Annotated in this window: 199 protein-coding genes, 4 pseudogenes and 1 riboswitch (2 of these 204 cut by a window edge); of the genes and pseudogenes, 100 read left to right on the top strand and 103 right to left on the bottom strand. The window is 71.7% G+C overall.

All coding sequences use genetic code 11. The features are described 5' to 3' along the window. From IOD14_RS12875 to pssA, 4 genes are all read left to right on the top strand, one after another. Nucleotides 1-176: the 3' portion of a MaoC family dehydratase gene (locus IOD14_RS12875; RefSeq protein ID WP_007385824.1), read on the top strand. It extends 331 nt beyond the left edge of the window; only the last 176 of its 507 coding nucleotides appear in the window; its start codon lies off the left edge, out of view; the stop codon is at nt 174-176. A 5-nt stretch (nt 177-181) separates the two neighbouring features. Then, nucleotides 182-1,387, top strand: a complete 1,206-nt coding sequence (locus IOD14_RS12870) for an acyl-CoA dehydrogenase family protein (RefSeq protein WP_123994432.1) — start codon at nt 182-184, stop codon at nt 1,385-1,387. 170 nt (nt 1,388-1,557) lie between these two features. Further along, complete coding sequence (locus tag IOD14_RS12865) at nt 1,558-2,214, top strand: phosphatidylserine decarboxylase (protein WP_037706416.1); 657 nt, start codon at nt 1,558-1,560, stop codon at nt 2,212-2,214. Between the two features lie 22 nt (nt 2,215-2,236). Continuing rightward, nucleotides 2,237-3,055 (top strand): CDP-diacylglycerol--serine O-phosphatidyltransferase, encoded by an 819-nt coding sequence (gene pssA / locus IOD14_RS12860; RefSeq protein ID WP_123994921.1) that lies wholly within the window; start codon nt 2,237-2,239, stop codon nt 3,053-3,055. Between the two features lie 94 nt (nt 3,056-3,149). On the opposite strand, the gene IOD14_RS12855 is transcribed toward pssA, so the two are convergent. The 5 genes from IOD14_RS12855 to IOD14_RS12835 are packed head-to-tail and all read right to left on the bottom strand — an operon-like array spanning nt 3,150 to nt 7,941. After that, the gene (locus IOD14_RS12855; protein WP_123994433.1) at nt 3,150-4,421 is read right to left on the bottom strand and encodes an ABC transporter substrate-binding protein; all 1,272 of its coding nucleotides are present in this window, start codon (nt 4,419-4,421) and stop codon (nt 3,150-3,152) included. After that, the gene (locus IOD14_RS12850) at nt 4,418-5,500 is read right to left on the bottom strand and encodes a branched-chain amino acid ABC transporter permease (RefSeq protein WP_123994434.1); all 1,083 of its coding nucleotides are present in this window, start codon (nt 5,498-5,500) and stop codon (nt 4,418-4,420) included. The genes IOD14_RS12855 and IOD14_RS12850 overlap by 4 nt, the downstream gene beginning before the upstream one ends. Continuing rightward, nucleotides 5,493-6,383: a branched-chain amino acid ABC transporter permease gene (locus IOD14_RS12845; protein WP_123994435.1), complete on the bottom strand. Its 891-nt coding sequence runs from the start codon at nt 6,381-6,383 to the stop codon at nt 5,493-5,495. The genes IOD14_RS12850 and IOD14_RS12845 overlap by 8 nt, the downstream gene beginning before the upstream one ends. Then, complete coding sequence (locus IOD14_RS12840) at nt 6,380-7,150, bottom strand: ABC transporter ATP-binding protein (protein WP_249125906.1); 771 nt, start codon at nt 7,148-7,150, stop codon at nt 6,380-6,382. Before IOD14_RS12840 ends, IOD14_RS12845 begins: the two co-directional genes overlap by 4 nt. Next, on the bottom strand, nt 7,147-7,941 hold the full coding sequence (locus IOD14_RS12835; RefSeq protein ID WP_123994437.1) for an ABC transporter ATP-binding protein: 795 nt from the start codon (nt 7,939-7,941) through the stop codon (nt 7,147-7,149). The genes IOD14_RS12840 and IOD14_RS12835 overlap by 4 nt, the downstream gene beginning before the upstream one ends. 181 nt (nt 7,942-8,122) lie before the next feature. Between IOD14_RS12835 and IOD14_RS12830 the strand changes: the two genes are divergently transcribed. After that, the gene (locus tag IOD14_RS12830; protein ID WP_123994438.1) at nt 8,123-9,319 is read left to right on the top strand and encodes a helix-turn-helix domain-containing protein; all 1,197 of its coding nucleotides are present in this window, start codon (nt 8,123-8,125) and stop codon (nt 9,317-9,319) included. Nucleotides 9,320-9,517: 198 nt separating this feature from the next. Here IOD14_RS12830 and IOD14_RS12825 read toward each other — a convergent pair whose 3' ends face one another. Continuing rightward, entirely contained in the window at nt 9,518-10,636 is a 1,119-nt protein-coding gene (locus IOD14_RS12825; RefSeq protein WP_123994922.1) for a glycerate kinase, read from the bottom strand. Between the two features lie 168 nt (nt 10,637-10,804). Between IOD14_RS12825 and IOD14_RS12820 the strand changes: the two are divergent. The 11 genes and pseudogenes from IOD14_RS12820 to IOD14_RS12770 form a co-directional block, all read left to right on the top strand. Then, nucleotides 10,805-11,098, top strand: a pseudogene (locus tag IOD14_RS12820) (ADP-ribosylglycohydrolase family protein); the annotation flags it as partial. A 787-nt stretch (nt 11,099-11,885) separates the two neighbouring features. After that, on the top strand, nt 11,886-13,085 hold the full coding sequence (locus tag IOD14_RS12815) for an ATP-binding protein (protein WP_174269405.1): 1,200 nt from the start codon (nt 11,886-11,888) through the stop codon (nt 13,083-13,085). Continuing rightward, nucleotides 13,082-13,921, top strand: coding sequence for a roadblock/LC7 domain-containing protein (locus tag IOD14_RS12810; RefSeq protein WP_249125905.1), 840 nt, complete (start codon nt 13,082-13,084; stop codon nt 13,919-13,921). Before IOD14_RS12815 ends, IOD14_RS12810 begins: the two co-directional genes overlap by 4 nt. Next, nucleotides 13,914-14,297, top strand: a complete 384-nt coding sequence (locus tag IOD14_RS12805; RefSeq protein ID WP_123994439.1) for a DUF742 domain-containing protein — start codon at nt 13,914-13,916, stop codon at nt 14,295-14,297. Before IOD14_RS12810 ends, IOD14_RS12805 begins: the two co-directional genes overlap by 8 nt. A 1-nt stretch (nt 14,298) precedes the next feature. Next, complete coding sequence (locus IOD14_RS12800) at nt 14,299-14,859, top strand: ATP/GTP-binding protein (RefSeq protein ID WP_123994440.1); 561 nt, start codon at nt 14,299-14,301, stop codon at nt 14,857-14,859. 10 nt (nt 14,860-14,869) lie between these two features. Next, nucleotides 14,870-16,225 carry a cytochrome P450 gene (locus tag IOD14_RS12795; RefSeq protein ID WP_212670290.1) on the top strand — a complete coding sequence of 452 codons (1,356 nt, stop codon included), beginning with the start codon at nt 14,870-14,872 and terminating at the stop codon, nt 16,223-16,225. A 92-nt stretch (nt 16,226-16,317) separates the two neighbouring features. Further along, entirely contained in the window at nt 16,318-17,571 is a 1,254-nt protein-coding gene (locus IOD14_RS12790) for a cytochrome P450 (protein ID WP_212670289.1), read from the top strand. After that, nucleotides 17,568-18,335 carry an enoyl-CoA hydratase/isomerase family protein gene (locus tag IOD14_RS12785; protein ID WP_212670288.1) on the top strand — a complete coding sequence of 256 codons (768 nt, stop codon included), beginning with the start codon at nt 17,568-17,570 and terminating at the stop codon, nt 18,333-18,335. Before IOD14_RS12790 ends, IOD14_RS12785 begins: the two co-directional genes overlap by 4 nt. 311 nt (nt 18,336-18,646) lie before the next feature. Next, a pseudogene (locus IOD14_RS12780) lies at nt 18,647-18,909 on the top strand (ADP-ribosylglycohydrolase family protein); the annotation flags it as partial. A gap of 325 nt (nt 18,910-19,234) precedes the next feature. Next, on the top strand, nt 19,235-19,729 hold the full coding sequence (locus tag IOD14_RS12775) for an NUDIX hydrolase (RefSeq protein WP_123994444.1): 495 nt from the start codon (nt 19,235-19,237) through the stop codon (nt 19,727-19,729). 91 nt (nt 19,730-19,820) lie between these two features. Further along, nucleotides 19,821-20,558 carry a Sir2 family NAD-dependent protein deacetylase gene (locus IOD14_RS12770; protein ID WP_212670287.1) on the top strand — a complete coding sequence of 246 codons (738 nt, stop codon included), beginning with the start codon at nt 19,821-19,823 and terminating at the stop codon, nt 20,556-20,558. A 60-nt stretch (nt 20,559-20,618) separates the two neighbouring features. Here IOD14_RS12770 and IOD14_RS12765 read toward each other — a convergent pair whose 3' ends face one another. The 5 genes from IOD14_RS12765 to IOD14_RS12745 form a co-directional block, all read right to left on the bottom strand. Continuing rightward, the gene (locus tag IOD14_RS12765; protein WP_123994446.1) at nt 20,619-21,002 is read right to left on the bottom strand and encodes a hypothetical protein; all 384 of its coding nucleotides are present in this window, start codon (nt 21,000-21,002) and stop codon (nt 20,619-20,621) included. A gap of 35 nt (nt 21,003-21,037) precedes the next feature. After that, entirely contained in the window at nt 21,038-21,826 is a 789-nt protein-coding gene (locus IOD14_RS12760; protein ID WP_123994447.1) for an FHA domain-containing protein, read from the bottom strand. A gap of 142 nt (nt 21,827-21,968) precedes the next feature. After that, nucleotides 21,969-22,451, bottom strand: a complete 483-nt coding sequence (locus tag IOD14_RS12755; RefSeq protein ID WP_123994448.1) for a methylated-DNA--[protein]-cysteine S-methyltransferase — start codon at nt 22,449-22,451, stop codon at nt 21,969-21,971. A gap of 9 nt (nt 22,452-22,460) precedes the next feature. Then, nucleotides 22,461-23,948: an AlkA N-terminal domain-containing protein gene (locus tag IOD14_RS12750; protein WP_212673261.1), complete on the bottom strand. Its 1,488-nt coding sequence runs from the start codon at nt 23,946-23,948 to the stop codon at nt 22,461-22,463. A 61-nt stretch (nt 23,949-24,009) separates the two neighbouring features. After that, nucleotides 24,010-26,031: a heavy metal translocating P-type ATPase gene (locus IOD14_RS12745; RefSeq protein ID WP_212670286.1), complete on the bottom strand. Its 2,022-nt coding sequence runs from the start codon at nt 26,029-26,031 to the stop codon at nt 24,010-24,012. A 35-nt stretch (nt 26,032-26,066) separates the two neighbouring features. Between IOD14_RS12745 and IOD14_RS12740 the strand changes: the two genes are divergently transcribed. Beyond that, on the top strand, nt 26,067-26,429 hold the full coding sequence (locus IOD14_RS12740; RefSeq protein WP_123994450.1) for a metalloregulator ArsR/SmtB family transcription factor: 363 nt from the start codon (nt 26,067-26,069) through the stop codon (nt 26,427-26,429). Between the two features lie 16 nt (nt 26,430-26,445). Further along, nucleotides 26,446-27,579, top strand: coding sequence for an MFS transporter (locus IOD14_RS12735; RefSeq protein ID WP_123994926.1), 1,134 nt, complete (start codon nt 26,446-26,448; stop codon nt 27,577-27,579). A 42-nt stretch (nt 27,580-27,621) separates the two neighbouring features. On the opposite strand, the gene IOD14_RS12730 is transcribed toward IOD14_RS12735, so the two are convergent. The 6 genes from IOD14_RS12730 to IOD14_RS12705 all read right to left on the bottom strand — a co-directional run bounded on the left by IOD14_RS12730 (nt 27,622) and on the right by IOD14_RS12705 (nt 37,626). Beyond that, on the bottom strand, nt 27,622-31,482 hold the full coding sequence (locus IOD14_RS12730; protein ID WP_212670285.1) for a glycoside hydrolase family 2 TIM barrel-domain containing protein: 3,861 nt from the start codon (nt 31,480-31,482) through the stop codon (nt 27,622-27,624). A 256-nt stretch (nt 31,483-31,738) separates the two neighbouring features. Beyond that, the gene (locus IOD14_RS12725; protein WP_123994452.1) at nt 31,739-32,299 is read right to left on the bottom strand and encodes a hypothetical protein; all 561 of its coding nucleotides are present in this window, start codon (nt 32,297-32,299) and stop codon (nt 31,739-31,741) included. 188 nt (nt 32,300-32,487) lie between these two features. Further along, complete coding sequence (locus IOD14_RS12720; RefSeq protein WP_123994453.1) at nt 32,488-32,997, bottom strand: O-acetyl-ADP-ribose deacetylase; 510 nt, start codon at nt 32,995-32,997, stop codon at nt 32,488-32,490. Between the two features lie 252 nt (nt 32,998-33,249). Then, on the bottom strand, nt 33,250-34,662 hold the full coding sequence (locus IOD14_RS12715) for an NAD(P)/FAD-dependent oxidoreductase (protein ID WP_123994454.1): 1,413 nt from the start codon (nt 34,660-34,662) through the stop codon (nt 33,250-33,252). Nucleotides 34,663-34,820: 158 nt separating this feature from the next. Next, the gene (locus IOD14_RS12710; protein WP_212670284.1) at nt 34,821-35,666 is read right to left on the bottom strand and encodes an inositol monophosphatase family protein; all 846 of its coding nucleotides are present in this window, start codon (nt 35,664-35,666) and stop codon (nt 34,821-34,823) included. 130 nt (nt 35,667-35,796) lie between these two features. Next, nucleotides 35,797-37,626: a gamma-glutamyltransferase gene (locus IOD14_RS12705; protein WP_123994456.1), complete on the bottom strand. Its 1,830-nt coding sequence runs from the start codon at nt 37,624-37,626 to the stop codon at nt 35,797-35,799. Nucleotides 37,627-37,900: 274 nt separating this feature from the next. Between IOD14_RS12705 and IOD14_RS12700 the strand changes: the two genes are divergently transcribed. Continuing rightward, a complete protein-coding gene (locus tag IOD14_RS12700; protein ID WP_212670283.1) occupies nt 37,901-38,896 on the top strand; it encodes a phospholipase D-like domain-containing protein in 996 nt (331 codons plus the stop codon). 147 nt (nt 38,897-39,043) lie between these two features. Here the strand turns inward: IOD14_RS12700 and IOD14_RS12695 are convergent, their stop codons facing one another. Genes IOD14_RS12695 through IOD14_RS12685 form a run of 3 tightly spaced genes read right to left on the bottom strand, consistent with a single transcriptional unit; the run spans nt 39,044 to nt 41,733 of the window. Continuing rightward, nucleotides 39,044-39,865 (bottom strand): class I SAM-dependent methyltransferase, encoded by an 822-nt coding sequence (locus IOD14_RS12695; RefSeq protein ID WP_212670282.1) that lies wholly within the window; start codon nt 39,863-39,865, stop codon nt 39,044-39,046. Nucleotides 39,866-39,908: 43 nt separating this feature from the next. Next, the gene (locus IOD14_RS12690; protein WP_123994459.1) at nt 39,909-40,571 is read right to left on the bottom strand and encodes a response regulator transcription factor; all 663 of its coding nucleotides are present in this window, start codon (nt 40,569-40,571) and stop codon (nt 39,909-39,911) included. Between the two features lie 43 nt (nt 40,572-40,614). Next, a complete protein-coding gene (locus IOD14_RS12685) occupies nt 40,615-41,733 on the bottom strand; it encodes a sensor histidine kinase (protein WP_212670281.1) in 1,119 nt (372 codons plus the stop codon). A gap of 167 nt (nt 41,734-41,900) precedes the next feature. On the opposite strand from IOD14_RS12685, the gene IOD14_RS12680 reads away from it, so the two are divergent. Both IOD14_RS12680 and IOD14_RS12675 read left to right on the top strand, forming a co-directional pair. Then, on the top strand, nt 41,901-42,905 hold the full coding sequence (locus IOD14_RS12680) for a carboxymuconolactone decarboxylase family protein (RefSeq protein ID WP_123994461.1): 1,005 nt from the start codon (nt 41,901-41,903) through the stop codon (nt 42,903-42,905). Between the two features lie 151 nt (nt 42,906-43,056). Beyond that, entirely contained in the window at nt 43,057-43,722 is a 666-nt protein-coding gene (locus IOD14_RS12675) for a hypothetical protein (protein ID WP_123994462.1), read from the top strand. Nucleotides 43,723-43,756: 34 nt separating this feature from the next. Here IOD14_RS12675 and IOD14_RS12670 read toward each other — a convergent pair whose 3' ends face one another. From IOD14_RS12670 to IOD14_RS12630, 9 genes are all read right to left on the bottom strand, one after another. Next, nucleotides 43,757-45,307 (bottom strand): NCS1 family nucleobase:cation symporter-1, encoded by a 1,551-nt coding sequence (locus IOD14_RS12670; protein WP_212670280.1) that lies wholly within the window; start codon nt 45,305-45,307, stop codon nt 43,757-43,759. 162 nt (nt 45,308-45,469) lie between these two features. Beyond that, nucleotides 45,470-46,489 carry a TIGR03842 family LLM class F420-dependent oxidoreductase gene (locus IOD14_RS12665; protein ID WP_123994464.1) on the bottom strand — a complete coding sequence of 340 codons (1,020 nt, stop codon included), beginning with the start codon at nt 46,487-46,489 and terminating at the stop codon, nt 45,470-45,472. Nucleotides 46,490-46,500: 11 nt separating this feature from the next. Beyond that, nucleotides 46,501-47,895 carry a dihydropyrimidinase gene (hydA, locus tag IOD14_RS12660; protein ID WP_123994465.1) on the bottom strand — a complete coding sequence of 465 codons (1,395 nt, stop codon included), beginning with the start codon at nt 47,893-47,895 and terminating at the stop codon, nt 46,501-46,503. A 31-nt stretch (nt 47,896-47,926) separates the two neighbouring features. Beyond that, nucleotides 47,927-48,769, bottom strand: coding sequence for a nitrilase-related carbon-nitrogen hydrolase (locus IOD14_RS12655; RefSeq protein WP_123994466.1), 843 nt, complete (start codon nt 48,767-48,769; stop codon nt 47,927-47,929). A gap of 155 nt (nt 48,770-48,924) precedes the next feature. Beyond that, nucleotides 48,925-50,481, bottom strand: a complete 1,557-nt coding sequence (locus IOD14_RS12650; protein ID WP_123994467.1) for a PucR family transcriptional regulator — start codon at nt 50,479-50,481, stop codon at nt 48,925-48,927. 23 nt (nt 50,482-50,504) lie between these two features. Next, nucleotides 50,505-51,794: an aspartate aminotransferase family protein gene (locus IOD14_RS12645; protein WP_212670279.1), complete on the bottom strand. Its 1,290-nt coding sequence runs from the start codon at nt 51,792-51,794 to the stop codon at nt 50,505-50,507. Further along, on the bottom strand, nt 51,791-52,633 hold the full coding sequence (locus IOD14_RS12640) for a nitrilase-related carbon-nitrogen hydrolase (protein WP_212670278.1): 843 nt from the start codon (nt 52,631-52,633) through the stop codon (nt 51,791-51,793). Before IOD14_RS12640 ends, IOD14_RS12645 begins: the two co-directional genes overlap by 4 nt. A gap of 180 nt (nt 52,634-52,813) precedes the next feature. Continuing rightward, complete coding sequence (locus IOD14_RS12635) at nt 52,814-54,712, bottom strand: hypothetical protein (protein ID WP_212670277.1); 1,899 nt, start codon at nt 54,710-54,712, stop codon at nt 52,814-52,816. A gap of 134 nt (nt 54,713-54,846) precedes the next feature. After that, the gene (locus tag IOD14_RS12630) at nt 54,847-55,098 is read right to left on the bottom strand and encodes a helix-turn-helix transcriptional regulator (protein WP_123994471.1); all 252 of its coding nucleotides are present in this window, start codon (nt 55,096-55,098) and stop codon (nt 54,847-54,849) included. 32 nt (nt 55,099-55,130) lie between these two features. Between IOD14_RS12630 and map the strand changes: the two genes are divergently transcribed. Further along, nucleotides 55,131-55,916 (top strand): type I methionyl aminopeptidase, encoded by a 786-nt coding sequence (gene map / locus IOD14_RS12625; RefSeq protein WP_212670276.1) that lies wholly within the window; start codon nt 55,131-55,133, stop codon nt 55,914-55,916. A 155-nt stretch (nt 55,917-56,071) separates the two neighbouring features. After that, on the top strand, nt 56,072-58,633 hold the full coding sequence (locus IOD14_RS12620) for an ATP-dependent Clp protease ATP-binding subunit (RefSeq protein WP_212670275.1): 2,562 nt from the start codon (nt 56,072-56,074) through the stop codon (nt 58,631-58,633). A 6-nt stretch (nt 58,634-58,639) separates the two neighbouring features. Here IOD14_RS12620 and ggt read toward each other — a convergent pair whose 3' ends face one another. Continuing rightward, a complete protein-coding gene (ggt, locus tag IOD14_RS12615; protein WP_212670274.1) occupies nt 58,640-60,436 on the bottom strand; it encodes a gamma-glutamyltransferase in 1,797 nt (598 codons plus the stop codon). A gap of 144 nt (nt 60,437-60,580) precedes the next feature. Between ggt and IOD14_RS12610 the strand changes: the two genes are divergently transcribed. Together IOD14_RS12610 and IOD14_RS12605 are read left to right on the top strand one after the other, a co-directional pair. Then, nucleotides 60,581-61,342 (top strand): hypothetical protein, encoded by a 762-nt coding sequence (locus IOD14_RS12610; protein ID WP_174269407.1) that lies wholly within the window; start codon nt 60,581-60,583, stop codon nt 61,340-61,342. Nucleotides 61,343-61,458: 116 nt separating this feature from the next. Beyond that, entirely contained in the window at nt 61,459-63,024 is a 1,566-nt protein-coding gene (locus tag IOD14_RS12605; RefSeq protein ID WP_212670273.1) for a CocE/NonD family hydrolase, read from the top strand. Between the two features lie 169 nt (nt 63,025-63,193). On the opposite strand, the gene IOD14_RS12600 is transcribed toward IOD14_RS12605, so the two are convergent. Both IOD14_RS12600 and IOD14_RS12595 read right to left on the bottom strand, forming a co-directional pair. Next, nucleotides 63,194-63,940: an amino acid ABC transporter ATP-binding protein gene (locus IOD14_RS12600; RefSeq protein WP_123994476.1), complete on the bottom strand. Its 747-nt coding sequence runs from the start codon at nt 63,938-63,940 to the stop codon at nt 63,194-63,196. 126 nt (nt 63,941-64,066) lie between these two features. Then, a complete protein-coding gene (locus tag IOD14_RS12595) occupies nt 64,067-64,474 on the bottom strand; it encodes a DUF6278 family protein (RefSeq protein WP_123994477.1) in 408 nt (135 codons plus the stop codon). A gap of 152 nt (nt 64,475-64,626) precedes the next feature. Here IOD14_RS12595 and IOD14_RS12590 point away from each other — a divergent pair, with 152 nt between their 5' ends. Further along, complete coding sequence (locus IOD14_RS12590; protein WP_212670272.1) at nt 64,627-66,393, top strand: SGNH/GDSL hydrolase family protein; 1,767 nt, start codon at nt 64,627-64,629, stop codon at nt 66,391-66,393. Between the two features lie 13 nt (nt 66,394-66,406). On the opposite strand, the gene IOD14_RS12585 is transcribed toward IOD14_RS12590, so the two are convergent. From IOD14_RS12585 to IOD14_RS12550, 8 genes are all read right to left on the bottom strand, one after another. Further along, on the bottom strand, nt 66,407-67,186 hold the full coding sequence (locus IOD14_RS12585) for an exodeoxyribonuclease III (RefSeq protein ID WP_123994479.1): 780 nt from the start codon (nt 67,184-67,186) through the stop codon (nt 66,407-66,409). Between the two features lie 30 nt (nt 67,187-67,216). Beyond that, nucleotides 67,217-67,852 carry an MBL fold metallo-hydrolase gene (locus IOD14_RS12580; RefSeq protein WP_123994480.1) on the bottom strand — a complete coding sequence of 212 codons (636 nt, stop codon included), beginning with the start codon at nt 67,850-67,852 and terminating at the stop codon, nt 67,217-67,219. 32 nt (nt 67,853-67,884) lie between these two features. After that, on the bottom strand, nt 67,885-69,174 hold the full coding sequence (locus IOD14_RS12575; RefSeq protein WP_212673259.1) for an alpha/beta fold hydrolase: 1,290 nt from the start codon (nt 69,172-69,174) through the stop codon (nt 67,885-67,887). 248 nt (nt 69,175-69,422) lie between these two features. After that, the gene (locus IOD14_RS12570; protein ID WP_249125904.1) at nt 69,423-72,074 is read right to left on the bottom strand and encodes an SWIM zinc finger family protein; all 2,652 of its coding nucleotides are present in this window, start codon (nt 72,072-72,074) and stop codon (nt 69,423-69,425) included. After that, entirely contained in the window at nt 72,071-74,992 is a 2,922-nt protein-coding gene (locus IOD14_RS12565) for a DEAD/DEAH box helicase (RefSeq protein ID WP_212670271.1), read from the bottom strand. The genes IOD14_RS12570 and IOD14_RS12565 overlap by 4 nt, the downstream gene beginning before the upstream one ends. A 111-nt stretch (nt 74,993-75,103) precedes the next feature. Further along, nucleotides 75,104-75,688 (bottom strand): sugar kinase, encoded by a 585-nt coding sequence (locus tag IOD14_RS12560; RefSeq protein WP_123994617.1) that lies wholly within the window; start codon nt 75,686-75,688, stop codon nt 75,104-75,106. Beyond that, entirely contained in the window at nt 75,685-76,833 is a 1,149-nt protein-coding gene (locus IOD14_RS12555) for an ROK family glucokinase (RefSeq protein ID WP_037712265.1), read from the bottom strand. The genes IOD14_RS12560 and IOD14_RS12555 overlap by 4 nt, the downstream gene beginning before the upstream one ends. A 141-nt stretch (nt 76,834-76,974) precedes the next feature. Further along, nucleotides 76,975-77,712: a GntR family transcriptional regulator gene (locus IOD14_RS12550; protein ID WP_174269444.1), complete on the bottom strand. Its 738-nt coding sequence runs from the start codon at nt 77,710-77,712 to the stop codon at nt 76,975-76,977. Nucleotides 77,713-77,842: 130 nt separating this feature from the next. Between IOD14_RS12550 and IOD14_RS12545 the strand changes: the two genes are divergently transcribed. Next, complete coding sequence (locus tag IOD14_RS12545; protein ID WP_123994618.1) at nt 77,843-78,865, top strand: Gfo/Idh/MocA family oxidoreductase; 1,023 nt, start codon at nt 77,843-77,845, stop codon at nt 78,863-78,865. 305 nt (nt 78,866-79,170) lie between these two features. Here the strand turns inward: IOD14_RS12545 and IOD14_RS12540 are convergent, their stop codons facing one another. The 3 genes from IOD14_RS12540 to IOD14_RS12530 form a co-directional block, all read right to left on the bottom strand. After that, nucleotides 79,171-80,358 carry a cytochrome P450 gene (locus tag IOD14_RS12540; protein WP_212670270.1) on the bottom strand — a complete coding sequence of 396 codons (1,188 nt, stop codon included), beginning with the start codon at nt 80,356-80,358 and terminating at the stop codon, nt 79,171-79,173. A 39-nt stretch (nt 80,359-80,397) separates the two neighbouring features. Beyond that, the gene (locus IOD14_RS12535; RefSeq protein WP_123994620.1) at nt 80,398-81,087 is read right to left on the bottom strand and encodes a response regulator transcription factor; all 690 of its coding nucleotides are present in this window, start codon (nt 81,085-81,087) and stop codon (nt 80,398-80,400) included. Nucleotides 81,088-81,289: 202 nt separating this feature from the next. Continuing rightward, nucleotides 81,290-82,549, bottom strand: a complete 1,260-nt coding sequence (locus IOD14_RS12530) for a histidine kinase (RefSeq protein ID WP_212670269.1) — start codon at nt 82,547-82,549, stop codon at nt 81,290-81,292. 169 nt (nt 82,550-82,718) lie between these two features. On the opposite strand from IOD14_RS12530, the gene IOD14_RS12525 reads away from it, so the two are divergent. After that, nucleotides 82,719-82,919: a hypothetical protein gene (locus IOD14_RS12525; protein ID WP_123994622.1), complete on the top strand. Its 201-nt coding sequence runs from the start codon at nt 82,719-82,721 to the stop codon at nt 82,917-82,919. 10 nt (nt 82,920-82,929) lie between these two features. Here IOD14_RS12525 and IOD14_RS12520 read toward each other — a convergent pair whose 3' ends face one another. Then, nucleotides 82,930-83,319, bottom strand: coding sequence for a ribonuclease domain-containing protein (locus IOD14_RS12520; RefSeq protein ID WP_212670268.1), 390 nt, complete (start codon nt 83,317-83,319; stop codon nt 82,930-82,932). A 155-nt stretch (nt 83,320-83,474) separates the two neighbouring features. Between IOD14_RS12520 and IOD14_RS12515 the strand changes: the two genes are divergently transcribed. Then, entirely contained in the window at nt 83,475-84,221 is a 747-nt protein-coding gene (locus IOD14_RS12515; protein ID WP_212670267.1) for an SDR family oxidoreductase, read from the top strand. Between the two features lie 84 nt (nt 84,222-84,305). Here the strand turns inward: IOD14_RS12515 and alc are convergent, their stop codons facing one another. Continuing rightward, complete coding sequence (gene alc / locus IOD14_RS12510; RefSeq protein ID WP_123994625.1) at nt 84,306-85,421, bottom strand: allantoicase; 1,116 nt, start codon at nt 85,419-85,421, stop codon at nt 84,306-84,308. Between the two features lie 37 nt (nt 85,422-85,458). Continuing rightward, nucleotides 85,459-86,796 carry an allantoinase AllB gene (gene allB, locus IOD14_RS12505; protein WP_123994626.1) on the bottom strand — a complete coding sequence of 446 codons (1,338 nt, stop codon included), beginning with the start codon at nt 86,794-86,796 and terminating at the stop codon, nt 85,459-85,461. A 263-nt stretch (nt 86,797-87,059) separates the two neighbouring features. Here allB and IOD14_RS12500 point away from each other — a divergent pair, with 263 nt between their 5' ends. Beyond that, nucleotides 87,060-87,854, top strand: a complete 795-nt coding sequence (locus tag IOD14_RS12500; RefSeq protein WP_123994627.1) for an IclR family transcriptional regulator — start codon at nt 87,060-87,062, stop codon at nt 87,852-87,854. Further along, nucleotides 87,851-88,534 carry a DUF6304 family protein gene (locus IOD14_RS12495; protein WP_212670266.1) on the top strand — a complete coding sequence of 228 codons (684 nt, stop codon included), beginning with the start codon at nt 87,851-87,853 and terminating at the stop codon, nt 88,532-88,534. The genes IOD14_RS12500 and IOD14_RS12495 overlap by 4 nt, the downstream gene beginning before the upstream one ends. On the opposite strand, the gene IOD14_RS12490 is transcribed toward IOD14_RS12495, so the two are convergent. Next, on the bottom strand, nt 88,531-88,815 hold the full coding sequence (locus IOD14_RS12490) for a DUF5955 family protein (RefSeq protein WP_174269410.1): 285 nt from the start codon (nt 88,813-88,815) through the stop codon (nt 88,531-88,533). The genes IOD14_RS12495 and IOD14_RS12490 overlap by 4 nt on opposite strands. A 205-nt stretch (nt 88,816-89,020) precedes the next feature. Between IOD14_RS12490 and IOD14_RS12485 the strand changes: the two genes are divergently transcribed. Together IOD14_RS12485 and aceB are read left to right on the top strand one after the other, a co-directional pair. Continuing rightward, on the top strand, nt 89,021-89,620 hold the full coding sequence (locus IOD14_RS12485) for a nucleotidyltransferase family protein (protein ID WP_212670265.1): 600 nt from the start codon (nt 89,021-89,023) through the stop codon (nt 89,618-89,620). Between the two features lie 184 nt (nt 89,621-89,804). Then, entirely contained in the window at nt 89,805-91,439 is a 1,635-nt protein-coding gene (aceB, locus tag IOD14_RS12480) for a malate synthase A (protein ID WP_212670264.1), read from the top strand. A 12-nt stretch (nt 91,440-91,451) separates the two neighbouring features. On the opposite strand, the gene IOD14_RS12475 is transcribed toward aceB, so the two are convergent. After that, the gene (locus IOD14_RS12475) at nt 91,452-91,727 is read right to left on the bottom strand and encodes a SelT/SelW/SelH family protein (protein ID WP_123994632.1); all 276 of its coding nucleotides are present in this window, start codon (nt 91,725-91,727) and stop codon (nt 91,452-91,454) included. Continuing rightward, on the bottom strand, nt 91,724-92,629 hold the full coding sequence (locus IOD14_RS12470; RefSeq protein WP_212670263.1) for a HipA family kinase: 906 nt from the start codon (nt 92,627-92,629) through the stop codon (nt 91,724-91,726). Before IOD14_RS12470 ends, IOD14_RS12475 begins: the two co-directional genes overlap by 4 nt. 147 nt (nt 92,630-92,776) lie before the next feature. Here IOD14_RS12470 and IOD14_RS12465 point away from each other — a divergent pair, with 147 nt between their 5' ends. Next, a complete protein-coding gene (locus IOD14_RS12465) occupies nt 92,777-93,544 on the top strand; it encodes a serine/threonine protein kinase (protein ID WP_123994634.1) in 768 nt (255 codons plus the stop codon). Further along, the gene (locus IOD14_RS12460) at nt 93,535-94,947 is read left to right on the top strand and encodes a serine/threonine-protein kinase (protein WP_212670262.1); all 1,413 of its coding nucleotides are present in this window, start codon (nt 93,535-93,537) and stop codon (nt 94,945-94,947) included. Before IOD14_RS12465 ends, IOD14_RS12460 begins: the two co-directional genes overlap by 10 nt. Nucleotides 94,948-94,996: 49 nt before the next feature. Here IOD14_RS12460 and IOD14_RS12455 read toward each other — a convergent pair whose 3' ends face one another. Together IOD14_RS12455 and IOD14_RS12450 are read right to left on the bottom strand one after the other, a co-directional pair. Further along, nucleotides 94,997-95,884 carry a M23 family metallopeptidase gene (locus IOD14_RS12455; protein WP_249125903.1) on the bottom strand — a complete coding sequence of 296 codons (888 nt, stop codon included), beginning with the start codon at nt 95,882-95,884 and terminating at the stop codon, nt 94,997-94,999. Nucleotides 95,885-95,995: 111 nt separating this feature from the next. Next, on the bottom strand, nt 95,996-97,282 hold the full coding sequence (locus tag IOD14_RS12450) for an SH3 domain-containing protein (protein ID WP_212670261.1): 1,287 nt from the start codon (nt 97,280-97,282) through the stop codon (nt 95,996-95,998). A 163-nt stretch (nt 97,283-97,445) separates the two neighbouring features. Between IOD14_RS12450 and IOD14_RS44245 the strand changes: the two genes are divergently transcribed. Continuing rightward, nucleotides 97,446-98,228, top strand: coding sequence for a M23 family metallopeptidase (locus IOD14_RS44245; RefSeq protein WP_249125902.1), 783 nt, complete (start codon nt 97,446-97,448; stop codon nt 98,226-98,228). Between the two features lie 83 nt (nt 98,229-98,311). Continuing rightward, nucleotides 98,312-98,758: an RICIN domain-containing protein gene (locus IOD14_RS12440; RefSeq protein ID WP_123994638.1), complete on the top strand. Its 447-nt coding sequence runs from the start codon at nt 98,312-98,314 to the stop codon at nt 98,756-98,758. Between the two features lie 100 nt (nt 98,759-98,858). Here IOD14_RS12440 and IOD14_RS12435 read toward each other — a convergent pair whose 3' ends face one another. Next, nucleotides 98,859-100,358, bottom strand: a complete 1,500-nt coding sequence (locus IOD14_RS12435; RefSeq protein ID WP_212670260.1) for an IucA/IucC family protein — start codon at nt 100,356-100,358, stop codon at nt 98,859-98,861. Nucleotides 100,359-100,449: 91 nt separating this feature from the next. On the opposite strand from IOD14_RS12435, the gene IOD14_RS12430 reads away from it, so the two are divergent. From IOD14_RS12430 to IOD14_RS12420, 3 genes are read left to right on the top strand one after another with little or no spacing between them, the layout of a single operon-like run. Next, nucleotides 100,450-101,934: an IucA/IucC family siderophore biosynthesis protein gene (locus IOD14_RS12430; protein WP_212670259.1), complete on the top strand. Its 1,485-nt coding sequence runs from the start codon at nt 100,450-100,452 to the stop codon at nt 101,932-101,934. A 57-nt stretch (nt 101,935-101,991) separates the two neighbouring features. After that, nucleotides 101,992-103,257 carry a VWA domain-containing protein gene (locus IOD14_RS12425; protein ID WP_212670258.1) on the top strand — a complete coding sequence of 422 codons (1,266 nt, stop codon included), beginning with the start codon at nt 101,992-101,994 and terminating at the stop codon, nt 103,255-103,257. Further along, the gene (locus IOD14_RS12420; protein ID WP_212670257.1) at nt 103,257-104,072 is read left to right on the top strand and encodes a hypothetical protein; all 816 of its coding nucleotides are present in this window, start codon (nt 103,257-103,259) and stop codon (nt 104,070-104,072) included. Before IOD14_RS12425 ends, IOD14_RS12420 begins: the two co-directional genes overlap by 1 nt. 40 nt (nt 104,073-104,112) lie before the next feature. Here IOD14_RS12420 and IOD14_RS12415 read toward each other — a convergent pair whose 3' ends face one another. Continuing rightward, the gene (locus IOD14_RS12415) at nt 104,113-104,739 is read right to left on the bottom strand and encodes a winged helix-turn-helix transcriptional regulator (protein ID WP_123994643.1); all 627 of its coding nucleotides are present in this window, start codon (nt 104,737-104,739) and stop codon (nt 104,113-104,115) included. Nucleotides 104,740-104,826: 87 nt separating this feature from the next. Between IOD14_RS12415 and IOD14_RS12410 the strand changes: the two genes are divergently transcribed. From IOD14_RS12410 to IOD14_RS12385, 6 genes are all read left to right on the top strand, one after another. Next, nucleotides 104,827-106,035: a pyridoxal phosphate-dependent aminotransferase gene (locus IOD14_RS12410; protein ID WP_123994644.1), complete on the top strand. Its 1,209-nt coding sequence runs from the start codon at nt 104,827-104,829 to the stop codon at nt 106,033-106,035. An 88-nt stretch (nt 106,036-106,123) separates the two neighbouring features. Then, a complete protein-coding gene (locus IOD14_RS12405) occupies nt 106,124-108,451 on the top strand; it encodes a hypothetical protein (RefSeq protein ID WP_249125901.1) in 2,328 nt (775 codons plus the stop codon). 9 nt (nt 108,452-108,460) lie between these two features. Continuing rightward, entirely contained in the window at nt 108,461-108,856 is a 396-nt protein-coding gene (locus IOD14_RS12400; protein WP_123994645.1) for a hypothetical protein, read from the top strand. A gap of 689 nt (nt 108,857-109,545) precedes the next feature. After that, on the top strand, nt 109,546-110,145 hold the full coding sequence (locus tag IOD14_RS12395) for a histidine phosphatase family protein (protein ID WP_123994646.1): 600 nt from the start codon (nt 109,546-109,548) through the stop codon (nt 110,143-110,145). A 69-nt stretch (nt 110,146-110,214) separates the two neighbouring features. After that, nucleotides 110,215-110,835 (top strand): hypothetical protein, encoded by a 621-nt coding sequence (locus tag IOD14_RS12390; RefSeq protein ID WP_123994647.1) that lies wholly within the window; start codon nt 110,215-110,217, stop codon nt 110,833-110,835. A 54-nt stretch (nt 110,836-110,889) separates the two neighbouring features. Continuing rightward, nucleotides 110,890-111,312, top strand: a complete 423-nt coding sequence (locus IOD14_RS12385; protein ID WP_212670256.1) for an acyl-CoA thioesterase — start codon at nt 110,890-110,892, stop codon at nt 111,310-111,312. Between the two features lies 1 nt (nt 111,313). Here IOD14_RS12385 and IOD14_RS12380 read toward each other — a convergent pair whose 3' ends face one another. Continuing rightward, the gene (locus IOD14_RS12380) at nt 111,314-111,709 is read right to left on the bottom strand and encodes a helix-turn-helix domain-containing protein (protein ID WP_123994649.1); all 396 of its coding nucleotides are present in this window, start codon (nt 111,707-111,709) and stop codon (nt 111,314-111,316) included. Between the two features lie 109 nt (nt 111,710-111,818). Here IOD14_RS12380 and IOD14_RS12375 point away from each other — a divergent pair, with 109 nt between their 5' ends. After that, nucleotides 111,819-113,255, top strand: a complete 1,437-nt coding sequence (locus tag IOD14_RS12375) for an MFS transporter (RefSeq protein ID WP_212670255.1) — start codon at nt 111,819-111,821, stop codon at nt 113,253-113,255. A gap of 197 nt (nt 113,256-113,452) precedes the next feature. Here the strand turns inward: IOD14_RS12375 and IOD14_RS12370 are convergent, their stop codons facing one another. Beyond that, on the bottom strand, nt 113,453-114,334 hold the full coding sequence (locus IOD14_RS12370) for an NAD(P)H-binding protein (RefSeq protein WP_212673256.1): 882 nt from the start codon (nt 114,332-114,334) through the stop codon (nt 113,453-113,455). Nucleotides 114,335-114,421: 87 nt separating this feature from the next. Here IOD14_RS12370 and IOD14_RS12365 point away from each other — a divergent pair, with 87 nt between their 5' ends. Together IOD14_RS12365 and IOD14_RS12360 are read left to right on the top strand one after the other, a co-directional pair. Next, nucleotides 114,422-115,219 carry a helix-turn-helix domain-containing protein gene (locus IOD14_RS12365; protein ID WP_212670254.1) on the top strand — a complete coding sequence of 266 codons (798 nt, stop codon included), beginning with the start codon at nt 114,422-114,424 and terminating at the stop codon, nt 115,217-115,219. A gap of 157 nt (nt 115,220-115,376) precedes the next feature. Beyond that, on the top strand, nt 115,377-116,126 hold the full coding sequence (locus IOD14_RS12360; protein WP_249126264.1) for a chitosanase: 750 nt from the start codon (nt 115,377-115,379) through the stop codon (nt 116,124-116,126). Here IOD14_RS12360 and IOD14_RS12355 read toward each other — a convergent pair. The 7 genes from IOD14_RS12355 to IOD14_RS12325 all read right to left on the bottom strand — a co-directional run bounded on the left by IOD14_RS12355 (nt 116,111) and on the right by IOD14_RS12325 (nt 121,696). Continuing rightward, entirely contained in the window at nt 116,111-117,475 is a 1,365-nt protein-coding gene (locus IOD14_RS12355; RefSeq protein ID WP_123994653.1) for a nucleobase:cation symporter-2 family protein, read from the bottom strand. The genes IOD14_RS12360 and IOD14_RS12355 overlap by 16 nt on opposite strands. A 217-nt stretch (nt 117,476-117,692) precedes the next feature. Further along, on the bottom strand, nt 117,693-119,072 hold the full coding sequence (locus IOD14_RS12350) for an 8-oxoguanine deaminase (RefSeq protein WP_212670252.1): 1,380 nt from the start codon (nt 119,070-119,072) through the stop codon (nt 117,693-117,695). Between the two features lie 115 nt (nt 119,073-119,187). Next, nucleotides 119,188-120,081, bottom strand: coding sequence for a factor-independent urate hydroxylase (pucL, locus tag IOD14_RS12345; protein WP_123994655.1), 894 nt, complete (start codon nt 120,079-120,081; stop codon nt 119,188-119,190). A gap of 2 nt (nt 120,082-120,083) precedes the next feature. Then, on the bottom strand, nt 120,084-120,479 hold the full coding sequence (gene uraH / locus IOD14_RS12340; RefSeq protein WP_123994656.1) for a hydroxyisourate hydrolase: 396 nt from the start codon (nt 120,477-120,479) through the stop codon (nt 120,084-120,086). 15 nt (nt 120,480-120,494) lie between these two features. Beyond that, complete coding sequence (gene uraD, locus IOD14_RS12335) at nt 120,495-121,004, bottom strand: 2-oxo-4-hydroxy-4-carboxy-5-ureidoimidazoline decarboxylase (RefSeq protein ID WP_212670251.1); 510 nt, start codon at nt 121,002-121,004, stop codon at nt 120,495-120,497. An 84-nt stretch (nt 121,005-121,088) separates the two neighbouring features. Continuing rightward, on the bottom strand, nt 121,089-121,397 hold the full coding sequence (locus IOD14_RS12330) for a helix-turn-helix domain-containing protein (RefSeq protein ID WP_123994958.1): 309 nt from the start codon (nt 121,395-121,397) through the stop codon (nt 121,089-121,091). Nucleotides 121,398-121,444: 47 nt separating this feature from the next. Further along, a complete protein-coding gene (locus tag IOD14_RS12325; protein ID WP_123994658.1) occupies nt 121,445-121,696 on the bottom strand; it encodes a hypothetical protein in 252 nt (83 codons plus the stop codon). A 135-nt stretch (nt 121,697-121,831) separates the two neighbouring features. Here IOD14_RS12325 and IOD14_RS12320 point away from each other — a divergent pair, with 135 nt between their 5' ends. From IOD14_RS12320 to IOD14_RS12310, 3 genes are all read left to right on the top strand, one after another. Next, entirely contained in the window at nt 121,832-122,671 is an 840-nt protein-coding gene (locus IOD14_RS12320) for a TIM barrel protein (protein WP_123994659.1), read from the top strand. A 28-nt stretch (nt 122,672-122,699) separates the two neighbouring features. Then, entirely contained in the window at nt 122,700-123,590 is an 891-nt protein-coding gene (locus tag IOD14_RS12315) for a 2-hydroxy-3-oxopropionate reductase (protein ID WP_123994660.1), read from the top strand. Between the two features lie 421 nt (nt 123,591-124,011). Continuing rightward, nucleotides 124,012-124,251, top strand: coding sequence for a hypothetical protein (locus IOD14_RS12310; protein ID WP_123994661.1), 240 nt, complete (start codon nt 124,012-124,014; stop codon nt 124,249-124,251). Between the two features lie 228 nt (nt 124,252-124,479). Here the strand turns inward: IOD14_RS12310 and gcl are convergent, their stop codons facing one another. Continuing rightward, nucleotides 124,480-126,264 carry a glyoxylate carboligase gene (gene gcl, locus IOD14_RS12305; RefSeq protein WP_212670250.1) on the bottom strand — a complete coding sequence of 595 codons (1,785 nt, stop codon included), beginning with the start codon at nt 126,262-126,264 and terminating at the stop codon, nt 124,480-124,482. A 156-nt stretch (nt 126,265-126,420) separates the two neighbouring features. Between gcl and IOD14_RS12300 the strand changes: the two genes are divergently transcribed. Further along, nucleotides 126,421-127,107, top strand: a complete 687-nt coding sequence (locus IOD14_RS12300) for a hypothetical protein (RefSeq protein WP_123994663.1) — start codon at nt 126,421-126,423, stop codon at nt 127,105-127,107. 43 nt (nt 127,108-127,150) lie between these two features. After that, the gene (locus tag IOD14_RS12295) at nt 127,151-127,672 is read left to right on the top strand and encodes a GNAT family N-acetyltransferase (protein WP_212670249.1); all 522 of its coding nucleotides are present in this window, start codon (nt 127,151-127,153) and stop codon (nt 127,670-127,672) included. Here IOD14_RS12295 and IOD14_RS12290 read toward each other — a convergent pair. Both IOD14_RS12290 and IOD14_RS12285 read right to left on the bottom strand, forming a co-directional pair. Further along, nucleotides 127,669-129,279, bottom strand: a complete 1,611-nt coding sequence (locus IOD14_RS12290) for an AMP-binding protein (protein ID WP_212670248.1) — start codon at nt 129,277-129,279, stop codon at nt 127,669-127,671. The two genes, IOD14_RS12295 and IOD14_RS12290, sit on opposite strands and share 4 nt — an antisense overlap. Continuing rightward, nucleotides 129,276-130,943 (bottom strand): AMP-binding protein, encoded by a 1,668-nt coding sequence (locus IOD14_RS12285; RefSeq protein WP_123994666.1) that lies wholly within the window; start codon nt 130,941-130,943, stop codon nt 129,276-129,278. Before IOD14_RS12285 ends, IOD14_RS12290 begins: the two co-directional genes overlap by 4 nt. A 115-nt stretch (nt 130,944-131,058) precedes the next feature. Between IOD14_RS12285 and IOD14_RS12280 the strand changes: the two genes are divergently transcribed. The 3 genes from IOD14_RS12280 to IOD14_RS12270 all read left to right on the top strand — a co-directional run bounded on the left by IOD14_RS12280 (nt 131,059) and on the right by IOD14_RS12270 (nt 135,876). Beyond that, entirely contained in the window at nt 131,059-131,889 is an 831-nt protein-coding gene (locus IOD14_RS12280; protein ID WP_174269411.1) for a helix-turn-helix transcriptional regulator, read from the top strand. 163 nt (nt 131,890-132,052) lie between these two features. After that, nucleotides 132,053-134,869, top strand: coding sequence for a LuxR family transcriptional regulator (locus tag IOD14_RS12275; RefSeq protein ID WP_123994667.1), 2,817 nt, complete (start codon nt 132,053-132,055; stop codon nt 134,867-134,869). A gap of 215 nt (nt 134,870-135,084) precedes the next feature. Continuing rightward, nucleotides 135,085-135,876 carry a serine protease gene (locus IOD14_RS12270; protein ID WP_123994668.1) on the top strand — a complete coding sequence of 264 codons (792 nt, stop codon included), beginning with the start codon at nt 135,085-135,087 and terminating at the stop codon, nt 135,874-135,876. 142 nt (nt 135,877-136,018) lie between these two features. Here the strand turns inward: IOD14_RS12270 and IOD14_RS12265 are convergent, their stop codons facing one another. Continuing rightward, on the bottom strand, nt 136,019-137,134 hold the full coding sequence (locus IOD14_RS12265) for a winged helix DNA-binding domain-containing protein (RefSeq protein WP_212670247.1): 1,116 nt from the start codon (nt 137,132-137,134) through the stop codon (nt 136,019-136,021). A gap of 152 nt (nt 137,135-137,286) precedes the next feature. Here IOD14_RS12265 and IOD14_RS12260 point away from each other — a divergent pair, with 152 nt between their 5' ends. Then, a complete protein-coding gene (locus IOD14_RS12260) occupies nt 137,287-138,459 on the top strand; it encodes a magnesium and cobalt transport protein CorA (protein WP_212670246.1) in 1,173 nt (390 codons plus the stop codon). 157 nt (nt 138,460-138,616) lie between these two features. On the opposite strand, the gene IOD14_RS12255 is transcribed toward IOD14_RS12260, so the two are convergent. From IOD14_RS12255 to IOD14_RS12245, 3 genes are read right to left on the bottom strand one after another with little or no spacing between them, the layout of a single operon-like run. After that, nucleotides 138,617-139,609 (bottom strand): metallophosphoesterase, encoded by a 993-nt coding sequence (locus tag IOD14_RS12255; RefSeq protein WP_123994671.1) that lies wholly within the window; start codon nt 139,607-139,609, stop codon nt 138,617-138,619. 49 nt (nt 139,610-139,658) lie between these two features. After that, on the bottom strand, nt 139,659-142,103 hold the full coding sequence (locus IOD14_RS12250; RefSeq protein WP_212670245.1) for an FtsX-like permease family protein: 2,445 nt from the start codon (nt 142,101-142,103) through the stop codon (nt 139,659-139,661). A 20-nt stretch (nt 142,104-142,123) separates the two neighbouring features. Next, on the bottom strand, nt 142,124-142,864 hold the full coding sequence (locus tag IOD14_RS12245; protein ID WP_249126263.1) for an ABC transporter ATP-binding protein: 741 nt from the start codon (nt 142,862-142,864) through the stop codon (nt 142,124-142,126). 271 nt (nt 142,865-143,135) lie between these two features. Between IOD14_RS12245 and IOD14_RS12240 the strand changes: the two are divergent. The 4 genes and pseudogenes from IOD14_RS12240 to meaB form a co-directional block, all read left to right on the top strand. Next, nucleotides 143,136-143,246: pseudogene (locus tag IOD14_RS12240) on the top strand (DNA-binding response regulator); the annotation flags it as partial. Nucleotides 143,247-143,378: 132 nt separating this feature from the next. Next, nucleotides 143,379-145,190, top strand: coding sequence for a methylmalonyl-CoA mutase family protein (locus IOD14_RS12235; protein ID WP_212670243.1), 1,812 nt, complete (start codon nt 143,379-143,381; stop codon nt 145,188-145,190). Then, complete coding sequence (gene scpA / locus IOD14_RS12230; protein WP_212670242.1) at nt 145,187-147,379, top strand: methylmalonyl-CoA mutase; 2,193 nt, start codon at nt 145,187-145,189, stop codon at nt 147,377-147,379. Before IOD14_RS12235 ends, scpA begins: the two co-directional genes overlap by 4 nt. Next, entirely contained in the window at nt 147,376-148,365 is a 990-nt protein-coding gene (gene meaB, locus IOD14_RS12225) for a methylmalonyl Co-A mutase-associated GTPase MeaB (RefSeq protein ID WP_212670241.1), read from the top strand. Before scpA ends, meaB begins: the two co-directional genes overlap by 4 nt. Here meaB and IOD14_RS12220 read toward each other — a convergent pair. The 4 genes from IOD14_RS12220 to IOD14_RS12205 all read right to left on the bottom strand — a co-directional run bounded on the left by IOD14_RS12220 (nt 148,344) and on the right by IOD14_RS12205 (nt 152,276). After that, the gene (locus tag IOD14_RS12220; RefSeq protein WP_212670240.1) at nt 148,344-149,321 is read right to left on the bottom strand and encodes an ABC transporter substrate-binding protein; all 978 of its coding nucleotides are present in this window, start codon (nt 149,319-149,321) and stop codon (nt 148,344-148,346) included. The two genes, meaB and IOD14_RS12220, sit on opposite strands and share 22 nt — an antisense overlap. A gap of 12 nt (nt 149,322-149,333) precedes the next feature. Then, nucleotides 149,334-150,080, bottom strand: coding sequence for an ABC transporter ATP-binding protein (locus IOD14_RS12215; RefSeq protein ID WP_123994677.1), 747 nt, complete (start codon nt 150,078-150,080; stop codon nt 149,334-149,336). Between the two features lie 2 nt (nt 150,081-150,082). Beyond that, nucleotides 150,083-151,138: an iron ABC transporter permease gene (locus tag IOD14_RS12210; RefSeq protein WP_249125900.1), complete on the bottom strand. Its 1,056-nt coding sequence runs from the start codon at nt 151,136-151,138 to the stop codon at nt 150,083-150,085. Nucleotides 151,139-151,267: 129 nt separating this feature from the next. Then, a riboswitch (cobalamin riboswitch) is annotated at nt 151,268-151,345 on the bottom strand. A 181-nt stretch (nt 151,346-151,526) separates the two neighbouring features. Further along, the gene (locus tag IOD14_RS12205; RefSeq protein ID WP_212670239.1) at nt 151,527-152,276 is read right to left on the bottom strand and encodes an ANTAR domain-containing protein; all 750 of its coding nucleotides are present in this window, start codon (nt 152,274-152,276) and stop codon (nt 151,527-151,529) included. A 133-nt stretch (nt 152,277-152,409) separates the two neighbouring features. Between IOD14_RS12205 and IOD14_RS12200 the strand changes: the two genes are divergently transcribed. Further along, nucleotides 152,410-152,754 (top strand): MarR family transcriptional regulator, encoded by a 345-nt coding sequence (locus tag IOD14_RS12200; protein ID WP_212670238.1) that lies wholly within the window; start codon nt 152,410-152,412, stop codon nt 152,752-152,754. 237 nt (nt 152,755-152,991) lie between these two features. Then, complete coding sequence (locus IOD14_RS12195; RefSeq protein WP_123994681.1) at nt 152,992-154,638, top strand: allantoin permease; 1,647 nt, start codon at nt 152,992-152,994, stop codon at nt 154,636-154,638. A gap of 43 nt (nt 154,639-154,681) precedes the next feature. Here IOD14_RS12195 and rox read toward each other — a convergent pair whose 3' ends face one another. From rox to IOD14_RS12170, 5 genes are all read right to left on the bottom strand, one after another. After that, a complete protein-coding gene (gene rox, locus IOD14_RS12190) occupies nt 154,682-156,106 on the bottom strand; it encodes a rifampin monooxygenase (protein ID WP_212670237.1) in 1,425 nt (474 codons plus the stop codon). Nucleotides 156,107-156,240: 134 nt separating this feature from the next. Then, nucleotides 156,241-157,254, bottom strand: a complete 1,014-nt coding sequence (locus tag IOD14_RS12185) for a hemolysin family protein (protein ID WP_123994683.1) — start codon at nt 157,252-157,254, stop codon at nt 156,241-156,243. Next, nucleotides 157,251-158,573, bottom strand: a complete 1,323-nt coding sequence (locus IOD14_RS12180; RefSeq protein WP_212670236.1) for a hemolysin family protein — start codon at nt 158,571-158,573, stop codon at nt 157,251-157,253. Before IOD14_RS12180 ends, IOD14_RS12185 begins: the two co-directional genes overlap by 4 nt. A gap of 144 nt (nt 158,574-158,717) precedes the next feature. Continuing rightward, nucleotides 158,718-159,740: a hemolysin family protein gene (locus IOD14_RS12175; RefSeq protein WP_123994685.1), complete on the bottom strand. Its 1,023-nt coding sequence runs from the start codon at nt 159,738-159,740 to the stop codon at nt 158,718-158,720. Beyond that, a complete protein-coding gene (locus IOD14_RS12170) occupies nt 159,737-161,053 on the bottom strand; it encodes a hemolysin family protein (RefSeq protein ID WP_123994686.1) in 1,317 nt (438 codons plus the stop codon). Before IOD14_RS12170 ends, IOD14_RS12175 begins: the two co-directional genes overlap by 4 nt. A gap of 218 nt (nt 161,054-161,271) precedes the next feature. Between IOD14_RS12170 and IOD14_RS12165 the strand changes: the two genes are divergently transcribed. From IOD14_RS12165 to IOD14_RS12150, 4 genes are all read left to right on the top strand, one after another. After that, on the top strand, nt 161,272-161,514 hold the full coding sequence (locus IOD14_RS12165) for a twin-arginine translocase TatA/TatE family subunit (protein ID WP_123994687.1): 243 nt from the start codon (nt 161,272-161,274) through the stop codon (nt 161,512-161,514). 73 nt (nt 161,515-161,587) lie between these two features. After that, nucleotides 161,588-162,211: a hypothetical protein gene (locus tag IOD14_RS12160; protein WP_212670235.1), complete on the top strand. Its 624-nt coding sequence runs from the start codon at nt 161,588-161,590 to the stop codon at nt 162,209-162,211. A gap of 70 nt (nt 162,212-162,281) precedes the next feature. Further along, nucleotides 162,282-162,989 (top strand): DUF1775 domain-containing protein, encoded by a 708-nt coding sequence (locus tag IOD14_RS12155; protein ID WP_212670234.1) that lies wholly within the window; start codon nt 162,282-162,284, stop codon nt 162,987-162,989. A gap of 93 nt (nt 162,990-163,082) precedes the next feature. Then, the gene (locus IOD14_RS12150; protein WP_123994690.1) at nt 163,083-163,730 is read left to right on the top strand and encodes a hypothetical protein; all 648 of its coding nucleotides are present in this window, start codon (nt 163,083-163,085) and stop codon (nt 163,728-163,730) included. Here IOD14_RS12150 and IOD14_RS12145 read toward each other — a convergent pair. After that, nucleotides 163,702-164,556, bottom strand: a complete 855-nt coding sequence (locus IOD14_RS12145) for an isocitrate lyase/phosphoenolpyruvate mutase family protein (protein ID WP_212670233.1) — start codon at nt 164,554-164,556, stop codon at nt 163,702-163,704. The two genes, IOD14_RS12150 and IOD14_RS12145, sit on opposite strands and share 29 nt — an antisense overlap. A gap of 217 nt (nt 164,557-164,773) precedes the next feature. Here IOD14_RS12145 and IOD14_RS12140 point away from each other — a divergent pair, with 217 nt between their 5' ends. The 3 genes from IOD14_RS12140 (at nt 164,774) to IOD14_RS12130 (ending at nt 166,304) form a co-directional block, all read left to right on the top strand. Next, a complete protein-coding gene (locus IOD14_RS12140; protein WP_212670232.1) occupies nt 164,774-165,157 on the top strand; it encodes a DUF6153 family protein in 384 nt (127 codons plus the stop codon). A gap of 54 nt (nt 165,158-165,211) precedes the next feature. Further along, nucleotides 165,212-165,829, top strand: a complete 618-nt coding sequence (locus tag IOD14_RS12135) for a DUF305 domain-containing protein (RefSeq protein ID WP_212670231.1) — start codon at nt 165,212-165,214, stop codon at nt 165,827-165,829. 166 nt (nt 165,830-165,995) lie between these two features. Then, on the top strand, nt 165,996-166,304 hold the full coding sequence (locus IOD14_RS12130; protein ID WP_123994694.1) for a DUF3040 domain-containing protein: 309 nt from the start codon (nt 165,996-165,998) through the stop codon (nt 166,302-166,304). A gap of 3 nt (nt 166,305-166,307) precedes the next feature. Here IOD14_RS12130 and IOD14_RS12125 read toward each other — a convergent pair whose 3' ends face one another. After that, nucleotides 166,308-166,880 carry an HAD-IIIA family hydrolase gene (locus tag IOD14_RS12125; RefSeq protein ID WP_212670230.1) on the bottom strand — a complete coding sequence of 191 codons (573 nt, stop codon included), beginning with the start codon at nt 166,878-166,880 and terminating at the stop codon, nt 166,308-166,310. A 213-nt stretch (nt 166,881-167,093) separates the two neighbouring features. Between IOD14_RS12125 and IOD14_RS12120 the strand changes: the two genes are divergently transcribed. Together IOD14_RS12120 and IOD14_RS12115 are read left to right on the top strand one after the other, a co-directional pair. After that, the gene (locus IOD14_RS12120) at nt 167,094-167,534 is read left to right on the top strand and encodes an SRPBCC family protein (protein WP_212670229.1); all 441 of its coding nucleotides are present in this window, start codon (nt 167,094-167,096) and stop codon (nt 167,532-167,534) included. Between the two features lie 22 nt (nt 167,535-167,556). Beyond that, nucleotides 167,557-168,870 carry a lanthionine synthetase LanC family protein gene (locus IOD14_RS12115; protein ID WP_212670228.1) on the top strand — a complete coding sequence of 438 codons (1,314 nt, stop codon included), beginning with the start codon at nt 167,557-167,559 and terminating at the stop codon, nt 168,868-168,870. Here the strand turns inward: IOD14_RS12115 and IOD14_RS12110 are convergent. The 5 genes from IOD14_RS12110 to IOD14_RS12090 all read right to left on the bottom strand — a co-directional run bounded on the left by IOD14_RS12110 (nt 168,822) and on the right by IOD14_RS12090 (nt 175,448). Continuing rightward, a complete protein-coding gene (locus IOD14_RS12110; protein ID WP_212670227.1) occupies nt 168,822-169,976 on the bottom strand; it encodes an XdhC/CoxI family protein in 1,155 nt (384 codons plus the stop codon). The two genes, IOD14_RS12115 and IOD14_RS12110, sit on opposite strands and share 49 nt — an antisense overlap. A gap of 47 nt (nt 169,977-170,023) precedes the next feature. Then, entirely contained in the window at nt 170,024-171,481 is a 1,458-nt protein-coding gene (locus IOD14_RS12105; protein ID WP_123994699.1) for an NCS2 family permease, read from the bottom strand. A 144-nt stretch (nt 171,482-171,625) separates the two neighbouring features. Then, nucleotides 171,626-174,010: a molybdopterin cofactor-binding domain-containing protein gene (locus IOD14_RS12100; RefSeq protein ID WP_123994700.1), complete on the bottom strand. Its 2,385-nt coding sequence runs from the start codon at nt 174,008-174,010 to the stop codon at nt 171,626-171,628. 2 nt (nt 174,011-174,012) lie between these two features. Then, nucleotides 174,013-174,549 carry a (2Fe-2S)-binding protein gene (locus tag IOD14_RS12095; RefSeq protein WP_123994701.1) on the bottom strand — a complete coding sequence of 179 codons (537 nt, stop codon included), beginning with the start codon at nt 174,547-174,549 and terminating at the stop codon, nt 174,013-174,015. Beyond that, complete coding sequence (locus tag IOD14_RS12090) at nt 174,549-175,448, bottom strand: FAD binding domain-containing protein (RefSeq protein WP_123994702.1); 900 nt, start codon at nt 175,446-175,448, stop codon at nt 174,549-174,551. Before IOD14_RS12090 ends, IOD14_RS12095 begins: the two co-directional genes overlap by 1 nt. Before the next feature lie 343 nt (nt 175,449-175,791). Here IOD14_RS12090 and IOD14_RS12085 point away from each other — a divergent pair, with 343 nt between their 5' ends. After that, nucleotides 175,792-177,465: a PucR family transcriptional regulator ligand-binding domain-containing protein gene (locus tag IOD14_RS12085; RefSeq protein ID WP_123994703.1), complete on the top strand. Its 1,674-nt coding sequence runs from the start codon at nt 175,792-175,794 to the stop codon at nt 177,463-177,465. A gap of 127 nt (nt 177,466-177,592) precedes the next feature. Continuing rightward, nucleotides 177,593-178,366 (top strand): hypothetical protein, encoded by a 774-nt coding sequence (locus IOD14_RS12080; RefSeq protein ID WP_123994704.1) that lies wholly within the window; start codon nt 177,593-177,595, stop codon nt 178,364-178,366. A gap of 467 nt (nt 178,367-178,833) precedes the next feature. Here IOD14_RS12080 and IOD14_RS12075 read toward each other — a convergent pair whose 3' ends face one another. Continuing rightward, the gene (locus IOD14_RS12075; protein WP_123994705.1) at nt 178,834-179,646 is read right to left on the bottom strand and encodes a GntR family transcriptional regulator; all 813 of its coding nucleotides are present in this window, start codon (nt 179,644-179,646) and stop codon (nt 178,834-178,836) included. Nucleotides 179,647-179,801: 155 nt separating this feature from the next. On the opposite strand from IOD14_RS12075, the gene IOD14_RS12070 reads away from it, so the two are divergent. Both IOD14_RS12070 and IOD14_RS12065 read left to right on the top strand, forming a co-directional pair. Beyond that, a complete protein-coding gene (locus IOD14_RS12070; RefSeq protein WP_212670226.1) occupies nt 179,802-180,686 on the top strand; it encodes a (2Fe-2S)-binding protein in 885 nt (294 codons plus the stop codon). A gap of 314 nt (nt 180,687-181,000) precedes the next feature. Continuing rightward, entirely contained in the window at nt 181,001-182,038 is a 1,038-nt protein-coding gene (locus IOD14_RS12065) for a DUF2637 domain-containing protein (RefSeq protein ID WP_123994707.1), read from the top strand. Nucleotides 182,039-182,122: 84 nt separating this feature from the next. On the opposite strand, the gene IOD14_RS12060 is transcribed toward IOD14_RS12065, so the two are convergent. From IOD14_RS12060 to IOD14_RS12050, 3 genes are all read right to left on the bottom strand, one after another. After that, complete coding sequence (locus IOD14_RS12060; RefSeq protein WP_123994708.1) at nt 182,123-182,545, bottom strand: ATP-binding protein; 423 nt, start codon at nt 182,543-182,545, stop codon at nt 182,123-182,125. An 805-nt stretch (nt 182,546-183,350) separates the two neighbouring features. After that, nucleotides 183,351-183,815, bottom strand: coding sequence for a hypothetical protein (locus IOD14_RS12055; RefSeq protein WP_212670225.1), 465 nt, complete (start codon nt 183,813-183,815; stop codon nt 183,351-183,353). 93 nt (nt 183,816-183,908) lie between these two features. Continuing rightward, nucleotides 183,909-184,526 (bottom strand): hypothetical protein, encoded by a 618-nt coding sequence (locus tag IOD14_RS12050; RefSeq protein ID WP_123994710.1) that lies wholly within the window; start codon nt 184,524-184,526, stop codon nt 183,909-183,911. A gap of 207 nt (nt 184,527-184,733) precedes the next feature. Here IOD14_RS12050 and IOD14_RS12045 point away from each other — a divergent pair, with 207 nt between their 5' ends. Then, nucleotides 184,734-186,185 carry a helix-turn-helix domain-containing protein gene (locus tag IOD14_RS12045; RefSeq protein ID WP_212670224.1) on the top strand — a complete coding sequence of 484 codons (1,452 nt, stop codon included), beginning with the start codon at nt 184,734-184,736 and terminating at the stop codon, nt 186,183-186,185. On the opposite strand, the gene IOD14_RS12040 is transcribed toward IOD14_RS12045, so the two are convergent. Genes IOD14_RS12040 through IOD14_RS44240 form a run of 3 tightly spaced genes read right to left on the bottom strand, consistent with a single transcriptional unit; the run spans nt 186,182 to nt 190,507 of the window. Beyond that, nucleotides 186,182-186,550 (bottom strand): VOC family protein, encoded by a 369-nt coding sequence (locus tag IOD14_RS12040; protein ID WP_123994712.1) that lies wholly within the window; start codon nt 186,548-186,550, stop codon nt 186,182-186,184. The genes IOD14_RS12045 and IOD14_RS12040 overlap by 4 nt on opposite strands. Nucleotides 186,551-186,577: 27 nt before the next feature. Then, nucleotides 186,578-188,320 (bottom strand): pyruvate dehydrogenase, encoded by a 1,743-nt coding sequence (locus tag IOD14_RS12035; RefSeq protein ID WP_212670223.1) that lies wholly within the window; start codon nt 188,318-188,320, stop codon nt 186,578-186,580. Between the two features lie 54 nt (nt 188,321-188,374). After that, entirely contained in the window at nt 188,375-190,507 is a 2,133-nt protein-coding gene (locus tag IOD14_RS44240; RefSeq protein WP_249125899.1) for a protein phosphatase 2C domain-containing protein, read from the bottom strand. Nucleotides 190,508-190,747: 240 nt separating this feature from the next. Between IOD14_RS44240 and IOD14_RS12025 the strand changes: the two genes are divergently transcribed. Continuing rightward, nucleotides 190,748-191,230, top strand: a complete 483-nt coding sequence (locus IOD14_RS12025) for a DUF456 domain-containing protein (RefSeq protein ID WP_123992404.1) — start codon at nt 190,748-190,750, stop codon at nt 191,228-191,230. Nucleotides 191,231-191,318: 88 nt separating this feature from the next. Continuing rightward, nucleotides 191,319-191,690 carry a PPOX class F420-dependent oxidoreductase gene (locus IOD14_RS12020; RefSeq protein WP_123992403.1) on the top strand — a complete coding sequence of 124 codons (372 nt, stop codon included), beginning with the start codon at nt 191,319-191,321 and terminating at the stop codon, nt 191,688-191,690. Here the strand turns inward: IOD14_RS12020 and IOD14_RS12015 are convergent. From IOD14_RS12015 to rsgA, 3 genes are all read right to left on the bottom strand, one after another. Beyond that, nucleotides 191,687-192,169, bottom strand: coding sequence for a methylated-DNA--[protein]-cysteine S-methyltransferase (locus tag IOD14_RS12015; RefSeq protein ID WP_212670221.1), 483 nt, complete (start codon nt 192,167-192,169; stop codon nt 191,687-191,689). The two genes, IOD14_RS12020 and IOD14_RS12015, sit on opposite strands and share 4 nt — an antisense overlap. Then, a complete protein-coding gene (locus IOD14_RS12010; RefSeq protein WP_212673254.1) occupies nt 192,166-193,551 on the bottom strand; it encodes a DNA-3-methyladenine glycosylase 2 family protein in 1,386 nt (461 codons plus the stop codon). Before IOD14_RS12010 ends, IOD14_RS12015 begins: the two co-directional genes overlap by 4 nt. Before the next feature lie 220 nt (nt 193,552-193,771). Next, entirely contained in the window at nt 193,772-194,884 is a 1,113-nt protein-coding gene (gene rsgA, locus IOD14_RS12005; protein ID WP_212670220.1) for a ribosome small subunit-dependent GTPase A, read from the bottom strand. 337 nt (nt 194,885-195,221) lie between these two features. Here rsgA and IOD14_RS12000 point away from each other — a divergent pair, with 337 nt between their 5' ends. From IOD14_RS12000 to IOD14_RS11970, 7 genes are all read left to right on the top strand, one after another. Beyond that, complete coding sequence (locus IOD14_RS12000; protein WP_123992400.1) at nt 195,222-196,043, top strand: hypothetical protein; 822 nt, start codon at nt 195,222-195,224, stop codon at nt 196,041-196,043. Between the two features lie 90 nt (nt 196,044-196,133). Continuing rightward, nucleotides 196,134-197,348 carry an FAD-binding oxidoreductase gene (locus IOD14_RS11995; RefSeq protein WP_212670219.1) on the top strand — a complete coding sequence of 405 codons (1,215 nt, stop codon included), beginning with the start codon at nt 196,134-196,136 and terminating at the stop codon, nt 197,346-197,348. Beyond that, the gene (locus IOD14_RS11990) at nt 197,345-197,644 is read left to right on the top strand and encodes a (2Fe-2S)-binding protein (protein WP_123992398.1); all 300 of its coding nucleotides are present in this window, start codon (nt 197,345-197,347) and stop codon (nt 197,642-197,644) included. Before IOD14_RS11995 ends, IOD14_RS11990 begins: the two co-directional genes overlap by 4 nt. Next, nucleotides 197,637-199,085 carry an NAD(P)/FAD-dependent oxidoreductase gene (locus IOD14_RS11985; protein WP_212670218.1) on the top strand — a complete coding sequence of 483 codons (1,449 nt, stop codon included), beginning with the start codon at nt 197,637-197,639 and terminating at the stop codon, nt 199,083-199,085. Before IOD14_RS11990 ends, IOD14_RS11985 begins: the two co-directional genes overlap by 8 nt. Nucleotides 199,086-199,115: 30 nt before the next feature. Further along, nucleotides 199,116-200,012: a dihydrodipicolinate synthase family protein gene (locus IOD14_RS11980; protein ID WP_123992396.1), complete on the top strand. Its 897-nt coding sequence runs from the start codon at nt 199,116-199,118 to the stop codon at nt 200,010-200,012. A 34-nt stretch (nt 200,013-200,046) separates the two neighbouring features. Then, nucleotides 200,047-201,048 carry a proline racemase family protein gene (locus IOD14_RS11975; protein ID WP_123992395.1) on the top strand — a complete coding sequence of 334 codons (1,002 nt, stop codon included), beginning with the start codon at nt 200,047-200,049 and terminating at the stop codon, nt 201,046-201,048. A gap of 81 nt (nt 201,049-201,129) precedes the next feature. Next, nucleotides 201,130-201,822, top strand: coding sequence for a GntR family transcriptional regulator (locus IOD14_RS11970; protein WP_212670217.1), 693 nt, complete (start codon nt 201,130-201,132; stop codon nt 201,820-201,822). A gap of 28 nt (nt 201,823-201,850) precedes the next feature. On the opposite strand, the gene IOD14_RS11965 is transcribed toward IOD14_RS11970, so the two are convergent. Next, the gene (locus IOD14_RS11965) at nt 201,851-203,329 is read right to left on the bottom strand and encodes a cellulose-binding domain-containing protein (RefSeq protein ID WP_123992393.1); all 1,479 of its coding nucleotides are present in this window, start codon (nt 203,327-203,329) and stop codon (nt 201,851-201,853) included. 300 nt (nt 203,330-203,629) lie between these two features. Between IOD14_RS11965 and IOD14_RS11960 the strand changes: the two genes are divergently transcribed. Continuing rightward, complete coding sequence (locus tag IOD14_RS11960) at nt 203,630-204,157, top strand: hypothetical protein (RefSeq protein ID WP_212670216.1); 528 nt, start codon at nt 203,630-203,632, stop codon at nt 204,155-204,157. 380 nt (nt 204,158-204,537) lie between these two features. Here IOD14_RS11960 and IOD14_RS11955 read toward each other — a convergent pair whose 3' ends face one another. From IOD14_RS11955 to IOD14_RS11945, 3 genes are all read right to left on the bottom strand, one after another. Continuing rightward, the gene (locus tag IOD14_RS11955) at nt 204,538-205,860 is read right to left on the bottom strand and encodes a radical SAM protein (RefSeq protein ID WP_123992391.1); all 1,323 of its coding nucleotides are present in this window, start codon (nt 205,858-205,860) and stop codon (nt 204,538-204,540) included. Nucleotides 205,861-205,922: 62 nt separating this feature from the next. Further along, entirely contained in the window at nt 205,923-206,585 is a 663-nt protein-coding gene (locus IOD14_RS11950) for a pyridoxamine 5'-phosphate oxidase family protein (protein ID WP_212673253.1), read from the bottom strand. A 96-nt stretch (nt 206,586-206,681) separates the two neighbouring features. Beyond that, on the bottom strand, nt 206,682-207,689 hold the full coding sequence (locus IOD14_RS11945) for a hydroxyacid dehydrogenase (protein ID WP_123992390.1): 1,008 nt from the start codon (nt 207,687-207,689) through the stop codon (nt 206,682-206,684). 108 nt (nt 207,690-207,797) lie between these two features. On the opposite strand from IOD14_RS11945, the gene IOD14_RS11940 reads away from it, so the two are divergent. The 10 genes from IOD14_RS11940 to IOD14_RS11895 all read left to right on the top strand — a co-directional run bounded on the left by IOD14_RS11940 (nt 207,798) and on the right by IOD14_RS11895 (nt 221,304). After that, the gene (locus IOD14_RS11940) at nt 207,798-209,051 is read left to right on the top strand and encodes an FAD-binding protein (protein WP_212670215.1); all 1,254 of its coding nucleotides are present in this window, start codon (nt 207,798-207,800) and stop codon (nt 209,049-209,051) included. A gap of 116 nt (nt 209,052-209,167) precedes the next feature. Continuing rightward, nucleotides 209,168-210,415 carry an ROK family transcriptional regulator gene (locus IOD14_RS11935; protein ID WP_123992388.1) on the top strand — a complete coding sequence of 416 codons (1,248 nt, stop codon included), beginning with the start codon at nt 209,168-209,170 and terminating at the stop codon, nt 210,413-210,415. 38 nt (nt 210,416-210,453) lie between these two features. Next, on the top strand, nt 210,454-212,298 hold the full coding sequence (locus IOD14_RS11930) for a glycoside hydrolase (protein WP_123992387.1): 1,845 nt from the start codon (nt 210,454-210,456) through the stop codon (nt 212,296-212,298). Between the two features lie 232 nt (nt 212,299-212,530). Beyond that, a complete protein-coding gene (locus IOD14_RS11925) occupies nt 212,531-213,796 on the top strand; it encodes a sugar ABC transporter substrate-binding protein (protein WP_123992386.1) in 1,266 nt (421 codons plus the stop codon). Nucleotides 213,797-213,816: 20 nt separating this feature from the next. Continuing rightward, nucleotides 213,817-214,785 (top strand): sugar ABC transporter permease, encoded by a 969-nt coding sequence (locus IOD14_RS11920; RefSeq protein WP_123992385.1) that lies wholly within the window; start codon nt 213,817-213,819, stop codon nt 214,783-214,785. Then, the gene (locus IOD14_RS11915) at nt 214,782-215,648 is read left to right on the top strand and encodes a carbohydrate ABC transporter permease (protein ID WP_123992384.1); all 867 of its coding nucleotides are present in this window, start codon (nt 214,782-214,784) and stop codon (nt 215,646-215,648) included. Before IOD14_RS11920 ends, IOD14_RS11915 begins: the two co-directional genes overlap by 4 nt. A 27-nt stretch (nt 215,649-215,675) precedes the next feature. Beyond that, the gene (locus IOD14_RS11910; protein WP_123992383.1) at nt 215,676-218,549 is read left to right on the top strand and encodes a glycoside hydrolase family 2 TIM barrel-domain containing protein; all 2,874 of its coding nucleotides are present in this window, start codon (nt 215,676-215,678) and stop codon (nt 218,547-218,549) included. Between the two features lie 139 nt (nt 218,550-218,688). Further along, a complete protein-coding gene (locus tag IOD14_RS11905) occupies nt 218,689-219,693 on the top strand; it encodes an ATP-binding cassette domain-containing protein (RefSeq protein WP_212670214.1) in 1,005 nt (334 codons plus the stop codon). A gap of 1 nt (nt 219,694) precedes the next feature. After that, complete coding sequence (locus IOD14_RS11900) at nt 219,695-220,498, top strand: ABC-2 family transporter protein (RefSeq protein WP_212670213.1); 804 nt, start codon at nt 219,695-219,697, stop codon at nt 220,496-220,498. Nucleotides 220,499-220,503: 5 nt separating this feature from the next. Continuing rightward, a complete protein-coding gene (locus tag IOD14_RS11895) occupies nt 220,504-221,304 on the top strand; it encodes an ABC-2 family transporter protein (RefSeq protein WP_212670212.1) in 801 nt (266 codons plus the stop codon). Nucleotides 221,305-221,361: 57 nt separating this feature from the next. Here IOD14_RS11895 and IOD14_RS11890 read toward each other — a convergent pair whose 3' ends face one another. Next, nucleotides 221,362-222,612 carry an MFS transporter gene (locus IOD14_RS11890; protein ID WP_212670211.1) on the bottom strand — a complete coding sequence of 417 codons (1,251 nt, stop codon included), beginning with the start codon at nt 222,610-222,612 and terminating at the stop codon, nt 221,362-221,364. A 163-nt stretch (nt 222,613-222,775) separates the two neighbouring features. Here IOD14_RS11890 and IOD14_RS11885 point away from each other — a divergent pair, with 163 nt between their 5' ends. Together IOD14_RS11885 and IOD14_RS11880 are read left to right on the top strand one after the other, a co-directional pair. Then, on the top strand, nt 222,776-223,363 hold the full coding sequence (locus IOD14_RS11885) for a TetR/AcrR family transcriptional regulator (RefSeq protein WP_212670210.1): 588 nt from the start codon (nt 222,776-222,778) through the stop codon (nt 223,361-223,363). Next, complete coding sequence (locus IOD14_RS11880; RefSeq protein ID WP_123992377.1) at nt 223,356-224,147, top strand: alpha/beta hydrolase; 792 nt, start codon at nt 223,356-223,358, stop codon at nt 224,145-224,147. Before IOD14_RS11885 ends, IOD14_RS11880 begins: the two co-directional genes overlap by 8 nt. On the opposite strand, the pseudogene IOD14_RS11875 reads toward IOD14_RS11880, so the two are convergent. The 3 genes and pseudogenes from IOD14_RS11875 to IOD14_RS11865 form a co-directional block, all read right to left on the bottom strand. Further along, nucleotides 224,142-224,333 (bottom strand): annotated as a pseudogene (locus IOD14_RS11875) (hypothetical protein); the annotation flags it as partial. The gene IOD14_RS11880 and the pseudogene IOD14_RS11875 overlap by 6 nt on opposite strands. 83 nt (nt 224,334-224,416) lie before the next feature. Next, nucleotides 224,417-226,108, bottom strand: a complete 1,692-nt coding sequence (locus tag IOD14_RS11870) for a DUF2264 domain-containing protein (RefSeq protein ID WP_212670209.1) — start codon at nt 226,106-226,108, stop codon at nt 224,417-224,419. 78 nt (nt 226,109-226,186) lie between these two features. Next, nucleotides 226,187-226,599 carry the end of a rhamnogalacturonan acetylesterase gene (locus IOD14_RS11865; RefSeq protein ID WP_123992375.1) on the bottom strand. Its footprint extends 628 nt past the window's final position, so 413 of the gene's 1,041 nt are visible here — the last part of the coding sequence; its start codon lies beyond the right edge, outside the window — the gene reads right to left on this strand; its stop codon occupies nt 226,187-226,189.

Genomic DNA, 226,599 nt, shown 5'->3' with positions numbered 1-226,599 from the left:
AGTGGCCCTCCAAGTCGAAGAACGACCGCGGGATCGTGTACGTCGAGACCAAGGGCTACAAGCAGGACGGCACGCTGGTCTGCGTGTTCCGCCGCAAGGTCATGGTGCCCACCGAGACCTACATCAAGGAGCGCGGCGGCGAGCAGCCCGGCCGCCCGGAACTTCAGGAGGGCTGACCCCCATGGCACGCCTCGCCCAGACCGCCGGTCTGACCGACATCCAGCAGGAGATCCTGTCCACCGTCCGGGACTTCGTGGACAAGGAGATCATCCCGGTCGCGACCGAGCTGGAGCACCGCGACGAGTACCCGCAGCAGATCGTCGACGGGCTCAAGGAGTTGGGCCTGTTCGGCCTGATGATCCCCGAGGAGTACGGCGGTCTGGGCGAGTCCCTCCTGACGTACGCCCTGTGCGTGGAGGAGATCGCCCGCGGCTGGATGTCGGTGTCCGGCATCATCAACACCCACTTCATCGTGGCGTACATGCTCAAGCAGCACGGCACGCAGGAGCAGAAGGACCACTTCCTGCCGCGCATGGCGGCCGGCGACGTCCGGGGCGCCTTCTCGATGTCGGAGCCGGGCCTGGGTTCGGACGTGTCCGCCATCACGTCGAAGGCGGTCAAGGACGGCGACGAGTACGTCCTGAACGGCCAGAAGATGTGGCTCACGAACGGCGGAACGTCAACTCTGGTGGCCGTTCTCGTCCGAAGTGACGAAGGACACCCCGAGGGCACGGCGCCCCACAAGTCGATGACGACCTTCCTGATCGAGAAGGAGCCCGGTTTCGGAGAGGTCCGTCCGGGCCTCACGATCCCCGGGAAGATCGACAAGATGGGTTACAAGGGTGTCGACACCACCGAGCTCATCATGGATGGCCTGCGACTTCCGGCCGATCGTGTGCTCGGCGGGGCCACCGGCCGAGGTTTTTACCAAATGATGGACGGCGTGGAAGTGGGCCGCGTCAATGTGGCGGCGCGTGGCTGCGGTGTCGCTCAGCGTGCCTTCGAGCTGGGCGTCTCGTATGCCCAGCAGCGTCACACTTTCGGCAAGCCGATCGCCCAGCACCAGGCGATTCAGTTCAAGCTGGCCGAGATGGCTACCAAGGTCGAGGCCGCGCATGCGATGATGGTCAACGCGGCACGCAAAAAGGACTCCGGTGAGCGAAACGACCTTGAAGCAGGGATGGCGAAGTACCTCGCCTCCGAATACTGCAAAGAGGTCGTGGAAGACGCCTTCCGGATCCACGGCGGCTACGGCTTCTCCAAGGAGTACGAGATCGAGCGCCTCTACCGTGAGGCTCCGATGCTGCTGATCGGTGAAGGTACCGCCGAGATCCAGAAAATGATCATCGGTCGCAGGCTGCTCGAAGAGTATCGGTTCCAGGGCTAGATGTCCGGATACGGGGTGTTTTCTTGGAGAAGAAGATCACACCCCGTCAACACGGTTCAGCCGCCGACTCGGCTTCCTGGCTTGCCCAGTTGTGGCCCGCGACCGGTACGATCCCGGAAAGCCGCCGTCCCCCGTCTAGTGCGCGGCATCATCCGCTACGAAGGTCATCCATGCCCCACAGCCAAACCTCTGCACCTCGCGACAGCCTGGCAGGCGTACGCCTCGCGCGCGGAGCATCGCCGTGGCTCCTCCCGACCGTCGCCACCGCAGCACTGAGCCTGGTACGCGCGCGCAAGTCCGGCGCCGCCAAGGCCGTCGCCGTGCCCGCCACCGCGCTGGCGGCGGGCATGCTGTGGTTCTTCCGCGACCCCGAGCGCGAGATCGCCCCGGGCCGGGTCATCTCGCCCGCCGACGGTGTGGTGCAGAGCATCATGCCGTGGAAGGACGGCCGCACCCGCGTCGCGATCTTCATGAGCCCGCTCAACGTCCACGTCAACCGCGCGCCGCTCTCCGGCACGGTGACGTCGGTCGAGCACATCCCCGGCGGGTTCGTTCCGGCGTTCAACAAGGAGAGCGAGAACAACGAGCGCGTCGTCTGGCACTTCGACACCGAACTCGGTGACATCGAGATGATCCAGATCGCCGGCGCGGTGGCCCGTCGCATCGTGCCGTACATCCCGCAGGGGACGAAGGTCGAGCAGGGTGACCGCATCGGCCTGATCCGCTTCGGCTCGCGCGTCGACATCTACCTGCCCGAGGGCGTGGAGGTCGCGGTCGAGGTCGGCCAGAAGACGGTGGCTGGGGTGACTCGCATTGACCGTGATTGATCCCGAGACCCAGGCGGGCTGGGTGCCCGAGGCCGACGAGGTCGACGACGAGGAGGAGATGCCTCTTTCTCTCCGCCTCTCAATAGCGGACACCCTCACCCTCGGCAACGCCACGTGCGGCTTCATGGCGGTGTACTTCACCACCACCGGCATCCTGATCCCGCACCTCACCGACAGCCAGGAGTCCGGCATGGCGCGCAACAGCGCGGCCACGGCGGTCATCCTGATGCTGTGCGCGGCGGTCTTCGACCTGTTCGACGGCCTGGTGGCGCGCAAGCTGCGCTCCTCGCCGATGGGCGCGGAGCTGGACAACCTCTCCGACCTGATCAGCTTCGGCCTCGCGCCGGCGTACTTCGTCCTCGTCTACGGCATGGTGGCGGACGACGCGTCGCAGAAGGTCGCCGCGGTCGGAGCGGTGGTGGTGCTCCTCGCGGTGGTGCTGAGACTCGCGCGGTTCTCCTGTGTGACGGTGAAGGACGGCACCTTCCAGGGCATGCCGTCGCCGTTCGGTGCGCTCACCGTCGTCTCGATCGTGCTCCTCGAGCTCCCCTTCGTGGCGACGCTGCTGGCGATCGTGGGCACGGCCTGGCTGATGGTGAGCCGGGTCGAGTACCCGAAGCCGCGGGGCCGCCTCGCGGTCGCGATGCTCTCCTGGATCGTCCTCGGCATGGGTCTCCTCGCGGCCTGGGCGTTCGGCGCCCCCAGCGGCCAGCTCCTCCTCCAGACGGGCTGCGCGCTCCAGCTGGTGATGGGCGCGGTGATCCCGCTGTTCGCCACGGCCCGCCGCGTGAACAACTTCCGCGACAACAGGCGCGAGGCGAGGGCGGCCCAGCTGCCGTAAGGCTCCGCCGTATCGCCCCGAGGGGCCCGAACCGGTACCGGTTCGGGCCCCTCGTCGTCGGGCGGCGGGCCCCAGAAGGGGTCCGCCTGTCGGCTCACGCCCCCGGTGTGTACCCCTGGGCCGCCTCCGAGGCCCCCGCCTCCTTCACGACCTTCATGCCACCCGTGACGTTCTTGTCCGGCTGAAGGATCACGCTCTGCCTGGAGGACGGCGACTTGGGGTCGGTGAAGTCCTGGGTGACGCCGAAGCCGATGTCGTAGGAGCCGATCGACAGCAGGGCCTTGTCCACGCCCTCGCGGGTGAGGTCCTTGTTCGTGCAGGCCTTCTTCAGGGCCTCGCCGAAGGCCGACGCGGCGGTCCAGCCGGCCACGATGCCGTTGTCCAGGGCGTCGTCCGGGTAGGCGGCCCGGTAGTCGGCGACAAGCTTCTTCGCCTCGGGGGTGTCCGCGCCGATGGGGAGCGAGGGCGAGGCCACGTAGTAGTTCTTCATCAGGGCGGGCCCTGCCTGCGTGGCGAGCAGCTGCGGAGCGAAGGCCGAGTTGTTGCCGATGACCGGTACGGCGAAGCCGCTCGCCGCCGCCACCCCGACCAGCGAGGCCGCCTGCCGCGGGCCCGCGCTGATCACGATCGCCTTGACGCCGGCCTGCTTGAGGGCGGTGACCTGGGCGGTCATGTCGTTGTCGGTGGGCTTGATCTTCTGCTCGACGACGGTCAGCCCGGCCTCCTTCGCGATGTGCTTCGAACCGACCAGCGCGCTCTCGCCGTAGTCGCCCTCGAAGTAGACGTGACCGATCCTGTCGCCCTTCTTCACCCCCTTCTCCTTCATCAGGAAGTCGACCGCGTTGATCGTCTCGATGTCGTAGGTGGATCCGATGACCCGGATGTACGGACTGCCGAGCAGCGCCGACGACCAGGCCTGCGGGAGCACCAGCCCCTTGTCCTGGCCGTCGATGCGCTGCTTGACCGCGGCGACGAACGGTGAGCCGATGAACTGCGCGAACCCGAGCACCTTCGGCTCCAGCTCGGTGTAGCCGGAGACGGCTTTCTGCGGGTCGTAGCCGTGGTCCCGCACCGAGAGGGCCACCTTGTAGCCGCAGACGCCTCCGGCGGCATTGAGCTGCTTCACGTACAGCTGCTGGGCCTGGGTGACGCTCTTGCCGAGGGTCGCGTAGACGCCGGTCATGTCGGTGAGCGCGCCCAGTGTGATCGTCTTCCCGGAGATGCCCTCCCCGGTCCGCACCCCGCCCGCGCCCGACTTGCCGCCGTCCCCGTCGTCGGAGTCCTTGGCCTTGGAGCTGCACCCGGCCAGCACCAGCAGCGCGGCGAGCGCTCCCGCGGCGGCCCTGGCGGCGTATGTCCTCATCATCGTTCCTCCCCTGAATGGGTTGTGACTCGACGCCGTACGACCGTCCCGACCAGGCCGCCGGGCAGGAACAGCACCACCAGCACGACGGCGGCGCCGTAGAGGTACCGGGATGCCTCGCCCGGTGCGATACCGCCCGTGCCGGGGGCGGAGACCAGCGGCAGCGCGTCGCTGTAGCGGGTCAGCAGTTGCGGCAGCAGCGACACGAACACGGCCCCGGCCACCGCCCCGGAGACCGAGCCGAGCCCTCCGATGACGATCATCGCGAGGTACTCGAGCGAGAGCGTGATGCCGAAGTAGTCGGGCACGGTCCGCTGGAAGACCAGGGCGAGGAGTACGCCCGCGAGCCCCGCGTACATCGAGGACAGCACGAAGACGGCGGCACGGTGGCGGGCGACCGGCACACCGAGCACTCCGGCGGCGATGCGGTGGTCGCGGATGGCGTTCATCGCCCGGCCCGGACGGCCGCGCAGGACGCCCCGCGCGAAGAGGGCGCCGGCCGCCAGCAGGACCAGAGCGGCGTACCAGAGCTTCTCGGCCGACCCGAAGGGCACGGCGGCGACGAGGAGTTCGCGGTCGTCGAAGGTGAGGCCGAACAGGCTCAGCGGCGGTACGTCACGGCCGTTGGCGCCGCCGGTCAGGTCATGGGCGTTGAACATGACGTGCTGGCCGATGAAGACGAGCGCGAGGGTGGCGATGCCAAGGTAGGCGCCCCCGAGCCGGCCGGAGATGGGGCTGAACAGCCCGCCCGCGAGGCCCGCGACCAGCACCGCGAGCACGGCCGCGAGCCAGGTCGGCAGCCCCAGGCCGGTGAGTCCGTCGCCGCCGTCCGCGGCGAACACGCAGTAGCCGTAGGCGCCGACGGCGAGGAAGAAGGCGTGCCCCATGGAGAGCTGTCCGGTCGCCCCGGTCAGGAGGTTGATGCCGATGGCGCCGATCGCGGCGGCCATCGCGAACAGGCCTGTCTGGAGCCAGAACCGGTCCAGGTAGAAGGGCAGCGCCAGGAGGACGGCAGCCCCGGCGCCCCAGACCCAGGTCCGTGTCCTGACGAGCCGCAACGGCTTCACGAGGGCCTCAGACACGGGCGAGCTCCTTCGTGCCGAACAGCCCCGCGGGCCGTAGGAGCAGGATCGCGACCATCACGAGATAGGGCGCGAGGTCGCCCAGCCCCCGCCCCAGGAAGGTCAGATCGCTCTGGTAGCCGGTGGCGAGGGACTCCGTGACCCCGACCAGGAGCCCGCCCACCAGCGCGCCCGTCGTGGAGTCGAGGCCGCCGAGGATGGCGGCCGGGAACGCCTTGAGCGCGGCCAGCGAGGTCGCCCGTTCCAGGCCGGGCGTCGGGAACACGGTGAGGAACAGGGCCGCCACGGCGGCGAGTCCGCCCGCCACCGCCCAGGCGCCCAGCGACACCCGGCCCAGCCGCACCCCCATCAGCGCGGCCGTCTCCGAGCTCTCCGCCGCCGCCCGCATCGCCACTCCCCACGAGGTGTACCGGAACGCCAGCAGGAACGCGGTGATGAGCAGCGCGGCGGCCACGAACGCGGCGATCCGGGTGTGGGCCAGCGAGATCGGCCCGAGCCTGAGCACGGCGTCGCCCCAGGGGTCGCCGAGCGCGAGGACGTCCGTGCCGATACGGCGGGTCAGCTCGGTGGTCAGCAGGATGTCCACGCCGATGGTGACGATGGCCAGGACGCTGTGGTCGCTGCCCCGGTACCGCCGCATCACCAGGAACTCCACGGCGGCCCCCACCAGCGCTGCGCCCGCGATCCCGGCGAGCAGCGCGGGCCAGAACCCGATGTCGTCGTGGAGGACCGCGGTGACGTACCCGCCCGCCAGCAGCAGGGACGCGTGGGCGAAGTTGACCACCTCGGTGGCCCGGAAGATCACCACGAAACCGAGGGCGATGAGCGCGTACACCGACCCCAGCGAGATGCCGTTCAGCAGGATCTCGGCGAAGGTGCTCATGACGCGGTCCCCAGGTATGCCTGTACGACGGCCGGATCGTTCTGTACGTCGACGGGGGCGCCGTCGGCGATCCGGCGCCCGAAGTCCAGTACGGTCACCGCGTCCGCGAGCCGCATGACCACCCCCATGTCGTGTTCCACCAGGACGATCGAGATGCCGAGGGAGTCGCGCACCCCCGCGATCACGGCTGCCGTCCGGCGCCGTTCGTCGGCGGTCATGCCCGCGACCGGCTCGTCGAGGAGCAGCAGCCGGGGTTCCATGCAGAGCGCCCGGGCGAGTTCGGCCAGCTTCTGCTGCCCGTACGGCAGTGAGCCGGCGGGGCGGCCCAGGCAGTCGGCGATGCCGACGAACTCGGCGATCTCGCGGACGCGTTCACGGTGCAGCCGTTCCTCGCGAGCCGCGGACGGCAGCCGGAGTCCCGCGGCGAGGAAGCCGGTGCGGGTGAGCCGGTGCCGGCCGAGGAGCAGGCAGTCCTCGACCGACGCGCGGGGCGGCAGCGCGAGGTTCTGGAAGATGCGGGCGACACCGAGGGCGGCGATGCGGTGCGCGGGCATGCCGGTCAGCTCGTGCGCACCGAAGCGGACGCTGCCGGACGTGGCCCGGTAGACGCCGGACAGGACGTTGAAGCAGGTCGACTTTCCGGCGCCGTTGGGGCCGATGAGGGCGTGGACGGTGCCGGGGCGGACGGTGAAGCCGACGTCGTCGAGGGCGGTGAGTCCGGCGAAGCGGACGGTGAGGTGACGCACTTCCAATGCCTGGCCGCTCACCCCTGCCACCTCGTCAGGGTCCGTCCGGTCGCCTGTTCGGCGTCGGCCGCCGCGTCCTCGTCGACCACGCCCAGGTAGCGGCGGCGCACCTCGTCGGACGCGGACAGTTCGGCGGCGGGGCCCGACAGGGTGACCTCGCCGACTTCGAGGACGTACGCGCGCGTGGCGAGACTCAGGGCGAGTGCCGCGTTCTGCTCGACGAGGAGGACGGAGGTGCCCTGGGTGTTGATCTCGCGGACGGTGTCGGCGATCCGCCGGGCCATGAGCGGGGCGAGACCGAGGGAGGGTTCGTCGAGGAGGAGGACGCGGGGGGCGGCCATCAGGGCGCGGGCGACGGCGAGCATCTGCTGTTCGCCGCCGGAGAGGAGTCCGGCGCGCTGGCCCGCGCGTTCGGCGAGGACGGGGAACAGTTCGTGGACGCGGTCCAGGGCCGTGGACCGTCCCGCGCGGGTGCCGCCGAGGGCTCCCGCGCGGAGGTTGTCGGCGACCGTCATGCGGGCGAACACCCGTCTTCCCTCCGGTACCTGGGAGATGCCGGCGGCGACCACGCGGTCGGGTGCCAGGCCGTCGAGGCGGCGGCCGTCCAGGGTCACCGTGCCCTCGGTGACCGCGCCGCCGTGGAAGGCGAGGGTGCGGCTGATCGCGCGGAGCAGGGTGGACTTGCCCGCTCCGTTGCCGCCGAGCACCGTCACCACGGCGCCCTCGGGCACCTCCAGGGACACCCGGCGCAGGGCGCGCACGGGACCGTACCCGACCGACAGGTCCTGGACGACCAGTCCGGCTCCGGTCATGGACTCCCCCCTTGTCCGCACTCGGTGTGGCGCTCACCCCAGCACCGGCGCGGGCGGGCGTCCACGGCCTGCGGCGGAATCGCTGCGGGTGCCCAGCGGGCCGGTGCCGCCGTTGTGCGCGTGCACAACACCGCGTGTCAGGGGCCTGTGCGCGGCCGGGTCCCGATGGCATCCTCCGGGAATGGGAGGGCGAAGGCCGCGGACCGGTCATGACTGGAAGCTGCTCGCGGAGTCCTGCACGACTCTGCTGGAACGGGTGCCCGAGCTCGTCGACGAGCACCTCAGGCAACTCACCGACCACTCCCCCGTCTACGGCCAGGTGCTGCCGTACGACCAGCAGTGGCGGGAGGCGGAGGAGGCGATGCGGATCGGCATCGAGACGATCTCCGCGCCCCGGGACTCGCCGCGCCGCGATCTGGAGTACGCCGAGGACGCGGGCCGGCGCCGGGCCCACCAGGGGCTGCCGCTGGACCTCCTGGTGCACGCCTACCGGAACGCCGGTTACCTGGTGTGGGATGCGCTCGTGGAGGGGACGGCCGGGCGGGAGCCGGAGCGGCTCGCGGCGCTGATGCGGTCGACGACGATGGTGTGGTCGGCGGTGGACGCGCAGGCGCAGGCGGCGTCGGAGGCGTACCGGGCCACCGAGGCGGAGCTCAGACGGCGTACGGACGAACAGCTCCAGGCGCTCCTCGACGCCCTGCTGGAGGGGCAGTCGACGCCCGGGCTCGCGGCCCGCGCGGCGGCGGGGCTCGATCTGCCGGAGCACGGGCCGTACGCGGTGGTGGTGCTGCGGGCCGAGCGGCGGGAGGCGGCGGAGCGGCCGGTGCGGGGTGCCGGGTTCCGGTTCATCTGGCGGATGCGGGCGGACGGCGAGGTGGCGGTCGTGGCGCTCGCGCCGGGGCAGGGCCTGGACGGCGTGGCGCGCGCGTTGGAGGGGCGCTGCTCAGGGCCGGGCGGGATCAGCCCGGTGGTGCCGGGGCTCGCCGAGCTGGGCCGGGCCCGGCGGCTCGCGGAACTGGCGCTGCGCACCTGTCCGCCGGACGCCACCGCGGTCGTACGCCTTGATCAGCGGATGCCGACCGCGCTGGTGGTGAGCCAGCCGGAGCTGGCCGACCGGCTGGTGAAGGACGTGTTCGGCGCGCTCCTGGAGCTGGAGCCCGCCGACCGGGCCGTACTGCTCGAGACCCTCGACGTGTGGCTGGTGTGCGAGGGGTCGGCGGGGCGGGCCGCCGGGCGGCTGTACTGCCATCGCAACACCGTCTTCAACCGGCTGCGGCGGCTGGAGCAGCTCACGTCCCGGTCGTTGGCCCGTCCCCGGGACCTGATCGAGATGACGCTGGCGCTGGACGCGTACCGGCTGTCGGGCGGGCGCCGCTGAGCTCGGACGAGGAGATCCCGGCCCGGCCGGGTGGCGTCGGCCGAGGACGCACCGGCGGCCCCGGCCGACCTCGGACGCGGACACACCGGCCACCCTGACTCACCGCGGATGAGGACGCCCGGGCCGACCGCGGACGCACCCGACCGACCCGGCCGGACTCGGACGCGGAAAGCCGGTCGGCGGCTGACCAGGCCGGACTCAGACCAGGAAGTCCCGGCCGATCCGCTCCGCCGCGTCCTCCAGGATCGGGCCAGCCTCGGCGATGCACTTCTGGATGTCGGGCTCGACGTCGGTCAGCGGGTAGGCGCGGCGGATGCCCGCCCTGCCGATGGCCTCCGGCGGCAGCGCGAGGCGGCCGCACACCGCGACGACCTCCTTGCCCGCCGCGCGTGCGGCCGCGGCCACGCCCGCCGGGGCCTTGCCGTGCAGGGTCTGCTCGTCGAGGGAGCCCTCGCCGGTGATCACCAGGTCGGCCCACTGCAGCGCGGGGGCGAAGCCGAGGACGTCGAGCATGACCTCGATGCCGGGGCGGAAGCGGGCGCCGAGCAGGAGGGCGCCGTAGCCGATGCCGCCGGCCGCGCCCGCACCCGGTGCGGCGGCGTGCTCGGCGGCCTTCGCGCCGACGGCCTCCTCCAGCACCTTCGCGTAGTGGGCGAGGGCGGTGTCCAGGGCCTCGACGTCGTCCGGGGAGGCGCCCTTCTGCGGGCCGTAGACCGCGGGGGCGCCCTTGGGGCCGGTCAGCGGGTTGTCGACATCGCTGGCCAGGATGAACTCGACGGAGGCGAACCGCGGGTCCAGGTCCGACAGGTCGGCCGAGGCCAGGTCGGCGAGGCCGCCACCACCGGGGGCCACGGGCTCGCCGTCGGCGTCCAGGAAGCGGGCGCCGAGCGCGGAGAGCATGCCCGCGCCGCCGTCCGTGGTGGCGCTGCCGCCGACCCCGAACACGATCGTGCGGGCACCTGCGTCCAGCGCGGCGCGCAGCAGCTCTCCGGAGCCGTACGTGGATGCGGTGAGCGGCGCGAAGACACCCGCGGGAAGCCGCTGCAGGCCGCTGGCCTCGGCCATCTCCACGACGGCCGTGTCCCCGCGTACCGCGAAGGCGGCCGTGACGTCCTGCCCGAGGGGCCCGGCGACCGCCACCTCCCGGCGCTCGAACCCGGCCGCGACGGCCGCGGCGACGGTGCCGTCACCGCCGTCGGCGACGGGCAGTGCCTCCACCTCCACGCCCGGCACGACCCGGCGCAGCCCGGCCTCCACCCGCTCGGCGACCTGCACGGCCGTGAGCGAGCCCTTGAACTTGTCCGCGGCGATGAGCACGCGCTGTGTCACGTCTTCCCCTTGCTCTCCGGGCCTCGCGCACGTCAAGGCCAGTCGCGCCGTTGCGACCTTAACCGCAGACGTCCCCCGCCGTCATGCACCGCCCAGAGGCTGAGAAGGCCCCGAGAACCCTCTGTGCGCCTCCCCGCAATGGGGTAAATCGGAGCTATGACCCCTGTGGGCACTGAGCCAGAGCTCGCCGACCGCATCCTCGGGGGCCGGCTGGGCCGGATCGCGGGCAACATGCTCGGCCAACCGGTCGAACAGGGCGACCTGTGGACGCGGGACCGGATCGACCGCTGTCTCCGGCAGGCCGCCGCCCTGCCCCTGACCGACCGCCTTCCCGAGCCCGTCGCCGAGAGTGACGGCTTCGAGCTGCGGCCCGAGTGGCGCGAGTGCGTGCGCGGCCGGATCCACGGCAGCTGCCGGGACGACGACGTCGGCTACGCCATGCTCGGCCTCAGCGAGGCGGCACGGCGCGGCGCACTGCCCCCAGTCCGTCACCCAGCCCGGCTCGTCGATGTCTGCCGGCGCCGACCGGTCGGGGCGGGAGGCGATTCCGCTCGCCATCGCGCGGCGCCTTGAAGTACACCTCGTCCTCCGACTCCACGGCGTTCAGACTGATGCACAGGGCGGCCGGCGCCGCTCGATGTCGAGCGCCGCACCTTGAGTACCTGCCGGATCGTCACTGTGTCGTCCACCCCGTCATGGTCCGATCGCTCAGACAGACAGCGTTCCGGGTCGACGGCCTGTCGTGGCCGCCCCATGACGGTGAGGGCCCCGTACAACGGTTCTGCACTCCGGCGCCAAGTCCCCTCGCGCTTTGTGCTGACACGGCCGCGGCGACGCCATGAGCACGCCCGTGAACAGCGGACTGACCGCTTGTCAGCAGGAAACGGCGCGGACGCATGCGGCAATGCCCGCATGGGCCCCAGGACCCCCAGGTGACGGCCCGACAGCTCTTCTCCTGTGCTGAGCGACGCCGATGGTTCGTTCGCGCAGGGAGCCTGCCAACAGCGTTGTGTGACAGTCGTGTTGATGTCGTCGGCTGTCTCCTGAGGCGCCTGCTGAGGGCAATGGTTGCGGTGATAGCATGCCCGCGTCCGCGACCTTGATCCACTCAGGTCGGGTGCCATATGGGGGTTGGCTTCCTTGCCGTGACAGCAGCCGTTCAGTTCTTGGTGGATGCGCTGTGGATCATCGCGCGATAGATCGACCGATGTCTGCAACCGTGCCGGGAAAGGCTCCCATGAATCAAGAGGCGCTCATATGGTGCCTGGCCTCGGTGGCGGCGATAGCCGTTGCTGCGGTCGTGGTGCTCACTCTCCGTAGCAGAGCCCTGGGGGCGAAGTTGCGGCGGGCGGAGGCTGACGTGCAGCAGGCGAAGGCCGCTGCTCAGCGTCAGGTGGAGGCCGCGAACAACGAGTTGGTGCAGTTCCAGGAAGAGCGAGCTGCCGTCATCCAAGAAGCCGAGCAGGCGGCAGAGGACAGGACCAAGGGCGTTCTGAAGGGAGCGGCCCGTTTCTTGCAGACTCTTACGGCGGAGTCCACGACGCTCCTGGACAGGATTCAGCGCGATTACGGAGGCCACCCTGTCCTGAAGGACCTGCTCGAGGTGCATCACGCGAATGCGCAGATGGCACGCAGGGCCGAGGGCATCGCCGTGCTGTGCGGAGGACCGCTCGGTCGCCGCAAGAGGGCCGCGAGCATCTACGACGTGGTGCGCAGCGCACAGGGCCAGATCAGGAATTTTCAGCGAGTCGAGCTGTTGCAGGACAGCAATGTCGCGCTGAAGGCCACGGCGGTGGCGCCGGTCGCATTGACGGTGGCGGAACTGCTGGACAACGCCGCGTCGTTCTCACAGCAGGATGCGCCGATCGAGGTCACGTTCAAGCGAGTGCAGAACTACATGTGCATCGTGATCGATGACGCCGGCGTCAGCATGAGCGACGAGGACCGGCAGGCGGCGATGGAACTGCTGTCCGGCGAGACGGCCCCTCGGCTGTCTCAGATGGGAACCCAGCCCAAATTCGGTTTCTCCGTGATCGGCCTGCTCGCCCGTCAGTACGGTTTCAGCGTCGACGTCACCGGAGTTTCCCGGTACGGCGGTGTCAGGGCCGTGGTTCGCCTGCCCGAGGAGTTGTGGACCATGGAGGAGACGCCACCGCCTGCCCAGGACGCGCCTGTCAGCATCCGACGCAACGAGAGCCAGACAAGCCAGCCGCACGCTGTAGAGGCTGTCGGACGTACAGCGCACGGCCTGCCGAAGCGCGGCCAGCGCCAGACCCCCATCGCAAGTGTCACCGACGCCGGCCTCCGCAGTGCACCGTCGCCGGTGCGCGAGGTCTCCGCCAGCCGTTCCGGGCGGAGCCTGGGGGGCTTCCAGCGCGGCACCCTCGCGGGCCGGGAGACCGAGGCTTCGTCACCTGAAGGGTCTGAAGACCGATGACCGACGACCTGTCGTGGATGGTCAAGGACATCGTGGACAACATCCCCGGCGCACGGCATGCCGTTGTGCTGTCCGCGGACGGCATATCCAAGGGCGCCACGGACGGCCTGACCAGCGGCGGCATCAAGGACATCTCGGCCGCCATGGCCAGCATGCAGTCGCTCAGCAGGGCGACGGCCCGGTTCGCAGGGCCGGTGAAGGAGTGGCGGTGGAATCAGACCCTCGTCGAGTTCGAGGACGGATGGATCCTGGTGACGGAGGCGGGAAGGGGTGCCTACCTGGCCGCTGCCGCCGCCCCCGATGTTGATTTGCAGGCACTCTCGTACCGCATGCAACGGCTCGTCGCCCGGCTGGGTGACCACCTCACATCCGCTCCCCGCGTGAACGGCGCCGCTGTGGCCGTGGATGCCCAGCTGGTCCAGGACGAGACGGCGGGTGGTCTGGGTTCCGTGCTTCCTGAGCTGGACAAGGCAGTTGCCGAGGTCCGGGGAGCGCGCCACGCCGTCTTGCTCGGCATCGATGGCCTGCTCAGGGGCACGACGTCAAGCATCGGCAAGGACATGGCGGACATCATCTCCGCAGCGATGTCGGGCATGGTGGCCTACAGCCGGGCCACGGCGCCGTTCGCCGGCGGGCGCCACGACACTTGGCGCCAAACGCTCGTGGAGTTCGAGCACGGCTGGGTCTTTCTGATCTCGGCCGGTCCCGGGGCCTACCTGGCGGCCTCGGCTGAACACGACTGCGACATCGAAGAGTTCCTCTCGCGTCTGGAAGACGTGGTGCCCGCGCTGAGCGCGGCCTCAGCACCGCAGACAGGGACGGTGGGCCATGCATGACGATCAAGAACCACCGCTGGAACTGACGTCCGAATTAGTACCTCTTTTCGTGATCGCCAAGGGCCGGGACCTGCCCGCGGACCACGAGTACTCGCGCACCGCGCTCGTTACTGCCCAGGAAGGCATGTCCGCAGCGGCACGCACCCTCACCCCGGAAGCCCGCGAGGTCATGGACCTGGTCTCCGACGGTCTCCTGTCTGTGGCGGAAGTAGCCGGGCGCACACAACTGCCGCTGGGCATCGTGCGGATACTGATCGCACATTTGGCAGAGGTCGGGCTGGTCTTCGTGCGGCCTCCCACGCCGCGGGCCGTGGCTCATGACCGCGCACTGCTCCAAGCCGTCGTCGACGGCTTGCAGAAGAGTTTCGGAGCGTGACATGTACCTGGAACCAACCGTCACCACGGCCGTAAAGGTCCTCGTCGTGGGCCCCTTCGGGGTCGGCAAGACCACGTACATCGGCAGCCTCTCCGAGATCGTCCCGCTCCGGACCGAAGAGGAAATCACCGAGGCCAGCGAGGGTTACGACGACCTCTCGAACATGCCGGACAAGACCACCACGACCGTGGCCATGGACTTCGGCCGGCGCACCCTCAACGAGAAACTGGTCCTCTATCTCTTCGGAACGCCGGGCCAAGAGCGTTTCAAGGAGATGTGGGAGGAACTGTCGAGAGGCGCTCTGGGCGCCCTGGTGCTCGTCGATCCCGACCGGCTCGACGAGGCGTTCCCGGTGCTGGACCTGGTCGAAAAATTCGACCTCGCCATGACCATCGGCGTCAACACCAAGGACGGGACGCCGAAGTACGATCTCGACGAGATACGCGAGGCCCTGCTTCTCCCTGCGGAGATCCCCGTCGTGAACGTCGATGCGCGCAGTCAGCAGTCGTCGGCCGAGGCCCTCATCACCCTCGTGCAACACCTCATGTCCACCCTCGCCTAGGAGCCCCGGCATGCAACCCCACCACGACACCAGCCCGGAGATACCACCCGGCTGCCCCGCACACGGCAACGTCCCTTTGTACGGACCGCAGTTCGCCTCCGACATCGAGGGCACCTACGAGTACCTGCGCTCGCTCGGCCCGATCGCCCCTGTGGACATTGCGCCCGGGGTCGAGGTCGAGTTGGTCACCAGCTACGACACGGCACTGAAGATCTTGCAGGACTCCACGACGTTCGTCCGGGACTCCCGACGCTGGAACGCCCTCAACGAGGGGCGTGTCCCCCAGGACAGCCCGGCCCTGCCCATGATGGGTTACCGGCCCAACGCGCTCTTCGCCGACGGCTCACGCCACGCTCGGCTGCGCCAGCCCGTCACTGAGAGTCTGGCCACGATCAATGAGCTCCAGCTGGTCCGGCAGGTGCAGCAGTCCGCCGGGTATCTGATCAGCCGCTTCGGCGCCCGCGGGCAGGCAGATTTGATGGCGGACTACGCAGGACCGCTGCCGCTGCTCGTCTTCAGCGACCAGTTCGGATGCCCGCCGGAGATCGGCGACCGCGTCATTGTAGGGATCAGCGGCATTTTCGAAGGCACGCCCGGTGCGGACGAGATACTCGTCGCGGCGCTCATGGAGCTGATCGCTCTCAAGCGCCAGAGCCCCGGAGCGGACCTGACAACGCGTCTGATGGTGCACCCCGCCCAGCTCACCGACGAGGAAGTACTCCACCAGCTCGTCACCCTGCTCTCCGGCGGCACCGCGCCGCTGGCGGCCGCCATCGGCACCGCCACCGCTCTGTACCTCAGCGAGGACTGGCCCCAAGGGCGGTCGGTCGAGGACGCAGTCGCCCAGACACTGTGGTCGTACCCGCCGATCGCCAACTATGCGGGCCACTACCCGACCCATGACGTCGAAGTCGACGGCAAGACGCTTCGCGCCGGCGATCCGGTTCTCATCTCCTTCGCGGCGGCCAACACCGACCCCAGGTTGGACGTGCACCGCGAGCAGCTCAGCTCCAAGGCGCATCTGGCATTCGGAGCCGGGCCGCATGCCTGCCCGGCCAAGGATCCAGCCGTCATGATCGTCGTCGCTGCCGTCGAGGCTCTGCTCAACCGGCTGCCCGATGTCGAGACCCGGATCGCCTTCAAGTCGCTCGCCTGGAGCGAATCACCGTGGAGCCGTTCACTGGTGACGGTTCCCATCCGGTTCACTCCGCCCTCGGCGCCGTCAGCCGCTTCAACTGCTCCCAAGGCCGCGGAGACCGTTCGACCGTCGGTGGCCCCCGTCGCGCCCGCCGCCTCCCGGCCGGCTCACGCTGCACCTGCCAAGGGCCTGTTCAGCCGCTTCCTGGCATGGACGCGGGGCGAGTGACGTAAGTAACCCTATAAGAACACTGTGTTATTGGATGCTTCAATCACCCGGCGGGTACGTATGGCGGCTGTGCTCAGAAAGGGGCCGTCATCGTGGGAAGCGTCACGACGCCGTCGTTCGACCGCCGGACCGCAGTTTCCCTCATCTCCCGTCTACGGACGGCACGAGGCCAGGACAATCCCTTCCCGATCTACAAGGAGCTCCGCTCCCAGGGCGCGATCATTCCCGCGCCCTGGGGCGGATACCTCGTGACCAGCTACGACCTGTGCGACCACATACTGCGCAACAGGGCATGGCTGGAGCCGGACAAACCCTGGCGGGAGCGTCAGGGACCCCGCACCCGCTGGAGCGCCCCTTCGGCGCGTGAGATCGGCAGCACGCTGCCGGCCCTCAACCCACCGGACCACACCCGGGCCCGCCGGGCGGCCGGCGTCGCCTTCGACCGCGGGACATTCGAGCGGCTGGGCCGGACCGTCACCCAGGCCACCGACCATCTCCTCGACGCCCTTGCCGACCGGCTGCGTGACGGAGAAGCAGACTTCGCCGCCCTGGTGAGCGAAGAACTGCCGATCGCCACCATCGGCAACTGGCTCGAGCTGCCGGCCGCCGACTGGCCCCGACTGCGGGAACTGACCCACGAACAGGTCTTTACGCAGGAACTGCTCCCCTCCGCAAGTCAGCTGGCCCGCTCCGACGTCGCCATGGAAGAACTGCGCGCATACTTCCGGGACTTGGTGCGCGACCGGCGCCCCCGCCTGGGCGAGGATCCCGTGTCACGGTGGATCACCACATGGGACTCACTCGAACCCGACCAGGACAAGGCCGACCAAGAGGTCTACTACCTGGCTCTGTTCGTCCTGCTGGCAGCTTTGGAGACCACCTCCACCCTGCTGTCGACGATGACGCTCCAGCTGGTCGAGAACCCGGGCCACTGGGACCTGGTCGCCGCAGATCCCGACGAACTCGTGCCCGCCTTCGTCGAGGAGGCGCTGCGCTATGACCCTCCTACGCACGTCATCAGCCGCGTCTCCGCCACCGACTGCCTCCTGGAGGGCGTCCGGATCCGCAAGGACGACATGGTCCACCTCATGGTGGGCGCCGCCCACCGGGACCCGGCCAAGCACCCCCGTCCTGGACGTTTCGACCCCCACCGCAGACCTGCCCATCTCGCCTTCAGCGGAGGCATCCACTACTGCCTCGGCGCCCCGCTGGCCCGGCTGGAGGCCCAGACCCTGCTCCGTCAACTGATCAGTCGCCTGCCCCGCCTCACTCTCGTGCGCCCACCGGCGAGAGCACCCAGAGTGGCGTTCAGGCGATTGCTGAACCTGGATGTCGCCCTCGCATGAACGAAGCACCCGCTCCCCCCGCCACGGCCTCCCGTGAGTCCATACGAGTCGAGCAGGAGGGAGCCGTGCTCCACGTACGGCTCAATCCCTCCCAGCACCACGACACACTGAGCATGGCCGTCGTGGAGGCCCTCACCGATCTCCTCGACGATCTGCCCCCCGACGTCCGGGTGCTGGTCCTGTCGTCTCTCGGCGAGGACTTCTGCACAGGAGCCGATCGCGGCGAATACGCGGCCGCCCTCGCCACAGACCCGACGGGCGCCACCCTGCGGCGCATCGCCGACAAGGCCCACCGCCTGTGCCAGGCCCTGGAGACGACCCACGCCATCACCATCGGACGGCTCCACGGCGGCGTCCTCGGCGCCGGCCTCGCACTCGCCGCCTACTGCGACCTGCGGGCAGGCGCAAACACCTGTCGGTTCCGCATGCCGGAGGTCGGAGTGGGCCTACCGCCCGCCTGGGGCGGAGCCATGGGACGTTTGATCTCCGAAGCCGGCGTCGCCAGGATCCGCGAACTCATGCTCACCTCCGACCAGTTCGACGCGCCCACGGCCCACCGCCTCGGGCTCCTCCACCAGACAGCCCCCCTCGACCAGCTGGACGCCGTCATCGAGAGATGGACGAAGCCACTGCTGCGACGCTCACACGAAGCCCTCGTCCTGACCAAACGCATGCTGGCCGGCTACGCCCGCGCCGACCGTACGGCCGACGTCGCCCTCCTCGACTCCCACCTCCTGACGTCCCACTTCGCCCGGCTGGGGTAGGAACCGTCCAACGCGTGGGTGCCCCTTCCCCCGGTAGGGACACCCCCGATGCCCTCGCAGACGATGGGCAGCAGGCACGCGAGAAACACTGTCTGCTCGCCCATCTCATGCTGGGTACCCCGGCCTTCGTTCCGTCCTTACGATGCGCGCGGTCCACCAACGGCCACGGAGAGCCCGAACATGTTCCACACCGACGCGCTCGAACGGCTGGTGCCGTTCACTGGTGACGGTCTCTTCCGCGTGGGCTGCACTCAAAGAGCAGGCTGCTGTACGACGGAAAACTGCACACGCTGACGACGGTCGGGGAGGAGACCGCCGGGCTGCCGTACGGCGACGGCGACTTCACCCGCACCATCACGCTCACCGTCCGGGGCGGTCTGGACACCGACTCCAACGCGCGACCGCGGGTTCGGTGGCCGGCGTGCTCACCGGGGCGGACGCGGTCCCGGACCAGGGGAAGGAACCGCTGGAGGACCGGGTGCGCAGCGCGGTGTTCGGCTGCGACGGGGTGCACATCAGCGAACTGACGAAGCGGACACTGCGGTTGGCCGGGGGGGCGGAGGCGGAGGCCTGAGGCGGCCGGACCGGACCGGGGCTCTGGGAAGCCGGGGCGTGGCGGTGCGGAAGCCGGGCCGCGGCGCGCGGAAGCCCGGTGAGGGCAGTGCGGAAGCCCGGCCGCGGCGCGCGGAGACCCGGTGAGGGCAGTGCGGAAACCAGGCCGCGGCGCGCGGAAGCCCGGTGAGGGCGGTGCAGAAGCCCGGCCGCGGCGCGCGGAAGCCCGGTGAGGGCGGTGCGGAAGCGGGGCCAGGGCGTGCGGAAGGCGTGAGGGCGCCCCCTGAGCCCCGTGACCACCTGCTGAGCCGGCTCAGGCGGCCGCGGATGCTGGTTACCCTTCGAGGATGACCACCACCCCTGACTTCGCCACATACATCGCCGGTCTGCCCCGGATCCTCGCCGGGGCCGCCGCTCTCTTCCGGGACGCCTCGGGCAAAGTACTGCTCGTCGAGCCCAACTACCGTGAGGGCTGGGCACTTCCGGGCGGCACGATCGAGTCCGACGAGGGCGAGACCCCGCGCCAGGGAGCGCGTCGCGAGACGCTGGAGGAGATCGGGCTCGACCGCGACCTCGGCCGGCTGCTCGCCGTGGACTGGGTGTACCGGCCGAGCTGGCCACCGCTGGTGGCGTACCTCTACGACGGCGGTGTCCTGACCGAGGACGACCTCAAGTCGATCCGCCTCCAGGAGGAGGAGCTGCTGTCGTGGCGCCTCGTGCCCCGCGAGGAGCTGGCCGAGTACCTGCCGGACGGGCTCGCCCGCCGGGTCCTGGTCGCGCTGGACGTGCTGGCGGCCGGGTCGGGGACGGTGGAGCTGGAGAACGGGCGCCCGGTGGGCTGATCCGCACACCGCCGGTGTTCACGGCTGCTCGCGCCCGGGCGGTGGGATATCCACTCGCCTCGCCGGGATCACCCGCCCTACCCTCGGCACCATGACCAAGCCCCTCGTCGCGCTCCTCAGCGGCGCCGGTGTCTCCACCGACTCCGGGATCCCCGACTACCGTGGTCCGAACGGGCTGTGGCGCAAGGACCCCGAGGCCGAGAAGCTCGTGACGTACGACTACTACATGGGCGATCCGGAGATCCGCCGCCGCTCGTGGCAGATGCGGCGCGCGAACCGCGCCCTGCACGCGGAGCCGAACACCGCGCACCGGGCCGTGGCCGAGCTGGAGAAGTCCGGCGTGCCGGTGCGGGTGATCACGCAGAACGTGGACGGCCTGCACCAGCTCGCCGGGATGCCCGCCCGCAAGGTCCTCGAACTGCACGGCACGGCACGGCAGGTGGTCTGCACGAAGTGCCACGCCCGCGGCCCGATGGAGGACGCGCTCGCCCGGCTCGACGCCGGCGAGGCGGACCCGCCCTGCCTGACCTGCGGGGGCATCCTGAAGTCGGCGACCGTGATGTTCGGTGAGCGCCTGGACCCGGTCGTCCTGGGCGAGGCCGTCGCCATCACCAAGGCGTGCCAGGTGTTCATCGCCGTCGGCACCAGCCTCCAGGTCCAGCCCGCCGCGGGCCTCGCGGGCGTCGCCGCCGACCACGGCGCCCGGCTCGTCATCGTCAACGCCGAGCCGACACCGTACGACGACCTCGCCGACGAGGTGATCCGGGAACCGATCGGGACGGCGCTGCCCGAACTCATGCACAGGATCGGGTCGTTCGGGGAGTCGTGATCGATGCCGCCGAACCGGCGGCGAGCGTGCGGTCGGATCCTGCGGCCCACGCCGAGGGAACTACCCGATGGCCCGGAGGACGGAGTCACCGATCGGCCCCAGCCAGGCCGCCAGGGAGGACAGGGCTCCCGCGAGGGTCCCGCCGGCGGTGACGGCCGCACCCGCGGCGGTCACCAGCCTGGTGATCCGCACCAGACGCTCGGCCATGGTGGTGCGATCCGGGGACGGGGAAGCGAGTTCGGCGTCGAGGGACGCGACTTCGGTGTTCACCTGGCGTGCGACATCGGGCGGGAGGTCCAGGCGGTCGAGTTCCGTACGCAGCAGACCGAGCATGGCCCGCGGGTCCGTGGCCGTCGCGAATTGTCCGTGCTGACCACCGTGGATGGTCTGGTCACCGGCGACGTTGTTGATGTTGCCCTGTTGGCTGCCGATATTGAAGCTCACCGTATGTCCCCTCGCATGAGTCACTGGTGGCTGAGTCACTGGCGGCGCACGGCCGCGTCGAACGAGCGTTGCCGGGATGCGGCGATGACGTGCATCACCAGCCCGGCCGTCATCAGGACCGTGCCGACGCCGGCGGCCGCCCACCCGAGGAGGAACACCGGAAAGCCACCGATCTCCGTGCCGAACATTTCTCCCGGGTCGGGCCATTCATTGGGATCCTCGGATACCGGATCCCCGATACGGCCCATGAATCGCAGAATCCCATAGGCGAAGACAGCGAATCCGGCGAGGAAGAGCACGAAACCGAACAGAATGACTCTTCGGGCTCTGGTGCGAGCTGCCGCGATCTGCCGGAGAAAGCTCTCCTGCCTTTGATCGACATACTGATGCCCACCCACGTTGTTGATGTTGGCTCCGTACTGCTGACCCACATCGAATCGCGGGGCACCGCCCACCGCCGGCATCACGACGGTGCCCGGTGCGGCCTCATGCTCTCGCGTGGCATCGCCGGGCCATTCGTAGCGGATGCTCACGCTGCCCAAGGTGAGCACATCACCGTCGTGCAGCGCCTGCGGGGCGGCGAGGGGACGATCGTTGACCGAAGTGCCGTTGGCGGAACCGAGGTCTTCCAGGACCACGTTCGCTCCCGAACGGCTCAGGACGGCGTGCCTGCCGCTCACATAGGGATCGTCTATCCGAATGTCACAGCCGGGATCCCGACCGAGGACCGACCTCGCGGCGGACAGGCGGAGAGGAGATCCGTACAGATGCGATGGATGGATGAAAGTGAGCTGGGGACCGGAGCGGTCTGGATGACTCGCCATGATCCCACCCCCGTGGGGAGTGGACGGAGGAATCAATTTATCCGTGGCGGTTCATTCACAAACCGCGCATAACATGCCATTCATCCCCATAATACACCGCGAAGCAGGGAGTGCCGAGGCGTACTCCCTGCTCTGGGCGCCTTCAGAACAGGGCCGCCCCCCGCTCGAAGTCCAGCAGCCGCTGCTTGCGTTCCAGTCCGCCGCCGTAGCCCGTGAGGCTGCCGTCCGCACCGACCACGCGGTGGCAGGGGACGATGATGCCGATCGGGTTCTTGCCGTTGGCGAGGCCGACCGCGCGGGAGGCGCCGGGGTTGCCGAGGGCGTCGGCGAGTTGGCCGTAGGTGCGGGTCTCGCCGTGCGGGATGCGGCGCAGCTGTTCCCAGACCGTGCGCTGGAACGGGGTTCCGTGCAGGCGCAGTTCCAGCGTGAACTCCTGCAACTCGCCCTCGAAGTACGCCTTGAGCTGGTCCTCTGCCTCCTTGGACCATCCGTCGTCGGGTTCCCCGAAGGTCTCCTGCGGCGGACGGTGGCGCTGGTCTGTCATGTAGAGGCCGCACAGGACGCCGTCGTCGGCGACGAGGGTCAGGGGGCCGTAGGGACTGTCGATCACGGTGTGCTGTTTCACGGAACGTCCTCAGACGGGAAGGAAGTTGATCGGGTGACTGTCGGTCGCCCACAGGTACTGGACCGCGTACGCCCGCCAGGGCCGCCAGGCCGCCGCACGGGCCGTCAGCGCGGCCGGGGTCGAGGGCAGGCCCAACTCCTGGGCGGCACGGCGGATTCCGAGGTCGGTCGGGAGGAAGGCGTCCGGGTCGCCCAGGGCGCGCATGGCGATGACGTCGACCGTCCAGGGGCCGAAGCCGGGGAGTCCGAGGAGCCGGGCCCGGGTCTCCGCCCAGTCGGTCCCCACACCCAACTGGAGTGTTTCGTCTGCCAGTTGGCCGACCAGGGAGGTGAAGGTCGCACGGCGGGTGCGGGGCATCGCGAGCGAGGCGGGGTCCACCGCGGCCAGGGCCCCGGGGGACGGGAAGAGGTGCGTCAGGCCGCCCTCGGGGTCGTCGACCGGTTCGCCGTGGGCCGCGACCAGGCGCGCCGCGTGGGTGCGGGCCGCCGCCGTGGAGACCTGCTGGCCCAGCACCGCCCGTACGGCGAACTCCGCCTCGTCGACCGTGCGCGGGACGCGTCGGCCGGGCGCCTTGTCCACCAGGGGGGCCAGGAGCGGGTCCGTGCGCAGCTGGTCGTCGATCGCGACCGGATCGGCGTCCAGGTCGAGCATCCGGCGGCAGCGGCTGATGGCCACGGTCAGGTCCCGCAGATCGCTGAGCATCAGCCGGCAGGCGATGTGGTCGGGCTGCGGTGCGAGAGCCACGACGCCGTGTCCGTACGGCAGCCGCAGCGTGCGCCGGTACGCGCCGTCCCGCCACTCCTCCACGCCCGGCACGGCGGTGGCCGCGAGGTGGCCGAAGAGGTTGTCGGGGTTGAGGGGGGCGCGGAACGGCAGGCGCAGGGAGAGGAAGCCGGGGGTGTCCGGCGTGCCCGGTGTGTCCCGTGCGGACTTCTTCGCGGCGCGCGTGCGCAGATCGCTCGGCGAGAGCGCGAAGACCTCGCGCACGGTGTCGTTGAAGGTACGGATCGCGGAGAAACCGGCCGCGAAGGCGATGTCCGCCATCGGCAGTGCGGTCGTCTCGATCAGGATCCTCGCCGTCTGGGCGCGCTGGGCCCGGGCGAGGGCGAGGGGGCCCGCGCCGAGTTCGGCGAGCAGCTGGCGTTCGATCTGCCGGGTGCTGTAGCCGAGCCGGGTGGCGAGGCCGGGCACGCCCTCGCGGTCGACGACTCCGTCGGCGATCAGCCGCATCGCGCGGGCCACGAGGTCGGCTCGCTGGTTCCACTCGGGCGAGCCGGGGCTGGTGTCGGGCCGGCACCGCTTGCAGGCGCGGAAGCCCGCCTGCTGGCAGGCAGCCGCGCTCGGGTAGAAGGTCATGTTCGCGGGCTTGGGCGGTACGGCGGGACAGCTCGGACGGCAGTAGATGCGGGTCGTCAGGACGGCCGTGAAGAACCAGCCGTCGAACCGCGCGTCCTTCGACTGCACGGCGCGCACACAGCGCTCGGTCTCGGTGTACATCCCCGTCTGCATGCGTCCAGCATCGGCCACCCGCCGGGCCCGGGCTGGCGAGAATCCGACATCAACCTCGTGTGCCCTGGACCTGGAGCTCGCCCGGTCGCCACGCGGACTCGCGCAGCAGCCGCAGTCCGTTGAGGCCGACGAGGACCGTGGATCCCTCGTGCCCGGCGACACCGAGCGGCAGCGGGAGGTGGCCGAGGAGGTCCCACAGGACGAGTCCGGTGATGAAGGCGCCCGCGATCACCAGGTTCTGCAGGACCAGTCGGCGGGCGGTCCGGGACAGCCGTACGACCGCCGGAACCGTCGCGAGCTCGTCCCGTACGACGACGGCGTCCGCCGTCTCCAGCGCGAGGTCGGAGCCCGCACGGCCCATCGCGATGCCGGAGTGGGCGGCGGCGAGCGCGGGCGCGTCGTTGACCCCGTCCCCGACGAACAGCACCCTGCGCCCGGCGTCCTGCAGCTCCCGCACGGCGTCCACCTTGCCCTCGGGCAGCAGGTCCGCCCGGACGTCCACCAGGCCGGTGGCCTCCGCGACCCGGGCGGCGGCCCGCGCGTTGTCGCCGGTGAGCAGGACGGGTGCGGTGCCGGTCAGCGCGGCGAGCGCGCCGGTGGCGGCACTGGCCCCGGGGCGGAGCCGGTCGGTGAGGGCGAGGGTGCCCGCGGGGATGCCGTCGAGGGTGACGAGGACGACGGTGGCGCCCGAGGTGTCCTGCCGGCGGGCGTAGGCCTCTCCTGTACGACCGCCCGGATCCGCCCGGTCCGGCCCGGGCCCCGAGTCCTGCGCCCGGGTGACGCCGACGATCCGTCCCTCGATCCGTGCGACCACCCCGCGTCCCGGCGTCGCCACGAAGTCCGTCGCGGGCGCGATCCGGAGTCCCCTCGCCCGCGCCGACGTCACGATCGCCCGCGCCAGCGGATGCTCGCTGGGGTACTCGGCGGCGGCCGCCAGGGCGAGCAGCTCGTCCTCGTCGAGCTCCGCCCCCGGAAACGGTCGTACCGCCGTCACCTCGGGCCTCCCCTCCGTCAGGGTGCCCGTCTTGTCGAGGGCCACGGCGTCCACCTCGCCGAGCCGCTCCATCGCGACCGCCGACTTCACCAGGACTCCGTGCCGCCCGGCGTTGGCGATGGCGGACAGCAGGGGCGGCATGGTCGCGAGGACGACCGCGCACGGCGAGGCGACGATCATGAAGGTCATCGCACGCAGCAACGCGTCGGTGAGGCCGGCGCCGAACACCAGCGGCACACCGAACACGGCGAGCGTGGCGACCACGATCCCCACCGCGTACCGCTGCTCGATCCTCTCGATGAAGAGCTGCGTGGGCGCCTTGGTCCGGGATGCCTCCTCGACCAGGGTCACGATGCGGGCGATCACGGAGTCGGCGGGGTCGCGCACGACGCGGACACGCAGCGCGCCGGTGCCGTTGAGCGTGCCGGCGAAGACCTCGTCGCCGGGACCCTTGGCGACCGGGAGGGGTTCGCCGGTGATGGTCGCCTGGTCGGCCTCGCTCGCGCCGTCCAGGACCCGCCCGTCGGCGCCGATGCGCTCGCCGGGCCGGATCAACAGGACGTCACCCACGGCGAGTTCACCCGCCGGGACCGTCTCCTCGCCGCTCTCGGTCACCCGGGTCGCCAGCGCGGGCGCGAGGTCGAGCAGGCCGCGTACCGAGTCGGCGGTGCGGGCGGTGGCCAGGGCCTCCAGGGCGCCGGACGTGGCGAAGATGACGATCAGCAGGGCGCCGTCCAGGACCTGGCCGATCGCGGCCGCGCCGAGCGCCGCGACGATCATCAGCAGGTCGACGTCGAGGGTCCTCCCGCGCAGCGCCCGGAGCCCTTCGAGGGCCGGTTCCCAGCCGCCGGTGGCATAGGCGAGCGCGTACAGCGGGCCGTACGCCCACCACGGCAGGCCGCCGAGGTCCAGTGCGAGACCGAACAGGAACGCGGCGGTCGACGCCAGCGCCCAGCGGGCCTCGGGGAGGGCGAGCACCCGGGTGCGGCGCGGTGCCGGGCGAGGGGGCGAGGGGACACGGGCCGGGGTGAGAGTCGTGGACACCCGAGCACCATACAGGAACACATGAAGACTCATTCATCTGTTCATGTGCGACGGGTAAGATACCGCCCATGGGTCATGGAGCCGTCACCACCGCGCAGGAAACCGCCGAGCGCGTACGCCTGGACGCGGCCAACGTGGCCAAGGTCGCCACCACCCTCCAGGCCCTCTCCACCCCCTCCCGCCTGCTGATCCTCGCCCGGCTGCGCGAAGGACCGCTGCCGGCCACCGAGTTGGCCGCGGAGGTGGGCATGGAGCAGTCGGCGTGCTCGCACCAGCTGCGCCTGCTGCGCAACCTGGGCCTGGTCGTGGGCGAGCGCCGGGGCCGGTCGGTGGTGTACGCCCTGCACGACCACCATGTCGCCGAGCTGCTCGACCAGGCCGTGTACCACGTGGAACACCTGCGGCTCGGGCTCAGTGACACCACCGAGTGAGCCGCCCCGGCGGGTGATGTGGCCGCTGTACGCGGCCGGTTTCACCACCGCCTTCGGCGCCCACGGCATCGCCGCGAACCTCGGCGCGGACTCGGAGGACGCGGTCACCTCACTGCTCGTGCTGGGCGGTCTGCTCGCCCTCTACGACGGTGCCGAGGTCCTGCTCAAGCCGCTGTTCGGCACGATCGCCGACCGGATCGGGGCACGCCCCGTGCTCCTGGGCGGACTGGTGGCCTTCGCCGTCGCGTCCGCGCTCTACGCCCTCGCCGACAGCCCGGGGTGGCTGTGGGCGGCACGGCTCGGGCAGGGGTCGGCGGCCGCCGCCTTCTCCCCCGCCGCGTCCGCGCTGGTGGCCCGGCTGAATCCGGCCGCCAAGCACGGGCGGGCCTTCGGGAGTTACGGCTTCCACAAGTCCGTCGGCTACACCCTGGGCCCGCTGCTCGGCGGCGTCCTGGTGTGGGCGGGCGGGCTGCGGCTGCTGTTCACGGTGCTGGCGGTGCTGGGCGCGGCCGTGGCGGTGTGGGCGCTGATCGCCGTACCCGTCGTACCGCCCCTGCCCCGGGCCCGGCAGACCGTCCTGGACCTGGCGCGGCAACTGACCGACCCGGTGTTCCTGATCCCGACGTCCGCGCTCGCCGGGGCGACGGCCGCGCTCTCGGTGGGGGTGGGTTTCCTGCCCGTCTCGGGCGCGGCGGCGGGGCTCGGCACGGTGGCGACGGGTGCCGCGGTGTCGGTGCTCGCGGGCTGCGCGGCGGTCGTGCAGCCGCGCGCCGGGCGGGCGTTGGATGCGGGGCAGCTCACGGTACGAGGTGGGCTGAGCGCCGGGTCGCTGGTGGCGGCGGCCGGTCTGGGCTGCGCGATGCTGCCGGGTCTCGCGGGCGTGCTGCTGGGGGCCGCGCTGATCGGGGTCGGGACGGGACTGATCACACCCCTGGGTTTCGCCGCGCTCGCGGCCTCGACTCCACCGGAACGGCTGGGCCGGACGATGGGGGCGGCCGAGCTGGGACGCGAACTGGGGGACGCCGGTGGCCCGTTGCTGGTCGCCGGGGTGGCCGCGGCCGCGACCCTGACGTACGGGTACGGGGTGCTGGCGCTCCTCCTGGCGTGCGGCCCGGTGGTTGCTGTGGGCCTGTCTCGCCGACCTGGGTGAGGCGTTCCCGGGTGTCCGGGGCCGCCTCACCCACGCGGTGCGCTAGGCGGAGGCCGTGGGCCGCCGCGAGGTCGCCGTCGCCCTGGCCACGTCCGTCAGCGGGCGCAGCCGATACGTGTACGCGTAGTCCCGGTTCGCGAACAGCTTGTACTCGTCGTGGGTGTGGGCGCCCCAGCTGTTGTCGCCGCCGACTCCCATCTGGCGGTGGTTCACTCTGAGGACGACCGCGTCGCGCGGGGTGAGCTGGTAGTCGTGGCGCACTCCGTTGGACAGGTCCTCCGGGGTGAAGTGCGAGGCGTTGACCTCCAGGAGCGGCTCACCGCTGACGAGCAGTCCCACGCCGTCCCGGCCGGTCAGCGCGGCCCAGCGGACGTCGGTCTTGTTGCCGTTCTCCTGCGGCCGGATGTAGGGGGTCCACTGCTCGGCGACGGTCCCGGACCAAAGGCCCACGTCCGTACCGTCGTTGCGGTCCCAGTGGTTCTCCTCGGGGCCGCGGCCGTAGTAGTGCAGCCGGTCCAGGCGGCGCGGCAGGAACAGGATCGTGCCGACCTCCGGGATGTACGGCAGTGAACTCGCCCCGGGGTGCAGGGTGTTGTCGACCTTGATCTCGCCGTTGCCGAAGACCGTGTAGGTCGTGGTGTACGTCGACTCGGTGGTCGTCGGCAGGGTGCCGCTCACCTTGATCTCGACGGCCCGGTCCGCCAGTGCCCGCACACTGACGTCGGTGACCTTGCGGAGGGCGCCCGCGTCGCGCCAGGTCTGGTTGCGGGTGTGCTGTCCGTTGCCGTGGTCGTTGTCGGTGGGCGCCCGCCAGAAGTTGGGCACGGGACCGGCGGTGAGCAGACGGGTGCCGTGGGCCCTGTACGACGTGATGGTCCCGGTGCCCTTGTCGACGGTGACGGAGAAGTCCTTGCCGGTGACGGCGACTTGGCCGGAGGCGTCCTTGTACGTGAGCGCCGGGACCTTGGCGAGCGGCACCGGCGTCACCGCCGGGCTGTTCGCGTTCACGGCGAGCTGCTGAGCGGCCACCTCGAAGCCGGCGCGGGCCCAGGGCGTGGACTCCTTGGTGGTGAAGGAGAGCCGGAGGAAGTACTCCGTGCCGGGCGCGGGGGTGCTCGGGAGCTTGTACGGGACGGTGATGTCCTTGCTCGACAGCGGGGCCACGTTCAGCTGGTCCCGTGTCAGCTTCCCGCGCTGCACCACCTTGCCGTCAGCGCTGAGGGTCCAACTGCCGTCGAACTCGCGCAGGTTGGTGAAGAGGTGCTCATTCGTCAGGGTCACCGCCGGCCCGCCCGACGCCCAGGCCGCCTGGACCGCCTGGTAGATCCGCTTGACCTCCGCGGCCTTGCCGGTGTGGCCCCGGTCGGCGGTGACGATGCCGTCCGCGACGAAGGCCCCGTCGTTGGGGTTGTCGCCCCAGTCGCCGCCGAACGCGAAGAAGGTCTTCTGGGCGGGCCGCTTCTCGGTGAGCCCCACCGTCGCCGCGTCGAACCAGAGCCGCACGCCCTCGTCACCGGGCCCCCGGCCGTCGGAGGCCAGTTCGGCGGCGCTCAGGGCACGGGCGTAGACGCGTGCCTTCCTGATCGTGCCGCTGAACTCCCGTGTGGGGTTGTCGACATCGACGGCCAGCGCGAGCGGCGCGGTGTTGCTGCTGGGCTTCTGGGTGGTGGTGCGGGTGGCCCTGACCTGGCCGTCCACATGGAGGGTCAGCGTGCCGGCGGCGGCGTCGAAGACTCCGGCGACGTGGTGTTCGCGGCCCGTCCAGTCGTCCGGCAGCGCCCAGGTGGCGGTGATCCACTGGCCGCCGCCGTAGATGAAGAACTCCAGTGTCTTCCCGGACTGTTTGAGGGCGTAGTGGGTGTCTCCCTTGGCCACGACGGGCTGGTGACTGCCCGTCACCTTCGGGGTGAACCACGCCTCCAGGGTCAGCGAGCCGGTGAGGTCGAGGCGGGGGTCGCGGGCGAAGACCGTGCCACCGGAGACGCCCTTGTCGCGGTCGAACCTGGCGCTCGCGGGCAGCACTTCGCCCGTCAGGGCGCCGGGCCCGCTCTCGGTCAGCAACTGGCGTACGGGGACGGGCTCGCTGAGGGACTGGTCGACGAAGTCCCAGATCCAGCCGCCCTGGAGGACGGGGTAGCGGCGGACGATGTCCCAGTACTTCTTGAAGTTGCCGTTGGAGTTGCCCATCGCGTGGCAGTACTCGATCATCACGTACGGCCGGGTGTCGGCGGTGTTCCTGGCATGCTGCTCGACCCGTGCGGGGCTGTCGTACATCTCCGAGCGGATGTCGCTGATGGTCGGCCGGTCGTCGCCCTCGTACTGGACGACGCGGGTGGTGTCGTACGACTTGATCCAGTCGCGCATGTTCACGAAGGTGCTGCCGCCGCCCGCCTCGTTGCCCAGCGACCAGATCACCACCGAGGCGTGGTTCTTGTCGCGGTGGACCATGTTCTGCGCGCGGGCCACGCAGGCCGCGCTCCAGTCGGGATGGTTGCCGGGGTACTCGCCGCGGATCCCGTGGGTCTCCAGGTTGGTCTCGTCGACCAGGTACAGCCCGTACTCGTCGGCGAGTTCGAGCCAGAGCGGGTTGTTGGGGTAGTGCGAGGTGCGGACCGAGTTGATGTTCAGCTGCTTGATGATCGTGATGTCCTTCACGAGGTCCGCGCGGGTGAGCGCGGTGCCGCGGTCCGGGTGCATCTCGTGGCGGTTGGTGCCGCGGAAGGAGACGGGCTTGCCGTTGATGCGCATCAGCCCGTCCTTGAGCGCGAATTCACGCAGTCCGACGCGGTGCGAGAGCGTCTCGATCACCTTGCCTGCGGGATCGCGCAGCCGCAGGACGGCGGTGTACAGATTCGGGTGCTCGGCCGACCACAGCCTGGGCGCGGGCACGGCTTTGGCGGCCTGTACGGTCGTCTCGTCGCCGGCGTCGAGCGCGACGGCCTGCTGGAGCGGGCGCGACCAGACGGCGTGCCCGCCCGAGTCGTAGAGCTGGGTCTCGACCGTGTAGCTGCCCGCGTTGCCGCCGCCGTAGTCGCGCACGCTCGCGGTGACGGAGAGCCGGGCGGAGGTGTAGTCGTCGCCGAGCGGGGTGTCCAGCTTGAAGTCGCGCAGGTGCACGGCCGGGGTGGAGTACAGGTAGACCGAGCGGAAGATGCCGCTCAGCCGGATCATGTCCTGGTCCTCCAGCCAGTCCCCGTCGGAGTAGCGGTAGACCTCGACGGCTATCTGGTTGGTGCCCGGCTTGAGGTGCGGGGTGATGTCGTACTCGGCGGGGGTGTACGAGTCCTCGTGGTAGCCGACGAGTTCACCGTTGATCCACACGTAGTGGGCCGACTTGACGCCCTCGAAGTGCAGGAAGGTCCGCCGGCCCGACCAGTTCCCCGGGACGGTGAAGGTGCGCCGGTACTGCCCGACGGGGTTGTAGCGGGTCGGGGCGGCGGGCGGCTGCGCCTCCTCGCCGAGGCCGTTGGGGCCCCACCACGGGTAGGTGATGTTGACGTAGATCGGGAAGTCGTAGCCATGCACCTGCCAAACGGACGGCACGGGAATCGTGTCCCAGTCCTTGTCGTCCACGTCGGTGCGGTAGAAGTCGGTGTCGCGCTCGTCGGGGCGGTCGGCGTAGGCGAACTTCCACTTGCCGTCGAGGCTCAGGCGGTACGGGGAGCGGGTGCGGTCGGCGGCGAGCGCCTGGCCGGTGTCGGCGTACGGCATGAGGGTGGTGTGCGGGGGCTCGGTGCCCACCCGGAAGAGGTCGATGGCGCCGTTCCACTCCGGGGCGCCCTCCGCCGCGTGGCCGCGGCCGGCCAGGGGGCCGGAGGAGAGGGCGAGGGCGCCGAGGACGGCCGCCCCCGACTCCAGCAGACGCCTGCGGCTGATGGGGGCAGGCAGGTACGGGTGGGACATCGAGGGAACCTTCCTCGGGACGACAGTGCGGTGTACGTACTGAGGGAGCGTCAATTCCTGTGCGCTATTGGGGACTTTGAGGCACAGGATGCGACTCAACCTAGATCCCGAAGACTTCCGAGGCAATGACCCTGTCGGAACTTGTGGGGTCATGGGGACATGACGACATGCGGCACCCCCGCGTGTGTTCACGCGGGGGTGCCGTGGTGGTGCGGGCCGTGGTGGTGCGGGGCCGTGGTCCCGTCGTGCCGGTGTGTCAGCCGGTGGCCGGCAAGGAGGGCAGTCCGCCGCCGAGGAGTCCCGTGACGGCTCCGAGCACGGTGCCCAGCAGACCGGTGACCGCGCCCAGCACACCGCCGACATCCAGTGAGGTCAGCGACGAGAGCAGGTCGTCGACCGTGGACTGGAGCGAGGCCAGCAGGTCGGAGACCGGGTCGGCCGCCGCCGCGGACCTCTCCGTGCCGGTCAGCTGCCGCAGTTGCTCCCGGACCTCGGTGTTCGCCGCCTCCACGGCCTTGGCGTGGGCGGCCGCCTCGCTCGCGTCGAGGTGGGTGCCGTCCAGGGCGGTGATGCCGGCGACGGCGTCCAGGAGGGGCTGCAGGACGCTGCCGTGCTCGGCCCGGTCCACCGCGTCGAGGCGGTCCGTCAAGGCGTCCGCGTCTTCGGTGCCGTGCCAGGTGACCGGCTGCGTCACCGCGTGGTCCGGCGCGCCGCGGCCCGCGTCGACGGCGGCGGCCGCGGTGCCGACCGGGCCGAGGATCAGCGCGGCACAGACCAGGGACGGCAGGAGGAGGCCGCGGGGGACGAGGGGGCGCATGCGGGGGTCCTTTCGAAGTGCTTCGTTGGGCCCACCGTGAGAACCCCGCGGGTGCCCCGCAACCGGTCGCGAGCCCCGCAGCCGGCCGCTCACCGCGCCACCACGCCCCTGAACAGGCACTTTCCCCGCACGCTCCCCGGATTGCGGCTCTCGGAGGCGTTCGGCCGTCAGGGTAAGGGCTCCGGCCGTCAGGCGATCTGCTCCGCGAACGCCCGGTACGCCGTCTCGTCGAACAGCACGAACCGGACCTCCTCGACCGCGGTCCTCGTCTCCCGTACGGTCCGCACCGCGATCCGGGCGGCGTCGTCGATCGGCCAGCCGTAGATGCCGGCGGACACCGCCGGGAAGGCGACGGTGCGGGCGCCCAGTTCGTCGGCGACGCGCAGGGACTCGCGGTAGCAGGAGGTCAGCAGCTCCGAGCGGTCCTCATCGCGGCTGTAACGGGGGCCGACGGTGTGGATCACCCAGCGCGCGTCGAGTTCGCCCGCGGTGGTGGCGACCGCCTTTCCGGTGGGCAGCCCCTTGCCGTAGTGACCGGCTCGCAGCTTGCGGCAGTCCGCCAGGATCGTGGGGCCGCCGCGGCGGTGGATGGCACCGTCGACTCCTCCCCCACCGAGGAGTGAGGAGTTCGCGGCGTTGACGATCGCGTCGGCGCTCTCTCGCGTGATATCGCCCTGGACGAGCCTGATGGTGGTCATGACGCCACTCTTCCAGCCCGCCCCACCGGGGGCAGCCCGATCATCGTGCCGGGGCGGGGCCGGCCGGGGCGGCGACCGGCTGCGGAGTCACGTCCTCGGCCACGCACCCGGCGGACGAGGCCGAGGACCGCCGCGGCCCGTCCCGCGTCCACGGCGCCGAAGAAGCCCGACGCACGGCCCGAACAACGGCACACGACCTGAACCTCGGCGCACTGCCTGAACCCGGCGCACGTGTCACCGGCTCGCGGAGCCTCAGGCCTCCTGCCGCAGCCGCCGCCATACGGCCTTCGCCGCGTTGTGCCCCGACATGCCGTGCACGCCCGGCCCCGGCGGGGTCGCCGACGAGCAGATGAAGACGGCCGGATGCGGGGTGCTGTAGGGGTACAGGGAGAGTTTGGGACGCAGCATGATCTGGAGTCCGGTGACCGCGCCGGAGGCGATGTCGCCGCCGACGTAGTTGGCGTTGCGGGCGGCCATCTCGGGCGGTCCCGCGGTGGCACGGGCGAGGACGCGGTCGCGGAACCCCGGGGCGAAGCGCTCCAGTTGACGCTCGATGGCATCGGTGAGGTCGCCGGTCCAGCCGCTGGGGACATGGCCGTAGACCCAGAAGACATGCTTTCCGGCGGGGGCCCGGCCGGGGTCGACGACACTCGGCTGCACGGTGATCATGAACGGCTTGTCGGGCGCGCGGCCCTCCCGGGACGCGGAGCGCAGGGCCGCGCCGATCTCCGCGGTGTCGGCGCCGATCTGCACGGTGCCCGCGGCGCGCGCCTCCTTGGCGGTCCACGGCACGGGCCCGTCGAGGGCGTAGTCGACCTTGAAGACGCCCGGGCCGTAGCGGTAGCCCTGGTAGTAGGTGCCGAAACCGGCGATGCGGGCGAGGGCGGTGGGCGAGGTGTCGAAGACGTACGCGCGAGCGGGCGGCAGGTCGTCGAGCCGCTTGACCTCGTAGTCCGTGTGGACGGTGCCGCCGAGGTCCTTGAGGTACGCGGCGAGCGCGTCGGAGATCGACTGGGAGCCGCCGCGCGCCACGGGCCAGCCGCGCGCGTGTGCCGCGAGGGCGAAGACCAGTCCGATGGCGCCGGTGGCGAAGCCGTCGAGCGGGGCCATGACATGCGCGACGAGCCCGGCGAACAGGGTCTTCGCGCGTTCGTCGCGGAAACGGCGCATCAGCCAGGTCGACGGGGGCAGCCCGAGGAGACCGAAGCGGGCCAGCGTGACCGGGTCGCGGGGCAGCGCGGTCGCGGGCAGCGACATGAAGTCGCGGGCCAGGGTGTCCCACTTGGGCAGGAACGGCGCGACGAGCCTTCGGTACGTCCCGGCGTCGCGCGGCCCGAACGAGGCGGCCGTCTCGGCGACCGACCTCGACAGCACGGCGGCGGTGCCGTCGGTGAAGGGGTGCGCCATGGGCAGCTCGGCGTGCAGCCACTCCAGGCCGTACCGCTCCAGGGGCAGGGCACGGAACGCCGGGGAGTTGATGCCGAGGGGGTGCGCCGCGGAGCACGGGTCGTGCAGGAAACCGGGGAGGGTCAGCTCCTCGGTGCGAGCGCCCCCGCCCACGGTGTCGCGCGCCTCGAAGACGGCCACGGAGAAGCCGCGGCGCGCCAGCTCCACGGCGGCCGTCAGTCCGTTCGGCCCCGCACCCACCACGACCGCATCGAGCATCGACGGCACCTTCGGACCCCTTCGTCAGCCGATGGCCAGAGGATCAGGATATGCCGGGGGACCGACGGTCCCGGGGCGCGGGGGTGGGTCGGGGAGGCGGGGTGGGCCGGGACGCGGGGTGAACCGGAGCCCGGCCCCACTCCGAACCCGCCCTCGTGTCAGGCCTCGCCCGCGAGCAGCCCCCGCACCCTGCGGGCCGTCGCCGTGTCGCGGGCCGCCGTGAAGGGGAGGGTGTTGCCGCCGGTGATGCGGAACGGTTCGCCGGTGACGGTCAGATGGGTGCCGCCCGCCTCCTCGACCAGCAGCAGGCCCGCCGCATGGTCCCAGGCCGCCTCCCAGGAGAACGCGACGGCGTCCGACTCGCCCCGGGCGACGGCGAGGTACTCCAGGCCGGCCGAGCCGCACGGGCGCGGTGCGACACCGTCCGTCCACAGTCCCAGCAGGCTGCGCTTCTGGTCCTCGGTCGTGTAGTCCGGGTGGGAGGTGGCGACTTGGAGGTCGCGGCCCGGCTCGGGCGTGCCCGCGTGCAGCCGCTGTCCGTCGAGGAACGCGCCCCGCCCGCGTATCGCCGTGGCCAGTTGGTCCCTGGCCGGCGCGTAGGTCCAGGAGGCCAGCAGGACACCGCTCCTCACGAGCGCGACCAGCATGCAGAAGCCGGGGTCGCCGTGCACGAACTGCCGGGTGCCGTCGACGGGGTCGACTATCCAGACGGGGGTGTCGCCCTGGAGTGCCTCGTACGACGCCGGGTCGGCGTGCACCGCCTCCTCGCCGACGACCAGGGAGCCGGGCAGGAGAGCGCCGAGCTCCGCGGTCAGGTACTGCTCGGCCAGCCGGTCGGCGTCGGTGACCAGGTCGTGCGGGCCGGCCTTCTGGTCGACCTCGTGCGCGGCGAGGCGCCGGAAGCGCGGCATCACCTCGGCCGCGGCGGCCTTGCGCACCGCTTCTTCCACGTCGTCCGCGTGCCGGTCGAGAAACTCGTCGATGGTTTCCGCGTCTTCGATCATGACTCCATGAGAGCACGCGGGACTGACAATCCCCACCCGCCTGATGGAGCGCGGATGGAATCACCGTGAACACCGGGATCCAAGGGCCCGCCCAAGGTCCAGCCCGTCACCGCCCCGCGATCCTGCCCCGCTACCGCCCCACCGCATACCCCTGCATGCCCCGCGGGTTCGCCCCCGCCGACAGCACCCCCGTCTCCGGGTCCCGCGCCACCGCGCACAGCCGTCCCTCCGACCACGGCTCCCCCACCGTCACGTCGTGCCCCCGCCGCCGTAGCTCCTCGACCACCCGGGGATCCGTCCGTGCCTCCACCGTGACGCTCCCCGGCCGCATGCCGCGCGGGTAGAAGGAGCCCGGGAAGCTGTCGTTGTGCCAGTTGGGGGCGTCGATCGCGCCCTGGAGGTCGAGGCCGCCGCGAACCGGGGAGCGCAGGGCGAGGGCCAGGAAGAAGTGGAGCTGCCACTGGTCCTGCTGGTCCCCGCCGGGCGTGCCGAAGGCCAGGACGGGCACGCCGTCGCGCAGGGCGATCGAGGGGGTGAGGGTGGTGCGGGGGCGACAGCCGGGCGTGAGGGAGTTCGGCAGGCCCTCCTCCAGCCAGGTCATCTGGAGCCGGGTGCCGAGCGGGAAGCCCAGCTCCGGCACGACCGGGTTGGACTGGAGCCACCCGCCGCTGGGCGTGGCGGCGACCATGTTGCCCCAGCGGTCGACGACGTCGAGGTGGCAGGTGTCGCCCCGGGTGCTGCCGTCGGAACCGGTCTCCGGCTCGCCCGGCACGGGTGACGTGGGGTTCTTCGCGACCGTCGGCTCCCCGACGCCCATCGGGCTGAACCCGGGCTCGTCGGTGACGACCACGCGCGCGTGTGCGCTGAGCCGCGGGGCACGCCCGCCGGGGTCGCCCGGCCTGAGCTCGTACGAGGCCTTGTCGCCGACGAGTTCACGCCGTGCCGCGTTGTACTGCGCCGACAGCAGCTCGTCGAGCGGCACCTCGGCCGCGTCCCCGTACCAGGCCTCCCGGTCGGCCATGGCCAGCTTGCAGCCCTCGATCAGCAGATGGACGTACTCGGCGGACCCGTACCGCGGCAGCTCGGGCGGGAGCAGCGCGAGCTGCTGGAGAAGGACCGGGCCCTGGCTCCAGGGGCCGGCCTTGCACAGGGTCCAGCCGTTCCAGTCGTACGTCGCCGGCGCCTCGTAGGTCGCGGACCACCCGGCGAGATCGGCGGCGGTGAGCGTGCCGGTGTGCCGCGCGCCGCTGGTGTCCATGGTGGGGCGCCGAGCCTGTCGTACGAGCGCCTCGGCGATGAACCCGGTGCGCCACACCTCACGCGCCGCCTCGATCTGCGCGACCCGGTCGCCCGCCCCGGCCACCTCGTCGATGAGCCGCTTCCAGGTGGCGGCGAGGGCGGGGTTGCGGAAGAGCTCGCCGGGCCGCGGGGCCTTCCCGTCCGGCAGATAGACCTCCGCCGACGAGGTCCACTCCGTCTCGAACAGCTGCCGTACGCTCTCGACCGTCGCGCCGACGTTCTCCACGGGCGCGTGGCCGTCCTCGGCGTATCCGACGGCGTACTGGAGGACCTCGGCGAGGGACTTGGTGCCGTGGTCGCGGAGCAACAGCATCCAGGCGTCGAAGGCGCCGGGGACCGCGGCGGCGAGGGGACCGGTGCCGGGGACGAGATCCAGGCCGAGCCCCTTGTAGTGGGCCACGGTCGCCGCGGCCGGTGCGACGCCCTGCCCGCACAGCACCCGCACCGGCCCGCCCGCGGGTGCGAGCAGGATCGGCACCTCGCCCGCGGGCCCGTTGAGGTGCGGCTCGACGACGTGCAGCACGAACGCCCCGGCCACCGCCGCGTCGTAGGCGTTGCCGCCGTCCTCCAGCACCGCCATCGCCGACTGCGAGGCCAGCCAGTGGGTGGAGGACACCATGCCGAAGGTGCCCTGGAGGGTCGGCCGGGTGGTGAACGACATCTCTCACCTCGCTGGTCGGGCGCGCCTCGGCCGGTCCGAAGCGGTCACGTGCACGGATCCTTTCATCCCACACCGACCGCCCCACGAAGATTTTGCGATCGCACGAGAACTCCATGAATCACCTCCCACCTGCACGAAATCCCTTTTGCCCGACTCCGGGGACCGCCGGTAACCCCGTGTTCACCGGCCTTCTCTTCCAGCGCGTTCTACGCGCGTGGTGCCATGCGGATGCCCGCGCCCCCCACGCGGGCGCCAACTCGACCAGGAGTCACACATGTTGTCGAACGTCCTCGCCCGCGCGGGCGTCACGCTCGTCGTCGGCGCCGCCGTACTGGCCGCCTCCGTCCCCGCCGACGCCGCGACCTACACCGCCTTCGCCTTCTCGCGGAGCGGCACCACGCAGCCCACGATCTACGACTTCATCAACTCGGCCACCACGTCCCTCGACATGACGATGTACGAGTTGGAGGACACTGCGGCGGTCGACGACCTGATAGCCCTGAAGAACAAGGGCGTCACCGTCCGGGTCGTCCTGGACCGCGCGCACCAGAGCGCCAACGGCTCGGCGTACACGGCCCTGACGAACGCGGGTGTCGGCGTGGTGTGGTCACCGTCGAGCTTCGTCTACACGCACCAGAAGACGATCACCGTGGACGGCGCCAAGTCCCTGGTCCTGACCGGCAATCTGACTTCGCAGTACTACGCGACCGGCCGTGACTACGGCGTGTTCACCGACGACACCCGTGATGTCGCTGCGATCGAGAAGGTGTTCGCCGCGGACTACGCCGGCACGTCGGTCACCCCCACCGACGGTGACCACCTGCTCTGGTCCCCCACCGACTCCCGCAGCCGTCTGCTGTCCGTGGTGAACGCGGCCACCAAGACGCTCGACGTCGAGGAACTGGAGTTCAGCGACAGCGCGGTGGTGGACGCCATCGCGGCACGGGCGAAGGCGGGGGTGAAGGTGCGGGTGGTCCTGGAGACCCCGGGCGACTACGCGAGCGAGGTCTCCGAGATCGAGGCGGCGGGCGGCACGGTCGTCGGGTACTCCGACCCCGACGGCTTCTACATCCACGCCAAGGCCATGGTCGCGGACTACGGCCTCGCCACCCAGGAGGTGGAGGCGGGCTCCATGAACCTCAGCAGCAACTCGCTGACCGCCAACCGCGAGCTGGGCATCGTCCTCACCGGCACCGGGGTGGCGCAGTCCGTGGCCACCACCGTCGAGACCACCTTCGCCGCCGACTACACGGGCGGTACGGCCGCGTAGCCACCCGCCGGCCGGACCCCTCACCCGCCGCCCGGTCACCCGGTCACCCGGTCACCCGGTCACCCGGTCACCCGCCAGGCTGACCCCCGCCCGGTCACCCGCCGGGCAGACCCCTCCTCGTCACCCGCCGGGCGGACGGCCGCCCTGTCACGCCGACGGCCGTCCGCCCACCGTGAGCAGATGCCCGCTCGCCCCCAGCAGGGTGGGCTCCGACTCGATGTGCCGGCACGCGGCCAGGACGGTCGCGCGCCGGTCCGGGTCGTCCAGCCAGTCCTCCAGTCCGCCCATCAGCCAGGCGACGCCCTCGATGCCGCACTGCCCCACCGTGGTCAGCCGCGCGGCGGCGAACTCCGCGGTCACCTCGTGCGGAGCGGCGAAGTGGGCGACGGTGAAGAAGCCCTCGTCGTGGTGGGGATGCCGGCCGTCCACGAGGACGGCGTCGGTGCGCTCACGGTGTTCCGGGGTGAAGTAGCGCTCCTCGCGCAGCAGGTCGTGCAGTTGCGCGTACCGGTTGATGGTGGCGGCGACCACCAGCCCTCCCGGCCGCAGGACGCGTCGCGCCTCGGCCAGGGCCCGCAGCCGGTCGGCGCGTTCGGGCAGGTGGTACAGCGGGCCGAGCAGGAGGACCACGTCGTACGAGGCGTCGGGGGCGGCCAGTTCGCGCGCGTCCCCGAGGCGGGCGGTCACCCCCGGCAGCCGCGAGGCCTGTTCGACGTGGAGCGGTACGGGGTCGACGAGCTCGACCGCGTGTCCGTCCCGGGCGAGCCAGTCCGCGTGCACCCCGCTGCCGCCGCCCACGTCCAGTATCCGCGCGGGCTCGGCGGGCAGCAGGCGGCGCAGTACGTCCTGGGTGCGCCAGTACTCCAGCCGTCCGGCGGGCGCGCCGCCCTCTCTGAGCCGGGCGTCCTCCTTGCCCTGGGCGTAGTAGGCGAGGATCTCCTCGTGCAGTCGCGTTGGTGTCTCGGTCATCGCCCCAGGGTGCTGATCCACGGCCGGGGACGGCAACGGGATATCAGGAGCCGCGTGCCGTCACCAGCCCGGACTCGTAGGCGAACACGACCAGTTGGGCCCGGTCCCGGGCGCCCAGCTTGGTCATCGCACGGCTGATGTGCGTCTTGGCCGTGAGGGGGCTGATCACCATGTGCTCGGCGATCTCCTCGTTGGTCAGGCCGCGGGCGGCCAGGGCCGTGACCTCGCGTTCGCGGCGGGTGAGGCACTCGAGGCCGGGGGCGGTGGACCGGTCCGGTGGACGGGAGACGAACTCGCCGATCAGGGTGCGGGTGACCGCGGGGGACAGCAGCGCCTCGCCCCGGGCCACCACCTCGATGGCCTGGAGGAGGTCGGCGGGCTCGGTGTCCTTCAGCAGGAAGCCGCTCGCGCCCGCGCGCAGCGCCTCGAAGACGTACGCGTCGACGCCGTAGTTGGTGAGGATCACCACGCGGACCCCCGCCAGCGCCGGATCCGCGGCGATCAGCCGGGTCGCCTCGATGCCCGTCATCACCGGCATCTGCACGTCGATCAGCGCGATGTCGGGCACCTGCGCGCGCACCAGCTCCACGCCTCGCTGCCCGTCCGCCGCCTCCCCGACCACCTCGATGCCGTCCTCGGCGTCGAGCAGGGCCCGGAATCCGGCCCGCATCAGCGCCTGGTCGTCGACGAGCGCCACCCTGATCACACCGACACCTCCCCCCGCACGACGCCCTCTACGCCCACACCGATCACACCGACTCCCCCGCCCCCAACGGCAGTTCCGCGCGCACCGAGAACCCGCCCTCCGCCCGTGGGCCGGTGTGCAGCGTGCCGCCCAGTGCCGTGACGCGTTCGCGCATGCCGGTGAGGCCGTGGCCGGGCCGGGGTGGGTGGTCCGGGTGGGCGGCCCCGTCGTCGTCCACCCGGACCGCCAAGTCGGCCTTGCCGTAGGCGAGTTCGACCCGGACCTTCGCCGGGCCCGCGTGCCGGGCGGCGTTCGTCAGGGACTCCTGGACGATCCGGTAGACGGCCCGGTCGAGGTGCGCGGGCAGCGCGCACTCCTCGCCCGTCACGCTCAGCTCGACGGCGAGGCCCGCGGCCCGCGCCCGCTCCACCAGCAGCGCCGGAGTGCCGGTCGGCTCGTCGGTGCGCAGGACCTCCAGCGTGGCGCGCAGCTCACGCATGGCCTCGCCGCCCGCCTCCTGGATGGCGAGCAGGGCGGGCGGCACCTCCTCGCCCCGCTTGCGCGCCAGATGCACGGCCACGCCCGCCTGGAGCTTGACGATGGAGATGCTGTGGGTGAGGGAGTCGTGCAACTCCCGGGCTATCCGCAGGCGTTCCTCGCCGGCCCGGCGCAGCGCGGCCTCCTCCCGGGTCCGCTCGGCCTCCAGCGCGCGCTGTTCGGTCTGGCGCAGATACGCCTGCCAGTTGCGGCCGGCGAGGCCCGTGACCACCGCGCACACGAACCAGCCCGCGAGCAGCGCGGTCCTCTCGACCGCCTCCTGGGCCGTAGGTCCGGTCGCCGCGTACGCCCCGAGGAAGACCCCGCTCGCCGCCGCGGCCCAGCCCCGGTGCCCCAGCTGGGACGCCAGGTGCACGGCGGCGAAGACGGACAGCGCGCCGAGGGGCCCCGGGTGGGCGTGCAGGACGTACGCGGCCCCGCACGCCGTGGCCACGGCGAGCGCCGCCCTCGGAGCCGCGCGGTAGAACGCGAGAGCGCCCGCGCTCACCACGAGGAGTCCGTAGTCGAGGGCGGTCGTGTCCGGGTCGAGAGCCGCCACGGCCACGACGAGTGCGCCGACCACGACCACGAGGGCCAGATCGGCGAGCCGCTTGGAGGTGGCCGAGTCGACCGGGTGCCCGCTCATGCCCACACGCTAGACCGCCGTACCGACACCGGCGTCCGCCCTGTGGACAACTCCCGCGCTACTCCCCCCGTAGTAGTCCCGGGCCCGGGCCGCGCTCGCGGACGCAGTGCCAACTCCCTTCGGCCGTACGACGACCGCGGCCGGGGCCGGGGCGCACGCTGCTGTCCATGTCCACACCCTTCCGCCACACCCGGCCCCTGCCGCCCAAGGCCGCCACCGGCCGTGTCGCCGAGGTCTACGGGCAGTTGTCCCGGGACTTCGGCATCGACGAACCCGTCACCTTCGTGGTCCTCTCCTCCGCACCGGAGCTCCTCGCCCCCGCGTGGGCGCTGATGCGCGAGTCACTGATCGCCGGACCCGGCAGCCGCACCGGCAAGGAGCTGGCGGCGCTCGGGGTCTCGCTGGCCAACCGCTGCCCGTTCTGCGTGGACGCGCACACCATGCTGCTGCACGCCACCGGCGATCACGCCCTCGCCGAACGCGTCGTCCGAGGAGAGCGGCCGGAGAACGAGGAGCACGCGCGCGTACTGGAGTGGGGGCGGCACACGCGTGTGCCGGGCGGCCTCGGGGCCGAGCCGTATCCCTTCCCGCGCGAGCACGCTCCGGGCTACCTCGGCACCGTGTTCGCCTTCCACTTCATCAACCGGATCGTGTCCGCCCTGCTCACCGAGAACCTGCTGCCGGGCAACGCCCAGCGCTTCCGGGCCGTCCGCAGCCTCGCGGGCCGCACGCTCGCCCGGACCGTACGACGGCCCGCCCGGCCCGGGGCGTCCCTCGCGCTGCTCGATCTGCCCGACCCCGGTGAGGCTCCCGGGTGGGCGGACGGCACGCCCGTCGGACTCGCGTACGCGGCGCTGCTCCGGGCGGCCATGGCGGGCGCCGGTCTGCTCGGCGCCGAGGACCAGGACCTCGTGGAGGAGACCCTGCTGGACTGGGACGGGTCGCATCCGCCGCTCGACCTGAGCGGCTTCCCGGACCGGCGGGAGCGTCCCGGTGCGCGTCTGGTGCTGCTGACCGCGCTCGCGCCGTACCGGATCACCGACGAGGACGTGGCGGCCTGGCGGCGCCCCGAGCACTCCGACCGCTGTCTGGTGCAGCTCGTCGCCTACGGGGCGTTCCTGGCCGTGGACCGCGTCGAATCGGCCCTCTACGGCCCCATCACCCGGACATAAACGGACACATGACGCATCGACGGCAGGGCACAGTGACGGCCCGGGTACGGAGCGAGTTCACACTTCCGCCCCACAGGCAGACATGTGAAACTGGCGTTCCGTCCGCAGTGCGGACCCGTCCGCACCGTCCGTCCCCCACGAAAAGTGCGCTGTGCGAACTCTTTCCCTGCCGCTCGCGCTCACCGCGCGCATCTCGCCCGTCGTCGTGCTCGCCGCGGCGGGCTGGGTGCTGACGTCGGGCCCGGCCACGACGCCGGCCGCCAAGAAGGAGTCGGCGCCGCAGTCAGCCGACGAGTCCCCGTCGGGCGCGTCCACGGCGGCCGCCTCCAAGCAGTACGCCGCCGCCCCCGCGCCCTGCGGCAGCATCAGCACGTCGACCATCAAGTCGCTCGTGCCCGGAGCCAAGACGGCCGGCAAGGAGATCCCCTCCACGGACACGTCCCTGCGCCGCACCTGCTCCTGGAACGCGCTCAAGGGGTACGACTACCGCTGGCTCGACGTGTCCTTCGAGATCACCGAGTCCGACGCGGCCGCCGCCAAGTCGTACAAGGAGAACGTCGCCGAGAAGAGCGGCGGCGGCAATGTCCCCGGGGTCGGCGACGCGGGCTACTCGGTGGTGAACCTCACCACCGAGGACAAGCAGCAGACCCGTGAGGGCGTGGTCATGATCCAGGCGTCCAACGCGCTGGTGACCGTGACGTACAACGGCAGCGACTTCGAGTCGAAGAAGGCGCCCAGCACGGACGAGATCAACAAGGGTGCCATCAAGGCCGCCAAGGAGGCCGTGGCGGCGCTGGAGAGCGGCCAGAAGGCCTGAGCCGCACAGGCCCGGGCCCCCTGACCGCTCACCGTCAGGCCGCGATGCCCTCCTGCTGCCTGCCCTTCGGCAGCATCAGCGCCATGTACAGCAGCAGTGACGCGCCGAGGCCCACCGCCCAGCCGTAGTCGGCCAGCGGCTTGAGGAACGGGATCAGACCGTCGGTCGGGAACGGCCCGGTCTTCTTGCCGTCAGCGCCCACGGCCGAGTACGAGCCGCCGACCGCGAGCAGGCCGCCGACCACGAAGGCCGCGATCGCCCGCCAGTTCCAGCCGTTCGCGTACCAGTAGCGCCCGCCGGGCGTGTAGAGGTCCGCGAGGTGCAGAACCGTGCGTCGGACGACCCAGTAGTCGGCGATGAGGATGCCCGCGACCGTGCCGAGCAGACCGCCGACCACACCGAGCCAGGTGAAGATGTAGAACTCCGGCGTGGAGATCAGCTTCCACGGGAAGATCAGGATGCCCACGACACCCGTGATCAGCGCGCCTGTGCGGAAGTTGATGAGCTTCGGGGCGAGGTTCGCCAGGTCGTACGCCGGTGAGACCACGTTCGCCGCGATGTTCACGGAGATCGTGGCGACCAGCACGATGATCAGTGCGAAGAGCAGCCCGAAGGCGTTGTCCGTCTTGGCGGCCAGTGCGACCGGGTCCCAGATGGCCTCGCCGTAGACGACCTCGGAGCCGGAGGTGACCAGCACGGCGAGGACGGCGAACAGCGTCATGGTCGTGGGCAGCCCCAGGGCCTGTCCCCAGGTCTGCGCCTTCTGACTGGCACCGAAGCGGGTGAAGTCCGGAATGTTCAGGGACAGGGTCGCCCAGAAGCCGATCATTCCCATGAGGGACGGGAAGAAGACGGGCCAGAAGTCGGGCCCCCAGCCGAGCTTCGAGGGCTGGTCGAGCAGCGCGCCGAAGCCGTCGGCCTTGACCGCGATCCAGATCAGCAGGACGAGCGCGCCGACGATCACGAAGGGCGCGGCCCAGTTCTCGAAGTGCCGCAGGAAGTCCATGCCGCGGTAGATGATCGCGATCTGCAGCGCCCAGAACAGCAGGAAGCAGAGCCACAGCGGCCAGGGGTTGCCCGCGATCTTGCCCGCGTCCTCCCAGTGACCGCCGGTGAGCTTGGAGCCCAGCGCGAAGATGCCGCTGCCGCCGATCCAGGTCTGGATGCCGAACCAGCCGCAGGCCACGGCCGCCCGGATCAGCGCCGGGATGTTGGCGCCGCGCAGCCCGAAGGAGGCACGGGCGAGCACCGGGAAGGGGATGCCGTACTTGGGTCCGGCGTGCCCGGTGGCCAGCATCGGCAGCAGCACGATGATGTTGGCCAGGGCGATGGTGAACACGGCCTGCTTCCAGTCCATGCCGAGCGCGACCAGGCCGGATGCCAGGGTCCAGCTGGGGATGCAGTGCGCCATGGAGATCCACAGGGCCGCGAAGTTGTACGTCGTCCACTTGCGCTCGGAGACCGGTACGGGACGCAGGTCCTCGTTGGCGAAGGGACTGTCGGCGGGGAATGCCTCGGGGGCGAGCTCGACGCGGCCACCGGTGGACTGCGGTATCGGCGACCCCGTGGGGACTGTTTCGGTCATGGGCAGGCCAATCGATCAGGACGGGACGGGATGGGCCGTGCGGGGGCCTCGGGCGGGACCGGGACGGGCGGGGAGGCCTTTCCCGGTCCCGCCACCCCTCCCCGGGACGGCGGGGAGGGGGGACAAGGAGTGGGGGGTCGGTCGAGCGGTTCCGCCGGGGGGTCAGGAGTTGACGGCGGGGATGACCCGGGAGCCGTAGGCGTCGATGGTGGTCTCCTGGGCGTCGTGCATGTCGTAGACGGCGAACTGGTCGACGCCCAGCTCACGCAGCGCGTTCAGCTTCTCGATGTGCTTCTCCACCGGCCCGATCACACAGAACCGGTCCACGATCTCGTCGGGCACGAAGGCGGTGTCCGGGTTGTCGGCGCGTCCGTGGTGCGAGTAGTCGTACCCCTCACGCGCCTTGATGTAGTCCGTCAGTTCGTCGGGGACGGCGGCGGAGTGCTCGCCGTACTTGGAGACCAGGTCGGCGACGTGGTTGCCGACCATGCCGCCGAACCAGCGGCACTGCTCGCGCGCATGGGCGAGAGCCTCGGGCGAGTCGTCCTCGGTGACGTAGGCGGGGGCGGCCACGCAGATCTTCACGTCCGCCGGATCCCGGCCGGCGGCCACGGCCGCGTCCTTGACGGCCTTCACCATGTACTCGGTCAGATACAGGTCGGCCAGCTGGAGGATGAACCCGTCGGCCTCCTCGCCGGTCATCTTCAGCGCCTTGGGGCCGTACGCCGCCATCCATACGGGGAGTTCGGCGCCCTCCTTGATCCACGGGAACCTGATCACCGTGCCGCCGAGGTCGGCCTCCTGGCCCGAGCCGAGCGCCCTGATGACCTTCATGGCCTCGCTGATGCGGGCGAGCGTGTTGGGGGTGCGGCCGGCGACGCGCATGGCCGAGTCGCCACGGCCGATGCCGCAGACCGTGCGGTTGCCGAACATGTCGTTGAGGGTGGCGAAGGTGGAGGCGGTGACCTCCCAGGTGCGGGTGCCCGGGTTGGTGACCATCGGGCCGACCTTCAACTTCGAGGTGTTGGAAAGGATCTGACTGTAGATCACGAACGGTTCCTGCCACAGCACGGCGGAGTCGAACGTCCACCCGTAGGTGAAGCCGTTGCGTTCGGCCCGCTTCATCAGGCTGATGACCTTCGAGGCGGGCGGATCCGTCTGCAGGACGAGTCCGAAGTCCATGGGCGCCACTCCTAGTTGAGGTACTGACAGGTGGAGCGGGGGGTGTACGTGCCGTGCCCGGCGTGCCCGGTGTACTCCCGCTCGGTGATGACGAGTTCGCCGCGCGAGAGGACCGTCTCGACCCGGCCCGTGAGGCGCTTGCCCTCGTAGGCCGAGTAGTCGACGTTCATGTGGTGGGTCTCGGCGGAGACGATCTGTTCGGCGTGCGGGTCGTAGATGACGACGTCCGCGTCGGCGCCGGGGGCGATGGTGCCCTTCTTCGGGTACATGCCGAACATCCGGGCCGGGGTGGCGCAGGCGATCTCGATCCAGCGGCGGCGGGTGATGTGCCCGTCGACGACGGCCTGGTGGAGCAGGTCCATGCGGTTCTCGACGCCCGGCAGACCGTTGGGGATCTTCGAGAAGTCGCCGCGGCCGAGCTCCTTCTGGCCCACGAAGCAGAAGGGGCAGTGATCGGTCGACACGACTTGGAGATCGTTCGTCCTGAGCCCCTGCCACAGCTTCGCCTGGTGCTCACGGGGCCTCAGGGGCGTGCTGCACACGTACTTCGCGCCCTCGAAGTCCGGCTCCGCGAGGTTGTCCGTCGACAGGAACAGGTACTGCGGGCAGGTCTCGCCGAAGACGTTGAGCCCCTCGTCACGCGCGCGTGCCAGCTCGGCCACTGCCTCCATGGCCGAGACGTGCACGACGTACAGGGGGGCGCCGGCGACCTGCGCGAGCTTGATGGCACGGTGGGTGGCCTCGGCCTCGAGGAGCGCCTTGCGGACCTCCCCGTGATACCTCGGATCCGTCTCGCCGCGTGCCAGTGCCTGCTCCACCAGGACGTCGATCGCGATGCCGTTCTCGGCGTGCATCATGATCAGTCCGCCGTTCTCGGCGGAGCGCTGCATGGCGCGCAGGATCTGGCCGTCGTCGGAGTAGAAGACGCCGGGGTAGGCCATGAACTGCTTGAAGGAGGTCACGCCCTCCGCCACCAGCAGGTCCATCTCCTTGAGCGTCTCCTGGTTCACATCGGAGACGATCATGTGGAAGCCGTAGTCGATGGCGCAGTTGCCCTCGGCCTTGGCGTGCCAGGCGTCCAGGCCCTCGCGCAGGGTGTGGCCGACGCTCTGCACCGCGAAGTCGACGATGGTCGTGGTGCCGCCCCAGGCGGCGGCCCGGGTGCCGGTCTCGAAGGTGTCGGAGGCGAAGGTGCCGCCGAAGGGCAGTTCCATGTGGGTGTGGGCGTCGACGCCACCGGGGATGACGTACTTCCCGGTGGCGTCGATCGTGCGGTCCGCGGTCCAGCTCTGGGTGCCGGGCACGGCGAGGGCGGCGATGCGGCCGTCCTCGATCAGCACGTCGGCGTGGATCTCGTCGGACGCGGTGATGACGAGGCCACCGCGGATGACGGTACGGCTGCTCATGTTCCCTCTCCTGCCGGGGTGGTTGGTGCGGTCAGGGTGCGGTCAGCGGCGGGTAGGCGTCGGGACGGCGGTCGCGGTAGAACTGCCAGCGGTCGCGCACTTCCCGCAGCTTGGCCATGTCCAGGTCGCGGACGACGAGTTCGGTCTCCTTGTCGCTGGCCACCTCGCCCACGAACTGCGCCTCCGGGTCGACGAAGTACGTCGTCCCGTAGAAGTCGTTGTCGCCCAGCTCCTCCACGCCCACGCGGTTGATCGCGCCGACGAAGTACTCGTTGGCGACGGCCGCGGCCGGCTGCTCCAGCTGCCACAGGTACGCGGACAGCCCCCGCGAGGTGGCCGACGGGTTGAAGACGATCTCGGCACCCGCGAGGCCCAACGCCCGCCAGCCCTCCGGGAAGTGGCGGTCGTAGCAGATGTACACACCGATCCTCCCGACCTTGGTGTCGAAGATCGGCCACCCCAGATTGCCGGGGCGGAAGTAGAACTTCTCCCAGAATCCGGGCACTTGGGGGATGTGGTGCTTGCGGTACTTGCCGAGGTACGAGCCGTCCGCGTCGATCACGGCGGCGGTGTTGTAGAGGACGCCGGGTTGCTCCTCCTCGTACATCGGCAGGATCAGGACGATGCCCAACTCCTTCGCCAGCGACTGGAAGCGCTTGACGATGGGGCCGTCCGGGATCTGTTCGGCGTACTCGTAGAACGCCTTGTCCTGGACCTGGCAGAAGTACGGCCCGTAGAACAGCTCCTGGAAGCACAGGACCTGAGCACCCTGCGCGGCCGCGTCCCGGGCCGCCTGCTCGTGTACCTGGATCATCGACTCCTTGTCGCCCGTCCACGCGGTCTGGAAGAGGGCGGCACGAATCACTCTGCTCATCGGGACCTCCGGTCACTCGGTGTGCGAGAAGACTAGGAAGTCCGAAAACGGGCTTTGAGTTGCACGGTGTCACGTCTGCGGGCGCACGGCGTGCCACGGTGTCACCCTCTCGTGAGCCCATGTTTCACCGCCGTTTTCCCAGGTCGTGGCATGTTTCAGCTCTGTTGCGCGTCGTGCGCGAGGAGCGCGATGTGCACCGAGGCCGCCTGCTCGAAGTCGTCGAGGTCGACGCCCAGCCGGCCCTGTATCGCCTCCAGCCGCCGGTACAGCGCGGGGCGGGAGACGTGGTGGAGCTGGGCGGTGCGGGACTTGTTGCGGCCGGTGGCGAGGTACGTCCGCAGGACAGCGAGCAGCCCCTCTCCCGGCCCCGAGTCGCACAGCAGCCCGTCCAGCTCGCGCTCCGCGAAGGACTGCACATGCGGGTCGTCGCGCAGCAGCCGTATCAGGCCGCGCAGATGGACGTCCTTGAGGCGTACGACGGCCGGGAGGTCGAGTACTCCGGAGGCGACGGCGTCGGCGACATGCCGGGCCTCGCGCATACCGGCGGGCACGTCGTCCCAGGCGGTACGGGGATCGGCCGCGGCCACCACCGTCCCCGTCAGCCGGGCCGCGAAGTTGGCCGTGAGCACCGTGGCGTCCTGGTCCCGGGCCAGGCTCAGCAGGACGGCGGTGGCCCCGTCGGCGAGTTCGGCGACGATGCCCGGCAGCCCCAACAGCCTTAGCACCCGGTCGAGTTCGGCGGGATCACCGTCCCGTACGACGAGCGGCACGAAGGTGCGCCGGTTGACGGGCAGTCCGGCCGCCCGCGCCCGGGGCAGCAGCTGCCTCGCCGGTACGACCCCGCTGACCAGGTCGGTCAGCAGGCTCTGCGCGGACTGTTCCTCCCAGGTGTGGGCGGAGGTCCCGCCGAGCATGCGGTGCAGGACGAGGGCCTCGGCGGCGCGGTCGGCGAGGAGGCGGCCGGTGGCGGTGTCGCCGCGGTAGCCGCACAGCATGATCTGGCCCCAGCGCTCGCCGCGCCCGCCCAGTTCGGCGCGGATCCAGCCGTCGCCCTCGCTGCCGCCGGCCTGGCGGGCGATGCGCTCCCAGTCGCGCAGCACGTCGTCGACCGCGGACCGCTCCCCGGCGGTGGCGAGGACCCGGTGGGCGAGGTTGGTGACGACGACGGGGCAGCCGCTGTGGTGGGCGATCTCGTCCAGCAGGTGCTGGAGCGGGGCGCCCGCGGTGATGAGTCCGGTGAGGGCGGTGCGGACGGCCTCGGACATGCTCACGGCGGCGAACTTCCGTCGCACCAGACGGGCCTGGACCTCTTCCGTCAACTCCGCGAAGGGGAAGGGTCGGTGCAGGACGACCATGGGCAGCCCGCAGCGCTCGGCGGCCCGGCGCATCACGTCCGGCGGGGCCGGGAAGGCTCGGCCGAGTCCGAGGACCACGGCCGCGGCCTCCGCGCGGTGCAGGGACTGGATGTACTCGGCCTGCTTGTTCTCGTCACCGGCGAGCAGCACGCCGGTGGTGAGGACCATCTCGCCGCCGCTGAGCATCACACCGACGTCGGCGGCCTCGGCCACGTGCACCCAGCGCACGGCGCGGTCGAGCTGGCCGGCACCGGCCACCACCTCGGGCTCCCCGGCCAGGACCCGTTCGAGCATGAGGACCTGACGGACCGACAGGGTCGGCTCCAGGGACTCCAGGGGCTCCAAGGTGGTGCTCATGACGGTGTTCCCTCGCTGTGGACCTACTGGATGGTGCTCCTCAGAGCGTGTTCGAGGATCGCGGCGCCCTCCTCGGCCTCCGCGACGGTCAGGGACAGGGGCGGGGCGATCCTGAGGGCGCTGGTGTTGTGTCCGCCGCCCTTGCCGAGCAGCAGCCCCTCGGCGCGCGCGGCCTCCAGCACGGCGGACGCGGCCTGTGGGTCGGCCTCGTCGGTGCCGGGCCTGACCAGCTCGACGCCGAGCATCAGACCGCGCCCGCGCACCTCCCGTACACCCGGAACCTGCGCGGCGACCGCCCGCAGCCGCTCGATGAGCAGTCCGCCGACCCGCCGGGCGTTGCCCTGCAGGTCGTGTTCCAGGAGGTACGTCAGGTTGGCGAGGCCGGCGGCCATGGTGATCTGGGTGCCGCCGAAGGTCGAAATGCTGTTGGAGTCCAGGCAGTTCATGATCTCGGCGCGGGCCACGACCCCGCCGATGGACATGCCGTTGCCGATGCCCTTGGCGAAGGTGAGGATGTCCGGCGGGCCCGACTGCCCGTGCGCCTGCCAGCCCCAGAAGTGGTCGCCGGTGCGGCCCCAGCCGGTCTGCACCTCGTCGGCGATCCACAGGATGCCCCGCTCGTTCAGCACCTCGCGGAAGGCGGCGTAGAGGCCGTCGGGCGGGGAGGTGAAGCCGCCTACGCCCTGGATCGGCTCGGCGATCAGGGCGGCGGGCGGGCGGGTGTGGCCGAGCAGGTCCTCGAGGTCGTCGACGCAGGCCGCGATGAAGTCGTCGTCGCCGAGGGAGGCGTACGGGCCGCGGGTGCGCACTCCGCCGTGGACGTACAGCGTCTGCAGCGGGGACAGCGAGGTGGGCGACCAGCCGCGGTTGCCGGTGATGCCGACCGCGCTGAAGGAGCGGCCGTGGTAGCTGTTGCGCATCGCCAGGATCGTGTTGCTGCGGCGGTGGGTCGTGGCGAGCAGCAGGGCGGTGTCGTTGGCCTCGGTGCCGGAGGTGGTGAAGAAGACCCGGGCATCCGGGATGCCGGACAACTGGGCGATGCGCTCGGCGAGTTCGACCATCGGCCGGTTCAGGTACAGGGTCGAGGAGTGGATGATCCGCCCGGCCTGTTCGCTCACCGCCTTGGTGATCTCGGGCAGGGCGTGCGCGGTCATCGTGGTCAGGATGCCGCCGAAGAAGTCGAGGTACTTGTTGCCCTCGGAGTCCCACACGTGCCGGCCCTCGCCGTGCGTGATCTCCAGCGGGTTCTCGTAGTAGAGGGCGAGCCAGTCGGGCAGGACGGCCCGGTGACGTCCCAGCAGGTCCTCGGTCACGGCTGCACCAGCCCTTCGTAGGCGTCGGGGCGGCGGTCGCGGTAGAACGCCCACTGCTGCCGCACTTCTTCGATGAGGTCGAAGTCCAGGTCGCGGACGAGCAGTTCCTCCTCCTTGTCGCTCGCCGTGTCCCCGACGAACTGGCCGCGCGGGTCGACGAAGTACGACGTCCCGTAGAAGTCGTTGTCGCCGTACTCCTCGACACCGACCCGGTTGATCGCGGCGACGAAGTACTCGTTGGCGACGGCGGCCGCGGGCTGCTCCAGGCGCCACAGGTGGGACGACAGGCCCCGGTGCGTGGCGGACGGGTTGTAGACGAGCTGGGCGCCGTTCAGGCCGAGCTGCCGCCAGCCCTCGGGGAAGTGGCGGTCGTAGCAGATGTAGACGCCGACCTTGCCGACGGCGGTGTCGAAGACCGGCCAGCCGAGGTTGCCGGGCTTGAAGTAGTACTTCTCCCAGAAGCCCTTGACCTGCGGGATGTGGTGCTTGCGGTACTTGCCGAGGACGGTGCCGTCGGCGTCGATCACGACCGCGGTGTTGTAGTAGAAGCCGGACTGCTCGACCTCGAACACCGGCACGACGATCACCATGCCGGTCTCGCGGGCGAGTTCCTGCATACGACTCGTGGTGGGGCCGTCGGGCACCGGTTCGGCCCAGCGGTAGTGCTCCGGTTCCTGGACCTGGCAGAAGTAGGGGGCGTTGAACACTTCCTGGAACCCGATGATCTTCGCGCCCTGTCGGGCCGCCTCGCGGGCGTGCTCCTCGTGTTTCGCCACCATGGACTCGGTGTCGCCGGTCCAGGTGGCCTGGACCAGAGCGGCACGTACGACGTTGGCCATGAGCTGCTCCTTCGGCGGGACGTCAGAGCCTCTACGCCCGTAGAAGGGGCCGTAGAGGGACGAACGTAAGCCTCCTGGACAGGCTTGCCAAGACCATCGTCGTTAACCCGCGAAGTCGATCACGTTTCACACTCCAGTGGAGGAGTGACGTGCCCGGTCAGCGGGTTTGCGGCGGACCTGTCAGGCGGAGAATCCGGCGACACGCAGGGCGTGCACCAGGTCCCAGTGACGCTCCTGCGAGACACCCTTCGCGGCTTCCAGGAGCAGGGGGACCAGGGTCCGCGGGCCGGGCTCGGCACTGCGGGCGGCCTCCTCGGGGGTACGGACGCGGACGTAGGCGTCCAGGAGCGCGGTGACCTCACGGCGGCGGCCGTCGGCGACCAGGGCGAGCACGGCCGCGCCGATCTCGCCCGCGGGCCGTGCCACGCCCTGCCTCAGGATCTGCTCCCCGTCCGCACTCCGTCCGGCGGCCACGAGCGCGTCCGCTGCGGCCACCAGCCGATCGGCGGGCAGTGAGGCGGCCTCCCACAGCAGGGTCGCCCAGTCGGCGCCGAGGCCGGCGTGCTGCAGCTCAGCGGCGAGCAGCGGGAAACGGTCGGCGGGCCAGTGGGCGGCCTCGACGAGCAGAGCGTGCGCCTCACCGGTGCGCCCCTCGGAACGCAGCCGCACCAGCGCCGCAACCGTCTCGGCGGTCTCCCGCCGCGCCGTTGCGCCGTCGGCAGCGCTCGGCTCACTCTGCGCCTGCGGGCGCACGTCGTCGGCCGCACCGGCGAAACGCGCTCCACGCGGAGTACGGCCCCGCGCGGCGGGCGCGGCGGGCAGCTCCGGTGCGGGGGCGGTCGGGGGTACGACGACGGGATCGGCCTCCGCCTCCCCCATCCCGGCGAATCGAGCACTGCCACGGCGACGCTTGCGCTGCTTGGACGCGGAGGCCTGCGGCGGCTCGGCGGCGGGGGGTGCGGGTCGGGTGGGGTCGGGCCGTGTGTCGGTGCGCGGGGCCTGACCGGCGGGGTCGGTCGCGGTCGGCGTCTGCTGCGGGCCGTACGCCCGGTCGAACGCGTCGGCCTCGATCGGCCGGTGCGTGCCGTGGGCGGGGCGGACGGTGTCGTCGGGTGCCGTCGGCTGCGTGCCGTGGCCGGAGCGGGCCCCTTCGGCGGGTCCTGGTCCGGCGGCCGCGCCGGGGGCGGGGCGCTGCGACGCGGAACCGCCGCGGGCCGACTCCACGGCCGCCGAGAGGGTGCCGCGCTGCTGGGGCATGTCCGGGAAACCTGTACCGGGGGCGCCGCCGGGACCGGTCCCCGAGCCCTGGCCGTCCCCCGCACGACCGCCGCCACCCTGCCAGACACCTGCGCGAATGCCGCCGGCTCGGCCATCGTCTCCGCGTCCGCCGGATCCGTGGGCGGTCCCGGAGCCGCCCCGGCTCACCTGATCGTCGGACCACGCGTGGTCCCCCGGTCCTCCGTCCCCGTACGTCCCCCGGAACGCCCCTGCGTCCCCGGCTCGGCCCCGGTGGAACATCCCGGTGTTCCCCGCTTGCCCGCCTCGGGTCACGTCGGCCCGGTCGCCCATCGTGCGGCGGTCCAACTCGGCCATCCTGGACTGGAGTTCGGCGCAGCGGCGGACCGCGCGCTCGTGGTCGTCGCGGGCCCAGGCGAGGTCCAGGCGGATGGCGTCGGCCTCCTCCCGGGTGGTGGCGGTGGTGAGCCGGCGGCCCAGTTCGGCCTGCCGTTCCGCGGCATAGCGCTGTTCGCGGAGCATGACGTCGAAGCGATCGCCGAGGGCGTCCCGGCCGCCGGGCCGGGCGTCGTAAGCAGCTTGGGCGGCCGAGTGCAGCGGGCGGCCCCGCTCCGCCTCGCCGTGGGCCACCTCGTGGCCGTACTGCGCGGCCAGGTCCTGCAGGAGCGCCTCGACCACGTCCCAGGGCGGCACTTCGCGACCTTCGAGGCAGGCCTGCATACCGTCCGGGTCGCGCTGCCAGAACACCGCGCACCAGCCGGCGCCCTGATCCAGGCGCGCCAGCAGACCCTCCAGGTAGGCCACGAACTCCCGCATCCGACCCGGGAGTTGATCCACTGCCATCGCTCAACTCCCGTTAGACCGGAGCACTCCGGTCCGTAAGGCAACACCAGCAGTGTTACGAACGGGCTACGGACAGTTTTCAAAGGAGCAGCAGGAGCCTCATGTCCGGGTCCCGGCCGGTGAGCGAACTCCCGTCACACACCCGCCAACTCGCACAGTCCGGCCAGCTCGTCCATGGACAGCCCGAGCGCCCGGGCGAGCGCGGCCACCGTGAAGAACGCCGGGGTCGGAGCCCGCCCGGTCTCGATCTTCCGGAGGGTCTCCGCGGAGATCCCGGCGGTCGCCGCGACCTCCGTCATGCTGCGGCCGCCGCGGGCCTCGCGCAGCAGCCGGCCGAGCCGCTCGCCGCGTTCGCGTTCTTCGGGAGTGAGAGGGGTGCGCACCATGACCCCATTCTAATACCGGTATAGTAATTGGCATGGTGGAGCTGAAGACGGACACATCGATCGATGCCATGTACGAGGCGGGACAGGTGGTCGGGCGCGCCCTGACCGCCGTACAGAAGGCCGCTGACGTGGGCGTTTCCCTGCTGGAGCTGGACGAGGTGGCGCGGGAGGTGCTGCGGGAGGCGGGGGCGTCCTCACCCTTCCTCGGGTATCGCCCCACCTTCGCCACCACTCCCTTCCCCGCCGTCGTCTGCGCCTCCGTGAACGACGCGATCGTGCACGGCATCCCGACCGGCTACCGGCTGCGCGACGGGGACCTCGTCTCGATCGACTGCGGCGCCCAACTCGACGGCTGGGCGGGCGACTCGGCGATCAGCTTCACGGTGGGCGAGCCGCGCCCCGGGGACACACGGCTGATCGAGACCGCGGAGCGGGCGCTGGCGGCCGGGATCGCGGCCGCGGTCGTGGGCAACCGCATCGGGGACATCGCGCACGCGATCGGCACGGTGTGCCGGGCCGGCGGCTACGGAATCATGGACGACTTCGGCGGACACGGCATCGGCCGCCGTATGCACGAGGACCCGCCGGTGCCGAACGAAGGGCGCCCGGGGCGGGGGTTGGCCCTGCGGCACGGCATGGTGCTCGCGCTCGAGCCGATGCTCATCGCCGGCGGCACCGACGAGTACCACGCGGCGCCGGACGGCTGGACGCTGAGGACGAACGACGGTTCGCGGGCGGCGCACGTGGAGCACACGGTGGCGATCACTGACGCCGGACCCCGCGTCCTGACCGCGCGCCGAGCGAGTGTGCGTTCCTGATCATCGCGCGCTCGGGGAGCCTCGGGGAGCGCTGAAAGTGCCCCGCTCCCCCATCCGTGCGAAGGTGTAACCGGCTGGCACCCGGGTTACCCGACCCCGGCACGTCGATCAGCGAGGTTGTCCCCGACCGCGCGGGGATGCCGGATGGGAACGCCATGACCAGCGGTTTCAGCGGACAGGAAGGCTATGACGCCTTCGGAGAGTTCCTCGCCCGTTTCTTCGGCGGACCGCGCACCGGTCCCCGGCAGATCAACATCGGCCAGTTGTTGAGCCGGCCGGCCCGGGAGCTGGTGCGGGGCGCCGCGCAGTACGCCGCCGAGCACGGCAGCCGGGATCTGGACACCCAGCATCTGCTGCGGGCCGCCCTCGCGGCCGAGCCGACCCGGACGCTGCTGAGCCGGGCGGGCGCCGATCCCGACTCGCTCGCCTCGGAGATCGACGAACGCTCCGGCCCCGTCCAGCACCAGCCGGAGGAGGCCCCGCCACCCACCTCGCTGTCCCTCACCCCGGCCGCCAAGCGCGCCCTGCTGGACGCCCACGAGCTGGCCCGGGCCCGGGGCGCCGGTTACATCGGCCCGGAGCACGTGCTCAGCGCCCTGGCCGCCAACCCCGACTCGGCGGCCGGGCACATCCTCAACTCGACCCGGTTCTCCCCCGCCGGACTGCCTCCCGAGGCGGCCCCGGACACCGGGGAACCCCGCGGCGAGGCACCCCGGGGCACGGGCACGCCCACTCTCGACAAGTACGGCCGCGATCTCACCGACCTGGCCCGCCAGGGCCGTATCGACCCTGTGATCGGCCGGGACGAGGAGATCGAGCAGACCATCGAGGTGCTGTCCCGGCGCGGCAAGAACAACCCGGTGCTCATCGGTGACGCGGGCGTCGGCAAGACCGCCGTCGTGGAGGGGCTGGCCCAGCGGATCGTCGACGGGGACGTGCCGGATGTGCTGATCGGACGCCGGCTCTTCGCGCTCGACCTGACCGGGGTGGTCGCCGGCACCCGCTACCGGGGCGACTTCGAGGAGCGCCTGACGACCATCGTGGGCGAGATCCGCGACAACTCCGACCGGCTGATCGTCTTCATCGACGAGCTGCACACGGTCGTCGGCGCGGGCGGGGGCGGCGAGGGCGGCTCGATGGACGCAGGCAACATCCTCAAGCCCGCCCTGGCCCGCGGCGAACTGCACATCGTGGGCGCGACCACGCTGGGGGAGTTCCGCCGGATCGAGAAGGACGCGGCCCTGGCCCGCCGCTTCCAGCCGATCCTGGTCCCGGAGCCCACCGTGGCCGACGCGATCGAGATCCTGCGCGGGCTGCGCGACCGCTACGAGGCCCACCACCAGGTCCGCTACACCGACGAGGCGCTGGTGGCCGCCGTGGAGCTGTCCGACCGCTATCTCTCCGACCGCCGTCTGCCGGACAAGGCGATCGATCTCATCGACCAGGCAGGAGCGCGGGTACGACTGCGCGCCCGCACGAAGGGCACGGACGTACGGGCCCTGGAGCGCGAGGTCGAGCAGCTGACCCACGACAAGGACCAGGCGGTGGCCGACGAACAGTACGAGAAGGCCACCCAACTGCGGGACCGCATCGCCGAGTTGAAGCAGCGGATGGGCGAGGCGTCAGGGGGCGACGAGGCCGACGAGGGCCAGCACCTGGAGGTCACCGCGGAGGCCGTCGCCGAAGTGCTCTCCCGCCTCACCGGCATCCCGGTCAGCAGTCTCACCGAGGAGGAGAAGGACCGGCTGCTCGGCCTGGAGAACCACCTGCACGAGCGCGTGGTCGGCCAGGACGAGGCCGTACGGGTCGTCTCGGACGCCGTGCTGCGCTCCCGTGCGGGCCTCGCCAGCCCGAACCGCCCGATCGGCAGCTTCCTCTTCCTCGGCCCGACCGGAGTCGGCAAGACCGAACTGGCCCGCGCCCTCGCCGAGTCCCTGTTCGGCAGCGAGGACCGCATGGTCCGCCTGGACATGAGCGAGTACCAGGAGCGCCACACGGTCAGCCGCCTGGTCGGCGCCCCGCCCGGATACGTGGGCCACGAGGAGGCGGGCCAGCTGACCGAGGTGGTGCGCAGGCACCCGTACTCGCTGCTCCTGCTCGACGAGGTGGAGAAGGCGCACCCGGACGTCTTCAACATCCTCCTGCAGGTCCTCGACGACGGACGGCTCACCGACTCCCAGGGCCGCACGGTCGACTTCACCAACACGGTGATCGTGATGACGAGCAACCTCGGCTCGGATGCGATCACCCGGCGGGGCGCGGGCATCGGTTTCGGTCCCGGCGGCGCCGACGCGGACGAGGAGGCCCGACGGGAACGGATTCTGCGTCCCCTGCGCGAGCACTTCCGCCCGGAGTTCCTGAACCGCATCGACGAGGTGGTCGTCTTCCGTCAGCTCACGGGAGAGCAACTGCGCGAGATCACCAAGCTGTTGCTGGAGAGCACCCGCCGCCTGCTCCGGGCCCAGGGCATCACCGTCACCTTCACGGACAGCGCGGTGGACTGGCTGGCGGAGCGCGGCTACCAGCCGGAGTACGGCGCCCGCCCCCTGCGCCGCACGATCCAGCGGGAGGTGGACAACGAGCTGTCCCGCCTCCTGCTGGACGGCACGGTCGCAGAGGGCGACACGGTGACGGTGGACGTGGCGGCAGGCAGCCTGACGTTCACACGGACTCCTCAGGGGGGCGGGGAACCGCAGGACCAGCCCCCGCCCGGCTGAGGACGACTACGGCGCGGGGTGCACCACTTGCGCGGACCCCCCGCCCCGCCGCACGGTCTCGGCCGCCGCCAGCCACTTGCCACCCGGCAACCGCTGCACTCCGGTGGCCGCCCCGATCTCCGGATTCACCTTGAACGAGTGCCCGATCGCCTCCAGCTGCGACCGCACCCCACTGCTGTACAGCCCCGGCTCCAGCTCGGTCTGCGCGGCGTTGCGCTGACTCGCCCGGGGCGCGGCGATCGCGTCCACCAGCGGCAGTCCGCGGTCCACGAACTCGGTCAGCACCTGCAGGACGGTGGTGATGATGGTCGCCCCGCCGGGTGAACCCAGCGCCACCACAGGCTTGTTGTGCCCGTCGAGCACGATCGTCGGGGAGATGGAGGACCGCGGCCGCTTGCCGGGTCCCGGCAGGTTCGGGTCGTGGACGGCCGGGTTCGCCGGAGCGAAGGAGAAGTCGGTCAGCTCGTTGTTGAGGATGAACCCACGCCCGGGAACGGTGATCCCGCTGCCGCCGGTCTGCTCGATGGTCAGCGTGTAGGCGACGACGTTCCCCCATTTGTCGGCCACCGTCAGATGCGTGGTGTTCTCGCCCTCGTACGTCGTCGGGGCCGCCGTGCCCCGGTCCGAGCATGCCGCGGGATGCCGCGGGTCCCCCGGCGCCAGCGGGCTCGCGAGGACCGCGTCGTCCTTGATCAGGCAGGCGCGCGAGTCGGCGAACCGCTGTGACAGCAGCCCCTTCGTGGGTACGTCCTCGAAGGCCGGGTCGCCGACCCAGCGCCCCCGGTCCGCGAACGCGATCCGGCTGGCCTCGATGTAGTGGTGCAGGTACTGGACCTCACTGGCCTTCGAAAGGTCGGTGTTCTCAAGGATGTTGAGGGCCTCACCGACCGTCGTCCCGCCGGAGGAGGAGGGCGCGATCGAGTAGACGCCGAGCCCGCGGTAGGAGGTCTTGGTCGGCTTCTGGAGCTCGGCCCGGTAGGCCGCAAGGTCCTTCTCGGACAGCTGCCCCGGCCGCGCGTTCCATCCCGACCCCGGGTCCACGGGCGGGTGGTTCACGGTGTCGACGATCTCGTCGCCGAGGCGGCCGCGGTAGATCGCGCCGACGCCCTTGCGGCCCAACTCCGCATACGTGCGGGCGAGGTCGGGGTTCTTGAAGGTGGAGCCGACGACCGGCAGCTGACCGCCGGGCAGGAACAGCTTCGCCGTGTCCGGGAAGTACCGGAAGCGTGTCTCGTTGGACGCGGTCTGCGAGCGGAAGGTGTCGTCGACCGTGAACCCGTCCCGGGCGATCCGCTCGGCGGGCTTGAGGACGGTGCCGAGCGATCTGCTGCCCCACTCGTCGAGTGCGGTGGCCCAGGTGGCCGGTGTGCCCGGGGTGCCGACGCTCAGTCCGCTGCTGACGGCGTCGGCGAAGGCGAGCGGCTTGCCGTTCTCCAGGAACAGGTCGGAGCCGGCGGTCAGGGGTGCCGTCTCGCGGCCGTCGATCGTGTGGACCGTACGGGACTTGGCGTCGTAGTAGACGAAGTAGCCGCCTCCGCCGATGCCGGAGGAGTACGGCTCGGTGACGCCGAGCGCGGCGGCGGTGGCGACGGCCGCGTCGACCGCGTTGCCGCCCTTGCGCAGGACCTCGATGCCGGCGGCGGAGGCGTCCGCGTCGACGCTGGAGACGGCGCCGCCGTAGCCGACGGCGACGGGTACTTTCTCGGGTGTCGAGGTGGCGTGCGGCGGTGCTGCCGCCCCCACCGACACCACGGCGGCCGAAACCGCCAGGACCGACAGTTTCCGTGCGACAGGGCGACGCATCCGTACCTCCAGTCCAGGACCGTCCGCGCAGCGTAACCACATCCCCGTGGCCCCGACAGCCCTCTTCGGGTCAGGTGTCATGCGAATGCCACACTTCGAACACCGGTACGTAGGAGTCGTGTCGGCCCGCTAGCATGCGCGCACATGACAGACGACGTGCGCAACATCGTCCTGGGTGTGGTGGCGGCGGGCATCAGCGCGACGCTCGGCTGGCTCGCCCGGACGTACCTGTGGAGGCGCAAGCTCCGCCGCAAGCAGGCCTTCTTCGGGCTGCCGGACAACTCCGAGTCCCTGCTGGTCGTGAACCGGGACGCGGGCAGCACCGAACTATCGGTGCACCGGTACGACGTGTTCGCGCTGCTCGAACTCTCCGCCCTCATCAAGGACTGCGGCGCGCACGCCGAGGTCATCACCCAGGACGCGGCCCGTCAGGGCTTCGGGGAGCGCACGGAGTTCTGCGTAGGCGGCCCCACGTCGAACCGGCGCATGATGGCGCACATCGCCGCCATGCTCCCCGGGGTGCTGGTGAAGGTCGACCCGTCGGAACCGGGCCCGGTCCGGATGACGTACCAGATCGGCAGCGAGCGCTACCTCCTGGAGAAGGGGGTCGCCGAGTACGTCCTGCTCGCCCGCCTCACCGCCGGGCAGCCCGATCAGAGCCGGCCCGTCTTCCTGTTCTGCGGCCAGACGGCCATCACCAACCAGGCCGCGACCCGCTATCTGGCACGCAACCACGAGCGGCTGGCGCGCAAGTACGGCGACAACTCCTTCGTCCTCCTGCTGAAGGTGGTCAACTCGCACGCGTACGGGCCGGATGTCGCCGAACTGGTCGCGGACGTGACCCGCGCGGCCCAGACGCCGTTGCCGACGGTCGCGGCTCCACGCAACTCGCACCGCGCCTCCTGACTTGATTCACACCACAACAATCGTTACTCCCACGTAACTTACCGACGGGTTACCTCCGGTAAAGCGTCGAGGTTACCGTCTGGTCACTTTGCATTGACACGAGTAGGGAGTGACCCGTGGGACACCCTCGCAAGGCCCTGCGTACGACCACCGTGGGCGCCGTCTCCGCGACTCTGATCGCCGGTAGCGCCCTCGGACTCGCCCCCACCGCCCAGGCGGCCGACGCCGTCCGCTTCGTCGACATCGCCGGTGACGGCGGAACCGTCCTCAAGGCGAACGTCGTCACGCCCGCCGGTTCCGACGGCACCCGGCGCTACCCGCTGCTCGTCCTGCCCACCAGCTGGGGCCTGCCCCAGGTCGAGTACCTCGCCCAGGCCCAGAAGCTCGCGAACTCCGGCTACATCGTGGTCAGTTACAACGTGCGCGGCTTCTGGCAGTCGGGCGGGGAGATAGACGTCGCGGGCCCTGCCGACACCGCCGACGCCTCCAAGGTCATCGACTGGACCCTCGCCAACACCCCCGCGGACGCACAGCACATCGGCATGGCGGGGGTCTCGTACGGCGCCGGCATCAGCCTGCTCGCCGCCGCAAAGGACAAGCGCGTCAAGGCGGTTGCGGCCCTCAGCGGCTGGGCCGACCTGATCGACTCGATCTACTCCGGCCGCACCCAGCACGTCCAGGCCGGGGCCGTGCTGGACGGCGCCAGCCTGGTCACCGGCCGCCAGAGCGCCGAAGTCCGGCAGATCTTCGACAACTTCTACGCGTCGAACCTGTCGAAGGAGCAGGAGATGATCGACTGGGGGAAGAAACGTTCTGCCGCCACATACGTGGACCAACTCAACCAGAACGGCACGGCGGTCATGATGGCCAACGCGTGGGGCGACACGGTGTTCGCACCCAACCAGTACGCGGACTTCTACGAGAAGCTGACCGGCCCCAAGAGACTGGAACTGCGCCCCGGCGACCACGCCACGGCCGAACTCACCGGCCTGTTCGGCCTGCCCAACGACGTCTGGACCGACACCGGGCGCTGGTTCGACCACTACCTCAAAGGCGTGGACAACGGGATCGACCGCGAGGAGCCTGTCCGGCTCAAGCCCCGTTCCACGGGCGGCTACGAGGACTACCCGGACTGGAAGTCGGTGAGCGCCGACCGCAAGAAGATCGCCCTCTCGGGCACGACCACGATCCACACCAACGTCGACTCGGGCGCGGACGGCGGCATCGTCTTCCTGTCGAGCATCCTCGACCAGATCGCCCAGGCTCCCCCGGTCGCCTCGATCCCCCTGCTGCCGCGCCGCTGGGCCGCCGTATGGCAGTCGGAGAAGTACCCGACCGCGCAACGGGTGCGCGGCACCGCGAAGTTGCACACCACCGTCACCCCCACCAAGGAGAGCGGCACCCTCGTCGCCTACCTCTACGACGTGGGGCCGCTCGGCCTCGGCAAGCTGGTCTCCAACGCGCCGTACACCTTCCACGGGCAGACGCCCGGCAAGCCGTTCGGCGTCGACCTGGACCTGTTCTCCACGGCCTACGACGTCCCGGCAGGGCATCGGCTGGCCCTGGTGGTCGACACGGTCGACCCGCTCTACATCGAGCACAACCCGTCCGGCGCTCAGCTGACCTTCTCCTCGCCGTCGAACGACCCGTCGTACGTGTCGATTCCGCTGCGCGAGCAGTGATCTCCGGCCGGCGCCGGGCGGGTATGGCTCTGTGACCGCTGCCCCCTACGGTTCAAGGGCCGTGGGGGGATCCCCACCCGGCAGCAGCGTCCCTGGGGGATCGTTCGCCATCGTCGTGGGGATGAGCGGACCATCGTAGTCGAGGTTCGAGGACATGGCCGCGCTCCTCTCAGTGCTTGAGGATCTTGGAGAGGAAGTCCCTTGCGCGCTCGCTGTCCGGGTTGGTGAAGAAGTCGTCGGGGGCCCGGTCCTCGACGATGCGGCCGTCGGCCATGAACACCACGCGGTTGGCGGCCGAGCGGGCGAAGCCCATCTCATGGGTGACGACGACCATGGTCATGCCCTCCCGGGCCAGCTGGCGCATGACCTCGAGGACCTCGTTGATCATCTCCGGGTCGAGGGCCGAGGTGGGCTCGTCGAAGAGCAGGGCCTTGGGCTCCATGGCGAGGGCACGGGCGATGGCCACGCGCTGCTGCTGACCGCCGGAGAGCTGGGCCGGGTACTTGTCGGCCTGGTCGGCGAGGCCCACCCGGTCGAGGAGTTCACGGGAACGCCGGTCCGCCTCGCCCTTCTTGCGTCCGCGGACCTTGACCTGGCCCAGCGAGATGTTCTGCAGAACCGTCTTGTGGGCGAACAGGTTGAAGGACTGGAAGACCATGCCGACCTCGGCACGCAGCTTCGCGAGGGCCTTGCCCTCCTCGGGCAGCGGCTGTCCGTCGAGTGCGATGGACCCGGACTTGATGGTCTCCAGGCGGTTGATCGTCCTGCAGAGCGTGGACTTGCCCGACCCCGAAGGGCCGATGACCACGACCACCTCCCCCTTGCCGACGGTGAGGTTGATGTCCTGCAGGACATGCAGCTCCCCGTAGTACTTGTTGACGTCACGCAGTTCGATCAACGGATCGACGACGGCCATGCCCAGCCCTACTCACTCTCAGCTGTGTCGTGGTTGCCGCAACCTATCGAGGCAAGATCGCCCTCGCGGAACGACACGCACTTTTCGGTCATTAGCCGTATTTACGTCGCGCTTACGGCCATGGATTCACTCCTCGGCAACCTCGGCATAGAGCTGGGACAGCTCGGGCACCCCGCTCGCGGCCCACTCGTGGCCCGCGGTCACGACGTCGAACTCGCGGCCGGATTCCAGCCGGATCACGGGCTGGCCGTCCGGGCGCAGATCCCAGGCCGCCCCGGGGACGGTCCGCACGATGACCGTGCCGAGGTAGAGCCCGGCGTCGTTGCCGAGCCAGAGCAGGATCTCCTCGTCGTCCCGCCAGCCCGGCACCAGCTGGTCGATCGCCTCCAACGAGGCGGCCGTGTCGTCCAGTTGGACACCCGAACGGGAGGCGTGGGAGCGCAGCAGCTCACACTCGGAGAGGAGTTCGGCAATGCCCTCGGGGTCGCGGGTCCCCGGCTTCTCTCCCCGGCCGCCCAGAAAAGGGATCTTCATACGCCCAGCGTGTCACTCACCCGGCCGCGTGCACCACAGGCGCGCGGACCGTCGTTTCCGGTCGACTTCGCGCATGGCGCGTTGACGTGCCACGAATGTCTCCTTAGCTTCACGATGCGCCTTTCGTCACTCGTGAGCAGGAGGAGTCGGCTGTGCACCCACGGGTCCGAAGCGGTGCGGTGGTCCTCGCTGTGGTCGCGGCCCTCGCACCGGGCACGGCCGCGGTGGGGGTGGCCTCCTCCGGCGAGAGGGGAAAGCCGCTGCCGCTGGAGCGGCTCTTCGACAACACCGCGGTCAGCGACGACGCCCGGCCCGGCGAGGCGGACCTCGACGGCTCGGGTGCCTCGCTGTCGGCACAGGACCTGACGGCCGCCGGCTGGACACCGGGCCGCACCCTCACCGTGCAGGGGGCCGCGCTGACTTGGCCGGCCCGGCGGGCGGGCACCCACGACAATGTGCGCGCCGCCGGACAGAAGGTGCGCGTGCACGGCCGCGGGAACGCGCTCGCCTTCCTGGTGACAGGCACGGGCGGTGCGCCGGTCGGCGGCCCGGGGACCGTGGCCTACGCGGACGGCGGCCGATCGACGTACCGGGTGACGGCCCCCGACTGGCGCCGGGGCCCGCTCGCCACGAAGGCGGTGGCCCTCCCCCATGTGAACACGCCCACGGGTCAACTCGCCGAGTCGGCACGGCTGTACGTCGTGACGGTGCCACTGGCGCAGGACCGCGAAGTGGTGTCGGTACGGCTGCCGCGCGCACCCGGGCTGCATGTGTTCGCGCTGTCCGTGCGCGCCGACGGAGCCGGGTGGACCGGGAGTTGGGCGGCCTCGGCCTCCGGTTTCCCGACCGTGGGTCCATGGCGCGACCGCACGCTGCGGCTCGTGGTGCACACCTCGGCGGGCGGGCCCCGGGTGCGGCTGCGGTTCGACAACACCTTCGCGGCGGCGCCGGTGCGGATCGGGAGTGCGAGCGTGGCGGTCCGGGCCGCAGGGGCGGCGGCGCGCGGGGCTCCGATGGCGGTGGCTTTCGGGGGTGTGCCCGGTGCGGAGATCCCGGCCGGGGCGCAGGCGTTCAGCGATCCGCTCGGCTTCGAGGTGCCCGCGGGGGCCGAGCTGCTGGTGAGCTTCCATCTGCCGGGGACGGTGACGGCGGCTCCGGTGCACCGGCTCGCGGTGCAGCGGTCGTACGTGAGCGAGCCCGGCGACCACACGGCGGACGGCTCCGGAACGCCGTACACCTCGGTCCTCACGAGTTGGCCGCTGCTGGCCGGTGTGGACGTGGGCGGGGGGCCGGGGACCGTGGTGCTGCTCGGGGACTCGATCACGGACGGCACGAAGTCCACGACGGACGCGAACCGGCGGTGGCCGGACGTACTGGCCGCCCGGCTGCGGGAGCAGAACACGGTTCCGCACTATGGAGTGCTCAACCAGGGGATCTCAGGAAACCGTGTGGCCGAAGACGGGTATCCCGGTGACGGTGTCTCCGCGAACACCCAGGGGGTGAGCGCGCTGCACCGCTTCGACCGGGATGTGCTCGCCCAGCCGTCGGTGCGTACGGCCGTGGTGTTCCAGGGCGTGAACGACGTGCGGTGGGGTGCGTCCGCGCAGCAGGTCGTCGCGGGGCTGCGGGAGCTCGCGGAGCGGGGCCATGCGCGGGGGCTGCGGATGCTCGCGGCGACGATCCTGCCCTGCGGGGGCGAGGCGCGGTGCACGGCCGCCGTCGACGCCGAGCGGGCCGCGATCAACGCATGGACCCGGGCCTCCGGAGTCTTCGACGGCGTGCTGGACTTCGACCTGGTGCTGCGCGATCCGGCCGCCCCCTCGCGCCTGCTGCCGCGGTTCGACAGCGGGGACCATCTCCACCCGGGCGACACGGGGCTGGCCGCGCTCGCGGAGTCGGTGGACCTGACGCTGCTGTGAGCCCGCGCCGGGCCTAGACGTCGAGGTCGACCACGACCGGCGCGTGGTCGGACGCGCCCTTGCCCTTGCGCTCCTCGCGGTCGACGTACGCGTCGGTGACGGCCTTCGCGAAAGGTTCGTTGCCGTACACCAGGTCGATGCGCATGCCGCGGTTCTTGGGGAAGCAGAGCTGGCGGTAGTCCCAGTACGTGAACGGGTGGTCGTACTTCAGGGGGCGCGGGACCACGTCCGACAGGCCCGCCTCGCGCAGGGAGGCGAGGGCGGCGCGCTCGGCCGGGGTGACGTGGGTGAGGCCCTCGAAGGCGGCCACGTCGTAGACGTCGTCGTCCGTCGGCGCCACGTTGTAGTCGCCCAGGACCGCGAAGGGGCGGCTGCCCGCCGCGTCACCGGCGACGGCGGCCTTGAGGGCCTCGAACCACTGGAGCTTGTAGGCGTAGTGCGGGTGATCCACCTCGCGGCCGTTGGGCACATAGACCGACCAGACGCGGACCGGGCCGCAGGTCGCGGAGATCGCGCGGGGCTCCGGGGCGCCGTCGTAGCCGGGGTCGCCGGGCAGGCCCTTGACGACGTCCTCGATGCCGAGCCGGGAGATCACCGCCACTCCGTTCCACCGCCCCGTCGCGTTGACCGCCGCCTCGTAGCCCGCCTCGCGCAGCTGGTCGAACGGGAACTGCTCCTCGGCCAGCTTGGCCTCCTGGAGGCACAGCACATCGGTGCCGGTGCTCTCCAGCCAGGCCAGCAGCCTCGGGAGTCGGGCGGTGATCGAGTTGACGTTCCAGGTCGCGATGCGCATGCCTGACAACCTACCGGGCGGCACTGACACTCACAGAGCCGTGCTCTCCCCCGGCTTCAGCCGCAGGTGCTCCGCGCCGCCGAGGGCGCCGATCTGGTTGTCGTAGATCGGGCGGGCGAGGTCGGTGAGCAGGGCGTCGTGGATGTCGTAGGCGCGCTGCGGCCCGACCTCACGGACGTAGTCGATGACCTCGGAGATCTTGCTCCAGGGCGCCATCACGGGGAGCATCAGCGTCTCGACGGCGTGGTCGGGGACGGTGAGGGCGTCGCCGGGGTGGAAGACCCGGCCGCCGTCGACGAGGTAGCCGACGTTGGTGATGCGCGGGATGTCCGGGTGGATCACGGCGTGCAGTTCGCCGTGGACCTGGACGTCGAAGCCGGCGGCGGTGAAGGTGTCGCCGTGGCCGACGGTGTGGACGCGGCCCGGGAAGGCCGCCCCGATCTTCTCGGCGACCGACTTCAGCGTCCAGATCTCGGCGGCCGGGTTGGCGTCCAGGGCCGCCCTCAGGCGTTCCTCGCTGAAGTGGTCGGGGTGTTCGTGCGTGACGAGGATCGCGTCCGCGCCGAGGGCGGCGTCCTCCTCGCTGAAGGCCCCGGGGTCCAGGACGAGCGTCCGTCCGTCCTTCTCCAGCCGGACACAGGCGTGCGACATCTTCGTGAGCTTCATGGGTCCATCCTGCACCGGGCGGGACGCCCGGCTCACTCGGTGGGGGTGGTCTCCTCGCGGATGACCTGCTGAGCCACCTTGAACGCGCTGTTGGCCGCCGGGACACCGCAGTACACGGCCGCCTGGAGCAGCACTTCCTTGATCTCGGAGGGGGTCAGGCCGTTGCGCAGGGCGGCCCGGGTGTGGGAGGCGAGCTCGTCCAGGTGTCCGCCCGCGACCAGGGCGGTGAGGGTGGCGATGCTGCGGGAGCGGCGGTCGAGCCCCGGCCGGTCCCAGATCTCGCCCCAGGCGTAGCGGGTGAGGAGTTCCTGGAAGTCGCCCGAGAAGTCGTCGGCCTGCGCCAGTACCCCGTCCACGTGCGCGTCGCCGAGCACTTCGCGGCGCACCTTGATGCCGGCGTCGTACGGATCGACACGGCCCGCCGCCTGGGGGTCCGGGGCGGCGGGGGCGATCTCGGCGATCGGCACGGGGTGCGGCGGCGCCGACGTGAGGACCGGCGTGACCGGGGCCGTGGGGATCGCCGTCTGGCCGGTGGTGGAGTCGAAGGCGGGCTGCCAGGCGGTGGAGAAGTGTCTGACGAGCAGGTCGGTCACGGCGGCGGGCTGCTCGACGGGCACCAGGTGGGAGGCGCCGGGCACGACGGCGAGCCGGGCGTCCGGGATGCCGGCGACCAGCGTGCGGGCCTCGGCCGGGCCGGTGACCTGGTCGTCGGAGCCGACGAGGACCAGGGTCGGCACCCCGACGCTCGCGAGCTCGGCCCGTACGTCGAACGCGGCGAGCGCCTCGCAGGCCGCGATGTAGCAGCCGGGGTCCGTGGTGCGCACCATCTGCACGGCCCACTCGGTGATCGCGGGCTGGGCGGCGGCGAACCCTGAGGTGAACCAGCGCTCCGGGGACGTACGGGCGATCGGGTCCAGGCCGTTCGTCCGTACGATCACCCCGCGCTGGCGGAACTCGTCGGCCGTGCCGAAGCGGGGCGAGGCGGCGATCAGCGCGAGGGAGGCGAGCCGCTCCGGGTGGCGCAGGGCCAGCTCCATGCCGACCGCCCCGCCGAGCGCGCAGCCCGCGTAGCCGAAGCGCTGCACGCCGAACCGGTCGAGTGTGGCGAGCAGCCGGTCGGTGAGGTCGCGGACGGAACCCGCCGGGTAGGCGGGGGCGCCGCCGTGTCCCGGCAGGTCGTAGCGGAAGACGCGCCACTGCTTGACCAGGTCCGGGACCTGGCGGTCCCACATGTGCCAGGTGGTCCCGAGCGAGGGCCCCAGGATGAGGACCGGGGCGTCGTCCGGGCCGTCGAAGCGGTACTGGAGGGCGGGGGTCTGCATCTCACTCACGGCCCCCACGCTAACCGCCTTTTCTTACCCTTCGAACCCTTGGCCCCTACTCCTCACACTTGGCTACCGAACATCACCGGCGAACTCTCACACGGCCTTCACGGGGGCGGGAGGGTGGTGTCGGGGGGGTGTGGGGGTGCGGCGCCGGGGGGTGGGCGGGTGCTGTCCGGCCGGCGGTGGGGTTGGCGGGCACGGTGCGAGGCCAGGTGGCCTGAGTCGGTCGGGGAGAAGTCCGGCGGTCAGAGGTCGGTCGGTGTGCCGAGGCCGGTGAGGGCGCCGACCGGGTCCAGGTCGGGGGTGCCGCGGGGCCACCAGTCGTCGTGGCCCGGTTCGGACTCGTAGGCGTACCACAGGCCGTCGCGGCCGAGGCGGAGCTGGAGGTGGCCGCGGGGGTGGGTGAGGTGGTTGCGCCAGGGGCGGAAGGCGGGGAGGTCGGCGGCGAGGAGCAGCGGCCGGGCCCGGTCGAAACGGCCTGCCGGTGGGTCCCAGGGCTCTTCGAGGACTGCGAGTCCTTCGAGCCCGCCCTGCCTCCAGGCGGCGACCGCGCGGGCCAGATCGGCCGGGGCGCGGTCGGTGGCGGAGGCGAGGGAGGCGTAGAGGGCGCGGGTACCGGCGGTGAGACCGGATCCGGGGCGGGCGGCGGCGAGGCGTACCGCGTCCTGCCAGAGGGTGAGTTCGCCGACCGGGTCGCGGCCGGTACCGAGCAGGGTGTGGGCGCGGGCGGCGGCGTCGGTGGCCAGCTGGTCCAGGGCGAAGGGGTCGGGGCCGCCCGGGGCGGCGGGGTACGCCGGGGGCTGCTCGGGGTGCGCAGGGACGGGCAACGGCTCCGGAAGCGGTGCGAGCCGGCGGGGCGCGAGGGCCTCACTGGCCCGTACGCCGGGCAGAGGCGCCGGTTCGTGCTCCTGCGCGGCACGGGCCGCGCGGGCCGCGCTCAGGCGGGACAGGGCGTCGAGGAGCTCGCGTTCGCCCCGGCCGCGCAGCAGGAGCAGGACGAAGGGGTCGGCGTCGAGCAGGCGTGCCGTCTGGTAGCAGAGGGCGGCGGCGTGCTTGCAGGGGTGACCGCGGTCGGGGCAGCTGCACTGCGGTTCGAGATCGCCCGGACCGGGGAGCAACGGCACTCCGCATTCGGCCAGCGCCTGCGGCATCTCCTTGTCGAGCAGTGCGGCGATGTGTCCGGTCTTGTCGGCGGCGAGGTCCAGGAACCGGTCCCAGTCGGCCTCGCCGAGCGTCCGCAACCGCACCTGCACGCGGTACGGCCGGGGGCGGCTGCCCTGCACATAGGCGAGCACCAGTCCCGGCGTCACGGTGATCGCGTCGACATGCCCCTGCTCGGCGTAACTCCGGCCCCGCGCGAGCCGCTTGGCGTCCAGCGCGCCCTCTTCCAGCGCGGAGACCCAGGCGTTGCCCCACCAGGTCGCGGCGAACCGGGCGTCCTCGGAGGTCCGGGGAGGGAAGGCGGCGAAGGTGCGCCGCAGGTCGTTGTCCCGGTTGGGGGCGGCCATGGAGTGGGGGTGGCGGGGGGAGGGCGAGGCGGGGGTCGGAGGGAGCGCGCGCTTGGGGGAGGCGGCCGCCGCGGGGGCCTCGCCGGGCGTGGCCGAGTAGGGGGTGCCGGTGCCCGCGGAGGCTTCGGCGGTCGGGGTCGGGTGGCTGGGGCCGGTGGGCGTGGGGGGCTCGGCGGTCGGGGTCGGTGCGGCCGTGTCGAATCGGTCCAGCGTGTCGCTGTTCAGGGCGCTGCCGTTTGGTGCGGGGGTCTCACGCGGGGAACTTCCTTGCCGCGTGCCTCCGTTGTCCTCGCGCTCCTCTTCCGGCGGGGCCACGTCGTCGGGCATCCGGAAGGCGCCGGCCAGCAACTCCCGTACGTCACGCGCCCGTACGCCGGCGGTGGGGCCCGGTGTCCGGCTCCGGTCCTGGGACGCGGCCGGGCCCGTCTTGCGGGGCCGACGCGTGAGGATGGCCTCCACTTCCGCGGCCTCGGCGTCCGCCCGCCTCTTCCGAGCCGCCCGCAGCGCTTCACGCGCGGCATCGGCGGGGCGTGGGCCGGGACGCAGGGACTCGGTGTCACGGGCGTCCGCGGTGGGGGTGGACGTATCGGCGCCGGGATCCGTTTCTCCACCCGTGGACCCGACAGAGGACTCGACGGAGGACTCGACGGAGGACTCGACGGAGGACTCGACGGAGCCGGTCGAGGCAGGGCCCTCGTCGCTCCGGCCCGTGGCACCGGCCGCGTCGGCGCTCGAACCGTGCCGGGACTGAGTGAGGCCGACAGCATCGGAGGCGGCACCACCGGCACCCCCCTCCGACCGTCCTTCGACACCGCCCGCGCTCGCGGCCCGCCGCGCCACGACACCCTCCGACTCAGAAACGCCGGACCGGGCAGGACCGACGGCGCCAGACGCGGCACCACCGCCACCCGTCTGCGCCCGACCCTCGACACCGCCCGCCCTCGCGGCCCGCCGCGCCGCGACACCCTCCGACTCAGAAACGCCGGACCGGGCAGGACCGACGGCGCCAGACGCGGCACCACCGGCACCCGCCTCCGGCCACCCCTCGACACCGCTCGCCCTCGCGGCTCGCCGGGCTTCTCGTAGGGCCGCGCGGGCCGCGTCGCTCGGTGTCGCGGACTCACCCGCCTCCTGTGGTTCCCCGCGGGCCGGGCCGGGAGCCGTCACTCTGCCCGCGTCCCCCGCGCCCACGTCACCCGCCTCCAGCGGCCCCGAACTGTCCGGCCCAGGCACCACCGAGCTGTCGGCGCCGTCCACCGCGGAGTCGGCGCTCTCCCGCGGCTTCCCGGCGTCGGAGACTCCGCCCGCGTCCCCCGTCGCCTCCCGGCTCGCCCGCTCCCGTGCTGCCCGCAGGGCGCGGCGGGCCTCGTCGGCGGGGCCCGGGGTCATGACGGCCTCCGGAGGGAGACCAGGTCGGTCAGGTCGCGGTCGGTGAGTTCGGTGAGGGCGGACTCGCCGGAGCCGAGGATCGCGTCGGCGAGGGCGCGCTTGGATTCGAGCATCTCTGCGATGCGGTCCTCCACCGTGCCCTCGGTGATGAGGCGGTGGACCTGGACGGGCTGGGTCTGGCCGATGCGGTAGGCGCGGTCGGTGGCCTGTTCCTCCACGGCGGGGTTCCACCAGCGGTCGAAGTGGACCACGTGTCCCGCGCGGGTGAGGTTCAGGCCCGTGCCCGCCGCCTTCAGGGACAGCACCAGGACCGGGGTGGCGCCGCTCTGGAAACGGTCCACCATGCGCTCGCGCTCCGGCACCGGCGTCCCGCCGTGCAGCAGCTCCACCGGGACCGCGCGGGCGGCGAGATGGGCGGTGATCAGGCGGGCCATGCCCACGTACTGCGTGAAGACGAGAGCCGAGCCGTCCTCGGCCAGCAGGGTGTCCAACAGCTCGTCCAGCAGGGCCAGTTTGCCGGAGCGGGCGACCAGTCGCTCACCGGCCGTCGACGGGACCTCCTCCTTCAGGTACAGCGCGGGGTGGTCGCAGATCTGCTTCAGCGCGCCCAGCAGCTTCAGGACCAGGCCCCGGCGGGCGATGCCCTGCGCGGTCTCGATCGCCAGCATCGACTCCCGCACCACCGCCTCGTACAGCGAGGCCTGTTCCCGGGTGAGCGGTACCGGATGGTCCGTCTCGGTCTTCGGCGGCAGTTCGGGGACGATGCCCGGGTCGGACTTCTTGCGGCGCAGGAGGAAGGGCCGCACCAGCCGCGCCAGCCTGGTCACCGCCTCCTCGTCCTCGCCGTTCTCCACCGCGCGCGCGTGCCGGGCGCGGAAGGACTTGAGCGGGCCGAGGAGTCCGGGGGTCGTCCAGTCGAGCAGGGCCCACAGTTCGGAGAGGTTGTTCTCGACCGGGGTGCCGGTCAGCGCCACGCGCGCGGGCGACGGGATCGTGCGCAGGGCCTTCGCGGTCGCCGAGTACGGGTTCTTCACATGCTGGGCCTCGTCCGCGACGACCATGCCCCAGCGCTGTTCGGCCAGCCTTGCCGCCGCCGCCCGCATGGTGCCGTACGTGGTGAGGACGAAGCCGCCGTCGAGGTCGTCCAGACTGCGCTCGGTGCCGTGGAAGCGGCGGACGGGGACGCCCGGCGCGAACCGGGTGATCTCCCGCTGCCAGTTGCCCAGCAGGGACGCGGGGCAGACCACGAGGGTGGGCTCGCGGCGCGCCCGGCGCAGGTGCAGGGCGATGACGGTGATGGTCTTGCCGAGTCCCATGTCGTCGGCGAGGCAGCCGCCGAGGCCGAGGGAGGTCATGAGGTCCAGCCAGGCCAGGCCGCGCAGTTGGTAGTCGCGGAGCGTGGCGTGCAGGCCGGCGGGCGGTTCGGCGGGGCGCACTCCGGCCGTCAGACGGTCGCGCAGGGCGGCGAGGGTGCCGACCGGGACCGCCTCCACCGTCTCGCCGTCGACCTCCGCGCTGCCGGTCAGGGCCACGGAGAGCGCGTCGACCGGGTCGAGCAGGCCCAGTTCGCGTTTGCGGGCCTTGCGGACGAGCGCGGGGTCGACCAGTACCCACTGGTCCCTGAGGCGTACGACGGGACGGTGGGCCTCGGCCAGCTCGTCCATCTCGGCCTCGCTGAGCGGGTCGCCGCCGAGCGCCAACTGCCAGCGGAACTGCAGGAGTTCCTCGCTCTCGAAGAAGCCGGTGCCGTCGGTCGCCGAGCCCGGAGCGGGTCGTACGACCGCCGCCGCGCTGAGGTCCTGTGCCAGGTCCCGCGGCCAGTGCACCGCCACCCCCGCCGTCGCGAGCCGGGTCGCCGCGACGCCGAGCAGGTCGCCCAGCTCCTCGTCGGACAGGGCCAGTACGTCGGGGACGTCCTGCTCGGAGAGCCGGTCCAGCGGAGGCCATACCCGCGCGGCGCGGCGCACCGCAAGGGCCGCGTCCACGCGTGCGCGTGGCCCGAAGACGGCGTCGGACTCCCCCGCCCACAGGGCCGCCGCGTCGGTCACCAGGGTCGGGTCGGCGAGGCTGTGCACCTGGACGATCGCCGCGCCCGCGCTGCGCACGCCTTCGGCCTCGGCGTTGAACAGGTTGTACGCCGACAGATCCAGGCGGAGCGAGATCCGCACGCCCGCGTCCATGCCGGCGGCGACCTCAGCGGCCCAGTCCTGGGCGTGCGGCAGCCGCTGCGGGGCGCGGGCGGCGAAGGGCCTGCCGGAGGCGAAGGGGGCGGCGGGGGTGCGGGGCAGGGTGTCGGCGACGGCGTCCAGGAAGGAGCGCATCAGGGCTTCCGGGTCGGGCAGCAGCAGCGGGCCCGGGCCGGGCAGCGGAACAGGGTGGCCCTCGGGGGGCAGGGCGGCGGCGACCGCGCGCAGGTGGGCGATGTCGTCCGGGTCGAGGGGGCCGGCCCGCCAGGCGTCGTGGCCGCCGGCGGTGAGGCCGGGCAGCAGGCGGCCACGGGCGGTGAGCCGCAGGGCGTGCAGGGCGGCCGCGCCCCAGCAGGCGGTGGCGGGATGGGCGGCGGGATCGCGCCGGGCCCGCACGAGCAGCGGCAGGGCCTCGGCGACCGGGAGCGAGAGGGCGGGGGCGGTCCGGCGACGGACTCCGGCTCCATGTGGTCGTACGACGGTGAGCTCGATGCTCTCGAGCGACGCGGCGTCCGGGTCGGAGTCGAGATCCGTGCCGGCGCCAGTGCTGGTACCTGTACCTGCGCCTGTGCCGGAACTCTCCGTCGGCAGGGATGCGCCCTCGGGGTCCCAGAACGCGATCCGGCCCTCACGGGGAAGCGGCGCGGGCAGGAAGACGGCGGCGAGCCGGACGGGGACGGACGTCCCCTGCCGCTCAGCTCCGCGCTCGGCCACCAGGGCCCGGTCGCTCATACGTCCTGTCACCTCCCGCCCGCATGTCGGATCACTCGTCTTCGACTCTACGGGCGGGGTCTGACAATCGGCTCCGACGACCGCGCCGGGCCGGCCACCGGACCGGCCGGGTCAGGGAACCGTGCGCGAAACGACGTACACCTTCGGGGCGTTCGGCACGGTCAGGTTGACCATGACGTCCTGGGTGGGCGCCGGGTCCTTCTGCGCGTGGGTCAGGCCCCACCAGGAGCGTGGGCCGTCGAATTTCCAGCCGCTGATCTTCTGGTCGCGCTCGCTGATGGTGATGTCGTTCTTCTTGAGGTCGGCGCGGCTGACGCCCATGCCGGTGAGGAAGGCGGCGAGGCCGGCGTCGGTCGTCCGGAACTGGACGTAGAGGCGGCTGGTCTTCCAGTTGTTGGTCTCGTAGGAGGCGACCAGGTCCGCGGGGTGCGGCACGGGCACCTGGTAGAGGCGGCGCTGGACCTTGGACGGCCAGTCGGGCGTGAGGCCCGTCGCCGAGTACTTCGCCTCCTTGTCCTTGCCGCTGTCACGGCTCTGGTTGGCGGAGATCACCAGATAGCCGGCCGGGACGCCGATGAGCAGGCCGATGATGAGCAGCGTGATCGCCCGGCGGCGGTTCCGGTGGCGGCGGTCCTCGGTGGGCCGCTCCGGCTCGTCGGGGGACGCCGAGGCCTGGCGCGGCAGGGAAGCGGTCATGCGGTGTCCCGGGACGTTCGGCGGGCCTCCACGTATCGCTCGTAGCGCTCGTGCCGCTCCACCCGGCGCCGGTTGGCGCGCCGGAAGCGGCGGGCGACCAGGCGGGCGAGGTCGGCGGCGCCGACCATTCCGGCCTCGGGACCGAGCTGGGCCCGGGCGATACGGGCCTCGGGGCGGTAGCCGCGGCCGGTGAGCTGACGCTTGAAGGCGTCCCGCGCGGGGCCGATCAGCAGGTCGTCGGCCGCGCTGACACCACCGCCGATGACGAAGCAGGACGGGTCGAGGGCCGCCGCGAGGTTGGCGATGCCGACGCCGAGCCACTGGCCGATGTCCTGGAGCAGCTCGATGCACATCGCGTCGCCGTCACGGGCCAGCTCGGTGATCATCGGGCCGGTGATGTCGCCGATGTTGCCCTTGACGTGCTCGATGATCCCGTACGCCACCGGGGAGTCGGCGGCGGCCAGCTCCCTGGCCTCCCTGACCAGTGCGTTTCCGGAGCTGTACTGCTCCCAGCAGCCGCGGTTGCCGCACGGGCAGCGGTGCCCGCCGGGGACGACCTGCATATGGCCGAACTCGCCGGCGACACCGTACTTGCCGCGTTTGACCTGGCCGTCCTCCAGGATCGCGCCGCCGATGCCGGTGCCGAGCGTGATCATGACGAGGTGGTCCTCGCCGCGGCCCGCGCCGAAGCGCCACTCGGCCCAGGCGGCGGTGTTGGCGTCGTTGTCCACGAGGACCGGGACCGCGAGGCGGCCGGCGATACGGTCCCGGAGGGGCTCGTTGCGCCAGGACAAGTGGGGGGCGAACAGCACGCGGTTGCGGTCGGCGTCGACCCAGCCGGCCGCGCCGATGCCGACCGCGTGGACGTCGTGGCGGTCGGACAGGTCCAGGACCAGTTCGACGATGGTGTCCTCGACGACCTTGGGGCTCTTGGACTTGTCCGGGGTCTCGGTGCGGACCTTCTCCAGGATGTTGCCGTCGGCGTCGACGACACCCGCCATGACCTTGGTGCCGCCGATGTCGATGCCCACTGTCGGCACGCGGGGTGCGGTCAGGTGTGAGCGGCGTTCCCGCGTGCCGACGGTCCGCAGGGCGGGGGCGCGGCGGGAGCCTATGGGGGCGCTGAAGTTGCCGTAGGTGCTCATCGGCCCTGATTCTGCCGCACGCTCACGCTGGGTGCCGAACGGGGGAGCAAAGGGGGGCGCGCGAGTCGGGCCGGGTGCGGCTGACGCGTGGCTGATCGCGTCCACGCGGCGGAGCCGCACATCGACACGGCCCCGCGCCCCTCAGGGCCGGACCAGGAGCTGGAACTCGAAGGAATAGCGAGTCGGGCGATAGGTGTGCGTGCCGTACTCGACCGCTCGCCCTGTGTCGTCGAAGGTCACGCGCTGCATCGTCAGCAATGGGGCACCCGTCTCCTCCGCCAGGCGGTCCGCCTCTTCCGTCGTGGCCGCTCGGGCGCCGATGGTCTGGCGGGCGCTGTGCAGGGTGATGCCGGCCGAGCGCATCATGCGGTACAGGCCCGTGGTCTCCAGTTGTCCCGTGTCCAGGTCGAGGAGGGCCGGCGGGATGAAGTTGCACAGGTGCGCCATCGGCTCCCCGTGGGCGAGACGCAGGCGTTCCACCCGGTGCACGTCGCTGCCCTCGGCGACGCCGAGCGCGGCGGCGATCTCGGCGGTGGCGGAGACGACGGCGTTCACGAGGACCTTCGTCGCGGGGCGCTGACCGGCCGCCTCCAGGTCGTCGTAGAGGCTGCTCAGCTCCAGCGGGCGCTTGACCTGGCTGTGCACGACCTGGGTGCCTACTCCGCGGCGGCGCACGAGCAGGCCCTTGTCGACGAGCGACTGGATGGCCTGACGGACAGTGGGCCTCGACAGACCGAGCCGGGCGGCGAGCTCGATCTCGTTGCCCAGCAGGCTGCCGGGGGTGAGCGTTCCGTGCTCGATCGCGGCCTCCAGCTGCTGGGACAGCTGGAAGTACAACGGCACGGGGCTGCTGCGGTCCACACTGAGCTCGAGCGTCACGGTCGGGTCCACTTCTGGTTTCGGCACGGGCCCGAGCGTAGCTCCGTGCGCTGTTGACGGGAAGTCGTGTAGTCAGATTGTCCGGACATATTGATTGACAGCGCGGGGTTCGCGACCACATTTTGTTCACATGCGCATCGGGGTCATAGGGACGGGCCGCATCGGCACCATTCATGCGAACACGCTCAGCCGCCATCGGGAGGTCGGTTCCTTAATCCTCACGGACGCGGACGGCGCGCGGGCCCAGGAGCTCGCGCACCGCCTAGGGGAGACCGCGGCCCCGGGCGTCGACGAGATCTTCAAATGGGGTGTCGACGCCGTCGTCATCACCGCGGCGACCTCCGCGCACGCCGAACTGATCGGCCGGGCGGCACGCTCGGGACTGCCGGTGTTCTGCGAGAAGCCCATCGCGCTCGACCTGCCCGGCACGCTGCAGGCGATCGCCGAGGTCGAGACAGCGGGGACGATTCTCCAGATGGGTTTCCAGCGCCGCTTCGACGCGGGCTACACCGGCGCGCGGGAGGCGGTGCGCTCGGGTCGCCTCGGGCGGCTGCACACCGTGCGGGCCCTCACCTCGGACCAGGCGCCGCCGCCGCCCGAGTGGCTGGCGCTGTCCGGGGGGCTGTACCGGGACACCCTGATCCACGACTTCGACGTCCTGCGCTGGGTGACCGGGCACGAGATCGTCGATGTGTACGCGGCCGGGTCCGACGCCGGGCCGCCGATGTTCCGGGCCGCCGGGGACGTCGACACCGCGGCGGCCGTGCTCACCCTCGACGACGGCACCCTTGCGACGGCCACGGCCACCCGGCTGAACGGGGCCGGGTACGACGTGCGCATGGAGCTGGCCGGGGAACTGGACCAGGTCGTGGTGGGCCTGGACGACCGTACGCCGATCGCGTCCACGGAACCCACCGGGCCGCCCGCGGCGGACAAGCCGTGGACGGGGTTCCTGGAGCGGTTCGGACCTGCCTACGAGGCTGAACTGCACGCGTTCATCGAGGTGGTCCGGGGTGAGCGGGCGAACCCCTGCGACGGACGCGAGGCGTTGCAGGCGCTACGGGTCGCCGAGGCGTGCGAGGTGTCCCGGCGCGAGCGCAGGGCCGTACGGCTCGCGGAGATCCCGGGCGGTGCGAGCGCGACCGTGCTCTGAGGCCGTCCGGCGAGCCGAACCACGGAGCGACGGTCCCGAAGCCGCCGGTTCCTGGCCTGCCGCCGTCGGTCTCCGGCCCTCGGCCGCCAGCCTCCGGTCCCCGGTCCTCGGCCGCCAGCCTCCGATCCCCGGTCCTCGGCCGCCAGTCTCTGATCCCCGGTCCTCGGCCGTCAGTCCCCGGTCCCCGGACGCCAGCCTCCGATCCCCGGTCCTCGGCCGTCAGTCTCCGGTCCCCGGTCATCGCCCGCCCACCGCGCCCAGGCACCCCGTCCCGTCGACACCGCACCCCGCACCCCCGCCGGGCGCTACCACCGCACCGGCAGGCTCCGGACGCCCCTGATCAGCATGCCCGGCAGCCACTCCCCCGTGGGTCCGTCGAGCGCGAGGGCGGGGGCGCGGTCCAGCAGGGTGGCGATCGCCGTGCGGGCCTCCAGACGGGCCAGCGGGGCGCCCAGGCAGTAGTGGATGCCGTGGCCGAACGCGAGGTGGCCGCGGGGGTCGCGGCGGATGTCGAAGCGGTCCGGAGCCGGGTAACGGGAGTCGTCGCGGTCGGCCGCGCTCAGGCAGATCATCACCGGGTCGCCCTTGTCTATGGCCCGTCCTGCTATCTCCAGGGGCTCGGCGGCATACCGGAACGTGGCGTTCTCCACCGGGCCCTCGTAGCGCAGCGTCTCCTCGACCGCACCGTCGACGAGACTCATGTCCGCGCGCAGGGCGGCGAGTTGGTCCGGGTGGGTGAGCAGGGCACGCACGCCGTTGGTGATGAGGTTGACCGTGGTCTCGTGCCCCGCGATCAGCAGCAGGAAGGCCATGCCGCGCAGCTCCGAAGGAGAGAGCCGGTCGCCGTCCTCGGCGGTGGTGCGGATGAGGTCGCCGAGCAGGTCGTCGCTCGGCCCGGCGCACCGCTTGTCCTCGATGAGCTCGGTGAGGTACTCGCCGAGGCGCCGGACGGCGTCGTACGAGCTCTCCGGGCTGGTGGGTGCGACGACCTCCGTGGACAGCTTCCGGAACTCGGTGCGGTCCATCTCGGGCACGCCGAGGAGTTCGCAGATCACGGTGATCGGAAGCGGGTAGGCGAGGGACCGCACCAGGTCGGCGCGGCCGTGCGGCAGCATCGCGTCGAGGAGGTCGTCGGTGATCTCCTGGATCCTGGGCCGCAGCAGCTCGACCCGGCGCATGGTGAAGGCGCGGGAGACCAGGCCCCGCAGCCGGGTGTGCTCGGGCGGGTCGGCGCCGAGCAGATGGCGGCCGATCAGCGCCTCGTCGTCGAACACCATGCCGATCCTGCGGCCGTCCTTGGACAGTCTGGGATCGGCGAGGGCCGCGCGCGCCTCCTCGTGCCCGACGACGAGCCAGGTCGCGTAGTCGGCGTCGGAGCCGGGCGGCCGCACCCGGTGCACGGGGCCCAGGCGGCGCAACTCGGCGTACACGGGATGCGGGTCAGCACGGAACGCGTCGCCGTACTCCCCGAGATCGATCACTGCTTCGGTCATGGTCTCCCCCTTCACACGGTCAACGCCCGGCGGCCGCGCCTAGTGCCCTTCCGGCTCGGGTTCCTCGGACTGCTCCAGCAGTCCCGCGTCGTACGCCAACAGGGCGATCTGGACCCGGTTGTTGAGATCGAGCTTGGCCAGCACGCGGGACACATGGGTCTTGACGGTGGCGACGCTCATGTACAGGGCAGCGGCGATCTCGGCGTTGGACAGGCCCTGGCCGACGGCGACGGCCACCTCGCGTTCGCGGTCGTTGAGGGCGGCGACGCGCTCACGCGCGCGTGCCCGTCGGGTGTCGGCGGCGGTGCCGGCCGCGTGCTCCATCAGCTGGCGGGTGACGGTGGGCGACAGGACGGGGTCGCCGGCCGCGACCCGGCGGACGGCGGCGAGGATCTCGGCGGGCGGGGTGTCCTTGAGGACGAATCCGGCGGCGCCGGCGCGCAGGGCGCGCAGGACCTGCTCGTCGGCGTGGAAGGTGGTCAGGACGACGACCTGGGGGGCGTCGGGGCGGCCGCGCAGCCGCTCGGTGGCCGTGAGGCCGTCCACCGACGGCATCCTGATGTCCATGAGGACGACGTCCGGGCGGGTGCGGTCGACGGCGCCCTCGACCTCGGTTCCGTCCGCCGCCTCACCGACGATCTCGATGTCCTCGGCCCCGCCCATCATCAGGGACAGACCGGCCCGCACGAGGGGGTCGTCGTCGACGAGAAGCAGTCTGATCGCAGTCATGGGCCCTACGTAATCACGCGGAGGCGAGGCGCAATCACCCTTGCGGACGGGCGAGTTGCGCATCCGGTGACCGCATGGCGCGAGAGCGGACGGCTCACGTCCACGGCAGCAACCTGCAACGGCGGGCGGCTCACATCCACGCCCGCCACCCGCGAAGACGGACCGCTCACATCCACGCCGGCCACCCGCGAAGACGGACCGCTCACGTCCACGGCAGCCACGCCGCCACCCGGAACGACCCGTCCTCCTGCGGCCCGTGTTCCAGCCTGCCCCCGGCGAGCGTGGCGCGCTCGGTGAGGCCGATCAGGCCCTGGCCCGAGCCGGGGACGTGCGGCACCTCGCCCTCGGGAGGGGGGTTCCGTACGGTCACGGCGAGCCCTTCGCCCGGACCTCCGGTGACCGTGACGGTGACCTCCGCGCCGGGGGCGTGCTTGCGGGCGTTGGTCAGGGCCTCCTGGGCGATGCGGTAGGCGGTGCGGCCCACCGAGGCGGGCACGGCGGCCGGTTCGGCGACCCGGCTGTCGAGGGTGACCTTCATGCCGGCCTCACGGGACTCGGCGACCAGGCCGTCCAGGGCGGCGAGCGTGGGCTGGGGGCGGCCCGTGTCGTCGTGGTCGGCCGCCCGCAGCACTCCGATGATCTCCCGCAGGTCCTGGAGCGCCTCGTGCGCGCTCTCCCGGATGACACCGGCCGCCCGTGCGACCTCCTCCTGGGGCGCGTCCGGCCGGAACTCCAGGGCGCCCGCGTGGACGCTCAGCAGGGTCAGCCGGTGCGCGAGGACGTCGTGCATCTCGCGCGCGATCGCCTCTCGGGCCAGCCGCTGCGCCTGCTCGGCCCGCAGCCGCGCCTCGGTCTCGGCGCGCCGGGCGCGGTCGCGCAGGCTGAACATGAGCTGCCGTTTGGCCCGCACCAGCAGGCCCCAGCCGACCATGGCGGCGATCAGCACCACGGAGAGGACGACCGAGACGAGGTAGGGCAGGTCGGCGTCGGGCCGCAGCCGGTAGGTGAGCGGAGCCATGGCGATGTTGATGCCGGCCACCCAGGCGACGTAGCGGAAGGGGCGGTGGACGGCGAGGGTGAAGACGGCGATCATGCAGGCGCCGCCGGCGGTGTCCGAGAGCAGCCCGAGCGGGATCGTGCCCAGGGCGAGGCCGAGCGGCCAGCGGCGGCGCAGCCACACGGCGGCGCAGGCGACCGCGCCGAGCAGTTGGTCGAGGTCGGCCGCGGCGTGCGACACATGCGGGTTGTCGCCCACCGCGTCGGCGGCGACCAGGCCGATGAGGGCGGCCAGCAAGAAGCAGGAGAAGTCGACGATCCAGTCGCGCGCGGTCCGCCGGGGGCGGCGTCCGGGCCGAGCGTCGGCGGGGTCGAACTCGTGGATCACCGCGGACGGCATCAGCCAGCGCCGGCCGGGGAACGCCGGGGGTTCGGGAACCGTCTCGTCACCGCTCACGGTCGACAAATCTACGCAGTGAGGACCGGGAACACCTCCCCGCGACGGGGATCGGCGACCAAAGTCGCGGCACCGCAGACTTTCGGCGGGTGCGGTCCCTCGGATCCGATGCTTGAGCGGGCAGGGGCTCGCCCCGCGGCCGATGTTCGTGGGGGGTCCGCGGGGCGAGGCTCTACCCATGAAGCAACTGCTGGAACTGCTCGGTTTTTTCGCCTTGGTGCAGGGCGGGATGGGTTTGCTGCACGAGTTCACCGACTGGCACATCGGCCTCGTCCAGCGGATCGGCTTCCTCGACGGCTACGGGGTCTTCGCGAGCATCACCCTCATCGTGCTGGCGTGCGCGCTGTTCGCCGCCGCGGAGAGCCGCGGCTCCGGCTGACGACGCGCTGTCAGCAGCCGTAGTTGACCAGGTTGAACGTGGCGTAGTGGTCCGCCGTGTAGTAGTCCTCCTGGCTCTTCTGACCGGTGACGATCCGGCGCGCCCCGCGCGTGGAGGAACCCGGCGTGATCACCGTGTACTCGTGGTAGTAACCGGTCGACTGGCTGGGCAGGACGCTTTCCCTGTTCTGGAAGACGCTGCCGTCCTGGGAGTAGGGGTAGGGGCCGCCCTGGTCGATCAGGTCCAGGGTGTCGTGGGCCTGGGAGGGCAGCTTGGTGTAGCAGATGCTGCCGACCGCGGCGGCCGCCGGGGTGGCGGTGGTGACGGTGCCGCCGATGAGGAGAGCGGACAGGACGGCCGCGGCGGCGCCGGTGCGTGTGATCCGTGGGGGGAATCTCATGCCGTCATGATGACGCGCGTAGACAGTGGCATGTCAATGACAACTGCGGAGATTTTCCCGGCAAGTCCGATGAGTTTGCAGGGAGTTAACCTCGGGCGAGCTCCGTGTCCGTTCGCCGCCAGCGGTTCGCGCGGCCGGCCGGTGGGATGGGTGGCATGACAACTGCTCACGGAACTCTGAACGGCAAGGTCGCGCTCGTCACCGGGGGCGCTCGCGGGATCGGTGCGGCCACGGCGGTGCGGCTGGCGCGGGAGGGCGCGGACGTGGCCGTGACGTACGTGGACGCCAAGGAGGCGGCCGCACAGGTGGTCCGGCGCGTGGAGGCGCTGGGGCGCCGGGCCGTCGCGCTGCGGGCCGACTCGGCGGACTCGCAGGAGGCGGCCGGGGCGGTGCTGCGTACGGCGGAGGCGCTCGGCGGGCTGGACGTGCTGGTGAACAACGCGGGCGTGGGGGTGCTCGGGCCGTTGGGCGAGCTGTCCCTCATGGAGGTCGACCGCGTACTGGCCGTCAACGTGCGCGGGGTGTTCCTGGCCTCTCAGGCAGCGGCCGCCCGGATGCGGGACGGGGGGCGGATCATCACGATCGGCAGCTGTATGACACAGCGGGTGCCCGGCCCTGGCGGAACCCTGTACGCGACGAGCAAGTCGGCGCTGATCGGGCTGACGAAGGCCCTGGCGCGGGAGCTGGGGCCGCGGGGGATCACGGCGAACATCGTGCATCCCGGGCCCGTGGACACGGACATGAATCCGGCTGACGGTCCGTTCGCGGCGGGGCAGGCCGCGATGACCGCGGTGGGGAGGTTCGGGACGGCGGAGGAAGTGGCGTCGATGGTGGCGTACCTGGCGGACGCGGAGTACGTCACCGGTGCGGAGTTCTCGGTGGACGGAGGGCACGCGGCATGAGGTGAACGCACTCCCTCACGCCCCGGGGCGGGGCACGCCCCCGCGGCCCCTTTTCGGGGGAGCCACGGGGGCAAGGGCCCGGCTTCAGCCGCCCAGCTCCTGGTGCCTCGCCGACAGCGCGGCCGCGCCGGTGTCCGTCAGGGAACCGAACAGCCGCAGGCGCGAGATCCCTCCGTCCGGGAAGATGTCCACGCGCGCGTGCGTGCCCACCGCCGGAGCGTCCAGGACGAAGCGGTGGTTCGTGTCGGGCTGCAGTCTCGTGCGCGGGAGGATCTCGCGCCAGTCGCCGTCCTCGCCGTCGCGGACCGACACCGAGGCCCAGCCCGCGCTGTTCCCCTTCAGATACGCCGTGTCGATCTCGACCGCCCGGATCCGGGACTGGGCCACGAGGCGATAGCTGATCCAGTCGTTGCCCCGGTCGCGGCGACGGCGGGTCTCCCAGCCGTCGTCCATCTTGCGGGAGCGGCCCGGCTGGATGGTGTTGGAGGCCGGTGAGTAGAAGAGGTTGGACGCGTCCTCCGCCCGGCCGCCGTTCTCCAGGGCGACCACGTCGAAGGTGCCGAGGACCTCCAGCCACGCCGGGTCCGGGACGACCTCGCCGTGCACGCGCAGGCGGGCGATGCCGCCGTCGGGGTGCTGGTTGACCCGCAGGTGGGTGAAGCGCTGCTCCAGGGCGACCTCGAAGCCGTTCGCCGCATGGCCGCCGACGGGTGTCCGCGGGACCAGCGTCGTCCACTTCACGTCGTCGCCCAGCAGCTCCTGCGGGGACGGGGAGCCGGGGACGCTCGTGCCCTCGACCGACACCGCCTGCGGGTAGTTGCCGCGGAAGTGCGCCGTGTCGACGACGATCCCCCGGATCACGCCGGGCGCGCCCAGGCGCACCAGCGCCCAGTCGTGGTCCTCGGCCGTCGGCCAGGGGTGCTCGGCCGAGGCGCCTCGGCGGCGCCGTGTCTCCCAGCCGTCCATGATCTTGCCCTTGTGCCCGAAGTGCTCGGGGTCGAACTCGGCCCGCCCGGGGATCAGCAGGTTCTCGCGCTGGGCGAAGAACTCGTCGTTGGCGGCGACGACCGAGGCACCGAGTGTCCGTGCGGCGAGGTCGGCGTACTGGGTGAAGGGGAAGTCGGCGGTGCGGTAGTCCGCGTACGGGTCACCGCCGCCGTACGGGTTCGCGTCACCGGTGAAGCTGGGAATCGCCGTCACGTACATGTGCCTTTCGGAGTGGGCCGGTGCGGGTGGGTCAGGGGGTACGGGTGAGCAGTCGGCCCCGGGGAGCAGTGAACTCGCCGTCCGCGACGATGCGTTCGCCGCGCAGCCAGGTCGACCTGACCACGCCGTACAGGGTCTTGCCCGCGTACGCGGTGACGCGGTTGCGGTGCTGGAGGGCCGCCGGGTCGACGGTGAAGGTGTCGTCGGGCGCGAGGACCGCGAAGTCGGCGTCGCGGCCGGCCTCGATGGCGCCCTTGCGGTCCAGGCCGACCAGTTGAGCGGTCCGCGCGGACATCCAGCGGACCACGTCCTCCAGGGAGTGGCCGCGCTTGCGGGCCTCCGTCCAGACGGCCGCCAGGCTCAGCTGGAGGCCCGAGATGCCGCCCCACGCGGTGGCGAAGTCGTCCGTCTTCAGGTCGGCCGTGGACGGCGAGTGGTCGGTGACCACGCAGTCGATGGTGCCGTCGGCCAGCGCCTGCCACAGCAGGTCCTGGTTGGCGGACTCCCGGATGGGCGGGCAGCACTTGAACTCGCTTGCCCCGTCCGGGACTTCCTCGGCGGTGAGGGTGAGGTAGTGCGGGCAGGTCTCGACGGTGACGCGGACGCCGTCCGCCTTGGCCCGGGCGATCAGCGGGAGCGCGTCGGAGGACGACAGGTGGAGGACGTGCACGCGCGCGTCCAACCGCTTGGCCTGGGCGATGAGTTGGGCGATCGCCGTGTCCTCGGCGTCACGCGGGCGGGAGGCCAGGAAGTCGGCGTACCGGGGACCGCCCTGCTGCGGTGCGGCCTCCAGGTGGTGCGGGTCCTCGGCGTGCACGATCAGCAGACCGCCGAAGGAGGCGATCTCGGCCAGCGACCGGGCGAGCCCGTCCTGGTCGAGATGCGGGAACTCGTCGACGCCGGAGGGCGACAGGAACGCCTTGAAGCCGAAGACACCCGACTCGTGCAGCGGCCGCAGGTCCTTGACGTTGTCGGGCAGGGCGCCGCCCCAGAAGCCGACGTCGATGTGGGCCTTGTCGGCGGCGACCGCACGCTTCGTACGGAGGTTCTCGACCGTCGTCGTGGGCGGGAGGGAGTTGAGCGGCATGTCGACGAGGGTGGTGATGCCGCCGGCGGCCGCCGCGCGCGTGGCGGTCCAGAAGCCCTCCCACTCGGTGCGGCCGGGGTCGTTGACGTGCACGTGGGTGTCGACCAGGCCGGGCAGCAGGACGTCGTCCCCGAGGTCCTCGAGGCGGGTGCCCCCGGGCAGGGGAGCCTCGTACGGCAGCACGGCCGTGATCTTCCCGTCAGCGACCGCGACGGACGCGGGCCGCGTCCCCTCGGGTGTGATGACGCGCGTCGAGCGCAGCACCAGTTCAGTCTCGGACACCCGGACCCCTCTCTGCCGCCGTTAACTTCCGCGTAACGGAATTCAACTTTCTGTTGAAGGAGTCTTCACTCCCGCTCGACCGCCGTCAAGGGCACACTTCCCCCCAGGACATCCGCCGTCGACACTCTGGACGTTTCCACAAGGTGGAATTAGTATTCCGTCATACAGAACGTAGCTATGCACCAGCGGGGAGTCAACCGACTGCCGGGTAGGCTTCTGCCCTCCTGCCCAGACCCGAAAGGCAGCTCCGAAAGGAACGCGCCGTGCCGACGTCCAGCGCCAGCACCACCGACTCCGCCAAGTCCGCCGGTGGCGGGGTCCAGTCCCTCGAGCGCGCCTTCGATCTGCTGGAACGGATGGCGGACGCGGGCGGAGAGGTCGGACTGAGCGAGTTGGCCGCGAGCAGCGGGCTGCCGCTGCCCACCATCCACCGCCTGATGCGGACGCTGGTGTCCTGCGGATACGTCCGTCAGCAGCCCAACCGGCGCTACGCCCTCGGCCCCCGACTGATCCGCCTCGGCGAGTCGGCCTCCCGGCTGCTCGGCACCTGGGCCCGTCCCTACCTGGCCCGCCTGGTCGAGGAGACCGGCGAGACGGCCAACATGGCACTGCTCGACGGGGACGAGATCGTCTACGTCGCCCAGGTGCCCTCCAAGCACTCGATGCGGATGTTCACCGAGGTCGGCCGACGCGTCCTGCCGCACTCCACCGGCGTCGGCAAGGCCCTGCTCGCCAACACCCCCGACGACGAGGTGCGTGCCCTTCTCGCCCGGACCGGCATGCCGGCGGCGACGGAGAAGACGATCACCACACCGGACGGCTTCCTCGCGGCCCTCGCGGACGTACGCGGCCAGGGCTACGCGGTCGACGACAACGAGCAGGAGATCGGCGTCCGCTGCCTCGCGGTGTCGGTGCCCAACTCCCCCACCGCCGCGGCCATTTCGATCTCCGGTCCGGCGGGGCGGGTCACGGAGGCGGCCACGGAGAAGATCGTGCCGGTGCTGCAGCAGGTGGCCGGCGAGCTGTCCGAGGCGCTGGCGAGCCAGAACCCGGCGTGACCGCCGTACAGCGCTGGCCGGGGCGGTACACGGACCGGCACGGCACCGAGGACGTCGTCTTCGAGTCCGACGGCCGGGAGTCGATCCGTACGACGATCAGGGGCGTCCTCTTCGAGGGCGACACCATGGACGATCTGGGCGCGCTGGGCGGGGAGCCACCCGAGCAGATGTTCTCGTTCCGGGACGGGGCGCTGTACTTCTGCCTCCTGGAATGGGAGACGCCCCTACCCGTCGACGTCAGGGGCAGCGGCGTGCGGCCGGGCATGCTGCACTGCCTTCTGCGGCTCGGGGATCCGGCGGGCCCCCGGCCCGGGCCGGACCTGCAGAACCTGACCACCACCCTGCACCTGGACGGGCACGAGTTCCGCAGCGGGAGGATGCGGGACGACTTCGAGGAGGCGCTGCGAGACATCCAGCGGGCACTGCCGCGAGCCGCCCGGTTGCGGGCCTGCGTCTCGTGCGCGTGGTCCGACTACAACCCTCTCGGCAACGGACTGATGGCCGGGCTGGCCTGTTTCCGGGACGCGAAGGACCGTTACCGGCGGGTGGACGCCAAGCACGGTCCGACGGGCATCTTCGCGATCTGGGACGACCTCACCGAGTTCGTCCAGGAGACCTGGCTCTGCCCGGAGTTCGAGCACCGCGGCACGCACAAGGGGTACCGGGGCACGTTTCCCTAACGGCGCGGCTCCCCGAACAGCTCCACCGCGTCCCGTACCGCCGTCAGCCCCCGCGACAGCGCGCTCACCGATCCGATCGCCCCCGCGATCAGCAGCAACGACCGCCGCAGGCGCGGGACTTCGGGGGTGCCGTCGATCGTCATGGCGGCCAGTGCGGCGAGTTCGTCCTCGGCGATGCCCCGGTCGGGGAAATCGGCCGGGTGCGCGGCGAGTTGGCGGCGCAGCCGGGATACCGCGGTCCGCAGTTCCGCCACTCTCGGATCGTTGTCGCTGCCGGTCACTGGCCTCTGCCCCAAGCTCCGCAACACAGCTCTCCCCCTCGCACACCTTCGTGCGCCCCAGCGTCGTGAAGCCCCTGTGACGTTGGTCGGGCGCCAAGGGACGCGGGTCAGTAAACGCCACGCGGGCCGCCGTGCGCCACCGTGCGGACCGAAATTCAGCCCGTGGAAACCCGGCCCACCCCGGCATGTCAGGTATGCAGGACGCATGACGGAGAACGAACAGCAGGTCGCCGGAGTGGTCCTGGCCGCGGGGGCGGGGCGTCGGCTCGGCGGGCACCCCAAGGCGCTGCTCGAACACCGGGGCCGTCCGCTCGTCGAGCACGCGGTCGGTGTCCTGCGCGCGGCCGGCTGCACCCGGGTGCACGTGGTCCTGGGCGCCGCCGCCGCGGCCGTACGGGAGCGGGCGGAGCTCGGTGGCTGCGTGCTCGTGGAGAACCCGGAGTGGGCCGACGGCATGGGGTCGTCGCTGCGGGCCGGGCTCGGCTCGCTGACCGGAACACCGGCACGGGCGGCGCTGGTCTCACTCGTCGACCAGCCCGGCATCGGGGCGGCGGCCGTGCGCCGGGTGCTCGGCGCGTACGAGGACGAGACCTCGCTCGCCTCGGCCGCCTACGACGGCGTACGCGGCCACCCCGTGCTCCTCGGTGCCGCGCACTGGGCGGGGATCGCGGCGACTGCGACCGGCGACCGGGGGGCACGCGCCTATCTGAAGGAGCACCGGGGCGCACTCACGCTCGTCGAGTGCGGGGACGTGGCCGAGCCGTACGACATCGACACGCCGGAGGATCTGGCGCACCTTGAGTGAACGCGGTGGCACGCAGCGCCACCTTTGCTCGACCCGGAGAATCTCGACATCAACAAACCATTGAACTTCCACGATAAGGAAACTAGTATCCACTGTTCAGAAGCGCCCTGCCCTTGCGAGGGGCGCCGCTCGCGTACCCGGTTCGACTGGCACCCGGTGCCACCGCTGAAGGAAGTGACAGCACATGTCCGCACCAGCGCCGTCCCCGCTGGCCATCGTCGACGCCGAGCCCCTGCCGCGGCAGGAGGAGGTCCTCACCGAGGCGGCCCTCGCCTTCGTGGCCGAGCTGCACCGCCGTTTCACGCCCCGGCGTGACGAACTCCTCGCCCGCCGCGCCGAGCGCCGCGCCGAGATCGCCCGCACCTCCACGCTCGACTTCCTCCCCGAGACCGCCGCGATCCGCGCGGACGACTCCTGGAAGGTGGCCCCCTCCCCCGCGGCCCTCGACGACCGCCGGGTCGAGATCACCGGCCCCACCGACCGCAAGATGACCATCAACGCCCTCAACTCCGGGGCCAAGGTGTGGCTCGCGGACTTCGAGGACGCCTCGGCGCCGACCTGGGAGAACGTCGTCCTCGGGCAGGTCAACCTGGCCGACGCGTACACCCGGAACATCGACTTCACGGACGAGAGGTCCGGAAAGTCGTACGCGCTCAAGGCCGACGAAGAGCTCGCCACGGTCGTCATGCGCCCGCGGGGCTGGCACCTGAACGAGCGGCACCTGGTGGACGCGGACGGCGCCCAGGTCCCGGGCGCGCTCGTCGACTTCGGCCTGTACTTCTTCCACAACGCCCAGCGGCTGCTCGACCTCGGCAAGGGCCCCTACTTCTACCTCCCGAAGACCGAGTCGCACCTCGAGGCGCGGCTGTGGAACGACGTGTTCGTCTTCGCGCAGGAGTACTGCGGCATCCCGCAGGGCACCGTCCGCGCGACCGTCCTGATCGAGACGATCACGGCCGCGTACGAGATGGAGGAGATCCTCTACGAACTGCGCGACCACGCCTCGGGGTTGAACGCGGGCCGCTGGGACTACCTGTTCTCCATCGTCAAGAACTTCCGTGACGGCGGCGCCAAGTTCGTCCTGCCGGACCGCAACGCGGTCACGATGACGGCCCCGTTCATGCGGGCGTACACCGAACTCCTCGTCCGTACCTGCCACAAGCGCGGCGCGCACGCGATCGGCGGCATGGCGGCCTTCATCCCCTCGCGCCGCGACGCCGAGGTCAACAAGGTGGCCTTCGAGAAGGTCCGCGCCGACAAGGACCGTGAGGCCGGCGACGGCTTCGACGGGTCCTGGGTCGCCCACCCCGACCTGGTCCCGATCGCCATGGAGTCCTTCGACAAGGTCCTCGGCGACCGGCCGAACCAGAAGGACTGCCTGCGCGAGGACGTCCACGTCGAGGCGGCCGACCTCATCGCGATCGACTCGCTGGAGGCGAAGCCGACGTACAACGGCCTCGTCAACGCGGTCCAGGTCGGCATCCGTTACATCGAGGCGTGGCTGCGCGGGCTCGGCGCGGTGGCCATCTTCAACCTCATGGAGGACGCGGCCACCGCCGAGATCTCCCGTTCGCAGATCTGGCAGTGGATCAACGCGGGCGTGGAGTTCGAGCACGCCGGGAACACCGTGAAGGCCACCCCGGAGCTGGCCCGCGAGGTCGCCGCCGAGGAGCTCTCGAACATCCGCAAGGAGATCGGCGAGGAGGCCTTCGCGGCCGGCCACTGGCAGCAGGCCCACGACCTGCTGCTCCAGGTGTCCCTCGACGACGACTACGCGGACTTCCTCACGCTGCCGGCCTACGAGCAGCTGCGCGGCTGATCCTCGGGAAGCTCACTTGTCCGAGTGGCCCAGGGACTTTCCCGGGGCCACTCGGTCGCGTACGGCCTGCTTCACCGCCGTCGGCTCGGGGAAGCCCTGTTCCCGGCGGTCCCAGACGACCTCGTCGTCGACGCGGACCACGAAGACGCCGCCCGTGCCGGGCTTCAGCGCCAGCTCGGAGAGCTCCGTCTCGAAGGTCGTCAGCAACTCCTGCGCCAGCCAGGCCGCCCGCGGCAGCCAGCGGCACTGGGTGCAGTACTCGATCTCCACGCGCCGGACGTCGCTCATCCCAGGTGCACCGACCAATCCTGTTCCGCCGCCGGTTTGCCGTGCAGGTCGGGGACCCGCTTCAGCCACTCGGGCCGGCCTTGCTGTGTCCTCGCCGCGCGCAGGGCCTCCTCGGCGGCGAGTTCCTCCCGGGTGGGGAAGTCCGTGGGCAGCCAGGCCGCGGAGGCCCGCACGCGTGCGTGGAGGTACGTCACATAGGCCTCGCGTGCCTCGGCCGGGGTCGCGAAGTCGGTGAGCCAGGCGTCGGGGACGGCGGCGGTGACCTCGCGCAGGACGTCGAGCGTGACCTTGGGCGCGAGTTCCGCGTCGGCGGCGCGCACGTCGGGGCCGTACAGGCCGAGGGCGTGATGGCGGAAGTCGTACGACTTCGCGGGGTCCGTGCCCTCCCAGCGGTGGTGGAAGACCAGGGCGGCCCCGTGGTCGATCAGCCACAGGCGCGGCCGCGCGATGCCGAGCGTCGGCCAGATCATCAGGTTCGAACTGTGCACCGTACGGTCGACGTTGACGGTCAGGGCGTCGAGCCAGACGATCCGTCCGGCCTCCAGCGGGTCCACGGGGAAGAGCCCCGCGATCTCGGGCGTGAAGTCACGCGCGCCCGGCAGGTAGTCCATGCCGAGGTTCACCCCCGCGCTCGCCGTGTGCAGGTCGCGCACCTCCTGGTGCGGCTCGCTGTCGGCGATCGCGGGGTCGAAGCGCACCAGGACCAGTTCGGGGAAGCGCAGTCCCAGCGCCCGCGCCAGCTCACCGACGATCACCTCGGCGACCAGCGCCTTGCGGCCCTGCGCGGAGCCGGTGAACTTCACGACGTACGTGCCCAGATCGTCGGCCTCGACGACGCCGGGCACGGAACCGCCGGAGCGCAGCGGTTCGACGTAGTGCGTCGCGGTGACCTCCCTCAGCATTTCTCCAGGCTATACGTAGTTCTGCGTACGGCCGCGACGGACCGCGTGCGGTTGCAACCGGAGCGGCCTGAGAAAAGTGTTACTGGAGGGAGTCCGTGCGTTTGACCGGCGCACGGACCAAGGGAAACCGGCGAGAATCGGGGGACGATGAGCGGCATAGTGATCCATTTGCCACAGGAACCGGCGCGGACGGTACGGCTCGGCCCGGGTGAAGTGGCGCGTTTCGGGCGGGGCTCCGACACGGCACCCGTGGAGTTGCGCCTCGCGGACCCGTCGGTGTCCCGGCTGGCCGGGGAGATCCGGGTGACCGACGAGCACTGGCTGCTGAGCAACTTCAGCACGACGCAGAGCTATCTGGTGGAGAACCCGGAGGGCGCCGGGGAGTATCTGCGGGTGCCGCCGCGCCGCGTCGGGGCGCCCATCCCCTTCGAGTTCGCACGGGTCGTGCTGCCCACGCGCGGATCCGGGGTGAGCTTCCACGTCTTCGCGCCCGACCACGTCTACCTCGATCCGAGCGGACCGGAGGGGGACCACCGGGGCACCCGGACCCTGACCGCGTACTCGCTCGACCAGACCGCCGCGTACTTCCTGGTGCTGGTCGCGCTCTGCGAGCCGCGTCTGCGCGACGAGTCGGCGCTCGCGGTACCGACCACCCCCGAGATCGTCGAGCGGCTGCGCCGGCACCCGCAGTGCGAGCGCCTCACGGCCCGCGCGGTCAGCGCCCAGATCGACTACCTCGCCGACGAGAAACTCCGCATCGTCCCGCCCGCCGAGCGGGAACCGGGCCGCGGTGCCCGTCGCAACGGCAAGCGCGAGACGCTCGTCGGTGTCGCGCTGCGCTTCGGCCTGGTCGACGAGCGGCACCTCGGTCTCCTTCCCGCCCGCACGCCGTCCGGGGCGGGGGCATGCCGGTGAGCGGGGTGGTGCCTAGAGTCCCCCGCGGCCTGCGGGTCGGCGACTGGGAGGTCGGCGAGCCGATCGCGGAGGGCGGCTGGGGATGGGTCTACGAGGGCCGCGGCGCGGGCGGGGCGGACGGTGACCGGATCGTCGCGCTGAAGTTCATGCCGACGGCCGGGCTCGCGCCGCGCCAGGCCCGCGGGTTGGCGGAGAGCGCCCGGCGGGAGAGCGAGTTCGGGCGCCGGAACCAGCACCCCCGGCTCGTCCGGCTGCTCGACTCTCTCGTCCTGGACGAGCCGGAACATCCCGAGCTCGACGGGGCGGTCGTCCTGGTGATGGAGCGCGCCGAGCGCAGTCTGCGCCAGCTCCTGGAGGCCGAGGGGGCCCTGCCGGACGGCACGGGGACGCGGATCCTGACGCAGATCTGCGAGGGACTGGCCCATCTGCACTCCCTGGGCTGGGTGCACGGCGACCTCAAGCCCGACAACGTCCTGCTCATGGCGGACGGTTCGGTCCGGCTGTCGGACTTCGGGCTGGCCGCCGAACTCGACGGCACCCTCGGCACGCACGCGTGGATGCCGCCCGCGGGCACCCCCGACTACCTGCCGCCCGAACGCTGGCGGGCCCCGCTGGGCGAGCGCGGCGTGAAGGTGCGTCCGAGCACCGACATCTGGGCCCTGGGCATCGTGATCCACCAGGTGTTCACCGGCGGTGCCTCGCCCTTCCCCGGCGCGACGGCGGCGGCCCGCGGGGCGGCCGTACAGGAGTTCGCGGCCGGGCGGGCTCCGCTGCGGCTGGATCCCGCCGTGCCCGAGGTGTGGCGCGCGCTCGCCGCGGACTGTCTGGCACCCGCCCATGAGACCCGCGCCGCGCACACCGCGCAGGAGGTGCTGACCCGCGTCCGGGCGGCCGAGGGCGGCGCGTCCGCCGCGGTGGGCGACACCGGTCACCCGCGCCGTCGGCGGCGGCTGGTGCTCGGCGCCGTGACGGCCACGGCGCTGGGCGCGGCGACGGCCGTCGGCTGGCCGTACGTCGTCGCGGACGGCGAGGGCCACGGGGCGGGCAAGGGCACGGAGGTGCACACCGAGAACATCTCCGGCACCGCCTCGGCCACCGCCCGTGTCACGGTGTTCAACGTGGAGAAGTTCTGCCGCGACCGGGCCGAGGCACGCGACCCGATGTGCAGTCTCGGTCTGGCGGTCGACCCGCAGGCCGCCTACACCATCGACAACGTCGTCCCCACCCGGGTGTGGCACGGGGACGTTCTGCCCGCGGAGTGCCGGATGAGCAAGGGGCTGCCGGTGACCGACGAGGTCGGCACCCGCACCACCGCGTGGTACAAGGTCCGGCTGCGGGACGGCAGGGCGTGGCTGCCGGCGGTGCGGACGAAGGACCGACCCGCCGTGCCCGAGTGCGGGTGATCCTCCCAGGCCCGGCCGGTGCCGCGTGGCACCGGCCGGGCCTGACCGGTCAGGTGCAGGTGTCGATGACGCGGCCGTCGTTGTCCTTGGCCTCGTCGTTGCCCCACTTCTGCAGGTAGTAGGCGGAGACGTACGCCCGCCCCGACCCGCCCGGCGCGACCTCGTCGAGGTCGGTGAGCAGCCACCAGTGGTTGTACGACGTGTCGTTGCCGACCTTGTGGCCCCACTTCTTGCACAGGACGTAGTTGGTGCCCTTGCGCAGGGTGCCCTGGGGCGCGCAGCGCGGTGTGCTGTCACCGACGCAGTCGACGTCCTTGTACCCGGTGGCGTCGGCGTAGGTGTCCACCCAGAACCGGTCCGGCTGGCCCCCGCCGTCGCACGCGTTGGTGCTCTTTACCTGGGGGAACGGGCCGTTCGGGCTGAGCCGGTACTCGGTGCCCTGGATCACCGGGTGGACCATCTCGTCGGTCTCGCCGTCGTTGTCGCCGTTGGTGTCGTAGAGCTGCTCGTAGTGCAGGTGCGCCGAGTCCGTGCCGACCAGGCCGAGCCGTCCCAGGGGGGTGCCGGAGGCGACGCTCTGGCCGAGGCGCACGTCCCGCCGGTCCATGTGCAGATAGACCGTGAACCAGCCGCCGCCGTGGTTGATCTCCAGGCCGCCGGGCTCGAAGAGCTCGGTGACCGTGCCGGCGGCGGAGGCGACGACCGTGGCGCCGAGGGTGGGGCCGCCGACACGGTACATGTCGAGCTTCTTGTCGTCGGGCGCGTGGCCCAGGTACGTCTGCAACTGCCAGGTCTGTCCGCACGCGAACGGCAGTCTGAAGTCCGGGCGGGCGGCGGGCGCCGCCGTCGCGGCCGGTGCGCTCGCGCACACCCCCGCCGTCATCAGCAGCGCGATCAGCGCCGCCGCCCACCCCGGTTTTCCTCGCCACAGCCTCACGGGTCCCTGCCCTTCCTGTCGGTTCCTGTCGGTGTCCTGGGGTGACAGTGCCGTAGAGCGGCCGGGAAGGGACTCCGGCACGTTACGGGGTGGGCCGCGGCGATCGGCGGGTCAGGTGCCGCACCGCCGGCTCACACCGCCGGTCTCGTCGCCCTTGAGGTAGATCGCGCTGACGTAGCCGACCCCGCCCGCGCGCAGCGGGAGTTCGACCCACTTGTCGCTCGTGTAGCCCTCGGCGGAGATGCGCTCGCCGGTCGTCCAGCAGTTCGCCGGGTAGGTCTCGCCCGGGTAGACCTTGCTGACCGGATCGCAGCCCGTGATGCCGGCGCAGGCACGCACGTTGGCCTCCGCCCACGCCGTGACGTTGGTCGTCCCGCCGCCTCCGCCGCCGTCGGTCGGCTGGAAGGTGACGTCCACCCAGTCGTTGTCCGTCATGCCGAGGCCGTCCCAGAAGGTGCCGTCGGCCACGTCGATGCCGGCCGGGTTGGCGACCCGGCGGCCGAACTCGTCCCGGCCTCCGTTGTAGCCGTTCTGGTAGGCCGCCTGCGCCTCCGGGGTGCCCTGCGGCAGGTCGTTCCACATCTGGCGCTGGCCCGACGGGTTCCAGTAGTCGTCCTTGGTGTTCCAGGGGCCGACGTCCCACACCGGGGCGGTCTCGCAGCGTCCGGTGCGGGCGTAGCACAGCCGCACCTGGTACTCGCGGCCTCCGTTGCTCGCGAGCATCCGCCGCGAGGGCAGGGCCACGAAGTGGTCGCGCGGCTGGATGACATGGCCGTTGGCCGTGGTCTGCCCGGTCAGGCCCTCACGGGTGGCGAAGAGACGGTACGTCACGGACGCCGCGGCGGTCGCGCCCGCTCCGGCGCGTGCGGCGGACCGCGACGGGTCGGCGTGCACCCTGACGTCCGAGACGACCGGGGAGCCGGTCCGGCCGCCCAGGAGGGTGAGCCGGACCTGGAGGACGGAGACGGCCTGGGACAGCCGCAGCCGGCCCGCGGAGTCGGGGGCGGTCCACTGCGTCCAGGTGCCGGGGTGGCCGCTGCCGCGGACCTCGGTGAGCACCTGGCTTCCCGTCGGCACCTGCGCCTCGCGGCGGACGGTGAAGGAGTCGGTCTGCCGCCCGAGGCTCTGGACCGGCGCGGTGTACACGGCGTAGGCCCGGCCGGGTGCGGAGGCGGTGCGGGCGCGGCGGTCGCCGATGGTGAGCCGGCCGTCCGCGCGGTGGCGGGTGTTGTGCTGATCGGCCGAGGTACTGGCGAGGTCGACCCGCCAGTCGGCCGCCGGGCTCTTCGCGGCAGGTCTCTCCCCGCCGTCGGCGGTCGCGGCGGTGACGGGCGTCAGCCCGCCCACGACCAGCAGGGCGCACAGCCCCTGTATCAGGCGTCGGGTGGTGGTTCGCACGGCGCATTCCCCCATCGGGCTCGGAAACCGTGTGGTTGTCGAGGAGAGCCCTATCGGCCGGGATCGGGGGCTGTCATTCCGGAACGTTCCGGGTGCCGCCGTGGGGTTCGGCGCGGATAGCTTCCGGGCCGTCCCCACACCGCATCACCGGAGAGGAAGTCCCGTGCGTCTGCATCCGCTCGCCGGACTCGTCGCGGCAGCCGCCGTGTTCCTGCCCCTGACGGCCGGCGCGGCCCCGGCCGCCGCCGCGCCGGCCGCCGCGGCGGCGTTCGCCGCGTCCTGCCCCACCGCCGGCGTCATCAGCCAGGGCTACAGCAGCAGCCACGACGGCGTCGACATCGCCAACGCCCTGGGCACGCCCATCTACGCCGTCGGCGCCGGCGAGGTCATCGCCTCCGGCCCGGCCAGCGGCTACGGGCAGTGGATCCGAATCCTGCACGAAGACGGCACCGTGACCGAGTACGGGCACATGTACCAGCGCGACGTCTCCGTCGGCCAGCGCGTCCAGGCCGGGCAGCGCATCGCCCTGATGGGCGCCGAGGGCGAGGCGACAGGACCGCACCTGCATCTGCGCGTCCGGGTCGGCACGTCCACCACGGTCCGCGGCATCGACCCGGTGCCGTATCTGCGCGACCGCGGGGTGAACCTGCCCTGCACGCCCGGCGGGGGCGGCGGAGGCGGTGGCGGGCAGACCACGGTGACCGCGTGGGCGGAGGCCAACGTCCGCGCCTGCGCCGGTGTCACCGGCTGCGACCCGGTCAGCAAGGTCTACCCGGGCGAGACCTACCCGGCGAACTGCTGGAAGACCGGCGAGCGCATCTCCGCCGAGGGCTACACCAACGACAAGTGGGTCCAGCTCCCGCTGCGCGCGGGCGGGGTCGGCTACGTCAGCGCGATCTACCTCAAGGGCGACGACAAGGGCAACGTCAGCACCGAGTGCCGCTGACCGGCCCGCCGCCGCATCCGATCTCCACTCCCGACCTCGCCGTGTCCAGGCGAGGCACTCCCACCCGACCGAAAGGCACACCCATGTCCCTCGCCACGCTCGGCCGCATCGCGGCGCTCGGCACCACCGCCACCGCGCTCGCGCTGCTGCCCCTGTCCACGGCCTCGGCCGCGGACGCCATCAACACCTTCAAGAACCAGGCGACGAACCGCTGCATCGACGACACCGGCAACGGCTTCCGCACCTGGGACTGCAACGGCAGCAACGCCCAGAACTGGATCGTGCACCGCTGGAACGACGGCACCGTCCAGCTGAAGAACGTCAACACCAACCGGTGCATGTTCGACAGCGACCAGGGCTTCAAGACCCTGGACTGCGACTCCAGCCCGAACCAGAGCTGGTACGTCAAGAAGTGGGCCGACAACACGATCGAGCTCAAGAACCAGGCGACGAACCGCTGCATCGACGACAGCAACGTCGGCTTCCGCACCCTCGGGTGCAACGCCGGCACGTACCAGAGCTGGTTCTGACGCAGGGCCGGTACTGACGGTCGCCTCGGGGCGTCCGCCGCGGACAGGATCCGTGGCGGGCGCCCCGTCCGCGTCGGCGCGGGCTGTGCCGAAGTGCGGCTCAGGCCCCGGTCAGCGGATTGGGCAGGGGCAGATAGCGGGCGTCGGCGCCGTCCGCGCCGGTCCAGCGCAGCAGCAGGTTGGTCTTGCCGGGGAGGGTCGGCGAGCCGAGCAGGGCCGGGATCTCCGGGAGGTCGTGGCGGGAGAGTTCACGGCGGGCGGCCGGCCACGGGTCGAACCCGGGATGCCGTTCGGCGAGGGCCGCGGCGACCTCCCACAGGTGGTTCACCACCAGGCAGTACACCAGCCGCTCCCACCCGGCCGCGCGCGGGACCTCGGGCAGCAGCTTCACGCCCTCGGCGTCCCGGAACAGTGCCTGCACGGGCATGCCGTCGGCGTCCACGGCGACCAGGGTGTTCTGGAGGTGCGCCTCGAGGACGACGCCGTGGTCGGCGAAGGCGGCGAGGGCGGGCGGCACGACCGCGCCCAGGTAGGCCTCCCACCAGGCCGCCGGGTCCTCGGCGGTGTCGAGGGGGTTGCCCTCGAAGCCCTCCACCAGGGCCGCGGCGAGCAGCGGGGTCGTCCCGGGACGCACCCGGTCGCGCAGACCGTCGCGGACGAGCACGGCGAGTTCCTCGAAGGCGAAGTCGGCGGTGCGATAGCCCCGGTCGCTCAGCCAGACCGCCGGGCCGGGGCCCGCTGCGAGGGCGTTCGCGGCCGCTTCATCCGTACGGCGGAGTCTGAGCAGGTCGTGACGCCACAGCCGGCGGATGTCGTTGGTGATGCGGACGTCGAGACTGAACTTGAGGAAGAGATCCTGTGCGGGGGCGTACACCGTGCGGATCGCGGCCGTCGGCCAGGTCTGGAACCCGGTCGTGCCGAGCCGGATCAGACGTCCGTCCTCGAAGGCGTCGGCGCAGCTCACCAGGTCGAGCTGCCAGGGGTGGGCGGGCAGCAGCCGGTAGCCGGGCGGGGCCTCGCCGAGCGCGTCGAGGGCCGCGGTGTCGCCCTCCTCGACGACGGCATCCTCGCGCACTCCCAGCAGGGCCAGCGGGAAGCGGGTGTGGGCCTCGGGTGCGTACGGCAGCCAGCCGGCGACGGGGCCGCCGCCGCGGGCCTTGGGGGCGGGGTGGTGGGGGTGGCCGGTGACGAGGCTCTGCTCGGAGCGCAGATACGGGTCGTCGGGCGGCGTCGCCCGGTCCCGGGCCGTGAGCAGGGCGGCCACCGCGTCCCGGCTGTCGATCATCTCGGCGGGCAGCTCGTGGTTGGACAGACCGGTGTGCCGGGTCAGTACCTCGGCGGCGAGCTTCACGAGTTCGGTGTGGCCGATCCGCTGCCAGCCGTCCGCCGTGCGCACCTCTGGCTCGGCGGGCCGCCGGTCGCCCCGCACCCTGAGCAGTCGCCCGCCGGGCAGCCGGTGCACCGGGCGGTCACCGGGTTCCGGGAGCCGCTCGGCCACCTCGCGCAGCAGGCAGTTGAGCAGGGGCGCCGCCGCGTACGCGTCGGCGCGGTGTGCGACGGAGGCGTCGGCCGGCGGGGGCAGGAGATCCACGCGATCCACTCGTTCTCTACGGTTCATCTGGGGCGATGACGATCAGTATGTCTGCCGTCACCGCCCCGCCGTGACACAGTCGTACCCGAGGAGTCCGCCCGTGCACCGTCCCCGCGCCGCCGATGCCGAGTTCGCCGAAGAGCTGGCCGCCGTACGCCCCGATCTCGTGGCGCGGTACACGGCCGAGCTGCCCGGCGCCCGCGCGGCCGTGCTGTCCCGGCTGTGGCGTGGGCTCACGCACGAGCCGCTGCCCTGGGTCACCGCGCGGGAGGCGGGCCGGGAGGGACTCACCCTGCGCCTCTCGGACGGCCGCCGGCTGCACGGCCCGCATCCGGACCCGTTCGCCACCGCCGCCCAGGTCACCGTCGTACGGCTGGACGGGGTCGCCCACGAGGATCCGGCGGGCCTGATGACCGGCCTCGGGGTACCGCACGGCGCGGACTTCGCGGCCGAACTCGCCGACAGTGTGGTCTCGTTGGCGCTGTCGAGGGCGGACCGGCTGCCCCTCTCGGAGCAGTGGCCGGTGTCCGACTGGGAGTGGGAGCAGCGGGTCGTCGACGGGCATCCGTACCACCCCAACTGCCGTTCCCGGCCCGGCTTCTCGGTGGCCGAGCAGCTGGCGTACGGGCCCGAGCACCGGCCGCTGGTACGGCTCGGGTTCGTGCCGGTGCCGGCGGCCGAGTGCCTGGTGAGCGGGGTGTGGCCGGCGGGGATGCGGGACGGTGATCGCCTGTTGCTGCCCGTGCACCCGTGGCAGGCGGAGCATGTGCTGAAGCGGTCCGTCACCGAGGGGCTGGACGCTCACCCCCTGATGTCCCTGCGCACCCTCGCCCTGGCCGACGGGCCGCACGTCAAGACCGCGTTGAGCGCCCGGATCACCTCCTCGGTGCGGGACATCTCCGTCTACTCGATCGGCATGTCGGCGACCCTCTCGGAGTTCGCGGAGACGCTGGCGGAACGCATGGACGGCCTCCTGCACTTCACCCGCACCCTGGGTGCGGCCACCGCCGACTCACCCGACCTGGCAGCCGTGTTGCGCGAGTCGCCGCAGGTGTACGGCGACCGGGTCCTGCCCGTGGCGGCCCTCGCCACCACCGAACTGCCGCGGTCCCCCGTCTGGCTGGCCGAGTTCGCCCGGCTGGCGCTCACCGCGGGGCTGCGGCTCCTGGAGTTCGGCGTCGCCCTTGAGGGACACGGCCAGAACCTCCTCGTCGTCCTGTCCGAGTCGGGCGCACCGCTCGGGCTGGTCTACCGGGACCTCGCCGACATCCGGATCAGCCCGGCCAGGCTCGCGCGGCACGGCATCCCGGTCCCGGCCCTGTCCGGGCGGGTCGTCACGGACGACGTGCGGACCCTGCGACGCAAGCTGTTCGGCTCCCTGGTGGCCGGCGCCCTCGCGGGCACGGCGGGTTCGGCGACCGCGTTGCGCGAGGCCCTGGAGTCGGCCGTACGAGAGCTGCCGCGCACCCCCGATCTGGCCGCGCTGCTCGAAGAGCCGCTGCCGGCGAAGGCGTTGACGCTGATGCGGCTGTCGCCGGGGACACCGGGCGACCAGTGGACCGAACTGCCCAACCCCCTTGGGTGAGCGGCCGTTTCCCTGCCCGTTTTGGAGCCCGGCGCACCTGATCAATAGGATCCGGCGATGATCACAAGAAAACGGTTGGCGGCAGGAGTGTGCGCCCTGCTCGCCGCCCTGACGGCCGGGGTCGCCTTCCCGGTCGCGGCGGTCGCCGGTGAACCCACGAGCGGGACCGCGCCCCAGGTCGATCTCGTCCTCGATGTGAGCGGTTCGATGCGGACGGCGGACATCGACGGCGGGACCCGGATGGCGGCGGCGAAGCAGGCCTTCAACGAGGTGCTGGACGCGACCCCCGAGGAGGTCCAGCTCGGCATCCGGACCCTCGGCGCCAACTACCCGGGAGACAACCAGAAGACGGGCTGCAAGGACACCGCGCAGCTCTACCCGGTCAGCACGCTGGACCGCACCGAGGCCAAGACCCAGGTGGCGACCCTCTCCCCCACCGGCTGGACGCCGATCGGCCCCGCGCTGCTGAAGGCGGCCGGCGACTTCACCGACAGCGCGTCCACCAAGCGGATCGTGCTGATCAGTGACGGCGAGGACACCTGCGCCCCGCTCGACCCGTGCGAGGTGGCCCGCGAGATCGCCGCCAAGGGCATCGGCCTGACCATCGACACCCTCGGCCTGGTCCCGAACACCAAGATGCGCAAGCAGCTGAGCTGCATCGCGGAGGCCACCGGCGGCACCTACACCTCGGTCGAGCACGCCGACGAACTCACCGACAAGGTCAACCAGTTGGTGGACCGGGCGGCGGACCCGGTGGTGACACCGGTGGCCACCGAGGGTGCCGGCACCTGTGCCACCGCGCCGACCCTGAAGTCCGGGCTGTACACCGACCGCGAGGAGTTCACCCAGCAGCGCTGGTACCGGGTGGACGTCGACCCGGGCCAGGAGCTGCGGGCCTCGGTGAGCGTGGCGGCGGACCGGGCCGTGAACCCCTCGTACGGGGTGCTGCTGCGGGCGGTCACCGTGCACGGCCGGGAGATCGTGCGCGGCGAGGGTGCGGGCAACGGCCGTACCGATGTGATCTCGACGGGGCTCAGATACCCCAAGGCGAACAGCGACTCGGAGGACTCCGCCGCCGAGACCGTGTGCCTGCAGGTCACCAACTCCTTCTCGGCCGCCTCGGGGGTGAAGACCACCCCGGGTCTGCCCCTGGAGCTGACCGTGGACGTGGTGGACGGGCCGTCGAAGGCGAGCGACGTGGCCTCCTTCGGCCTCGGGCGCGGCTGGTGGCTGCTCGGTGCGCTGATTCTCGCCGGGTTCGTCGCCGGTCTGCTGTGGGGCTGGCTGTCGCGCTGGCGGGTCGCGGTCTGGAGGACCAACTGATGCGGATCACACGCGTGTTGAGCGCTTCCCTGCTGATGCTGGGGCTGGCCGTCGCGCCGGCCGCGGCCGACTCCTCGCCGACGCCCACGGCTTCGGCCTCGGCGGACGGTGACGCGCCGACCCTGGCGGGCACGTCGTTCCGTACGGCGACCGAGGTCGAGCAGGGCCAGACGGCCACGGCGAGCGGCTCCACGGGCGACTACCTGTACTGGTCGTTCCCCGCGGACGCCGGGCAGCGTCCCACCGTGAAGGCGACGGTGAAGCTGCCCGGTACCCACGCCGCGCAGACCTGGCAGATCGACGTGTACGACGGTCTGCGCCGCCGCCAGGCGTGCCAGTACGGCGCGCAGACCCGCACGGCCGCGGCGGACGCGGGCAGCGTGGAGCTGGCCTGCACCCTGCGCACGGTCCGCGCCTGGTCGGAGACCTGGGCCGACGACCCGCTGCCGGGCACGTACTACGTGCGGCTGACGGCCGTCGGTCTCACCACGGCCGACCTGGGCCTCCCGGTGAGCACCGAGGTCCGGGTCGACTCCAAGGACATCGGTGGTTCGGCCGCGGTGGACGGTTCGCTGGCCGAGCCGCTGGTGCCGGGGATCGCGGTGAAGTCCGAGGCGGAGAAGGACGGTTCGGAGGACTCCTCGTCCGCCGTCCTGTCGGCCATCGAGCCCGAGGACGGCTGGTCCTCCGGCTGGTGGTCCGACCGGTGGGTGTGGACCGCGATCGGTGGTGCGCTGGCCGCGCTGGCAGGGGTCGGCGGATATGCGCTGACCCGCGGGTCGGGGCGGCCCTCCCGGGTGCCACCGGGGGCCTGACGGCTCGTCGAGAAGGCCCGCTCCGGCGGGCCTTCTTCGTTCAGGCCTCCCGCAGCGCCTTGGCGATCGCGCCGTCCCCGGTCACCTCGACCCGGCCGTCGCGCACCGCGTCCGGCAGGACCGTCTCGCCCCGGCTGAGCGCCTCGCAGGTCCCGGCGTCCAGGACGAGCCGGGCGTCGGGCTCCCGGGGGGCCGGCCCGTCGCCGTACGCCGGGCCGTCCTGGGCGCCGACGTACAGATGGAAGTCCCCCTCCTCCAGGCGCACTTCGACGAGTCCCTCACCCTCCAGCGAACGCAGCAGGGGGAGCGCGAACCAGTGCGCGCGGACGGCGTCGGTCGGCCTCCGGTCGCCGAGTTCGAGCTCGCCCCAGGCGCCGAGGGCCTGCAGGACCGGGAGCAACCGGCTTCCACGGCCGGTGAGTTCGTACACGTAGGCCGCGCCGGGCGGGGGCAGCCGGCGTCGGGTGGCCAGGCCGTCGCGCTCCATGTCCTTGAGCCGTGAGGCGAGTACGTCCGTGCTCACGCCCGGCAGGTCCGCGTGCAGGTCCGTGTAGCGGCGCGGCCCGCACAGCAGCTCCCGGACGATCAGCAGGGTCCAGCGGTCGCCCACCACGTCGAGGGCGCGGGCCGCGGAACAGTACTGGTCGTAGCTTCGGCGAGGTGACATGCGACGCAGTCTAGACAAGTTGTTGGACTTTCCAAGCTCCCACTTGGTAAAACCAAGCAACACAGGAAACCGGAGAGGCGGCAGCGCATGGAGTTCCGGCAGTCGAGCAAGCTCAGCGAGGTCTGTTACGAGATCCGCGGCCCGGTGATCGAGCACGCCGACGCACTGGAGGAGGCGGGCCACAGCGTGCTGCGCCTCAACACCGGCAACCCCGCGCTGTTCGGCTTCGAGGCGCCGGAGGAGATCCTCCAGGACATGATCCGGATGCTCCCGCAGGCCCACGGCTACACGGACTCCCGGGGCGTCCTCTCCGCCCGCCGCGCGGTCGCCCAGCGCTACCAGACCCTGGGCCTGGAGGTCGACGTCGACGACGTCTTCCTCGGCAACGGCATCTCCGAGCTGATCTCGATGACCGTGCAGGCGCTGGTCGAGGACGGCGACGAAATCCTCATCCCCGCGCCCGACTTCCCCCTCTGGACGGCGGTCACCACGCTCGCCGGCGGCAAGGCGGTCCACTACCTCTGCGACGAACAGGCCGACTGGTACCCGGACCTGGACGACATGGCCTCGAAGATCACGGACCGCACCAAGGCCGTCGTCATCATCAACCCGAACAACCCCACCGGCGCGGTCTACCCGAAGGAGATCATCGAGGGCATCCTCGACCTCGCCCGCCGGCACGGCCTGATGGTCTTCGCCGACGAGATCTACGACCGGATCCTGTACGACGACGCCGTGCACCACTCCGTCGCCGCGCTCGCCCCCGACCTGGTCGTGCTGACCTTCTGCGGTCTGTCGAAGACGTACCGGGTGGCGGGCTTCCGCTCGGGCTGGCTGGTCATCACCGGGCCCAAGCAGCACGCCAGGAACTATCTGGAGGGCCTGACCATGCTGGCCTCCATGCGGCTGTGCGCCAACGCGCCCGCGCAGTACGCCATCCAGGCCGCGCTCGGCGGCCGCCAGTCCATCCACGAGCTCACCGCGCCCGGCGGCCGGCTGCACGAACAGCGCACCGTGGCCTGGGAGAAGCTCAACGAGATCCCCGGGGTCTCGTGCGTGAAGCCGAAGGGCTCGCTGTACGCCTTCCCGCGTCTGGACCCCAAGGTCCACAAGATCCACGACGACGAGAAGTTCGTCCTGGACCTGCTGCTGCGGGAGAAGATCCAGGTCGTCCAGGGCACCGGCTTCAACTGGCCGACCCCGGACCACTTCCGCATCCTGACGCTGCCTCACGCACAGGACCTGGAGGCGGCGATCGGGCGGATCGGGCGGTTCCTGAGCGGATATCGGCAGTAGCTGGTGGTGTGGAAGGGATTCACGGTCGAGGAGAGCGGGGATGCCGTAGGGTACGGCCACTGATCCCGGGGGCCGAGGGGATCGGGGGATGGGGGAACCCCAGGTGTTCATGTCTCGTCGGCGCGAGTCGGGCACGCGCTCCGGCTTACGCGGCCGTCTCACCCTGCTCGTCCTGCTCGTGGTGCTCGCGGGCAGCCCGTGGGCGCAGCGGCCGCTCTCGGACTACTACAACCAGAAGTTCTACATCGAGCTGTCCGACGACACATTCCTGCGCTGGCTCGTGGAGGCCGCGTTCCTGCCCCGCTGGGAGGTGTCCGCCGAACGCTACGGCAGCACGTCCTCGCTGGTCGTGAACGATCTCGCCGTCCTGGTCCTGCTCGCGGGGCTCGTGTTCTTCGCCCGGCGGCTGTCGACCGGCAGGGCGGCGCGCCCCCTGCGCTGCCTCGCCGCGGGCGTGCTGGCCTCGGCGCTGGCCAACCTGTCCTGGTGGGGCCTGCACGAGGCATTCGTCGACAATGTGCCGCTCGCACCGGCCGACCTCCTGGTGAAGGACCTGCTGCGCAGTTCCCTCCTGTTCGGCCTCGCGGCCGGCGCGCTGCTCGCCCTCCTCACCGCCGGTCCGCCGGGAACAGTCACCAAGGGCTCCGTGGGAGCCATGACGGCGCGGCTGGGCCGCTGGAGCAAGGGAGGGCTCGGCATGACAACCGCGCCGGTCCACATGCCGGTCGGGAGCGCACCGGGTGACGTCACCCGGTACCTGTGCGCCGCGGCCTACGTGGACGAGAACTTCGCCGACCGCGTGGTGGAGGACATCCTGGCCGACGAGGCCGGTGCCGTGGCTCCCTCGCCCGAGGTCGACCTCGTGACGGTCGTACGGCACTGTCTGACGGCCCAGGAGATGCGGCACCGCCGGGATCAGCGGCTGACGGGCGCGTTCGCGCTCGTGGCCGTGTTCGCGCCGCTGTGGCTGCTGTTCTTCACCCTGTTCCTGTCGACCACCCGACGCGCGGCCGGCCGTCCCAGTCTGGCCACCCGCGGCCGACACCAGCCCGGCAACAGGGTGTTGGTGGGCACGGCCGTCGCGGCGGGCTTCACGGTGCTCTTCGCCTTCGCCATCGGCTTCGCCCTCTCGACGCTTCCCACCCCCGCGTTCGTGAGCTGGTTGCTGGGCTCCTATCTGGCCGGGGTGCCGGCCGCGTCGGTGTCCGTCGCTGCGGTGGCGCTCGCGTACATGACGGTCGTACGGCACGAGCTCGCGGTCGACGAACTGCTGCGCACGACCATGACGCGCGAGGCGTTCTCCCAGCAGCCGCGGCCGACCGTGCCGCCGCGGAAGTGGATGGCCGACCGGCTGGCGGCCGTCCGGGAGGCGCAGGACGGGAACGTCACGGTGTACAGCGGGTACACGCCCTTCGTCGGCTACTCCCCGGCCGCCTCGCAGTGGTCGCTCGCCGTGCCGCTGCTGCCCGCCGGCGATCCCGTCGGAAAGGGTGCGCGCCCCGGCGGCCCGCAGGCGTTCGCCGTCACCGAACTCGTCGACCATGTACGCGCGTGGCTGTCGGCGACCGCCACGCGTGGCGTGCCCGACGCGGCGGCGAACGGCGACGCACCCCTCGGGTCCCTCGTGGTGGAGGACCGCGTCTTCGCGAGCGGCACGGCCGTCGGCGACGACGAGCGGTTCATCAGGGCCAGGAGCCTCTCCCCCGTCGCCCGGCTCTCGGCCGAAGAGGTCGCGGGGATCATGCGACACCCCAGCGGTGCGGTCCGGCACTGCCTGGCGGTCCATGTGCCGCTGTGGGGCGGGGACGTGGTGCCGAGCGTGTTCCTGCACTTCTCGACCGAGGGCGGAACGCTCCATCTGCACTGCAGCAACCATGTGCTCGGCCCGGTGCGGGCCGACTTCCACGTCGTGGACCGGCTGCGCGGCCCCCTCTCCGCCGACGCACGGCGGGGGCTGCTGCTGGACGCCGTCCCCGGCATGGGCCGGGCCTTCTTCGCCGCCCCGTTCCGGGCCCTGCGCCAGGCCCGCTTCGAGGAGCGCCACAGCAGACGCATGGGGGACGAGCTCAAGGCCCTCCAGCAGGACCCGGTCTACGACTTCGGCGCCCGGCTGAGCATCCGGGAGCTGGCGGTGAGCCCGAACTACCAGAACTACTTCCAGGTCGTGGACGCCACACGGATCACGTCCCTGGTGGAGCGCCACACCCTCGCCGCGATCCGCGAGTTCCTCGACGCGCGCGGCTACGACATCACCGACTTCCGCGCCCAGCAGCAGACCATCCTCAACCAGGGCCTCATCCAGCAGGGCGGCACGAGCATCATCGGCAACCAGGCGATCGGCACGCACGCGACCGCCACCCAGCACGTCCCGCAGCAGTCCGGCGCGGCCGCGCCCGTCGCCGGTTCCGGCACGTAGGAGGTCCTCATGACGGGCAACGACAACAGCCGGCAGGACCCGCCGGTCAACAACGGCGTCATGATCAGCGGCGGCACGCACTACGTCGGCAACCAGGCCGTGGGGCACGGCGCCCAGGCCTACTCCGGCGCGGTCTCGTTCCAGCCGCAGGACGCCGAGCGCACGGCCGAACTCCTCGCGTACGTCGAGCGGTTGCTGGAGGAGCACCGAGGGGCGCTCGCCGATCCCGAGGCGACGACCAGGGAACTGCGCCGCCTGCGCGAGGAACTCGACGAGGCCGAACCCCAGCCGACAGTCCTGCGCCGCGCCCTGGACCGCCTCAACGAGTTCGTCCAGCCGGTCACCCCCCTCGTCGTGGCGGTGGGCCAGCTGGCGCAGTCGGTACAGGGGCTTCCGGGGATCTGAGGGCGGGGTGCCGAGGGACTCGGGTGACCGGCGGGCCGTGACGGGCGGCCGGGGTGCCGAAGGGCTCGGTGACCGGCGGGCCATGTCGGGCCGCCGGGGTGCCGAAGGGCTCAGGTGACCGGCGGGCCGTGACGGGCCAAGGGCGGCGGCGGACCCGCGGGATCGGCGCGGCCGCTTCGGGGGACGAACCGGCCCGGGCGCGGACGAGGGGTGTCGGCCTTCGAGCGCCGGACGGCGGCTGCCGCGAGGGCGGACGCGAGCGGTGGCCCGACCGGGCGGAGCGGCGATCTGGACGGACCGGGGCTGGTGGGCCTGCGACGGAGCGGGTCCGGTCGGCCCACGACGAAAGCCGGCCTGGTCAGCCTGCGGCGGAGCCGGTCTGGTCAGCCCACGACGAAACCCAACCTGCTCAGCCTGCAACGGAGCGGCTCCGGTCGGCCCACCACGGGACCCGGCCTGGGCGGCCCGCGACGGAGCCGGTCTGGTCAGCCCACGACGAAACCCAACCTGGTCAACCTGCAACGGAGCGGCTCCGGTCGGCCCACCACGGGACCCGGCCTGGGCGGCCCGCGGCGGACCGGGTCCCGCGATCGGGATGTGGTGCCTCGCGGCCGTCCGGCCCAGTTCGGCCTGCGGGTGCCCGGGCCCGTGTGGCACGGTTCTGGGAGACGAGCGGGAAGGGTGCGCGCATGGGTGATCTCTTTCTGGTCCGGCACGGGGAGACCGAGTGGTCGCGGTCCGGACGGCACACGGGCTGGACGGACGTACCGCTGACCGAGCGCGGCCGGGAGGAGGCGCGCCGGCTGGTGCCGCTGATCCGCTCCCACCGCATCGGAGCCGCCTTCGTCAGCCCCCTCCAGCGGGCCCGGGAGACCGCGGAGCTCATCGGACTGCACGACCTGCGGGTCGACGTCGATCTGCGGGAGTGGGACTACGGCGGCTACGAGGGCATCACCACCGTCGAGATCCAGCGGGAGCGCCCGGACTGGTTCCTGTTCACGGACGGGGTGGCACCCGGCCCGCCCGACCACCCCGGAGAGAGCCCGGAGCAGGTCGGCGAACGGGCCGACCGCGTGCTGGCCGCGGTGGACGCGGCGCACGCGAACACCGAGGGGTGCGTGGTGCTGGTGGCGCACGGCCATTTCCTGCGCGTGCTCACCGCCCGCCGACTCGGCCTGCCCGCGTCGGCCGGGGCCCTGTTCCAGCTGGCGACGGGGACGCTGTGCCGACTGGGGACGGAGCACGGGCGGCCGGTGATCGCCGGGTGGAATGTCAGACCCCCGTCGTAGCCTTCGAAACGGAGGGGGTCGCTGATGCGTACGGCCGTCGTACGGCCCCTCCCGGGGAAGGAGCACGCCGTGACGCGACCGCCCACCGCCGCACAGCGGCGTGTCATCGACGCCGCCGATCCCGTGACCGGACGGCTCAGGGGCACCGAGTCCCAGCTGGACGCGCTGGTGAAGCGGGGCCTGGCCTTCCGGCATCCGCGGCCGCCGCACGACCATTTCCTGACACCGGCCGGCCACCGCATCCGCGAGACGGCCGAGGCGGAGCCGCAGCCCCCCGCCGAACCGGCGCCCGGCGTGTTCACCGCACAGGTCGGCGGCACCGAGGCCGCGGACACCGGTCCGGCCCGAGCGCGTGAGGTGCACAGCGCCTGGCAGGGACTGCTGGAGCTGCGCCGGATGACCGACCCCGCCGGGGCCACCGACCGCCCCTGCGGCTGGGAGCGCGCGCATCTCGTCCAGGCGGCCGCGCTGGCGCTGGAGGCGGCCGGGCACACGCCGGAAGCGGGGGGCTCGCCCGGCTACCGGGTGCGCGCGACCCCGCAGCCCGAGGCCGTCGCCGTGCACGCGGCGGACGGCGAGGCGCTGCGGGCCTGCGCGATCACCCTGGAGGCGGCCGGCTGGCAGGCCGGGGAGTACACGGAGCCGCGGACCAGGACCCGGTACCTGCTGGCCTCACCGCGCCGGGTGTAGGGGGCACGTGTCAGGATCGGTGCTGCAACTGCCGTGAGGTGAGAGGGGATTGACATGAGCGAGCCGTTTTCCGTGCCGGTGACCGTCCGCGGGTACGAGACGGACGTGCAGGGCCATCTCAACCAGAGCGTGTACCTCAACTACGCGGAGCACGCCCGCTGGTCGCTGATCAGGGCCGCCGGGATCACCCAGGCCGGGCTCATCGGCAGCGGCGTGGGCCCGGTGGCCCTGGAGACCACCATCAGCTACCGGCGCGAGCTGCTCGCCGGTGACGAGGTCGACGTGACCTGTGTCTTCGAGTGGGGCGAGGGCAAGACGTTCCGAATACAGCAGACGATCCGCAAGAAGGACGGCACCGTGGCGGCCGAGATCACGGCGGTCGGCGGACTGCTGGACCTCAAGGAGCGCCGCCTGGTCGCACACCCCGTCCAGGTCTTCAAGGAACTGGCCACCGACCCCGGCCTGTTCGGCCTCTAGCTCAGGCCGGCTCCGGCTCCCGCTCGGCGTCGTAGCTCGCCCGCGCCTCGGCGATGTAGACCCTGTTGCGCTCGGCCCAGTCGGTCAGGCGTTGCAGGGTCTCGTGCAACTCGCGGGCGACCGGGGTGAGTTCGTACTCGACCTTGGGCGGCACCGTCGGATGGACGGTCCGGGTCACGAGGCCGTCGCGCTCCAGGTTGCGCAGGGTCAGGGTGAGCATGCGGCGGCTGATGCCCTCGATGCTGCGCTCCAACTCGGTGAAGCGGATGGGTCCGTGTGCGGCCGCGACAAGGATCTGCACGCTCCATTTGCCGGAGACCCTGTCAAGAACTTCCCGCACCGGACACGCGTGCGCGTTCACTACCTGGACGGTAACACCGGTGTTCCTCTGGGACATCGGACTGCCTCCTTACGCCGTTCTCCATGGTCACCGACGATGTTCCCCGTTACAAGTCGTGCGCTTGAGCCACTTGTCGGAACCCATGGAACGCGGAGGCAACGCCGCCATGACGGCCATCGTCGAAAACCCGACGCGAACACCGCACCGAACGTACTCCCGCTGGACGGCCCTCGTCGTCCTGTGCGCGGGAACGCTCATGACGATCCTGGACGGCAACATCGTCACGGTCGCCATGCCGGCCATACAGAGCGACCTCGGATTCTCGGGTTCTGGCCTCGCCTGGGTGGTCAACGCCTATCTGATCCCGTTCGGCGGGCTGCTGTTGCTGGTGGGCCGGCTGGGCGACCTGGTCGGCCGCAAGCGGATGTTCGCGGCGGGGCTCGCCGTGTTCACGGCCGCGTCCGTGCTCTGCGGGGTGGCGACGGGCCAGGGCATGCTGATCGCGGCGCGGGCCCTGCAGGGTGTGGGCGGGGCGATGACCTCGGCGGTGGTGCTCGGCATGCTGGTCGCGCTGTTCCCCGAGCCGCGTGCGCAGGCCCGTGCGATCGCGGTGTTCAGCGCGGTGGGCGCGGCGGGCGGGGCGCTCGGCACGTTCCTCGGCGGGGCGCTGACGCAGGCCCTGAACTGGCACTGGATCTTCCTGATCAACCTTCCGATCGGAGTCGTCGCCCTGCTGGCGGCGGTGCGGGTGCTCGACGCGGACGAGGGCGAGGGCCTTGGCCGGGGTGCGGACTATCCGGGGGCCGTGCTGGTGACGGGGGCGCTGATGCTGACGGTGTACGCGATCGTCGGGTCCGGCGACCGCGAGGTGACCGGCACGCTGCTCCTGGCGCTGGTCGCCCTCGTCCTGTTCACCGCGTTCGGTCTGCGCCAGGCGCGTGCCGCCCGCCCGCTGCTGCGGCTGCGGCTGTTCGGCTCCCGGCTGCTCTCCGGCGCGAACGCCGTGCAGATCCTGATGATCGCCACGATGTACGGCTTCCAGTTCCTCGGCGCGCTGTACCTCCAACGCGTCCTGGGGTTCGGCGAGTTGCTCACCGGCACGGCGTTCCTGCCGGCGCCGATCGTGATCGGGGTGCTGATGCTGGGGCTGTCGGCACGGACCATCGGGCGGTTCGGGGCGTACCGGGTCCTGCTGGCGGGGCTCGTGCTCATCGTCGCCGGGATGGCCCTGCTGAGCCGTGTGCCGGCCAACGGTTCGTACCTCGCGGACGTCCTTCCCGCGCTGCTGTCGCTGTCCGTCGGCTTCGCCGCGGCCATGCCCGCGCTGACCGGGCTCGCCATGTCGGGGGCTCGTGAGGAGGACGCGGGGCTGGCGTCCGGGCTGTTCAACACCACGCAGGTGGTGGGTGGTTCGCTGGGGCTCGCGGTGCTGTCCGTGCTGGCGGCGAGTCGCACGGAGGGGTTGCTGGCGGGCGGGGCCGAGGTGGTCTCGGCGACGGCCGAGGGGTATCAGGCGGCGTTCCGGGTGGGGACGGCGATCGCGGTGGGGGCTCTCGCCCTGGCCGCGGTGGTGCTGCGGCCGCGGGCGGGGGCGAGGGGCTGAGGGCCACGGCTTGCCGTCCGGCGGGTGCGGGTGCGGGTGCGGGTGCGTGGAGCCGAGCGCCCACGGACCTGCCACGTCGTGTCGTCCGGCGGGTGCGGGTGGGTCGTGGCCGGGCGCGCAGTTCCCCGCGCCCCTGGGTGGGTGCGGTCGACGTGGCCGCAGCCGTATCCCGGATCGGCGCGGGGAACTGCGCGGCCTCAGCCCTCGCCCCCGCCCCCTCCCCCTCCGAACGCCCCCGCGTGGTCCCGCGCCCACTCGCGGTACGTCCGGGCGGGGCGGCCCAGTACCTCCGCCACGTCCCCCGTGACGACCGCGTTGCCGCCCTCGGCCACGAAGCGGACGCTGCGCAGCATTCCCTTCGCGGCCTCCTCGCTCCAGCCGGAGGCGACCAGCAGGTCACGGGTCTGCGGCGGGGTCAGGTCCCGGAGTTCCACAGGGACGCCGAGCACCTCTCCCAGCGCGGCCGCCTGGTCCTGGGGGGTGAGCGTCTCCGGACCGGTCAGGGTGTACGTCCGCCCCTCGTGACCGGGACCGGCCAGCGCCGCGACCGCGATCTCGGCGACGTCCCGCGGGTCCACGACCCCCTGCCGGCCCGAGCCCAGCATGTTGGCCACCGGCTCGCCCGAGCGGATCGCCCCCGCCCAGCTCAGGGTGTTCGACGCGAAGGCCGAGGGCCGCAGGATCACCCACTCCAGGCCGCTCCCGCGGACCGCCTCCTCGCCGTGTCCGTGCGCGATGCCGCCCAGGCCCGTCCTGGGGTCCCCCGCGCTGATCGCGGAGAGCTTCACCACCCGCCGTACCCCCGCCGACCGTGCCGCCTCCACCATCCCCCGGTCGCTGTCGGCGTCCTCCGGTCCGAAGACGCCCACGAGGAAGGCGGTGTCGGCGCCCGCCATGGCCGACGCCACGGAGGCGAGGTCGCGGTGGTGCCCCCGGGCCGCCTCCGCTCCCGGCGGCAGCTGGGCCCCGCCGGGGTCCCGGGTGAGCGCGCGCACCTTCTCTCCGCGCGCCACGAGCTGTCGTACGACTTCGCTTCCGATGGTGCCGGTGGCACCGGTGACAAGGATCATGACCACCACCGTGGGCCCCGTACGGCCCCGGTCGATAGGAAATTCCGGCACGTTTCGCACGCCCGAACCCGGCGGTCCCGCGCTTACCGTGGATGCGTGACCAACTCCGTTTCCGAGCGGGCCCCGCGCCCTCCCGACGGGCTCGGTCCGTGGATCGCAGGGATCGGGACCCTGGCCGTGGAGGCGGATCCGCGGGAGCCGCTCGTCCAGCTGCCGGACCCCGCGACCAAGGTGCTCATCCGCAGCGAGGCGCGGGGCGGGCCCACCCTGCTGGTCTCCGGGCCGCGCGTCCGGGCCACCTACCACGCGGGCAAGCGGCACGTGTCCTGCACGGAGATACGGCTGGCGCCCGGGGCCGTCCGGCCCCTGCTCGGCCTCCCGGCCGTCGATCTCGTCGGGCGGGTCCTGCCGCTGGGCGCCCTGCCGGGCCGGACGGCGCGGCGGCTGGCGCACGAACTCGCCCGCCTGGAGCCCGAGGAGGTGCCGGCCCGGCTCATTGACGTCCTCCCGGACCGGCTGCCCCGCGCGGCCGACGGGGCACGCGCCGAACTGCTGCGCGCGGCGGTCGCCGCACTGTCCGTCAGCTCGGACCGCACACCCGGGCAGGTCGGCGATGTGGCTCGTGAACTCGCCGTCAGTGAGCGCCAGTTGCGCAACCTGTTCAGCGAGGGCGTGGGGCTCTCGCCCAAGCACTACGCCCGTATCGACCGGGTCCGCGCGGTGCTCGCCCACGCCACCGAGCTGGCCCCGGCCGAACTGGCCGCCGTCACGGGCTACTACGACCAGTCCCACATGGCGTCCGACTTCCGCACCCTGATGGGCGTCCCGCCGCGCTCCTACTTCACCGGACGGCTTCCCGCCCCCCGCTCCTGCCAGGGGATCGACAGACTGTGACCCGATTCCACAGTGAGCTGCCACCGGTCCCCCACGGCATTCCCAAGTCGGCGCGCGACTCTCGACTCCCCCGCACCGCGCCCTGCTTGGAGATGACGTGGCCCTCCTGTCCAGAACCGCCGCCCGCCGCACCCTGCTCGCCGCCCTCGGGGCCGGGGTGCTGAGCACCCGGTGGCCGTCGGCCGAGGCCGCGGACCCGACCGGGCTCGACGACCCGGTCAAGAAGGACCTCGCGATGCGGCTGGTGTCCAGCGCGGAGAACTCCTCGCTGGACTGGGAGGCGCAGTACGGGTACCTCGAGGACATCGGGGACGGCCGCGGCTACACCGGCGGCATCATCGGTTTCTGCTCCGGTACGAGCGACATGCTGGCGCTGGTCGAGCTCTACACGGAACGGGTCCCCGCCAATCCCCTGGCCCCGTATCTGCCCGCCCTGCGTGCGGTGGACGGCACCGACTCGCACGACGGGCTGGACCCGGGCTTCCCGGCGGCCTGGCGGACCGCGGCGCAGACGTCCGCGTTCCGTGCGGCCCAGCGGGACGAGCGGGACCGCGGCTACTTCGACCCGGCGGTCTCGCGCGCCAAGGAGGACGGCCTCGGTACGCTCGGCCAGTTCGTCCACTACGACGCGATGGTCATGCACGGGCCCGGCACCGACGCCCTGAGCTTCGGCGGCATCCGCGACCGGGCCCGCGCGAGCGCGGACACCCCCGCGGACGGGGGTGACGAGACCGCCTATCTGCACGCGTTCCTGGACGCCCGGGTGTGGGCGATGAGGCAGGAGGTGGCGCACCATGACGTCAGCCGGGTCGAGACGGCCCAGCGGGTCTTTCTGGAGCAGGGCAATCTCGACCTGGACACACCGCTCAAGTGGAAGGTGTACGGGGACAGTTACGAGATCGGCTGAGCGGGGACGGCCTCCATGGGGTGGGTGACGTCGGTCGCGTCCCCGCCCCGACCGAGGTGGTTGAAGAGCAGGTTCAGTACCACCGCGGCGACGCAGCCCGTGGAGATCCCCGAGTCCAGGACGATCCTCACGGTCTCGGGGAAGGCGTGGTAGAACTCCGGCGCGGTGATCGGGATGATGCCGACGGCCAGCGACACGGCGACGATCAGGACGTTGTTGTCCTTGTCCAGGGCCGCCTTGACGAGGGTCTGGATGCCGCTGGCGGCCACCGAGCCGAACAGGACGACCCCGGCGCCGCCGAGCACCGGGCGCGGGACGACGGCGATGAGGGAGGCGGCCATGGGGCACAGGCCCATCAGCACCAGGAAGGCGCCGCCGGTGGCGACGACGTAGCGGCTGCGGATCCTCGTCATCGCCACGAGCCCGATGTTCTGGGCGAAGGCGCTGCACATGAAGCCGTTGAAGAGGGGGCTGAGCGCCGAGCCGAGGGTGTCGGCGCGCAGCCCCGCGGCGATGGTCCTCTCGTCGGCCGGGCGCTCGACGATCTCGCCCAATGCCAGCATGTCCGCGGTCGATTCGGTCATCGAGACCACCATCACCACGCACAGCGAGACGATCGCCGCGAGCTGGAACTGCGGGGCACCGAAGTGGAAGGGGGTCGGGAAGCCGACGACGGCCGCCTCGGCGACCGGGCCGAAGTCCGTGGCGCCGAAAGGGATCGCGAGGAGCGTGCCGGCCACCAGGCCGAGCAGCACGGCGATCTGCTTGACGAAGCCGCGTGTGAAGCGCCGTAGGACAAGCACGATGACGAGCGTCCCCGCGGCCAGGCCCAGGTGGGTCGTCGAGCCGTAGTCCCGCGCCGTCGGGTCGGGGCCCTGCGCCCAGCCGAAGGCGACCGGCAGCAGCGAGATGCCTATCAGGGTGATGACGGTCCCGGTGACGACCGGCGGGAAGAAGCGGATCGCCTTGCTGAAGAAGGGGGCGGCGAGGAAGCCGAGGAGTCCGGCGACGATCACCGCGCCGAAGATCACCGGCAGGGCGTCGGACTTGTCCTCGGTGGAGGCGACGACCGCGGTCATGGGGGCGACGCCGGCGAAGGTGACGCCGTTGACGAAGGGCAGCCGGGCGCCGATCCGCCAGATGCCGAGGGTCTGCAGGAAGGTGGCGAGGCCCGCGGTGAACAGGCAGGCGCCGGTGAGGAAGGTGAGGTCGGCGGGGGAAAGGCCGATGGCCGCGCCGACGATCAGGGGTGGGGCGACGACTCCGGCGTACATGGCGGCCACGTGCTGCAGGCCCGTGGTCGCCATCTTCAGGGCGGGGAGTTTCTCGTCGACGGGGTGTACTGACACTGCGGCTCGCCTCCGGGCGGTTACACGGCGGCCGGCAAGCGGTGCCGTGGGTTTCATGGAGGTGGTGCGAGTGGTCGTGCGGGACCGGAACGGAGACCGTTCCGGGGCGCGTGCGTCCAACACGCGCCCCGGGCACGGCCGCCGTGGATCCCGCAACCGGGGTCCACGGCCGCCGGCCGGGAGCCGTCCCTCCCGACCGGAGTTCTTGTGGAAGTGGTCAGCCCTGCGCGGCGATGCGCGCAAGGCGCTGGGCCTGTTCCCGTGTGGAGCGGGCGACAGCGTCCTCGTCGACGTGCAACAGGCGTCCGTCCTCGACGATCTGACGGCCGTTCACGAACGAGGCGGTGACCGGTGCGGCCGCGCCGAAGACCAGCGCGGTCACCGGGTCGGCGATCGAGGCGTGGGCGAGGGTGTCGAGCTTCCAGAGCACCAGGTCGGCGAGCTTGCCCGCCTCCAGGGAGCCGGTCTCGGCCGCGCGACCCAGGACCTGGGCGCCGCCGTAGGTGCCGAGCCGCAGCGCCTGCCGGGCGTTCAGGGCCGCTTCCCGGTGTGCGCCGAGGCGGTTGATGAGCAGGGCGTTGCGCAGCTCGGTGTGGAGTTCGCCGGACTCGTTGGACGCGGTGCCGTCGACGCCGAGGCCGACCGGGACACCGGCCGCGAGCATGTCCGGGACCCGTGCGATACCGGCGGCCAGACGGGCGTTGGACGAAGGACAGTGGGCCACACCCGTCTTCGTACGGGCGAAGGCGGCGATGTCGGAGTCGTTCATGTGGACGCAGTGCGCCATCCACACGTCCTCGCCGAGCCAGCCGGTGGACTCGAAGTAGTCGGTGGGGCCCATGCCGAACAGTTCCTTGCAGAACTGCTCCTCCTCGACGGTCTCCGAGCCGTGGGTGTGCAGCCGTACGCCCAGGCGGCGGGCCAACTCGGCTCCCTGGCGCAGGAGTTCGGTGGAGACGGAGAACGGCGAGCAGGGGGCCACGGCGACCTGGGTCATCGCGTCGAAGGAGGAGTCGTGGTGCTCCCTGACGGTCGCCTCGGTCGCGGCGAGGGCACCGTCCAGGGTCTCGACGGCGAAGTCCGGGGGCAGCCCGCCGTCCTTCTCGCTGCGGTCCATGGAGCCGCGGGCGAGGGTGAAGCGGACGCCCGTCTCGCGGGCGGCGCGGATGATCGCGCCGGACAGGTCACCGGAACCGGCGGGGAAGACGTAGTGGTGGTCCATGGCGGTGGTGACGCCGCCGCGGGCCATCATCGCCAGGGAGCCCTGGGCGGCCGCGTAGACCATCTGCTCGTCGATGCGCGCCCAGGTCGGGTAGAGCGCGACGAGCCAGTCGAAGAGGTTGTGGTCGGTGGCCAGGCCCCGGGTGATCCACTGGTAGTAGTGGTGGTGGGTGTTGACCAGGCCGGGGGTCACGAGGTGGCCGGTGGCGTCGATACGGCGGTCGACGTTCTCCAGGCCCTCGGGCGCCCTGCCCGCGCCGAGCGACTCGATGCGGTTGCCGGCGATCACCACGTACCCGCTCGGGTACTCGGTGTCGCTCGCGTCCACGGTCGCGATCGAACAGTTCTCGATGACGATGCGCCGCTCTGCTGCCATGGTTTCGTCCTTTGCGCTGAGGTGGAGAGGGCACGGCAGGACCCCGGGAGTTTGAGTGCCGCGGCCGGTGAGCCCTTACAGGCCCTTCCCGGCCGCGGGTGCCGCGATGGAGTTGCTAGAGGTTCGTGAGGTCCACCGGGATCCTCGGCTCGACGCCGTCCCGCAGGACGGTCGCCTCGATCAGGCCGTAGGGCCGGTCGGCGGCGAAGTACACCTCGTTGTCGTTCTTGAGGCCGAACGGCTCCAGGTCCACCAGGAAGTGGTGCTTGTTGGGCAGCGAGAAGCGCACCTCGTCGATCTCGGTGCGGTTCTCGATGATCCGGGAGCCCATGGCGTAGAGGGTCTGCTGGAGGGAGAGGGAGTACGTGTCCGCGAAGGCCAGCAGCATGTGCTTCTTGACCTGGGCGTACGACTCCTCCCAGTCCGGTGTCTCCTCGGCGTCGTCGGTCCAGTTGAAGCGCCAGCGGCCGGAGACCTCCGTCGCCAGGATCCGGTCGTAGGCCTCCGGGAGCGTCGTGTACTTGTCCTTGACGTAGCCCCAGAACTCGGAGTTGGTCGAGTTCATCACGGTCAGGTCCTTGAGCCCGGAGACGACCTCCCAGGACGAGCCGTCGTAGGTGATCTGCGTCAGACGGGTCTCCTGGCCCTGGCGGACGAAGGAGTGGGCGTCCTGACCGGGCGTCACGATCCGCTCCCAGGCGTACTCCTCGATGCGGATGCGCGCGGTCCTGATCGGCTCCTGCGAGGTCACGAAGTGGCGGGCGAGGTGGATGCCGAACTGCTCGGCGGACTCGATGCCGTGCTCCTTGGCGAACGCGTACACCGTGTTCTTGGTGGTGTCGGTCGGCAGGACGTTGGCGTTGGAGCCGGAGTAGTGGACCTCTTCCATGTCGCCGGAGAGCGCGACGGAGACGTTCAGGTCCTTGATGTGGTGGGTGGCGCCGTCCCGCGTGATCTTGACGACTCGGTTCTCGGCCTTGCCGTACTGGTTCTGTCCCAGGATGGGCATAGCTAGCTCCCTCGGTAAACGGAGTAGCCGAACGGGTTGAGCAGCAGCGGTACGTGATAGTGCTCGCCGGGCACGACGGCGAACGTGATCGCCACCTCCGGGAAGAACACTGCGGCACCGCTGTCCCGATTCGCGGGGGCGTCCTGCTGCGCATCGGCTTGCTTGGTCAGGAAGTACGGTTCGACCTCGAAGTCGAGCCGTACGTGGGTGGTTCCCTCCGGCGGCGCCGGCAGGTCCTTGCACCGCCCGTCCGCGTCGGTGGCGGATTCGCCGAGCGCCTGCCACGGGGCGTGCCGGCCGCCGCGGGAGGCGAGTCGGACGGTGACGCCCTCGGCGGGGCGGCCGACGCTGGTGTCCAGGATGTGCGTGGACACGGATGCGGTGGTGCTCGTGCTCATGGTCAGACGTCCTCTTCAGTCTTCCTCGACGAGTCGGGCGAGCCGGATGCGGTTGATCTTGCCCAGTTCGGTGCGGACGATCTCGCGTTCCCGCTCCGGTGAGTTGCCGATCCGCTCCTCGACCGCGTCGCGCATCTGCTCGCCGGTGCGGCCGGTCGCGCAGATCAGGAAGACATGGCCGAACCGCTCCTGGTAGGCCAGGTTCAGTTCCAGCATCTGTGCCCTGAGCTCGTCGGAGGCTCCCGCCATGCCGCGCTGCTCACGGGCCGAGGCCGGGTCGCCCGGCTTGGGGCGGCCGATCGGCGGGTGAGCGGCCATCGCCTCGGCGAGGTCGTCGGCGGTCAGCTCGGCCATGGCGGCGTCGCTGGTGGCGTAGAGGTCCTCTGCGGTCGCGTAGGGGCGGCCGGCGAGCAGACGCCGAGCCCACGCCGTCGAGGCGCACGCCTCGAGGAGGACCGCATGGGCCGCGTGCTCCTCCAGGACGTTGAACCGGGCCAGGCCGGGGGACGTGGAAGTCGAAGTCACGGGAGTCAGCTAACGCCCCCACGCGACATCACGTCAACACTTTGTTGAAAATTCGGGGTTACGAAACCCCGCCGGGCTCCATGCCTACGCTTTGTCCCGGTTCAGGTAGTTGTAGACCGTGAAGCGGCTCACCCCGAGGGCGCTCGCCACGGTCTCCACGCCGTGCCGTACGGAGAAGGCGCCGCGCGCCTCCAATATGCGGACGACCTCCTGCTTGGCCTTGCGGTCCAGGTCGGCGAGCGGCTTGCCGCGCTTGCGCTCCATGGCGGCCAGGATGTGATCGAGGGAGTCCGCGAGCTGCGGAAGCCGTACGGCGACCACGTCGGCACCCTCCCAGGCGAGCACGACGTCGTCGGGGCCGGCCTCGTCCGGCGGGAGCATCTCGCCACCCATGGCGTCGACCAGCGGTTTGACCGCCGCGACGAACGGCTCGTCGGCGCTCACGCGTCAGCCTCCCCGACCACGTTGACCTGGAGGGAGATCCGGGTGGCACCGGATGCCAGGGTCCTGCGGAGGAGGGCGTCCACGGCACCGAGCACCTGCTCGGCACCCCCCTCCGCCGTGTTCCCGAACGGGCCGACGTCCACCGCGTCCAGCTCTGCGCCCTCGATGACCTCGCGGGCCACGAGCGCGTGCGCCGGGGCCTCGTCGAGGTCGAACGGCTCGGTCGTGAACTCCACTCTCAATCGCACGCGCACAACCTAACGCGCGGTGCCGTTTTCCGCCGAGCCCTCTTGACAACGCCGTCGACCCGACGGCAATCTTCCAATAAGCAGAAACTAACTTCCGCATTACGGAATAAGACGACACGGAAGGGGGCGACGCGAATGCCGGCTTTTGGATCGAGCACAGCCGCAGAGCAGCGCTTCAACGTCAACCTGTCGATCCTCTTCACGGAACTCCCGCTCCTGGAACGCCCCGCGGCCGCCGCCGCGGCCGGCTTCACCGCGGTCGAGCTGTGGTGGCCCTGGGTCGACACCCCCACCCCCGAGCGGTCCGAGCTCGACGCCCTGAAGAAGGCGATCGAGGACGCGGGCGTCCAGCTCACGGGCCTGAACTTCTACGCCGGCGAACTGCCGGGACCGGACCGCGGCGCCCTGTCGATCCCGGGCGAGGAGTCGGACCGGTTCCGCGCCAACATCGACGTGGCCGCCGACTTCGCCCAGTCCCTGGGCACCAAGGCGCTCAACGCCCTGTACGGCAACCGCGTCGAGGGCGTGGACCCGGCCGAGCAGGACGCGCTGGCGCTGGAGAACCTGGTGCTGGCGGCCCGGGCCGCCGACCGGATCGGCGCGGTCCTCCTGATCGAGGCCCTCAACAAGCCCGAGTCACCGCTGTATCCGCTGGTGAGCGCGCCCGCCGCGGTGGGGATCGTCGACAAGGTCAACGCCGCGACCGGCCTCGGCAACGCGAAGTTCCTGATGGACCTCTACCACCTGTCCATGAACGGCGAGGACCTGCCGGCGGTGATCGAGGAGTTCACGGCGAAGACCGGCCACGTCCAGATCGCCGACAACCCGGGCCGCGGCGCGCCGGGCACGGGGACGCTGCCCCTGGAGGAGCTGCTGGGCCTGCTGGCCAAGGCCGGATACGACGGCTGGGTCGGCCTGGAGTACAAGCCCGGCGACCGCCCCAGTTCCGAGGCCTTCGACTGGCTGTCCCGCTGATCCCCCGTATCGAGAGGCACTCCCCATCATGAGCAATCTCCCCAAGATCGCCTGGATAGGCCTCGGCATCATGGGCTCCCCCATGTCCGAGAACCTGGTCAAGGCGGGTTACGACGTCACCGGCTTCACCCTCGAACAGGACAAGCTGGAGCGGCTGGCCGCCGCCGGTGGCACCGCCGCCGGTTCGATCGCCGAGGCCGTGCGCGACGCCGACGTGATCATCACGATGGTGCCCGCCTCCCCGCAGGTCGAGGCCATCGCGTACGGGCCCGAGGGCATCCTGGAGAACGCCCGCTCCGGCGCCCTGCTGATCGACATGTCCTCGATCACCCCGCAGACCTCGGTCGACCTGGCGAAGGCCGCGAAGGACAAGGGCATCCGCGTCCTGGACGCCCCCGTGTCCGGCGGTGAGGCCGGGGCGATCGAGGCCGTGCTGTCCATCATGGTCGGCGGCGAGCAGGCCGACTTCGACGAGGCCGAGCCGGTCTTCGAGGCGCTGGGCAGGACCATCGTGCTGTGCGGTCCGCACGGCTCGGGCCAGACGGTGAAGGCCGCGAACCAGCTGATCGTCGCCGTGAACATCCAGGCGTGCGCCGAGGCCGTGGTCTTCCTGGAGAAGTCGGGCGTGGACCTGAAGGCGGCGCTCGACGTCCTGAACGGCGGCCTGGCCGGCTCGACCGTGCTGACCCGCAAGAAGGACAACTTCCTGCGGCGCGACTTCAGGCCGGGCTTCCGGATCGACCTGCACCACAAGGACATGGGCATCGTCACCGACGCCGCCCGCAACGTCGGCGCGGCCCTGCCCGTCGGTGCCGTGGTCGCGCAGCTGGTCGCCGGCCTGCGGGCGCAGGGCGACGGCGGCCTGGACCACTCGGCGCTGCTGCGAGGCGTGGAGCGTCTGTCGGGCGCCCAGGTCTGACACCCCGAAGACTCCGGGCGGCGCCCTCGCTGACATCTGTCCTGTCGCGCCCAGGCGGTGGCGCCGCCCGGAACCACACCGGCCCCGAGGCCGGAGCACGTGAGCGGGGAGCACCTCGCTCACCACGCAGACTCCCTGACCGCACCCGAGGCGCCCGGCGACCCGGATGAGGGGTGGTCGCCCGGTACCGGGTGCGGACAGGGGAGGACCGCGGCGGCCCGCGAGCCAGTGCGGTGGTGAAGGTTCCGAGGCCCTCCTTCTTCGACCTGAGGGAAGGAGCGCGCCCCGGCTCCGTCGTGGCCGCCGCGGTCCCGGCAACACCCGGCAGTACGGCAGAGCGCCGGACACGGACGGTTCCGTGTCCGGCGCTCTGCCGTACTGCCGGGGTGCGTACTGCCGCGGATCGCAGGACCCTGAAGGCATGGCAGCACATCCAGCACAGCATCCGCATGTCGTGGTGCACGCCCCCGCCCTGGACGGGTCGAGGCGGGTCACCGTGGACGACACGAATCTCGGGGTCGCCTCGCACCTGGACGACGTCGTGGAGCTGCTCCGGCTCGCCGACCTGGACCAAATCGAGGTCGAGGACGACGACATCGTGGAGTGGCAGGGCGGCGGTCCCGACGACTGGCCCGGACTGTCCGAGCACCAAGAGCCGTGAGCGGGCGTACGGCAGCGGTCGTAGGACGGCTACGGAACCCTCAAATCAACCTCTGAACCTGATTCAGGGGGCTTCAACCAGACCCTGCCTCGGGCACATTCTCTACACGTGAGGCCCGCCGGCACGGGGGCGGCGGGCCACACGACGGGGGACGGCTTCGGGGGAGCCGGGCACGAAAGGGCGGTCCGGCCTTCACGGCGGGACCGCCCTTCGACTGTGCGCGGGTCCTCAGACCTTGAGCGTCCTGATCGACGTCGGCGCGTGGGCCGGCTCCGTCGCGATCTCCTCGAACTCGACCACGTTCGCGATGTCGTTGGTCGTGGACATCGAGATGTTGGTGACGCGCTCCAGGATGGCCTCGACGACGACCGGGACCCGGAACTCGGCGGCGAGCTTCTTCGCCTGTTCGAGGGCCGTGCCCAGGTCCGCCGGGTCGGTCACCCGGATCGCCTTGCAGCCGAGGCCCTCGGCGACCTTGACGTGGTCGACGCCGTAGACGCCCAGCTCCGGGGAGTTGACGTTCTCGAACTCGAGGTTGACCTGGAAGTCGATGTCGAAGGCGCGCTGGGCCTGGCGGATCAGGCCCAGGTAGGAGTTGTTCACCAGGACGTGGATGTACGGAATCCGGTGCTGGGCCCCGACGGCCAGCTCCTCGATCATGAACTGGAAGTCGTAGTCCCCCGAGAGCGCGACGACCTGTGCCTCCGGGTCGGCCTTGGCGACGCCCAGCGCGGCCGGGATCGTCCAGCCGAGGGGGCCCGCCTGGCCGCAGTTGATCCAGTGCCGGGGCCTGAAGACGTGCAGCATCTGCGCGCCGGCGATCTGGGAGAGGCCGATCGTGGAGACGTACCGGGTCTCCGGGCCGAAGGCCTTGTTCATCTCCTCGTAGACGCGCTGCGGCTTGATGGGGATGTCGTCGAAGTGCGTACGGCGCTGGAGGGTCGCCTTCCTCTCCTGCGCGGAGGCCGCCCAGGCCGAGCGGTCGGGGAGCTCGCCCGCCGCCTTCAACTCCCTTGCCACCTCGACGAAGAGCTCCAGGGCCGCCTTGGCGTCGGAGGCGATGCCGTAGTCCGGGGGGAAGATCCTGCCGATCTGGGTCGGTTCGACGTCGACGTGGACGAACTTCCGGCCGGCCGTGTAGACGTCCAGCTTGCCGGTGTGGCGGTTGGCCCAGCGGTTGCCGATGCCGAGGACGAAGTCGGACTCCAGGAAGGTGGCGTTGCCGTAGCGGTGCGAGGTCTGCAGGCCCACCATGCCGGCGTTGAGCTCGTGGTCGTCGGGCAGGACGCCCCAGCCCATGAGGGTCGGGACGACCGGGGTGCCCGTCAACTCGGCGAACTCGACGAGGAGTTCGGCGGCGTCGGCGTTGATGACACCGCCGCCGGCGACGATCAGCGGCCGCTCGGACTCGTTGAGGAGAGCGATCGCCTTCTGGATCTGCGCGCGGCTCGCGGCCGGCTTGTAGACCGGGAGCGGCTGGTAGGTGTCCGGGTCGAACTCGATCTCGGTCAGCTGGACGTCGATCGGCAGGTCGACGAGGACCGGGCCCGGGCGGCCCGAGCGCATGAGGTGGAAGGCCTGCTGGAAGACGCCGGGGACCTGGGCCGCCTCCAGGACGGTGACGGCCATCTTGGTCACAGGACCCGCGATCGAGGCGATGTCGACGGCCTGGAAGTCCTCCTTGTGGATCACCGCGGTCGGGGCCTGGCCCGTGATGCACAGGATCGGGACGGAGTCGCCCGTCGCGGAGTACAGACCGGTGATCATGTCGGTGCCTGCGGGACCGGAGGTGCCGATGCAGACACCGATGTTGCCCGGGTGGGTCCTCGTGTATCCCTCGGCCATGTGCGAGGCGCCCTCCACATGGCGGGCGAGGGTGTGGTGGATGCCCCCAGAAGCCTTGAGCGCGGCATAGAAGGGGTTGATCGCCGCGCCGGGCACACCGAACGCGTCCGTGACCCCTTCACGCTTGAGGATCTCAACTGCCGCGCGGGCAGCGGTCATTCGAGCCATCGAGTACTCCTGTCGGATACGTACTCCCGTCGCGCCCCGCCGTGAGCACTTCCGTAATACGGAATATGTTTTCTACTATCTGGAAGCAATGTAGGTGGGTGGGTGAAGACCGTCAAGGGGCGGACAACCGGGCCGGTCCTGGAGGACGATGAGGCCATGTCCGAGAGCGTGTCGGTCCGCTGTCCGGTCTGCCGGCGCGAGCACCTCTACCCGGTGCCGTCGTACCCGTGCGAGTGCGGCGCCCCGGTCCGTCCGCCGCTGGACCGGCACGGCGCGCCCACAGCCGTCGCCCACCAGGTGTGGGACGAGTCCTGGGTCGCCGTGGAGTGCGCGGTCTGCGGCCGCAGGGCCGACTGGCCGCAGCCGGAACTGGGCTGTGGCTGCGGGGCGCTCCTGCGGATTCCGGTGGCCGGGGACACCTGCCCGGACGCGGAGCCGGAGGGAGACCCGCCCGCTCCCCCGCGCCGCGCCTTCCAGCCCATCACGATCCGCACCGCGCGCGACGCGGTCACCGCCGCCGCGCTGTATCTGCGCTGGCTCGGCTACCAGGACATCCGGCGCGCGGACCAGCGGCCGCCGTCCGGGATCGGTCTCGCGGCCCGCGGACTGCTGGCCCAGGTGGACCCGACCGTGCGGCCGGCCGCACCGCGGGACGTGGAGTGCCTGTGGCTGACCGCCATGACGGAGTCCGCGCACTGCGTGTACTTCTCACTGGCCGGCTACACCACCGAGGCCCGCACCCGCGCCGACTCCCTCGGCGTCCCCCTGTTCGTCCTGGACCTGACGGGCACGCCGCAGCCGGTGAACGGCCTCGCCGACGAACTGGGCGCTGCCGGAGGCTGAATTCCCGTCGCCCGGGACCCCGGCGGTGCCCGAGACTCGGCGGATGCGCATCCGTCACGCCACGGCGGCCGAACTCCCGGCCCTCCAGGACATCGAGCGCGCCGCCGGCGCCCCGTTCCACGACCTCGGCATGGGGTGGATCGCCGAGAACGAACCGCCCGCCCTGGACGTCCTGGAGCGCTTCCGCCGCTCCGGCCGCGCCTGGGTCGCCGCCGACGACGGGGACCGCCCCGTCGCCTACCTGATCTGCGAGCCCGTGGACGGCGCCCTGCACATCGAGCAGATCTCGGTCCACCCGGACTTCGCCCACCGCCGCATCGGTCAGGCCCTCCTCGCGCACACGGCCGACCGCGCACACGACGAGGGCCTGTCCGGCCTCACCCTGACCACCTTCACCGAGGTGCCCTGGAACGCCCCTTACTACGAGCGGCTGGGCTTCCACGTCCTGGCCGCGGCCGAACTCACCCCCGGCCTGCGCGAGATCCGCGCCCGGGAGCGGGAACTCGGTCTCGACAGGTGGCCCCGGGTCTGCATGCGCCGCGACCGACCGTCCGGGTACGTCTAACCGTCCGCGTACGTCTCCCGCAGCTCAACCTTGCGGACCTTCCCGGAGACCGTCATGGGGAAGGAGTCCAGGATCCGCAGCCTGCTCGGGATCTTGTAGTGGGCCAGGCGGCCCTCGCAGAAGGCGCGGAGTTCCTCGAGGGTCGGCGGGTGCTCCGGGTCCCGCGGGATGACGCAGGCCAGCACCTCCTCGCCGTAGCGCTCATGGGGGACGCCGACCACCTGGACGTCGGCGATCCCCGGGTGGCCGTAGAGGAACTCCTCGATCTCGCGCGGGTAGATGTTCTCGCCGCCCCGGATGATCATGTCCTTGATGCGGCCGACGATCTCGACGTACCCGTCCTCGCGCATCGTCGCCAGGTCGCCGGTGTGCATCCAGCGCCCCTGGTCGACGGCCTCCGCCGTCTTCTCGGGCTCCTTCCAGTAGCCGAGCATCACGCTGTAGCCGCGGGTGCACAACTCCCCCGCCGCGCCCCGGGGTCGGGTGGTCCCGGTCGCCGGGTCGACGATCTTGACCTCGATGTGCGGCAGGACGCGGCCCACCGTGCCGGTGCGGTGCTCCAGGTCGTCGTCCCTGCGGGTCTGCAGGGACACCGGGGACGTCTCCGTCATGCCGTAGCAGATGGACACCTCCGCCATGTGCATCTCGGCGACCACCCGCTTCATGACCTCCACCGGGCAGGGCGAGCCCGCCATGATGCCGGTGCGCAGCGAGGAGAGGTCGTAGGTCGCGAAGTCGGGAAGGTTCAGCTCCGCGATGAACATGGTCGGGACGCCGTAGAGCGAGGTGCAGCGCTCCTGCTGGACCGCCCGCAGGGTGGCCGCCGGGTCGAAGGACGGGGCGGGGATGACCATGCAGGCGCCGTGCGAGGTCGCCGCCAGGTTGCCCATCACCATGCCGAAGCAGTGGTAGAAGGGCACGGGGATGCAGATCCGGTCCTGCTCGCCGTAGGCGATCGACTCACCCACGAAGTAGCCGTTGTTGAGGATGTTGTGGTGGGAGAGGGTGGCCCCCTTGGGGAAGCCCGTCGTGCCCGAGGTGTACTGGATGTTGATGGGGTCGTCGCAGGACAGTTCCGGGTACTCCGGGTCCGGCACCGCGCGTCCGAGCAGCGCCTGCCAGCTCGGGTCGCCGATGTAGACGACCTCCCGCAACTCCCGGCACCGGCCCCGCACTTCGTCGACCATCGCCCGGTAGTCACTGGTCTTGTGGCTGAGCGAGGCGAACAGCAGGGAGATCCCGGCCTGGTTGAGGACGTACTCGACCTCGTGGGTGCGGTAGGCCGGGTTGATGTTCACCATGATCGCGCCGATGCGCGCGGTCGCGTACTGGACGAGCGTCCACTCGGGGCAGTTGACCGCCCAGATCCCCACCCGGTCGCCCTTCACCACCCCGGCGCCGAGCAGCGCACGCGCCAACTCGTCCACGTCGGCGCCGAATCGGGCGTAGGTCCACCGCCGTCCGGACGGCACGTCGACCAGGGCCTCGCGTTCCGGCCAGGCGGCCACCGCCCGGTCCAGGTTTGCCCCGATGGTGTCGCCGAGCAGCGAGGTCCCGCTCGTGCCATGGGCGTACGACAGGCCGGTCACCGAAGACACCTCGCTCATCGGAAGTCCTCCTCGCGGTACTCCGCGTCCGACCCCGCCGCCGTGGCCTCACGCAGTTCGATCCGTCGGATCTTCCCGGACACCGTCTTGGGCAGCTCCGCGAACTCCAGCCGTCGGATCCGCTTGTACGGTGCCAGCGCCTCCCGGGAGTGCTCGAAGAGCACCTTGGCCGTGTCGGGGCCGGGCTCCCAGCCCTCCGCGAGCACGACGTACGCCTTGGGGACCGCGAGCCGCAGCTCGTCCGGCGCGGGCACGACGGCCGCCTCGGCCACCGCCTCGTGCTCGAGGAGCGCGCTCTCCAGCTCGAACGGGCTGATCTTGTAGTCGGAGGCCTTGAAGACGTCGTCGCTGCGCCCGATGTAGGTCAGACAGCCGTCGGCGTCCCTCGACGCCACGTCGCCGGTCCGGTAGTAGCCGCCCGCCATGGCCTCGGCCGTGCGGTCGGGGTCGCCGTGGTAGCCGGTCATCAGGCCGACCGGCCGGGCCGACAGGTCCAGCGCGATCTCGCCCTCGGCCGCGCCGGGTGCGCCGGACACCGGGTCGAGGAGCTCCACCCGGTAGCCGGGGCTGGGACGGCCCATGGAGCCGGTCTTCAGGACCTGTCCGGGGCTGTTGGAGACCTGGACGGCCGTCTCGGTCTGGCCGAAGCCGTCCCGGATGGTGATGCCCCAGGCCCGCCGCACCTGTTCGATGACCTCGGGGTTCAGGGGCTCACCGGCCGCGACCACCTCCCGCGGCGGGGTGCGCAGTTGGCTGAGGTCGGCCTGGATGAGCATGCGCCACACGGTCGGCGGGGCGCAGAAGGTCGTGACCCCGGCCCGGTCCATCTCGGACATCAGCCGGCCCGCGTCGAAACGCGTGTAGTTGTGGATGAAGACGGTCGCCTCCGCGTTCCACGGGGCGAACAGATTGGACCAGGCGTGCTTGGCCCAGCCGGGCGAGGAGATGTTGAGGTGCACGTCACCGGGCTGGAGCCCGATCCAGTACATGGTCGCCAGGTGCCCGATCGGGTACGAGGTGTGCGTGTGCTCGACGAGTTTGGGGCGGGCCGTCGTCCCGGAGGTGAAGTACAGCATCAGCGGGTCGTCCGCCAGGGTCGGCCCGTCGGGCAGGAACTCCTCGGAGGCGGCGTACGCGTCCTCGTAGGGCTGCCAGCCCTCCGGTACTCCGCCGACCGCGATGCGGGTGTAGTCGCCGGGCACCTCGTCGAACTTGGCGGTGTCCCCGGCCCGCACCAGGACGTGCCGGACCCGGCCGCGCTCGACGCGGTCGCGCAGGTCGGCGGGGCCGAGCAGCGGGGTCGCCGGGATGACGACGGCGCGCAGCTTCATGGCGGCCAGGGCGGTCTCCCACAGCTCGGCCTGGTTGCCCAGCATGACGAGGATCCGGTCCTCGGCCTGCACTCCGCGTTCGCGCAGCAGGTTGGCGACCCGGTCGGAGCGCTCGGCCATCTCGGCGAAGGACAGCCGGACCTCGCTGCCGTCCTCCTCGACGATGTGCAGGGCGATGCGATCGTTGTCCCGCGCGATGACGTCGAACCAGTCGAGCGCCCAGTTGAAGTGCCGCGGGCGGGGCCAGGTGAAGCCCTCGTACGCCGTGGCGTAGTCCTCGCGGTGCTGCAGCAGGAAGTCCCGCGCCCCGCGGAAATCCTCCGTGGCCGTCATCTTGCGTCCTCCTCGTACCGGACCATTGCCGGGCGGCTCTGTGCCATCGTCTAATCCGTGATGCAGGTCTCACTACCCCCGAACGGGGGTGTGTGCCGCGGGAAGGGACGAAGAGGTGACGGTGGAGGCGGCAGGCGCGGTGGAGATCCGGCGTGCACTGGTGCGGCTGCGGCGCACGACGGGCCTTCCGGTCGCCTTCGGAGGGCTGGTGGAGTCCGGGCGGCCGCGGATACGGATCAGCGAACTGAGCGGCACGGCCACCACCTCGCTGCTCGCGCTCGCCGTGACCTCGGGCAACGGCCTCGGCGGCAGGACCGTCGCGCTGGCCCGCCCCTGCGCCGTGGCGGACTACTCCCTGTCGAAGCAGATCAGCCACGAGTACGACGCCCCCGTCGCCGCCGAGGGCCTGCGCTCGGTGCTGGCGGTGCCCGTGGTCGTACGGCGCCGGGTGCGGGGTGTGCTGTACGGCGCCCTGCGCGACGCCCGGCCGCTGGGCGACCGCATGATGACGGCGGCGGTGGACGCGGCACGGGACGTGGAGCAGGCGCTGGTCGTCGGCGACGAGCTGCGGGACGTGCTGGCGGCGGCGCGGGCCGAGCCCGGTCCCGGCGACGCCCGTGCGTGGGAGCAGGTCCGGGAGGCCCACACGGCGCTGCGGGCGCTGGCCCCGCGGATCGCCGATCCCGCGCTGCGGGCCGAGCTGCTGGACGCCTGCGCGCTGCTGACCTCGGACTCCGCGCCCGCGCAGGGTGTCGTTCTGGCCCCGCGCGAGCTGGATGTGCTGGCCTGTGTGGCGGCCGGGGCGACGAACGCCGTGGCCGCCGAGAGGCTGGGGGTGAGTGCCGAGACGGTCAAGGCGTACCTGCGGTCGGCCATGCGCAGGCTCGGGGCCGGGACGCGCGGCGAGGCGGTGGTCGCCGCGCGCCGGGCGGGCCTGCTCCCCTGACGACCCGGCCGCTCCCCGCCCCTTCGTGGCCTTCTCATTCACTCGCGGCCGCTTTGAATTTCCCCATGCGGAACCGGTTGTTATCTCCCTCACCACATCTTCTCGCCGAATTTCGAGGCACCTTGCCTAATATTGGCCAGGACACGCCACAGGGAGGGGAGCGCTGACAGTGCCACGCGACTTCCAGGAGCCCGCGAGATGTCGCCCCGACCTGGTCATCGGCCGGGACGAGCTGTTCGTCCAGGCCCGTGAGCAGCTGACCCGCGGCGGCAGCGTGCTCCTGCACGGCCCTGCCGGCATAGGCAAGTCGACCGTCCTCAGGTCCCTGGCCGCCGAATGCGGCGAGGCGGCCCACACCGTGTTGCGCTGCTCGGCCACCGAGTCGGAATCCCACCTGCCCTTCCTGGCGCTCGCCGACCTCTTCGGCCTGGTCCTGGACGACGTCTCCGACAAGCTCCCCGCCGCCCAGCGCACCGCGCTCGAATCGGCACTGACCGGCCGCGGCGAGTCCACCCTCCAGCGCGACGGCCTCGCCCTGCGCCTGGCCGTGCTCTCGGCGCTGCGCGTCCTGGCCGCCGAGGGGCCGGTCCTGATCGTCGCCGACGACGTCCAGTGGCTGGATCCCGCGAGCCTGGAACTGCTCGGCTTCGCCGCCCGCAGGCTCGGCGACATCCCTGTGCGGATGCTGTGCGCGGTCCGGACAGACGGCGCCGAGTACGACCGCCATCTACGCGCGTTGCCCCCGGACAGTCTCGCCGTCCGCTTCAACCCGCTCACCCGTGCCCAGACGGCCGCGCTGCTCGACCACCGCGGCTACACAGGACTGCAGCGCTCCACGGTCCGCGACATCCACCGCACCAGCGGCGGCAACCCGTTCTACGCCCTGGAACTGGGCCGCGCGCTCACCGAGAACCCGACCCCGCCCCGCCCGGGCGAGCCGCTGCCCGTGCCCACCTCGCTCAGGGCCCTGGTGCTCAGCCGCCTGGAGATGCTGTCGGCGGAGGCCCGGCGCACCCTCCTGGTGGCGAGCGCGGGCGCCCGCCCCACCCCGGCCCTGCTGCACGCGGCGGGCCGTGGGGACGCCGAGGCCGAGATGGCCCAGGCGGCGGCGCTGGGCCTGCTGGCGACGGAGCCCGAGGGTCCCGCCGTACGCTTCGCGCATCCGCTGATCTCCGCCGCGCTCTACGCGGAGGCGCCCGCGCAGGAACGGCGGGACGCGCACCGGGCGCTGTCCAGGGCCGCCTCCGACCCGATCGAGCGGGCCCGTCATCTGGCCCTCGCGACCAACGGCACCGACCCGGAGGTGGCCGCCCGGCTCGCCGAGGCCGCCGCCCTGGCCCGGGACCGGGGCGCCCCCTCGATGGCCGCCTCCCTCGGGCTGCTGTCGGCCCGGCACACCCCGGCCGACAGCGTGCCCGCCCCCGACGAACGGCGGCTCACGGCGGCCGAGGACGCGATCACCGCCGGAGAGCTGGACCTCGCACGGGACATCGCCCGGGACGTGCTGACCCGGGCCACCGTGCCCGCTGACCGGGTGCGGGCCTGGATCACCGTGATCGACACCGCGGGCCACGCCATGACGGAGGTCGACGCGGTCTTCCCGCAGGCGCTGGCCGACGCGGGCGACGACCCCGAACTGCTCGCCCTGATCCGCTACCAGCTGGCCTGGCGGGCGCTGCTCGTCGAGGGCGACTTCGACGAGGCACGCGGGGAGGCCGCCCGCTCGGCGGCGCTGGCCGCGCAGGCCGGCGACCGGTACAACGAGCTGATGGCCCTGTCCTTCCAGGCCCAGCTGGAGACCCTGATGGGCCATCCGGACGCCCCCGCGACCATCAAGCGCGCCCTGAAGGAGCCCCAGGACCCGCGGGTGTCCTGCCATCACAACGGCGCCGGGTACTCCCGCTTCCGCTGGCTCATCATGAGCGACCAGCTGCCCGAGGCCCGCGCCACCGTCACCGCGCTGCTGCGCGAGGTGCGCCGGCGCGGCTCGGTCGAGAGCGAGGTGCACTTCCTGCGCGGGGTGGCCGAGACCGAACTGCGCTCCGGGCACTGCGGGCGCGCCCTCGACCTGGCCCGGGAGAGCCTGATGATGGCCCGGGACACCGGCATCGGCGAGGTGGCCTCGGCCGTGCTCGCCTCCCTCGCGGAGGCCTCGGGCGGAAACGTCGACCGGGCGCTGGCACTGGCCCGCGAGGCGGTCGACCACGCCGAGGAGAACGGCGACCAGATGTACGAGTCCCGGGGCCTGGCCGCCCTCGGGTACGCCCAGCTCGTCGCCGGGGACGCACCGGGCGCGGTCCGCTCGCTGCGCCGGGTGCGCGAGCTGGAGCAGGGGCTGGGCATCACGGACCCGGCCCGCGGCCGCTGGCAGGGCGACCTCGCCGAGGCCCTCGTGCGCATCGGGGAGACCGGTGAGGCGCAGGACGTCATCGACGTGACACGGGTGAACGCGCTCCGGCTGGGCCGGGAGAGCGTGCTGGCCGTACTGGACCGGGCCGAGGCACTGGTCCGGGCGGCGCGCGGCGAACACGAGGCGGCGCTGGTCCAGTTGACGTCGGTGCAGGATCGTCTGGCCAAGCTGGGCCACGGCCTGGAGGAGGCCCGGGCCGCGTTCGCCCTGGCCCAGCTGCGCACCCGGCGGCCCGCTCCGACGTCGTACGACGAGGCGGCCCGGCTCTTCAGGCGCTGCCGGGCGCTGCCCTGGCTGCGTCAGGTGGAGGCAGCCGCGCTGGCCCGGCCGGTGGAGCCGGAGCCGGTGCCCGTCGTCACGCCGGACGGGCTGGACAGCCTCGAAGGGCTCGCCTCGATGGAGCGTCAGGTGGCCGCGCTGGTGATGGAGGGCGCCACCAACCGGGAGATAGCCGCACGGCTGTTCATCAGCGTGAAGACGGTGGAGGCGACGCTCACCCGGGTCTACCGCAAGCTCGGGATCCGCTCCCGGGTGGACATCGTCCGGCTGGCGGCGGGCCGCCGACCGTAGCCGAGGGACCGTCACCACCGGCCCCCACAGGGCCGACCGAGGGTTTTCCCTGCCCAACTCCCTTAGGGGGTTCCCTCATTGGGAAGGGGAACTTCCGCGTTCTAGCTTATGAACATGCCGCTCGCCCGGGCATACGGGGGTCGGTCCCGCGACCCCCGTGCACCAACCCCCACACCCGCGCGACCCCCCACCGGCACTCCTGAGGAGACTCACCGATGTTCGGTCTCACCCGTGCGAAGAAGGTCGGCGCCGTCGGTCTGGCGACCGCCGCTGCCGCCGCCACCGCCCTGCTCGGCGCCCCCACCGCCGCAGCCGCTCCCCAGCCCATCGTCGGCGGTACGACGACGACCACGACCGCGTACCCGTTCATGATGCAGATCACGGACGCCTCCCAGAACCAGTTCTGCGGCGGCACCCTGGTCTCCGCGACCAAGGTCGTCACCGCGGCCCACTGCATGGTCGGCGAGACCACCAGCAGTGTCAGAGTCGTCGGCGGCCGCACCTACCTCAACGGCACCAACGGCACGGTCAGCCGGGTCAGCAAGATCTGGATCAACCCGAGCTACACCGACGCCACCAACGGCGACGACGTGGCCGTGCTGACCCTGTCGACGTCGATGCCCTACACGACGGCGTCGTACGTCTCCTCCTCCCAGACGAGCGTGTACGCGGCCGGCACCACGGCCCGCATCCTCGGCTGGGGCACCACCTCGTCCAACGGCAGCTCCTCCAACCAGCTGCGGACCGCGACCGTCCCGATCGTGTCCGACTCCAGCTGCAGGAGCTCCTACGGTTCGGACTTCGTCCAGACCGACATGGTTTGCGCCGGATACACCTCCGGCGGCACAGACACCTGCCAGGGCGACAGCGGCGGTCCCCTGCTCATCGGGGGCGTCCTGGCAGGGATCACTTCATGGGGAGAGGGCTGCGCGCAGGCCGGTTACCCGGGTGTCTACACCCGGCTGACCACCTTCTCCAGCCTCGTGACCGCGCAGGTCAACTCATAGGTCCCCAGAGGTTGTCCTGAGCATCGCTCAGGTGAGAGACCGGGGGGCGTTGCGGGCCACCACGAGCGGCCCGCAACGCCCCCTGTCCATGCGCGCGGTCGGTCCGTGGCCGGGCCCTTCCTTCAGGACGGTGAACCCCGCTTCAGGACGGCTGATTCTGTACGACCGTCCCGAACCGGATGTCGTACGGCGTCCCGGGGTACAGCGTGGCGAGCATCCGCTGCCCCTCCTCCTCGACGTCCTCCCGCTGCGCCTTGGTGAGCCGGCCGAACGTCTCGACGACCAGCGTGTCCCCGGTGAGCTTCCAGACGCCCGCGAGGAACCCGTCGACGAGGAGCGTGCAGTAGGCCTGGTTGCCCTGCCAGCTGCGCCCCCAGTACTCCTTCGGCACCACGCGGGTGCGGTCGGCGTGGGACAGCAGCAGATTGTCGAACTCCGGCAGGAAGCGCGGCGGGGCCGGGGTGTCCTCGGCGGGGCGGGGCGCATCGGGGAGGTCGAAGAGCTCGACGCCGTTCTCGTCGCGGAAGGTCCGCAGCCGGGGCCGGAGCCGCTCGAAGGCGTCGCGCAGACGGGTGAGTCCGGCCCAGGTCTGCATGTCCTTGACGGAGGCGGGACCGAAGGCGGCGAGGTAGCGCAGGACGGTGTCGTCCGGGGCGGGGGCGGGTTCGGCGGGACGGCCGAGCCACTGTTCGGCCGTGGTGAGCGCGACCTGCCCGCTCCTGCCCCACAGTCCGCGCGGGGTGACCTGGACGAGGGGGAGTTTGCAGCGGGCGGCGACGGCGAGCGACATCGGGTCGGCGTCCGGCCACTCGACGAGAAGGGCCTCGCGCAACTGCTTCATGGTGCGCGGCTCGGCCTCGACGAGTTCGCGGGCGAGGACGGCGAGACGGTCGAGGTCGACGCCCTCGAGTCCCTTGCGGAAGTTGACGAGTTCGCGGTCGCGGGCGGGCTGCACGAGCGGTCGCAGGGTGAGGCAGTCCTCGGCGGTGTGGGTGTGGATCGTGGAGCGCATGGTGACGATCCGGACCACCTCGCGGTCGGCCATCAGCTCCGACAGCGCCTCGGGGGTGAACCCGTCGAGGCGGGCGGCGAGCGCCCAGTAGGGCGGCTTGACGTTCTGGGCCTGAAGGCCGAGCAGATGCCCGACGGCGGCTTTCGCGGACAGTCCGGACCGGCGCAGGAGCAGCTGCCGGTCGAGGGTCGCGCGGTTCAGGGCGCGGATGCCGAGCACGGGGGCCGACGCGGTCGTCTTCGTCATGAGGAACACGCTAAGGGCCCTTGCGGACAACTCCTGTCCGCAACCCCGCTCGAATTCCGGGACGCCGTCACACCTGGATGCGATTCGCCCCGTATACCCTGCTCCGTGATCACGCCGGCATCGGCTCGACCCGAGAGCGAGAGGCAGCCACGATGTCCGATCGACGCGCCCGCCCCGCCGCGAAGGACTCCGCCCCCAAGGGTTCCAGGAAGTCCGCCTGGCGCCGCGCCCTGACCCCGCCCTCCACACCTGCGAAGGCACCGGCGCCGCCCGCCGAGTCGCCCGCCCCCGAGGCGGCCGAGCCGCCGAGCATCGTCCAGGCGGCCCTCTACCGGGACGGCGTCCGCGTGGCCTCCCCCGTGACCCTCGCGGACACCTTCCGCGAACTGCGCGAACAGCCCTCCGGCATGGCCTGGATCGGCCTGGCCCGCCCTCCGGAGAGCGAACTGCTCTCCCTGGCCGAGGAGTTCGACCTGCACCCGCTGTCCGTCGAGGACGCGATGGAGGCCCACCAGCGCCCGAAGCTGGAGCGCTACGGCGACACGCTCTTCGTGGTCCTGCGGGCGGCCCGCTACCTGGACGCTCCCGAGGAGGTCGACTTCGGCGAACTGCACGTGTTCGTGGGCCCGGACTTCGTGATCACGGTCCGGCACGGTGCGGCCCCCGACCTCTCGGCGGTCCGCCACCGCATGGAGAAGGCGCCGGAGCTGCTGAGACTGGGCCCCGAGGCGGTCCTCTACGCCATCCTGGACGCGGTGGTCGACGGCTACGCGCCGGTCGTCGAGGGCGTCCAGAACGACATCGACGAGATCGAGACGGAGGTGTTCCGCGGCGACCCCGAGGTCTCCCGCCGCATCTACGAACTCTCCCGCGAGATGGTCGAGTTCCAGCGCGCCACCCGTCCCCTGGTCGGCATGCTGCACGCCTTGATGGCCGGCTTCGCGAAGTACGGCACCGACGAGGAACTGCAGCGCTACCTGCGGGACGTCGCCGACCACGTGACCCACACCAGCGAACGCGTCGACGCCTTCCGCCAGGCCCTCACCGACATCCTCACCGTCAACGCGACCCTCGTCACCCAGCAACAGAACGCGGAGATGCGGGCGTTGGCGGAGGCGGGCTTCGAACAGAACGAGGAGATCAAGAAGATCTCGTCTTGGGCGGCGATCCTGTTCGCCCCGACGCTGGTGGGAACTATTTATGGCATGAACTTCGAGCACATGCCTGAGCTTGGGTGGAGCTTCGGATACCCCTTCGCGATCGGCTTGATGGGAGTGGTGTGCGTCAGTCTGTACGTGATCTTCAAGCGGCGGGACTGGCTCTAGGAGCCCGACGTGACGCCCGGTCGCCGTTCATGCTCCTCGCCCTGCCTCCGACGAGTCCCTGAACAGGCATTTTGTGCGTGGGTGGCGTCCTCGGTCGTGAACTCCTCACGGCCGTACCGGAGATCCCCGCGGTGGTGGTGCGTGCTCGGCCACGGCGTCACGGCTGTGACTGCCTCAACGGTTGCGGCACCGGCAGGACGACACGATCCAGGACACCGCCGTCGTCTCCCACCGCGGTGACGGTCACATGGGTCGCGGTGGCCTCGACGGCGGTGAAGTGGTGGCGTGCGGCGGCGGCCGCGCGGTGCGGGGTCCGGCAGCCCGACGCAAGCGGGTACAGCGAGGCGCCGCCTCCTCCGGTCACGATGTAGGTGACGCCGTGCGCGGAGGTGAATCGCTGGTAGTTGTGGTCGTGACCGCTCAGTACGAGCGTGACCCGGTGGCGTTCCAGGACGGGAACCCAGCGGGCGTCGACGGCGGGCGTGGAACCGTGCAGCGAGCAGGACCACGCGGGCTGGTGGAAGACCACCACGCGCACCGGGGGGCCGGAGGCCGACAGGCGGTTCTCCAGCCAGCGGGACTGGGCGGCGTCGGGGTGGTTGGCGTCGAGGAACAGCAACTGGATGCCGGGCAGTTGCTTCGCGTACGGCAGGTTCGGCAGGCCCAGGTGACGCAGTTCGGCGCTCCCGTGCCCGGCCTGGACGTCATGGTTGCCGAGAGTGATCCACATCGGGTGCGGCAGGGCGCTGTAGGGCCGGTCGAGGCGGGGCGCGAACCAGTGCGGGTTCCCGTCGGGGTACACGTTGTCCCCGGTGGTGACCAGGGCGTCCACCCGGTGCCCGGTCCGGGCCCAGCTCCCCATGGCCCGGGCGACCGCGTTCTGCGCCACACCGCCGGTACCGAAGTCCCCGAACGCGACGAAGCCCGACCGTACGTCCTCCGCGCCCGGCGGGGTGCCGGAAGCCGTGACGGAGGGGAACGGGGGTGTCGTACCGGCAGCGGGGTCGGGCTGTCCGCTGCAGGCGGTGGCCGCCGACAGGACCACGGCGGCGCCCAGGGCGATGGCGCGGAGCAGCCGCGAGGGCGGGCCGCCGGCCCGGCAGGGGCGCCGAAGGGCGTACTCGTCCCTCCCCGTGACGATGACCTTCACGGCCCCTCCCAGCTGCGACCGCTCCCGGTTCTCGGAGACCGCCGCGCGGTCATTCGACGACTCGCAGGGTCGCGGGGATGTTCATGCGGCGCAGACGGCGGGCGGTGAGCAGCGGGGTGAGTGCCACGGCTCCGATGCCGAGCAGGAGTGCGGTCAGGTAGGTGCCGGGGGCCAGGGTGACGTCGAAGCCGATCTCCGGCATGGTGCGGGCGAGTTGGACCCGGACCATCCAGCGGTCGATGCCCTGGCCGAGCAGAATCCCGGCGGCGGTGCCGAGCGCGCCGAGGAGGGCGCTCTCGGTCACGGCCATGGTCAGGACGGTACGGACGGGCAGCCCGAAGGCGAACATGGTGGCGTTCTCCCGGGAGCGTTCGTCGGCGGAGATGCTCGCGGCGTTGAAGGCGATGAGCACCGCCAGGGCAAGGGTCACGCCGGCGGCGATGTCGAGGATGCCGGTGAACTCCTCGACGCCCTTGCGCAGCGCGTCCACGGTCTCGGTGGCCGTCTGTACAGCGGTCACACCGGGCGTGGCGGACAGGGCCCGCTCGAGGTGGTCGGGCTCGGTGCCGGAGGTGGGGAGGACCTCGACCGCGTTGGCGGTGCCGGCGAGTCCGAACAGGTCGGTGCGGGACCGGTCGAGGTAGGCCACCGTGCGCAGGGGGTTGGGGTGCAGGGCGGCGACCGTGACCCGGCTGTCGGTGAGGGTGAACGTGCCCTGGGCCGACCGCCGGGGATGGTGGAGGACGAGGGAGTCGCCGGGCCGGACGCCGAGGTCGTGCGCTGCCTTCTCGGAGAGGACCAGGCCCCCGGGGTGGTCCGTGAGACTGCCCGCGGTGAGCGTGGGCCGCCACGTCCCGCCGCCGAGGTCACGCGCCTCGACCAGCAGGGTGACGTTCTTGTGGTCTGCGTGGCGGGCGGTGGCCGGCATGGTCAGCAAGGGTGCGGCGTGGTCCACGCCGTTCGCGGCGGCCACCGCCCGCACCTGGGCGGAGCCGTCGGCGTGGTAGCCGTCGAGCTGGGCGATGACGCGACCGCTGCCGCCCCGGGTCGCCTCCTGTTCGCTGTCGCCGAGCATCGTCCCGAAGGAGTCCAGCATGCCGAAGACGGTGACCATGATGGCCACGGCCGCGCCGATCCCGAGTGCGGTGAGCGCCGTCCGGCGCGGTGTGCGCAGCACGTTGCGCAGCGGCAGCTGCCGGTAGCCGCGTCCGGGGACGGGCAGCCTGCGCAGCAGCGGGGCCAGACCGCCGCCCCGTGCGGCCAGGTGGCCGACCCGGATGGCGTCGACGGGGCGGACGCGGACCGCCCGCCACACGGGCCAGGCCACGGCCAGCAGCGGCAGGGCGAAGCCGAGCAGGGCGGCGTAGAGGAAGGTGCGGTACTGGAACGGGGTGTCCCAGACGGGCAGGGGAAGCAGTCCGGTCAGCAGCCCGGCCATGGCCCGGCTGACGATCGCACCGACGCCGAGGCCAAGGGCCACACCGAGCAGCGCGACCTGGACGCCCAGCAGCAGCGGCCGGGCGGCGATGCGCGACCTCGGCACCCCCAGCGCCATACCGATGCCGATCTCCCGGCGCTGTGCCTCGACGACCCTGCTGGTGAGGTTGAACGCGCCGAACGCCGCGCCCAGCAGCAACAACAGCGCGATGATGTCGAAGAACCTGGCGTCGCCGTTGATGTCCTCGTACAGCGCGTGGTAACCGATCTCGTCGTCGCGGACGGTCACGGTCCCTGACAGCGGAGTGGGGCCGCGGCCGAGCGCCCGCTCCAGCCGGCCCGCGACCGTCTTCTGGTCGGTGCCGGGTGTCAGGGTCAGTACGACCTCGTTGACCTGCCCCTTCGCGTCGCCCAGCCGCTGTGCGGTGGCGAGCGGCACGAACAGCACCGCGAAGCCGGATTCGCCGATCATCGGGATCCCGCTGTCCGCGGCCGGGCTGAAGTAGTCGGGTGCGGTGCCCTGCCCGACATACCGCACGCGGGTGCCGCCCGAGACCCGTACGGTGCCGGAGGACGACAGGTCGTGGTAGCGGGCGAAGGCACGCTCCAGCACCGCGACCGGACTGCCGCTCTCGTCCGGGCGGACCTGCCGGCCCGCGTAGACATGGACGCGGTCCACCTCCGCGCCCGTGGTCACGCCCACCAGGCGCCCCGCCACCAGCACCTCACGCCCGCCGTGTGAGGCATCGACCTGGGTGGGGAGCGTGAGGCGTTCGGCCGCCCCGGTCACACGGCCGGCCGACGGGATGCCGGCGACCAGTTTCCGCAGGGTCCCGGCTGGCGCCGTCGTGCCCTTGGTGAGGGTCACGCGCACGTCGTGCATGTCCAGCTTCGCGTAACTGGCGTCGTACGAGCGTGTGCGCCAGTCGGCGGTGCCGGTGAAGCCCGCGTAGGCTCCGGTGCCCAGGGCGATGGTGAGGGCGATGGCCAGCACCAGCACCCAGCGCTGGCGCAGATCCCGCCAGGACCAGCGAAGCCAGATCAGCCGACTGCTCATCAGCGCATCGCCACCCACCGCTACCAGCGCAGCTCGGAGACGTCGGCGCGGCCTGCCGACGGTGGTCCGTCGCTGACGACGCGGCCGCTGGAGAGCTCGACCACCCGGTCGCCGACCCTGGAGATCTCCCGGTTGTGCGTGACCACCAGCACGGTCTTGCCCGCCTGGGCCTGGGCCCGCAGCAGCCCGAGGATCTGCACCCCGGTCCGGAAGTCCAGCTCCCCCGTGGGCTCGTCCGCCAGCAGCACCGGGTTGCCGGTGGCCAACGCCCGCGCGATGGCGACGCGCTGCTGTTCCCCGCCGGACAGCTCGTGCGGGAAGTGCCGTACCCGGTCGCCCAGGCCGACCTGGCCCAGCGTGTCGGCTGCCAGCCGGACCGCGTTCTTCTGGCCGGCGACATCGGCCCCGAACTGCACGTTCTCCAGGGCAGTGAGACCGGGAAAGAGGTTGAAGCTCTGGAAGACGAAACTCACGGTGCGGCGGCGGAAGCGCTGAAGCTCCCGCTGCGGGGCGGCCGTGATGTCCTGGCCGGCGATCCGGATCCGGCCCGCGCTCGGTGCGTCGAGCGCTCCGATCAGATTGAGCAGCGTGGTCTTCCCCGAGCCGGAGGGGCCCAGCACCACGACGAAGGCGTTCTCGTCCACGTGCAGGTTGACCTCGTCCAGCGCGGTGACGGTGGTCTGACCCACTCGATAACGGCGGCACACGTCGTCCAGGTCGATCCGGGTGCCCGTCGCCGCACGGCCGGTGGTGTCGGTCATGGTGTCCACGCCCGCCTCCTGACCCCGGTCCTCCCGGCCGTTCGACGTCACCCGCTGCCGCGATGAGGGCTGCCAAGCCCCGTCCTGACTCCCATGTGCACTCAGCCCGACGCTATTCCTGCGCGAAGGAGGACCCAAGGGCCGTTGGCCCTCGACCTCCCGCCGATCGGCCCATGGGCGCGCGGCCTCACGGAGACAGCGGCGGCTGCGCTTCGCGGCCATGCCGGTGCGTTCGGCGACGGGCAGGGGCTCGTCGCCGTCGGGTTCCCCACTGAGCGCGGTCGAGAAGAACCTCAACACGATCTTCGACAAGCTCGAACTCGCGCACGCCACGGGCTGCAACCGCCGGATCCTGGCCGTTCTGCGGTACCTGGAGTCATGACGACCACGACGTGCCGGGCGGCGTTCGGGGCGCCCTCCGGCGGGCGAGAGACCGGCGTCACAGTCTCGTTGCGGGCAAGGTCACAGCCGTGCCCTCTGCTGCTCCTTTGGGGGTCTGGCCTAGCATCCGAGCATGACGGTCCTGCCTGACGACGGGCTCTCGCTGGCCGCCGAGTTCCCTGACGCGAACCTTGATCAGTGGCACAGCCTGGTGGCGGGTGTCCTGCGCAAGTCGGGCAAGGAAGTCTCCGGCGCGGCAGCGGAGGACGCCCTGTCCACCGCGCTCGAGGACGGGTTGCGCACCCGTCCCCTGTACACAGCGCACGATGCCGCACCCGACCCCGGTTTCCCCGGCTTCGCGCCCTTTGTGCGCGGTGCCCGCGCCGAGGGGAACACCACCGGCGGCTGGGACGTACGGCAGCGGCACGCGGTCGCCGACAACACGGCGGTGCTCACGGACCTGGAGAACGGCGTCACGTCGCTGTGGCTGGTCGCGGGCGAGGGCGGTATCCCGGTCGCGGCGCTCGGCGAGGTCCTCGCCGGCGTCTACCTCGACCTCGCGCCGATCGCTCTCGACTCGGGCAGCGAATTCGCCGCCGCCGCGGGCGAGTTGCTGCGGCTCCACGACGAACGCGGCATCGACGGCAAGGCCGTGCGCGGCAGCCTCGGCGCCGACCCGCTGGGCCACGAGGCCCGTACCGGCGAGGCCCTGGACTTCGCGCCGGTCGTCCCGCTCGCGCGACGGTGCGCCGAGCAGTACCCGGGGCTGCGGGCGCTGACCGTGGACGCGCTGCCCTACCACGAGGCCGGCGGTTCGGCCGCGCAGGAGCTGGGCGCCTCGATCGCCACCGGTGTCGCCTATCTGCGGGGGCTGACGGAGGCCGGGCTGAGTGTCGAACAGGCCTGCGCACAGCTGGAGTTCCGGTACGCGGCGACGGCCGACCAGTTCCTGACGATCGCCAAGCTGCGGGCGGCGCGCCGGCTGTGGGCGCGGGTCGCCGAGGTGTGCGGGGCGCCCGGTGCCGGAGCGCAGGCGCAGCACGCCGTGGTGTCGCCGGTGATGATGACCCGGCGCGACCCGTGGGTGAACATGCTGCGCGCGACCATCGCCACGCTCGCCGCCGGGGTCGGTGGCGCGGAAGCCGTCACCGTGCTGCCCTTCGACCATGCGCTCGGCCTGCCGGACGCGTTCGCGCGCCGTATCGCCCGCAACACCTCGACGATCCTGGTCGAGGAGTCGCACCTGTCCCGGGTGATCGACCCGGCGGGCGGTTCCTGGTACGTGGAGCGGCTCACCGACGAGCTCGCCGAGGCCGCCTGGCGGTTCTTCCGGACGATCGAACGCGACGGCGGCCAGGCGGCCGTCCTGCGCTCGGGCCGGCTCCGCACCGACCTGGCGACGACGTGGGCGCAGCGCTCGAAGAAGCTCGCCACCCGGCGCGAACCCATCACCGGCGTCAGCGAGTTCCCGCACCTCGGTGAGAAGCCCGTGCAGCGCGCCCCGGCGCCCGAGCCCCGGACCGGCGGTCTGCCCCGCGTCCGGCGCGACGAGGCGTACGAGGAACTGCGCGCCCGCTCCGACGCCCACCTCGCGGCCACCGGGTCCCGGCCCCGCGTCTTCCTTGCCGCGCTCGGCCCCGCGGCCGCCCACACCGCGCGCCTGACCTTCGCCGCCAACCTCTTCCAGGCCGGCGGCGTCGAGCCGGTCACCGAGGGCACCTTCGAGGAGAGCGGCGCCACCGAGGCCTGCCTGTGCTCCAGTGACACGGTGTACGAGGAGCAGGCCGAGGACGTCGTACGGGCCCTCAGATCGGCCGGCGCACGGCATGTGTTCCTCGCCGGGCGGCCCGGGCAGTACTCCGACGTGGACTCGTACGTCTTCGCGGGCTGCGACGCCGTCGCCGTGCTCACCGCCACCCTCGACCGCATGGGAGTGTCTCGATGACCGCCCCCGCCGGCCCGTCCGTCCCCGACTTCACCGGGATCGAGCTGGGGACCCCGGCCACCGAAGCCGGCGCCGACGAGTGGCGTACGGCCGTCAAGGACGCCACGCAGGAGGCCGAGCCGGTCTGGGAGACGCCGGAGGGCATCGAGGTCAAGCCGCTCTACACCGGCCGTGACCTGGAGGGCCTGGACTTCCTGGAGACGTACCCCGGTGCGGCGCCGTATCTGCGCGGGCCGTACCCGACGATGTACGTCAACCAGCCCTGGACGATCCGCCAGTACGCGGGCTTCTCCACCGCCGAGGAGTCCAACGCCTTCTACCGGCGCAATCTCGCGGCCGGGCAGAAGGGCCTGTCGGTCGCCTTCGACCTGCCCACGCACCGGGGTTACGACAGCGACCATCCGCGCGTGACCGGTGACGTCGGCATGGCGGGCGTGGCCATCGACTCGATCTACGACATGCGGCAGCTGTTCGACGGGATCCCCCTCGACAGGATGTCCGTGTCGATGACGATGAACGGCGCCGTGCTGCCGGTACTGGCGCTGTACATCGTGGCGGCGGAGGAACAGGGCGTGCCGCCCGAGAAGTTGGCCGGGACCATCCAGAACGACATCCTCAAGGAGTTCATGGTCCGCAACACCTACATCTATCCGCCGAAGCCGTCGATGCGGATCATCTCCGACATCTTCGCGTACACCTCGCAGCGGATGCCCCGGTACAACTCGATCTCCATCTCGGGCTACCACATCCAGGAGGCGGGCGCGACGGCCGACCTGGAGCTGGCGTACACCCTGGCGGACGGGGTCGAGTACATTCGCGCGGGGCGCGAAGTCGGCCTGGACGTGGACGCGTTCGCGCCCCGGCTGTCGTTCTTCTGGGCGATCGGCATGAACTTCTTCATGGAGATCGCCAAGCTGCGGGCGGCCCGCCTGCTGTGGGCCAAGCTCGTGAAGCAGTTCGACCCGCAGAACCCCAAGTCCCTGTCCCTGCGCACCCATTCGCAGACCTCGGGCTGGTCGCTGACCGCGCAGGACGTCTTCAACAACGTCACCCGCACCTGCGTCGAGGCGATGGCGGCGACCCAGGGCCACACCCAGTCGCTGCACACCAACGCCCTCGACGAGGCGCTCGCGCTGCCCACCGACTTCTCGGCGCGCATCGCCCGCAACACCCAGCTGCTGATCCAGCAGGAGTCCGGCACGACCCGGGTCATCGACCCGTGGGGCGGCAGCGCGTACGTGGAGAGGCTGACGTACGACCTCGCGCGCCGCGCCTGGCAGCACATCCAGGAGGTGGAGGCGGCGGGCGGCATGGCCAAGGCGATCGACGCCGGCATCCCCAAGCTGCGCATCGAGGAGGCCGCGGCCCGCACCCAGGCCCGCATCGACTCCGGCCGCCAGCCCGTCATCGGCGTCAACAAGTACCGCGTGGAGACCGACGAGGCGATCGAGGTCCTCAAGGTCGACAACTCCTCCGTGCGCGCCCAGCAGATCGAGAAGCTGCGGCGGCTGCGGGCGGAGCGGGACGAGACCGCCTGCCGGGACGCGCTCGACGCGCTGACCCGGGCCGCCGACGGCGAGGGCAACCTCCTCGAGCTGGCCGTGCACGCGGCCCGCGCCAAGGCCACCGTCGGCGAGATCTCCGACGCCCTGGAGAAGGTGTACGGGCGGCACGCGAGCCAGATCCGTACGATCTCCGGCGTGTACCGCAACGAGGCAGGGGAGTCGGAGAACGTGGACCGCACCCGTGCGCTGGTGGACGCCTTCGAGGAGGCCGAGGGCCGCCGGCCGCGCATCCTGGTCGCCAAGATGGGCCAGGACGGCCACGACCGCGGCCAGAAGGTGATCGCCACCGCCTTCGCCGACCTCGGCTTCGACGTCGACGTCGGCCCGCTGTTCCAGACCCCGGGCGAGGTGGCCCGCCAGGCCGTGGAGGCGGACGTGCACATCGTCGGCGTCTCGTCCCTGGCCGCCGGTCACCTCACCCTGGTCCCGGCGCTGCGCGAGGCGCTGGCCGAGGAGGGCCGGGAGGACATCATGATCGTGGTGGGCGGGGTCATCCCGCCGCAGGACGTGCCGACCCTCCTGGAGATGGGCGCGGCGGCCGTGTTCCCGCCGGGGACGGTGATCCCGGACGCGGCGTACGACCTGGTGGAGCGTCTGTCGGCCGACCTCGGGCACGGGCAGTGATCGATCTCGACGCGTATGTGAAGGGCGTGCTCGACGGCAAGCGGGCGATCGTGGCACGCGCGATCACGCTCGTCGAGTCCACCCATCCCCGACACCGGTCGCTGGCACAGGAGTTGCTCACCGAGCTGCTTCCGCACAGCGGCCGGGCCCGGCGGATCGGTGTGAGCGGGGTGCCGGGCGTGGGGAAGTCGACGTTCATCGACGCGTTCGGCACGATGCTCACCTCGCTCGGGCACCGGGTGGCGGTGCTCGCGGTGGACCCGTCCTCCAGCCGTACCGGCGGCTCGATCCTGGGCGACAAGACCCGTATGGAACGCCTCGCCGTCGACCCGGCCGCCTTCGTACGGCCCTCCCCCAGCGCGGGCACGCTCGGCGGGGTGGCGAAGGCGACCCGCGAGTCGATGGTCGTGATGGAGGCCGCAGGCTACGACGTGATCCTGGTCGAGACCGTCGGTGTCGGTCAGTCGGAGACCGCGGTCGCCGACATGGTGGACTCCTTCCTGCTGCTGAGCCTGGCCCGCACCGGCGACCAGCTCCAGGGCATCAAGAAGGGCGTCCTGGAGCTCGCCGACGTGATCGCGGTCAACAAGGCGGACGGCCCGCACGAGCGCGACGCCCGGGCGGCCGCACGGGAACTGGCGGGCGCGCTGCGGCTCATGCACGGCAAGGACGCCTTCTGGACTCCCCCGGTGCTCAGTTGCAGCGCCCGGGAGTCGACCGGCCTGGACACGGTCTGGGAGCGCCTGGAACAGCACCGGACGCTTCTCGACTCCACCGGGCGGCTCACCGCCAAGCGGCGGGACCAGCAGGTCGGTTGGGCCTGGGCGATGGTGCGGGACGAGCTCCTCGGGCGTCTGCACGCGCACCCGGCCGTTCGGTCCCTCGCCCCGGACCTCGAACAGCTGGTCCGGGACGGGCGGTTGACGGCCACGCTGGCCGCCGAGCAGCTTCTCGAGGCCTTCGGTCAGGACACCGAGCGCAGGTAGGTGCCCAGCCGGGCGATGGCAGCCGGGTTGCGGGGGCTCTCGACCAGGTCGACGTAGTCGAGGACGAAGATCCGCTTGTGCCTGACGGCGGAGACGTTCCGCAACGGGCCGTAGGAGAGCAGGAACTTCTTCTTCTGCTCGGCGCTGACATCGCCGTAGTCGCAGATGACGATCACGTCGGGGTTCCGCTCGATCACGCTCTCCCAGCCGACGGTGGTCCACGAGTCGTCCATGTCGTGCATGACGTTGACCCCGCCCGCCTTGCTGATGATCTCGTCGGGGGTGGCCCAGCGGCCGGAGGTGAAGGGCTGGTCCTGGCCGCTGTCGTAGAGGAAGACCGTGGGCTTCTTCGCGGGTGCCTGCGCGGCGACGGCGGCGACCTGCTTCTTGAAGCCGGCGATCAGCGTGGCCGCGCGCCGCTCCACGCCGAACAGCTTCCCGAGGTTGGTGAGGTCGGCGTACAGGGCGTCGAGGGGCGGCATGATGCCGCGGGAGGTCTTGGTGCGGCCGTTGCGGCAGGACTCGGTGAGGATGTACGAGGGGATGCCGAGCTTCTTCAACGCTTCCGGGGTGAAGCCGTTGTCGTCGCGGAAACCGTAGTTCCAGCCGGCGAAGACGAAGTCGCCCTTCGCGTCGAGGACGTTCTCCTTGGTGAGCTGGTCCTTGGAGAGCCACTTCACCTTGTCGTAGCCGTCCTTCCAGTCCACGCCGGCCAGGTCGCCCTTGTCGTCCGGCATGGCGAAGCCGGCCATGCGGTCCTCCAGGCCGAGCGCGAACATCAGCTCGGTGATCCCGACGTCGTTGGTGACGACCCGCTCGGGCACCTTGTCGTACGTCACCTTCCGGCCGCAGTTGGTGAGGGTGACGGCGGTGGAGTCGGCGTCGACGGGCGACTCCACCTGGGCACCGCAACCGGTGGCGGCGAGACACAGGACGGCGGCGAGCAACTTGCGCATCAGGAAGGGTCCTTACGGGAGCAGGTCGAACAGAAGCTGGAGGGTGCCGGTCGCCGGATGCCGCACGGGATGGGCGCGGACCCCGAACACCTCGGCGAGCAGGGCGGGTTGGAGCACATCGTGCGGAGGCCCCGAGGCGACGATCCGGCCGTCCGCGATCACGTACAGCAGATCGCAGTGCGCGGCGGCCAGATTGAGGTCGTGCAGAGCGGCCAGCGCGGTGAGGCCACTGCCCCGGACCAGGGAGAGAAGGTCCAGCTGGTGGGCGATGTCGAGGTGGTTGGTCGGTTCGTCGAGGACCAGCACCCGGGGCCGCTGGGCCAATGCCCGGGCGATCAGGACCCGTTGTCTCTCGCCGCCCGACAGGGCGAGGTAGCCGCGGTCGGCGAGGTGGCGCACACCGGTCCGGTCCATCGCGTCGGCGCAGATCTCCTCGTCCGCGGCGGCCGTGCGGTCCCGGTGCGGCAGCCGGCCCATGGCGACCACCTCGGCGACGGTGAAGTCGAACTCGGCCGACGACTCCTGCGGCAGAGCGGCCAGGACGCGGGCGGCGGCGCGCGGGTCCATGGCGTGCGCGTCCTCGCCGTCGAGCCGCACCGTGCCGGCGGCCGGGCGCAGCGCCCGGTACACACAGCGCAGGAGGGTGGACTTGCCGCTGCCGTTGGGCCCGACGAGTCCGACGAACGCCCCGCTCCCCACGGCGAGCCGGATGTCGTGCACGATCCCGTCGACGCTCACGCCGTCGATGTCGAGCCGCATGGTCACCGGCCTCCGAACGCGTAGCCGCCGCGCCGCATCAGCAGCAGGAAGGCGGGCACCCCGACCACGGCGGTGATCACTCCCACGGGCAGTTCGGCGGGCGCCAGCAGGAGCCGGGAGAGCACGTCGGCCCAGACCAGCAGCACCGCTCCGGCGAGCGGGGCGACGGCCAGCACACGCCGGTGGTCGGCGCCGACGAGCATCCGCACGACGTGCGGCACCATCAGGCCGACGAAGCCGATGGCCCCGCTGACCGCGACGACGGTTCCGGTGACGGCGGCGGTGACGACGAACAGCTCCCGGCGCAGCCGCCCGGCCCTGACCCCGAGGGCGGCGGAGGTCTCGTCGCCCATGGCGAGCGCGTTGAGGGGCTCGGCCCGCCACCGCAGCCATGTCCAGCCGGCCGCCACGGTCACGGCGGCGAGCGGGACCTGGGCCCAGGTCGCGCCGCCCAGGCTCCCGAGCAGCCACATCATCGCCGACCGGGCCGCCTCGCCCCGGGCGGCCCCGAACACCATCACGGTGGTGACCGCCTCGAAGCCGTACGCCAGCGCCGTACCGGTGAGGATCAGCCGCAGCGGGGTGAGTCCGTGCGGTGAGCGGGCCACCGCGTACACCAGGACCATCGCGGCGAGGGCCGAGGCGAACGCCGACGCCGACAGGGCCCACACGCCGAGTCCGGCGAACGCGCCCAGCAGGATCACGGCGTTGGCGCCCACCGCCGCGCCGGAGGAGATGCCGAGCACGAACGGGTCGGCGAGGGCGTTGCGCACCATGGCCTGCACGGCCACGCCGACGGCCGCGAGTCCGGCCCCGACGACCGCGCCGAGCACCACACGAGGCAGCCGTATCTCCCAGACGATGGTGTAGGCGGCGGCGTCGTCCGCGGACACGCTCCCGCCGGTCGAGCCGGCCCACAGGAAGCGGAGCACCCGCGCCCATCCGATCCCGGCGGCCCCGAGAGCGACGCCGCACCCGAGCGAGACCACCAGGAGCAGGGCCAGGCCGAGGACCAGCGGGACCACGGGTGTGCGGCGGGGAACCGGACTTCGGGGCACGGCTGGAACGTCCTTCGCCAAGGGCCGCTTCCGGACGTGCGGCGGAAGACGAGCCCGTACGGCCGTGCCGGCCGCGCGATCCCCTCTCGCAGTCCTCGGCGAGCAGTGAACGGTGTCGCGCCACCCACAGGTGATCGGGCTCGCGCGACGGACTCGGCCACCGCGCACACCGTTGCGGGTCAGCGCCGGACTCTCACCGGACTTCCCCCGCGGGAGGCTCGGGGAGCGTAACAAACGGGGCCGGCGCCCGGTCGGCCGGGACCACGGCGCCCGAGCCGCACGCGAAGTGCTGGGCCGGGCCGCCGCAGTTCCCGAACCGAACCGCACCGCACCGCACGTGAAGCACGGGCCGGTGAAACTTCCGTACCGTCCGCCGCCAAGGGCACCGCTACTCCGCGTTCCCCTCCCGCACCTTGGCGACGGCCGCCGCCACCTGTCGTTGCACCTCCTCCGGCACCGGGGCTCCGTGGACGGCGCCCATCAGGTCCTGGGCGAGGTGGTGCAGTTTGGTGTTGGTGTTCTGGGAGGCGGTGACGAGCACCGTCCAGGCGTCCTCGGTGCTCAGCCCGAAGGAGGCCATGACGATCCCGCGGGCCACGTCGATGGCCGGCCGGGTCCGCATGGCCCGGCGCAACTGGTCGACCTCCAGGCGCAGTTCCTCGTCGACCGCCACGGTCGGGGACGGCTCCACGGGGCCGGGGCCGGGGAACGGGACGAGGACAGGGGCCGGGACGGGCGCCGCGGCCACGGTGTCCGAGCCGCCGGAGTGTGCCGGAGTCCCGGTCATGAACAGCTCCCGGGCCCCGGTCAGGTCGAGCAGGCGCCCGACGACCGGGCCGCAGGTGCGGACGGTGACCGTCTTGCCCTGGTCGAGAGCCTCCCTGCGCAGGCTCAGCAGGACGTTGAGGCCCCCGCAGTCGCAGAACCGGACCTCGTCGAGATCCAGGTCCACCCCGGTGGCGGACCGGTCGAGAACGGCGCAGAGCTCGGGCTGGAGCTCCTGGGCTCCGATGTCGAACTCACCGCGGCAGGTGACGACCGTGCGGTCACCGGCCACGACGGGCTCGATCGTGGCCAGACACGGCGGTCGCGTGTCCGGCGCGGTGAGGGGCTGCGCCGAGTGCGCAGGTTCCGGCATGACCCTCTCCCCTTCATGTGCTCGGCTGCCTCTGACCCTCAGGTTCACCTCTGTCGTCCACACACGTCAACTAATACATGAAATTTACTTCAGGTTTTTGGATGCGTGAATACCTGGTCGCTAGACTGCTGCCATGGATGGAGTGCCCGAATCTCACACCGGATGGACGTTCGTCACCAATCACGCGCGGGTGCTGGCCGCGATCGCCGACAACCACAGCGCCCGGATCCGCGACATCGCCGCGCACTGCCGGCTGACCGAGCGTGCTGTGCAGAAGATCATTTCCGATCTGGAGCAGGACGGCTACCTCTCGCACGTGCGGGAGGGACGCACCAATACCTACCGCATCGACCCCGGCAAGGTCCTGCGTCATCCCGCCGAGGCCGGCCTGACGGTGGCGTCGCTGCTCTCCCTGCTCGTCCAGGACGAGGCCGACCGCAGTCCGCTCCCGGACACCCGGCGGACCACCAGGGCCTGACCGGCCCGACGCACGGCGCCCGCCCGGGCAGGGTGAGACGGCGGAAACGTCGCGTTCATGACACCCGGCCGCTCCGGTAACAACTGCTTCCTAGCGTTGACGGTCCGTGGGATCCGAGCCGTGCACAGGGCCGTGAACCGCTCATGACGGCCCGACGACTCCCCGGCCTGCCGACGACGCCAAGCGGGGCTCCCACGCATCCCCCACCCCCGCAGCAGTGCCACCGGGAGGCGTGACATGAGCACCACGGAGTCACGATCGGCGACGGCAGCCCCGTCGACATCCGCCGACCAGGCGGTCAAGGAGACCCTGGAGGACTACACCCTCCGGTTCGCGCCCCGCAGTTACCGCCGCTGGACCCCGATGGTCGTGGCCACCACGGCACTCGGCGGCATCGCCTACATGGCCGACTTCTCCATCGGCGCGGGCATCGGCCTGGCCCACGGCACCGGGAACGCGCTCGTGGCGATCGCGGTCGCCGCCGTCGTCATCTTCGTCACCGGCTTCCCCCTCGCCTACTACGGCGCCCGCTACAACATCGACCTCGACCTGATCACCCGCGGCTCCGGCTTCGGCTACTACGGCTCGGTCCTCACCAGCGTCATCTTCGCCAGCTTCACCTTCATCTTCTTCGCCCTCGAAGGCTCGATCATGGCCCAGGGCCTCAAGCTGGGCCTCGGACTGCCCCTGTGGCTGGGCTACCTGGTCTCCACGCTCATGGTCATCCCCCTGGTGATCTACGGCATGAAGGCCCTGAGCAAGCTCCAGGTGTGGACGACCCCGATCTGGCTGCTGCTGATGGTCGGGCCGCTCGTCTACCTGGTCTCCACCGACCCGGGCACCGTCGACCGCTTCCTCGCCTACGCGGGCACCGACGGAGACGGCGGCGTCAACACCGCGTCCGTGCTGCTCGGCGCCGGCGTGTGCCTCTCGCTCATCGCGCAGATCGGCGAGCAGATCGACTACCTGCGCTTCATGCCGCCCAGGACCGAGGCGAACAAGCGCACCTGGTGGACCGCCGTGGTCATGGCCGGACCCGGCTGGGTGGTGCTCGGCGCGCTCAAGCAGGCCATCGGTGTCTTCCTCGCCGTCTACATCCTGGCCAAGGTCGGACCCGACGTCGCACCCGAGCCGATCCAGCAGTTCAAGGGCGCCTTCGACGCGATGATGCCGTCCTGGCTGGTCCTCCCGCTGGCCGTGGCCCTCGTCGTGATCAGCCAGATCAAGATCAACGTGACGAACGCCTACTCCGGCTCGCTCGCCTGGACCAACTCCTTCACCCGCATCACCAAGCACTACCCCGGCCGCATGGTCTTCGTCCTGGTCAACCTGGGCTTCGCGCTCGCGCTGATGGAGGCCGACATGTTCAGCTTCCTCAACGACATCCTCGGCTTCTACTCGAACTGCGCGATCGCCTGGGTCGTCACCGTGGCCACCGACATCGGCATCAACAAGTACCTGCTCAAACTCTCCCCGCACGCCCCCGAGTTCCGCCGGGGCATGCTGTACGCCGTCAACCCGGTCGGTGTCGTGGCCTTCGTCGCCGCGTCCGGCCTGTCGATCGCCATGTACTTCCACGCCCTCGGCGACACCCTCCAGCCGTACTCCCCCGTCGCCGCCGCCGTCATCGCCTTCGTCCTCACCCCGCTGATGGCGGTCGTCACCAGGGGCAAGTACTACCTGCGCCGCACCGACGACGGCATCGACGAGCCGATGCTCGACCCCGACGGCAACCCGAGCGCCGTCACCTACGACTGCCACGTCTGCCGGCAGCCCTACGAGCGCCCCGACCTGACCGCCTGCGCCACCCACGACGCGGTGGTCTGCTCGCTGTGCCTGAGCACCGACAAGGTGGGCGACCACGTGCTGCCCGCCGCCGTCTGACACGGCGGTACGCGTTTTCCGGTACGGCTTCGGCGCGGTCCCCTCAGGCGGCCGCGCCGAACCACCTGGGCAGCCGGTCGAGGAGCTCCCGCTGATCCTCGCCGGCCCACGCCACATGGCCGTCCGGCCGCAGCAGGACCGCGGGGACGTCCAGTTCCGCGCCCGCGTCCACGACATGGTCGACCCGGTCCGCCCAGCCCGCCACGGAGAGCCGGCCGGTCCGGTCGAGCAGCAGTCCCCGGCCGCCGTGCATCAGCTCGTAGAGGCGGCCGCTCTGGAGCGGGAGGTCCCGAAGGCGTCGGCCGAGCAGCTCATGGCCCTCGCCGAAGTCGTAGCGGACGCCGATCGCCGTGATCTTCTCGATCAGGTACCGGTTCACCTCGTCGAAGTCCATCAGCTGCGACAGCAGCCGCCGCACCGCCTGCGGCCCCGGCTCCGTGGACAGCAGCTCCATCTGTGCGCGGGTGTTGTTCAGTACGTCGGCGGCCACCGGGTGCCGCTCGGCGTGGTAGCTGTCCAGCAGGCCCTCGGGTGCCCGGCCGGCCACCTCGGCGGCCAGTTTCCAGCCCAGGTTGAACGCGTCCTGGACACCGAGGTTGAGGCCCTGCCCGCCCACCGGCGGGTGGACGTGGGCCGCGTCCCCGGCGAGCAGCACCCGGCCCACCCGGTAGCGCTCTGCCTGCCGGGTGGCGTTGCCGAAGCGGGAGAGCCAGCGCGGTGAGTGCACGCCGAAGTCGGTGCCCGCGACCGCCCGGAGCCGGTACCTGAACTCCTCGATGGTCGGCGCGAGCGAGCGGTCCCCGGCCACCTTCTCGGCCGGCACGACGACCCGGTACAGACCGTCTCCCATGGGTCCGAGGCCGAACACCTTCTGGGTCCGGCGGATCTCGGTCACCACCTCGGTCACCGTCTCCGGCGGCACCCCCACCTCCATCGCGCCGAGCAGTGTCTCGGCCGTGGCGGGTGCGCCCGGGAAGCCGACGCCGAGCAGTTTGCGGACCGTGCTGCGGCCGCCGTCGCAGCCGACGAGATACCGCGCGTGCAGCCGTGTGCCGTCGGCGAGTTCGACGCTCACCCCGTCCTCGTCCTGGCTCAGCCCGACCAGCTCGCGGCCGCGCCGGATCTCGGTGCCGAGCTCGACGGCACGCTCGGCCAGCAGACGGTCGGTGACGGTCTGCGGGATGGCCAGGATGTAGGCGTGCGCGCTGTCCAGCCCGGTGGGCCAGGGCTTGTCGATGCCGGCGAAGTAGCCACCTGCCGTGAACTGCTTTCCGTGCGCGAGGAACCGCTCCAGCAGCCCGCGCTGGTCCAGCACCTCGATGCTGCGCACATGCAGGCCGAGCGAGCGGACGACCTCGGTCGGCTCCGTGTCCTTCTCCAGCACGACCACCCGCACACCGTGCAGCCGCAGTTCGGCCGCCAGCATCAGTCCGGTCGGTCCGCCGCCGACGACGATCACGTCGATCATCGGATCCCCCTCCTTGCCTGGGACGGAGATTGTGCGGCAGGACGGGGATCTTGCCGCAAGGCCCCCCGTGGGCTATACGTTGAAGAGGGCGAGGAGAGCGGTGCCTCCTGGCCCTCGCTCATGTGCGGCCTGGTTCAGGACGGCTGCAGATAGCGCGCCAGCAGGTCGTCCAGCGTCACCATCCCCGTGAGCGTGCCCGCCTCGTCCCGTACGACCGCCAGCGAGGACCGGTTGCGGCGCAGCAGGTCGATCGCGTCGGCGACCTTGGTGTCCTGCGTCAGCTCCGGGACCGGCCGGGCCAGCGCGCGGGCGGTGCCGGTGCGGCCCTGGGCGCGGGCCACCAGGGCGTCGCGGGCGTGCAGCGAGCCGAGGACGACGTCGCCCTCGCGGACCAGCATGCGGGTGCGGTCGTGCTCGGCGGCCGTGCGCAGGACGGTGTCGAGGTCGGCGGTGCCGGGCACCGAGGTGATCTCCGCGGCCGGGATGCGGAGGTCCCCGACCGGGGTCTCGGGCTCGGTGAGCGAGCGCGTGAGCAGCTCCGAGTCGGCTTCGCTGATCAGTCCCAGCCGCTCCGACTCCTCCACCAGATGGGTGAGTTGCTCACGGTTGTGCACGGCGGCGAGTTCGTCGCGCGGGGTGACCCGGCACAGCCGGACCAGTGCGTTGCTCATCCTGTTCAGCACCGAGAGCAGCGGCCGGACCACCTTCACCACGGCCCGGAACGGCGGCGAGAGCAGCATCGCGGAGCGCTCCGGGTGGGCGATCGCCCAGGACTTGGGGGCCATCTCGCCGACCACCATGTGCAGGAACACCACGACGATCATCGCGAACACGAAGGCGATGCCGTAGCTGAGCGCGCTGGGCAGGCCCAGGTCGTGCAGCAGCGGGTCGAGTTCGTGGGAGATCGCGGGCTTGGAGACCGAGCCGAGGCCCAGGGTGCAGACGGTGATGCCGAGTTGGGCGCCGGCCAGCATGAGCGACAGCTCGCGCATCCCGGCCAGGGCCGCCCGCGCGCCGCGGCGGCCCTCCGCCGCGGCCTTCTCCATGCGGTGCCGCTTGGCGGCGACCAGAGCGAACTCGGCGGCGACGAAGAACCCGCTGCCGATCAGCAGCAGGACGGTGACGAAGAGCGCCGTCGGAAAGCTCATGCCTCGCCCACCCTCTCGATGCGGACCCGCTCCGGCACATGCCGGTCCAGGGTGCGTACGTCGATCACCGCGCGCCCTCCGTCGGGCAGTTCGACGGTGATCCGGTCCCCGATCGCCGGGAAGCGGCCGAGGCGGTCCACGACCAGGCCCGCGACGGTGTCGTAGTCCTCCTCCTCGGGCAGCTCGATGCCGGTGGCGTCCGCGATCTCGTCGAGGCGGCGGCCGGCGTCGACCAGCCAGCCGTCCCCGTCGGGCACGGCGGCTTCGGTGACGGTGTCGGTCTCGTCGGCGATGTCGCCGACGAGTTCCTCGGCGATGTCCTCGTAGGTGACGATGCCGGCGACTCCGCCGTGTTCGTCCAGGACGACCGAAAACTCGTCGTCCCGTTCCCGCATCTGCTGGACCGCCTCCGGCAGCGGGAGTGTGTCGGGCAGCAGGAGCGGGGTGCGGGCGAGGGCGCCCGCGGTGGTCCGGGTCAGCTGATCGGCGGGCAGACGCGTCAGCTCCCGTACGCCCAGGACTCCGGGTACGTCGTCCGGGTGGTCGCCGAGGACGGGGTAGGTGGAGTGGCCGTGCTTGGCGATCAGGTCGATCGCCTCGGCGGCGGTGGCGTCGCGCCGGACGAAGACGACGTCCACGCGCGGCACCATCACCTCGTCGAGGGTGCGCTCGGAGAACTCCAGGGCGTGGTCGAGGAGTTCGGCGGTGTCCCTGGGCAGTTCGCCCTGTTCGTGGGACTCGCCGATGAGGTGGCCGAGCTCCTCCAGGGTGGCGCCGTGGTGGAGCTCCTCGACGGGCTCGATGCCGACCCTGCGGAGCAGGCGGTTGGCCGCGCCGTCGAAGACGTGCACCAGCGGGCCGACGACCTTGAGGTAGCCGAGCGTGGAGGGTGCGAGGGCCTTCGCGAGCCGCTCGGGGACGGCGATCGCGAGGTTCTTCGGGGCGAGCTCGCCGAGGACCATCTGGACGACGGTGGCCAGGACGAAGGCCAGCACGACGGAGATGCCGCCGACGGCTCCCTCGGGGATGCCGAGGCCGGTCAGGGCGGGTTCGAGCAGCGCGGAGACCGACGGTTCGGCGATGAAGCCGACGACCAGGCCGGTGACGGTGATGCCGAGCTGGGCGCCGGAGAGCATGAAGGACAGCCGCCCCAGCACCTTCAGCGCGCGGGCGGCCCTTCTGTCACCGGCCTCCGCCTCGCGGGAAAGGGCGAGCCGGTCCGCGGAGACGTACGCGAACTCCTGGGCGACGAAGTAGCCGGTGCCGGCGGTCAGCAGGAACACGGCCAGCAGGCCCAGCAGGGCACTCGTGGTGCTCAACGGCGGGCCGATCGCGTCGGGCGGGAGTCCGACGGTGTGGCGGACACGGGCTTGCTCCTTCGGTGGTGAGGCGCGTGGTGTGAACGACCGGGGCGTGGGTGTCGTTCCCAGATCTACCAGCCGGGCGGCGCGGCCGCCCGGCGGTCACGGGGTGACCGGCGTCGGCCCGACCAGCTCGGACAGGACGTCCTCCATGGTCACGAACCCGAGGACGGCCCCCGTCTGACCGGTCACCGCCGCCAGATGGCTCCCGTCGGCGCGCAGTGCGGTGAGGGTGTCGTCCAGCGGGGTGTCGATGCGGACCCGGGTGACCGGGTGCAGGGTGGTGCGAGGGAAGGGCCGGTCGCGGTCGGTGACGCCGAGGGTGTCCTTGATGTGCAGATAGCCCAGCAGGGTGCTGTCAGGACCGGTGACGGGGAAGCGGGAGTAGCCCGCCTCCGCGGCGACCCGCTCCAGCCGCGCCGGGGTGACCAGGGCGTCCACGGTCCGCATGTTCTGCGTGGGGACGAGGATCTCGCCGACCGGCCGGGTGCCCAGCTCCAGCGCGTCCCGCAGCCGTTCCCCGTCGGCGGGCGAGAGCAGTCCGGCCTCGCCGGACTCGACGACCATGCGGGCGAGCTGGTCGTCGGTGAAGACCGACTCGACCTCGTCCTTGGGTTCGACGCGCAGCAGCTTCAGCAGGGCGTTGGCGAAGGCGTTGATGCCGAACACGAAGGGCCTGAGCGCGCGCGTGAGGGCCACCAGCGGCGGTCCGAGGAGCAGCGCGGTGGGCACGGGTGCGGCGAGGGCGATGTTCTTGGGCACCATCTCGCCGATCAGCATGTGCAGATAGGTGGCCAGCGACAGGGCGATCACGAACGCGATCGGATGGACCAGGCCGTCCGGGACGCGGGCCGCCTCGAAGCCGGGTTCCAGCAGGTGCGCGATGGCCGGTTCGGCGACGGCGCCGAGCACCAGCGAGGAGACGGTGATGCCGAGCTGGGCGGTGGCCATCATCGCGGAGAGGTGTTCGAGGCCCCACAGGGTCATCCGGGCCCGCTTGTGACCGTCACGCGCGCGTGGCTCGATCTGGCTGCGGCGCACGGAGATCAGGGCGAACTCGCCGCCCACGAAGAAGGCGTTGGTCAACAGCGTCAGGGCGCCGACGAGCAGCTGGACGGTGGTCATCGGGTCTCCTCCCCGGTCCGGACCAGGGCCGGCGCGGTGATCCGGACACGGTCGGCCCGGTGATGGTCGACCTCCAGGACCTCCAGCCGCCAGCCGTCGTCCATGGCGAGGTCGTCGCCCTTGGCGGGAATGCGCGCGAGGCGGGTGGCGACCAGTCCGGCCACGGTCTCGTACGGCCCCTCGGGCGCCCTGAGGCCTATCTCGCCGAGCCGGTCGACGCGGACGGATCCCTCGGCCTCCCACGCCCCGTCACCGGCGGGCCGCAGATCGGGGGTCTCGACCGGGTCGTGCTCGTCGCGGACCTCGCCGACGACCTCCTCGACGATGTCCTCGACCGTCGCCACGCCCGCCGTGCCGCCGTACTCGTCGATGACGACGGCCATGGTGCGAGTGGCGCGCAGCCGCTCCAGGAGCCGGTCGGCGGTGAGGCTGTCCGGGACCAGCAGGGGCGCGGTGGCCAGATCGGTGACCGGGGTGGCGGCCCGTCGCCCGGGCTCCAGGGCGAGCACGTCGCGGATGTGCACGGTGCCGACGACCTCGTCCAGGCTGTCGCGGTAGACCGGGAAGCGGGACAGGCCGGTGGCGTGGGTGAGGTTGGCCGCGTCGGCGGCGGTGGCGTGGGCTTCGAGGGCCTTGACGTCGACGCGGGGCGTCATGACGTTCTCGGCGGTCAGCTCGCCCAGGTGCAGGGTGCGCACGAACAGTTCGGCCGAGTCGGCCTCCAGGGCGCCCTCGGCGGCGGAGTGCTCGGCGAGCGCGACGAGCTCCTCGGGGCTGCGGGCGGAGACCAGCTCCTCGGCGGGCTCCAGGCCGAAGCGTCGTACGAAACGGTTCGCGGTGTCGTTGAGATGGCGGATGAACGGGCCGAAGAAGGCCGTGAAGGCGCTCTGCGGTCCCGCGACGACCTTGGCGACGGCCAGCGGCCGGGAGATCGCCCAGTTCTTCGGCACCAGCTCGCCGATCACCATCAGCACGACGGTGGACAGGGCCACACCGAGCGCGGTCGCCACCGGAGCGGCGGCCCCGCCCAGTCCGGCGGCCTCCAGCGGGCCCCTGAGCAGCGCCGCGAGGGAGGGTTCGGCGAGCATGCCGATCACCAGCGAGGTGACCGTGATGCCGAGCTGGGCGCCGGAGAGCTGGAGGGTCAGCCGGCGTACGGCTTTCAGCGCGCCCTGGGCGCCGCGCTCACCGGCCTCGGCGGCCCGCTCCAGGTCGCCTCGCTCGACGGTGGTCAGGGAGAACTCGGCCGCGACGAACACACCGCAGGCCAGAGTGAGGAGCAGGGCAAGCACCAGCAGCAGGATCTCGGTCACCGGGCCACCCCCGCCCTTTCGTTCGTGGGGGATGCGGCGCGGCCGGTACTGGGAGGCTCACCCATCGCGGAACTGTGGCTCCTTCTGGTCGGGGCAGGTCCCACCAATAGTAAAGGACAGGCAAAGCAACCTGGAGGGCGACCGAAGGCGAGCGGGTACGCTGCCGGTCGGCGGGCATCTCGTCCGACTTCGGTGTCACCCTGACGGAGGCCTTCTCCATGTTCGGACTGAGCGAACTCGCGATCATCCTGATCGTCGTCATAGCCGTCATCGCGATCAAGAAGGGCCCGGAGCTGACCCGCACGGCGGGCAGGTCGGCGCGCATCCTCAAGGCGGAGGCCCGCGCGGCGCAGGAGGGCCGCCCCGAACCCCAGGTCATCCCGGGAGAGGTCCTGCGGCCCGAAGGCACCGGGGGCACGGGGGGCGCCGAGGGCACCGAACAGGGGCCCGGAACCCGCTGAGGAGCCCGGCGTTCCCGCGCGGTCCCCGGTTTCCCTGCCGGCCGGCCCCGCGATGATCCATGATGAGCGGGCCATGCACCCGCCGACCACGACCACACGCGCGCCACTGCCCGTTCTGCGGGCCGCGGTGTTCTCCGTCGTCGGCACGGTGCTCGGGGTCAGCGCCCATCATCTGCTCGCCGAGGGCCCGGTGCCCTGGCGGCAGGGGGCCGCCGCGACGGCCGTGCTCTTCGCGGTGGGGCTCCTCGGCGCGCAGCGGCCCAGAAGCCTCGCGACGGTGGTCGCCTGCAGTGTGGCGGGACAGTCCGGGCTGCATCTGTGGCTGACGCTCACCGCGGCCGGGCATCCCGGCGGACACCTGCACGGCGCCCACCCGGTGTGGCCGGGTCCGCTGCACGGCTCCCTCGCCATGACGGCGGCCCACTCGCTGGTCGCCGCACTCGTCGCCGTCCTGCTGCACCGCGCGGACGCGGCCTGCTGGAGTGTGGCCCGCGGGGTGACGGCGGCGCTCGACGCGGTACGGGACCGGCTGGCCGCCGCCCGGCTGCTGTGCGCCCGGCCCACCTCGCCCGTGCCGACGGCCACGGTGCCCGTCGTGCCGGCGAACGACGAACGGCCGCTCACCGCATGGCCGTTGCTGGCACACGCGGTGGTACGGCGGGGTCCTCCCGGGGCGAGCGCGGCTCTCGCCCCCTGACCCCACCGGGACGCCGGTCCGGCCCACGCCGGGCGGCCGCCCCGCCATGCCACCCTGCCTGGAGAACTCCATGTCCCGTATCACCCTGCCCCGCCTGTCCGTCGCGGCCGCCACAGCCGTGACCGCCGTGCTCCTGACGGCCGTTCCGGCCGCCGCCCACACCGAGGTCGAGGCCGACAAGGCGCAGGCCCTCGCCGAGAACGTCACCGTCTCCTTCCACGCCGAGGCCGAGTCCGACACCTCCGGGATCAAGGAGGTGCGCGTGGTCCTGCCCGAGGGCATCGCCCCGGCCGACGTGGCGTACGGCGAGGGCCCCAAGGGCTGGAAGTTCAACGCGACCGACGACGGCTACACCGTCGGGGGCGCGGAGCTGAAGACCGGCACGAGCGCCGAGTACTCCGTCGTCGTACGGCAGTTGCCCGACGCCGAGGAGGTGCCTTTCAAGACCCTCCAGACCTACGGCGACGGGCATGTCGACCGCTGGATCGAGCTGGACGAGAACGGGGAGAACCCGGCGCCGACACTGAAGCTCAAGGCGGCGGCACCGGGCGCGAAGCCGGTCGCCTCCTCGCCCGGCGCGTCGGCGTCACCGTCGCCGTCGCCCACCCCCGAGAGGACGACCCCGCCGGCCTCCCCGCAGGCCGCCGGCACCGGCAAGGACGATGACGAGGACAACGGGGTGTCCGCGGTTGCCTGGACCGGCATCGGTGCGGGGATCCTCGTGGCCGCGGCCGCCGTGGTCTTCGCGGTACGGCGGCGGGGCGGCGCCGGGGAGTAGGCGCACCGGGTCGGGCGGTTTTCCGCCGCGTCCCGGATGAATCCCCCGCCTCCGGGTAGGCCAGCCACACGGCGTACCCGGAGATGGAGAGCCATGACCTGCGCGAACTCCCCCGCACGGCACGGGACCTGGGCGATGGCCCTGGCTGTCACCGCCCTCGTCCTCACCGGAGCCTGCGACGACGGCGACGGCGGTGCCCCGGAGGCCTCCCGTACGGGCCGGCCCTCCGTCACCGGCTCGCCGGGCGCGACCACGCCCGAGGGCTCCCCGTCGCTGTCCTCCTCCCCGTCACCGACCGCCACCGCGCCCTCGGATCCGGAGCAGGCCGAGCAGGACATCCGCGAGGCGTGGAGGGTCCTCTTCGACCCGAAGTCCTCCCTGGAGCGGCGCAGTGAGGTCGTCGAGGACGGCGACGGGAACGCCCTGATGATCGACAACCTCTTCCGCGACCCGAGCGGCAGCAGGTTGCGCGCCGAGGTGACCTCCGTGTCGTACACCTCGGACGTGCTCGCCGTGGTGGCCTACGACCTCACGCGCGAGGGCGAGGACCGCCGGCTGGACACCGGCGGCCCGGGGGCGGCCGTACTCCAGGACGGTGGCTGGAAGGTCGCGCTGCGCACGGTCTGCGCCCTGACGCGGCACGCGCGGGACGCCCCCGAGGCGCCCAGCTGTGCGGCACCCTCACCCTCCGCCGGCCCGGCCTCCAGCCCTGCTACCCGCCCTGCCGGAACAGGTCGTTGAGCTCCGTCTGGGAGAGCTGCTCCTCGGCGTAGGAGAAGGTGCCGAGGTCCGCCAGCTCGCGTGCGGCGTCGAGCAGATGGCGGTACATCGCGCGGGCGATGCTGCCGCCGACGGTGACCCGCCGGACGCCGAGTCCGCGCAGGTCGTCGAGGGAGAGCGCGCTGCCGGTCAGGCCCATGACCACGTTGAGCGGGCCGTCGAGTTCACGGACCAGGGTGGCGATGGTCCCGGCGTCGGCGGCACCGGGGACGAACGCGCAGTCCGCACCGGCCTCCAGATAGGCGTTGGCCCGGCGTACGGCCTCGTCGAGCGTTCCCCCGACCAGGAGCACGTCGGTGCGGCCGACCAGGACGAAGGGCTCGCCGTCGGCCGCCAGCCTCTCGCGGGCGGCACGGATCCGGTCGGCGGAGAGCTTCTCGTCGTGGAGCGGACCGGTGCGGTCGCCGGTGAAGTCCTCGATGTTGCCGCCCGCGGCTCCGGCGGCCAGGGCCCTCGCGACGGTGGCGGCGACCGTGTCGGGCGACTCGCCGTAGCCGTCCTCCAGGTCCACGCTCAGCGGTACGGCGATCCCGCCCGCGATCTCCCGGACCCGGCCCAGCATGGTCTCGCGGTCGACGCGGTCCTCGGGCGGCTGCTCGGCGAAGAAGTCGTGGTCGGGCCGTCCGAGGGAGAACGCGACGCCCGCGCTCGTGGTCGCCACGGCCGGGAACCCGGCCTCCTCCAGGATCCGGGCACTGCCCACGTCCCACGCGTTGGGGAGCAGAAAGCAGCCCTCCCGGTGCAGTTCGACGAAGCGCTGTGCCCTGGCTCGGCTGTCGGTGTCCACACGGTCCTTCCCGGCCCGCCGCCCCTCGACGGGCTCCAGGAGAACGTACGCCCGAGGGCCGCGCGCGGCGGACTCCTTTTTCCGGCGTCGTCCAACGGCACCGGGCCGCGGCCGGTGAATCGGGCGCCGCCGTGAACGCGGAGCGGTGCGCAGCCGTAGGTACGACAGACGGCCTCGGTGCACAGCCGTGGCACAGCCCCCCTCTAGGATGAGCCCGATGACCAGCTCCGAGCACCCCACGCGTCCGCCCCGGTGGCGCGCGCTGCTCGTGCTCGGGCTGCTCTTCGGGGTGCTGGGCATGCACGCCCTGGCGCCCGGTGGCGGCACGGCCGGACACGAGAGCGGGTCCGCCCACATGACGACGGCCGCCGTCGCCGTCGACACGGTCTGCCACGACGGCTGCGGCTCGGGCCACCTCCACCACGCCGACGCGACCTGTGCGTCGGGAGCCGTGAGCGGCGGGCCCGCGTTGCCCGCGCTCGTCCCCGACCCGTCGTCGGGCGGCCTCGGCACGGTCGACCTGTGCGCGCAGACGGCCGCGGCCCAGGAAGGCGCCCGCGCACCGCCCTCCCTCGCGGAACTCCAGCTCCTGCGGATCTAGACACGGCGTGCTCCGTCACGTCCAGATCCCCTTTCACAGCACAGGAGTTCCAGCATGCGCACCACCCGTACCCTGATCCGCCGTGCCTGTCTCACGGCGGTCGCCGTGAGCGCCGCCCTCACCCTCACGGCCTGTGGCGGTGACAGCGACGACAGCGGCTCGGCCGCCTCGAAGCCCTCGGCGTCCGCCGCCTCGGTCGGCACCCACAACAAGCAGGACGTCTCCTTCGCGCAAGGCATGATCCCGCACCACCAGCAGGCCGTGGAGATGGCCGAACTGGCCGCCGGCCGGGCCTCCGCCGCCGAGGTCAAGGACCTCGCCGCCCGGATCGAGAAGGCGCAGGGCCCGGAGATCGAGACCATGACCGGCTGGCTGAAGACCTGGGACGAGAGCGTCCCCGAGGCGATGCCCGGCATGGACCACTCCGCGCACTCCGGCATGGCCGGGATGATGGACAGCGCCGACATGGACAAGCTCAAGAAGTCCTCCGGCAAGGACTTCGACTCCATGTTCCTGACCATGATGGTCGAACACCACGAGGGCGCCGTCGAGATGGCCACGACGGAGAAGGCCAAGGGCGAGTACCAGGCCGCCACGGCCATGGCCGGTGACATCATCACCACGCAGAACGCCGAGATCAGCGAGATGAAGAAGCTCCTCGGCGCCAACTGATTCGTCCGCGTCTCCCCCGCGGGGCCCGTGCCGGCCGGCACGGGCCCCGCGGTGAGCGTCCGTCACCTCCGGCAGGACATCGCCCTCCGCGCCCGGTGACCGGACGGTTCGCGGGGCCTTCTCCGGGCACCCGAAGAAGGACTCTGCGGATCCACGAGGAGCGACAGTGACGACAGGGCGACTCCCCGATCACGAGCAGCGCATCCTGGACGAGGTGGAGCGCGCCCTGCGCCGCGATCGCCGTCTGGCCCGCCGGATGCGCACCCTGCGACTGCGCCGGCGGCCGGACCTGTCCCGGGTGACGCGCTACCGGCCGCACGTCCTGACCGTGGGCCTGTTGCTCGCGGTGTCGGTCGCGCTGATGGTGACGGGCATCGTCACCTCGCGGCCCGCGGTGATCTGGGCCTTCGCGGCCGTCTGGCCCCTGACCCTGTTCGCGGTGTTCCGGCTGCTGTGCCGCTGGACGGAATCCTGAGCCTCACGCCTCGCCGTTCTCGAAGGCCGACTCGATCGGCCGCTCGTCGACCAGGACCCGCCCCTGCGGCGGCCCGGTGAGCAGCGCGCGGACGGCCGTCAGCACGTCCGGCGCGACATGCCCGGCCCGTGCCGTCTCCTGAGGCCGGGTCCGCTCGTCCGGTACGAGGATCCCGTGGGCGCCCACCCGGGCCGCGGCCTCGGCGTCCGCGGCGGTGCCGACGACCACGCAGTCGCCCGGCGCGGTGCACACCCGGCCCGCGGCCCAGAGGATCAGGCCCGGTTCGGGCGGACGGCAGTGGCAGCCGTCGTCGGGGCCGTGCGGGCACACTCCCCAGATGTCGAAGGGGCCGAGGAGTTCGTCGACGCGGTGGTTGGCGGCCCGTGCGTCGGCGTCGCCGAGTCGCCCGTGTCCCCCGTCCGGCCGCAGGGACAGGAACCCGGTGCGGACGCCGTGCAGGCGCAGCATGCCGAGCGCCTCACGGGCACCCGGCGCCGGGCGCACCCGGTCGGGGTCGGACGGATCCGTGGCGAGGATGCTGTCACGGTCGAACAGCACCGTACGCACGCGCGTCATGGGCCACCTCCCTGCTCTCGCATGTACTTCTGCCTCTCCCCGAGTAACCGCGCACGGCCGGTCCATGCGGCGTGGCGCGATCAACAGGTCGGGGGAGGCGGTGCGGCGGGCGGGCGCCCGAGGTACGTCTTCCCGCCCACATCCCCCTGCGCCAAGTATGTGAGACGCCCGCGAAATCGCCGCTGAACAGGCCCGATTCCCTAAGATCAGTTCGTGGTCACCTTCCTCCTCGAACGCACGGCCCCGCTCTCCCAGGACGAGGCCTGGCGCCGCCTCACGGAATGGCCCCGCCACGGCGAGGTCGTCCCCATGACGCGCGTGCGTGTCGAGCCGCCGGGACCGACGGCCGAGGGCACGCTCGTCGTCGCCCGTTCGGGGATCGGCCCGCTCGGCTTCGACGACCCCATGGAGGTCACCGTCTGGCGCCCGCCCACGGAGGGCGTGTCGGGGCTGTGCCGACTGGAGAAGCGCGGCCGGGTGGTGAAGGGCTGGGCCGAACTGGAGGTGCACCCGGGTCCGGGAGGCCGCGCCCGCGTGATCTGGCGGGAGCAGATCGGAATCCGTCTCCTGCCCGGCCCGTTCGACCCTGTGCTGCGCATCTCGGCCCGGTCGGTCTTCGGCCGGGCGCTCAACCGGCTGCTGCGGACGGCCTGAGAAGCGTGCAACAGTGGCCGCCATGACGGCAGTTGACGGTACGAACGTACAGGTGGACGAGGTCGAGGCGCTGGCGGTGGACGGGCTGCGGTGGCTGGTGGCCGCCGCGCGGGAGAGCGCGGACGGCGCACTGGCCTGGCCGGCCACGCCCGGTCAGCTGGAGACCGACCCGACCCTCTACAGCGGCACGGCAGGAATCGTCTGCGTGCTCCTGGAGGCGTGGCGGCACCTGGGCGACGACTCCTACGCCGATCTGGCCCTGCGGGCGGGCCGCGGTGTGGCCGCCGCCGTCGACGGCCACCAGGACGACTCGCTGTACTTCGGCCGGTCCGGCATGGCCCTGGTCCTGCACACCCTGGGCGACGAGTTCGACGACACCGCGTGCGGTGCGGCGGCCGACCGCGCGATGGCGCTCGTGCGGTCCCACTTCGACGGGGAGCGCTGGGGCGAGCTGTTCGAGCTGATGGGCGGCAACGCCGGGACGGGCCTGGCCGCCCTGGCGGTCGGCGACCCGGAGTTCGCCGTCCTCGCGGTGGAGCCTTACCTGCGGGCCGCGGAGAAGACCCCGTGGGGGGTCACCTGGCCGCACCGTCCGGGCACGGACGCCCGCATGCACCACATGTCGCACGGCACGCTGGGCATCGCCTACGCCCTCGCCCGGATCGGCCGCGCGACGGGCCGCGCCGACCTGGTCGACCTGGCGCTTGCGGCGGTCGCGGACGTCGTGGCACGCGACGAGGGCGGCCCGGACGGCTTCCTGGTCCGGCACTCCACCCCGCAGTTCCGGCCGGACGTGATCGAGCCGATCAGCTACGGCTGGTGCCACGGCCCGGCCGGCGACGCCCAGTTGTTCCGGCTGCTGCGCGAGATCCACGGAGACCCTGCCTGGGCCGCGCTCGCCGACCGCTGCCTGCACACGCTCGTCCGGTCCGGTCTCCCCCGCCGCCTGCGGCCGGGGTTCTGGGACAACAACGGCCGTTGCTGCGGCACGGCGGGCGTCCTCGCCCTGGTCGGCGACCTGATCGCCGAAGGAGCAGGTGGACAGGAGACCCACGACTTCGCTCAGGTCCTGGTCGCCGACCTCGCCGCCCGTGCCGTCCGGGACGCCGACGGCGCCCGCTGGTCCAACGTCGAGCACCGGGCCACCCCGAGCGACCTCGCCCCCCGCACCGACTGGGCGCAGGGCAGCACGGGCATCGTGCGGGAACTGCTGCGCTTCGTCCGGCTGAGCCGGGGCGGCGATCCGCGGTACACGTTCACCTGGCCGGACCAGCCCCTGGTGTCCGCTCAGGCCACCGAGCCGATCCGCCGGGGCGGTACCGACGTCACGTCGTGATGGATCGGGGTGTGCGCGCCGGTGAGGGAGACCCCGCTGCCGCCGCGCCGGGCCGCGACTATCTCCGCGGCGATGGACAGGGCCGTCTCCTCCGGCGTACGGGCGCCCAGGTCCAGGCCGATGGGTGAGTGCAGCCGGGCCAACTCCAGCTCGGTGACGCCTACTTCGCGAAGGCGTTCGTTGCGGTCGAGGTGGGTGCGGCGGGAGCCCATGGCGCCCACGTAGGCGACCGGCAGGCGCAACGCCAGCCGGAGCAGGGGGACATCGAACTTGGCGTCGTGGGTCAGCACGCACAGGACCGTCCGCGCGTCGACCTCCGTGCGCTCCAGGTACCGGTGCGGCCACTCGACGACGATCTCGTCGGCCTCCGGGAAGCGGGCCCGGGTCGCGAAGACGGGACGCGCGTCGCACACGGTGACCCGGTGGCCGAGGAACTTGCCGATCCGCACCAGCGCCGACGCGAAGTCGATCGCACCGAAGACGATCATCCGGGGCGGTGGCACGGAGGACTCGACGAGCACGGTGAGCGGGGCGCCGCAGCGCGAGCCCTGTTCGCCGATCTCCAGGGTGCCGGTGCGGCCCGCGTCCAGGAAGGCGCCCGCCTCGGCAGCGACCGTGCGGTCCAGTTCGGGGTGGGCGCCGAAGCCACCGTGACCGGCGAGGTCCCCGGGCTGCACGACGAGCGCGCGGCCGACGAGTTCCCGCGGTCCGGAGACGATCCGCGCCAGCGCCGCCGCCCGGCCTCCCGCCGCGGCTTCGAGGGCGGCCGCGACCACCGGCCGGGCGGGGTCGCCCGCCCGGACCGGGGTGACGAGGATGTCGATGACGCCGCCGCAGGTCAAACCGACGGCGAAGGCGTCCTCGTCGCTGTAACCGAAGCGTTCGAGGACCGACTCCCCGTCCGCCAGGGCCTGTTGGCACAGCTCGTAGACCGCGCCCTCCACACAGCCGCCGGAGACCGAGCCGATCGCCGTGCCGTCGGCGTCCACCGCGAGGGCGGCGCCGGGCCGGCGGGGCGCACTGCCGCCGACGGCCACCACGGTGGCCACGGCGAAGTCGCGTCCCTGCTCGACCCACCGGTGCAGCTCGTCGGCGATGTCCAGCATGTCTCGGTCTCCTTAACAGCGGTTGCGTACAGGTGCGTTCGAGCGTGCTAGTGCACGCCCATCCAGCTCTCGATGGGGTTGAGGGCGTAGTACACCAGGAAGATCGCCGTGAGTCCCCACATGAAGGCGCCGATCTCCCGCGCCTTGCCCTGCGCGACCTTGATCGCGACGTAGGAGATGACGCCCGCGGCGACACCGGCCGTGATCGAGTAGGTGAACGGCATGATCACGACGGTCAGGAAGACCGGGATCGCGGTGGCGCGGTCGGCCCAGTCGACATGGCGGGCGTTCATCATCATCATGGCACCGATCACCACGAGGGCGGCGGCCGCGACCTCGCCGGGCACGATCGCCGTGAGCGGGGTGAAGAAGAGACAGGCCGCGAAGAACAGGCCGGTGACGACGGAGGACAGGCCGGTGCGGGCGCCCTCGCCCACGCCCGTCGCCGACTCGACGAAGACGGTCTGTCCGGAGGCACCGGCCACGCCGCCGATGGCACCGCCCGCTCCGTCGATGAACAGCGCCTTGGACAGGCCCGGCATCCGGCCCTGCTCGTCGGCGAGCTTCGCCTCGGTGCCGACGCCGATGATGGTGGCCATCGCGTCGAAGAACCCGGCGAGCACCAGCGTGAACACGATCATGCCGACCGTCATCGCGCCGACCTCGCCCCAGCCGCCGAACTCCACCTTCCCGAAGATCGAGAAGTCCGGCATGGAGACCGCGCTGCCGTGCAGTTCGGGAGCGCCGCTCGCCCACTGCTTCGGGGCGATGGCACCGGCCGCGTTGAGGACGACGGCGAGCACGGTCCCGCCGACGATGCCGATGAGGATCGCCCCGGGGACGCCTCGCGCCTGGAGCATGAAGATGGCGAGGAGGGTGACGGCGAACAACAGGACGGGCCAGCCCGCGAGTTCACCGGCCGGGCCGAGCGTCACCGGGGTCGCCTTGCCCTGGTGGACGAAGCCGGCCTTGTAGAAGCCGATCAGGGCGACGAACAGGCCGATGCCCATGGTGATGGCGTGCTTGAGGGCCAGCGGGATGGCGTTCATGATCATCTCGCGCAGGCCGGTGACGACCAGCAGCATGATGACCACGCCGTACAGCACGCACATGCCCATGGCCTGCGGCCAGGTCATCGCGGGCGCGACCTGCGAGGACAGCACGCCGGAGACGGACAGGCCGGCGGCGAGCGCGAGGGGCACCTTGCCGAAGAAGCCCATCAGCAGCGTGCTGAGGGCCGCCGCGAACGCCGTCGCGGTGATGAGCGCCTTCTGGCCGAGGGTGTCCCCGGCCGCGTCCTTGCCGGACAGGATCAGGGGGTTGAGCAGGAGGATGTACGCCATCGCCATGAAGGTGGTGACGCCGCCGCGCAGTTCGCGCGCGACCGTGGATCCTCGCCGGGATATGTGGAAGTACCGGTCGAGCCAGGACCTGCCGGCCGGGACGCGGGTGCCTTCTCCCGCGTCTTCGGCCGTGGTCCTGGGTTCCAGGGACTGCTGGGTCATGGTGCCGTCTCCCAAGGTTCACAGGGGCACCCGTGCGACCGCCTTTTCGGGCACGGGATTTGGGATGTGCACGACCCGGGGGACGGCCCAGGACGGACAGTTGGGGCCCGGGGGATCAAGTCCCCCGGGGAACTCACCGGTTGATCAGGTGCCGGTCAGGTGCTCCGGCCGTACCGGTGTCCGGTTCAGCTCCAGTCCGGTCGCGTTGCGGATCGCCGCGAGGACGGCCGGGGTGGAGGACAGGGTGGGTGCCTCACCGACGCCGCGCAGCCCGTACGGGGCGTGGTCGTCGGCGAGTTCGAGCACGTCGACGGGGATGGTCGGCGTGTCGAGGATGGTGGGGATCAGGTAGTCCGTGAAGGAGGGGTTCCTGACCTTCGCCGTCTTCGGGTCGACGATGATCTCCTCCATCACCGCGACGCCCAGGCCCTGGGTCGTGCCGCCCTGGATCTGGCCGATGACGGACAGCGGGTTCAGCGCCTTGCCGACGTCTTGGGCGCAGGCCAGTTCGATCACCTTGACCAGCCCGAGCTCGGTGTCGACCTCGACGACCGCGCGGTGGGCGGCGAAGGAGTACTGGACGTGTCCGAAGCCCTGCCCGGTGCGCAGGTCGAAGGGCTCGGTCGGCCGGTGCCGCCACTCCGCCTCGACCTCGACGCTCTCGTCCTCGAGCACGTCGGCCAGGTCCGCGAGGACCTCACCGCCGTCGGTGACGACCTTGCCGCCCTCCAGGAGCAGCTCGGCGGTGGCCCAGGCGGGGTGGTACGAACCGAACTTGCGGCGCCCGAGCTCCAGGACCTTCTCCCGGACGAGCTCGCAGGAGTTCTTCACGGCGCCGCCGGTGACGTACGTCTGGCGCGAGGCCGAGGTCGAACCCGCCGAGCCCACCTGGGTGTCCGCCGGGTGGATGGTCACCTGGGCGACACCGAGCTCGGTGCGGGCGATCTGCGCGTGGACGGTGACCCCGCCCTGGCCGACCTCCGCCATCGCGGTGTGCACGGTGGCGACGGGCTCGCCGCCGACGACCTCCATGCGCACTCGCGCCGTCGAGTAGTCGTCGAAGCCCTCGGAGAAGCCGACGTTCTTGATGCCGACCGCGTAGCCGACCCCGCGGACCACGCCTTCGCCGTGGGTGGTGTTGGACAGACCGCCCGGCAGCTGCCGTACGTCGGCCGCCTCACCGGCCGAGAGCCACTGCTGCTCCGGCGGCAGGGGCATCGCCTTGACGCGGCGCAGGAGTTCGGCGACCGGGGCAGGGGAGTCGACGGGCTGGCCCGTCGGCATGATCGTGCCCTGCTCCATGGCGTTGAGCTGCCGGAACTCCACCCGGTCCATGCCCACCGCGTCGGCCAGCCTGTCCATCTGCGCCTCGTAGGCGAAGCAGGCCTGGACCGCGCCGAAGCCGCGCATCGCCCCGCAGGGCGGGTTGTTGGTGTAGAGGGCGATGGCCTCGATGTCGACGTCGTCGACGACGTACGGCCCGATGCCGAGCGAGGAGGCGTTGCCGACGACGGCCGGGGAGGCGGAGGCGTACGCGCCGCCGTCCAGCACGATCCGGCACTTCACATGGGTCAGCTTGCCCTCGGCGGTGGCCCCGTGCTCGTAGTAGAGCTTGGCCGGGTGCCGGTGGACGTGCCCGAAGAAGGACTCGAACCGGTTGTAGACGATCTTGACGGGCTTGCCGGTGCGCAGGGCCAGCAGACAGGCGTGGATCTGCATCGACAGGTCCTCGCGACCGCCGAAGGCACCGCCGACGCCGGACAGCGTCATGCGCACCTTGCGCTCGGGCAGCCCGAGGACGGGCGCGATCTGCCGCAGGTCGGAGTGGAGCCACTGGGTGGCGACGTACAGGTGGACGCCACCGTCCTCGTCGGGCACGGCGAGACCCGACTCGGGGCCGAGGAAGGCCTGGTCCTGCATGCCGAAGGTGTACTCGCCCGTGACGACGTGGGCGGCGCGCTCCTTGGCGGACGCCACGTCACCGCGGACGATCGGCTGCCGGTGGACGATGTTCGGGTGCGGGACGTGCCCGATGTGGTGGTCGTCGCGGTTCTCGTGGACGAGGATCGCGTCGGGTGCGGTCGCGGAGGCCTCGTCGGTGATGACGGGCAGCTCGCGGTACTCGACCTTGATCTTGGCGGCCGCACGGCGGGCCGTCTCGGGGTGGTCGGCGGCGACGATCGCGACCGGTTCGCCGTGGTGGCGGACCTTGCCGTGGGCGAGGACCGGGGTGTCCTGGATCTCCAGACCGTAGTTCCTCACCTCGGTCGGCAGGTCGTCGTACGTCATGACGGCGTACACGCCCGGCAGGGCGAGGGCCTCGCTCGTGTCGATGGACACGATCTCGGCGTGTGCGACGGTCGAGCGCAGGATCTGCCCCCAGAGCATGTCCTCGTGCCACATGTCGGACGAGTACGCGAACTCGCCGGTGACCTTGAGGGTGCCGTCCGGGCGGAGCGTGGACTCACCGATGCCGCCCTTGGTCTGCGAGCCCTGGGTGATCTTGGTGGGAGCACCACTGGTAGCCATGGTCAGACCCCCTGGGACTGCCGGGCGGCCGCGAGGCGGACCGCGTCCATGATCTTTTCGTAGCCGGTGCACCGGCACAGGTTGCCCGAGAGCGCCTCGCGGATGTCCGCGTCGCTCGGGTTGGGGTTGTGCTCCAGCATCTCGTCGGCGGCGACCAGCAGTCCCGGCGTGCAGAAGCCGCACTGGACGGCGCCGGCGTCGATGAACGCCTGCTGGATCGGGGCGAGTTCAGCCCCCTCGCCGGTCTGCGAGTCCTGGCCCTCGACGGCGTGCTGCCCGCAGGACCGCTGCTTGGCGTAGTCGGCCAGACCCTCGACGGTGACGACCTCGCGCCCCTCGACCTGCCCGGCCGCGACCAGGCACGAGCACACCGGAACGCCGTCCAGCCGCACGGTGCACGACCCGCACTCGCCCTGTTCGCAGGCGTTCTTCGAGCCGGGCAGCCCGAGCCGCTCCCGCAGCACGTAGAGAAGGGACTCGCCCTCCCAGACGTCGTCGGCTTCCTGCGGACGACCGTTGACCGTGAAATTGACACGCATTACGCGGCACTCCCCTTCTCGATGGCCCGACCGTCGGTGCCGCGGTACGACTCCCAGGTCCAGGTCAGGGTGCGGCGGGCCATGATGCCGACCGCGTGGCGGCGGTAGCTCGCCGTGCCCCGGACGTCGTCGATCGGGTTGCAGGCGGCGGCGCACAGGTCCGCGAACTGCTTGGCGACCGAAGGGGTGATGATCTTTCCGTTGTCCCAGAACCCGCCTTCCTCGAGGGCGGCGTTCAAGAACTCCTCGGCGGCCTTGGCCCGCACGGGGGTGGGGGCGGCCGAACCGATCCCGGTCCGCACGGTCCGCGTCCGCGGGTGCAGTGCGAGCCCGAAGGCGCACACGGCGATGACCATGGCGTTCCTGGTGCCCACCTTGCTGTACTGCTGCGGCCCGTCGGCCTTCTTGATGCGCACGGCGCGAATGAGCTCGTCGGCGGCCAGCGCGTTGCGCTTCACGCCGGTGTAGAACTCGTCGATCGGGATGAGACGCGATCCCCGTACGGACTCCACCTCGACCTCGGCGCCGGCCGCGAGGAGGGCGGGGTGGGCGTCCCCGGCCGGGGAGGCGGTGCCGAGGTTGCCGCCGACGCCGCCGCGGTTGCGGATCTGCGGGGAGGCCACGGTGTGCGAGGCGAGGGCCAGGCCCGGGAGCTCGCCGCGCAGGTGCTCCATGATGTGGGTGTACGGCACGGAGGCGCCGAGCCGCACGGCGTCCTCGCCGACCTCCCACTCGGTGAGGTCCGTGACGCGGTTCAGGTCGAGCAGGTACTCGGGCCGCCGATGGTCGAAGTTGATCTCGACCATCACGTCGGTGCCGCCCGCGATGGGCACAGCGGTGGGGTGCTCAGCCTTGGCGGCGAGCGCCTCCTCCCAGCTGGCGGGGCGAAGGAAGTCCATGACCGGCTCTCTTCTTCGTCTCGTGATCGTACGGATCGAGCCAGATCGTGTGCGGCGGGCCCGGCTCGTTCATGTGCTGTTTACGTGGAGTGGAGCCAGTACACAGCGCCGTACTCCGACCGGGTCAGTCACGGAAACCATGAAGGAGTTGGCTGGTCGGCGCCCTCATCTTGTAGATTCGTATGAACGGAGGCCCTCAGTAACCTCCGTGTTTTCCTGCGGAAACGTTCGCCACAGCCCACGTGACCTGGGACACAGCCCCGGAGGCGGCAGCGGCCGCTCCCCACCCCACCGGACCCCTTCTCCATCGTAGATTTCGAGACAAAGAACGGCGGCGACGAGAATGCGGCTGCGCGCACTGCTGGACACCGACGCGCTGGGCCTGCGGCTGCTCGGCGGCGAGGACGAACTGGATCGCACCGTGCGCGGTGTGATGACCACGGACCTGCGCGACCCCAGCCGCTACCTCTCGGGCGGGGAGGTCGTCCTGACGGGCCTCGCCTGGCGCCGGGACGCCGCCGACTCGGAGCCTTTCGTACGACTCCTGGTGCAGGCCGGGGTGGTGGCGCTGGCGGCCGGCGAGGCGGAGCTGGGCGATGTCCCGGACGACCTGGTCGTCGCGTGTGCCCGGCACCGGCTCCCGCTGTTCGCGGTGCACGAGTCGGTGGCCTTCGCGACGATCACCGAGCATGTCGTACGGCAGGTCTCGGGCGAGCGGGCGGGCGACCTGGCCGCCGTGGTGGACCGCCACCGCCGCATGATGACCTCGGGCCCGGCAGGGGGCGGCCCGGACGTCGTCCTCGATCTGCTCGGCTCGGACCTGGACCTGCGCGCCTGGGTGCTCTCCCCCACCGGCCGCCTGATCGCGGGCCCGAAGGTGTCGGGCCCCGGCCTCCCGGCGGACACCTGCGCCAAGCTGGCGGCCGAGCACCTGGCCGCTGCCCGCACGGGCCGCCGCGGACCGCACCGGGTCACGCTCGGAGCGTCGGCGTACTCCCTCTTCCCGGTCCGCAGTTCGGGCCGCTCCCCCCACGCCTCCAGGGACGTGCGCGAGACGGTCCTGTCCGACTGGCTCCTGGCGGTGGAGGCGGACGCGGGCGACTGGCCGGAGGAGCGCCTGGACCTCCTGCAGGGCGTCACCCAGCTGATCGCGGTCGAGCGGGACCGCAGGGACGCGGCCCGCACGGTCCGCCGCCGCCTGGCCCAGGAGATCCTGGAACTGGTCCAGACGGGAGCGGCCCCGGCCGAGATCGCCGCCCGCCTGAGGGTCGCCGCCCCGGTCCTCCTGCCCGGTCTGGGAGCGGCCCCGCACTGGCAGGTCGTGGTGGCGAGGGTCGAATGGCAGGACGGCGGGCTGGAGGGCGGCCCGGTGGCCCAGTCCCTCCTGGAGGAGATCCTGGTCGACCCGCTCGCGACCGGCCCCGAACCCTCCGACCGCCTGGCGGTGGCGCACACCGGCGACGAGGCGATCGCGCTCGTCCCCCTGCCCGCGGTCTCCAGCGAACACGACGGCTCGGAGTCGGGCATCCTCGCGGACGCACTGCTCGAAGCGGTCCGGGACCCCCTCGCGGCCGGACTGGACGACGACGGCCGGGTCACCCTGGGCGTCAGCGCGTCGGTCCACTCGGCGGAGGGCCTGCGGGGCGCCCTGGAGGAGGCCCGGCACGCGCGCAGAGTCGCGGCGGCACGCCCCGGCAGAGTCTGCGCGGCGGGTCACCAGGAACTCGCCTCGCACGTCCTGCTGCTCCCCTTCGTCCCCGACGACGTGCGCCGGGCTTTCACGGCCCGCCTCCTTGACCCTCTTCGCGACTACGACCGCCGCCACCGGGCCGAGCTGATCCCCACCCTGGAGGCCTTCCTGGACTGCGACGGCTCCTGGACCCGCTGCGCGACGCGCCTCCACCTGCACGTCAACACGCTGCGCTACCGCGTCGGACGGATCGAGCAGTTGACGAGCCGCGACCTCTCACGCCTCGAGGACAAGCTGGATTTCTTCCTGGCACTGCGGATGAGCTGAAACCTGTGGGCGCCCGGACTCCCACGACTTTGTGAATTCTTTCACCCACCCTCTTGGCCCGGCACGCCATTCCGTGCTGAGATGCCGCCACCACTCAAAGCTCGATGGCGCGCTCGGGGAGGGCAATGTGGCGGATACCGCCATGTCTGGTAACGGAACGACCGCCGGTGACGATCCACTCCAGACCGCGGTATGGCGGCTGCGCTCACGGGCCTGCTGGGCCGACGCGGCCGCCCTGCTCCAACCGGTCACCGCACAGGCGGCCCTGCAGAGAGCGGCGCTGCTGGTGGAGCGCTGCCTGTACACGGAACAGGGCTGGCCCGAGGCGGAGGACGCGCTGCGCACCGCCGAGGCCCTGGCCCACAGCGACGACGAACGCGGGGCGGCCGCTTGTGAACGGGGGCAACTTGCGTACGCCTCGACGCTCCACGGGGTCCGGGACCGGGCGGACGAGGCGAGGGCGGCGCTCGGCCGCGCGGCGGCGCTGATCGCTCCCGGGGCGCCGGGAAGGGCGCTCCTCGACTTCCGCCGGGGCCTGTTGGCGGAGAACCTCACCCACTCCCCACAGGCGGCCCGGGCCGCCTACCGCCGCGCCCACGCGGGCGCGACGGCGCAGTCCGACCCCCTGCTGCTCTCCTTCACCTGGCGCCACCTCGCCGGACTCGCCCTGCGGGACGGCGAGTTGGCCGAGGCCCGGCACGGCTTCGCCGAATCACTGAGGATCCGCGAGGAGTTGGGCTACCTGGTGGGCACGGCCCCCGCCCTCGCGTCCCTGGCGGACACGGAAACGGAACCGGAGGCCACACGGCTCCGCGAGGAGGCCCGCCGCCTGTACCGCCTGCTGGGCGGCGTACCCACGTGGCTCTCCCGACAGCTGACACCTCCGGCGGCGACGGCTTGAGTTGACCGAGGCGGCCAGGGGGTGCCGGGTTCGGTTGTCGGGCGGCGGCCAGCTGCACTGGGCCGGAACCGGGCCCGCCTATTGGGGTGCCAGGTGAGGTGGTCGGGCGGCTACCGGCCGGTGGGGGCTGGTCGCGCAGTTCCCCGCGCCCCTGGGGAGTTGCAGTGACCCGGCGCCAGGACAGGCCGTTCGCCGCCACGGCGCCACAACGGACTGAAGGCCACCCGCGCGCCACCACGAGCTGCTCGCCGGATCGTGCGGCACGGCGGGCCGCAAGCCGCGTACGGCGGCAAGGGGACGGGGTGGGGGGTGTCCGCCCGCAGCGGCCGGCGTCCGTTACCGGGCCCTTTTGAATCGGCCGAGCCGCCGGACCGAGGACGGATACCCCCACCCCGGCCCCGACCCCCAACGCACCCGCACGCGCTACGCACGCCCCCACCGAACCGAAACAGGCCGCCGCAGGCACCTCAGGCGCGCGCCCCACCGGCGAAATGCCCGCCCACCAACCCCCGCACCACATCCAGATCCCGCGCGATCAACGCATCCAGCAGCGCCGTGTGCTCCACCGCGTCCGCGAGCAGATCCGCCCGCCCCCGCGACACCGACCCACCCACCAGCGGCCACTGCGACCGCCGGTGCAAGTCCTCAGAGACCTGCACCAGTTGCTCGTTGCCCGACAGCCGCAACACCGCACGGTGAAACGTCCGATCGGCCTCCGCGTACGTCGCCGCGCACCCCGACGACGCGGCCCGCACCGTCGCCTCCGCCACCGGCCGCAGCTCCGCCCACCGCTCCACCGGCACACTCCGCGCCAGCCGCAACACCACCGGCACCTCGATCAGCGCCCGCACCTCGGCCAGCTCCGCCAGCTCACGGGCCCCCCGCTCGACCACCCGGAACCCACGGTTGGGAACGACCTCGACGGCCCCTTCGAGCGCCAGCTGCTGCATGGCCTCCCGCACGGGCGTCGCCGACACCCCGAACCGCTCCCCCAGCGCGGGCGCCGAGTACACCTCACCGGGCCGCAACTCCCCCGCGACCAGCGCCTTGCGCAGGGCGTCGAGGATCTGCCCCCGCACGGATGCCCGCTGCACGACCGGCCGCGGAATCGGCACCTCGCTGTGGGTGTGCTCGCCCCGCACCCCGGGACCCGAGTCGCCCCGCACCCGGGACACGTCGGCGGCCCGCGTCTGCGGCGGCACCCGCACCGCTCCCGCGCCCGCACCCCCGTCCCGCTCCACCTCACCCGTCCCGGCGGAGCCCTGCGCACCCTGCTTCACGGGTCCTCCTCCGGACGTGTCGGTACTTGGGTCATTAACGACGGGTTGTTACTCACCCGTCAAGCACCTTAGGCGCAGAGCGCTCCAGTTCAAATCCCGACGATATCGAGTAAGGTGAGCCTTACCTCAACACGACCGCGAATCGGTGGCCCCGCATGCCCATACAGCTGCCTGCCCCCCGCTCCGCCACCACCAGCGTCACGGCTGCCACCGCCGTCACCGCCGCCTACGCGCGCATGACCGAGGCCCTCCCCGCCGTGACGGTCGCGGAGCTGCCCCAGGACACCCCTCTCCCGGCCACCGACGGCTGGGTCACCGCCGCGGCCCTCGCGCAAGACCCCACCGCCCTGGACACCTTCCTCTCCTGGGACGACGAACAGGTCCGCAGGGACAACGGCAAGCAGGGCCGCCCGGACGTGATCGCCGGCTTCGGACTGCACCGCTACGCCTGGCCGGCCTGCCTCCTCTTCACGACGCCCTGGTTCCTGCACCGCAGAGTCCCCCGCTACCCCGTGACGCACGTCTCGTACGACCGCACCCGGGGCCCGATGGCCCTCGCCGTCCACCCCGGCGCCTTCGCATGCCTCCCGGACGACCCGGCGGCAGCACTCCCCGGCGCGTACACGGTCCCGGACGAGGAGTCCCTGCGCGCCGAGCTGCGGGACGCGGTCGCCGAGCACATGGAGCCGCTCCTCGCCGCCTTCGGCCCGCGCATGCGCCGCCGCGGCAGGGCCCTGTGGGGCATGGTGACCGACGAGATCGTCGAGGGGATCTGGTACGTCGCCGGGCTCCTCGGCGAGCACGAGAAGCGCCGGGCCGAGCACGCCCTGGAACTCCTCCTGCCCGGGACGACGAAGCCGTACGCCGGCTCCCCGGCCTTCCGCGCGCTCGCCGGCCCGGACGGCGAACCCCTGCGCACCCGGGACCGGGTGACCTGCTGCATGTACTACACACTCGAGCCGGACGACACCTGCGCCACCTGTCCGCGCACCTGCGACTCGGACCGGATCGCCAAGCTCACTGCGGCCGCCGCCAGTTGAGGCCCCCTCAGGGGGACCCCGGCGTGTAGCCCCCTCGGACGTCCCGTAAGATCAACGCCGACTGGGACGCCCGTTCGGTTACAGGTAATTCACAACTTCCTCACTCGGCGCAGGAACTTTCCGTGGAACCACCCGTACGGGTAGTCTTATTCGAACTCAACTCCCGCCCCTCAAGCGGCAGTTCGAGCAAAACGCTGCCCTGGGCAATCCCTTGCACTTCCTTGGCGGCCTCTTGCCCCGAAACCCCCTGAGGGTCGGCGGGTGTGGGCCACTATGGCGGGCGTTACGCCCTATCCCAATGCAAGGGACCCCAGATGAGACTGACCGACATATCGCTGAACTGGTTGCTTCCGGGCGCCGTACTGCTCCTGGGCATGCTGGCGGCGGTGGCGGTGCTCGCGCGGAGCAAGCGGTCCGGCGGGGAGCACGCGAAAGACGACTCGTGGGAGCGGAGCGAGGAGCGCCGCAGGCGCAAGGAAGCCATATACGGCACTGCCTCCTATGTCCTCCTGTTCTGCTGTGCGGCGGTCGCCGCGGCACTCTCCTTCAAGGGCCTGGTCGGCTTCGGCGAGCAGAACCTGGGCCTGACCAACGGCTGGCAGTACCTGGTGCCGTTCGGACTGGACGGCGCGGCGATGTTCTGCTCCGTGCTCGCGGTGCGCGAGGCCAGCCACGGTGACGCGGCCCTCGGCTCGCGGATACTCGTGTGGACGTTCGCGGGCGCGGCGGCCTGGTTCAACTGGGTGCACGCACCGCGGGGCTTCGGCCACGACGGCGCCCCCCAGTTCTTCTCCGGCATGTCGCTCTCGGCGGCCGTGCTGTTCGACCGGGCGCTGAAGCAGACCCGCCGGGCCGCACTCCGTGAGCAGGGCCTGGTGCCGCGGCCGCTGCCGCAGATCCGCGTGGTGCGCTGGGTGAGGGCGCCCCGCGAGACGTACAGGGCCTGGTCCCTGATGCTGCTGGAGAACGTCCGCAGCCTCGACGAGGCGGTCGACGAGGTCCGCGAGGACAAGCGTCAGAAGGAGGCGGCCCGTCTTCGGCGCCGCGAGCAGGAACGCGTGGAGCGGGCGCAGCTCAAGGCCATCAGCCGGGGTCATCGCGGCTTCGTCGGCCGGGGCGGCGGGCGCCAGTTGGAGCAGCAGCCGCAGGCCGCTCTGGAGCGTGCCTCCGCGGAGCCCGCGATATCCACCCCGGAGCCGCTGCCGGTGCGCCAGCGTCCCTCTCTCCAGCCCGTCCGCGGGGCCTCCGAGTCGCACTCGGTCGACCTCACCGCGGAGGACGACACAATGGCCCTGCCGCGTCTCGACTCTCTGGAGCGCAAACTCAAGGATCTTGAGCAGCAGTTCGGCTGAGGCCGGGCTGAAGGGCGCGGCCTGAAGGCCGGAGCACCATGGGAAGGGGGCGTGACCGACGCGGTCACGCCCCCTTCCCGTGGTTCACGCCGCTCCGGCGTCGAGTTCGAACCAGACTGCCTTGCCCACACCGTGGGCCCGTACGCCCCAGGCGTCCGCGAGGGACTGCACCAGGATCAGGCCCCTGCCGTGCGTTCCGTCGTCGGCCTTCGTCGCGCGCATCCGGGGCCTGCGGGCCACGAAGTCCCGCACCTCCACCCGCAGGGCCCGCGGCCCCACCGTGGCCGTGACGACCGCGTCGTGGTCGGTGTGCACGAGTGCGTTGGTGACGAGTTCACTGGTGAGCAGTTCGGCTATCTCGGATCGTCCGGGCCTCCCCCAGTGTCGTAACAGCTCACGCAGGGCCCTGCGTGTCTCGGGTACGGCCCCCAGGTCCGCCCGCTCCAGTCTGCGTCGGAGCTGAGGCGACTGCGCCTGCTCCCGGACGCCGTCGGCCTTCTCCTCCATGGTCTGTGCCGAGAAGGCCCCTACTGCCGTGGGACCGCCTCCTCGTGCCTGCCTCTTCATGACCCCCGCCCGCGTGCCGATGTCGGTTCCCCTCCTGCTCGAACACGTTCACGGGGATCCATGCCCCGTAGTTCATGCGGCAGTCATGTCGAATCGTCAACGACCAGGTGTTCGGCCACGTTTGCGGTGGCGACCACGGCCGCGCCGACAGGGCAGGCGACTCCCGGACCACGCCCCGCGAACCGCCGTCCGCGAGGGCGCGGTCGCGACTCTCCGGGCCCGGCGCCGATCCACCCGGGCCGTCCGGCCCGCGGCGCCTGTGCCGCCGGTCCCCTCCGTGCGGCATGTGCCCCGCGAACCGGTGGCCGCGTACCGAACGCCCCGGGCCGTGCGGCACCTCTTCACGAGCGGGAAGGCGCGGGAAAGTACCTGGTCGGCGGCGTGGTACCGGAGGGCGGGCGGAGCGGGCGGACCTGGGCACCCAGGCGCGGAGGGGCCCTCGGGCACCCCACGCGCCCGCCCATGTCCTTGGACGACGAGCCTGCCGTACGACGTCCCGCGCGCCCCTCGAACGGCGCGCACCCCCGCCGCCGGCACCCGAGGATCGGGGCCCGGCGAGCGGGGGTGGGCGGGTGCGACCGATCCCGGAGGCGACAGCGGGCCCCGATGCCGTGGGGCACCCGGCCCACGCGGCCCCGGGACACCGGGACCACCCGGCATGGGCCGATCTGCCGACTGCGCGCTGCCGTCCCGGCCGTACCCGGCGAAGGGCTGGGGCAGCCGGGAAACTGGCCTGAATGTGCCGCTACTTGCTCCCGAGGCCCTTGGTTCCGATGTGAAGGATCTTGTGACTGCCGCGGGTCATGTCGACGACGAGGGTGCTGGTCTGGCCGGCGCTCCAGGTGAGGGTGACGACGGCTTCCGTGTAGTCGCGGGTTCCGTTGTCGGTGACCTTCCAGGCGAGGGGCACGTTCTGGGCGCGCAGGACGCCGTCGGCGTGCTCCTTCTCCTCCCAGGCGGTGAGCTCCTTCTGGAAGGCGGGCGTGAGGTAGTGCGCGCGCAGCGCGTCCTGGAGCGCGCCGCCGCCCTCGTCGTCGACCGCGTCGATGTAGGCGCCGTAGAAGTCGGCGATGCGGGTGATGTTGTCGGACGGCTTGCCGCTGACGCTGCGCGGTGCTCCGGCGGAGGCCTGGGCGGTGACGCCGAGGCCGAGGGCCAGGGCGAGGCCGACGGCCAGGGTGGTGCGGCGGGTCGCCTTGGTCGTGTTCATCTGTCTTCCCCGTTTTCTTTCTGTTGCTGCTGCTGGTGATGTGGTCCGCGGGGCCGCCCGCCCGACCCCCGTGCGGGAGGGCGACCCCGCTGCTCAGTGGAGCTTGTTCACCGCGGTGACGGTCGTCTTCTTGAAGGCCTTCACCGGGGCGTCGCTGAGGCGGCCCATCTGGCCCCAGTCGACGACGGTCACGGTCCGGCCATCCCGTCCGACCGACATGAGGTTGACGTCGAGGGCGCCCCAGGAGCTCTCGGTGTGCAGCCCGTAGACGTGGGCGCCCTCCTCGACGGACAGCTTCCCGTAGTCCTTGCCGGTGGCCTCGGTCTCCGGGTCGGCCTTCTCGATCCGGGCCGCGCAGGACGTGAAGTCCCGGTTCAGCCGGGTGACCAGGCTCTTGGCCGACGCGGTGTCGGGCAGCACCACGGTGACCTGGCGGGCGCCGGTCTCCAGCTCGGTGCGGAAGTCGCGGTGCCACGCGGAGGAGCGGGCCGGGACGTCCGTCTTCGCACAGACGCCGAGCCCCTCCTCACCGGCCCCGCGGGTGACCTTGCCGGCCGTCCACGAGGAACTCGGGTGCGGCGGGAGGTCGGCGGCCGCGAGGAAGCCGGGCGCCTTGGGCGCGGCCTCCGCCGGCGTGGCGAGCGTCGCGCCGAGGGCGAGACCGGTGACGGCGAGGGCGGCCAGTGTGCCGACTCGGGTGCGCATGGGCATGGGTGTCCCCCGTGATGAGTGCATGGAAATGGAATGACGCCCGCCGCCGGTTGGTCGGTCCGGCCCTGGTCGGTGCGACACCAAGAGCATCGGACGTCACAGGAGTCCGGCGCAACGGCTGACGGCCCTTTCGCCGTGGTGGAACCATCCCAGCCCCTCTGACGTGCAGGTATATGGTGTGCCTGGGATACGGATCTGGGGGAGTCGGTGTCGGAAGTACAGGATCACGGGGACGACGTGCAGGAGTTCGCGGCGCTGCTGCGGCGGCTGAAGGAGCGCACGGACCGCAGCTACGGGTCGCTGGCCCGGCGCCTGAACATGAACACCTCGACCCTGCACCGGTACTGCGCGGGCGACGCGGTCCCGGTCGACTTCGCTCCGGTGGAGCGGTTCGCGGCGCTGTGCGGGGCGTCGGCCGCGGAGCGGATGGAACTGCACCGATTGTGGCTGTCGGCGGTGGCGGCGAGACAGCGGCCACGGACCGCGGAGCCGACAGAGCCGTCTGGGCCGTCTGGGCCGTCTGGGCCGTCCGAGCCGTCGCGAGCGTCGGAGTCGTCGGAGGCCCTCGTCGTGTCGGCCCGGGCGGAGGGCGATCCGCGCGCGGAGGCGGCCGGTGGGCCGGGACCGGAGAGCGGGGAAGAGGGAGAGGGCGACAGTGAGCGTGCGGGTGAGCCGGACACCGTGCACGTGACGGCGTCCGCTGCTCCCCCGCCGCTCCCCTGGTACCGCCGTCGGCGTTTCCTCGTCACCGCGGCCGCCGTCGTGGTCGCTCTGGCCACCCTGGGCAGTCTTTCGGCGCTGCCGTCCGGCCGTCCTGCCTCGGACAAGGTGGCCCAGGCTCCCGACCCGTCGTCCCGGACGACCGCGTCGAGCCTGCCCGGCCGTTCCGGATCGCCGTCACCGAGCCCCGACGCCACGTCCGCCTCCCCCTCCACCGGTGCCACCCGAACAGGACCCTCCGCTTCGGCGTCCCCCGGCCGCGGCACCTCGAAGAAGAACACGGGGGCCGGGAAGCAGGGGACCTCCGTCGGCACTCCCCTGACCTGGAGCGCGAACTCCCAGATCTGGGAGGGAGGCTGCGGTCACGACTACGTCATCGACAAGCCGCCCTCCCAGGTTCCCCCGCCCCCGCTCGTCCAGGACGCCGGCACCTGGGCGGCGACCCAGGGCGCGATCCACGGGCGGGAGACGAAGGTGCAGATCTCCGTGCAGGGGCGGTCGTCCACGGCCGTCGTCCTGGAGGCGCTCCGCGTCCGGATCACCGGCCGCAGCTCCCCGGCACCCGGTATCGCGTACGCCATGGACCAGGGCTGCGGCGGCGGGCTCACCCCCCGCGGCTTCGACGTCAACCTGGACATCGACCGCCCCATCGCCCACGCGGTCGCCGGCAACGACAGCGGACAGACCGTGCCCGCGGTGGAGTTCCCCTACCGGGTCTCCGCCACGGACCCGGAGGTGCTGCTGGTCACCGCGACGACGCAGACGTACGACTGCAACTGGTACCTCGAACTCGACTGGTCCTCCCAGGGCCGCACCGGCACGGTCCGCATCGACGACCACGGCCGTCCGTTCCGCACGACCAGCACCAAGGGCCTGACCCGTCTCTGGTACGGCACGAACGCCGCGGGCGAGCGGGCGTGGGTGAAATCCGAGGGCTAGGAGCCGGCCGGGGAACCCACGCGGTGCGCCGTGCCGTCGGCGTCCACGTAGGTGAACTCCCTTAGTCCGTAAGGCGTGTCGGCCGGCCCGACGAAGCGGCCCTCGACTCCGGACGCCGCCCATTCGGCATGGACGGCGTCGGCGTCACTCACATAGAGGTAGACGACGGCTCCGGTGCGCAGCGGATCGTGCTCGGACCACTCGCTGAGGTGGATCGAGACCGCGCCCCGCTCGACGAAGCCGTACCGCTCCGGACCGTCGTAGGCACGTGCGGCGAAGCCCAGTCGGCGGTATCGCTCCAGGGCCGCGTCGAGGTCGCGGACCGGGACGACGGGCGCGACCTCGGTGAAGGAGATGTCCGGCATGCGGCCAGTCTCGCACCCACGCGACCCTCAGGGCCGGGGCACGTTGCGGATGTTGGAGCGGGCCATCTGGAGCATGCGGCCGACTCCGCCGTCGAGGACGATCTTCGAGGCGGACAGGGCGAAGCCGGTGACCATCTCGGCGCTGATCTTCGGCGGAATGGAGAGCGCGTTGGGGTCGGTGACGATGTCGACGAGGGCGGGCCCCTTGTGCTTGAACGCCGACTTCAGCGCCCCGGCGAGGTCCTTGGGCTTCTCGACACGCACGCCGTAGGCCCCGCAGGCCTGGGCCACGGCCGCGAAGTCGGGGTTCTTGTTGGCGGTGCCGTAGGACGGGAGCCCGGCGACCAGCATCTCCAACTCGACCATGCCGAGCGAGGAGTTGTTGAAGAGGACGACCTTCACGGGAAGGTCGTACTGCACGAGGGTCAGGAAGTCGCCCATCAGCATGGAGAATCCACCGTCCCCGGACATCGACACGACCTGTCGCTTCCGGTCGGTGAACTGCGCCCCGATCGCCATCGGCAGCGCGTTCGCCATGGACCCGTGCGAGAACGAACCGATCACGCGGCGACGGCCGTTGGGCGAGATGTAACGGGCGGCCCACACATTGCACATACCGGTGTCGACGGTGAACACCGCGTCGTCGTCGGCGAGTTCGTCCAGCACGGAGGCCACGTACTCGGGGTGGATCGGGACGTGCTTCTCGACCTTGCGGGTGTACGCCTTGACGACCCCTTCGAGCGCGTCGGCGTGCTTCTTGAGCATCTTGTCGAGGAAGCGCCGGTTCGTCTTCTCCTTCACCCGCGGCGTCAGACACCGCAGGGTCTCCTTCACATCGCCCCAGACGGCGAGGTCGAGCTTGGAGCGGCGGCCGAGGTGTTCGGGCCGTACGTCGACCTGCGCGATCTGGACGTCGTCGGGGAGGAAGGCGTTGTACGGGAAGTCGGTGCCGAGCAGGATCAGCAGATCGCACTCGTGGGTGGCCTCGTAGGCGGCGCCGTAGCCGAGCAGACCGCTCATGCCGACGTCGAAGGGGTTGTCGTACTGGATCCACTCCTTGCCCCTGAGGGCGTGCCCCACCGGTGACTTGATCTTCTCCGCGAACTCCATGACCTCGGCGTGCGCGCCCGCGGTGCCGCTGCCGCAGAACAGGGTGACCTTGTCGGCCTTGTCGATCATCTCGACGAGCTTGTCGATCTCCGTGTCACCGGGGCGGACGGAGGGCCGGGAGGTGACGAGGGCGGTCTCGGCGGCCTTCTCGGGGGCGGGCTGGTCGGCGATGTCGCCGGGGAGGGTGACGACGCTGACGCCGGAGCGGCCGACGGCGTTCTGGATGGCGGTCTGCAGCAGCCTCGGCATCTGCTTCGGGTTGGAGATCATCTCGCTGTAGTGGCTGCACTCGCGGAACAGCTGATCGGGATGGGTCTCCTGGAAGTAGCCGAGACCGATCTCGCTGGACGGGATGTGCGAGGCGAGGGCGAGGACGGGGGCCATCGAGCGGTGGGCGTCGTAGAGGCCGTTGATGAGGTGCAGGTTGCCGGGCCCGCAGGAGCCGGCGCACGCGGCCAGTTTTCCGGTGATCTGTGCTTCCGCCCCCGCGGCGAAGGCGGCGGTCTCCTCGTGCCGGACATGCACCCAGTCGATGGCGGCGTTGCGGCGCACCGCGTCCACGACCGGGTTGAGGCTGTCGCCGACGACGCCGTAGAGGCGTTTCACCCCCGCCTTGACGAGGATGTCCACGAACTGCTCGGCGACGTTCTGTTTGGCCATGGCTCCATGCACCCCTTCGGTCTCCTTGGGTCCATCAATCCACAATGGCCGCGATCACGCCTCCCAAACACCGGCAGCCGTACGGTCGTCGGCATATCCCTTGACCCTGACTTGGGAGTCGGCGAAGAACGCGGCGAGACCGGGCGGGGTGGGGCCCGACCACCTTCCCGTGAGGTACTCGCACAGTTCGGGCTCGCCGCGCAGGGGATCGGCGAGGCCGCCGGTGCACATCAGGAGGGTGTCACCCGGCCGGGCGACGGAGGCACGGAAACGGAAGGCTTCGCGAGGCGGCTCGGGGGCGGGCTCGTAGGGGCTCGGGGGTGTGGGGATGCCCAGATCCATGGTGAGGCGGTCGCCGTCGGGCGTCTCGGAGGGCAGTGAGCCGAACCCGACGACCGGTTCACCGATGGTGTCGGTGATCCGGGGTTCGATGTCGTGCCACTCGCCGTCCCGCAGGCGGAAGAGACCGCCCGCGCCGACGCCGAAGAAGACCCGAATACGGCAGTCGGGGTCGGCGGGCAGGAGGAGACAGCGCAGGGTGGCGGCGTACTCCTCCGGGTCGATGCCCTGCTCCACGGCGCTGGCGCGGAGCTTGCCGAGACTGCGGTCGGTGAGCCGGTGCAGCCCCGACTTGAGGTCGCCCCTGCGGGCGGCGCCGATGTCCTGCGCGAGCCGGGCATGGCTGCGTCCCACGGCCCGGCCGATCCAGTGACACGCCTCGGCGGCGGCGCGGTGGGCACCGGGGGTGGCGCGGGCGCCGGTGGCCATGGCGACGAGGACCAGCGCCTGGTCGCCGGTGCCGAAACGGGCGGTGAGCAGGGAGTCCCGCCGGGGCTCGCCCCGGAACCTGGCCGAGTCCCCGCGCACGGACACCGCGCGCAGCGTGCAGGCCCCGTACCTGGCCCCGTCCAGCACGGTGTCCGCGACCAGGTCGTCGAGCTCGTCTGGGTCGGCCGGCGGGAGGGCGGTGGGTTCGGCGTCGTAGGTGGGCGGCCCGGAGCCGACGAATCCGACGGGGGCGGGAGGCAGGGTGGGCAGGTCCACTCGGGTAGCCGTGCGGAGTGCCTGCGGCGCGGGAGTGGAGGAGTCGCCGGGCCGCTGCTCCTGACGGGGGTCGCGGTCCGGGGCATGTGCGGGGGGTTCGGGTGCGGGGTTGGGCTGGGTGGATGGGGGGCCGACGGGGTGGGGTGGTGCGGCTTCAGGAATTTCAGGGCCGGGGTCGGGGTCGGAGTCGGAGCTGGGACCGGTGCCGGGTGCGGGTCCGGACGCAGGTGCGGAGGCGGGTGCGGGTCCGGACGCAGGTGCGGGTGCGGGTGCGGGTCCGGACACAGGTGCGGGTGCGGGTGCGGGTGCGGGTGCGGCGGCCCACCAGTCCCCTTCGGTACGACGTGTACCGGCTCCGTCTCCGCCCGACGCCCCTGGGAGACTCTCGGCGCGGTCGGCGCTGTGCGCGTCCCCGACACGGCCGACGGTATCCCTGGGGTCGACGGCGGCGCTTTCCCCCGAATCGCCCTCCCGCGACCCGTCGCCGACCGGGCCACCCTCACGGCTGGACGAGCCGACCCGCTCGGCATCCTGCGGTGGCGGGGGCGGTGCCGTCGGGCGGGGTGGTGTGGACGGGGTCGGGGGTGGTGCGGTCGGCGGCCTTGGGGGCTCGGCCGGCATGCGCGAGGCAGGGACGGTCGTGGCCGGAGGCGTCTCCGTGGACGCACGCCCACCGGGTGGCGAGGAGGGGCGGTCGTCGGGGGCGCGCTCGACGAAGCCTGATGGCTTGGGGCCGGGCGGGAAGGACGCGGGTGTGTCGGGGGGCGGTTCCCACGGGGCCCGGTGCCCGCCCGGTGCGGAAGCCGGAGCGTCGGAGACGCCTGTCCGCGGCGCGGGAACCCCGGTACCGGGCCGGATCCCTTGCTCGTCCACGACCCCCCGGCGCCCGCTGTCCTCGGCCGAGGCGGACGGCCCCGCTGTTTCGCCCGCACGGGACCCGGCACCCGCACGGCCGGCGCTCGCCCACCCGGTGTCCTGGTCTCCGGCGCCGTCGGCGCCGTGCCGCACCGTCCCCGCCGCGGAGGCGAAGCGGTCGTCCAGGGTGTCCGGGGCCCGGGTGGGGCCCGTGTCGTCGGTGGAGTCGTACAGCTGCCCCCACCAGTCGTCCTCGTGACCGGTGGGCTTTCCCCCCTGCTGGCTCATGCCCCCAATTGTCCACCGCACGGGCCGTATGAAAACGGGGCATCCGGAAAATCAGGCCCGACCGGGCGCGTCGAACGGCGTGGCGAGTGAGCTGTCGAACAGGTGTGGCCCATGAGGTTTGCCGACGCCGGGCCGTGTCCTGCGACGGCTTCGGACCGGGTGCGCTCCAGCCGCCTCCCGCATTCCCTGACCGATCAGGGCTGATCTGCGGTTCCTTTCACCGTCCGGCACCCTGGACGAATGGGAGTGTGGGACCTCCTGCTGGTCGGCCTGGTCATGCTGTTCGGCCTGGTCGGGGTTCTGGTGCCCGGTGTGCCGGGCTCGTGGCTGGTGTGGGCCGCGGTGCTGTGGTGGGCGCTGAAGGATCCGCAGCCGGTCGCGTGGGGGGTGCTCGTGGCCGCCACCGCCGCCTTGCTCCTCTCCCAGGTGGTGCGCTGGGCGCTGCCCCCACGCCGGCTGCGGGCGAGCGGGGCCACCCCGCGCATGGGGGTGTACGCCGGGGTGGGCGCGTTTCTCGGGTTCTTCCTGATCCCCGTGCTCGGCGCGATCCCCGGTTTCATCGGCGGCATCTACCTCTCGGAACGCCTTCGCCTGGGCCGCCACGGCGAGGCGAGGGCCGCCCTGCGCACGGCGATGCACTCGGGCGGCTCCAGCGTGCTGGCGGAGCTGTTCACCTGCCTGCTGATCATGGGGGCGTGGCTGGGGGCGGTGCTGTGGGGCTGACCCAGGAGGGCAGCCCCGGTCGGTCCCCGGTCGGTCCTCGGCCGGTATTCCGATGTGCGGGCGGCGTGGGCGTGTTTGGGTGGCTGCCATGACCGAATTCAGTGAGGCCGAGCGCGCGTATCTGAGGTCCCAGCGGCTGGGGCGGCTCGCCACCGTCGATCCGCACGGACAGCCGCAGGCGAACCCGGTCGGCTTCTTCCCGCAGGACGACGGCACCATCCTGATCGGCGGCCACGCGATGGGCCGCACCAAGAAATGGCGCAACCTCCGGACGAACCCGAAGGTCGCGCTGGTCGTCGACGACATCGCCAGCCTGAAACCGTGGCGGGTACGTGGCATCGACATCCGCGGGGAGGCCGAACTCCTCACGGGCCCGCACGAATTGGGCCCGCACTTCAGCGAGGAGCTGATCCGCATCCATCCGCGGCGGATCCACAGCTGGGGGCTGGAGGAGTCCTAGAGGCTGCCCTCCAGGGTGAGCAGGGCCGTCTTGCGCTCCAGCCCGCCCGCGTACCCGGTGAGGGAGCCGTTCGCGCCGATCACGCGGTGGCACGGGCGGAGGATCAGCAGGGGGTTCGCGCCGATCGCCCCGCCCACGGCGCGGACGGCGACACGGGAGGCTCCGACGCGGGCGGCGATCTCGCCGTACGTCGTGGTCGCGCCGTACGGGACGTCGTCGAGGGCGTCCCAGACGCGGGTCCGGAACTCGGTGCCCTCGGGGCACAACTTCAGCTGGAACTCCTTGAGTTCACCGGCGAAGTAGGCGGCGAGCTGCTCCCGGGCGTCCCCGAAGGGGGCCGGGTCGTGGACCCAACCCTCCTGCACGGTACGGCCGTTCTTCTGCCCGGGGACGGACAGCGAGGTCAGCGCGCCGGTCTCGTCGGCGGTGAGGAGCAGGGTCCCGACGGGGCTGTCGAGGTGGGTCCAGCGGGTGGTCATGATTGCTCCAACTCTCCTGCTGTGCGCAGGTGTTGCCAGGCGTAGGAGCGCCAGGGGCGCCAGATGTCGGGGGTGTCGAGGCCCGGTGGGGCGACATCGGGGTCGCCGAGGGCGCGGGCCCGGATGACGGCGACGGTACGGGCGTCGAGGCCGGGCAGGGCGAGCAGCGCGTGCTGCGCCTCGTCGCGGTCGGCGCCCGGGTCCAGTCGTACGGTGCCGTCGGCCAGGGCGGTGGCCAGGGTGCCCAGGGGTCCGGTGGTCCCGGAAAGGGCCGCGGGCTCGGGGAAGAGGTGGGTGAGGCTGCCGCAGGGCGCGTCCAGGGTCTTGCCGTACCGCTCGACGAGCTGTTGCGCCGCGCTGCGGCCCACCAGTGTCCGTACGGCGAACTCCTCGGGGTCGGCGGCGCCGGGCGAGCGGAGGCCGGGGCGGGCGGCGACCAGGGGGGCGAGCCGGGTGTCCTCGGCGAGGCGCTCGTCGACGGCGAAGGGATCGGCGTCGAGGTCGAAGAGCCGCCGCAGCCGTCCGACGGCGGTGGTCAGGTCGCGGGGGTCGGTGAGGTGCAGATGGGCGTCGAGCCAGCCGCCGGGGTGCGCGCCCGAGGTGGTCCTGGTCGTGCCGGGGCGTTCGTGGACGGCGACGATGCCGGTGCCGTGCGGGAGGCGGAGGGTGCGGCGGTAGGTGCGCCTGCCCGGTGCCCCGCTCACCTCCTCGACGCCGGGTACGGCCTCGCTCTCCAGCAGGTCGAGGACGGCGCCGGAGCGGTAGGGGCCGCGGTGGGCGAGCCGTAGCGGAATGCCCGCGTCGGGGGTGGCCGCGCGGCGGGTGGTCCGGGCGGCGGCCCGCAGGTCGCTGGGCGTGGAGGCGTAGATCTCGCGGACCGTGTCGTTGAACTGCCGCACGCTGGCGAAGCCCGACGCGAACGCGATCTCCGTGACCGGCAGGCCGGTGGTCTGGAGCAGGACGCGTGCGGTGTGGGCCCGCTGTGCGCGGGCCAGGGCGACGGGTCCGGCGCCGAGTTCGGCGGTGAGCTGGCGCTGGACCTGCCGTGTGCTGTAGCCGAGGCGGCCGGCGAGCCCGGCGACGCCCTCCCGGTCGACGACTCCGTCGCCGATCAGGCGCATCGCCCGGCCCACCACGTCCGCCCGGACGTTCCAGTCGGCGGAGCCGGGGACCGCGTCCGGACGGCACCGCCGGCAGGCCCGGAAACCGGAACCCTGCGCGGCGGCGGCCGTCGCGTAGAAGCGGACGTTGTGGCGTTTCGGGGTGACCGCGGGACAGCTGGGCCGGCAGTAGATCCCAGTCGTCTCGACGGCGAAGAAGAACTCCCCGTCGAACCGGGCGTCCCGGCTGCGGACGGCTTCGTACCTGGTGTCTTCGTCCATCACGTGTTCCAGTGTCCGCCGCCGGGGAGGGTACGGCTGGCGGAAAACGGACACGACGATCGGTTCTGCCGGTGGGCGGGTGCGGGTCCGTCGGGGCCGGTCGCGCAGTTCCCCGCGCCCCTGAGTGGGTGCAGTCCGGCCACGCCCAGCCGTAACCCACCTGGGGGCGCGGGGAACTGCGCGACCAGCCCCCACCCAGCCGCACCCGACGAACGACCGGCTACGCCCAGCGCCCCCGCTTCGCCTCCATCGCCGCCTTGCCCTGCGCCCCCCGCTTCTTCCACTCCTTCCGAATCTCCGAACGGAGCCTCGCATCCGTCTTCGCCACGATCCGCTGGTTCTCCCGGATCAGCTTCCGGTAGCTCTCCAGCCGCCGCTCGGGCAGCTCACCGGAGTCGATCGCGGCCAGGACCGCGCACCCCGGCTCGCTCTCGTGCCCGCAGTCGTGGAAGCGGCACTGCTGCGCCAGTTCCTCGATCTCGGAGAAGACCTGTCCGACACCGGTCTCGGCGTCCCACAGGCCCACGCCCCTGAGGCCGGGCGTGTCGATCAGGACGCCGCCGCCGGGCATTGCGAGGAGGTTGCGGGTGGTGGTGGTGTGGCGCCCCTTCCCGTCCGCGTCCCGCGTGGCCTGCACGGTCATCGTGTCCTCGCCGACGAGCGCGTTCGCCAGGGTGGACTTCCCGGCACCGGACTGTCCGAGCAGCACGGTCGTGCCACTGGAGACGACCGCGACGAGCACGTCGAGGCCGTCACCGTCCAGGGCGCTGACGGTCAGCACCGGAACTCCCGGTGCCGTCGTCTCCACGTCCTGCACGAGATGCGAGAGGGTCACCGCGTCCGGCACGAGGTCGGCCTTGGTGAGGACGACGACCGGCTGGGCGCCGGACTCCCAGGCCAGGGCCAGGAACCGTTCGATGCGGCCGAGGTCGAGTTCGACGGCCAGCGACACGGCGACGATCGCGTGGTCGACGTTGGCCGCGAGGATCTGCCCCTCGGACCTCTTGGAGGAGGTGGAGCGCACGAAGGCGGTACGGCGTGGCAGATACGTCCGTACGTAGCGCGGGTTGCCCCCGGGTTCGACGACGGCCCAGTCGCCGGTGCACAGGACCCGCATCGGGTCGTGCGGGGTGACGAAGGCGGTGTCGGCCCGCAGCATCCCGTCGGCGGTGACGATGTCGCACTGCCCGCGGTCGACCCGGACCACCCGTCCGGGCAGCAGCCCCTCGGGCTCGTAGGGGGCGAACGCGTCCGCCCATGCCTCGTCCCAGCCGTAGGGAGCGAGAGCGGAGAAAACATGAGAAGTGGAGCTGGAAGTCGAGCTGGAAGTCAAGGGAGACCCTTCACAAGGGTGGCCCCGGCACGAGGAGTTGGTGTCAGCCGACGGCCACGGAGGTGGACTTGATGATCTGGATGCGGGCAGCGCTCGTCGCAAAGACAGCCATCGGTCGACACCTCCCTCGTCCTCACTCGTGGGGCACGGCAGCCATGAGCCGCCGTGCGAAGCGGTCCCACCTTAGAGGCACCGGCATCGGGGGCGCCACCGTATTTCCGGGGCCCGTCGCGGGAGGCCCGGGTCTCCCGCCTCACTCGAACAGCCCGGTGCGCTGGTCGTACGGGAGGAGCGGTTGTGGCATGGGAAGCGACCCCCACCTCCAGGAGCGCTCGTGATGACCCACCGTCCGTCCCGTCCGTCCCGTCCCCTGCGTGTTCTCGCCCCGGCGCTGGCAGCCGGAGTCCTGCTGACGACCGCCGCGTGTTCGGACGGCGACGACAGCGGCCCGGCGCGCGCGGACACCTCGGAGATCTCGTCCTCGCCCCTCGCGCAGGAGTCCCCGGCCCCGCTCACCGAGGCCGGGGCGCGGGCCGCGCTGGTGACCGAGGCGGACCTGGAGGACGACTGGACGCAGGTGAAGAACGCGGCCGACTGGCGCGACAGCCTGCTGGTCGGCAAGGTGGACGTGGCCGACTTCCTCACCGGCAAGGCGGACGCGGCCGACTGCCAGAAGCTTCTCGACCGGCTCTACTCCGAGGACCTGCTGGGCAAGCCGTCCGGGGCGTCCGCGCTCACCGGCTTCCAGGAGGGCGAGTCCCGGCTGCTGTACCAGGTCGCCGCCTACGACAAGGCCGGGCTCGACTCGTCGTTCGACTGGCTGGGGAGTCTGCCGGTCAAGTGCGACCAGTTCACGGCCAAGGACAGCTCCGGCGCCGCGCGCACGGTCCAGGTGACCGGGTTCTCCCTGCCCGCGGAGGGCGATGCCCGACAGGGGCTGCGGGTCACGGTCCAGGGCACCTCGGGCGGAGCTCCCACCACCCTCACCCTCGATGTCGCGGCCGTGCGGGTCGGCACGGACGCGATCACCGTCACCAACGGCGGCCTCGACGGGGCCGACAGGGACAGCACCGAACAGGCGGTGAAGCTGGGCACGCCCCGCCTGAAGGACGTCCAGGCCGGCCGGACCCCGTCCGCCGACCCGGGGGAGATCGACTGAGGGCACGGGGGGGCGGGCCGAGGGCCGGGCGGGCGGGGTGCGCGCCCAGGAGGTGTTCCCCACGACAGCGGTATGTGACATAGTACTGACGTGAGCAAGCGACTGACCTGCGATGTCGTGGTCGTCGGAGCCGGGATGGTGGGCGCGGCCTGTGCCCTGTTCGCCGCCCGGGCGGGGCTCGACGTGATCGTCGTCGACCGCGGCCCGGTGGCCGGCGGCACGACCGGTGCCGGGGAGGGCAATCTCCTGGTCTCGGACAAGGAACCAGGACCCGAGCTCGAACTCGCCCTGCTGTCCGGCCGGTTGTGGGCCGACCTGGCGAAGGAGGTCGGCGACGCCGTCGAGTACGAGCTCAAGGGCGGCGTGGTCGTCGCCGCCACTCCGGAGGGCCTCGAAGCCCTGGACAGGTTCGCGACCGGGCAACGATCCGCCGGGGTCGGGGCGCAGCGGGTCGACGCGGACGAACTCCGCTCACTGGAGCCCCACTTGGCCCCCGGACTCGCGGGCGGTGTGCTCTACCCCCAGGACGCGCAGGTCATGCCGACGCTGGCCGCCGCTCATCTCCTACGGTCCAGTGGTGCGCGTCTGTTCGGCGGCGCGGTGACCGAGGTGCTGCGGGGCGCCGACGGTGCCGTGCGCGGGGTGCGGACCGACCGGGGCGAGATCCACGCGCCGCAGGTCGTCAATGCCGCCGGGACCTGGGGCGGCGAGCTGGCCGCGCTGGCGGGAGTGCACCTGCCCGTGCTCCCCCGGCGCGGTTTCGTCCTCGTCACCGAACCGCTCCCCCGTCTGGTCCGCCACAAGGTGTACGCCGCCGACTACGTGGCCGACGTGGCCAGCGACTCGGCGGCCCTGCAGACCTCCCCGGTCGTCGAGGGGACTGCGGCCGGGCCCGTCCTGATCGGCGCGACCCGGGAACGGGTGGGCTTCGACCGCTCGTTGTCGCTGCCCGCGCTGCGTGCGCTGGCGGCGGGCGCGACCCGGCTGTTCCCGTTCCTGGAGCGGGTGCGCGCGATGCGGACGTATCTGGGCTTCAGGCCGTACCTGCCCGATCACCTGCCCGCGATCGGGCCCGATCCGCGGGTGCCGGGACTGTTCCACGCGTGCGGGCACGAGGGCGCCGGCATCGGACTGTCCACCGGGACAGGGCGGTTGATCGCCCAGGCGCTGACCGGGCAGGCTCCCGATCTCGATCTCGCGCCCTTCCGGCCCGACCGCTTCCCCGCGTCCCCGCCCGCCTCCCCGCCCACCTCCGTGTCCCACCCTTCGCCCCGCCCGTCGTCCGACGCCGAGGAGGCCTCGTGAATCCGCTGGAGCTGGCGCGCGCCGAGCCCGGCCCCGCCTTCACCGTCACCCTCGACGGGCGGGAGATCGAGGCCCTGCCGGGCCAGACCGTCGCCGCCGCGCTGTGGACGGCGGGGGTCACCTCCTGGCGCAGCACCCGCGGCGAGGGCCGCCCGCGCGGGATCTTCTGCGGTATCGGCGTGTGCTTCGACTGCCTGGTGACCGTCAACGACCGCCCGAACCAACGGGCTTGCCTGCTGCCTCTGCGACCGGGCGACGCGATCCGCACGCAGGAGGGAACGGGCCGCCATGAGTGAACCGCGCCTGGCGGTGATCGGCGCGGGCCCGGCCGGGCTCGCCGCCACTCTCGCGGCGGCCGCACGAGGCGTCCACGTCACGCTGGTCGACTCGGCGGCGGAGGCGGGCGGGCAGTTCTACCGGCAGCCCGCACCGGGGCTCGGGGCCCGCCGCCCGCAGGCACTGCACCATCAGTGGCGGACCTGGGAGAGACTGCGCGACGGACTGCGCACCCACGTGCGGGCGGGCGCGGTACGGCACTTGACGGACCATCACGTGTGGTTCGTCGAGCGCCCGGACACCGGCGGGTTCACCGTGCACGCCCTCGTCGGACCGGGGCAGGAGGAGGCGGCCGAGGTGCGCGCCGACGCGGTCCTCCTCGCCACCGGCGGCTACGAGAAGGTCCTGCCCTTTCCCGGCTGGACCCTGCCCGGTGTCGTCACGGCCGGCGGGGCGCAGGCCATGCTCAAGGGCGGGCTCGTGCTGCCCGGCCGTACCGCTGTCGTCGCCGGGACCGGGCCGCTGCTGCTGCCGGTCGCCACCGGGCTCGCCGCGGCGGGCGCGAGGGTCGCCGCGCTGGTGGACTCGGCCGACCCGGCGTCGTTCCTGCGGCGGTCCCGGGCGCTCGCGGGCCGTCCGGACAAGGTGGCCGAAGGCGCCCGGTACGCGGGGCAGTTGCTCCGGCACCGGGTCCGCACGCTCCTGCGGCACACCGTCGTCGAGGCGCTCGGCACCGAGCGCCTGGAGGCGGTGACGATCGCCGCCCTCGACCGGGACGGACGGGTGCGCCCGGACACCCGGCGGCGCCTCGACTGCGACACCCTCGCCGTGAGCCACGGCATGCTGCCGCACACCGACCTCGCCGACGCGCTGGGCTGCCGCCTCGACGGCACGGACGTGCACGTGGACGCCGAGCAGCGCACCGACGTGCCCGGCCTGTGGGCGGCGGGCGAGACCACCGGCATCGGCGGCTCCGCCCTCTCGCTCGCCGAGGGGCACATCGCCGGGCGGTCGATCGCGGCGCGGCTGGCCGGACGGACGCCGGATCCCCATGAGTGGACGGCCGCCGCACGGACCCGGGAGAAGCTGCGGTCCTTCTTCGCCGCCGTCGACTCCGGGTACGCGCTGCCGGCGCACCGGGCCGAGCAGGTCACCGACGAGACGGTGGTGTGCCGGTGCGAGGAGGTGTCGGCCGGTGCGGTGCGGGAGGCGGTGCGGGAACTGGGGGCCGGTGATCTGCGGACCGTGAAGCTGCTCACGCGGGCCGGGATGGGCTGGTGCCAGGGCCGGGTGTGCGGGCCCGGGGTGGCCGAGGTCGCCGGGTGCGCCGAGACGCCGGGGCGCAGGCCGTTCGCGCGACCGGTGCCGCTGGGGGTGCTGGCGCGGGCCGGAGAGACCGCGGGGCCCGCGCGGGCCGCAGCCCCCGAGGAACCGCAGGACGACGCCCACCGGGATCAATGACATGTCACACCCCATGGAGAGGGAAACCGTATGACCACCACCGACCTCCGCCCCTGGCGCGGTGTCCTCGTCGCCACCGCCCTGCCGCTGAACGACGACCTGTCCGTGAACCACGACAAGTACGCCGAGCACTGCTCCTGGCTGGTCGAGAACGGCTGCGACGGTGTCGTACCGAACGGCTCGCTCGGGGAGTACCAGGTGCTCACGCCCGAGGAGCGGGCCAGGGTCGTGGAGACGGCCGTGGCCGCGATCGGCGGTGAGCGCGTGATGCCGGGCGTCGCCGCGTACGGCTCGGCGGAGTCGCGCCGCTGGGCCGAGCAGGCGCGCGACGCGGGCTGTGCCTCCGTGATGCTGCTGCCGCCCAACGCCTACCGCGCCGACGAGCGGTCCGTGCTCGCGCACTACGCCGAGGTCGCGAAGGCGGGCCTGCCGATCGTGGCGTACAACAACCCCATCGACACCAAGGTCGACCTGGTGCCCGAACTGCTGGCCAAGCTGCACGCCGAGGGGTTCGTCCGCGCGGTCAAGGAGTTCTCCGGTGATGTCCGCCGCGCGTACCAGCTGGCCGAACTCGCCCCGGAACTGGATCTGTTGATCGGCGCCGACGACGTCCTGCTGGAGCTGGCGCTCGCGGGCGCGAAGGGCTGGGTGGCCGGTTATCCCAACGCGCTGCCCAGGTCGAGCGTCGAGCTGTACCGGGCGGCCGTGGGCGGCGACCTCGCCACCGCGAAGAGGCTGTACGAGCAGCTGCACCCGTTGCTGCGCTGGGACTCCAAGGTCGAGTTCGTGCAGGCGATCAAGTTGTCGATGGACATCGTGGGCCGCCACGGCGGGAGTTGCCGTCCGCCGCGGGTCCCGCTGCTGCCCGAGCAGGAGTCCGTCGTGCGGGCCGCCACCGAGAAGGCGGTCGCGGCCGGGCTCAGCTGAGCGTCGAACCGTCCCCCCGATCACCAGGAGCGTCATGCGCAGCAAACTCGTCCTGCACGCCGTCGACTCGCACACCGAGGGCATGCCCACCCGTGTGATCACCGGCGGGATCGGCACGATCCCCGGCGCCACCATGAACGAGCGGCGGCTCCACTTCCGTGAGCACCGCGACGACATCAAGCAGCTCCTGATGAACGAGCCGCGCGGGCATTCGGCGATGAGCGGCGCGATCCTCCAGCCGCCGACCCGCCCGGACTGCGACTGGGGCGTCGTCTACATCGAGGTGTCGGGCTATCTGCCGATGTGCGGACACGGCACGATCGGCGTGGCGACCGTGCTGGTGGAGACCGGCATGGTCGAGGTCGTCGAGCCGGTCACCACGATCCGGCTCGACACCCCGGCGGGCCTGGTCGTCGCCGAGGTGGCGGTGGAGGACGGGCGGGCGAAGAACGTCACGCTGCGGAACGTGCCGTCCTTCTCCGTCGCCCTCGACCGCAAGATCGCACTGGCCGACGGGCGGACGGTGACGTACGACCTGGCCTACGGCGGCAACTTCTACGCCATCCTGCCCCTGGAGGAGTTCGGGCTGCCCTTCGACCGGGACCGCAAGGACGACATCCTGAAGGCGGGTCTGTCCCTCATGGCGGCGATCAACGCCGAGGAGGAGCCCGTCCACCCGGAGGATCCCTCCATCCGCGGCTGCCACCACGTCCATCTGCTCGCCCCCGAGGCAACCGCCCGGCACTCCCGGCACGCGATGGCCATCCACCCCGGCTGGTTCGACCGCTCCCCCTGCGGCACCGGCACCAGCGCGCGCATGGCCCAGCTGCACGCACGCGGTGAACTCCCGCTGCACACCGAGTTCGTGAACGAGTCCTTCATCGGGACGCGGTTCACCGGCCGGCTCCTCGGCACGACGGAGGTCGCGGGCCGCCCCGCCGTTCTGCCCAGCTTCACCGGGCGCGCGTGGATCACCGGCACGGCCCAGTACCTGCTCGACCCGACCGACCCGTTCCCGGCGGGATTCGTGCTGTGAACCCGCCCCGGGCCCGGCGGGGATAATGCCGGGTGCCGCGTGACATTGCACCACGTGTCAGCACCACTAGGAGATGCCCTCATGGCCGCCCAGCGATCCAGCGCCCCCACCGCCGCTGCCCCCGCCCTGCCCGTCCTCGGCGGCAAGAAGAGCAGCTACCGGGAGCGGGTCGCCGACGCCCTGCGAGCCGCGCTGATCGCGGGCGAGCTGCTGCCAGGCCAGGTGTACTCGGCGCCCGCGCTCGCCGCCCGCTTCGGCGTCTCGGCCACGCCCGTGCGCGAGGCCATGCTCGACCTCGCCAAGGAGGGCCTGGTCGACACCGTCCCCAACAAGGGCTTCCGGGTCACCGAGGTGTCCGAGAAGCAGCTCGACGAGTACACCCACATCCGCTCGCTCATCGAGATCCCCACGGTCGTGGAGCTGGCCTCGGCCGCCGATCCGGTCTCCCTGGAGGCGCTGCGTCCGGCCGCACGGGAGATCGTCCAGGCGGCGGTGTCCGGTGACCTCATCGCGTACGTCGAGGCCGACACCCGCTTCCACCTCGGCCTGCTCGCCCTCGCGGGCAACGCCCATCTCGTCGAGGTGGTCGGCGACCTGCGCAAGCGCTCCCGCCTGTACGGCCTCACCCCGCTGGTGAAGTCCGGCCGCCTGCTGGCGTCCGCCGAGGAGCACCTCGAGCTCCTCGACGCCTTGGTCGCCCGCGACGAGGGGGCGGTGCGGGAGGTGATGACCCGGCACATCGGTCATGTGCGGGGGTTGTGGGCCGCGCCGTAGCGGTGCGGCGCGCAGGGGTGCGGCGGGGTCAGGACTTGGCGCACTCCCGCCCGTTGAGGAAGAAGTCGTACGCCGGGGCGTTCTTGCCCTGCCAGGACGCGAGGAAGCCGAGGGAGAGCGAACCGTTCGCGGGGACCGACTTGTTGTAGTCGGTGGCGTTCGCGGTGACCACGGAGCCGCTCTGGGTGAAGTCCGCGTCCCACATCTGGGTCACCTTCTGGCCGTCCTTGAAGGACCAGGTGACCTGCCAGTCGCCGAGAGCCACGGTGGTGGTGACGGTGAGCTCGGCCTGGAAGCCGTCGGGCCACTGGTTGACGAGGGAGTACGCGACCCGGCAGGTCGGGGTGATGCTCTCGCTGGGCTCCGGCTCCTCGACCCCGGCGGAGGAGGTGCCCTGGGGTTCCTGACCGGAGTTCTTCGCACTCGTGGACTGGGACGGCTTGCCCGTGGGCGTCCCGGAGGGCTTCTTCGAGCCGGGCGCCCGCGAGGTTGCGGAGGGGATCGACAGGGTGGGGTTGGCCACCGGCTCGCCCTCGGCGGTGACGCTCGCGCCGGGTTCGGCGACCCCCTGCTCCATGTCGTCGCCCGGCATCATCGAGACGGCGAGGGCGAGCAGGGAGACGAGGACGGCGGCGACGAGCAGTCCGTTGCGCACGACCTTCGCCTTGTGCGCGCCGGGGTTCGGGGGCCCGCTCTCCAGGGCCTGCGGGCGTCCGGCGCCCAGGCGCACCTCGGCAGCCCGGCGGCGGCGCTCCAGATAGGCGAGTCCGCCCCAGCCGATGACTCCGCCCGCGAGGGCCGCGGGCAGCCCGCCGCCGTGCAGGCGAAGACAGGCGGCGGCCTCCGCGCACTGCTGGCAGCGCGCGAGGTGGCGGGAGAGGTCTTCGGGGGTCTCGCCGGAGGTGGAGCGGGTGACGGCGTCCAGCAGCCGGGCGTAGCTGCGGCACTGGGCGTCCATCGGCATGTCGAGATGGTTGCGGTGGCTGCGGTCCCGGAACAGGCCGCGCACCTGGGCGAGTTCGTCGCCCACGGTGGCCGGGTCGAGGCCGAGCCGGCGGGCCACCGCGGGCAGCGGGAGCGCCTCCACCTCGGCCAGCCACAGCAGTTCGGCGTCCGCGGCCTGCAGATCGCGCAGTCCGCGCAGGGCGATGGGGCGTTGCAGTGGCGGGCCGGTGTAGCGGTCGGCCTTGTCGGAGTGGAGCCACAGCCGCAGATCGGGGTCCAGCCGGTGGCCGAGGCCCTGGGTCTCCCAGTCCGCCGCCGTGGTGCGAACGGCGGTCAGCAGCAGGGGTATTCGGGGCAGTCGGGCCGGGCGGCGGCCGGCACCGCGAACGGCGGCCTCCGCGTCCCTGGCCTCGCGCATCCCGAGGGAGAATGCCTCCGTGGCCAGGTCGGTGGCGGCGGTGGAGCCGGCCGTGCACAGATCGGCGTACGACAGCACGGCATCCCAGCACTCGGAGAACAGCGCGGCCTCGGCGGCGTCCTGGGGGGTCGGCAGGTCGGGCATGAGTCTCCTGCATTGAAAGCGAGGTCAACTCGCCATACTGGCAAAGGAGTTGGGGGGAACCTCGCGGCAGGACAGGAGCCTTTCACGTCTCCCACACAACTGACAAGCAAGCTATTCAATTCGGTTACCGAGGGTTCGGTCCACTGCCCCACGGCACAACACTGCGCGCAGCTACGTCATCCAGTACGGACCGGAAGCCGGAACGTATCAATCCCGCCACACAGGAACCAGCCGTAACGGAGAATCAGTTTCCCGGACGGGGTGAGCCGGGGTGCGGTTCGACCGGTGCGGAGGGGGATCATGTCGGGGCTTCTGGGACCGCTGGAGCTGGTCGGGGACCGGTGGGTCATCGGGGATCCGAAGCGCGGGCAGGGTTCGTGCGTGGTGCTCACGCGGGACGGCATGGAGCACCATGTGCGCGGGGTGCCCGAGGCGCGCTCCGCGGTGCCGTGGTCCAGGGTGGTGGGCCTGACGGTGAAGGCGTCCGCCCGGACCTGGCTGGCCACCCGCACCGGCGGCGTGGTGAACGCGCTCGGCGGCGGCCACCTGGAGGCCGGGCCCGAGGCCTGCGTCGTGGGGGCGCACCTGCGGTATCCGCAGGAGGGCTGGAAGGTGGTCTACGGCCACCACGAGCGCGCCTACACCTACCAGCACATGTTTCTGCTCGGAGACCTGTTCCGGAAGACCGCCGAGGCAGGGGCGGCGCGCCTGCTGGGCGACCCGGAGTGGCTGGCCCCGGTGGTCGCCGAGCTGGCCCCGACCCCCAAGTGGACCCCGCTGCCGGGCCGCCGCGTCACCGAACTCCTCACGACACTCGGCGTCAACTGACAGCTCCCGGCAGGACTGGCAGCACTGCGGGAGCCGCTCGGAGCTGCGGGAGCTACGGGAGCCGCTCGGAGCTGCGGGAGCTGCGGGAGCCGAGCGTCACGGGCAGGAGGCCCCGGGGATTCCGAGGCGCTCACATGAGAGCCGGCCCCGGGTGACGTTACCGAAGGCCGACGTTCCGGCGCCCACCCCGCCACAGCGACATCAGCAGGCCCCGCGACCTCGGGCCCCGGCCGGCCGCACGCGCCGAACCTCGGCACCCACTCCAGCCCTTGCCCCGCGGCCGGTCCTGTAACGGCGGCCGCCCGTCGACCCGCAAGCATCAGACCTGGACCGACCCTGAACCGGGGTTCACACCTCGACCGGCCCAGACCTCCACCGCCTCAGACCTCCACCGGCTCCGGCGTCGCCGGAAGGCTGTCCATGAAGGAGCTCACGGAGAAGACCGCGCGGCCGGGTCCGGGCGGGCCGTAGCCGGGGGGCGAGGAGAGGCCGAAGTCCTCCATGGTCTGGCGGTAGGCCTGGAGCAGCCGGATGTGGTACTCCAGCGGCGCGCCCTGCGGGTTGGCCTTGCCGAGCGGGGTCGTCGGCTCGGGGCACCACGTGGTGAAGCGCGGTGTGATGCCGTGCGACATGAAGAACCGCAGCCCCTCGGTGGTGGACGCGATCGCCTCGTCGACCGTCTTGAAGCCGAAGGGCTCCGCCATCTCGACGCCCGCGACGAAGTTGGGGATCACGTTGCGCGCCCCGAACACCTCCGCCGAGTCCAGGATGCGCTTGTGCCACACGTCCCGGCCGACGTACCGCTCCTTGCCCGGGCAGTACATCTTGAACAGGTACTCGTCCCACACCTCGTAGTTGGGGTGGTAGATCTGCACGCCGTAGTCCTTGAACCGCTGCACGTCGTCGCGCGGCAGCGCCTGGGCCACGACCTTGCCGATCCACCGGCCCGGGAAGCGCTCCTCGATGGCCTTGGCGTAGTGGCCGTAGAAGTCGGCCTCGTCGCGCCCGGAGACGGTCTTGGTGATCGCGCCGCCGGTGAGCGTGTAGGCGGTGGACGCCTTCGCGGTGTCGTACCGGTCGATGATCTCCAGGGCCTCGAGGACCTCCTCGACGTCCTTGACCCCGGTGTACGGCCGCCCGGCCGCCTTGTGCTGGCGCCAGTTGTGGTTGATGTCGCAGTACTGGCACTCCTCCTTGGCGCCGAAGTACTGGCACACCCGGAAGACGGTCAGGTAGATCAGGTAGCCCCACTGGATGGTCGGGGCGACCTCCATGACGGACTTCCCGCTGGAGAGCTTGTGCCGGTAGTACTCCGGCATCGGCGGCACGCCCACGTCGGCGATCCGCTTCCCGTCGAGGTAGAGCCCGAGCACACCCTGGTCGTCGGCGGCGACGCGATAGGGCGAGGAGGGGTTCACCCGCACCGAGACGACGGTCCGGCGCAGGTCGTACGGCCCACCGGTGAGGATGATCTCCTCCGGCGGCCGCCGGAGCGCGGCCTCGCCCAGCTCCGGCAGGGTCCCGTGGTCGAAGGAGAAGATGAAGTACGACTTCGGCTTCACCTCACCCGACTCGTTGTCACTGAGGGCGGACGGGTCGAAGGCCACACCGCCTCGCAGCAGGTCCTCCTTGAAGACGGCTTCCCGCGGTACCTGCGGAAACCTCTCCATCAGATCCTCGACCAGCGCGGTACGGCTGCCCATCCCGTGTCTCCTCCCGGCTCAGACGTACGACCGACTCCTCACGGTATGCCCTCGCACCGACATCACCCGTGCCGGGTCCCCTCTCGGCGTGCGATATGGGCCGGTACGGGCGTTTCCGGGGGCAGTGACGGGTCGGAAACGGGCGCGCCCCACGTCGAGGTGAGCGGAAGCACACCGGCCCACAGGCCGAGTTCGGCGTCGGGCCCCTCACCGTCGTCGGGCGGGCCGGTACGGATCTTGACGGAGGCCTCGTCGAGGCGGAGGGCGAGCAGGGTGGTGGCCGCGAGTTCCTTGCGGCTCGGCCTGCGCGCGTACGACCACTGCCCCGGCGCGGCGTGCTCGGTCAGCCGGCGCAGGCCCGCCAGCTTCTCCTCGGGGTCGGTCACCTTGCGGGCCTCGCCGTGGATCATGGCGCTGCGGTAGTTGACGCCGTGCTCGAAGACGGACCGTGCGAGGACCAGTCCGTCGACGTGCGTGACGGTCACGCAGACCGGTCCGCCGCCCGCGAGACTGCGGCTGGCCACCGAGCCGTGCAGATAGAGCCGCCGCTCGACGCGCCCGTACACCGTGGGCACGACCAGCGGCCGCCCCTCGACGACGACTCCGAGATGACAGACGAACCCGGCGTCGAGGATCGCCTCGAGGTCCGCCCGGTCCAGGCTGCCCTGCTCGCGCAGGCGCCGGTGGCGGGTGAGGTCGGTCTCGGGCAGGGGATCAGGAGCCATGGCCATGGATCAGGACGCTACTGATCCAGTGTCCCCAAGACCAGACCCCTGACCTATTAGACCGTCCAGCGACTCCAGAACAACGAAATCCGCATCTCAGGCCGTTCGCTCCAGCTCGGCGTAGTGCACCGGGCACGCGAGCCCGGCTCCGGACACCACCCGCTCCGCCTCCTCCGCGACCGCCAGCCCCAGCCGCGCCAGCTCGTTGCCCTGGGACCCGGCGAGGTGCGGGGTGACGAAGGCGCCCGGGAGGTGGTGGAGGGGTGAGTCCGCGGGCAGGGGCTCGGGGTCGGTGACGTCGAGGACCGCGGACAGGCGGCCGGTGCGCAGTTCGTCCACGAGGGCGTCCGTGTCGACCAGACTGCCCCGCGCGGTGTTGATCAGGACCCCTCCGTCCGGCATGAGGGCCAGCTCGCGGCGGCCGATCAGATGCCGGGTCTCGGGGGTCTCCGGGGCGTGGACGGTCACGATCCGCGAGGTGCGCAGCAGCTCGTCCAGCCCCAGCAGGGGCACACCCAGCTTCGCGGCCCCCGCCTCGTCGACGTACGGATCGCTCAGGCTCACCGCCAGGTCGAACGGCCGCAGCAGCTCGATCACCTTGCGCCCGATCCGGGACGCGCCGATCACCCCGACCCGCCGCCCGTGGTTGCCGATGCCGCGCACGACCCCCCAGCCGGGAGACACCCGTTCGGCGCGCAGCCGTTCGCGGCGCACGAAGACGTCCTTCCCGGCCAGCAGGATCGCGGCGAGCGTGTACTCGGCGACGGGCAGCGCGTTGGCCTCGGCGGCCGAGGAGACGGCGATCCCGCGCCGCCAGATCTCGGGGGTGACGAAGCCCTTGACCGAGCCGGCCGAGTGGAGGACGGCCCGGAGTGCGGGGGCCGCGTCGAGGACGGCAGCGTCCAGCCGGGGGCAGCCCCAGCCGGTCACGAGGATCTCGGTGCGGGCCAGGACGTCCGCGAGCGCCGGGTCGGTGAGGTCCTCGGCCACCAGCCCGGGATCGATGTCCACGGACTCCCGCAGGCGCGCCAGCACCTGGGGAGGGAACACGAGCGGCACGTTCTCGGCGGTCATGGCGAACAGCGCCTGGGGTCGCTCGGGCAAGGTGGTGGTCCTCCAGAACTGCCGAAAGCTTGTAGAAAACGCTCTCTACGGTAGAGCTCGGCAAATGAGAGGGTCAACGCATACGCACTCCCGGGAGGAACGACGGACATGTCGGAGACGATCACGAATTGGGCGGGGAACATCACCTACTCCGCCAAGGAGCTGCACCGCCCCTCTTCGCCGGACCGGGTCGCCGCCCTGGTCGCGGAGAGCGCCCGGGTGCGGGTGCTGGGCAGCGGGCACTCCTTCAACGAGATCGCCGAGCCGGGCCCCGAGGGCGTCCTGCTCTCGATCGCCGACCTGCCGCCGGTGATCGACGTGGACACCGCCGCCCGTACGGTACGGGTCGCGGGCGGCGTCCGGTACGCCGAACTGGCCCGCGCGGTGCACGCCCACGGCCTCGCGCTGCCCAACATGGCGTCGCTGCCGCACATTTCCGTGGCCGGCTCGGTCGCGACCGGCACCCACGGTTCGGGGGTCGGCAACGGTCCGCTGTCCTCGGCGGTGCGCGAGGTGGAGCTGATCACGGCCGACGGCTCCGCGCTGACCATCGGCCGGGGCGACCCGCGCTTCGGCGGCGCGGTCACCTCGCTCGGCGCGCTCGGTGTCGTCACCGCGCTCACCCTGGACCTCGTGCCGTCGTTCGACGTGGAGCAGTACGTCTTCACCGAACTCCCCCTCGCCGGGCTGGACCCGGCGGGCTTCGAGACGGTCATGTCGGCGGCGTACAGCGTCAGCCTGTTCACCGACTGGCGGGCGCCGGGTTTCCGGCAGGTGTGGGTCAAGCGGCGCACGGACCAGCCGCTCGCCGACTTCCCGTGGGCCGCGCCCGCCACCGAGAAGATGCACCCGGTCCCGGGGATGCCCGCGGTCAACTGCACCGAGCAGTTCGGGGCGCCGGGGCCCTGGCACGACCGACTGCCGCACTTCCGGGCCGAGTTCACGCCGAGCAGCGGGGCGGAGCTCCAGTCGGAGTACCTGCTGCCGCGCGCGCACGCCGTCGAGGCGCTGCACGCGGTGGAGGGCATCCGGGAGACGGTCGCCGGCGTGCTGCAGATCTGCGAGGTGCGGACCGTGGCCGCCGACGAGCAGTGGCTCAGCCCTTCCTACGGCCGGGACACCGTGGCCCTGCACTTCACCTGGATCGAGGACACCGCGGCCGTCCTGCCGGTGGTGCGCCGGCTGGAGGAGGCGCTGCACGCCTTCGAGGCGCGGCCGCACTGGGGGAAGGTGTTCACCACGCCCGCCGGGATCCTGCGCGAGCGCTACCCGAGGCTCGGCGACTTCCGCGAGCTGGCGCGTGAGCTGGACCCCGAGGCAAAATTCGCCAACGCCTTCGTTCGGAGCGTACTCGCCGACTGACTTTATAAAGCCCCTTTCCTAACCCCTTGTACAAAGTCCCCGCAGCCCATAGCCTTGCGCCGCGCCGGTGCCACTGTCGTCCCGGCATGAGCTGAAGGGATGGGGGTCGGGCCCTGGTGAAGCGCACATCACGTGACATCCGCACCGCGAACCGCTACGAGGTGCTGCGCCAGATCATCGCCGAGTCGCCCACGTCCCGGCAGGAGCTGGCGGCGGCCACCGGGCTGAGCCTGGCCACCGTCGCCACGCTCGTGGGCGAGCTGCTCGACCTGCGGATGATCACGGAGGTCGGTTTCGAGGAGTCGGCGGGCGGGCGCCCACGGGGTCTCGTGGCCGTCAACGCGTCGGGGGGCGCGTTGATCGGCGTGGACATCGCGGAGACCTACGTCCATGTCGAGCTGTTCGACCTCGCGCTGAACGTCCTGGCCCGCGCCGAGGAGGACGTCCGCCCCGGCGAGAGCCTCCCCGAGCAGGTGGTCAGCCATGTCGCCGCCGCCGTCGGCTCGGTGGTCGCGCAGGCCGGGATCGAGGGCGCCCGGGTGCTCGGCGTGGGCGTGAGCGTGCCGGGGCAGGTGGACCGCGCGACCGGTATCTCGGAGTACGCGCCCAACTGGGACTGGCACGACGTGCCGCTGGTGGACCTGCTCTCCGAGTACATCGCCTACCCGCTCTACCTGGACAACCCGCTGCGTGCCGTCGCCGTGGCCGAGCTGTGGTTCGGGGCCGCGCGCGGCAGCGGGAACGCCGTGGTGGTCACCCTCGGCACCGGTGTGGGCGCCGGGCTCGTGCTGGGCGGCGCCCTGCACCGCGGCGTGTCCAACAGCGCCGGCGAGTGGGGCCACAACACGATCGTCCTGGACGGACGCCTTTGCCGCTGCGGCAACCACGGCTGTGTGGAGACGTATGTGGGTGCCCCCGGGATCATGCTGAACCTGCAGGAGCTGAGCCCCGACAGCGAGCTGCTGCATCCGGGCGACCAGACGGCGACGATCGCCGCGCTGGCGAGGGGGATGCTCACCGGGGACCCGGTGGCGCAGGAGGTCGTCCGGCACACCGCCCGCTATCTGGGCGCCTCCATCGCGCACCTGGTCAACCTGTTCAACCCCGAGGTGGTCGTGCTCAGCAGCTGGGTCGCGGCCGCCCTCGGCGAGCCCCTGGTCGCGGAGGTGCGCGAGGCCGTCGCCCGGCACGCGCTGCCCCGGCCGATGGCCGCCACCGAGATCGTCCTCTCCCCGATCCCGACGGACCCGGCATGTCTGGGCGCGGCGACGTTCGCGCTCGAAGGGGCCCTCCAGTCGGTCGGGCAGCGGTCTGCAACAAAACGCCTCGCCCCGGCGAGGAGCAAGGCGCACAACCCCCGCTAGGAGCCGTACACCGCACCACCTTCATGACGACGGAAGGGATGCACGTGTCTCACCCCCACCGCAAGAGATCGGCCCTGCTGACAGCCGCAGCCGCGTTCGCTGTCGCGGGACCCCTGATATCCGCCCCGTCCGCCTCGGCCGCCACCCCCACGGTGGCCGAAGTGTCCCCGCACGCCGCCCAGACCATCGACAACATCGGCGCCTCGGGCGCCTGGTGGGTCAACGACCTGAAGAACTTCGACCCCAAGGTCCAGGCCAAGGTCGCCAAGCTGCTCTTCTCCGAGGACGGCCTGGCGCTGAGCAGCTACCGCTACAACATCGGCGGTGGCGGCACCGGGGTGACCTACGCGCCGCGCGCCCCCGAGGACTTCCTCAAGGACGACGGGACGTACGACTGGAGCAAGGACAAGGCGGGCCGTACGTTCCTGTACGCGGCCGCCAAGTACGGCGTGAAGGACCTGATCGCCTTCGTCAACAGCGCGCCCGCGCAGTGGAAGACCAACGCGAAGAGCTGCGGCGGCTATCTGAAGGCGGAGAACACCCAGGACTACGCGAAGTACGTCGCCGACGTCACCGCCCACTTCACCAAGCAGGGCGTGAAGTTCGACTACATCAGTCCCTTCAACGAGCCGACCAACAGCTTCGACAGCTGCGGCCAGGAGGGCATGCTGGTACCCGTCGATCAGCGCGACGACATCGTGCGGGCGTTGGGTGCCGAGCAGCAGGCCCGTGGCCAGAGGACCGGCATCATCGCGGACGAGTCCAGCAGCACGGTGAACTTCAACACCGAGGTCCCGCAGTGGATCTCGCAGCCGGACACCGCCCAGTACGTCGACAAGCTCGCCCACCACACGTACAACAACCCGGGCGACGACCAGCGGGCGAAGATCTACGAGACGTCCAAGTCGGTCGGCAAGCAGTCCTGGTCCACGGAGATCTGCTGCTTCGGCAACGGCGGTACGGGCTGGGCGCAGGAGTACGACCCCACGATCGACGGCGGTCTGAACCTGTCCCGGATCATCTACAAGGACTTCGCGACCGCGCACGACTCGGCGTTCCAGTGGTGGGTCGCCCTGTCGGAGATGATCGGCACCGATCCGCTCGCGCGCAACAGCGAGGGCTGGAACGACGGCCTGATCTACTACGACCCGAACTACGCCACCAACGGCAACCAGACCCTGTACTACACCAAGCGCTACTACGCGCTCGGCCAGTACAGCAAGTTCGTCCGGCCCGGCTCGGTCGCGCACAACGTGACCGGCGCACCGGACGGCGTCGAGGTGTCGACGTACGACGACCACGGCAAGTGGGTCGTCGTGGTCAACAACCACAACACCACCGACACCGCCCTGCAGCTGCACTTCAACAGCAAGACGCCGGTGCGCGCGAGCAAGGCCGTGCGGACCTCGGCGACCGAGAGCTGGGCGAAGGTCGCCAGGCCCTCGGTCAAGGGCGGCACGGCCTCGGCGACCCTGCCGGCCCGGTCCATCACGACGTACGTCCTCGACCAGAAGGGCCACGGCACTTCGGCGGTCACGGGCGCGCTCCAGGGCAAGCAGTCCGGCAAGTGCCTGACCGCGGGCACCTCCGGGGCGGCGATCAACAGCTGCACGGGCGGGCCCGAGCAGGTGTGGTCGTACGACGCGAAGGGTCGTCTGAAGGGCGTGAACGGCTATCTGACCGCGGGGAGTTCGGGTCTGGTGACGAGCCCGGAGGCGACCCGTGACGGCAGCCAGCAATGGCTGCTGAACTCCAACGGCCAAGTCGTCAGCGAGGCGTCGGGCAAGTGCCTGGACGTCGGCGGACAGGCGACGGCCGAGGGCAGCAAGGTCGGCCTGTGGACCTGCAACGGCGGGACCAACCAGGCCTGGTTCAAGCAGTAACGCAGCACTTCCACAAAGGGGTTGCGGGCCGCTGGTGCGGCGGCCCGCAACCCGGGGGCGTCCGGTATCCCGAACGCTGCACAACGCTTCGCACAGACTTCGTCCAACCCCTTGCCGAAGCCTTAGCCGAAGGTTAACGTCCCCGCACCGCCACAACATTTGAGCCACCTGGCACTGAGCCGCAGAGCCAAGGCGCAGAGCCGCAAGCCGTATTCGAGACAAGGACGTCAGCATGTCGGCAATGAGCAGCACCAACTGGAACCGTCGTAACGTGATGAAGGCCGCGATGGGTCTGGCCGCCGCCGGCGGACTGGCCGCGTGCGGCGGCAACAACGGCCGTGGGGGCGGCTCGGGTTCGGGCACCGCCCTGACCCAGTACTTCCACGCCTACGGCGAGGCGGGCACGGAGCAGGCCATCAAGCGGTACGCGGCGGCGTACAAGAAGGCCGACGTGAGCACCAACTGGATCACGGGCAACAACTTCGAGTCCGCCCTCTTCGCGGCCCTGCTCACCAAGAAGGCGCCCGACGTCTTCGAGTTCCACCCGCAGCTCCAGCTCGTCAAGAGCGGCCAGGTGGCGGACCTGACCGACCTGATCAACCCGGTCAAGGACGACTTCAACCCGAACGACATCAAGTCCCACACAGTCGACGGGAAGATCTACGGGATACGGATGATCGACGACCCGCAGTTCTTCTACTACCGCAAGTCGATGTTCGAGAAGGCCAAGGTCGAGGTCCCGACCACGCTCGAGGAGCTGATCGAGGCCGCCGCCAAGCTCACCACCAACAAGGTCAAGGGCGTCTTCCTCGGCAACGACTTCACCGCGATCCAGAACGTCATCATCTGGTCCGCCGGCGCCGACACGATCAACGCCAACAACGAGATCGCCTACCACACGGACGGCGTCGTCGAGGGCCTGAAGCAGCTGCGCCAGCTGTTCACCAGCGGCAACGTGCTCCTGGACGCCCCGACCGACTTCTGGGACCCCTCCTCGCTCAACCAGGGCCTGTGCGCCATGCAGTGGGGTGGCATGTGGTCCATGCCGGCCATGCAGAAGGCGCTCGGCGACGACCTCGGCATCTTCCCGTTCCCGAAGATCGGCTCCGCAGGCAAGCAGTCCGTCTACAACGGCGGCTGGTCGATCTTCGTCAACGCCAAGGGCAAGAACGTCGAGGCCGCCAAGGAATACGTCAAGTGGCTGTGGATCGACCAGAAGCAGTACCAGGAGGACTGGGCCACCTCGTACGGCTTCCACATCCCGCCGCGTACCTCGATCGCCAACTCGGCCACCAAGCTCAAGACCGGCCTGCCCGCCGAGGGCGTGAAGCTCTTCACCGACTACGGCCACTTCGACAACATCGCCTACGACCAGACGATGCAGACCGCGTTCGCCGAGGTGATCGCGTCCTCCGTCCGCAAGAACGGCAACCCGGAGGCGGCGCTCGACACCTGCGACAAGAAGGTCAACGTCGAGCTCAAGAAGCTGTTCGGTTAGGCCGCCGGGAAGACCACGTCATGTCGACCACCACCACGCGCGGGGTCGCCCAGCCCGCCCCGGCCAAGGCCTCTCCGGCCCGGCCGCGGCGGGGCCTGCGGGGCAACGCCACCTTCAACTTCTGGCTCTTCACCGGGCCCTTCCTCATCGGCCTGGTGATCTTCGTCTTCGTTCCGATCTTCTGGAGCGTCTGGCTCAGCTTCTTCGACGCGCGGTACACCGTCACGCCGAGCAAGTTCATCGGCTTCGACAACTACAAGCAGATCCTGACCAACAGCAACTTCCCCGACTCGCTGCTGACCTTCACGGTGTTCGCCGCGTTCATCGTGCCCACCACCTGGGCGTTGTCACTGGGGCTCGCACTGCTGGTCAACCGGCTGCGGTTCATGCGCGCGTTCTTCCGCTCGGTGTTCTTCCTGCCGACCGCGGTCTCCTACGTGGCCGCCGCGCTGATCTGGAAGATGTCCATCTTCAGCGGTGTCCGCTTCGGCCTGATGAACACCGTTCTCGGCTGGTTCGGCGTCGAGAACATCGCTTACCTGGCCAACCCCAGCCCGCCCTGGTACTGGGTGGTCATCGTGACCCTGCGGCTGTGGATCCAGTCCGGGTTCTACATGATCCTGTTCCTGGCCGCGCTGCAGAACATCCCGACCGAGCTGTACGAGGCCGCCGCCATCGACGGCGCCAAGCCCGGCTGGCAGACCTTCCGGCACATCACGCTGCCGCAGCTGCGCGCCACGTCGACTGCCGTGATCCTGCTGCTGCTCGTCGCGGCCTATCAGGCGTTCGACGAGTTCTTCAACATCATCGGGCAGAACGCGACCTGGGCCCAGACACCGCTGATGGAGCTCTACAAGACCGCCCTCGGCACCAGCCAGGACTACGGCGCGGGCAGCGCGGGCGCGGTCATCCTGTCGCTGCTCATCTGTCTCGTCACCCTGATCCAGGGCAAGTTCATGGGCTTCGGAAGGGGGGAGGACTCCAAGTGACCACCACCACTCCTCCGGTCGGCAAGCGGCGCGGCAAGGGCCGGGGCGTCTTCGGCAACACGGGCCTCTACATCGCCGTCGGTGTCGCCGCCCTGCTGTTCCTGATCCCCTTCTACCTGATCTTCCGCAACGCCCTCTCCACGGACCCGGAGATCACCGGCGAGAACTGGAAGGTGCTGCCCTCCTTCCAGTGGGGCAACGTCTCCGAACTGTTCAACGACCCCACGGTCGAGTTCGGCCGCTCCATGGTGAACTCGCTGGTCGTCGCCGTCTCCAGCACCCTGGGCACCCTCCTGGTCTGCTCGCTGGCCGGTTACGGCCTGGCCCGCATCCCCTACAAGCACGCCAACAAGGTCTTCTACGCCGTCCTCGCGACCCTGATGGTCCCGACGGCCGTGACCTTCGTCCCGAGCTTCGTGCTGGTCTCCTCCCTCGGCTGGGTGGACACGTATCGTGGCCTGATCATCCCGGGCCTGTTCAGCGGCTTCACCTGCTTCCTGTTCCGGCAGTACTTCCTGGGATTCCCGAAGGAGCTGGAGGAGGCGGCACGCGTGGACGGGCTCGGTTACTGGGGCGCGTACTGGCGGATCGTCGTACCCAACTCGCTGAACTTCTTCGCGGCCATCGCCACGATCACGTTCATCGGCGCCTGGAACTCCTTCCTGTGGCCCCTGGTCATGGGTCAGGACCCGAGCTCCTGGACCGTCCAGATCGCGCTCTCCTCCTTCATGACCAACCAGACCGTCAACTTCCACCTGATCTTCATGGCCGCCGCCATTTCGATCCTGCCCCTGATCTTCGTGTTCCTCTTCCTCCAGCGCTGGCTGGTGCAGGGGATCGCGCAGACCGGCATCAAGGGCTGACACCTCTCTCTCAGGACCTGGAGACCGATGTCTTTCCGCACCACCAGCAGCGCCTTCGACTACGTCGAGGACGTGTCCCCGGGCAGCGGGGCCCTCCCGCCCCGCGCCTGGTACCCGTCCTCCGACGCGAAGGCCCTGTCCCTCGACGGCGCCTGGCGCTTTAGGCTCTCGGCGACCGCCGACGCCGAGGACGACTCCTTCGCCGAGGAGGGATACGACGCCGCCGGCTGGGCCGAGGTCACGGTCCCGGGGCACTGGGTCCTCCAGGGCGACGGGGCCTTCGGGCTGCCGATCTACACCAACCACCTCTACCCCTTCCCAGTGGACCCGCCGCACGTCCCCACCGAGAACCCGACCGGCGACCACCTGCGCGTCTTCGACCTGCCGGAGGACTGGCCCGCGCTCTCCGAGGGCGGCGCCGTCATCCGCTTCGACGGCGTCGAGTCCTGCGCCCGGGTCTGGCTCAACGGCACGGACATCGGCGAGTTCAAGGGCTCCCGGCTCGCGCACGAGTTCGCCGTCGGCCATCTGCTGAAGCCGAAGGGCAACGTCCTCGCGGTCCGGGTGCACCAGTGGTCGGCCGGGTCCTACCTGGAGGACCAGGACCAGTGGTGGCTGCCGGGCATCTTCCGCGAGGTGACCCTGCTGCACCGCCCGGCGGGCAGCGTCCTGGACTTCTTCGTGCACGCCTCCTACGACCACCTCACCGGCGAGGGCACGCTGCGCGTGGACTCCGACGTCGACGGCCGGGTCCTGGTGCCCGCCCTGGACATCGATGTCGCGACCGGTGAGTCGGCGACGGCCCTCGTGGCCCCCTGGAGCGCCGAGCGCCCCCGGCTCTACGACGGCGAGCTGGTCACCGAGGGCGAGCGGGTGCCGCTGCGCATCGGCTTCCGCACGATCGCCCTGGAAGACGGCCTGATCAAGGTCAACGGCAAGGCGATCCTGTTCAAGGGCGTCAACCGGCACGAGTGGCACCCGGAGACGGGCCGCACCCTTGACGTCGAGACCATGCGCGAGGACGTGCTGCTGATGAAGCGGCACAACCTGAACGCCGTGCGCACCTCGCACTACCCGCCGCACCCCGCCTTCCTCGACCTGTGCGACGAGTACGGCCTGTGGGTCATCGACGAGTGCGACCTGGAGACCCACGGCTTCACCGAGCAGGACTGGCGCGACAACCCCGTCGACGACGACCGCTGGACCCCGGCCCTCCTGGACCGCGCGGCCCGCATGGTCGAGCGCGACAAGAACCACCCCTCGATCGTCTTCTGGTCCCTGGGCAACGAGGCAGGCACCGGCCGCGGCCTGACCGCGATGGCCGAGTGGATCCACGGGCGCGACCCCGAGCGGCTCGTGCACTACGAGGGCGACTGGAACTGCCGGGACACCGACGTGTACTCGCGCATGTACGCCTTCCACGGCGAGGTCGAGCAGATCGGCAAGGAGCTGGACGGGGGCACCCACAAGCGCCGCGAGCTGCCGTTCATCCAGTGCGAGTACGGCCACGCCATGGGCAACGGCCCCGGCGGCCTCGCCGACTACCAGGAGCTCTTCGAGAAGTACGACCGCCTCCAGGGCGGCTTCATCTGGGAGTGGATCGACCACGGCGTCAAGCACGCCGAGCTGGGCTACGCCTACGGCGGCGACTTCGGCGAGGAACTGCACGACGGCAACTTCGTCTGCGACGGCCTGATCTTCCCGGACCGCACGCCCTCCCCCGGGCTCGTCGAGTACAAGAAGGTCATCGAGCCCGTCCGCATCGACGGCGCCGACGGCACCGTACGCGTCACCAACAAGTACGACTTCGCGGACCTGTCCGAGCTCGTCTTCGAGTGGGCGTACCAGGTGGACGGCGAGACGGTCGAGGCGGGCACGCTCTCGGTCCCCGCGCTGGCACCGGGCGAGTCGGCTGACCTGAAGCTGCCGGAGCCGCCCGCCCACGAGGGCGCGGAGGCACAGTGGACCGTCCGGGCGCTGCTGGCGTCCGACACGGCCTGGGCGCCGAAGGGACATGTCGTCGCGTGGGGCCAGCTCCCGGCCTCTTCCGCGGTACGGCCCTCCGTCGCGCCCACCGAGCGGCCCGTGCGCGGCGAGAAGCTGATCACCCTGGGCCCGGCCTCCTTCGACGCCCGTACCGGAGCGCTCCGGACGATCGCGGGGGTGGCCGTCGAGAACCCGCGTCTGGACGTGTGGCGGGCGACGACCGACAACGACGAGGGCACGGAGTGGAACTCCGGCATCCAGTACAGCGCGCTGTGGCGCACGCTGGGCCTGCACCGGATGCGGCACCGGCTGGCTTCGGTGGAGGTCGGCGATGACGCGCTGACCGTGCGGACCCGGGTGGCGCCCGCCGCCCGCGAGGTGGGCCTCGCGACCGTCTACCGCTGGACCTCGGACGGCGAGAAGCTGCGGCTGACCGTGTCCGTCGCCCCCGAGGGCGAGTGGACGCAGCCGCTGCCCCGGCTCGGCGTCCGGCTCGGGCTGCCCGAGGCGGACCAGGTGAAGTGGTTCGGCGGCGGCCCCGGCGAGGCCTACCCGGACACCCGCAAGGCGTCCATGGTCGGGCGCTGGCAGGCAAGCGTGGACGAGCTCCAGACGCCGTACCTGCGCCCGCAGGAGAACGGCGCCCGCGCCGACGTCCGCTGGGTGGAGCTCGGCGGCCTCAGGATCGAGGGCGACCCGGAGTTCTCCTTCACCGCCCGGCGCTGGACGACCGAGCAGCTGGACGCGGCGGCGCATCTGACGGATCTCCGGGCCGGTGACACGGTGTGGGTGAACCTCGACCACGGCCACCACGGAGTCGGCTCGCAGTCCTGCGGTCCCGGCCCCCTCCCGCAGTACCACCTGCGGGCCGAACCGGCGGAGTTCTCGTTCGTGTTCTCCGCGCTCTCCCGGTGATCGATTAGTCCAATTCACCAGTGGATTAATCCATTGCCAGTGTGATCGGCATTCTGCGACGGTCATGGTGTACCCGCGGCCGGTCGGCCCTCCAAGCCGACCGGCCGCACCTCTTGTTCACCACAAGGGAGTTCACAGCGTGCCCGGAAACATCGAGGTTCGCGGCCTGTCGCGCACCTTCCGCACCACCGTCCGTCGCCCCGGCCTGGCCGGCACCCTGCGCTCCCTGGTGAACCCCGAGCGGGTCGCCAAGCACGCCGTCTCGGACATCACCTTCGACGTGGCGGCCGGCGAACTCCTGGCCCTGCTCGGCCCGAACGGCGCCGGCAAGTCGACCACCATCAAGATGCTCACCGGCATCCTCACGCCCACCTCGGGCGAGGCCCGGGTGGCGGGCGTGGTGCCGTACGAGGATCGCGAACGCAACGCCCGCAACATCGGCGCGGTGTTCGGGCAGCGCACCCAGCTGTGGTGGGACCTGCCGGTGCGCGAGTCGTTCTCGATCCTCAGGGACATCTACGAGGTGCCGAAGGCCGAACACGCCGCGCGTCTGGCGGAGTTCGACGACATCCTGGAACTGTCCACGTTCTGGGACACCCGGGTGCGCCATCTCTCCCTGGGCCAGCGGGTGCGCTGCGACCTGGCCGCCGCCCTGCTGCACGACCCGCCGGTCGTCTTCCTCGACGAGCCGACCATCGGCATGGACGTGGTGGTCAAGGAGCAGGTGCGGGAGTTCCTGCGCCACCAGGTGGAGGAGCGCGGCCGTACGGTCCTGCTGACCACCCACGACATGACCGAGGTCGAGCGGCTCGCCGAGCGGGTCGTCCTGATCAACCACGGCCGGCTCGTCCTGGACGGCGGCCTCGACGAGATCCGCCGCAAGTTCGGCTCGACCTGGCAGGTCCGCGCGACCCTGGCCGACGCGCACACCGAGGTCGTCCCGCTGCCGGGGATAGCGGTGCTGAGCAAGGAGGGCCCGCAGGTCGTGTTCGGCCCCGACAGCCCGGACGGACCGGACTCCCCCACCGTGCACCAGGCGTTGAAGGCGGTCATCGAGCGGTACGAGGTGGCGGGCGTCGCCATCGACGAGGCCGACCTCGAAGACGTGATGCGGGCGGCCTACGCGCACGCCGGGACGATCTGACATGGCCGTCCTGCACGCCTGGCGCGCCGCCCGCGTCACCCCGCTCGGCGAGCTGCACGCACCGCCCCGGATGACGGCCGTCCTGGTCCGCCTGGTCGTCCAGGTGATCCTGGTGGCGTCCCTGTGGCACGGCCTGTACTCCCACACCGGCACCACCGCGGGCCTCACCGAGGGCCAGGCCGTCACCTACGCGGTACTGGCCGTGCTCGCCTCCCGGCTGCGGGAGCTGGACCAGTACACGGGCCGGGACACCGTCCTGCAGCACATGCACTTCGGCACGATCGTCTACTGGTACCTGCGCCCGCTGCCGCCGCAGCGCTACCACGCTCTGCGCGCGCTGGGCGAGCAGCTGTACGGGTTCGCATGGGCACTCGGCGGCTATCTGGTCTGTCTCGTGGCCGGTGTGGTGGATCCGCCCCGGTCGGCCGCGGTGGCGGGGGTGTTCGCCCTCAGTCTGCTGCTCGGTCAGGTGGTCCTGTACAACGTGCTGCTGCTCCTGGACCAGTTGTGCTTCTGGACCGTCCGCAACAACGCGGCGATGCTCATCCTGATCTTCGCGCAGAACCTGCTGTCCGGGGTGTACGCGCCGCTGTGGTTCTTCCCGGACTGGTTCATCACGCTGAGCGGATTCCTGCCGTTCCAGGCGACGTTGAGCGTGCCGCTGTCGATCTACATCGGCCGCATCCCGCTCTCCGACGCCGCGGGCCAGCTGGCGATCCAGGCGTTCTGGGTCGTGGCGCTCACCCTGTTCACCCGTTTCCTGTGGCGGCGGGCCGCCCGCCGCGTCATCTCCCAGGGAGGCTGAGGCCTGTGAACGGCATGCGGATCGCGTGGCGCGTCACGCGGCTCAACTTCCGTGCCCAACTGGAGTACCGCACCGAGTTCCTGCTGATGATCGCGATCGGTGCGATCTGGCAGGTGTCGGTGATCGTCTTCGCCACCGTGCTGCTGACCCGGTTCACGGGCATGGGCGGCTGGGACAGCTCGGAGGTTCTGCTGATCCCGGCGACACGGATGCTCGCGCACGGGCTGTTCGTGCTCTTCCTGGGCCGGGTGCACGGCTCCGGCCGGCAGATCCAGGAGGGCAGGATCGGCATCTACCTGACCCGCCCGATGCCGGTGCACCGACAGCTACAGCTGGAGTTCTTCCCCACCAACGCGATCGGTGACCTGACGGTCGCGGTGGGCCTGATGGTCGGCGCCCTCAGCCGCAGCGAGCTGGACTGGACAGCGGGCCGCGTCTCCTACCTGATCGCGGCGATCATCGGCGGCATGTTCTTGGAGGCGGCCCTCTTCACGGCGGTCACCTGCGCGGCGCTGCGCTACCCGGCCGCGGACTACTGGAGCCGCTGGCTGGAGGAGCTCCTCGGCACCTTCGGCAGCTACCCCCTGAACGTCCTCCCGAAGGCGGTCGGCGGCCTCCTGACCTACGGCCTCCCCCTCGCCTTCGTCGCCTACTTCCCGGCCGCGGTCCTGACCGGCCACGGCCACGACACGGGCGTCCCGTACTGGCTGGCGGCGGTGTCGCCCCTGGTGGGGGTCGTGGCGTACCTGGCGTCACGGATGCTGTGGCGGTGGAGTCTGCGCCACTACGCGGGGATCAACGGGTGAGACACCTCCCGGTGCTCTGCCGGACGCACGGGTTCGGTACGGCTCCGGGCCGTGGTGTCAGGCACGTCGAACCGGAGTGAGCAGGGCGGCGGCCGCGATGAGGACGCAGCAGCCGCCCGCCACCAGGCCCACCGAGGTCGTGCCCCGGTGTTCCGCCGCCCAGGTCAGGACGGCCGCGCCGATCGGGGCCACCGAGTAGTGCAGGGTCCAGAAGGCGGAGGTGACGCGGCCGAGGAGGGGTTCGGGTGTGATCTCCTGGCGCAGGGACATGGAGCAGGTGCCGGCCATGCCGCCGCCGGCGAGGAAGAGCGCGCACAGCGCCGCCAGGACGGGGACGTCCCGGGCCCACGCGATTCCGGCGAACGCGATCCCGCACAACGCGACCGAGCCGGTCCAGACCGCGCCGAAGCCGAGCCGTCGGCGTACCCGGGCCACCAGCAGGGCCCCGGTGATGGTGCCGAGCGCGCCGACGGCCATGACGGTGCCGACCGTGCCGTCGTCGTGACCGAGGTCGTGCTTGAGGTGGAAGATCACCAGGTCGTTCAGGCCGAGGGTGAGGAAGCTGAACACGAACAGCAGCACGGTGAGCGAGCGCAGCACCGGGTGCCGGCGCAGGAACGCCGCTCCGGTGCGCAGGTCACGCCACAGGCCGGTGCGTTCGGGCGCCCGGGCGGGGCGGGGACGGAACCGTACGAAGAGCGTGCACAGTGCCGACACCCCGAAGCTCGCCGCGTCCACGCCGACCGCGGTGGCGGGTCCGGTCCAGGCCGCCACTACTCCCGCGCACACCGGTCCGAGCACCCCGGCCGCGGCGGCGGTCGCGTTCAACCGCCCGTTGGCCTCGGTGAGTCGACCCGTGTCGACGAGACTCCGTACGACGGTGACGTATCCGACGGCGAACAGCATCCCGACGGCCTCGCACACCGGCAGCACCGCGTACAGCAGCCAGACCTTCGGCCCGAACAGCCACACCACCGGGATCACCCCGTACAGCACCATCCGCACGAGATCGCACCCGATGAGCAGCCGGCGCCGGTCGACCCGGTCCACCACGACCCCCGCGAACACGGCGGCGACGACCGAGGCGGCCCCGCCCACCGCGGTCAGCAGCCCCATCCGAGCGACGGACCCGGTCGCCTCCAGCACCAGCAGCGGCAGGGCGATCAACGCGAAGGAGTCACCGAGGACGGAGAGGGTCTGGGCGGCCCAGAAGACGACGAAGTCGCGGTGCCGCCACAGCGGGGACGCGGGGTCCTCGGACGGAGGGGCCCCGGATGCTCTCCGGTCCCGCCGAGCCTCGTACGCCATGCCCCTCCCCCGGACGCCCAGGCCACCCTAGGACCACCGGTGACGGCTCCCCCAACGAATTTCCGTACCCGGCCCCCGCTGCGCGCGACCGGGGCCGTAAATCCCGGGCCTTTTCCTGGGCCTTCCAGTATTTTACCTAGGATCCCTAGGTTACGGAGTACGCATGGTCCCCCGCGCAGGCCTCACCGCCGACCGCCTCACCGAGGCCGCCGCCGATCTCGCCGACGAGATCGGCTTCGAGCACGTCACGCTGGCCGCCCTGGCCCGGCGCTTCGGGGTGAAGGACGCGAGTCTGTACGCGCACGTCAGGAACCTTCAGGACCTGCGCACCCGGGTCGCCCTGCTGGCCGGCGGCGAGATGATCGACCGGATCGCCGTCGCGGTGGCGGGGCGGGCCGGGAAGGACGCGCTCGTCGCCTTCGCCGGCGCCTACCGGGCGTACGCGCTGGAGCGGCCGGGGCGGTACGCGGCCACGCAGATCCGGATCGACCAGTCGCTGATCGCCGGTACCCCCGCGCTCCGGCGCACCGCCGAGATCACCTACGGCATGCTCCGCGCCTACGGCCTCGCCGAACCCGATCTCACCGACGCGGTACGCCTGTTGCGCGCCACCTTCCACGGCTACTGCGCCCTGGAGTCGGCGGGCGGGTTCGGCGCCCCCCGCGACGTACAGAAGTCCTGGGACAGGGCGGTCGACGCCCTGCACGTGACACTCGAGAACTGGCCCCAAGAGGAGAACACCGATGACTGACCCGCACTACGACATCACCGGCCACGGCCCCCTACTGCTGCTGCTCCCCGGCGGCGCCGGCCACCCCATGGGCCTCGGCCCGATGACGGAGTCGCTCGCCGGGCACTTCACCGTCGTCACCTACGACCCCCTCGGCCTCGCCCACGGCCGCCTCGGCGAACCCGTCGAGGACCAGCGGGTCCAGGACTGGAGCGACGGCGCACGGCGGGTGCTCGACGCGACGCTCCCCGAGGGCGGCGCGGCGTACGTCCTCGGCTCCAGCGCCGGGGCCATCGCCGCGCTCGATCTGCTCGCCCGGCACGCGGAGCGGCTGCGGCACGTCGTCGCGCACGAGCCGCCGTGCGTGGGGGTGCTGCCGGACGGGGTGCGGCAGCAGGCCGCGTTCCGGGAGGTCTGCGAGGTCTACCGGGCCAAGGGGCTCGCCGCGGCGGGCGCTCTGATGACCGCCGTGCTGGAGGAGCGGGAGGCCGGGGAGCTGCCGGACGGCCAACCTCTGTCCCGTGAGGAGGAGTTGACCAACCCGATGGCACTCTCCCTCGCGCATGTGATCCAGCCCTTCACGTCGTACGTCCCCGAGGCGGGCCCCTTCAAGGCCCGCCTCACCGTCGCCGCGGGCACCGACTCGCGCGGCCAACTCCTGTACCGCACCGCGGAATCGCTCGCGAAGACACGGCAGGCCGACTTCACGGAGTTCCCCGGCGGACACCTCGGCGTCCTCCAGCACCCGGTGGACTTCGCCGAACGGCTCACGCGGACACTGCTCGGGACCGGCGTGCGGTCATGACAGGTCGCCGAGCGCGTCGGCGCAGTACGTGGACTCCTCGAGATGCAGGGCGAGTTCACGGAAGGTCCAGCCTTCGCCGGGTGAGTGGTCGAGTTGGTGCACGGTGAGGGCGTCGAGGCGGTTCGCCCAGACGCGGGCGAGCCGAGTGAGACGGCTGCGGGCCTCGTCCAGGTCCTCCTGAGTGAAGCGAAGTGGTGTCGGCGCGGATCACGGGTGCCCTCGCGGTCCAGAAGGACGGAACGCCCAATCCTCATACTGGCCGAGGCAGTTCAGGACGCGGCGGTGATCTCCACTCCCGAGCTCCGCAGCCGGACCCTCGTCTCGGGGCCTTCGCTCCACGCCACCGTCAACTCCCCCGCCCCTACGTCCCGTACAGTGACCGCCTCGCCCAGAGGCACGGCACCCGCCTCACCGGTGAGCCGGGCCAGCGCCACGAACAAGCTGTCGCCCGCCCCCGTCACCCCGCTCAGCTCCCCGTCGAGCCCCACCGCGGGCAGGAGTTCGGTGTGGACGCCGTCCCGAGCGGCCCATCCCGTCACCCGGACCGAGGTCCCGGGCTCGGCCCCGGTGACGAGGAAGGCGCGTACCTCCACGGCTCCCCGTGCGAGCACGACACTGGAGACCCGCGTGCCCCCGGCCGCCGTGTGCCGCGAGGCCGCCCAGCCCTGCCCCACCCCCAGCGGCTCGATCTCCGTACGGCTCGGATCGCCGTCCACGATCAGGCTGTTGTCGTACGACGGCGCGGGCTCGGTCACCGTGGAGTAGGCGAGGCGGGTGTAGTACGGGTCGTAGCGGACGTCCTCGCTGCCGTGGTTGTGGAGGCGGACGAGGCCGTCGGAAACGGTGGACTGCAGAAGCCAGTTGGGGGCGGAGATCGAGGTGAGCGCGTCGGAGCGCTCCGCCGGACCCGGTTCCTCGACCGCCGTCCACACCTCGTGGTCCGCCGGGAGGAGCAGACCGAGGAAGCCCTTGCTGGCCCAGTACGGCGACGCCGGGCCCGAATAGCCTTGCAGGACCGCCGGATCGGGGCCGTGCCAGCCGAGGGTGAGCAGGCCGTGGGAGTCCACCGCGCCCCGGTCCAGGAAGTACTTGAGGGCTCCGGAGGCCAGGCGCCGGGTCTCGCCCGGGGGCAGCGGGGTGTGGCCCGTCAGGGCGCCCAGCCACAGGGGGGCCGTCGTCGCGAAGCGGTACGTCAGTGAGCGGCCCTGGTGCATCGGGGCCCCGTCGGCGCCGAACAGGCGGGCGTAGTCCTCGAGATGGCGGGAGAGCCGACCGCCGTACAGATCCATCAGCCGGTCGTCCTGCGCCAGCCAGGCGTGCAGCACCGGGTAGAGGTGCATGGCCCAGCCGTTGTAGTAGTCGAACTTGCGGCCGTCGCCGTCGGTGTACCAGCCCTCGCCGACGTACCACTGCTCGATGCGCTCCAGGCCGCGGTCGATCGCCTTGCGGGAAGCCTCCGGCTCACAGCCGACCGAGGACAGGAAGCCGGCGACCGTGACCGGGAAGAGCTCCCAGTTGCAGGGCCAGGCCTCGGCGGTGAGGGCGTCGCCGAGCCAGGCCGCGGCGCGCTGCCGTACGGCCTCGTCCAGTCGGTCCCACAGCAGCGGCTTGGTGATCCGCAGCGCGAACGCGATCGACGCGGCCTCCACCAACGGCTGGGTGCGGTCCTCGATCCGGGGCCAGACGCCCGAGACTCCCGCGGCGAGTCCGTCGGCGTACCGCTCCAGCGCGGTCTCGTCCTGGCGGAGGGCCGCGAGCAGGAGCGTACGGGCGTAGCCCTCCAGGCCGTCGGAGAGGCGTCCGGTCCAGCTCTGGCGGTCGCCGGGGAGGTGGTAGAGGGCGCGGTCCTCGGTGGCGTACGGCTCCACCGCGGCGAGCAGGGAGTCGGCGGCGGCCTCCCAGTGGGCGCGGGTGTAGCCGGTCAGGGGGCTGAGGGTGCGGTCCTCGGGGGGCAGCTGCATCGGCTCTCTCATCTTCGACTCGCAGGCTCGCAACACAGACCTGGGGCGCCCCGGTTCCGGTCGGGACGCCCCAGGCGTCTATCCCACCCTCACGGCCCCTTCGGGCACCAGCCCCTGTGCGAGCAGTTCGTCGCGGACCAGGCCCGCGTACACGGTGGCGCCATGTACGGAGGTGTGGGTGTTGTCTCTCTTCTCGTTGTAGAGATAGATCGCTTTGGAGCCCTCCACCCCGAGGGACTCCACGAGCGCCTTCGTCTTCGCCGTCAGGTCGATCAGCGGGACGTCCTCGGCCGCGGCCACCGAGCGGATCACTGCGGGATGGTCCACCCCGAGGCCGTTGACCAGCAGGGCCGTCCCGTTGTTCAGCGTGCCGTCCGAGTTGAACCAGCGTCGCACGATGGGCGTCACGAGGACAGGGTTCCCGCCTTTCTCCCTCACACCCGCGACCAGAGTCTCCAGGTTCGCCCGGTACGTCGCCTCGTCGGTCGTCT

The organism is Streptomyces sp. A2-16 (assembly GCF_018128905.1).
Lineage (GTDB): Bacteria > Actinomycetota > Actinomycetes > Streptomycetales > Streptomycetaceae > Streptomyces.
This window is presented reverse-complemented; position numbering and strand designations above follow the sequence as displayed.

Excerpts from the sequence above, each read along its gene's own strand:
- IOD14_RS12870 (WP_123994432.1), top strand. The coding sequence starts at position 182 with ATGGCACGCCTCGCCCAGACCGCCGGTCTGACCGACATCCAGCAGGAG.
- IOD14_RS12865 (WP_037706416.1), top strand. The coding sequence starts at position 1,558 with ATGCCCCACAGCCAAACCTCTGCACCTCGCGACAGCCTGGCAGGCGTA.
- IOD14_RS12855 (WP_123994433.1), bottom strand. The coding sequence starts at position 4,421 with ATGATGAGGACATACGCCGCCAGGGCCGCCGCGGGAGCGCTCGCCGCG.
- IOD14_RS12845 (WP_123994435.1), bottom strand. The coding sequence starts at position 6,383 with ATGAGCACCTTCGCCGAGATCCTGCTGAACGGCATCTCGCTGGGGTCG.
- IOD14_RS12835 (WP_123994437.1), bottom strand. The coding sequence starts at position 7,941 with ATGACCGGAGCCGGACTGGTCGTCCAGGACCTGTCGGTCGGGTACGGT.
- IOD14_RS12830 (WP_123994438.1), top strand. The coding sequence starts at position 8,123 with ATGGGAGGGCGAAGGCCGCGGACCGGTCATGACTGGAAGCTGCTCGCG.
- IOD14_RS12815 (WP_174269405.1), top strand. The coding sequence starts at position 11,886 with ATGAATCAAGAGGCGCTCATATGGTGCCTGGCCTCGGTGGCGGCGATA.
- IOD14_RS12810 (WP_249125905.1), top strand. The coding sequence starts at position 13,082 with ATGACCGACGACCTGTCGTGGATGGTCAAGGACATCGTGGACAACATC.
- IOD14_RS12805 (WP_123994439.1), top strand. The coding sequence starts at position 13,914 with ATGCATGACGATCAAGAACCACCGCTGGAACTGACGTCCGAATTAGTA.
- IOD14_RS12800 (WP_123994440.1), top strand. The coding sequence starts at position 14,299 with ATGTACCTGGAACCAACCGTCACCACGGCCGTAAAGGTCCTCGTCGTG.
- IOD14_RS12795 (WP_212670290.1), top strand. The coding sequence starts at position 14,870 with ATGCAACCCCACCACGACACCAGCCCGGAGATACCACCCGGCTGCCCC.
- IOD14_RS12785 (WP_212670288.1), top strand. The coding sequence starts at position 17,568 with ATGAACGAAGCACCCGCTCCCCCCGCCACGGCCTCCCGTGAGTCCATA.
- IOD14_RS12775 (WP_123994444.1), top strand. The coding sequence starts at position 19,235 with ATGACCACCACCCCTGACTTCGCCACATACATCGCCGGTCTGCCCCGG.
- IOD14_RS12770 (WP_212670287.1), top strand. The coding sequence starts at position 19,821 with ATGACCAAGCCCCTCGTCGCGCTCCTCAGCGGCGCCGGTGTCTCCACC.
- IOD14_RS12760 (WP_123994447.1), bottom strand. The coding sequence starts at position 21,826 with ATGGCGAGTCATCCAGACCGCTCCGGTCCCCAGCTCACTTTCATCCAT.
- IOD14_RS12750 (WP_212673261.1), bottom strand. The coding sequence starts at position 23,948 with ATGTACACCGAGACCGAGCGCTGTGTGCGCGCCGTGCAGTCGAAGGAC.
- IOD14_RS12745 (WP_212670286.1), bottom strand. The coding sequence starts at position 26,031 with ATGAGTCTTCATGTGTTCCTGTATGGTGCTCGGGTGTCCACGACTCTC.
- IOD14_RS12740 (WP_123994450.1), top strand. The coding sequence starts at position 26,067 with ATGGGTCATGGAGCCGTCACCACCGCGCAGGAAACCGCCGAGCGCGTA.
- IOD14_RS12735 (WP_123994926.1), top strand. The coding sequence starts at position 26,446 with ATGTGGCCGCTGTACGCGGCCGGTTTCACCACCGCCTTCGGCGCCCAC.
- IOD14_RS12730 (WP_212670285.1), bottom strand. The coding sequence starts at position 31,482 with ATGTCCCACCCGTACCTGCCTGCCCCCATCAGCCGCAGGCGTCTGCTG.
- IOD14_RS12725 (WP_123994452.1), bottom strand. The coding sequence starts at position 32,299 with ATGCGCCCCCTCGTCCCCCGCGGCCTCCTCCTGCCGTCCCTGGTCTGT.
- IOD14_RS12720 (WP_123994453.1), bottom strand. The coding sequence starts at position 32,997 with ATGACCACCATCAGGCTCGTCCAGGGCGATATCACGCGAGAGAGCGCC.
- IOD14_RS12715 (WP_123994454.1), bottom strand. The coding sequence starts at position 34,662 with ATGCTCGATGCGGTCGTGGTGGGTGCGGGGCCGAACGGACTGACGGCC.
- IOD14_RS12710 (WP_212670284.1), bottom strand. The coding sequence starts at position 35,666 with ATGATCGAAGACGCGGAAACCATCGACGAGTTTCTCGACCGGCACGCG.
- IOD14_RS12705 (WP_123994456.1), bottom strand. The coding sequence starts at position 37,626 with ATGTCGTTCACCACCCGGCCGACCCTCCAGGGCACCTTCGGCATGGTG.
- IOD14_RS12700 (WP_212670283.1), top strand. The coding sequence starts at position 37,901 with ATGTTGTCGAACGTCCTCGCCCGCGCGGGCGTCACGCTCGTCGTCGGC.
- IOD14_RS12695 (WP_212670282.1), bottom strand. The coding sequence starts at position 39,865 with ATGACCGAGACACCAACGCGACTGCACGAGGAGATCCTCGCCTACTAC.
- IOD14_RS12685 (WP_212670281.1), bottom strand. The coding sequence starts at position 41,733 with ATGAGCGGGCACCCGGTCGACTCGGCCACCTCCAAGCGGCTCGCCGAT.
- IOD14_RS12680 (WP_123994461.1), top strand. The coding sequence starts at position 41,901 with ATGTCCACACCCTTCCGCCACACCCGGCCCCTGCCGCCCAAGGCCGCC.
- IOD14_RS12670 (WP_212670280.1), bottom strand. The coding sequence starts at position 45,307 with ATGACCGAAACAGTCCCCACGGGGTCGCCGATACCGCAGTCCACCGGT.
- IOD14_RS12665 (WP_123994464.1), bottom strand. The coding sequence starts at position 46,489 with ATGGACTTCGGACTCGTCCTGCAGACGGATCCGCCCGCCTCGAAGGTC.
- hydA (WP_123994465.1), bottom strand. The coding sequence starts at position 47,895 with ATGAGCAGCCGTACCGTCATCCGCGGTGGCCTCGTCATCACCGCGTCC.
- IOD14_RS12655 (WP_123994466.1), bottom strand. The coding sequence starts at position 48,769 with ATGAGCAGAGTGATTCGTGCCGCCCTCTTCCAGACCGCGTGGACGGGC.
- IOD14_RS12650 (WP_123994467.1), bottom strand. The coding sequence starts at position 50,481 with ATGAGCACCACCTTGGAGCCCCTGGAGTCCCTGGAGCCGACCCTGTCG.
- IOD14_RS12640 (WP_212670278.1), bottom strand. The coding sequence starts at position 52,633 with ATGGCCAACGTCGTACGTGCCGCTCTGGTCCAGGCCACCTGGACCGGC.
- IOD14_RS12635 (WP_212670277.1), bottom strand. The coding sequence starts at position 54,712 with ATGGCAGTGGATCAACTCCCGGGTCGGATGCGGGAGTTCGTGGCCTAC.
- IOD14_RS12630 (WP_123994471.1), bottom strand. The coding sequence starts at position 55,098 with ATGGTGCGCACCCCTCTCACTCCCGAAGAACGCGAACGCGGCGAGCGG.
- map (WP_212670276.1), top strand. The coding sequence starts at position 55,131 with ATGGTGGAGCTGAAGACGGACACATCGATCGATGCCATGTACGAGGCG.
- IOD14_RS12620 (WP_212670275.1), top strand. The coding sequence starts at position 56,072 with ATGACCAGCGGTTTCAGCGGACAGGAAGGCTATGACGCCTTCGGAGAG.
- ggt (WP_212670274.1), bottom strand. The coding sequence starts at position 60,436 with ATGCGTCGCCCTGTCGCACGGAAACTGTCGGTCCTGGCGGTTTCGGCC.
- IOD14_RS12610 (WP_174269407.1), top strand. The coding sequence starts at position 60,581 with ATGACAGACGACGTGCGCAACATCGTCCTGGGTGTGGTGGCGGCGGGC.
- IOD14_RS12600 (WP_123994476.1), bottom strand. The coding sequence starts at position 63,940 with ATGGCCGTCGTCGATCCGTTGATCGAACTGCGTGACGTCAACAAGTAC.
- IOD14_RS12595 (WP_123994477.1), bottom strand. The coding sequence starts at position 64,474 with ATGAAGATCCCTTTTCTGGGCGGCCGGGGAGAGAAGCCGGGGACCCGC.
- IOD14_RS12585 (WP_123994479.1), bottom strand. The coding sequence starts at position 67,186 with ATGCGCATCGCGACCTGGAACGTCAACTCGATCACCGCCCGACTCCCG.
- IOD14_RS12580 (WP_123994480.1), bottom strand. The coding sequence starts at position 67,852 with ATGAAGCTCACGAAGATGTCGCACGCCTGTGTCCGGCTGGAGAAGGAC.
- IOD14_RS12575 (WP_212673259.1), bottom strand. The coding sequence starts at position 69,174 with ATGCAGACCCCCGCCCTCCAGTACCGCTTCGACGGCCCGGACGACGCC.
- IOD14_RS12570 (WP_249125904.1), bottom strand. The coding sequence starts at position 72,074 with ATGACCCCGGGCCCCGCCGACGAGGCCCGCCGCGCCCTGCGGGCAGCA.
- IOD14_RS12565 (WP_212670271.1), bottom strand. The coding sequence starts at position 74,992 with ATGAGCGACCGGGCCCTGGTGGCCGAGCGCGGAGCTGAGCGGCAGGGG.
- IOD14_RS12560 (WP_123994617.1), bottom strand. The coding sequence starts at position 75,688 with ATGACCGCTTCCCTGCCGCGCCAGGCCTCGGCGTCCCCCGACGAGCCG.
- IOD14_RS12555 (WP_037712265.1), bottom strand. The coding sequence starts at position 76,833 with ATGAGCACCTACGGCAACTTCAGCGCCCCCATAGGCTCCCGCCGCGCC.
- IOD14_RS12545 (WP_123994618.1), top strand. The coding sequence starts at position 77,843 with ATGCGCATCGGGGTCATAGGGACGGGCCGCATCGGCACCATTCATGCG.
- IOD14_RS12540 (WP_212670270.1), bottom strand. The coding sequence starts at position 80,358 with ATGACCGAAGCAGTGATCGATCTCGGGGAGTACGGCGACGCGTTCCGT.
- IOD14_RS12535 (WP_123994620.1), bottom strand. The coding sequence starts at position 81,087 with ATGACTGCGATCAGACTGCTTCTCGTCGACGACGACCCCCTCGTGCGG.
- IOD14_RS12525 (WP_123994622.1), top strand. The coding sequence starts at position 82,719 with ATGAAGCAACTGCTGGAACTGCTCGGTTTTTTCGCCTTGGTGCAGGGC.
- IOD14_RS12520 (WP_212670268.1), bottom strand. The coding sequence starts at position 83,319 with ATGAGATTCCCCCCACGGATCACACGCACCGGCGCCGCCGCGGCCGTC.
- IOD14_RS12515 (WP_212670267.1), top strand. The coding sequence starts at position 83,475 with ATGACAACTGCTCACGGAACTCTGAACGGCAAGGTCGCGCTCGTCACC.
- IOD14_RS12485 (WP_212670265.1), top strand. The coding sequence starts at position 89,021 with ATGACGGAGAACGAACAGCAGGTCGCCGGAGTGGTCCTGGCCGCGGGG.
- aceB (WP_212670264.1), top strand. The coding sequence starts at position 89,805 with ATGTCCGCACCAGCGCCGTCCCCGCTGGCCATCGTCGACGCCGAGCCC.
- IOD14_RS12475 (WP_123994632.1), bottom strand. The coding sequence starts at position 91,727 with ATGAGCGACGTCCGGCGCGTGGAGATCGAGTACTGCACCCAGTGCCGC.
- IOD14_RS12470 (WP_212670263.1), bottom strand. The coding sequence starts at position 92,629 with ATGCTGAGGGAGGTCACCGCGACGCACTACGTCGAACCGCTGCGCTCC.
- IOD14_RS12465 (WP_123994634.1), top strand. The coding sequence starts at position 92,777 with ATGAGCGGCATAGTGATCCATTTGCCACAGGAACCGGCGCGGACGGTA.
- IOD14_RS12460 (WP_212670262.1), top strand. The coding sequence starts at position 93,535 with ATGCCGGTGAGCGGGGTGGTGCCTAGAGTCCCCCGCGGCCTGCGGGTC.
- IOD14_RS12440 (WP_123994638.1), top strand. The coding sequence starts at position 98,312 with ATGTCCCTCGCCACGCTCGGCCGCATCGCGGCGCTCGGCACCACCGCC.
- IOD14_RS12425 (WP_212670258.1), top strand. The coding sequence starts at position 101,992 with ATGATCACAAGAAAACGGTTGGCGGCAGGAGTGTGCGCCCTGCTCGCC.
- IOD14_RS12420 (WP_212670257.1), top strand. The coding sequence starts at position 103,257 with ATGCGGATCACACGCGTGTTGAGCGCTTCCCTGCTGATGCTGGGGCTG.
- IOD14_RS12415 (WP_123994643.1), bottom strand. The coding sequence starts at position 104,739 with ATGTCACCTCGCCGAAGCTACGACCAGTACTGTTCCGCGGCCCGCGCC.
- IOD14_RS12410 (WP_123994644.1), top strand. The coding sequence starts at position 104,827 with ATGGAGTTCCGGCAGTCGAGCAAGCTCAGCGAGGTCTGTTACGAGATC.
- IOD14_RS12405 (WP_249125901.1), top strand. The coding sequence starts at position 106,124 with ATGGGGGAACCCCAGGTGTTCATGTCTCGTCGGCGCGAGTCGGGCACG.
- IOD14_RS12400 (WP_123994645.1), top strand. The coding sequence starts at position 108,461 with ATGACGGGCAACGACAACAGCCGGCAGGACCCGCCGGTCAACAACGGC.
- IOD14_RS12395 (WP_123994646.1), top strand. The coding sequence starts at position 109,546 with ATGGGTGATCTCTTTCTGGTCCGGCACGGGGAGACCGAGTGGTCGCGG.
- IOD14_RS12385 (WP_212670256.1), top strand. The coding sequence starts at position 110,890 with ATGAGCGAGCCGTTTTCCGTGCCGGTGACCGTCCGCGGGTACGAGACG.
- IOD14_RS12380 (WP_123994649.1), bottom strand. The coding sequence starts at position 111,709 with ATGTCCCAGAGGAACACCGGTGTTACCGTCCAGGTAGTGAACGCGCAC.
- IOD14_RS12375 (WP_212670255.1), top strand. The coding sequence starts at position 111,819 with ATGACGGCCATCGTCGAAAACCCGACGCGAACACCGCACCGAACGTAC.
- IOD14_RS12350 (WP_212670252.1), bottom strand. The coding sequence starts at position 119,072 with ATGGCAGCAGAGCGGCGCATCGTCATCGAGAACTGTTCGATCGCGACC.
- pucL (WP_123994655.1), bottom strand. The coding sequence starts at position 120,081 with ATGCCCATCCTGGGACAGAACCAGTACGGCAAGGCCGAGAACCGAGTC.
- uraH (WP_123994656.1), bottom strand. The coding sequence starts at position 120,479 with ATGAGCACGAGCACCACCGCATCCGTGTCCACGCACATCCTGGACACC.
- IOD14_RS12330 (WP_123994958.1), bottom strand. The coding sequence starts at position 121,397 with ATGGGTGGCGAGATGCTCCCGCCGGACGAGGCCGGCCCCGACGACGTC.
- IOD14_RS12320 (WP_123994659.1), top strand. The coding sequence starts at position 121,832 with ATGCCGGCTTTTGGATCGAGCACAGCCGCAGAGCAGCGCTTCAACGTC.
- IOD14_RS12315 (WP_123994660.1), top strand. The coding sequence starts at position 122,700 with ATGAGCAATCTCCCCAAGATCGCCTGGATAGGCCTCGGCATCATGGGC.
- IOD14_RS12310 (WP_123994661.1), top strand. The coding sequence starts at position 124,012 with ATGGCAGCACATCCAGCACAGCATCCGCATGTCGTGGTGCACGCCCCC.
- gcl (WP_212670250.1), bottom strand. The coding sequence starts at position 126,264 with ATGGCTCGAATGACCGCTGCCCGCGCGGCAGTTGAGATCCTCAAGCGT.
- IOD14_RS12300 (WP_123994663.1), top strand. The coding sequence starts at position 126,421 with ATGTCCGAGAGCGTGTCGGTCCGCTGTCCGGTCTGCCGGCGCGAGCAC.
- IOD14_RS12295 (WP_212670249.1), top strand. The coding sequence starts at position 127,151 with ATGCGCATCCGTCACGCCACGGCGGCCGAACTCCCGGCCCTCCAGGAC.
- IOD14_RS12290 (WP_212670248.1), bottom strand. The coding sequence starts at position 129,279 with ATGAGCGAGGTGTCTTCGGTGACCGGCCTGTCGTACGCCCATGGCACG.
- IOD14_RS12285 (WP_123994666.1), bottom strand. The coding sequence starts at position 130,943 with ATGACGGCCACGGAGGATTTCCGCGGGGCGCGGGACTTCCTGCTGCAG.
- IOD14_RS12270 (WP_123994668.1), top strand. The coding sequence starts at position 135,085 with ATGTTCGGTCTCACCCGTGCGAAGAAGGTCGGCGCCGTCGGTCTGGCG.
- IOD14_RS12265 (WP_212670247.1), bottom strand. The coding sequence starts at position 137,134 with ATGACGAAGACGACCGCGTCGGCCCCCGTGCTCGGCATCCGCGCCCTG.
- IOD14_RS12260 (WP_212670246.1), top strand. The coding sequence starts at position 137,287 with ATGTCCGATCGACGCGCCCGCCCCGCCGCGAAGGACTCCGCCCCCAAG.
- IOD14_RS12250 (WP_212670245.1), bottom strand. The coding sequence starts at position 142,103 with ATGAGCAGTCGGCTGATCTGGCTTCGCTGGTCCTGGCGGGATCTGCGC.
- IOD14_RS12245 (WP_249126263.1), bottom strand. The coding sequence starts at position 142,864 with ATGACCGACACCACCGGCCGTGCGGCGACGGGCACCCGGATCGACCTG.
- IOD14_RS12235 (WP_212670243.1), top strand. The coding sequence starts at position 143,379 with ATGACGGTCCTGCCTGACGACGGGCTCTCGCTGGCCGCCGAGTTCCCT.
- scpA (WP_212670242.1), top strand. The coding sequence starts at position 145,187 with ATGACCGCCCCCGCCGGCCCGTCCGTCCCCGACTTCACCGGGATCGAG.
- IOD14_RS12220 (WP_212670240.1), bottom strand. The coding sequence starts at position 149,321 with ATGCGCAAGTTGCTCGCCGCCGTCCTGTGTCTCGCCGCCACCGGTTGC.
- IOD14_RS12215 (WP_123994677.1), bottom strand. The coding sequence starts at position 150,080 with ATGCGGCTCGACATCGACGGCGTGAGCGTCGACGGGATCGTGCACGAC.
- IOD14_RS12205 (WP_212670239.1), bottom strand. The coding sequence starts at position 152,276 with ATGCCGGAACCTGCGCACTCGGCGCAGCCCCTCACCGCGCCGGACACG.
- IOD14_RS12200 (WP_212670238.1), top strand. The coding sequence starts at position 152,410 with ATGGATGGAGTGCCCGAATCTCACACCGGATGGACGTTCGTCACCAAT.
- IOD14_RS12195 (WP_123994681.1), top strand. The coding sequence starts at position 152,992 with ATGAGCACCACGGAGTCACGATCGGCGACGGCAGCCCCGTCGACATCC.
- rox (WP_212670237.1), bottom strand. The coding sequence starts at position 156,106 with ATGATCGACGTGATCGTCGTCGGCGGCGGACCGACCGGACTGATGCTG.
- IOD14_RS12185 (WP_123994683.1), bottom strand. The coding sequence starts at position 157,254 with ATGAGCTTTCCGACGGCGCTCTTCGTCACCGTCCTGCTGCTGATCGGC.
- IOD14_RS12175 (WP_123994685.1), bottom strand. The coding sequence starts at position 159,740 with ATGACCACCGTCCAGCTGCTCGTCGGCGCCCTGACGCTGTTGACCAAC.
- IOD14_RS12165 (WP_123994687.1), top strand. The coding sequence starts at position 161,272 with ATGTTCGGACTGAGCGAACTCGCGATCATCCTGATCGTCGTCATAGCC.
- IOD14_RS12160 (WP_212670235.1), top strand. The coding sequence starts at position 161,588 with ATGCACCCGCCGACCACGACCACACGCGCGCCACTGCCCGTTCTGCGG.
- IOD14_RS12155 (WP_212670234.1), top strand. The coding sequence starts at position 162,282 with ATGTCCCGTATCACCCTGCCCCGCCTGTCCGTCGCGGCCGCCACAGCC.
- IOD14_RS12150 (WP_123994690.1), top strand. The coding sequence starts at position 163,083 with ATGACCTGCGCGAACTCCCCCGCACGGCACGGGACCTGGGCGATGGCC.
- IOD14_RS12140 (WP_212670232.1), top strand. The coding sequence starts at position 164,774 with ATGACCAGCTCCGAGCACCCCACGCGTCCGCCCCGGTGGCGCGCGCTG.
- IOD14_RS12135 (WP_212670231.1), top strand. The coding sequence starts at position 165,212 with ATGCGCACCACCCGTACCCTGATCCGCCGTGCCTGTCTCACGGCGGTC.
- IOD14_RS12125 (WP_212670230.1), bottom strand. The coding sequence starts at position 166,880 with ATGACGCGCGTGCGTACGGTGCTGTTCGACCGTGACAGCATCCTCGCC.
- IOD14_RS12115 (WP_212670228.1), top strand. The coding sequence starts at position 167,557 with ATGACGGCAGTTGACGGTACGAACGTACAGGTGGACGAGGTCGAGGCG.
- IOD14_RS12110 (WP_212670227.1), bottom strand. The coding sequence starts at position 169,976 with ATGCTGGACATCGCCGACGAGCTGCACCGGTGGGTCGAGCAGGGACGC.
- IOD14_RS12105 (WP_123994699.1), bottom strand. The coding sequence starts at position 171,481 with ATGACCCAGCAGTCCCTGGAACCCAGGACCACGGCCGAAGACGCGGGA.
- IOD14_RS12100 (WP_123994700.1), bottom strand. The coding sequence starts at position 174,010 with ATGGCTACCAGTGGTGCTCCCACCAAGATCACCCAGGGCTCGCAGACC.
- IOD14_RS12095 (WP_123994701.1), bottom strand. The coding sequence starts at position 174,549 with ATGCGTGTCAATTTCACGGTCAACGGTCGTCCGCAGGAAGCCGACGAC.
- IOD14_RS12090 (WP_123994702.1), bottom strand. The coding sequence starts at position 175,448 with ATGGACTTCCTTCGCCCCGCCAGCTGGGAGGAGGCGCTCGCCGCCAAG.
- IOD14_RS12085 (WP_123994703.1), top strand. The coding sequence starts at position 175,792 with ATGCGGCTGCGCGCACTGCTGGACACCGACGCGCTGGGCCTGCGGCTG.
- IOD14_RS12070 (WP_212670226.1), top strand. The coding sequence starts at position 179,802 with ATGCCCATACAGCTGCCTGCCCCCCGCTCCGCCACCACCAGCGTCACG.
- IOD14_RS12065 (WP_123994707.1), top strand. The coding sequence starts at position 181,001 with ATGAGACTGACCGACATATCGCTGAACTGGTTGCTTCCGGGCGCCGTA.
- IOD14_RS12060 (WP_123994708.1), bottom strand. The coding sequence starts at position 182,545 with ATGGAGGAGAAGGCCGACGGCGTCCGGGAGCAGGCGCAGTCGCCTCAG.
- IOD14_RS12055 (WP_212670225.1), bottom strand. The coding sequence starts at position 183,815 with ATGAACACGACCAAGGCGACCCGCCGCACCACCCTGGCCGTCGGCCTC.
- IOD14_RS12050 (WP_123994710.1), bottom strand. The coding sequence starts at position 184,526 with ATGCCCATGCGCACCCGAGTCGGCACACTGGCCGCCCTCGCCGTCACC.
- IOD14_RS12040 (WP_123994712.1), bottom strand. The coding sequence starts at position 186,550 with ATGCCGGACATCTCCTTCACCGAGGTCGCGCCCGTCGTCCCGGTCCGC.
- IOD14_RS12035 (WP_212670223.1), bottom strand. The coding sequence starts at position 188,320 with ATGGCCAAACAGAACGTCGCCGAGCAGTTCGTGGACATCCTCGTCAAG.
- IOD14_RS44240 (WP_249125899.1), bottom strand. The coding sequence starts at position 190,507 with ATGAGCCAGCAGGGGGGAAAGCCCACCGGTCACGAGGACGACTGGTGG.
- IOD14_RS12025 (WP_123992404.1), top strand. The coding sequence starts at position 190,748 with ATGGGAGTGTGGGACCTCCTGCTGGTCGGCCTGGTCATGCTGTTCGGC.
- IOD14_RS12020 (WP_123992403.1), top strand. The coding sequence starts at position 191,319 with ATGACCGAATTCAGTGAGGCCGAGCGCGCGTATCTGAGGTCCCAGCGG.
- IOD14_RS12015 (WP_212670221.1), bottom strand. The coding sequence starts at position 192,169 with ATGACCACCCGCTGGACCCACCTCGACAGCCCCGTCGGGACCCTGCTC.
- IOD14_RS12010 (WP_212673254.1), bottom strand. The coding sequence starts at position 193,551 with ATGGACGAAGACACCAGGTACGAAGCCGTCCGCAGCCGGGACGCCCGG.
- IOD14_RS12000 (WP_123992400.1), top strand. The coding sequence starts at position 195,222 with ATGACCCACCGTCCGTCCCGTCCGTCCCGTCCCCTGCGTGTTCTCGCC.
- IOD14_RS11985 (WP_212670218.1), top strand. The coding sequence starts at position 197,637 with ATGAGTGAACCGCGCCTGGCGGTGATCGGCGCGGGCCCGGCCGGGCTC.
- IOD14_RS11980 (WP_123992396.1), top strand. The coding sequence starts at position 199,116 with ATGACCACCACCGACCTCCGCCCCTGGCGCGGTGTCCTCGTCGCCACC.
- IOD14_RS11975 (WP_123992395.1), top strand. The coding sequence starts at position 200,047 with ATGCGCAGCAAACTCGTCCTGCACGCCGTCGACTCGCACACCGAGGGC.
- IOD14_RS11970 (WP_212670217.1), top strand. The coding sequence starts at position 201,130 with ATGGCCGCCCAGCGATCCAGCGCCCCCACCGCCGCTGCCCCCGCCCTG.
- IOD14_RS11965 (WP_123992393.1), bottom strand. The coding sequence starts at position 203,329 with ATGCCCGACCTGCCGACCCCCCAGGACGCCGCCGAGGCCGCGCTGTTC.
- IOD14_RS11960 (WP_212670216.1), top strand. The coding sequence starts at position 203,630 with ATGTCGGGGCTTCTGGGACCGCTGGAGCTGGTCGGGGACCGGTGGGTC.
- IOD14_RS11955 (WP_123992391.1), bottom strand. The coding sequence starts at position 205,860 with ATGGGCAGCCGTACCGCGCTGGTCGAGGATCTGATGGAGAGGTTTCCG.
- IOD14_RS11950 (WP_212673253.1), bottom strand. The coding sequence starts at position 206,585 with ATGGCTCCTGATCCCCTGCCCGAGACCGACCTCACCCGCCACCGGCGC.
- IOD14_RS11940 (WP_212670215.1), top strand. The coding sequence starts at position 207,798 with ATGTCGGAGACGATCACGAATTGGGCGGGGAACATCACCTACTCCGCC.
- IOD14_RS11930 (WP_123992387.1), top strand. The coding sequence starts at position 210,454 with ATGCACGTGTCTCACCCCCACCGCAAGAGATCGGCCCTGCTGACAGCC.
- IOD14_RS11925 (WP_123992386.1), top strand. The coding sequence starts at position 212,531 with ATGTCGGCAATGAGCAGCACCAACTGGAACCGTCGTAACGTGATGAAG.
- IOD14_RS11920 (WP_123992385.1), top strand. The coding sequence starts at position 213,817 with ATGTCGACCACCACCACGCGCGGGGTCGCCCAGCCCGCCCCGGCCAAG.
- IOD14_RS11910 (WP_123992383.1), top strand. The coding sequence starts at position 215,676 with ATGTCTTTCCGCACCACCAGCAGCGCCTTCGACTACGTCGAGGACGTG.
- IOD14_RS11900 (WP_212670213.1), top strand. The coding sequence starts at position 219,695 with ATGGCCGTCCTGCACGCCTGGCGCGCCGCCCGCGTCACCCCGCTCGGC.
- IOD14_RS11890 (WP_212670211.1), bottom strand. The coding sequence starts at position 222,612 with ATGGCGTACGAGGCTCGGCGGGACCGGAGAGCATCCGGGGCCCCTCCG.
- IOD14_RS11885 (WP_212670210.1), top strand. The coding sequence starts at position 222,776 with ATGGTCCCCCGCGCAGGCCTCACCGCCGACCGCCTCACCGAGGCCGCC.
- IOD14_RS11880 (WP_123992377.1), top strand. The coding sequence starts at position 223,356 with ATGACTGACCCGCACTACGACATCACCGGCCACGGCCCCCTACTGCTG.
- IOD14_RS11870 (WP_212670209.1), bottom strand. The coding sequence starts at position 226,108 with ATGCAGCTGCCCCCCGAGGACCGCACCCTCAGCCCCCTGACCGGCTAC.